Source organism: Timaviella obliquedivisa GSE-PSE-MK23-08B (assembly GCA_019358855.1).
GTDB classification, from domain to species: Bacteria; Cyanobacteriota; Cyanobacteriia; order Elainellales; family Elainellaceae; genus Timaviella; species Timaviella obliquedivisa.
This window is the reverse complement of record JAHHII010000005.1, coordinates 57672-288357: the sequence shown is the minus strand read 5'-3', so window position 1 is coordinate 288357 and position 230686 is coordinate 57672. Positions and strand designations below refer to the sequence as shown.

163 protein-coding genes and 6 pseudogenes (2 of these 169 only partly in view) are annotated in these 230686 nt (G+C 46.1%); 80 read left to right on the top strand and 89 right to left on the bottom strand.

Annotation, left to right across the window (positions count from 1 at the left end; genetic code table 11):
* Nucleotides 1-223, top strand: partial view of a DUF2996 domain-containing protein gene (locus KME11_11760; GenBank protein MBW4515888.1) — the end only. Its footprint begins 299 nt before the window's first position; 223 of the gene's 522 nt are visible here — the last part of the coding sequence; the start codon falls outside the window, past its left edge; the stop codon is at nucleotides 221-223.
* Between the two features lie 64 nt (nucleotides 224-287).
* Here KME11_11760 and KME11_11755 read toward each other — a convergent pair whose 3' ends face one another.
* A complete protein-coding gene (locus KME11_11755; GenBank protein ID MBW4515887.1) occupies nucleotides 288-1457 on the bottom strand; it encodes a lysophospholipase in 1170 nt (389 codons plus the stop codon).
* A gap of 150 nt (nucleotides 1458-1607) precedes the next feature.
* Here KME11_11755 and KME11_11750 point away from each other — a divergent pair, with 150 nt between their 5' ends.
* Both KME11_11750 and KME11_11745 read left to right on the top strand, forming a co-directional pair.
* Entirely contained in the window at nucleotides 1608-3512 is a 1905-nt protein-coding gene (locus KME11_11750; GenBank protein MBW4515886.1) for a hypothetical protein, read from the top strand.
* Between the two features lie 152 nt (nucleotides 3513-3664).
* Nucleotides 3665-4561 carry a hypothetical protein gene (locus tag KME11_11745; protein MBW4515885.1) on the top strand — a complete coding sequence of 299 codons (897 nt, stop codon included), beginning with the start codon at nucleotides 3665-3667 and terminating at the stop codon, nucleotides 4559-4561.
* Between the two features lie 238 nt (nucleotides 4562-4799).
* On the opposite strand, the gene KME11_11740 is transcribed toward KME11_11745, so the two are convergent.
* Nucleotides 4800-5726, bottom strand: a complete 927-nt coding sequence (locus KME11_11740) for an NAD-dependent epimerase/dehydratase family protein (GenBank protein ID MBW4515884.1) — start codon at nucleotides 5724-5726, stop codon at nucleotides 4800-4802.
* 164 nt (nucleotides 5727-5890) lie between these two features.
* On the opposite strand from KME11_11740, the gene carA reads away from it, so the two are divergent.
* The 12 genes from carA to KME11_11680 all read left to right on the top strand — a co-directional run bounded on the left by carA (nucleotide 5891) and on the right by KME11_11680 (nucleotide 19247).
* On the top strand, nucleotides 5891-7030 hold the full coding sequence (gene carA, locus KME11_11735) for a glutamine-hydrolyzing carbamoyl-phosphate synthase small subunit (protein MBW4515883.1): 1140 nt from the start codon (nucleotides 5891-5893) through the stop codon (nucleotides 7028-7030).
* A 93-nt stretch (nucleotides 7031-7123) separates the two neighbouring features.
* A complete protein-coding gene (locus KME11_11730) occupies nucleotides 7124-8017 on the top strand; it encodes a hypothetical protein (protein MBW4515882.1) in 894 nt (297 codons plus the stop codon).
* Between the two features lie 49 nt (nucleotides 8018-8066).
* Complete coding sequence (locus KME11_11725; GenBank protein MBW4515881.1) at nucleotides 8067-8546, top strand: hypothetical protein; 480 nt, start codon at nucleotides 8067-8069, stop codon at nucleotides 8544-8546.
* 514 nt (nucleotides 8547-9060) lie between these two features.
* Nucleotides 9061-9384, top strand: a complete 324-nt coding sequence (locus tag KME11_11720; protein MBW4515880.1) for a metalloregulator ArsR/SmtB family transcription factor — start codon at nucleotides 9061-9063, stop codon at nucleotides 9382-9384.
* Between the two features lie 116 nt (nucleotides 9385-9500).
* A complete protein-coding gene (locus KME11_11715; GenBank protein ID MBW4515879.1) occupies nucleotides 9501-10592 on the top strand; it encodes a PstS family phosphate ABC transporter substrate-binding protein in 1092 nt (363 codons plus the stop codon).
* Between the two features lie 191 nt (nucleotides 10593-10783).
* Nucleotides 10784-11794, top strand: coding sequence for an ArsJ-associated glyceraldehyde-3-phosphate dehydrogenase (locus KME11_11710; protein ID MBW4515878.1), 1011 nt, complete (start codon nucleotides 10784-10786; stop codon nucleotides 11792-11794).
* 55 nt (nucleotides 11795-11849) lie between these two features.
* Nucleotides 11850-13109, top strand: coding sequence for an organoarsenical effux MFS transporter ArsJ (gene arsJ / locus KME11_11705; protein ID MBW4515877.1), 1260 nt, complete (start codon nucleotides 11850-11852; stop codon nucleotides 13107-13109).
* A gap of 50 nt (nucleotides 13110-13159) precedes the next feature.
* A complete protein-coding gene (gene arsB, locus KME11_11700) occupies nucleotides 13160-14224 on the top strand; it encodes an ACR3 family arsenite efflux transporter (protein ID MBW4515876.1) in 1065 nt (354 codons plus the stop codon).
* Nucleotides 14225-14252: 28 nt separating this feature from the next.
* Nucleotides 14253-14708: a dual specificity protein phosphatase family protein gene (locus KME11_11695; protein ID MBW4515875.1), complete on the top strand. Its 456-nt coding sequence runs from the start codon at nucleotides 14253-14255 to the stop codon at nucleotides 14706-14708.
* 42 nt (nucleotides 14709-14750) lie between these two features.
* Nucleotides 14751-15197 carry a dual specificity protein phosphatase family protein gene (locus KME11_11690; protein MBW4515874.1) on the top strand — a complete coding sequence of 149 codons (447 nt, stop codon included), beginning with the start codon at nucleotides 14751-14753 and terminating at the stop codon, nucleotides 15195-15197.
* Between the two features lie 33 nt (nucleotides 15198-15230).
* Nucleotides 15231-15887 carry an arsenical resistance protein ArsH gene (gene arsH / locus KME11_11685; GenBank protein MBW4515873.1) on the top strand — a complete coding sequence of 219 codons (657 nt, stop codon included), beginning with the start codon at nucleotides 15231-15233 and terminating at the stop codon, nucleotides 15885-15887.
* 192 nt (nucleotides 15888-16079) lie between these two features.
* Nucleotides 16080-19247 (top strand): alkaline phosphatase, encoded by a 3168-nt coding sequence (locus KME11_11680; protein ID MBW4515872.1) that lies wholly within the window; start codon nucleotides 16080-16082, stop codon nucleotides 19245-19247.
* Between the two features lie 388 nt (nucleotides 19248-19635).
* Here KME11_11680 and KME11_11675 read toward each other — a convergent pair whose 3' ends face one another.
* Both KME11_11675 and phnD read right to left on the bottom strand, forming a co-directional pair.
* Nucleotides 19636-21546 carry a HAMP domain-containing protein gene (locus KME11_11675; protein MBW4515871.1) on the bottom strand — a complete coding sequence of 637 codons (1911 nt, stop codon included), beginning with the start codon at nucleotides 21544-21546 and terminating at the stop codon, nucleotides 19636-19638.
* Nucleotides 21547-21618: 72 nt separating this feature from the next.
* Nucleotides 21619-22512 (bottom strand): phosphate/phosphite/phosphonate ABC transporter substrate-binding protein, encoded by an 894-nt coding sequence (gene phnD / locus KME11_11670; protein ID MBW4515870.1) that lies wholly within the window; start codon nucleotides 22510-22512, stop codon nucleotides 21619-21621.
* 224 nt (nucleotides 22513-22736) lie between these two features.
* On the opposite strand from phnD, the gene KME11_11665 reads away from it, so the two are divergent.
* Nucleotides 22737-22997 carry a hypothetical protein gene (locus KME11_11665; protein ID MBW4515869.1) on the top strand — a complete coding sequence of 87 codons (261 nt, stop codon included), beginning with the start codon at nucleotides 22737-22739 and terminating at the stop codon, nucleotides 22995-22997.
* A gap of 357 nt (nucleotides 22998-23354) precedes the next feature.
* Here KME11_11665 and KME11_11660 read toward each other — a convergent pair whose 3' ends face one another.
* The 3 genes from KME11_11660 to KME11_11650 all read right to left on the bottom strand — a co-directional run bounded on the left by KME11_11660 (nucleotide 23355) and on the right by KME11_11650 (nucleotide 27427).
* Nucleotides 23355-24689, bottom strand: a complete 1335-nt coding sequence (locus KME11_11660; GenBank protein ID MBW4515868.1) for a DUF2254 domain-containing protein — start codon at nucleotides 24687-24689, stop codon at nucleotides 23355-23357.
* The gene (locus tag KME11_11655; protein MBW4515867.1) at nucleotides 24686-25714 is read right to left on the bottom strand and encodes a mechanosensitive ion channel family protein; all 1029 of its coding nucleotides are present in this window, start codon (nucleotides 25712-25714) and stop codon (nucleotides 24686-24688) included. The genes KME11_11660 and KME11_11655 overlap by 4 nt, the downstream gene beginning before the upstream one ends.
* A 171-nt stretch (nucleotides 25715-25885) precedes the next feature.
* The gene (locus KME11_11650) at nucleotides 25886-27427 is read right to left on the bottom strand and encodes a Na+/H+ antiporter (GenBank protein ID MBW4515866.1); all 1542 of its coding nucleotides are present in this window, start codon (nucleotides 27425-27427) and stop codon (nucleotides 25886-25888) included.
* A 112-nt stretch (nucleotides 27428-27539) separates the two neighbouring features.
* Here KME11_11650 and KME11_11645 point away from each other — a divergent pair, with 112 nt between their 5' ends.
* Nucleotides 27540-28547: a DUF389 domain-containing protein gene (locus tag KME11_11645; GenBank protein MBW4515865.1), complete on the top strand. Its 1008-nt coding sequence runs from the start codon at nucleotides 27540-27542 to the stop codon at nucleotides 28545-28547.
* Nucleotides 28548-28652: 105 nt separating this feature from the next.
* On the opposite strand, the gene KME11_11640 is transcribed toward KME11_11645, so the two are convergent.
* Complete coding sequence (locus KME11_11640; protein MBW4515864.1) at nucleotides 28653-28838, bottom strand: IS1 family transposase; 186 nt, start codon at nucleotides 28836-28838, stop codon at nucleotides 28653-28655.
* Between the two features lie 471 nt (nucleotides 28839-29309).
* A pseudogene (locus tag KME11_11635) lies at nucleotides 29310-29492 on the bottom strand (hypothetical protein).
* 122 nt (nucleotides 29493-29614) lie between these two features.
* Between KME11_11635 and KME11_11630 the strand changes: the two are divergent.
* The 5 genes and pseudogenes from KME11_11630 to KME11_11610 all read left to right on the top strand — a co-directional run bounded on the left by KME11_11630 (nucleotide 29615) and on the right by KME11_11610 (nucleotide 33558).
* Entirely contained in the window at nucleotides 29615-30157 is a 543-nt protein-coding gene (locus KME11_11630) for a hypothetical protein (GenBank protein ID MBW4515863.1), read from the top strand.
* 93 nt (nucleotides 30158-30250) lie between these two features.
* Nucleotides 30251-32005, top strand: coding sequence for a response regulator (locus tag KME11_11625; protein ID MBW4515862.1), 1755 nt, complete (start codon nucleotides 30251-30253; stop codon nucleotides 32003-32005).
* A complete protein-coding gene (locus KME11_11620; protein ID MBW4515861.1) occupies nucleotides 32005-32205 on the top strand; it encodes a hypothetical protein in 201 nt (66 codons plus the stop codon). The genes KME11_11625 and KME11_11620 overlap by 1 nt, the downstream gene beginning before the upstream one ends.
* Nucleotides 32198-33236 (top strand): annotated as a pseudogene (locus KME11_11615) (hybrid sensor histidine kinase/response regulator). The gene KME11_11620 and the pseudogene KME11_11615 overlap by 8 nt, the downstream one beginning before the upstream one ends.
* The gene (locus tag KME11_11610; protein ID MBW4515860.1) at nucleotides 33169-33558 is read left to right on the top strand and encodes a HAMP domain-containing histidine kinase; all 390 of its coding nucleotides are present in this window, start codon (nucleotides 33169-33171) and stop codon (nucleotides 33556-33558) included. The pseudogene KME11_11615 and the gene KME11_11610 overlap by 68 nt, the downstream one beginning before the upstream one ends.
* Before the next feature lie 297 nt (nucleotides 33559-33855).
* Here the strand turns inward: KME11_11610 and KME11_11605 are convergent, their stop codons facing one another.
* From KME11_11605 to KME11_11560, 10 genes are all read right to left on the bottom strand, one after another.
* Nucleotides 33856-34329: a GNAT family N-acetyltransferase gene (locus tag KME11_11605; GenBank protein MBW4515859.1), complete on the bottom strand. Its 474-nt coding sequence runs from the start codon at nucleotides 34327-34329 to the stop codon at nucleotides 33856-33858.
* A gap of 72 nt (nucleotides 34330-34401) precedes the next feature.
* Nucleotides 34402-34803 carry a MarR family winged helix-turn-helix transcriptional regulator gene (locus tag KME11_11600; GenBank protein ID MBW4515858.1) on the bottom strand — a complete coding sequence of 134 codons (402 nt, stop codon included), beginning with the start codon at nucleotides 34801-34803 and terminating at the stop codon, nucleotides 34402-34404.
* 102 nt (nucleotides 34804-34905) lie between these two features.
* Nucleotides 34906-35169, bottom strand: coding sequence for a hypothetical protein (locus tag KME11_11595; GenBank protein MBW4515857.1), 264 nt, complete (start codon nucleotides 35167-35169; stop codon nucleotides 34906-34908).
* Between the two features lie 184 nt (nucleotides 35170-35353).
* Nucleotides 35354-36091, bottom strand: coding sequence for a 5'-methylthioadenosine/S-adenosylhomocysteine nucleosidase (locus KME11_11590; GenBank protein ID MBW4515856.1), 738 nt, complete (start codon nucleotides 36089-36091; stop codon nucleotides 35354-35356).
* A 254-nt stretch (nucleotides 36092-36345) separates the two neighbouring features.
* Nucleotides 36346-36843 carry a GNAT family N-acetyltransferase gene (locus tag KME11_11585; GenBank protein MBW4515855.1) on the bottom strand — a complete coding sequence of 166 codons (498 nt, stop codon included), beginning with the start codon at nucleotides 36841-36843 and terminating at the stop codon, nucleotides 36346-36348.
* A 221-nt stretch (nucleotides 36844-37064) separates the two neighbouring features.
* Nucleotides 37065-37769 (bottom strand): ISL3 family transposase, encoded by a 705-nt coding sequence (locus KME11_11580; protein MBW4515854.1) that lies wholly within the window; start codon nucleotides 37767-37769, stop codon nucleotides 37065-37067.
* A 5-nt stretch (nucleotides 37770-37774) separates the two neighbouring features.
* Nucleotides 37775-38248, bottom strand: coding sequence for a transposase family protein (locus KME11_11575; GenBank protein ID MBW4515853.1), 474 nt, complete (start codon nucleotides 38246-38248; stop codon nucleotides 37775-37777).
* A gap of 10 nt (nucleotides 38249-38258) precedes the next feature.
* Nucleotides 38259-38750, bottom strand: a complete 492-nt coding sequence (locus KME11_11570) for an MFS transporter (protein MBW4515852.1) — start codon at nucleotides 38748-38750, stop codon at nucleotides 38259-38261.
* Between the two features lie 96 nt (nucleotides 38751-38846).
* Nucleotides 38847-39593: an SDR family oxidoreductase gene (locus KME11_11565; GenBank protein MBW4515851.1), complete on the bottom strand. Its 747-nt coding sequence runs from the start codon at nucleotides 39591-39593 to the stop codon at nucleotides 38847-38849.
* Nucleotides 39594-39605: 12 nt separating this feature from the next.
* Nucleotides 39606-39752, bottom strand: coding sequence for a hypothetical protein (locus tag KME11_11560; GenBank protein ID MBW4515850.1), 147 nt, complete (start codon nucleotides 39750-39752; stop codon nucleotides 39606-39608).
* A 368-nt stretch (nucleotides 39753-40120) separates the two neighbouring features.
* Here KME11_11560 and KME11_11555 point away from each other — a divergent pair, with 368 nt between their 5' ends.
* The 4 genes from KME11_11555 to KME11_11540 all read left to right on the top strand — a co-directional run bounded on the left by KME11_11555 (nucleotide 40121) and on the right by KME11_11540 (nucleotide 43226).
* Nucleotides 40121-40258, top strand: coding sequence for a winged helix-turn-helix transcriptional regulator (locus tag KME11_11555; GenBank protein MBW4515849.1), 138 nt, complete (start codon nucleotides 40121-40123; stop codon nucleotides 40256-40258).
* 36 nt (nucleotides 40259-40294) lie between these two features.
* Nucleotides 40295-41566 (top strand): glycosyl transferase family 1, encoded by a 1272-nt coding sequence (locus tag KME11_11550; GenBank protein MBW4515848.1) that lies wholly within the window; start codon nucleotides 40295-40297, stop codon nucleotides 41564-41566.
* A gap of 169 nt (nucleotides 41567-41735) precedes the next feature.
* The gene (locus KME11_11545) at nucleotides 41736-42608 is read left to right on the top strand and encodes an MBL fold metallo-hydrolase (protein ID MBW4515847.1); all 873 of its coding nucleotides are present in this window, start codon (nucleotides 41736-41738) and stop codon (nucleotides 42606-42608) included.
* Between the two features lie 246 nt (nucleotides 42609-42854).
* Complete coding sequence (locus KME11_11540; GenBank protein MBW4515846.1) at nucleotides 42855-43226, top strand: BON domain-containing protein; 372 nt, start codon at nucleotides 42855-42857, stop codon at nucleotides 43224-43226.
* Between the two features lie 299 nt (nucleotides 43227-43525).
* Here KME11_11540 and KME11_11535 read toward each other — a convergent pair whose 3' ends face one another.
* From KME11_11535 to KME11_11520, 4 genes are all read right to left on the bottom strand, one after another.
* Entirely contained in the window at nucleotides 43526-45976 is a 2451-nt protein-coding gene (locus KME11_11535) for a right-handed parallel beta-helix repeat-containing protein (protein ID MBW4515845.1), read from the bottom strand.
* Between the two features lie 172 nt (nucleotides 45977-46148).
* Nucleotides 46149-55382: a hypothetical protein gene (locus KME11_11530; protein MBW4515844.1), complete on the bottom strand. Its 9234-nt coding sequence runs from the start codon at nucleotides 55380-55382 to the stop codon at nucleotides 46149-46151.
* The gene (locus KME11_11525; GenBank protein MBW4515843.1) at nucleotides 55373-57562 is read right to left on the bottom strand and encodes a DUF4347 domain-containing protein; all 2190 of its coding nucleotides are present in this window, start codon (nucleotides 57560-57562) and stop codon (nucleotides 55373-55375) included. The genes KME11_11530 and KME11_11525 overlap by 10 nt, the downstream gene beginning before the upstream one ends.
* A 611-nt stretch (nucleotides 57563-58173) precedes the next feature.
* Nucleotides 58174-58581 (bottom strand): hypothetical protein, encoded by a 408-nt coding sequence (locus KME11_11520; GenBank protein MBW4515842.1) that lies wholly within the window; start codon nucleotides 58579-58581, stop codon nucleotides 58174-58176.
* A gap of 397 nt (nucleotides 58582-58978) precedes the next feature.
* On the opposite strand from KME11_11520, the pseudogene KME11_11515 reads away from it, so the two are divergent.
* From KME11_11515 to KME11_11495, 5 genes and pseudogenes are all read left to right on the top strand, one after another.
* Nucleotides 58979-60694, top strand: a pseudogene (locus KME11_11515) (HAMP domain-containing protein).
* A 9-nt stretch (nucleotides 60695-60703) separates the two neighbouring features.
* A pseudogene (locus KME11_11510) lies at nucleotides 60704-61273 on the top strand (HAMP domain-containing protein).
* Between the two features lie 177 nt (nucleotides 61274-61450).
* A pseudogene (locus KME11_11505) lies at nucleotides 61451-64177 on the top strand (HAMP domain-containing protein).
* 69 nt (nucleotides 64178-64246) lie between these two features.
* Complete coding sequence (locus KME11_11500; GenBank protein MBW4515841.1) at nucleotides 64247-65632, top strand: response regulator; 1386 nt, start codon at nucleotides 64247-64249, stop codon at nucleotides 65630-65632.
* A gap of 91 nt (nucleotides 65633-65723) precedes the next feature.
* Nucleotides 65724-67430, top strand: coding sequence for a response regulator (locus tag KME11_11495; GenBank protein MBW4515840.1), 1707 nt, complete (start codon nucleotides 65724-65726; stop codon nucleotides 67428-67430).
* Nucleotides 67431-67624: 194 nt separating this feature from the next.
* On the opposite strand, the gene KME11_11490 is transcribed toward KME11_11495, so the two are convergent.
* The 7 genes from KME11_11490 to KME11_11460 all read right to left on the bottom strand — a co-directional run bounded on the left by KME11_11490 (nucleotide 67625) and on the right by KME11_11460 (nucleotide 75422).
* On the bottom strand, nucleotides 67625-68350 hold the full coding sequence (locus KME11_11490; protein MBW4515839.1) for a hypothetical protein: 726 nt from the start codon (nucleotides 68348-68350) through the stop codon (nucleotides 67625-67627).
* Nucleotides 68351-68368: 18 nt separating this feature from the next.
* Entirely contained in the window at nucleotides 68369-69676 is a 1308-nt protein-coding gene (locus tag KME11_11485) for a glutathionylspermidine synthase family protein (GenBank protein MBW4515838.1), read from the bottom strand.
* Between the two features lie 72 nt (nucleotides 69677-69748).
* Nucleotides 69749-70399: a DUF1190 domain-containing protein gene (locus KME11_11480; protein ID MBW4515837.1), complete on the bottom strand. Its 651-nt coding sequence runs from the start codon at nucleotides 70397-70399 to the stop codon at nucleotides 69749-69751.
* A 468-nt stretch (nucleotides 70400-70867) separates the two neighbouring features.
* Entirely contained in the window at nucleotides 70868-71719 is an 852-nt protein-coding gene (locus tag KME11_11475) for an ABC transporter permease (GenBank protein MBW4515836.1), read from the bottom strand.
* Nucleotides 71720-71726: 7 nt separating this feature from the next.
* Nucleotides 71727-72623: an ABC transporter permease gene (locus KME11_11470; GenBank protein MBW4515835.1), complete on the bottom strand. Its 897-nt coding sequence runs from the start codon at nucleotides 72621-72623 to the stop codon at nucleotides 71727-71729.
* Nucleotides 72624-72816: 193 nt separating this feature from the next.
* Nucleotides 72817-74118, bottom strand: coding sequence for a substrate-binding domain-containing protein (locus KME11_11465; GenBank protein ID MBW4515834.1), 1302 nt, complete (start codon nucleotides 74116-74118; stop codon nucleotides 72817-72819).
* Between the two features lie 104 nt (nucleotides 74119-74222).
* Nucleotides 74223-75422 carry an ABC transporter ATP-binding protein gene (locus tag KME11_11460; GenBank protein MBW4515833.1) on the bottom strand — a complete coding sequence of 400 codons (1200 nt, stop codon included), beginning with the start codon at nucleotides 75420-75422 and terminating at the stop codon, nucleotides 74223-74225.
* 518 nt (nucleotides 75423-75940) lie between these two features.
* On the opposite strand from KME11_11460, the gene KME11_11455 reads away from it, so the two are divergent.
* Nucleotides 75941-76720, top strand: coding sequence for a GntR family transcriptional regulator (locus KME11_11455; protein ID MBW4515832.1), 780 nt, complete (start codon nucleotides 75941-75943; stop codon nucleotides 76718-76720).
* Nucleotides 76721-76790: 70 nt separating this feature from the next.
* On the opposite strand, the gene KME11_11450 is transcribed toward KME11_11455, so the two are convergent.
* Entirely contained in the window at nucleotides 76791-77234 is a 444-nt protein-coding gene (locus KME11_11450) for a gamma-glutamylcyclotransferase (protein ID MBW4515831.1), read from the bottom strand.
* A 310-nt stretch (nucleotides 77235-77544) separates the two neighbouring features.
* Between KME11_11450 and KME11_11445 the strand changes: the two genes are divergently transcribed.
* Both KME11_11445 and KME11_11440 read left to right on the top strand, forming a co-directional pair.
* Nucleotides 77545-78258, top strand: coding sequence for an aspartate/glutamate racemase family protein (locus tag KME11_11445; GenBank protein ID MBW4515830.1), 714 nt, complete (start codon nucleotides 77545-77547; stop codon nucleotides 78256-78258).
* Nucleotides 78259-79053: 795 nt separating this feature from the next.
* The gene (locus KME11_11440; GenBank protein ID MBW4515829.1) at nucleotides 79054-86700 is read left to right on the top strand and encodes an amino acid adenylation domain-containing protein; all 7647 of its coding nucleotides are present in this window, start codon (nucleotides 79054-79056) and stop codon (nucleotides 86698-86700) included.
* Between the two features lie 451 nt (nucleotides 86701-87151).
* Here the strand turns inward: KME11_11440 and KME11_11435 are convergent, their stop codons facing one another.
* From KME11_11435 to KME11_11415, 5 genes are all read right to left on the bottom strand, one after another.
* Nucleotides 87152-87694, bottom strand: coding sequence for a nuclear transport factor 2 family protein (locus KME11_11435; protein ID MBW4515828.1), 543 nt, complete (start codon nucleotides 87692-87694; stop codon nucleotides 87152-87154).
* A 334-nt stretch (nucleotides 87695-88028) separates the two neighbouring features.
* A complete protein-coding gene (locus KME11_11430) occupies nucleotides 88029-90227 on the bottom strand; it encodes a sensor histidine kinase (GenBank protein MBW4515827.1) in 2199 nt (732 codons plus the stop codon).
* A 417-nt stretch (nucleotides 90228-90644) separates the two neighbouring features.
* Complete coding sequence (locus tag KME11_11425; protein ID MBW4515826.1) at nucleotides 90645-90881, bottom strand: hypothetical protein; 237 nt, start codon at nucleotides 90879-90881, stop codon at nucleotides 90645-90647.
* Between the two features lie 9 nt (nucleotides 90882-90890).
* The gene (locus KME11_11420) at nucleotides 90891-91643 is read right to left on the bottom strand and encodes a DUF2993 domain-containing protein (GenBank protein ID MBW4515825.1); all 753 of its coding nucleotides are present in this window, start codon (nucleotides 91641-91643) and stop codon (nucleotides 90891-90893) included.
* A gap of 298 nt (nucleotides 91644-91941) precedes the next feature.
* Nucleotides 91942-92829, bottom strand: coding sequence for a LysR family transcriptional regulator (locus KME11_11415; protein ID MBW4515824.1), 888 nt, complete (start codon nucleotides 92827-92829; stop codon nucleotides 91942-91944).
* A gap of 245 nt (nucleotides 92830-93074) precedes the next feature.
* On the opposite strand from KME11_11415, the gene KME11_11410 reads away from it, so the two are divergent.
* Nucleotides 93075-93776, top strand: coding sequence for a pirin family protein (locus tag KME11_11410; GenBank protein ID MBW4515823.1), 702 nt, complete (start codon nucleotides 93075-93077; stop codon nucleotides 93774-93776).
* Between the two features lie 262 nt (nucleotides 93777-94038).
* On the opposite strand, the gene KME11_11405 is transcribed toward KME11_11410, so the two are convergent.
* From KME11_11405 to KME11_11385, 5 genes are all read right to left on the bottom strand, one after another.
* Nucleotides 94039-94794, bottom strand: a complete 756-nt coding sequence (locus KME11_11405; GenBank protein ID MBW4515822.1) for an anti-sigma factor — start codon at nucleotides 94792-94794, stop codon at nucleotides 94039-94041.
* Between the two features lie 23 nt (nucleotides 94795-94817).
* On the bottom strand, nucleotides 94818-95405 hold the full coding sequence (locus KME11_11400; protein MBW4515821.1) for a sigma-70 family RNA polymerase sigma factor: 588 nt from the start codon (nucleotides 95403-95405) through the stop codon (nucleotides 94818-94820).
* A gap of 681 nt (nucleotides 95406-96086) precedes the next feature.
* Nucleotides 96087-98285 carry a serine/threonine protein kinase gene (locus tag KME11_11395; protein MBW4515820.1) on the bottom strand — a complete coding sequence of 733 codons (2199 nt, stop codon included), beginning with the start codon at nucleotides 98283-98285 and terminating at the stop codon, nucleotides 96087-96089.
* A gap of 658 nt (nucleotides 98286-98943) precedes the next feature.
* The gene (locus KME11_11390; GenBank protein ID MBW4515819.1) at nucleotides 98944-102333 is read right to left on the bottom strand and encodes an efflux RND transporter permease subunit; all 3390 of its coding nucleotides are present in this window, start codon (nucleotides 102331-102333) and stop codon (nucleotides 98944-98946) included.
* Between the two features lie 162 nt (nucleotides 102334-102495).
* On the bottom strand, nucleotides 102496-103902 hold the full coding sequence (locus KME11_11385) for an efflux RND transporter periplasmic adaptor subunit (GenBank protein MBW4515818.1): 1407 nt from the start codon (nucleotides 103900-103902) through the stop codon (nucleotides 102496-102498).
* A 706-nt stretch (nucleotides 103903-104608) separates the two neighbouring features.
* On the opposite strand from KME11_11385, the gene KME11_11380 reads away from it, so the two are divergent.
* The 3 genes from KME11_11380 to KME11_11370 all read left to right on the top strand — a co-directional run bounded on the left by KME11_11380 (nucleotide 104609) and on the right by KME11_11370 (nucleotide 114759).
* Nucleotides 104609-107899: an amino acid adenylation domain-containing protein gene (locus tag KME11_11380; GenBank protein MBW4515817.1), complete on the top strand. Its 3291-nt coding sequence runs from the start codon at nucleotides 104609-104611 to the stop codon at nucleotides 107897-107899.
* A complete protein-coding gene (locus KME11_11375) occupies nucleotides 107896-113535 on the top strand; it encodes an amino acid adenylation domain-containing protein (GenBank protein MBW4515816.1) in 5640 nt (1879 codons plus the stop codon). Before KME11_11380 ends, KME11_11375 begins: the two co-directional genes overlap by 4 nt.
* A gap of 204 nt (nucleotides 113536-113739) precedes the next feature.
* A complete protein-coding gene (locus tag KME11_11370) occupies nucleotides 113740-114759 on the top strand; it encodes a hypothetical protein (GenBank protein MBW4515815.1) in 1020 nt (339 codons plus the stop codon).
* 243 nt (nucleotides 114760-115002) lie between these two features.
* On the opposite strand, the gene KME11_11365 is transcribed toward KME11_11370, so the two are convergent.
* From KME11_11365 to KME11_11355, 3 genes are all read right to left on the bottom strand, one after another.
* Nucleotides 115003-116352: an HlyD family efflux transporter periplasmic adaptor subunit gene (locus KME11_11365; protein ID MBW4515814.1), complete on the bottom strand. Its 1350-nt coding sequence runs from the start codon at nucleotides 116350-116352 to the stop codon at nucleotides 115003-115005.
* A gap of 16 nt (nucleotides 116353-116368) precedes the next feature.
* The gene (locus KME11_11360; GenBank protein MBW4515813.1) at nucleotides 116369-118558 is read right to left on the bottom strand and encodes a peptidase domain-containing ABC transporter; all 2190 of its coding nucleotides are present in this window, start codon (nucleotides 118556-118558) and stop codon (nucleotides 116369-116371) included.
* 395 nt (nucleotides 118559-118953) lie between these two features.
* A complete protein-coding gene (locus KME11_11355; protein ID MBW4515812.1) occupies nucleotides 118954-119346 on the bottom strand; it encodes a hypothetical protein in 393 nt (130 codons plus the stop codon).
* 289 nt (nucleotides 119347-119635) lie between these two features.
* On the opposite strand from KME11_11355, the gene KME11_11350 reads away from it, so the two are divergent.
* The 5 genes from KME11_11350 (at nucleotide 119636) to KME11_11330 (ending at nucleotide 126545) form a co-directional block, all read left to right on the top strand.
* Nucleotides 119636-119956 (top strand): hypothetical protein, encoded by a 321-nt coding sequence (locus KME11_11350; GenBank protein ID MBW4515811.1) that lies wholly within the window; start codon nucleotides 119636-119638, stop codon nucleotides 119954-119956.
* Nucleotides 119957-120152: 196 nt separating this feature from the next.
* Nucleotides 120153-120395 carry a hypothetical protein gene (locus KME11_11345; protein MBW4515810.1) on the top strand — a complete coding sequence of 81 codons (243 nt, stop codon included), beginning with the start codon at nucleotides 120153-120155 and terminating at the stop codon, nucleotides 120393-120395.
* 370 nt (nucleotides 120396-120765) lie between these two features.
* Nucleotides 120766-122112 carry a hypothetical protein gene (locus tag KME11_11340; GenBank protein MBW4515809.1) on the top strand — a complete coding sequence of 449 codons (1347 nt, stop codon included), beginning with the start codon at nucleotides 120766-120768 and terminating at the stop codon, nucleotides 122110-122112.
* A gap of 50 nt (nucleotides 122113-122162) precedes the next feature.
* A complete protein-coding gene (locus KME11_11335) occupies nucleotides 122163-122624 on the top strand; it encodes an ester cyclase (GenBank protein ID MBW4515808.1) in 462 nt (153 codons plus the stop codon).
* A 147-nt stretch (nucleotides 122625-122771) separates the two neighbouring features.
* The gene (locus KME11_11330; protein MBW4515807.1) at nucleotides 122772-126545 is read left to right on the top strand and encodes a hypothetical protein; all 3774 of its coding nucleotides are present in this window, start codon (nucleotides 122772-122774) and stop codon (nucleotides 126543-126545) included.
* Between the two features lie 28 nt (nucleotides 126546-126573).
* Here KME11_11330 and KME11_11325 read toward each other — a convergent pair whose 3' ends face one another.
* Nucleotides 126574-127800 carry a hypothetical protein gene (locus tag KME11_11325; protein MBW4515806.1) on the bottom strand — a complete coding sequence of 409 codons (1227 nt, stop codon included), beginning with the start codon at nucleotides 127798-127800 and terminating at the stop codon, nucleotides 126574-126576.
* Nucleotides 127801-128153: 353 nt separating this feature from the next.
* Here KME11_11325 and KME11_11320 point away from each other — a divergent pair, with 353 nt between their 5' ends.
* From KME11_11320 to KME11_11305, 4 genes are all read left to right on the top strand, one after another.
* Complete coding sequence (locus tag KME11_11320; protein ID MBW4515805.1) at nucleotides 128154-129827, top strand: calcium-binding protein; 1674 nt, start codon at nucleotides 128154-128156, stop codon at nucleotides 129825-129827.
* Between the two features lie 23 nt (nucleotides 129828-129850).
* Nucleotides 129851-131308, top strand: a complete 1458-nt coding sequence (locus KME11_11315; GenBank protein MBW4515804.1) for an FHA domain-containing protein — start codon at nucleotides 129851-129853, stop codon at nucleotides 131306-131308.
* Between the two features lie 68 nt (nucleotides 131309-131376).
* Nucleotides 131377-132564 carry a WD40 repeat domain-containing protein gene (locus KME11_11310; protein ID MBW4515803.1) on the top strand — a complete coding sequence of 396 codons (1188 nt, stop codon included), beginning with the start codon at nucleotides 131377-131379 and terminating at the stop codon, nucleotides 132562-132564.
* A gap of 49 nt (nucleotides 132565-132613) precedes the next feature.
* The gene (locus KME11_11305; GenBank protein MBW4515802.1) at nucleotides 132614-134731 is read left to right on the top strand and encodes a serine/threonine protein kinase; all 2118 of its coding nucleotides are present in this window, start codon (nucleotides 132614-132616) and stop codon (nucleotides 134729-134731) included.
* An 85-nt stretch (nucleotides 134732-134816) separates the two neighbouring features.
* Here KME11_11305 and KME11_11300 read toward each other — a convergent pair whose 3' ends face one another.
* The 5 genes and pseudogenes from KME11_11300 to KME11_11280 all read right to left on the bottom strand — a co-directional run bounded on the left by KME11_11300 (nucleotide 134817) and on the right by KME11_11280 (nucleotide 143401).
* A complete protein-coding gene (locus KME11_11300; GenBank protein ID MBW4515801.1) occupies nucleotides 134817-135368 on the bottom strand; it encodes a response regulator in 552 nt (183 codons plus the stop codon).
* Nucleotides 135358-138858, bottom strand: a complete 3501-nt coding sequence (locus tag KME11_11295) for a response regulator (protein ID MBW4515800.1) — start codon at nucleotides 138856-138858, stop codon at nucleotides 135358-135360. Before KME11_11295 ends, KME11_11300 begins: the two co-directional genes overlap by 11 nt.
* A gap of 29 nt (nucleotides 138859-138887) precedes the next feature.
* Nucleotides 138888-140309: an ABC transporter substrate-binding protein gene (locus tag KME11_11290; GenBank protein ID MBW4515799.1), complete on the bottom strand. Its 1422-nt coding sequence runs from the start codon at nucleotides 140307-140309 to the stop codon at nucleotides 138888-138890.
* A 500-nt stretch (nucleotides 140310-140809) separates the two neighbouring features.
* A pseudogene (locus tag KME11_11285) lies at nucleotides 140810-142006 on the bottom strand (AAA-like domain-containing protein).
* 39 nt (nucleotides 142007-142045) lie between these two features.
* On the bottom strand, nucleotides 142046-143401 hold the full coding sequence (locus tag KME11_11280) for an AAA-like domain-containing protein (GenBank protein ID MBW4515798.1): 1356 nt from the start codon (nucleotides 143399-143401) through the stop codon (nucleotides 142046-142048).
* Nucleotides 143402-144237: 836 nt separating this feature from the next.
* Between KME11_11280 and KME11_11275 the strand changes: the two genes are divergently transcribed.
* The 5 genes from KME11_11275 to KME11_11255 all read left to right on the top strand — a co-directional run bounded on the left by KME11_11275 (nucleotide 144238) and on the right by KME11_11255 (nucleotide 148770).
* Nucleotides 144238-145446, top strand: a complete 1209-nt coding sequence (locus KME11_11275) for a DUF3574 domain-containing protein (GenBank protein ID MBW4515797.1) — start codon at nucleotides 144238-144240, stop codon at nucleotides 145444-145446.
* Between the two features lie 83 nt (nucleotides 145447-145529).
* Nucleotides 145530-146033: a hypothetical protein gene (locus KME11_11270; protein MBW4515796.1), complete on the top strand. Its 504-nt coding sequence runs from the start codon at nucleotides 145530-145532 to the stop codon at nucleotides 146031-146033.
* Nucleotides 146034-146202: 169 nt separating this feature from the next.
* Entirely contained in the window at nucleotides 146203-146940 is a 738-nt protein-coding gene (locus KME11_11265; protein ID MBW4515795.1) for a DUF924 domain-containing protein, read from the top strand.
* Between the two features lie 95 nt (nucleotides 146941-147035).
* Entirely contained in the window at nucleotides 147036-147911 is an 876-nt protein-coding gene (locus tag KME11_11260; protein ID MBW4515794.1) for a GNAT family N-acetyltransferase, read from the top strand.
* Nucleotides 147912-147942: 31 nt separating this feature from the next.
* The gene (locus KME11_11255) at nucleotides 147943-148770 is read left to right on the top strand and encodes a methyltransferase domain-containing protein (GenBank protein ID MBW4515793.1); all 828 of its coding nucleotides are present in this window, start codon (nucleotides 147943-147945) and stop codon (nucleotides 148768-148770) included.
* Nucleotides 148771-148870: 100 nt separating this feature from the next.
* On the opposite strand, the gene KME11_11250 is transcribed toward KME11_11255, so the two are convergent.
* Entirely contained in the window at nucleotides 148871-149485 is a 615-nt protein-coding gene (locus tag KME11_11250; protein MBW4515792.1) for a TetR/AcrR family transcriptional regulator, read from the bottom strand.
* A gap of 117 nt (nucleotides 149486-149602) precedes the next feature.
* Between KME11_11250 and KME11_11245 the strand changes: the two genes are divergently transcribed.
* The 4 genes from KME11_11245 (at nucleotide 149603) to KME11_11230 (ending at nucleotide 161447) form a co-directional block, all read left to right on the top strand.
* Nucleotides 149603-150202 carry a glutathione S-transferase gene (locus KME11_11245; protein MBW4515791.1) on the top strand — a complete coding sequence of 200 codons (600 nt, stop codon included), beginning with the start codon at nucleotides 149603-149605 and terminating at the stop codon, nucleotides 150200-150202.
* 32 nt (nucleotides 150203-150234) lie between these two features.
* Nucleotides 150235-151197, top strand: coding sequence for a pyridoxamine 5'-phosphate oxidase family protein (locus tag KME11_11240; GenBank protein ID MBW4515790.1), 963 nt, complete (start codon nucleotides 150235-150237; stop codon nucleotides 151195-151197).
* A 375-nt stretch (nucleotides 151198-151572) separates the two neighbouring features.
* Nucleotides 151573-157212, top strand: a complete 5640-nt coding sequence (locus KME11_11235) for a response regulator (protein ID MBW4515789.1) — start codon at nucleotides 151573-151575, stop codon at nucleotides 157210-157212.
* 68 nt (nucleotides 157213-157280) lie between these two features.
* Complete coding sequence (locus tag KME11_11230; GenBank protein ID MBW4515788.1) at nucleotides 157281-161447, top strand: PAS domain S-box protein; 4167 nt, start codon at nucleotides 157281-157283, stop codon at nucleotides 161445-161447.
* Nucleotides 161448-161803: 356 nt separating this feature from the next.
* On the opposite strand, the gene KME11_11225 is transcribed toward KME11_11230, so the two are convergent.
* The gene (locus tag KME11_11225; protein ID MBW4515787.1) at nucleotides 161804-162667 is read right to left on the bottom strand and encodes a dienelactone hydrolase family protein; all 864 of its coding nucleotides are present in this window, start codon (nucleotides 162665-162667) and stop codon (nucleotides 161804-161806) included.
* 441 nt (nucleotides 162668-163108) lie between these two features.
* Here KME11_11225 and KME11_11220 point away from each other — a divergent pair, with 441 nt between their 5' ends.
* From KME11_11220 to KME11_11210, 3 genes are read left to right on the top strand one after another with little or no spacing between them, the layout of a single operon-like run.
* On the top strand, nucleotides 163109-164023 hold the full coding sequence (locus KME11_11220; protein ID MBW4515786.1) for a putative selenate ABC transporter substrate-binding protein: 915 nt from the start codon (nucleotides 163109-163111) through the stop codon (nucleotides 164021-164023).
* A complete protein-coding gene (locus KME11_11215) occupies nucleotides 164024-164791 on the top strand; it encodes a phosphonate ABC transporter ATP-binding protein (GenBank protein ID MBW4515785.1) in 768 nt (255 codons plus the stop codon). It begins immediately after the preceding gene.
* Nucleotides 164788-166491: an ABC transporter permease subunit gene (locus KME11_11210; protein MBW4515784.1), complete on the top strand. Its 1704-nt coding sequence runs from the start codon at nucleotides 164788-164790 to the stop codon at nucleotides 166489-166491. The genes KME11_11215 and KME11_11210 overlap by 4 nt, the downstream gene beginning before the upstream one ends.
* A 114-nt stretch (nucleotides 166492-166605) precedes the next feature.
* Here the strand turns inward: KME11_11210 and KME11_11205 are convergent, their stop codons facing one another.
* The 4 genes from KME11_11205 to KME11_11190 all read right to left on the bottom strand — a co-directional run bounded on the left by KME11_11205 (nucleotide 166606) and on the right by KME11_11190 (nucleotide 170058).
* Entirely contained in the window at nucleotides 166606-166815 is a 210-nt protein-coding gene (locus tag KME11_11205) for an acetyltransferase (protein MBW4515783.1), read from the bottom strand.
* Nucleotides 166816-167126: 311 nt separating this feature from the next.
* Nucleotides 167127-167576: a hypothetical protein gene (locus KME11_11200; GenBank protein ID MBW4515782.1), complete on the bottom strand. Its 450-nt coding sequence runs from the start codon at nucleotides 167574-167576 to the stop codon at nucleotides 167127-167129.
* Nucleotides 167577-168239: 663 nt separating this feature from the next.
* Entirely contained in the window at nucleotides 168240-169190 is a 951-nt protein-coding gene (locus KME11_11195) for a DUF2382 domain-containing protein (protein ID MBW4515781.1), read from the bottom strand.
* A 469-nt stretch (nucleotides 169191-169659) separates the two neighbouring features.
* Nucleotides 169660-170058 (bottom strand): response regulator, encoded by a 399-nt coding sequence (locus KME11_11190; protein MBW4515780.1) that lies wholly within the window; start codon nucleotides 170056-170058, stop codon nucleotides 169660-169662.
* Nucleotides 170059-170367: 309 nt separating this feature from the next.
* Between KME11_11190 and KME11_11185 the strand changes: the two genes are divergently transcribed.
* Nucleotides 170368-170748, top strand: coding sequence for a photosystem I reaction center subunit IV (locus KME11_11185; GenBank protein MBW4515779.1), 381 nt, complete (start codon nucleotides 170368-170370; stop codon nucleotides 170746-170748).
* A gap of 116 nt (nucleotides 170749-170864) precedes the next feature.
* Here the strand turns inward: KME11_11185 and KME11_11180 are convergent, their stop codons facing one another.
* Nucleotides 170865-171224, bottom strand: a complete 360-nt coding sequence (locus KME11_11180) for a nuclear transport factor 2 family protein (protein ID MBW4515778.1) — start codon at nucleotides 171222-171224, stop codon at nucleotides 170865-170867.
* A 185-nt stretch (nucleotides 171225-171409) separates the two neighbouring features.
* On the opposite strand from KME11_11180, the gene KME11_11175 reads away from it, so the two are divergent.
* The 5 genes from KME11_11175 to KME11_11155 all read left to right on the top strand — a co-directional run bounded on the left by KME11_11175 (nucleotide 171410) and on the right by KME11_11155 (nucleotide 174207).
* Complete coding sequence (locus KME11_11175) at nucleotides 171410-171910, top strand: Orange carotenoid protein (protein MBW4515777.1); 501 nt, start codon at nucleotides 171410-171412, stop codon at nucleotides 171908-171910.
* A 233-nt stretch (nucleotides 171911-172143) separates the two neighbouring features.
* Nucleotides 172144-172515 (top strand): hypothetical protein, encoded by a 372-nt coding sequence (locus KME11_11170; GenBank protein MBW4515776.1) that lies wholly within the window; start codon nucleotides 172144-172146, stop codon nucleotides 172513-172515.
* A 204-nt stretch (nucleotides 172516-172719) separates the two neighbouring features.
* On the top strand, nucleotides 172720-173211 hold the full coding sequence (locus KME11_11165; GenBank protein ID MBW4515775.1) for a rhodanese-like domain-containing protein: 492 nt from the start codon (nucleotides 172720-172722) through the stop codon (nucleotides 173209-173211).
* Between the two features lie 112 nt (nucleotides 173212-173323).
* Nucleotides 173324-173578 carry a hypothetical protein gene (locus KME11_11160; protein MBW4515774.1) on the top strand — a complete coding sequence of 85 codons (255 nt, stop codon included), beginning with the start codon at nucleotides 173324-173326 and terminating at the stop codon, nucleotides 173576-173578.
* Nucleotides 173579-173721: 143 nt separating this feature from the next.
* The gene (locus KME11_11155) at nucleotides 173722-174207 is read left to right on the top strand and encodes a hypothetical protein (protein ID MBW4515773.1); all 486 of its coding nucleotides are present in this window, start codon (nucleotides 173722-173724) and stop codon (nucleotides 174205-174207) included.
* A 455-nt stretch (nucleotides 174208-174662) separates the two neighbouring features.
* Here the strand turns inward: KME11_11155 and KME11_11150 are convergent, their stop codons facing one another.
* Nucleotides 174663-175619, bottom strand: coding sequence for an aldo/keto reductase (locus tag KME11_11150; protein ID MBW4515772.1), 957 nt, complete (start codon nucleotides 175617-175619; stop codon nucleotides 174663-174665).
* Between the two features lie 131 nt (nucleotides 175620-175750).
* Nucleotides 175751-176428, bottom strand: coding sequence for a DUF1003 domain-containing protein (locus KME11_11145; protein ID MBW4515771.1), 678 nt, complete (start codon nucleotides 176426-176428; stop codon nucleotides 175751-175753).
* A 326-nt stretch (nucleotides 176429-176754) separates the two neighbouring features.
* Between KME11_11145 and KME11_11140 the strand changes: the two genes are divergently transcribed.
* Nucleotides 176755-177873 (top strand): DUF4268 domain-containing protein, encoded by a 1119-nt coding sequence (locus tag KME11_11140; protein ID MBW4515770.1) that lies wholly within the window; start codon nucleotides 176755-176757, stop codon nucleotides 177871-177873.
* 4 nt (nucleotides 177874-177877) lie between these two features.
* Here the strand turns inward: KME11_11140 and KME11_11135 are convergent, their stop codons facing one another.
* Complete coding sequence (locus tag KME11_11135; GenBank protein ID MBW4515769.1) at nucleotides 177878-179083, bottom strand: glutathione S-transferase family protein; 1206 nt, start codon at nucleotides 179081-179083, stop codon at nucleotides 177878-177880.
* A 267-nt stretch (nucleotides 179084-179350) separates the two neighbouring features.
* Nucleotides 179351-181879, bottom strand: a complete 2529-nt coding sequence (locus KME11_11130) for a glycogen/starch/alpha-glucan phosphorylase (protein MBW4515768.1) — start codon at nucleotides 181877-181879, stop codon at nucleotides 179351-179353.
* Nucleotides 181880-182629: 750 nt separating this feature from the next.
* Between KME11_11130 and ppk1 the strand changes: the two genes are divergently transcribed.
* The gene (gene ppk1 / locus KME11_11125) at nucleotides 182630-184768 is read left to right on the top strand and encodes a polyphosphate kinase 1 (protein MBW4515767.1); all 2139 of its coding nucleotides are present in this window, start codon (nucleotides 182630-182632) and stop codon (nucleotides 184766-184768) included.
* A 264-nt stretch (nucleotides 184769-185032) separates the two neighbouring features.
* Here ppk1 and KME11_11120 read toward each other — a convergent pair whose 3' ends face one another.
* Together KME11_11120 and KME11_11115 are read right to left on the bottom strand one after the other, a co-directional pair.
* Nucleotides 185033-186355: a mechanosensitive ion channel family protein gene (locus KME11_11120; GenBank protein ID MBW4515766.1), complete on the bottom strand. Its 1323-nt coding sequence runs from the start codon at nucleotides 186353-186355 to the stop codon at nucleotides 185033-185035.
* Between the two features lie 415 nt (nucleotides 186356-186770).
* Nucleotides 186771-187106, bottom strand: coding sequence for a bleomycin resistance protein (locus KME11_11115; protein ID MBW4515765.1), 336 nt, complete (start codon nucleotides 187104-187106; stop codon nucleotides 186771-186773).
* A gap of 405 nt (nucleotides 187107-187511) precedes the next feature.
* On the opposite strand from KME11_11115, the gene KME11_11110 reads away from it, so the two are divergent.
* Together KME11_11110 and KME11_11105 are read left to right on the top strand one after the other, a co-directional pair.
* Complete coding sequence (locus KME11_11110; protein ID MBW4515764.1) at nucleotides 187512-189740, top strand: hypothetical protein; 2229 nt, start codon at nucleotides 187512-187514, stop codon at nucleotides 189738-189740.
* Nucleotides 189741-189824: 84 nt separating this feature from the next.
* Nucleotides 189825-190898, top strand: a complete 1074-nt coding sequence (locus KME11_11105; GenBank protein ID MBW4515763.1) for a tryptophan 7-halogenase — start codon at nucleotides 189825-189827, stop codon at nucleotides 190896-190898.
* 16 nt (nucleotides 190899-190914) lie between these two features.
* On the opposite strand, the gene KME11_11100 is transcribed toward KME11_11105, so the two are convergent.
* The 10 genes from KME11_11100 to KME11_11055 all read right to left on the bottom strand — a co-directional run bounded on the left by KME11_11100 (nucleotide 190915) and on the right by KME11_11055 (nucleotide 202135).
* Nucleotides 190915-192879, bottom strand: coding sequence for a DUF262 domain-containing protein (locus tag KME11_11100; protein MBW4515762.1), 1965 nt, complete (start codon nucleotides 192877-192879; stop codon nucleotides 190915-190917).
* Between the two features lie 231 nt (nucleotides 192880-193110).
* Complete coding sequence (locus KME11_11095; GenBank protein MBW4515761.1) at nucleotides 193111-193401, bottom strand: MSMEG_0570 family nitrogen starvation response protein; 291 nt, start codon at nucleotides 193399-193401, stop codon at nucleotides 193111-193113.
* Between the two features lie 27 nt (nucleotides 193402-193428).
* Nucleotides 193429-194586 (bottom strand): MSMEG_0565 family glycosyltransferase, encoded by a 1158-nt coding sequence (locus tag KME11_11090; GenBank protein ID MBW4515760.1) that lies wholly within the window; start codon nucleotides 194584-194586, stop codon nucleotides 193429-193431.
* Nucleotides 194586-195566, bottom strand: coding sequence for a sll0787 family AIR synthase-like protein (locus tag KME11_11085; protein MBW4515759.1), 981 nt, complete (start codon nucleotides 195564-195566; stop codon nucleotides 194586-194588). The genes KME11_11090 and KME11_11085 overlap by 1 nt, the downstream gene beginning before the upstream one ends.
* Nucleotides 195567-195573: 7 nt before the next feature.
* Nucleotides 195574-196125, bottom strand: a complete 552-nt coding sequence (locus KME11_11080; GenBank protein ID MBW4515758.1) for a GNAT family N-acetyltransferase — start codon at nucleotides 196123-196125, stop codon at nucleotides 195574-195576.
* Between the two features lie 16 nt (nucleotides 196126-196141).
* Nucleotides 196142-197224, bottom strand: coding sequence for an MSMEG_0568 family radical SAM protein (locus tag KME11_11075; GenBank protein MBW4515757.1), 1083 nt, complete (start codon nucleotides 197222-197224; stop codon nucleotides 196142-196144).
* Between the two features lie 8 nt (nucleotides 197225-197232).
* Nucleotides 197233-198246: a Nit6803 family nitriliase gene (locus KME11_11070; GenBank protein ID MBW4515756.1), complete on the bottom strand. Its 1014-nt coding sequence runs from the start codon at nucleotides 198244-198246 to the stop codon at nucleotides 197233-197235.
* A gap of 180 nt (nucleotides 198247-198426) precedes the next feature.
* A complete protein-coding gene (locus KME11_11065; GenBank protein MBW4515755.1) occupies nucleotides 198427-198909 on the bottom strand; it encodes an MSMEG_0572 family nitrogen starvation response protein in 483 nt (160 codons plus the stop codon).
* A 193-nt stretch (nucleotides 198910-199102) separates the two neighbouring features.
* Complete coding sequence (locus KME11_11060) at nucleotides 199103-200413, bottom strand: MSMEG_0569 family flavin-dependent oxidoreductase (GenBank protein MBW4515754.1); 1311 nt, start codon at nucleotides 200411-200413, stop codon at nucleotides 199103-199105.
* Nucleotides 200414-200731: 318 nt separating this feature from the next.
* Nucleotides 200732-202135, bottom strand: a complete 1404-nt coding sequence (locus KME11_11055) for a GAF domain-containing protein (protein ID MBW4515753.1) — start codon at nucleotides 202133-202135, stop codon at nucleotides 200732-200734.
* Between the two features lie 213 nt (nucleotides 202136-202348).
* Between KME11_11055 and KME11_11050 the strand changes: the two genes are divergently transcribed.
* From KME11_11050 to KME11_11025, 6 genes are all read left to right on the top strand, one after another.
* A complete protein-coding gene (locus tag KME11_11050; GenBank protein ID MBW4515752.1) occupies nucleotides 202349-203362 on the top strand; it encodes an NAD(P)-dependent alcohol dehydrogenase in 1014 nt (337 codons plus the stop codon).
* A 334-nt stretch (nucleotides 203363-203696) separates the two neighbouring features.
* The gene (locus tag KME11_11045; GenBank protein ID MBW4515751.1) at nucleotides 203697-206183 is read left to right on the top strand and encodes a phosphoketolase family protein; all 2487 of its coding nucleotides are present in this window, start codon (nucleotides 203697-203699) and stop codon (nucleotides 206181-206183) included.
* Nucleotides 206184-206301: 118 nt separating this feature from the next.
* A complete protein-coding gene (locus KME11_11040) occupies nucleotides 206302-206841 on the top strand; it encodes a photosystem I reaction center subunit XI (protein ID MBW4515750.1) in 540 nt (179 codons plus the stop codon).
* A gap of 44 nt (nucleotides 206842-206885) precedes the next feature.
* Nucleotides 206886-207908, top strand: a complete 1023-nt coding sequence (locus tag KME11_11035; protein ID MBW4515749.1) for an SDR family oxidoreductase — start codon at nucleotides 206886-206888, stop codon at nucleotides 207906-207908.
* Between the two features lie 41 nt (nucleotides 207909-207949).
* The gene (locus KME11_11030) at nucleotides 207950-208681 is read left to right on the top strand and encodes an SRPBCC family protein (GenBank protein ID MBW4515748.1); all 732 of its coding nucleotides are present in this window, start codon (nucleotides 207950-207952) and stop codon (nucleotides 208679-208681) included.
* 71 nt (nucleotides 208682-208752) lie between these two features.
* Entirely contained in the window at nucleotides 208753-209922 is a 1170-nt protein-coding gene (locus tag KME11_11025; protein MBW4515747.1) for a glutathione-dependent formaldehyde dehydrogenase, read from the top strand.
* Between the two features lie 96 nt (nucleotides 209923-210018).
* Here the strand turns inward: KME11_11025 and KME11_11020 are convergent, their stop codons facing one another.
* Nucleotides 210019-210540 (bottom strand): DUF2231 domain-containing protein, encoded by a 522-nt coding sequence (locus KME11_11020; protein ID MBW4515746.1) that lies wholly within the window; start codon nucleotides 210538-210540, stop codon nucleotides 210019-210021.
* Between the two features lie 263 nt (nucleotides 210541-210803).
* Between KME11_11020 and KME11_11015 the strand changes: the two genes are divergently transcribed.
* Both KME11_11015 and KME11_11010 read left to right on the top strand, forming a co-directional pair.
* On the top strand, nucleotides 210804-211310 hold the full coding sequence (locus tag KME11_11015) for a hypothetical protein (GenBank protein ID MBW4515745.1): 507 nt from the start codon (nucleotides 210804-210806) through the stop codon (nucleotides 211308-211310).
* A 36-nt stretch (nucleotides 211311-211346) separates the two neighbouring features.
* Nucleotides 211347-212084 carry a DUF3891 family protein gene (locus KME11_11010; protein MBW4515744.1) on the top strand — a complete coding sequence of 246 codons (738 nt, stop codon included), beginning with the start codon at nucleotides 211347-211349 and terminating at the stop codon, nucleotides 212082-212084.
* A gap of 690 nt (nucleotides 212085-212774) precedes the next feature.
* On the opposite strand, the gene gorA is transcribed toward KME11_11010, so the two are convergent.
* Entirely contained in the window at nucleotides 212775-214121 is a 1347-nt protein-coding gene (gene gorA, locus KME11_11005; GenBank protein MBW4515743.1) for a glutathione-disulfide reductase, read from the bottom strand.
* Nucleotides 214111-214413, bottom strand: coding sequence for a hypothetical protein (locus tag KME11_11000; GenBank protein ID MBW4515742.1), 303 nt, complete (start codon nucleotides 214411-214413; stop codon nucleotides 214111-214113). Before KME11_11000 ends, gorA begins: the two co-directional genes overlap by 11 nt.
* A 103-nt stretch (nucleotides 214414-214516) precedes the next feature.
* Between KME11_11000 and KME11_10995 the strand changes: the two genes are divergently transcribed.
* On the top strand, nucleotides 214517-215323 hold the full coding sequence (locus tag KME11_10995) for a prohibitin family protein (GenBank protein ID MBW4515741.1): 807 nt from the start codon (nucleotides 214517-214519) through the stop codon (nucleotides 215321-215323).
* 465 nt (nucleotides 215324-215788) lie between these two features.
* On the opposite strand, the gene KME11_10990 is transcribed toward KME11_10995, so the two are convergent.
* From KME11_10990 to KME11_10955, 8 genes are all read right to left on the bottom strand, one after another.
* A complete protein-coding gene (locus KME11_10990) occupies nucleotides 215789-219451 on the bottom strand; it encodes a hydantoinase B/oxoprolinase family protein (GenBank protein MBW4515740.1) in 3663 nt (1220 codons plus the stop codon).
* Nucleotides 219452-219785: 334 nt separating this feature from the next.
* Nucleotides 219786-220541, bottom strand: coding sequence for a histidine kinase (locus KME11_10985; protein ID MBW4515739.1), 756 nt, complete (start codon nucleotides 220539-220541; stop codon nucleotides 219786-219788).
* A gap of 259 nt (nucleotides 220542-220800) precedes the next feature.
* Nucleotides 220801-222018, bottom strand: coding sequence for a sodium:proton antiporter (locus tag KME11_10980; GenBank protein MBW4515738.1), 1218 nt, complete (start codon nucleotides 222016-222018; stop codon nucleotides 220801-220803).
* Nucleotides 222019-222292: 274 nt separating this feature from the next.
* Entirely contained in the window at nucleotides 222293-222895 is a 603-nt protein-coding gene (locus KME11_10975) for a Crp/Fnr family transcriptional regulator (protein MBW4515737.1), read from the bottom strand.
* 180 nt (nucleotides 222896-223075) lie between these two features.
* Nucleotides 223076-223783: a response regulator transcription factor gene (locus KME11_10970; GenBank protein MBW4515736.1), complete on the bottom strand. Its 708-nt coding sequence runs from the start codon at nucleotides 223781-223783 to the stop codon at nucleotides 223076-223078.
* A 268-nt stretch (nucleotides 223784-224051) separates the two neighbouring features.
* A complete protein-coding gene (locus KME11_10965) occupies nucleotides 224052-224804 on the bottom strand; it encodes a ChaB family protein (protein ID MBW4515735.1) in 753 nt (250 codons plus the stop codon).
* A 257-nt stretch (nucleotides 224805-225061) separates the two neighbouring features.
* On the bottom strand, nucleotides 225062-225601 hold the full coding sequence (locus KME11_10960) for a DNA starvation/stationary phase protection protein (protein MBW4515734.1): 540 nt from the start codon (nucleotides 225599-225601) through the stop codon (nucleotides 225062-225064).
* Nucleotides 225602-225662: 61 nt separating this feature from the next.
* Complete coding sequence (locus KME11_10955; GenBank protein MBW4515733.1) at nucleotides 225663-226184, bottom strand: hypothetical protein; 522 nt, start codon at nucleotides 226182-226184, stop codon at nucleotides 225663-225665.
* Between the two features lie 269 nt (nucleotides 226185-226453).
* Between KME11_10955 and KME11_10950 the strand changes: the two genes are divergently transcribed.
* Nucleotides 226454-227065, top strand: coding sequence for a hypothetical protein (locus KME11_10950; protein MBW4515732.1), 612 nt, complete (start codon nucleotides 226454-226456; stop codon nucleotides 227063-227065).
* Between the two features lie 205 nt (nucleotides 227066-227270).
* Complete coding sequence (locus tag KME11_10945) at nucleotides 227271-227759, top strand: hypothetical protein (protein ID MBW4515731.1); 489 nt, start codon at nucleotides 227271-227273, stop codon at nucleotides 227757-227759.
* 66 nt (nucleotides 227760-227825) lie between these two features.
* Here KME11_10945 and queF read toward each other — a convergent pair whose 3' ends face one another.
* The 5 genes from queF to KME11_10920 form a co-directional block, all read right to left on the bottom strand.
* Nucleotides 227826-228239 carry a preQ(1) synthase gene (gene queF, locus KME11_10940; protein MBW4515730.1) on the bottom strand — a complete coding sequence of 138 codons (414 nt, stop codon included), beginning with the start codon at nucleotides 228237-228239 and terminating at the stop codon, nucleotides 227826-227828.
* A complete protein-coding gene (gene queC / locus KME11_10935; GenBank protein ID MBW4515729.1) occupies nucleotides 228232-228939 on the bottom strand; it encodes a 7-cyano-7-deazaguanine synthase QueC in 708 nt (235 codons plus the stop codon). Before queC ends, queF begins: the two co-directional genes overlap by 8 nt.
* A gap of 9 nt (nucleotides 228940-228948) precedes the next feature.
* Nucleotides 228949-229431 (bottom strand): hypothetical protein, encoded by a 483-nt coding sequence (locus KME11_10930; GenBank protein MBW4515728.1) that lies wholly within the window; start codon nucleotides 229429-229431, stop codon nucleotides 228949-228951.
* Nucleotides 229432-229641: 210 nt separating this feature from the next.
* A complete protein-coding gene (locus KME11_10925; protein ID MBW4515727.1) occupies nucleotides 229642-230442 on the bottom strand; it encodes a 7-carboxy-7-deazaguanine synthase QueE in 801 nt (266 codons plus the stop codon).
* Nucleotides 230443-230482: 40 nt separating this feature from the next.
* Nucleotides 230483-230686 carry the end of a PAS domain S-box protein gene (locus KME11_10920; protein MBW4515726.1) on the bottom strand. Its footprint extends 3783 nt past the window's final position, so the window shows 204 of its 3987 coding nt (coding positions 3784-3987); its start codon lies off the right edge, out of view — the gene reads right to left on this strand; the stop codon is at nucleotides 230483-230485.

The following is a 230686-nucleotide window of genomic DNA, read 5'->3' as shown; positions in this document are numbered from 1 at the left end:
CTGGCAGGTAATCGGCACCTGGTTGGGAGGAAAACGCCAGTTTGTAATTATTTTCTCTAAAGAAGATATTCAAGCACCTAAATTTTATTGTTGTGCGGACAATGGTGCTAAGCCGAGCCTGCTGGAGTCTTTTATGATCGATGAGCGCAAGGTTTCATTGGATTTGCTGTTGCTCTACACAATGCAGCGGTTAAATGGTGAAAAGTGGCTGTTGAGGAATTAGTATCTTGACGTTCCCAACCTATCGTTTGGAAGAGATGGGTTGGGAACGAAGGCGCTCTAAAGATTCAGTTAGCCACGATCGCCAAGGTAAGATCTTGCTGGATCTTTTCCATGTTTTCTAGCCTTGCTTTGCCCGTCGTCAGAAAGCGATAGGTTTCCTGGTAGAGGGTTTGCCAGAAGCGGTTGCTCATGCCTTGGCTGACTTCTGTTGGATCTACCATTGGGTGCGGTACGAGGTCGGAGGCGCGGTAGAGGAAGGATTGATGCCCTTTGGCAGTACCGCCGATCGCTTGAAAAAAGTCTTGGTTGGTTTGAATGTCAGCAGCGTCCTCGTTTTCGGTGAGCACCATGAAGGTGGGGGTGTTGCTAAGTTTTGCGGCGTTTTTGATGACAGATTTGCCGAAGCGGGCAGCAGCAGTCAGTGCGCCAACGGGGAAGCAGAGGTTGGGATCCCAGCCAAGTTCTTTGATGTCAAGAGGGCCCGCCAGGTTAACGTATTGGCGACGGTCTTCGCCATAGATTTCGAGGAGGGGGGCGTAGGCGATCGCTTTTTTGATGCGGTCGGGGCGATCGGCGGCGAGACCAAGAGCAACGGCTCCCCCGACAGAAAGCCCGAGGGTGTAGATATCTCCGGGCATAGCATCTAGCTCTTGAAGGCGATCGCGGGCATCGCTGAGATAGTTCATGTGACTAGAGACGAAGTATTTTTGGAAGGTCGTATCATTGTCGCCTTGGGTAGTAGCGATAATTTCTTCGAGGCGAGGATCGAGTTCTTTAAGTTTTGCCATCAGGGCGAGGCGCTGGGTATAGCCGGGGCGCGTAAAGTTTTCGGAGGTAGAGAGGTTGGCGAGGTAAAGCTGGAGAACTGGGTCTTGGGCAACTTTGGCGCGGAGAGGGTCAGCAATTTCGGGTTTGAGGTCGACCTGACACCAATGTTCGCTGGGGGGTAGGTAAACGTGTCCGGCGATCGAGGGTTGATAGATGTTGTAACCGTTTTGAAAGAGGTATTCGGTCAATCGCCACATTTGATGGGGTTTGGCGCTGAATCCATGGAAAATCATGATGGTGCCAAGGATGGCTTCGCCGGGCGCATGAAGGCGGCAATAGGGGTATGCGCCGACGCGGCGATCGGGGTTAGCGTCGATGCGTTGAATGTAGGTGGCGATCGCTTGTTGGGTTTGTTGAATTTGAGCGGCACTGGGGGTGACGCGGGTAGGCGCTACGGTTGCTGTCATGAGAGTGGGTAATGTGTTGGGGTTAGTCAAACATAATAGGTCGTACTTTTTTGTTCTCTACCCCGTTAGGGTAATCTTTAAACTTCTTGAAGTGTTCTAAAAACCTTTAACTAGAGGTACTCTACCCGGAGTCAAATCAGGGATAACACAATGTTGGTTGATTTATTTAAGCGTAAACAAACCCATTTTGTTTTGTGGCGGGCGACAGGTGGGCAAGATGTTCCTAGTCTTCGCATTGGCGAGGTGGGCGGGGATTTTGAAGAAATTTCGCTGTGGCAGTTGCCTGAGTTTCCTGATCTGTGGGAAGTGGCGGCACTGGAGTGTGGGTTAATTGAGGGACGGGTTTACCACTACTGGTTCAAGGTGCGGAGCAGTTGTCCTTATGAGAATAGGAGAACAGTTTATTGCACGGATCCAGTGGCTTATGCGGTGAATCGGCAGGTGTTAAGTCCAGGGGGCAGTGAGCCTGCTAGTGTGATTTTATATCGCGGCGGGCTATTGGTGGCTTGTGATCCGCAGGGGCAGGTTAAGGAAGAAAGGGAGAATACAGAGACGGATCACTTGCCTGCTAATAATCGGCTGGTGATATATGAGTTGCCAGTTCGGTGGACAAAAGTGGGGCAAGAGGCGATCGGGGTAGGGACTTTTCGGGATGTGCGATCGCTGTTATCGGGTTCTGCTGCTCATTTGGTGCAATTGGGCATTAATGCGTTGGAATTGTTGCCACCTGCGGATAGCGATGATCAGTCGGAGTGGGGATATGGGACAGCTAACTTTTTTGCAGCGGACTTTGATTTAGGTCTTTCACAATCGGAAAATCAGAAAGAACCCACGCTGGCGGCTTCTACAGATTTAATGGATGTAATAGACGATTGTCGGCAGCAGGGGATTCGCTTTTTTTTAGATGTGGTCATGGCGTTTGCGCGGAATAATGCTTTGCGTCATGTCAATTTTGCTGACTTTTTTGTGCAGTGGAAGATTTGGGGCTGGCGTGATCCTGAGCAGGGCGATCGCGATGGGTTTGGGGGGGATTTGTTTAAGTTTAATCATTGGGTGGAGGGTTACCATCCTATAACTGGAAAGCGCGATCGATTTGTACCGGCTTGTGAATACCTGAAACTTTACTTAATTCACTGGATGAACTACTACAGCGTGAATGGATTACGTCTCGATAGTGTGAACAATATTGGGAACTACGATTTTGTTCAAGAGTTTAAGGATTTGGCACGGCAGGTTTGGCTGGAAAAGGGTGGAGCGGCGGATCAGTTTTTGGCAGTGGGAGAAGATCTGAGTATGCCTTTGGCTTTGGTGCATCAGAATCGGTTAGATGGTTTGTGGAATGAGCATTTTAAGCAAATTTTGCGGCGGGTGATTTTAGGTAAATCGGTGGATGGGGAAAGCTTTGAAGAAAGTGTGCGGAAGTTGATTGATTGTCGATTGTTAGGGTTTAGAGATGGAACTCAGGCAATTAATTATCTAACTTCTCATGATGTCGGAGGATATGGAAATGAACGGCTTTATAACTATTTGACCAGTAATGGTATTGCTAATTCTGAGGAGAGAATTAAGCTGGCGTTTGTTTGTTTAATGACGGCTGTGGGCATCCCGATGATTTTTGCCGGGGAGGAGTTTGCGGATCAGCATGATTTGAGCTTGAGCGATTCTAAGCAGGTTGATCCGGTTAATTATGGGCGCATGGATGAAGCGTGGCGGCGGCGGGTATTTGAGTATGTGGCGCGGCTGACTCGGTTTCGGACGGCTGCGGATGCTTTAGCGGTTAATGATGTGGTGTTTATTCATGTAGATTTTGAGGCGGGGAAACGGGTGTTGGTTTGGCGGCGGGGGGATGGGGAAATGATGGTGGTGGTGGTGGCTAATTTCTCGGATTATGGAACGCCGAATGGGCTGGGAGCAGAGTATGTGATTCCTAATTTTCCTGATACGCCGTTTCAAAAACGCTGGAAAGAAATTACGCAGGATCGGGTGGTGGCTGAGGAATGGGTGGGGCGAGAGCCGATTTTTCCTTGGGAAGCAAAAGTGTATGGGTTGATTTGAGCCTTTGTAGCAGATGGAACAAGGCTGAGGAAGACGACATGATAAAGTTCTGTGTCGTTCTGCTCAATTTTGTTAAAAGAAGTGCGTAAAATCTCTTGCTTTTTGATAGAGCAGTGACAATATCGAAAGATGGCTTAAAGGGAGGATTGCTGATGCTAACTTACTCTGCCTTACAACCTGATCCACCGCCGTTTCGTGATCGGGTACAGATTGCATTAGCGATCGCGGACTCTACTATTCTGCAATCGATTCTGACGGAGTGCGTTCCACCGATCGCGCCGTCTCACCGAATTGGGAGTATTCGGTCTAGCATTGGTGTTCCGATTGAAGCGAAAAAGTCAGTAGATGGCATGATTCAATTGGAGGAAATTGAGTGTGTTTTAATTGATTCGCCGCAGGATGCGGAACGGGCGGTGACGGAGTATTCGCAGCGGCATGGAAATCAACGGGGGTATGTTGATTTGACGCGGTGTGAGGCGGAAACACGGGATTTGGGGCTGATTACAAATTTGGCACAGGCGATCGCGCGGTTGTCGCAGGCAGGTTTTTCTTCAGAACAAATTCAGACGATTTTGCATTTGCCGCAGGAAACCTGGCATAAAACTTGGTGGTATATGCCGGATGAAGACGGGAATTTTACGGTGCCGTTTTTGAGGTTGATACGAGCGCAATATTATCTGGATGGTCGGGTGGCAATTCAGTATAAAGATCTTTTTGCTCAAGAGAAGCCGTCTTGCTTTAAAAGCCGGGAGCAGAAGATTGTGGTGGAAATTTTTTCGGAGACAAAGGGGTTTCGGAAAACTTTGGAGAAGATTAATTATGCGCGGCAGCAGATGGGAGTGGAGCGGGCGCTGTTAATTGGCGATCGCTTTTCGGAGTTGGAGGCGCAGGGATTTATGAGTCAGGGGATCAGTCTTTATGCGGCACAGGAAATTGTGTTGCCAGTGGAGGCTAACTGTGAGTGGTGTGCCACGGCGAGATGCCCTATGCAGGGACAGGTAGATTCGCCTGTGGTGACTTGTCAGGCGTTCTGTTTGGAGGTGGTTTGAGGGACTTATCGAGATCTATTTCTTAAGCAAGTTTAATAAAAGTTAGGGAATCCGTATTCTTACTTGATTTCTGTGTTATGAATAGATTGAGGGTTACGGAAAATACTGATAACCCTTGGCACAGTTGGATGTTTCCCCTGGTTGGTTAGGCTAGTTGAGTTTGCCCCCTAGTTGCATGGAGTCAGAATAAAAGCCTCCAGATTTATCTGGTTTCTGACTCCGGGGGCATGATATTTTACTAGTTTTTTAGAATTTCTTCGTCGGTTGAAAAGTCTATCTCGGCTGTGCTTCGATCGGAAGGCAGGTAGTCTTTTTGGTAGGAGTCTTTGAGTCCTGAAATCAGGTCAAAGTGGGGCTGCCAGTCGAGTTCGGTTTTGGCTTTGTGGATGTCGGTGTAGAAGTGTTGGACTCGCATCGGGAAGGCTTTGCGTTTACCGAAGTCATATTGTTTGGGATCGTAGTGAACAAGCTTTAGGTCTTCGGGAGATTTGCCAGCAGCGGCGGCACAAGCACGAGCAATGCCATCGAAAGTGATGTAGCGATCGCCCGAAATATTGTAGGTTTGCCCCACAGCTTTGGGGTTACCCAGGACGGCTGCCATGGCTGCGGCTAGGTCTTGGACGTGACCGAACTGGGTGGTATGCATTCCGTTGCCAGGGATGGGGATGGGGCGATCGCGCGCAATGCGATCGAAGAACCAGGCTTCCAAGTCGTTATAGTTTTGGGGGCCATAGATGTAGACGGGGCGAATGGATGTGAAAGGAATTTTTTGGGCGGCGAGGTAGGTTTCTGTCTCGGCTTTGCCTTTGTGACGGCTTTTAGGATCGGTGCGATCGCCTTCAATGTGGGGCATCTGGTCGGATTTAAGGTAAACTCCGGCAGAACTAACGTAGACGAAGTGTTGGATGCGGTCTTTGAAGATTTCGACTAACGGCTGCGTGTCGCTGAGTTCGCGTCCGTTGTTGTCGAAGATAGTGTCGAAGGTTTCGGCGGAGAGTTTTTCGAGGTGGGCAGGTTGGGTGCGATCGCCCTGGATTTGGGTTACGCCTGCGGGGACAGGCTTGTTGCCGCGGTTGAAGAGAACGACTTCGTGCCCCTGGTCTAGCAAAATTTGGGTGAGATAAACGCCAATGAAGCGGGTTCCACCCATGATTAAGATTCGCATTGCTATTCACTCCTTCAACTAATTTTTAACGGACACAGATTTACTTTGATCCTATGGCTATATGGGGCGCGATCGATCGGTGGAGAAAATTCTGCTGGGCACTATACCATTCGCCTACTGGAGACGTAGTATAGTATCGCCCAGTCCAATCGTTGAGGAATTTTATGCTGTTTTCTGGTGCTCAAGCGGCTTTGTTGGTGCTGGCTGATGGGACGGTTTACCGGGGCTGGTCGTTTGGGGCAATGGGCACCACGATTGGGGAGGTGGTGTTTAATACGGGGATGACGGGTTATCAAGAGGTGATGACTGATCCTAGCTATTGTGGGCAGATTGTGGCGTTTACTTACCCGGAGTTGGGCAATACGGGAGTAAATTTGGAGGATGAGGAGTCGAGCCGTCCCCATGTCAGGGGTTTGATTGCGCGGAATGTGTGCGATCGCCCTAGTAATTGGCGATCGACTCAATCACTGTCAGATTATTTGAAGCAGCACCGAATTCCTGGGATTTTTGGGATTGATACCCGGGCTTTGACGCGACGAATTCGATCGACTGGGGCAATGAATGGGGGAATTTCAACGGAGGTGCTTGATCCGGCTGAACTGCTGATGCGGGTGCAGGAAGCGCCGAGTATGGCGGGGTTGAATTTGGTCAAGGATGTGACGACCGAGAAAATGTATGAATGGGTGGAGCCTAGTGCAGAAGCTTGGGAGTTTGGTGGCGGTGGCGGTGTGCGTGAGCCTTTGACGGTGGTGGCTTTGGATTTTGGGGTGAAGCGCAATATTTTACGACGCTTGGCTAGCTATGGATGTCGAGTGGTGGTGGTGCCTGCTGATACGTCGGCTGAGGAAATTTTGAAGCATCAGCCGGATGGAATTTTCTTGTCGAATGGCCCTGGCGATCCGGCGGCAGTGACGGAGGGAATTGCAACGGCTAAGAATTTGTTGGGGAGCGAAAAGCCGATTTTTGGGATTTGTATGGGGCATCAGATTTTGGGGTTGTCGCTGGGGGCGGAAACGTTCAAGCTGAAGTTTGGACACCGGGGGTTGAATCAGCCAGCGGGGTTGAATCAGCATGTCGAGATTACGAGCCAGAATCATGGATTTGCGATCGAGGCAGGTTCGGTTGAAGGGGCTGAGGTGGAGATAACTCACCTGAATTTAAATGATCAAACTGTGGCAGGGTTAAAGCACAAGTCGTTGCCGTTGTTTTCGGTGCAGTATCATCCGGAGGCGAGTCCGGGTCCGCATGATGCGGATTATTTGTTTGAGAAGTTTGTGGATACGATGCGGGCAGGACAGAAGTAGAGATCTCCCCCCCAACCCCTCTCTTGAAGGAAAGGGGCTTTGAGTAGATTTATACTTCTATGTAGCAGCGCCGTTTATCGTTTTGCTTTGGTTATGCATCAAGATCCAGATCAGCTTTCCTGGATGCGATCGACCCTACAGATACGGGGTTCTGTCATTCCGGCTATTTTGCCTCGAACGCTGTTGTGTGGAACGTTTGCGGGGTTAATTTCGGCGTTACATCATTGGGGAATGCCTGTTAATTTGCCAGTGCTAGCGAGTGTGGTGCCAAATGTGGTGCTAGGTTTGATGCTGGTCTTTAGAACCAATACTGCCTATGAGCGGTTTTGGGAGGGGCGAAAGCTGTGGGGTGGGCTGACGAATGCAACGCGGAATTTGGCGCGGCAGATTTGGGTTATTGTGCCAGAGCGATCGCCTAAAGATCGGCATGAGAAGCGGATGGTGTTGGATCTGTTGGTGGCTTTTGCAGTAACAATGAAGCTGCATTTGCGGCGGGATGCGGTAAACAAGGAACTGCTGCCGTTATTGCCGTTGGCGCAGTATGAGAATTTGAAGAGGATGAATAATCCGCCTTTGGAAGTCGCGTTTTGGATTCAAGATTATTTGCAGCAGCAGTATGAGGGCGATCGCATCAATATTCATCAGTTGGTGAGCTTGCAACTGCTTTTGAATAGCATGGTGGATAGTTTGGGAGGCTGTGAACGCATTCTGAAAACGCCGATTCCTATGGCTTATGCGATTCACTTAAAGCAATTGCTGCTAATTTATTGTTTGACTTTGCCGTTTCAATTTGTGACGGAGTTAGGATGGTGGACATCGGCTGTGGTGATGCTGGTAAGCTTTACTCTGTTTGGCATTGAGGCGATCGGGATGGAAATTGAAAATCCGTTTGGACGGGATTATAATGACCTACCTTTAGATACGATTTGTGAAACGATGAAAAGAAATATTGATGACTTGACCAAGGTAGAACCGATAACCCGTTAAACTAAGATCTTCATCACAAATCACAACAGTGGATCGGCAATTTTCTCTTATGACTTCGGCAAACACAACCACCGCCAATATTTATCCCAACACTCCCGATATTGTGGCTGAGGACTATGTGGTTCTTGGTCTGGCAAGTTGCTTCATTAAAGACGATGGTGAGATTCATCAAGTGCAAGTGGTGGAACCTATCCCTTCGGCGGCGTTAGAAGCTATCGTTAAAGGGATTCCGACTTCTTATGAGGCAGCTTTTGCGACCACGATGGGGGCAGTTTTAGACGGTGAAGAGCCTCTGCTCCCTGAGGGGTTTCCGGCGGACGCTCAGTTTTGTGATGACTTTGCTTATCGGGCAACTTCGGCGGCTCGGACTTATAAGACTCGAACGGTAGCGCAGGAGCATATTCCGTTAGGCACGACAAAGAGTGATTTTAATTTTTCGACTGAGCGGAAACGAGTGTTGAACTCGGAACGTATTATCAAAACTGAGGATAATGTGAAGCAGCACGCTTATACGCACCAGAAGCTCTAGAAAAAATGCAAGAGTACTAGTTTTCTAAAAACCCTTTCTTATGCGAGAGGGTTTTTAATTTCAGTCACTTCTCGAGGAGCCGAGCGATCGCCTACGTGTTGCAGGGGGCGCTCTCTATGTCACATCAAAATGGCATTTATTTTTTTTAACTTAACTAGAGTCAGATGAGTCCTATTGTGATTCTGTAAGTCTAAAATTGAGAGGATGTCTGAGAAGTATCAAAGATTCTTACACTCGCCCTCCAACCCCCCATTCTGGGACTTCCGAGCCACTCCTTCTTCAAAGTCCCCCAAAATAGGGGATTTAGGGGGCAGACTGGATAGCAACCTAGACTTCTCAGACAACCTCTGACGATCGCTCCCTTTTAATTAAGAGTGATTCACAGGCTTAGACCACTATCCAGAAAACTTTGCGGTGCAGAAGTATTATCCTTTTTACAGACTAAATCAATAAGTTTAGAATGACACTTATCCTAAATTTTGCCTAAAATGGACTATCTCATTAATAAAATTTGATGCAAACAGTACCTTCTCTCCCATCAACTTTAGTTTCTTCTAGCTTTCATGCACTCTCAGATCCGCTTCGCGTTCAGGTTCTCGATCTGCTGCGAGAGCAAGAACTCTGTGTCTGCGATCTATGCGAAATTCTTAAAGTGACGCAATCGAAGCTATCGTTTCATCTTAAAGTCTTAAAAGAAGCCAAATTATTGCAAGCCCGACAAGAAGGACGCTGGATTTACTACAGCTTGCATCTACCCCAATTTGTTGTCCTAGAGCAGTATTTAGCAGAGTTTCGCCGCTTCAGCCCGATGCTTCCCAGTCGTACTTGTCGTGATTAGGAATCAAGTTTTTTACATTTATTAATCAAATTTGTATTGCACTGTACTTGGAACAATCAACTTTATTTGAAATAATTGTAGTGTTCCTTATTAGGGCACTTGAAAGTGAAATTTATATGATTGCTAGTGTATCGATTACAACCAGAACACTTTTTAGTTTATGTGTTGTGGCAGTCTTTGGATTAATTGGCTGTAGCGCTCCAAACTCAGCAGATTCCAATCAGACGCAAGTGGCAACAGCTTCACCAGAAATCTCCAATCCTGTCGTCCCGACATCAGGTACTATTCAAATTGATGGATCGAGCACAGTCTTTCCAATTAGTGACGCGATCGCCAAAGAATACAGAGAATCTGAAGGAGAAAGCGCGGTTCCCATTGATGTTAAGTTCTCTGGGACGACTGCCGGCTTTAGAAAGTTTTGCGCTGGAGAAACTGACATCAGCAATGCCTCTCGCCCAATTTTGAAAGAGGAAATGGCAGCTTGTAGCCAAAAGGGTGTGCGCTACATTGAACTGCCTGTAGCGTTTGATGCCTTAACAATCGCCGTTAACTCCCAAAATACTTGGGCACAAGACATCACGGTGGCAGAGTTGCAAAAGGTTTGGGAACCCGCGGCGCAAGGAAAAATTACGAATTGGAAACAAATTCGAGCCTCATATCCCGATCGCCCCTTGAAGCTCTATGGGGCAGGACAGGATTCGGGAACGTTTGATTACTTCAACGAAGTCGTCAATGGAGACGCTGACGCAAGCCGCACCGATTACACCGCCAGCGAAGATGATAGCGAACTTGTTGCAGGCGTAAGCAAAGATCCGAACGCGCTCGGCTATTTTGGGTTTTCTTATTTTGAGGACACGCAGGATCAGCTAAAAGCCTTAGCCGTGGATTATGGCAAAGGTCAAGGCGCGGTGGCTCCGTCGCGGGCAGCGGTTGAAAAGGCAACGTATCGTCCCTTTGCCCGCCCCTTGTTCATTTACATCAACACGGCAGCAGTCCAGCAGAAACCTGAACTTCAGGAATTTGTTCTCTTTTATGTTCGGAATGCGAAACGGGTTTCGGAAGTGGCGCAGTTCATCCCCCTTCCCGACGCAGGCTATCGTCTTAGTGAACTGCACTTTTACCGGGGTAAAGTTGGAACAGTGTTTGAAGGGATTCCCCAACCCGATGTGACTATTGAGGAATTGTTGCGCAAACAGGCAACTTTTTAAGGTATTGGCTATCCCCGATCGCCATGTAACTGAGCGATCGGAGATAGCCAATCAAGCCTAAGTTCAAAATAAATCAATTTTTTTAGATTTAACTTTTTGTATAAGCCTTAAGATCTCTATCTGAAGCAACTACAATAAAGCAATATACTAAATTAAATTGAAATATAAAAATAATTCGCTAGGTGAAGTCTATGGCTGTACGAGTCGGAATTAATGGATTTGGCAGAATTGGACGCTTGGATTTACGGGCAGCTTGGGGTTGGTCAGAAATCGAGTTTGTGCATATCAATGAAGTCAAAGGCGGGGCAGTCACAGCGGCTCATTTGCTTAAATTTGACTCGGTGCATGGACGTTGGGCACCTGAAGTAGAAGCAGGTGACGATCGAATTTTGATTGACGGAAAATCCCTGACCTTCAGCGAACACGCCCAACCCGGCGATGTAGCTTGGGAGGATTACGGAATTGATATTGTATTGGAATGTTCTGGAAAGTTTCGCACGCCCGAAGCGCTCGAACCCTACTTTAAGCGAGGCGTGAAAAAGGTAATTGTGGCGGCTCCCGTCAAGCAAGGAGCACTCAATATTGTAATGGGCGTCAATGATCATCTCTATCAGCCCAGCGAACACCATCTGGTCACAGCCGCATCTTGTACCACAAACTGTCTTGCCCCCGTTGTCAAAGTAATCCATGAAGGGCTGGGCATCAAACATGGTGTGATTACCACAATTCACGACAACACCAATACTCAAACGATCGTCGATGCACCCCATAAAGATCTGCGTCGGGCAAGAGCAACCAGTTTATCGTTGATTCCAACCACCACCGGATCAGCAACGGCGATCGGGCTAATTTATCCCGAACTGAATGGAAAGCTTAACGGGTTAGCTGTCCGAGTCCCCTTGCTCAATGCATCCCTGACAGATTGCGTCTTTGAAGTGGCGCGATCGACCACCGTTGCAGAAGTGAATCAACTGCTAAAAACAGCGGCTGAAGGAGCACTCAACGGTATTTTGGGCTATGAAGAACGCCCCTTAGTCTCGATCGATTACAAAGATGATCCGCGCTCCTCAATTATTGACGCGCTTTCCACCATGGTTGTCAATGAAACACAAGTCAAAATTTTGGCGTGGTACGACAACGAATGGGGCTACTCAAATCGCATGGTAGAACTCGCGAAAAAAGTTGCAATAAGTTTGCTATAGGTCTGAGTTAAGCGTCTTTCCTAAGAATTTAGCCCTCCCTACTTCCTCGTTTCCTATGGCAAATACCGCCTCTCGTGCCAATTTTAAGAACTACATCCTCGTAACCCTAACCTACTGGGGCTTCACAATTACCGATGGTGCCCTGCGGATGTTGGTGTTGCTCTACTTCAACAACATCGGCTACACCCCCATTCAAATTGCCTCACTCTTTTTATTCTACGAAGTCTTTGGAGTGATTACGAACTTCTTAGGCGGCTGGATTGGATCTCAGTTAGGACTCAAGGTCACGCTCTACACGGGGATTGGATTGCAAATCTTTTCCCTAATAATGCTGTCATTTCTCAATCCTGGCTGGGCACAAGGGTTGGCTGTATTTTATGTAATGGTGGCTCAAGCATTTTCAGGCGTTGCTAAAGACTTGACCAAAATGAGTACCAAAAGCGCGATTCGATTAGTCGTGCCGCAAGATGCTCAGTCTGCATTGTTCAAATGGGTTGCCATTTTGACAGGCTCTAAAAATGCATTAAAAGGAGTAGGTTTCTTTTTGGGGAGTGCTCTTCTAGCATTATTTGGCTTCATTAATTCTCTCTGGATTATGGCAGGAGGATTATTCCTATTAATGTTCACTGGCTTGTTTCTGCCGAAAGGAATGGGCAAAATTAAGGCGAAAGTTAAATTTACTCAACTTTTCTCCAAAAGTCGTGAAATCAATATTCTCTCTGCGGCTCGATTCTTTCTATTCGGCTCTAGAGACGTTTGGTTTGTCGTCGGATTACCTGTCTTCCTGCGGAGCGTGTTGGGCTGGTCATTTTTTCAGGTGGGCGGATTTCTCGCCTGTTGGGTCATTGGCTACGGACTGATTCAAACCCTGGCTCCAACATTAATACAGCAATTCGGGTCAGGTCGTCCACCTCAATCCAAAACGGTGCAATTTTGGACTTTTCTGCTCACAGCGGTTCCTGCCGCGATCGCCATCGCCCTTCAATCGGGAGTTCCTGCGGCTGGGGCGATCGTCGGTGGACTGCTTATTTTCGGTGTTGTCTTTGCATTCAACTCTGCTGTTCATTCATATTTAGTTTTAGCATTCACCGATGACGACAAAGTAGCGTTAAATGTTGGCTTTTACTATATGGCAAACTCTGGTGGGCGCTTAGCGGGAACCGTTTTATCTGGATTGGTCTATCAGTTCTATGGTTTGGTGGGCTGCTTGTGGGTATCAACAGCAATGGTGTTGGCAGCAGCGGTCATTACGCGTATGCTACCTGATCCTCAACCCAGTAAAGAGATTGCATGGAAAGTAGGCGATGGAGATTAAAATTTTTGAATTAAGCTCACCCCAAAAACTTCACAAAATCCATCTCACTGATGCAACAATCAACCCTAAAACGGCTTTCCTTTTTCGATCGCTACCTAACTCTATGGATTTTTCTAGCCATGGCAGTGGGCGTTAGCATCGGCTACTTTTTCCCTGCTGTCGATGCAGTCATCAATCAATTTCAGGTTGGCACAACCAATATTCCGATCGCGATCGGATTGATTTTAATGATGTATCCTCCCCTAGCAAAGGTGCGCTATGAAGAATTGGGAGACGTTTTTCGTAACGGCAAAATACTAGGGCTATCGCTCCTGCTCAACTGGGTGATTGGTCCTATTATCATGTTTGTTCTAGCCATCACTTTTCTCAGCAGCTACCCAGAATACATGATGGGATTAATTCTCATTGGGTTAGCGCGTTGCATTGCGATGGTGGTTGTGTGGAGCGATTTGGCGCGAGGCAACACGGAATACACCGCCGGACTTGTTGCCTTCAACAGCATTTTTCAAGTGATTTTCTACAGTCCTTTTGCTTGGTTTTTCCTGAGCGTGCTACCCCCTTTGTTTGGGTTGCAGAGTAGTGTCGTGAATGTCAGCATTGCTGAAATTACCCAAAGTGTTCTTATTTATTTAGGCATCCCTTTCTTGGCAGGATATTTGACGCGCTACTTTTTAGTTAAAGCCAAAGGACGATCGTGGTATCACGAAGAATTTGTCCCCAAAATCGGCCCCATCACGCTAATTGCACTGCTATTTACAATCGTCATCATGTTCAGTTTAAAGGGGAACCTCATCGTGCAAATCCCTTTTGATGTCGTGCGAATTGCCATTCCACTCATCATTTACTTTCTCATCATGTTTTTCGTCAGTTTCTACCTGGCGTGGAAGATTAAAGCAGACTATTCACAAGCGGCAAGTGTGGCATTTACCGCCGCAGGAAATAACTTTGAACTAGCGATCGCGGTTGCCGTAGCGGTGTTTGGCATCAATTCAGGGGCAGCCTTTGCAGCAGTTGTAGGACCATTGGTCGAAGTTCCGATGCTAATTGGGTTAGTCAACGTTTCATTCTGGTTTCAAAGACGATTCTTTCAATTTTCAGAAACCCGCATTCGCTAATTTTCATTCCATTTGAGAGAAAGCGTCAATGATACAAACGACTCAACCGATCGCCGAAAACCTCTGGTGGGTAATTCCAGGAAAACTGGCCGGAGTCCGTAAGCCCACATTTGAAGAACTCAACGAACTCAAAGAATTAGGCATTGGCGCGATCGCCTCTGTCTTTCATGACTCTTCTAATCTGAACTTCTATCAGCAAATCAGAATTCCTTACCTTTGGTTGCCCATCGCGGTAGATTCGGCTCCAAGCCCATCACAAATTCAAGAGTTTCAGAACTTTGTTGAGCATCAAAATCTTTTGAACCTTGCTGTTGCCGTTCATTGCAGCACAGGAAAACATCGGACTGGAACCCTCTTGGCAGCATACCTAATAGGGACGGGTTTGTCCTATGAGAGCACAATGAAAACCATCCTGAATGCTAACTCCAGTATCGAACTACCAGAAACCCAGGCTATTTTTCTGCAAAAGTTAGCGCAAGAATAGTTTGGTGTCAGCAACTTATCCTCCAATCGTCAAGAAGCACCCATGGAAAACCCGATCGCCGAAAACCTCTGGTGGGTGATTCCAGGCAAACTAGCCGGAGTGCGTAAACCTACCCCTGAAGAACTTAACGAACTCAAAGAAGCAGGCATTGGCGCGATCGCTTCCATATTAGATGACCCTTCTAATCTAGCTTTATATGATGAAGCAAACATTCCCCATGTGTGGCTTCCCACCTCCGGAGGCACTGCCCCTAGCCCAGAACAAGTTCAGAAACTACAAGGCTTCATTAACCAGCAAAATCAGCTTGACAACGCCGTCGCCATTCACTGCACCAATGGACGGCGACGAACAGCCACAATGATTGCCGCTTATTTGATCAGTTCTGGATCATCCTACGCCGAAGCAATGCAAATAATTAACAACGCGAATTCTGATATTGACTTGCGAGAATCTCAAACAAATTTCTTACAAACCTTAGCAGAACAATAAGCAATACCCACTCAGAAAACCAGGAGCCAGAACATGAACTTTACTCATAAACCAAGAATCTTGTTCTTGTACGGCTCATTGCGCGATCGATCTTATAGTCGTCTGCTTACCGAAGAAGCCGCGCGAATTATTGAAGACTTGGGTGCAGAAGTGCGAATTTTTGACCCCCGCGAATTACCAATTTATGGCAGCGTCCCCGACACACACTTTAAAGTACAGGAGCTACGGGAATTAAGCCAATGGTCAGAAGGGCAAGTTTGGTCTAGCCCAGAGATGCACGGGCAGATCACGGGCATTATCAAAAACCAACTGGACTGGATTCCCCTCAGCATTGGAGCATTGCGCCCAACCCAGGGTCGAACTCTCGCAGTCATGCAAGTCAGCGGTGGCTCACAGTCTTTTAACGCCGTTAACACCTTAAGACTGTTAGGGCGCTGGATGCGAATGTTTACCATTCCCAATCAATCCTCAGTTGCCAAAGCTTACCAAGAGTTTAACGAAGACGGCACTATGAAAGACTCCCCCTACCGCGATCGCGTGGTCGATGTTATGGAGGAACTTTACAAGTTCACAATGCTGCTGCGAGAACAAGTAGATTACCTCACCGATCGCCACAGTGAACGCAAAGAGAAAGCCGCAAAAGCGATCGTCGAGAATGCTAACGCAGCCTTAGAAGTAAAATCTAACTAAAGGTGGATGACGTGTTTTTAGAGCGATCTTTTAACTCATTGACAGCAATCTCTTAACTTTAGAATGCGATCCTGATTGGTGATCAGCTGCGCGCAACAGTGGTTCTAGATTCGGTAGTAGTTTTAGAAAAGTTGCGAGCAGTTTTTTAAGGTTACTTAGCTCAAACATCATTAAACCGCTTTTGGAGTGTAAATGCCTAGCAATAATCACGTTATTTTCATCCACCCCGATGGCACAAGTCCCTCCCATTACGCGGCTGCCCGTTTTGTAGAATACGGCCCCGACGGACGCTTGAATTGGGACAAGTTGGATAAGTCTGGTGTCTACCTAGGACACATGGAAGACCAGTTGGGCGGAACCTCCAACGCAGGAGCCGTTACCCACGCCACAGGCACCAAAGTCTACGCCGAATCTTTTGGTCTCAACCAAGATAATTCATCTGTGACCTCTCTTGCAGGCACCACAGGTAAAACCATTGTTCAAGAAGCTATTGAAGCCAAAAAAGTAACGGCTCTTGTTCAATCGGGAGCAGCTTATGAGCCGGGTACAGCAGCGTTTGTGTCTCAAGTTGGCGAAACAATTTCGTCAACGGGTCAGCGAGTTCCTCCCCGTCAGCGCTTAGCAGACATCACCAAAGAAGTCATTCTATCGGGTGCCGACTTTATTCTAGGGGGTGGCGAACTTAATATGGTTCCGGTGGGTCAAGCAGGCTTCCATGGTACAGCCGCTGAATATGATGCACTTAGCTCCAATCCCTTAAACCGCCCTTCCGAAAACTTGATTGATTTGGCGAAAAGCCTGGGCTACACCGTTGTCTACACCGAGCAACAGCTTCGGGACTTGTTGGACACGTCTAAAACTCCCACCCCGCCGACGAAAGTACTCGGCGTATTTGCGCCCATCCACACCTTCAACGATCGCCCTGAAGAAGTCCTGGCTCAAAACAATCTGCCCTTGTATAAGTCCACGGCTCCTGAAATTGGCGAAATGCTGGACATCACGCAGCAGCTAATGGAAAAGCATCCTAACTTCATCAATGGTTCGATCACTATTGTTGAAGAAGAAGGTAGCGATAACTTTGGCAACAACAATAACGCTGCTGGAACCATTGAGGGCACCATTCGAGCCGATCGGGCGATCGGGACAGCCCTAGACTTCATTGAGCGTCATCCCAACACTCTGTTACTAACAGCAGCAGATAGCGATGCTGGTGGTTTGCAAGTGGTTGACCCTCGCACGGCAGGTCAGCCCTTAGGCACCGTCAATGCTAACCCCACCACTACCAGCCGCAATGTTCCCCTTGATGGAACCACCGGAGCCAACACTCTACCCTTTATTTCTCAACCCGATGCCAACGGCGATGTATTTCCCTTTGCCGTAGCCTGGGCAGGAACACCAGACTTCAGCGGCTCGATCGTCTCTAAAGCACACGGGCTGAATGCCGACAAACTCACCGCAACAGTAGACAACACGGTGATGTATGAGTTGATGTACGAGACGCTATTCGGCGTTGAATTAGCACCTCGCATTCAAGAAGCACCCAAAGCACCGCAGGCGACCAAAGACACGGGGAACGTCATCTTCATTCATCCTGATGGCACCAGCCCTTCTCATTACATGGCGCTGCGCAACATTGATCAAGGCCCCGACGGTAGACTCAACTGGGACAAAATGTCCAATGCTGGGGTGTATCTCGGTCACATGGAAAACCAATTGACCGGAACTTCCAACGCAGGGGCTGTTACCCACGCGAACGGGGTGAAGGTGTTTAACGAATCCTTTGGCTTGGAAGAAACCCAAGAACTGGTCGTTCCAGCTTCGGGTCGTCAAGGCTTGAGCATTTTGGATGAGGCAATTCTGGCTGGCAAAGCCACAGCTTTAATTCAATCGGGTCAGATGGCAGAACCTGGAACCGCTGCGTTTGCCGCAGAAACCACAAACCGCCTGGGTAACACCGTGCGGGCACGAGACAAGTACGCCGAGATTATTGAACAAACCATTCGCTCAGGTACAAACGTGATCCTGGGTGGAGGTGAGTTATACATGTTGCCCATTGGCACCACCGGATTCCACGTCACTGCTGAGGAGGATGCTTCCGAAACTCGTCCAGAGCGTCGTCCTTCAATCAACCTGATTGATTTGGCAAAATCCCTCGGTTACACTGTGGTCTACACCGAAGACGAGATGAACGCTGTTGTCAATAGCGCCAATCCGCCCGAAAAACTGCTCGGCGTGTTTGCAGCAACTGACACCTTCGACGATCGCACTGAGGAAGCACTAGGGCTAAACACCGCAAATCCTTCTCCGCTGTACGTTGCTACTGCGCCAACCGTTGCTGAAATGCTAGAAGCTTCGCTAAAAATCGTCAACAAAGATCCTGATGGTTTCTTTGTGGTGGTCGAAGAAGAAGGCACCGACAACTTCGGCAATAACAACAATGCGGCGGGCACCATTGAGGCAATGCGGCGAGCCGATGCGGCGATCGGTGTGGCGATCGATTATGTTGATACTCAAGACCCCAATACCCTTGTCATTACCGCTGCCGACAGCGACGCGGGTGGTTTACAGGTGTTCCAGTTTGCGCCTTACACCCGCTCCACAGGAAACTTTGATGCCAGCAACCCGATCCTGGCAGATAGTCAGCCGGAAGTACCTTTCATCAACGTTAACCCCACGACCACCAACACCGTCCGCAATTTTCTGGATGGAGCTGAAGGCAGCACAGCTAGTGCATCTGAACCCTGGGTTCCATTTACGGCGATGGATAGCATTGATGGACCCATGGGTAACTTTGCGATCGCCTGGGTCGGCACTCCTGATTTCCCTGGCAGTATTGTTTCCAAGACCTACGGCATGAACGCCGATCTGTTACCGTCAACCCTCGACAACACAGAGATTTACAGAATCATGTATCAAACCCTGTTTGGGCGTGATTCCTTGCCTAACTATGCCAGGGGTGGTGAAACCTCTGACACCTTAGCAGGCACACCGGAGAATGACGTACTGGTGGGCTACTCTGGCAACGATTTACTCGTAGGTTTAGCGGGAGATGATGCTCTAGTCGGTGGACTGGGTAACGACACGCTAATCGGGGGCGCAGGCTTCAACGTGTTGACAGGGGGCGCTGGCAACGATCAATTTGTGATTGCTGCAGAAAGCCGCGACTGGATTGTAGACTTCAAAGTAGGCGAAGACTTAATTCGGTTAGCGAACTTAACGTTTGGTCAACTGCAAGTCTCTGCTGGAACCGGAGATTTTGCCGATGATACAGTCGTTACTTTGACTGAAACAAACACTGTTCTCGCAACTTTAGCAGGCATTCAACCCAGCGCGATCGGGGCAAGTAGCTTCACCGTGTAGCGATTTACTTTTCTTCCTAACCTCTGTTAATAGGAGCAGAGGTTAGGAAGTTTATAGGATTTGGCAACCAGCACTTGGCAAACAGGACGTAGCAAGCTACCGAGAAGAGAAAGCCGTGGCGTTGCTGAGTGAAAGGACGAATCTCAGCCCCTCTCCTAAAGAAGTATCCTTGACCGACGTGAGATAGATGGGAAAATTCGACTGTATTACATTAACACTGCCACGACCAAGTTCATCCAGGTATGAATGACCAGCACCCGGTTGTTGAAGAGCCGGGTGAGATCAACGTCTCAAGCACGGTTTTTTAGACCAGCGGAGTGAATGACTGCTGCGCAGGATTTAACTCGACTCCTTATTCAGCGATGCCAAGAAATGAAGGAAGTTGAGACTATGCTAGCGGATGTATTGGAAGTAAAACTGTGAACTTTGTTCCCTGTCCAGCTTCTGAGGTTACCTGGATTTCCCCTTGATGCTTCTCGATAATTTGGTAGCAAATAGAAAGACCTAACCCTGTTCCTTTACCAATAGGTTTTGTCGTGAAAAAAGGATCAAAAAGTTTTGCTTGAATTTCGGGTGAAATTCCTGAACCATTATCACAAACCTGAATAGAAACATGATGCTGATCTACTTGCTCTGTGCAAATGGTAATGATCGGATCTGCGACTTGGAAGTTTGATCTTGAAGCTTGGAGGTTATCCGTTCTACTTACTACATTTTCCATCCTGCCTCCTTCTAGCGCATCGATTGCATTCACAATTAAATTCATGAACACCTGATTAAGCTGGGCTGGATAGCACTCTACAAACGGTAGAGCGCCATATTTTTTAATTAGATGCATACCCTGACTCAAACGGCTATTGAGAATCAGCAGGGTACTTTCGATTCCTTCATGAATATCAACAGGTTTCATTTCGGCTTCATCTAGCCGAGAAAAATTGCGGAGTGACAGTACAATTTGTCGAGTTCGTTCGGTTCCCACCTGCATAGAACTAATCAAGTTAGGCAAGTCTTTTCTGATGAAATCTAGATCAACTGTTTCGATGTAGGTTTGAATCGCTGGAGTTGGGCACGGGTATTGCTGCTGGTACAGATGAATTAGCTCTAGTAAAGTTTGAGAGTATTCGTCAGCGTGCTTAAGATTTCCATGAATAAAATTGATAGGATTATTAACTTCATGGGCTATCCCAGCTACCAATTGACCCAGGCTAGACATTTTTTCACTTTGAATCAACTGCAACTGGGTTTGTTTGAGTTCGTATAAGGCTTCAGTTAAATTCTGAGTGCGCTCCTCAACCCGCTGTTCTAGGGTTTGACGAGCCTGCTCTAAGGCATAAGTATTATCGCCAACCCATTGGACTAACTGATTTAATGAAGTTGCTAGAGAACCCACTTCATTCTGAGTACTGATTGGACTTCGCAAGTTGAAGTTGGACTCTTGCACAACGGCTTCAGCCAGTTGGGTCACTGATTTGAGCGGACGGGCGATCGCCTGGGAGGTCATCAGTGCTAACATTGCCGCCATAGCAGTAGATAGCAGCATGCTCACAATGACAATCTGCATCCGCAGTTTTCCCGCTTGTTCAACCTGGATAATCGCTTGTTGATGCTGTGCATCCGCAGTTTTCTGAAGCCGGGTCAAAACCTCTGTCAATCGGTCTAATTCAATATTGACTTTGATAGAGGGTGAAGTGTTCAGTGATGCTAGAAGCTGTTGTTGCGCGGCTGCAATTTCTGTTGCCTTTAGATCTGCGGGCTTAAGCTGCTGCCATGAGGTTTCCGTCAGTTGTTTATAGGTTGCCATACTAGCGGTATAGCCCTTCAGCAAATCTTTTGACACCTGAATGTTGATTGCCAGTTCATTGGTGTGTTGATCAGTAAATGACTCAAATTCACCAAGCAACTCTTTTACCTGACTCATCGTACCTAGAAATTTGTTTTTCTCGTAGTCAAACCAGACTGATTCTCCTAGTACGCCGACAAGTCGCTGTGGATGTACTCTAACGATGTTAATCGCACTCTCTAGCTGACCCAAAAGGTGTTGCTGTTGATCAGTAACTGCTTGCTGCTTCTGTGCCTGTTCTTGATAATAGTTGCCGGTCACTAGCCCAATAGTTGTTCCTAATACCGCAATACTGATTGACAAGGCATAGCCAGAGCCGATTTTACACGCAATGCTCCAGTCTCCGCTCAGCCGTTCTAATAGGTAGTTTGGCTGAATAAACTCAACAGGAATATTAGAAAGGCTAACTGTCTTCTTTTTAACAGTTTTCTTTTTAGAACAGATAGCTCGAAATAGCATAGAAAACTGGGTAGGGGAGCTTGCTACATTTAGCGTGATTGGATTTATGCAAAAGGGCAAAAAGTTTTAGGACTAAGAAACAAAGTTGCCCTGTCCGATCGATTTATAAACATCGCGAATCATGTTGTAGTTGGAGTCGTTGACCTGCACCATCTTGGCACCCTTAAACTTCTCTTCATCTGAAAGAGCGAGCGATTGCACTACTTTGTCCTGATTTTGCAGCAAGCGATCTCGAATCTGATCTACAAACATTGGATCTAGTTGGCTGCTGGCAACAAACGGATCTGCGGGCAGCGTAGGTCCCTTGGCAATGATGGGAAAGTCTTTTTCAGACAGCCCTTGGGACTGAAGAAACTTGTCATACCGCCTGACCGATCCGCCCCAAGCATCGACGGTATTTTTCTGAAGGGCAGGTAACCCTTGTTTTGCCAGTAATTGAATTTTTAGGTCTGCTTTGGGATCTAGCCCAGCATCAATCAGCAGCTTTGTTGGACCCAAATGTCCACTAGTTGACCCAGTTTCCCACATAGCGATCGTTTTTCCTTTCATATCTGCCACCGACTGAACACCACTGTTCAATCGAGTTGCAATTACCGCGTAATATTTCTGCCGCTCGATCGCAACAATCGGTACAGCATTTGTTCTGGCACGCATCACCACATATTCTGATGGACCTGTGAATACCAAATCTACTTGATTAAGTTGAAGCGCAGAAGCGGCGGCAATATAGCTTTCTACAGGGAAAAACTCAATCTTTTTCTCTAAAATCTCCTCTAGAAGAATTCGTAGGGCTCCATAGTCTTTCTGTAAATCTTCGAGTCCTTTCACATCTGACACGGCAAAGCGCAGTTTCTCAAGTTGGTTGGTTACTTTTAGCGAAGAAGATTGATTAGTCGAAGAATTTGTAGCAGATGTGCAACCTGCAACAAATAAGCAACTACTCAACAGAAAATGACGCCGTTTCATATTTTTAATTTTTAATGCTTACATACACAAAGTGCCCAAAGCAACACATTTTTAACAGTAAAGTAATGAACCTACGTGTTTTAGACAAACCTTTGGTGGTCGAACTGTCGAGTAGAGAGGACTTCTTCAATGTTTAGGCTTGCTTTGTGTTCCCCGTTGCTCTCACCTTTCGGAGCGCAATAGTTTCACAAGAGTCAACCTCGGAAGTCTGTAGTTTTCCCGCTTTGCGATCCGCACCAGAAGGTACGACTTACACTAATGCCTCGAAGGAACCCTATACCCGTTCTTCGACTTGGACAGTAGCAATCTATGAAATTTTAGAAAGGCTGGTAGCGGATAGTCATCCGGCAGGATTTGCAGGTAAAACGAGTTTTGCCGAATTCTGCGATGCCTGGGCGAAGGCTTCAGGATGGGTGAAGGCTTCGGGATGGGTGAAGGAAATAGCTGCTGCGATCGCTCCACTACACTTCCCTGGGAATCCTTAAACATGTCGATGCTGGTACGCTTGATGTATGAAGCAGATGTTCGCATGTTTCTAGATGACAGCAAGTTTAGAGACATTGATTAATGCTGAAGAAACAATCAGCATATAGTTACTCACATTTGATCTCAAGATTTCACGATGACGGGCATGATTCCGAAATTCTTGATACAACCCCCCACAAAATTTCCTGCTGAATCTTCTGAGTATCATTGACGCTTTCATTCATAGTCGTTGTATTTTCCAAACTAGCTCCTGATCCATCGATCCAATCATTTTTAGCCTAATTACCGTAGTTCGTCTTTATGTAACAATGGAGTTATTGCAAATTTAGCAATGCTCAACACTATTTCTCTTTGAATTAAAGCTGCTCGATCGCTTTTACTGCTGTTAAGTAGCGTCCTTTAATGTCGTTGCGGTCTAATTCTTCTGAAATGCCCTCCTGGCTACCGCGTTCAATCATTTTGGCATGACGTAAAAGTGTAGTGCGATCGGTAGTTCGGTGCGTGCAGGATGCAATTGTGGCGATCGCTTCTAGTAGCCGCATAGTGACAGCAACACTTGATTGTCCATACTGCCGAATTTGATTAAAGGCAGCATCCGTTACATCTGCAAATGCGATCGGTTCAGCAATAATGCGAAGCTGGTCGTGGTCGTCATGGCGATAGGGAGAAGGAATTTCTTGTTGGGCGAAGTGACAGAGGGCAGCATTTAACTGATCAATGCAACGAATAGCAGTAAACGGATCGTTAATTCCTGGAGAAAGCGCCCGAACGGCAATTTCAACCAGTTGATCGATCGAAAACTCTATATCCTGTTGTGCTGTGCGCTGTGAGCCGAGAATAAAAGCATCGTTGATTTGATCTGTAAGTTGCTTATTTACTTTTTCGTCAGGAAAGACCCGCGTTAATTCATGTCCTTGGATTATAAAGTGACCCGGACGATGCTGGAGCCGAAGTAACACATTGTTTTCAGTTGCAATCTTCATTAATTGCTCATCATCAATGGCTTGAATATAGCCACTGGTTGCGGCTTTAATAGGACGAGCAATTTTGTCGAAGTTGGCTGGAATATTTGCCAGGGTCATGTCCTGCCGTTGCTTTGACACACTGCGTCCAATTTTTTCAGGAAACAGCCGATCGATCGCCTCATCAAGTTCCTGCCCCACTTTTTTGATGACCTGATCAACCTGAATTGATGAGGCGGAATGATGAATAAAGTAAATCAACACACCAATACTGGCGATCGCTAAACCAATGCCGCAGGTCACAGAAAGGTGGGGAACGAACTCATTCTCTTCCACTCCGTTGATCGTTCGTAGCACCATCAAGCTATAAACAAACGTGGAAATGAAGGTTCCTAGCACAACTTGATTGCCCGTATCTTGCATAAAGTTTCGCAGCAAGCGGGGTCCAAACTGGGAAGATGCAAGCTGAAGGGCTACAATTGTAATGGAAAAAGCCGTGGTGGCAACGCTCATCATTGAACTAGCGATCGCTGAGAGAATGGCACGTGAACCGTTAGGACCTAAAGAATATGCCCAGCCCAGTTTTTCAATAACGTTGGTTTCTAGCCTCTGATCGACGGCGATAGTTACAAACGAAAAGGCGATCGATAGAACTACCATCAGGGTTGGCACAAACCAGAAACTGGAATGTAAAGAGTCCCAAAACTTGCCTATTTTTGCGTGTCTCATCGATTGTTTGAAGAGGAATGGTAATTTGTTGAAGATCTACTATCATTTTTCGCGTCATTACGTTGAGATTGGATCTCAGTAAACTGTCTAAGAGCATGGCTAATACTACGGGGCTGTGGAACTTCGCGTTTTCCAGAAGGCCAGCCTTCTCGTTGACGAGCGCGATCGCCATCGGTGTCTTCGGTTTGATCGTGGAACAAAATTTGCTGAGTTGGAAAGGGCAAATCAATTCCGTTTTCCATCAGTTTGTTTTTGATGTTGGTTAAAACGCGATCTTGCATATCTAAAACATCTGCCCGACGAGGCGGCTGCACCCACCAGCGAGCGCGAATTTTAACGGTGCTATCTGCCAGTTCTACTACAAGTGCATCCGGTGCAGGATTTTCTAACACCCCGTCGGTTTCATGAATTGCCCCCAGAATTAACTGTCTGGCAGTATTAATATCATCGCCATAGCCAATCCCAATGTCGTACTCCAAACGGCGATTTTCAAATGCAGTGTTAACCGTAACTGAGTTGGTAAATAGCTCTGAATTAGGAATTACAATACGCCGACCATCGTAGGTTCTAATTGTTGTTGCTCGCGTGTGAATTTGTTCGACGGTGCCCTCAAAATCCTTAAAGACAATTTGATCATCAATTTGAAATGGCTCAGTTAGGAGGATCAAAATACCAGCTAAAAAGTTTTGCAAAATATCTCGAAATGCAAACCCGATCGCCACCCCGCTAATGCCTAGTAACTGCACCAAATCGCTTGCTTTAAGAGACGGAATCACAATTGACAGAGCAATGAATAATCCTACCAGAATTGTTACGCCTTGTGCCAATCGCCCCAGCACTAATCCTAGATTACGAGCTTGGCGATGATTGCGAGTTAGCTTTTTTACCGTTCCTTTAATAACTCTGGCAACGAAGAAAAAGATCGTAAAAACAATCAATGCCAGCACAATATTAGGCAGCAAGACAAAAAAGCCATTTGCCATTGCTTGAACTTTATCCCATACAGTGAATACGTCTGTGTTCATCACACTCCTTTCCAAATCGCAACCGAATTGTACACAAAACGGGCAGGACTCGCTTCTGTCTCAGGTTTAGCGATCGCTTTGCCGCAGGTTTTGGATTTCTGTTTACAGGGCAATAATTTTGTTTCGCGACTTTGACCAATAGTGATGACATTAAACCTCTTTTGGAAAATCTTATTGTAGGAAGGGAGCCAGTTCCTGATTGAGTTGTCCGGCTCGAACCAACTCAGCGTAAGTATCTGCTTCAATTGCCAGCAGTTCTAGCTTGAATTGTTCGGCGGCAAATGTGCGTAAATCCGGGTGTTCGTCTTGCAAGGTATCGATCGCTTCCTCTAGACGTACAATTTCTCCTTTAATTAAAGACGTTTGATAGCGGTAAAACTCTGGCTCAATGGCTGGACGATCTTCAGACTGTCCCAGGTGCTGTAACACTCTTTTTAATGCAGATAAGCGGGCAATCGCTTCTGAAAATTGCTGTTGCAACGGTTGGTTGCCTAACAGATTTAGCCATTCCAGCAGCGGTTTAATTGTTAATCCTTGTACCAGCAAGGTAAATAACACTACCCCAAAAACGGTAGCAATAATTTCTTCACGATCGGGCAGAATGGCAGGTACACTCAATGCCAAGGCGATCGACACCGATCCTCTGAGTCCTCCCCACAGCAGCACGGTTTGTTCTTGGAGTGGAACTGTAGATTCGGTCAGACGATTACTAAAAGCGCTCAAGCCGAAAATAGCGATCGCCCGTGTGATCAGCATAGCTATTAGCGTAATCGCAATGATGCCGAGGTTTTGCCCCAAAGTATTGAAATGAATTTGATCGCCAATTAGCAGGAAGACGATCGAATTGACAAAAAATGCCAGAAATTCCCAGAACTCAGTCACAATAATCCGCGTGCGAGGGTTCATGCCAATGCGAGAACCAAAGTTACCTAAAATTAAGCCCATCGTCACAACGCCAATTACCCCAGAACCACCCAAATCCTCAATAATTAAATAGGTGCCATAGGCGGACACTAGGGTAAATGATTGTTCGACCAAAGGCAAGTCAAATCGTTGCGTCAGGTAAGAGATACCAAATCCAATGAGGCTACCCCCTGCAATGCCGATGCCGACCACGCGCCCAAACTCAATGACAGCAGATTGAATTGATAAATCTGCTGTTCCCAACGGCAAGGTCACCAGAAAACTGAAAGCAACCACTGCCATGCCATCGTTAAACAGACTTTCCCCTTCCATTAAAACGCTGAGCCGATTGCCTACCCCTAGTTCCCGAAATAAAGCAATCACTGACACCGGATCAGTGGCAGACAAACTGGCTCCGATCAGTAGCGCAGTCGTCAGAGAAACTCCTGCCCATTGGTTCAGTCCTAGCGCAATGCCTGCGATCGCCACCAGAACCCCAAACACGGCGTAAAGACAAATGGGCAGGAGTTCCTGCTTGAGTTCTGACCACTTCAAATTCCACGCGGCTTCAAACAAGAGGGGTGGCAAAAAAATAGAGAGAATCATCTCTGGCGATAGATCTACCAGGCGCACATCTATAAATGCCAGCCCTAATCCCACAATCACCAACAAAAGGGTATAAGGAATTTGACGAAACCAGCTAAAAACGCGGGGCAAGGTTGCCACACTCAAGGAAATCGACAGCACCAGCAAGAACTGCTTCAGGTTTGTCTCGATCGTCATTTCACTTAAAGTCGGAGCCATTGCCATTTGTTTAAAAGATAATCTCTACAATTTTCATACTATTGGAGCATGACCGCTACAGCCTTAAGTAAGATGCTAGGCAAAGGTCAGAGTTCTGGGATTTTAAAAGGAGTCAAATGTGCTAACTCATCTTCGCGATCGCTTCAGAACTTTTAGGCATCAAAATCAGAGCTTGATCCAATCACAGCAGCTTGAAGTGGGGCTACTGACGGAATCAACACCCGACTCATCTTACCTGATCTTGATCATCAGTTCTTGCGCGATCGCCACCTTCGGCTTGTTGTCCAACAGCACGGCGGTGATTATTGGTGCGATGATTATTGCTCCTCTCATGCTGCCAATTCGTGGACTTGCGTTTGGGGCGCTGACAGGAAATATCGTGCTGTTTCGGCGGGGCTTAGTCGCCGTTGCTGTGGGGACTGCCCTGGCAGTAGTGCTTGCCTGGATGTTGGGCAAATTGGTCGGCATTTCTAACTTTGACAGTGAAGTTTTGGCGCGATCGGAACCGACGCTGCTGGATTTGGGGATTGCGGTTGCGGCTGGAGGGGTGAGTGGCTATGCGAAGGTACAGCCGAAAATCTCAGAAAGTCTTGCGGGAACGGCGATCGCAGTTGCCCTGATGCCGCCCATTTGCGTTATTGGCTTAGGGCTGTCTCAGGCAAATTGGACCCTCAGCCAGGGAGCTATGTTGCTCTATCTAACCAATCTACTAGGCATCACCCTATCCTGCATGGTCACTTTTTTACTAGCAGGCTATGCTTCCTTTCGCCATGCTCATAAAGCACTTGCCTGGATACTTATTCTTACTGCAATCCTGTTGCTTCCTTTAGGGTTTAGCTTTACCCGATTGGTGAGGCAGGCACGCCTGGAAACCAGTTTACGACAGGCACTATTAAATCGCACCCTTACCTTTCAGCGCTTAGACTTGTTAAGCAGCAGCAGCAACTGGTTAACTAATCCTCCAGAAGTCCGATTGAATGTTCGCGCTAAGGAACCGATTACACCCAGGCAAGTAGCCCTTCTGGAAGCATTTGTGCAGCGTGAAATGGGACAACCATTTACGCTGATATTTATCGCTGGACAAGTTGAAGAAATCCGTCGAGAAGATACGGATGCTGAGAATTAAGGCGATCGTTTAAATTCCGTCAACTACTCCCACATTTTTACCGAATACTTGAAAGTTTTTTTCGCATCTACTTGATAGTAGTGTTCTGGACCTATGGATTAGCAGTTAGATACCTAAGCCAAATTCATACCGATTGATAAACAGTCTAATCACAGCATCATGAAGCCATTTAGACTTGGAAAAACAAATGGTTTTACAGGCTAACTGTTTGATTCTTGTGCGTAAGATGGAATGCTTGCGCTCGATGGTTTGAGTATGACTTTTACCTACCGTGTGCAAGGCAAGATGCAGATGGCGCTGATCTGCGCCCCAGGCATTGGTATAGAACTAGGTAATTCAAAGGGTTCTAGCAAGGTTTTCAATACGATGAAGGGTTAAGCGAGGACTGTGCGGTTTACAAGTTGCAATACCCTTCCGTTGAGAAGGTTGGGAAATGCGAGGGTCATGACTTTGTGAAGCGCGGGCTAACATGTCACGGCAGCGGACGATCGGAAGTCGCTGGTGCAGAGTTCAAAGTTTGTCGGTCGCTGCTGCGGTTTGTCATTAGGCTCTAAGACGAGTAGTGACGTACATCAAGAAGTCAGAAGTCATCGGTTGGCTGGGGTTACAGCAGCTTTGACATAAGAACCTAAAGCTAGGGCGGATTTCAAGATAAGTTGAAACGCCGCCCTCATTGTTGTCTCTGGTTTTCGCCCGCGCTCAAGATTGTCGCAGGTTGCGTAGCCTCGACCGATGATCACCGATGATCGGTTGGAGGTACGCTTAGAAACTCCGAGCAGAGCTTTTCGCTGAGATCATGCGAAGGTCATAGCGATCGAGGTTCATTACCTTATCCCACGCCGCCACAAAGTCATTCACAAATTTCTGCTGCGAGTCCACACAACCATAGACTTCTGCAAGGGCTCGTAGCTGAGAATTTGAGCCGAAGATGAGGTCAACGCGGGTGATCGCTCCTAATTGTTCCATTTGTTGTACAAATCTTCGTAGCAGTTGGGCTAACGGGATATATTTCCCTGCGAAATGGACAGAAGGCAGTCAATGATGTTGCCAGTCAGCTACGACAAGAGATGAGCGATCGCCTCAACCTGCAAGTTCTGAACTACTTGGAAAAACCCTATGTTGCGGGTCAAGTGATCGTGGCTGCGGCTCAAGAGGGTCAGCTTGATCTATCAGATTTCACCAAACTGGAACGAACGTTGTGGCGGTTAGTCAGCCAAGGTACGAGCGAAGATATGCAAATTGGTTTGTCTGATGGCACAAGTATCGCTCTAGAAAATACACTCGATGATGGCATCGTTTCCCGCATCAGTAACAAAGCAAATCTACCTCAGCGCCAATTCTACAAACTTAATGATCAAGGTCAACGGATCGCACTGCTCAAAACTCAGGCAGAGTTTGATCCCCGATCTCGCCCCTGGTATCAAGTCGTCCAAAAAGCCAGAAAACCAGCCTGGACATCTCAGCCCTACTTCAGCAGTTCGTCTAAGACAGCTTCAATAGCTCTATCTCAGCCGATCTACAACAGCACTGGAACATTATGGGGAGTGCAAAAAAGTACCTTTCGGATTACTAAGATTCATCGGTTTCTGAGCGAGTTAAAGGTGGGTTAGAGCGGGCAAACGTTTATTATCGATCGATCGGGCAATCTGATTGCCAGTTCAACGATCCAACAGCCTTATATTCTTGACCTGAAAAATGAGGAGTTGCAACAAATTCCTGCCGTAAAGTCCGAAAGTTTTGCGATTCGTACTACCGCACAAGCCATCCTCGATCAGTTTGGCAACTTCAACGCCATTCAACAGATTCAACAGCTTGATTTCATGCTGGATCATCAGCGGCAGTTTGTTCAAGTTTCAGCTATTCGAGACGAACGCGGTATCGATTGGCTCAGCGTTGTTGTGATGCCCGAATCAGACTTTATGGCACAAATCAATGCCAATACTCGCACCACAATTTTGCTGTGCTTAGGTGCTCTGGCGGTAACGACCGCACTAGGTCTTTTGACTTCGCGCTGGATTACCAAACCAATTTTGCAGCTACAAAAAGCCAGTCAGGCGGTTAGCTCTGGACAGTTAGATCAAACGGTTCAGGTGCGAGGTATTTACGAATTAGAATCGCTGGCAGATTCCTTTAACCAGATGGCAGATCAACTGCAAGGCTCTTTCATTGAGTTGGAAACCCGAGTTGAGGAACGCACCGCAGAACTGAAAGAAGCAAAACTGGTAGCCGATCGCGCGAACCAAGCCAAGAGCGAATTTCTTGCCAACATGAGCCACGAACTCCGCACGCCTCTCAACGGCATTCTGGGCTATGCTCAAATTCTCAACCGCTCCAAAGCATTGCCCATGAAAGAACGCCACGGGGTAGAAATTCTTTACCAGTGCAGTTCTCATTTGCTGACACTCATTAACGATGTGTTGGACTTGTCCAAAATTGAAGCCCGTAAGCTAGACCTTGCGCCTAAGGCAATTCATTTTCCTTCATTCCTTCAAGGGGTTGCCGAAATCTGCCGCATTCGTGCCGACCAAAAAGCGATCAATTTCCTTTACGATCCTGATCCGCAGTTGCCCGAAGGGCTTTTTGTCGATGAAAAACGGCTGCGTCAGGTGTTGCTCAACTTGTTGGGAAATGCGATTAAATTCACTGATACAGGATCTGTCGCGCTCAAAGTAACCGTGATGGAGAGTGCCGAGCCATCCCTTCGCCGGATCAAATTTCAAGTTGAAGATACGGACGTTGGGATTGCATCTGACCAAGTAACCAAAATTTTCCAGGCTTTTGAACAAGTGGGCGATCGCCAGCGCCAAGCCGAAGGTACGGGCTTAGGATTAGCGATCAGCCAAAAAATTGTTCAACTGATGAATGGGCAAATCCAAGTTAAGAGTCAACCTGGAGTCGGCAGTGATTTCTGGTTTGAGGTGGAACTAGCGATCGCCATCGATTGGGCACATCAAAACTCCCTCACCACTGGCAAACAAATTATCGGTTATGAAGGACAACGACGCAGCATTCTAGTAGTAGACGATCGGTGGGAAAACCGAGCCGTTCTTGTCAATTTATTAGAGCCAATTGGCTTCCAACTGACTGAGGCTGAAAATGGACAGGTAGGATTGGAAAAAATCCGCCAGTCTCAACCCGACTTGGTGATTACAGATTTGGCGATGCCAGTCATGAACGGTTTTGAACTGCTCAAACAAGTTCGCGGTGCCCATGATTTGCAACACCAAAAGATCATTGTTTCTTCTGCCTCAGTCGCCCAAGCCGACCAACAGATGAGTTTAGATGTAGGGGGAGATGATTTCTTAGCAAAACCAGTAGAAGTCAGTGAATTATTTAAGCTCCTAGCCACTCACTTGAATTTAGAGTGGACTTATGAAATGACGGCTACAAAAGACTCGCAGTCATCTTCAACAACTGAATTGCAGAACCCAGAAGAAGCTATGCTTCCCACTATATAGTGGAGTTAAAAACGCTACTAGAACTGGCTCGGAAAGGCAATTTAAAGCGGCTACGAGAACACACAGAGCAGATGGTTTACTCTAACCCTCGCTACACTGGTTTTGCCTCACAGATTCTTCAGCTTGCCAAGCAATTTAAAGCTGAAGAGATTGAAGAGTTGCTGAAACAGCACTTGATAGAGGAGAAAGCCGATGTCTAGTGCTGAATTAATTCTGGTAGTAGATGATATTCCTGCGAACTTAGAAGTAGTTTGTGAAACTTTAGGGGATGCGGGGTATGAAGTGGCAACAGCGCTCGATGGCGATCGCGCTCTGAAGCGAGTCCAAGCCCATCCTCCCGATCTGATCTTACTGGATGTACAGATGCCAGGAATTGACGGCTTTGAAACCTGCCAACGTCTGAAGGCAGATCCAACAACCGCCTGTTATTCCGATCATTTTTATAACCGCTCTCTCTGATGCCGATAGTAAGGAGAAAGGATTTGTTCTGGGTGCTGTGGACTACATCACCAAACCCTTTCAAGAGAAGGAGATGCTACGACGGGTAAAAACTCATTTGCAGTTACGGCAGTTAACCAAAAATCTAGAACAACGTGTAGCAGAGCAAACGTCTAACTTAGAAGCAACACTGACACAGCTTCAACAGTCTCAGATCCAGTTAATCCACCGTGAAAAAATGTCTGCTTTGGGCAATTTAGTGGCGGGTGTGGCGCACGAAATTAACAACCCGCTTGTGTTTATTGCTGGTAATCTGCAACCCGCTCAAGACTACATTAAAGATCTCTTTCAACTTATTGATCTTTACCAAAAAGAACTTCCTCATCCAAGTTCTACCCTAAAGGAAGCTTTAGAAGCCATAGACTTGAAATTCTTGCAAGCGGATTTACCTAACCTGATTGATTCGATGCAAGGAGGAGTCGCTCGCATTCGTGCCATCAGCACTAGTTTAAGAACTTTCTCGCGGTCTGATTGCGATCGCCCTATTCTTTGCAATATTCATGACGGCATTGACAGCACGATCATGATTCTCAAGCATCGACTCAAAGCCAATGAATCTCGCCCGGAAATTAAAGTTATTACTGATTATGGTAATTTGCCACAGATAGAATGCTTTGCCGGACAGTTAAATCAAGTGTTCATGAATCTGCTGGCAAATGCGATTGATGCATCAGAAGAAAAGATTCAAAAGCTGTGCGTCACGTTCCGCGACCGATGCCCTACAAGACTTTAATCAAGGACGCAGCTTTGCAGAAAGTCAAGCCAACCCCAATCAAATCATCATTAAAACAGAACTATCTGCAGATCAGCAACAGTCCGTGATCCGAATTCAGGATCATGGGATTGGCATGACCGAGGCAGTGAAGCAAAAAATCTTTGACCATCTGTTTACAACCAAAGGTGTGAGGCAAGGGACAGGGCTAGGATTGGCGATCGTCCATCAAATCATAGTTAAGAAGCACTTCGGAACGATAGAAGTGAACTCGACTTTAGGTCAAGGGAGAGAGTTTATGATTTCAATTCCGGTGCAGGCAACCACTGTAAAAGAAATTTAGGGGTCGAGCCAAGATCCGTATAATTTAGTGCCACCAATTTTGATTGAGAAGTCAGCAGAAGTCATACTAGCCAAACGCTCATCGTCATGGGTGAGACAGGGTGAAGGGCTGAACTTCAGAGAGCAGAGCCGCAAAGCTCGACGTGGCGATGAACGTTCTTCTGCCGAAACAATGTAGTGTACAGCAGACTAACGATCCCATTCACCCGCCGACAGGATATTTGAATTCCCACCGATCGCTCTCTGTCGGTCGGTGTGCAACGAGCTTGTGTTGGTTCAATTGCTCCTTGAGATATGCCTAAACAAGCTTTAGCTCCATCTGAATATTACAGCGTTGGTACGGTGAAGGCTGCCCAACTACTTTCCGAAACCCTAGCTTTTGGTAGAGATTAATTGCAGGCTCTAAGATCGTATTGCTCTCTAAAAAGACTGTTTCTGCTCTTAACTCACGCGCTTTGTTGATGGCTGCTTGCCCTAAGAGCCATCCGATCCCTTTGCCTTTAGCTTTTTCTGTGACTGCCATTTTAGCCAATTCATAGGTATGGTCATCTATCTTGATTAGGGCACAACCCCCAACAATTTCGCCTTTATGCCGTGCCATAAAGATGTGTCCACCTGGCTTCAAAATTTTTTCATTGGGATGACTGAGGGATTGGTGATCAGCTTCTTCTAGCTGAAAGTATTCCTCAATCCACTCGTAGTTCAGGCGCTTGAAATCATTGTGAAACTCTGGTAAGTAATCAATAATTTCAACAGATTTCTGTTCACGCATTTTTTGCACCGCTTGGACACGAGCAAAAAAGCTTTTGTCAGCAAGCAGAAATTCAACCTCTGCGATCGCGTTCTAGAGATCATATTGTGATTCTGATAACAGTTCCTCAACAGCTTGGTTTACATCAACACACTGCTGTTCAAGGTAAGGGATCAATTGCTTCCCAGAATCAGAGAGTTTTACAACGCTCACTCTCGCATCCTGACTATGCTTTTCAGTTGTTGCGAATCCTCGATTGCTCATCTCTCTAACAATCTGGCTGACAGAAGCATGAGAGTGTCCAATAATTTGAGCAATCTCAGTAACTGCTGCGCTCTCCTTCTGCGACAAAACATAGAAAACAGGAAACCACTTTGGATCTAGCGTAACCCTGTAAAGGGTGTAAATTTTTGCGGCATCTTCGGTCAAGCGATCGCTTAATCGTCGCAGACGGCTACCTAGTGCTACTTTACCAACTTGGGGGTAAAAAACCATATTATGTAAGCAGTTGCGTAAGTGCTTACATAATATCATAGGCATTTAACAGGAATTGCAGACTAACGGTTGAACTCATTGGACGAGAATAATCTTTGCAACTCAATAATAACCTACGCTCCGTTCCGGTGCATCTTGCACTGACTGATGGCAACCCATCCCGCATTGTAGATCAAAATGTCGAGGCGACCAAACTTCTCCAGTGTAGTTTCCACTCTTTCTTCGGCAGTTATCTCTACTATCGAGGATGACGTTGATCGGAAACGCAATCCCGCCTACTTCTCGAATCCTGCTTGCGGCATCAGCCGCCACGTTCGGATCGAACCCGGTTCCATCTTTGTTAACGCCTGCGCCATGTATAACCACTCGTGCTCCTCTTCCCATCAGCAGGCGGGCATAGGCTGTTTCAAACCTCGCCTGCTTCCAGTAATAATTGCTACTTGATCTTCAAGTCGAATCACTTAATTTTCTCCTGACTTAAATTCTGCTTTTTAGTAGGTGTATGCACTGTCTAACGGCACAGGTCAGCCGCCGCGAGGATCTCTCGAACTTAATGAAGAAACTCTTTACGGTCGGCTGCACCGCATTGTTGTGCTGCGCCGCTTGGTTGCAACGTTGCTCTCCATCGAACAATGACCTCAGCTAGATTGTGCATGGCTATCACCAAATTCGCTTCAAAATCTGCCGCTGCTTGATGATTTGCCGTATCAGTTACACCACGCAACTCAATATAATACTTCTCATTGAATTTACACGCTCTCGCCCCTCCTGCCCCTTCCCACGCAACAGCAATACAATTGGTTAAGTTCATTACCTCTTGCCCTCTTGCAGCATCAACAATATCCTCGTCACCGCTTGCAACAGCACCAAAATGAACTGAAAACGCTAAATTCGACTGAGGTAAATTTTGGAGAACCTCAATGACTTGAGGATCTCCAGCGAAACGAGGCAGAGGGCGGCTGACAAATTTCAGGTTGTAGTCGTGTTCAACCGTTTCAGTTGCGACCACAACATCGCCAACGTTCAATGAACTAGTCAATGCTCCAGCGGCTCCGGCGCACACTAACAGTTGTATTTGTGGAACCTGGCAAAGCAAGTACTGGGACTGGATACTAAACTGCGTTTTGCCATGTCCGCCATAGGTAACTAATAAGTCAATCTCGCTAAATTCAAAAACGTCTAGCCTACCTAATCGAATCTCTCTTTTTTGTAGTCCAAACTTCTCTAATTCAGCGACCAGAAAAGCTAGTTCTTCTTGAAGTGGAGCGAGAATTGCCGTCTTCATCAAGAAATTTGACCGCGAACTTCCTGAATGATTCTAGCTTGACATTTTGCACATATCAACAATCTCTCAATCACCGCCCTCACTCATAACCTTGAATCTGTGAATGCTGGGGAAATGACAAATCGATTTCGAACTATTGTCATCACCCGAAAGATAAGTAGCCTAACGACCCGCTTCACACGCCGCTAGTGATCTTTTGGACTAGACTAACCATCTTGATACGGTCGGTGTGCAAGCGGATTGTTCTGCCGCCACAATCAACATTTATGCTTTTGAAAATCAAGCCATGCTCCCTGAGTCTTTCGTAGAAGTAGCTCTGAATGCCCCTTCACAATGTAATCCTTTAGTTCTCCAATAACTGAATATCCTAATCGCTCATAGAGACGACGGGCATTTTGATTAAACGATGAAACACAGATAAATACATTCGGACTATCTCTAAATATCCTGCCTTCCGCCCACTCAATCAGCTTTGTTCCGATTCCTCTTCCACGCTGCTCTGCTGCTACACAAACGGTCTGAATGTATCCAATGAACGTCCCCTGCATATTGACAATCACAAATCCAACAACTTGTGCGTCAGATTCAGCAACGTAGATTTCTTTGCTTGTGTCTTGCATCTTATGCAAACTATCTTTATAACTAGTTCCGAATCGAACCCAAGGTTCTTCCTCGACCATCATTCGAGCGCATTGCTCCGGCTCAATAGACCCTCGAATTGGACGAATGATCAACCTTTCTGCCTCAAAACTCATGTCCTTAACCACCCACTTAAAGAAGTCCAGCTTGATGCCAAATACTAAGCAAATTTACTGCTTTTCGTTACTAGCATCTTTAGGATTGCTTAACATTTGAGATACTAACCAATATTCTCACACCACTACCCTATTCGTAACTCAGGCGGCAGAACTATTAATAGACTGAAAGTTTCTGTCTAAAATCCCGGGCTCTTCTGGGTTGATGGTGATAAGTGAGCCTAATCAGAGAAGCAAGCGAGTAGCCGCGCTCGAAAATTATCGAAGTTGGCAAACCCATAAGCTTGACGCTTAATCAATTTAATCCGGTTGTTCATCCCCTCGACTACGCCACTGGTCGTCCGACTCAAAAAGTAATTGCAGATGCCATCGAGATGACTGCGAATGGTCGTCAAGACCTCACAGTAGACAGAGCGAGCTTTCTTGAGCCATTCCAAGAGTTGTTCTTTGCCCGCCTCAACCGTATTGCAAGTTTCAAAAATACTTCTAAATTCTTCCTTTAACTCGTAGGCAAGTTTTAAGCGTCCCGATTGACTCAAGATTACGGCTAATTTAATCTGCTCTTCTGGGCTTAAATCGACCCCGTTCTTGAGTAAAATAAACTTACTGCCTTTAAGCGTCATGTCAACTTGTTTTCGCACTTTATTCAACTCTTCGTTGACTGGCTTCATCACATGAAATCGGTCGAAGACAATCTGAGCATTGGGGAATACTGCTGCAACAACTTTGGGAAACCCTCCCCACATATCGACACTGACTTCCTCTACTTGTTGACGTAGCTCAAGGGGTTGCTGGAGCAGCACTTCAATGATATCTGTCTGTTTATGGCTATCAATCACTTCCAGGAGATTGCTTCGGTCAATATCGCAGACGACCGTGACAAAATCTTTATGCCCTTTCCGTTGACTGACTTCATCAATTCCCACAGGCCTTACCGTTCTCCAGTCTGTTTTTTTTGCTGGGTAAACTTGTGCTTGAAAATTCCCTGAACTTGATCCCAACTGAGGTCTTCTTCCCGACTCACTTGCTCCATACTTGCCGCTTGCACGCGTTGGTAAATATAGTCTTCATAGCGTTGCGTGTAACGCCGTTCCCAATCGATAAATGTCAGATGTTCTGTAAAGTAGCGTTGACAGGGGCGACAGTAAAACTGACGACGAGGCACTTGGAGTTGTACGGGTTGACCAAAAACAGGTAAGTCCCTCACTAAAATAGGGCGATTTTGGTGTAGATCCTCACTCGACTGTTGGCAATCGGGACAGTCGCCTTTTTCCAACAAAAAGCGTAATTTCATGACGACTTGCTGCTCTTGGTGCAGACAGCTTTCGACCGTCGTATCAGGTAGATTGAGAAGGGTGTCGAGATGAAAGTCCATGAACCGATGGCATAGTAAAATGTACCTCACTATACCATCTTCACCAAGACCTCAGAAGAGCCCCCAAAGTCAGGAAGATAACGCCACCAAATCCCATAAAAGCAGCTTGCAGTCCCAAAAATTGGGCACGGGCAGCATCTCTGTAGTAATCTGCAATGAGAGTAGTTGCTGTGGTCATGATTCCTGCCACACTTAAGCCCAGCAGCACTCGCCCTAGCAGCATTAACCCAATCTCATTGAGCAAAAAGCCAGAACTGCCCGCCAAGCCATAAAGAAAAACCGAAGTAGCCAGTAACCCTTTACGCCCAAAGCGATCGATGATTGTTCCAGCGATGGGCGCACCGATCGCAATAAAAAGCGCTGGGGCAGTTAATATGAGCCTCACCCAATAATCAGCATTGGCAACCTCGGAAAAATACTGCCGCATGGCTGGGAGAGCCGGGGCGATCGTTGCGCCTGCCATCACGGTCAGGGCACTGACCAGCAGTAGCGTTATTTTGACGAGAAAAGTATCAGGACTACGGGATTTCATCATATTTTCAGGACAAGGTTTGCACGTAGTTTGGATAGCGGCAGTTGTGATCTTTTAAGCTTGAATCATGCCTGCTAAACTCAGCCGAAGCCCTGATTAATGAGTTGAACTGGGTAACATCACCGCCATTGCTTTTTCAAGGGCTTTGGGATCTTTGAGCAACTGTGCTGCCATTTGTTTAGCTTGTTCACCAGGATAAACATCCTCAACGCCATCGATCGCGGCTTGTAGGGCATCGTTGACTACCTCTTCCGGCGACACTTTCGGGTCAGGATAGGATTTTCCCATGCCACTATCAATGGTCGCAGGCAAGACGGCAATGACTAAGGTTCCCTGTGCTGCCAACTCTGCTCGGACTCCCTGGGTGAGCGATAGCGTTGCTGCTTTAGAGGCGCTGTAGCTGCCGTTGAAGGGAAGATTGACGCGCGCTACCATCGATGCCATGTTGATAATTGCTCCGCCCCCAGTTTGCTTCAGCACAGGCGCAAAGGCACGACACATCATCAAGGTTCCGAAATAGTTCACTTCCATTTCCATGCGAGCTTGAGATAAATCAGACGCTGCAATCAACCCTTGATTGAATCCAACCCCGGCATTGTTGATTAGAAATGTCACGTCTTGACATTGGGCTGCTGCCTGGTTTACCGCTTCTTCATGGGTGATATCTAGGGCAACCGGAATAATCATGTTAGGGTCAGTCGCTACCAGGTCGGCTAGCGAATTGGAATTACGAGCCGCCGCATAAATTTTGGTAGCACCTCGCGATCGCAATGCCTCCACATAATATTGACCCAAGCCTCCATTGGCTCCTGTCACCAGCGCAACTGAATTCGCAATTTCCATCTTTTTCCTCGCTTATAAAATGCCGCCATTCACCTGAATGACCTGTCCATTTATCCATGTCGCCTCATACGACTCCGATGCCAGAAACGCATCGGCAAATAAAGTACGTGTACTTTCGATATCACTAATATCAGGTTGAACTGCGATTGTCCTTTGCACAACTTTGCTGAACGCTTCTGCGCTATTGTTTTTAATCGTTTCAACAACCGCTTCTGCCTGATCTCAATTGCCAGCATAGGTAATCACTACATTCGCACCGTCATGCCCCAACCGTTCTGCAATCCGATCGTCCAATCCCGCGCGATGCACCTGTAACAAGGGCTACTTTTCCTGCCAACGACGACTTTTCCTGCCAATGACGACATTGCTCTGTCTCCTGAACGAACTCAAACTGATTCTTGACCAAACCCCAAGGTATACTTCGACTGACTTTTTGGGAAGTACTTACTTTTTTGTAAGTTCCTATAAGCTCAGAGGAGAATGAGTTAATGCAATCGAATTAAACTGACGGTATATTGTTCGTGCAAATGACGCTTAAGGTGTTGGGCGGCAAGTGGAAGCTTTTGATTTTGTGGCATCTCAAGGATGGTGAAAAACGATATAGCGAGTTAAAACGATCTACGCTGAAATTCTTCACCGCTACAAAGGCTGGATTGTTAAAGTGAAAAAATCCAATTATTTGTGAAAGGCCTTATTTCATCATGGTTCACTTCGGTTTGTTTTGCCCGCCCGGTTCTGGGCACCTTAACCCGATCGCTACCCTGGGGCATCAACTTCAGCATCGGGGGCATCGCGTTACCCTCATTAATATTGTGGATGCTCAGACAGTCGCAGAGACCGCCGGAATTGAGTTTTATCCAATTGGGCAAGCAGAATTTCCGCCTGGCTCATCCGCACAAACTCAGGAGAAACTGGGTCAATTGGATGGGCTGATCGCCGTGAAGTATACGATGGATTTGGTGCAGTCTGGAGCCGCTGTGGTGTTGCAAGAAGCTCCTGCTGTGATTCAACAGCTTCAGATAGAAGCATTGATTGTCGATCAAGTATCCCCCGAAGCAGGTTCGATCGCTGAAGCATTGGGACTACCGTTTATTAGTGTCTGCAATGCATTAATGCTAAACCAAGAACCTGCCATTCCACCGATCTTTACGGATTGGGAGTATGAGCCTGAATGGTGGGCACAAGTGCGAAATCAAGCGGCTCATTTTGGCTTAGCGATCGTTGGATGGTCGTTTCAATCCTTAATTAATCAGTATCGGCATCGGCATCAACTGCCGCCGCTATTGCAACCCAACGACGCTTTTTCAAAGCTGGCGCAAATCAGCCAATCTCCGGCTGCCTTTGAATTTCCCAGGCAACAATTGCCAGACTGCTTTCATTTTACCGGGCCTTGGCACGCCGCCAACACGCGGACTGCAACCACATTTCCCTATGAGCAACTAACAGGACAACCACTTATTTATGCGTCTCTGGGAACGGTACAAAATCGACAATTTGAGACGTTTCGCACGATCGCCCAAGCCTGCGATGGTCTAGGTTGTCAACTGGTGATCTCACTGGGTAAACATCTGGATACGACCGCGCTGCCGACCTTTGCTGGATCACCGATCGTCGTGGGCTATGCTCCCCAGCTAGAACTATTGCAACAAGCCAAACTCGTCATCACTCATGCAGGGATGAACACAGCTTTAGAAACCCTGAGTTGTGGAGTCCCTATGGTTGCCATCCCCATTACCAATGATCAACCTGGAGTGGCTGCCCGGATTGCTTGGACGGGGGCTGGAGAGCAAGTTCCGCTGTCACAATTGAGCGTTCCACTGCTGAAAAGTGCGATTGAAAAAGTGCTGAACCAACCCCGTTATCGAGAGCAAGCACAGCGCCTTCAACAGGCGATCGCTCAATCTGGAGGCGTGACTCGAGCCGCCGATATTATTGAGCAAGCGGTTTCATCTTTTCAAAGTTCACAGCAGTGACTCCCTTCGACTCGTGAGTCACTGCGGCACGATGTCATGCCCCCTCACCCATAAGCTTCCAAAAAACTTCTGGGAATGGTGTTCGTCTTCTATTTTTTTGCAAGGTAAATCCTTAACTACAAAATGAGTATCAAGGTGTAACCTGAAAGTAATCAATATACTTAGTCTTATGGCACACCCCACCCAACGCCGCCCCGAAAACGTGAGTGGTGATTTCTACGTTGATTCCACTTGCATCGACTGTGATACCTGTCGATGGATGGCTCCAGAAACTTTTTATGAAGCAGGCGCTCAATCTGCGGTTTATCACCAGCCGCGTAGTGAAGCAGAGCGTCTGAGAGCGATGCAGGCATTATTGGCTTGTCCAACTGCATCAATTGGAACCGTCGAAAAGCCGCAAGATGTTAAGCAGGTACATCACAGCTTTCCTATTCCCATTACAGAAACTGTGTATCACTGCGGCTATCACGCCGAAAATTCCTATGGGGCTGCCAGCTATTTTATTCAACGAGCAGACGGTAATGTGTTGGTTGATTCACCTCGCTTTGCACCTCCTTTGGTAAAAAGATTGGAAGAGATGGGCGGCATTCGTTATCTCTATCTGACTCACCGAGATGACGTGGCAGATCATCAAAAATTTCACCAGCACTTTGGTTGCGATCGCATTCTCCACAAAGATGAGATCAACCGTTCCACTCAGAGTGTTGAAATTCAACTATCAGGGATAGATCCAATTCAGCTAAAACCCGATCTGTTGATCATTCCCGTTCCAGGTCATACTAAAGGACACACGGTATTACTCTACAACAACACTATTTTGTTCACGGGAGATCACCTCGCCTGGTCTTCTGACCTCAATCACCTGTATGCGTTTCGGAGAGCCTGTTGGTACTCTTGGACAGAACTTATCCAATCGATGAAGCGGCTAGCCGGTTATTCATTTGAGTGGGTATTGCCAGGACATGGTCGTCGCTTCCATGGCGATCGCCAAACCGTTGCAGAGCAAATGCAAAAATGCTTGGTTTGGATGGAAACTCAGTAGCTCAAGTTCGATCTAAGAATTGAAAGAAATATAGACGTTTATCGATACCTAGCCTGTTGCATGGGAACAGAGAGAGCGATCGCCTTTTATGCTAAAAGGTGGAAGGGCGATCGCATTATCTCAGATCATAAAGACCGAGCAAGGTCAAATAGACGGCTAAACTACACCTTTCGGCACATAGTTAGGAGCAGGTTTGCTGGTAACCTTAGCTGTGACCAGTGTTTTAAATTTCTAGAGGAACAGAATATGAGTTGGCTAAGTAGATTGTTTCCCGGCAGTAAAAAACCCGCCGCAGGTGCGCCTCCAGTAGCAGCAACTCCTAGCCCTACTGCTGCCAGCCCCACTGCTGCCAGTCCTACTGCTGATAGTATTCCTCCTGCTAAAGTTGGTTTAAACGGAGAGTTTGATGAAAGCGGTCTGGCTAAGCGCGTAGCACTAGCGTTTGACGAAGCGGATGGCTTAGATGATATCGAAACCCTCTGGGTTGCTCAACTCAGCGACAAGGTTGTGCTCAAAGGCAAAGTGCCAAGCCAGGCGCTTCTCGATAAAGCGGTTTCTGTGGCTAGTGGTGTACATGGCGCAGAGGGTGTGGATACTAGTGAAGTAACTGTAGGTTAACGCTATTTTGGTAAGGGCAGATCCCAAGCGCTGGATCTGCCTTTCTGTCTTCCTTAGCTCATTGTTTAATGATGCGTTGCAAAATAGAAGGGCGCAAGGATTAATACACAGTTCTTGGTCGAAGCGTCTTCACCCCCAAACACGTGCTAGTAACTTGTTTGGCGGCAATGTTCAACATACTGTCCTTATACTGTCCTTGCTCGTGAGTTGTCCTTAGATATTTCTGCCGAAGAGCATTAACTAATTGAGCCACTAAAGTTGCCATCTGTTAATAAAACAGACAAGATAGCGTAAACTTCTCAAAAGCAAGACCTGGCACCAGGCTTATCGGTAAACGTCGCCACATTGGGCAGTAACAACACACGACCAATGTTTAACGTAGAAATGTTGCCCAAGTCTCCTATTTCAAATAGACCAGTTGCTAAGTTGGAACTATTGTTATCCAACCGTATTCCAGAAAGGGTCGTGTTGGTCAGTGCTACCACACAAACCTTAGCCGTGTTACTAGATAGAGCAACTACTACATCATCAGAATCCGCTTGATTGTTAGACACATTATTGTTGACCAAATCAGTCACTGATGTGGAAATATCATTGGCTTGTAAGCTGATGCCTAGACCACCATTTCCAGAAATAATGTTGTTGCTAATTCCTTGCGAACCATTAGAGCCATCAGTAACATACTCTTGAAACGAGGCATTGTTAGATATGCCTTGAATACCAGCACCCCTGTTGTTCCGAATTGTGTTGCTATCGATCGCAAATTCCTGTGCAGAAGATTCATTTGCATTGATATCAATTCCAGCCCCTCGGTTATTCTCAATGATGTTATTTCGGACAAAGACTTCCTGTGCAGAAGTAGAAGTTCCCCCTGCAATTCCACCCTGGACTTGGATACCCGCACCGCCATTATTACTAATAAAACTTTGATCCAGATACACTTCTTGAGAGGCAGTATTAGCAGCTTGAATCACCACACCTTGGGCACCATTATTCTGAATTTCACCATCCTGGAAGGAAAGCTGTTGGTTTCCAGATCCATTGGCTTGAATGCGTAAGCCTTGTTCACGGGAGTTCGTAATAGTCGTGTTACGAATGCTGATATTTTGCTGAGGATCAATGCTACGGATGCGATCGCCCTCCGAGAGTAATTCCAGACCTACTCGCTGATTCTCTAACCGCTGGCGATTCATCGTCACTTCGATTGCAGCATCAATGCTATTGCGAATGAGAATACCTTGTCCCGAACCTGCTCCTCCTCTAGAGGCAGTTACCGTGTTGTCAAACATCACCACACTGCCCGCAACGTTATCAAGAAAAATGCCTCGCTCACTCGAATTGGTAAGAGTGTTACTCCGCAGTTCTATATCGGTCACGTTGTTAGCAGCAATGCCATTTCCCGTTGCATCCAAAAGCTGAAACCCAGCAAGAGTTGTGCGATTGCCCATTGTTACCAAATCAGCGCTACCGCCTTGAATCCGAGGAAAGTTGCGATCGCCAGATAAAGGCAAGCGAACCAAGATTCCATCCTCGTAGTTTGGCACAGGCGAAAAGGGCAACCGCACTCTGGCTCTAGGAAATCCAGGAAACGGTAACCCTGCCAAGAACTGAGCAGGAGCTTGAGAAAAGACTTGGACGCGATCGGGAATGGTAAAAGCTGGAATCGCTGGATTGCTCCCACGATCAACATAGACAATATCGTTACCATCAGAGCGAGTATTATTGAGCGCAGCTTGAACTGTGCCAAATGGTTTTTCAAATGTACCGTCTCCTCCTACAGAACCCAAGGTAACGTGTTGAAAGCGGTAGGGACGTTCTTCTTCAGGATTTTCTAACGGACGGACATCGCGTTCAACTTGCGTATCTACTTCGCGCTGAGTCTCAATGATAATGCCAGGAGTACGGGCAATGGGTTCACCAAGACGAGCCACGACAGTTTCAGCAGGTTGAACGCGATCGCGACCGCGAATTCCTGGAAATGTGAACGCAGCCGAGAACGAGAAATTAGTACCAAACTTCTCGTCATTTTGTAGTGCTACTCCCAAGTTGACGTTACGATTAGGGTCAGCATCAAGGCGCAGTCGCCAACCGAGTGTGCTATTACTGCCTGCTGCATCATAGAAGTAAACCCCACCATAGCCGCGTAAATCACCTGTTTCCCAGTGGGCTAACCGGGCACCGACTTCTACATCAAAACCACCTAGCGCAGCTTCGTAGCCACTAACCACTTGGCGTGTGCGCTCTCTGCCTAGAACAAATTGATGTTGTTGAAAGCCTCTGACATTTCTGAAGCCACTGTCGAAGCTAGTTTCATCAGTTAGTTCACGCGTGTCGCCAATGGGGAGGTAAGCATTTGCCCGGAAGTCCCAAGTTCTGCCTAAGCTCTCGACTCCTAAACCAATTTGGTTAAAGGAGTTTTCGTCAGTTTGTTGATGATCAAACCCAAGGTAACCACCCCAAATTCGATTTTTGCTGTCATTGTAATAGCGATAGCCTAGGAGAATGTTGCCGCCCACATCGCCACCGTTGTCGAGGAGGAATTCACCCTCTAAAAATGTGATGCGTTGCCCAGCAGTTTGGGCGAGAGGAACGAAGCCTTCGAAACGACTAGTGCCATCAATAGCACCCTGAGAACTGTTGTGTCCGACACCTAGTCTTGCAGGAATGCGAGAAACGTCTGGGGTTTGGGCAAGTACAGTATAGGGAGATGCCGTCAGTATTAATAATATTGCGATGCTTGAAACTTTCATTGAAATTATCCTGCGAATGCTACGAATTCTCTCGCTAATACAGGTTACCTATTTCGTTGGTAAAACCTATCAAGTGCCTAGAAGCCCACAATTTCAGCGAGAAAACTGGAGGCAAAACGAATGGAATCAAAGAAGGGGGGCAGAAGGCAGTTATTTGCCTCCCTTCCGATATTTAGAACTTAAAGTGGCGCGCTTTTAGAGTGTTAGCGTTAACATCTTCGAGCATACCGAGGGTATATTCTTTGCCTTTAAAGCTCACATCAATAAGGGTGTCTTTGCCACTTTGTTGAAGTTCGATATTGCTCATGGAGCCTCTACGATTGAAGATTTTTCGGAGGTCAAAGCGGTCTTTGACGATTTCAAAATCTGTGATGACATCGTTGAATTCTTTCACTGAACGATATCTAAAGATGTCCCGTCCTTGTCCTCCAGTGAGTACATCTTTGCCCAGTCCACCAATCAAAAGGTCGTTGCCCCGGTAGCCTCGAATAATATCATCCCCTTCATCACCATGGAGACGATCGTTTCCGTCACCACCGTTGATAATGTCCTTGCCTTCCCCCCCGTAAATTCTATCCTTACCGCGATCGCCGTTCAGTACATCATCACCGTCGTTTCCTAGTATCAGATCATCACCATCGCCGCCGCTGATGCTGTCATTTCCTGTTCCTCCTTGAATGTCATCATTATCTGTTCCACCGTTAATGGTGTCGTTCCCCTCATCACCGCGTAGAACATCGCGATCGCTACCACCATTAATTAAGTCATTCCCACCCCGACCGTAGATAATATCGCGATCGCTGAAGCCGTTGAGAATATCATCACCATCAGTGCCAATGATAGTATCAGAACCGTTAGTGCCTTTAGGAGGACTGACGGATATCTCCATGAAGTCAGGAGTACCGTTGTTATTACTGTCTTTGAACGGTGGACGATTACCGCCACCAAAACCCGCGCCTTTATCGGCTAGATCAAGGATGCCGTCTCCGTCAGAATCACTTCCATCTACCATCTTGTCGCCGTTGCCATCAAGATAGCCAGATCCGCTTTCAGCAAGGTCGCTTAAACCATCGTTATCACTATCGAGATCTTGGAAGTTGGGCTTTTTATCTCCATCCGTATCAATGGGAGTGTAGTTGAGGACACCACTGTCTGGTGTAGTTTCTAAAGAGTTGGATAGACCATTGCTGCCAAAGTTATTAATTGGGTCAATGACACCATCATTATCTTTGTCGAGGATGGCAATTGTAGCGGTGCTTAATCCGCTTTCTTGAAGGTCGGTAATGCCATCATTATCAGCATCAAGATCCAAAGTGTCTAGAATGCCGTCCCCGTCTGTATCTCGGCTAGGATTACCGTTTTGTTCGATGAGGTCGGGGATGCCATCATTGTCATCATCAAGATCTGAAGAGTCAGAAGAGCGATCGCCGTCAGAGTCAAACAGAATCGTTGTCGTCGCGATACTACTATCTTTCTCACCGTCATTCACTATAACGGTAACGGTACGATTACTTGTATTCTTCGCAACAATGGTGTTCTTATAAGTGATGGAAGCGATCGCCGCTTGATAATCTGCAATGGATGCACTACCTGTAAGCTTCAAAATTCCGGTGAGGGGATCGTAGGCAGAGGCGTTGATTCCCCTAGGTAAAGTCCCGGTGAGGACAAGACCTTCAGAAGCACCATTGAAGCGAGTAGTCAGGGTAACGATAGCAGACTCCATATTAGAGTCGTCTACGTCGGTAATCCTGACATCGGTATCACCAATTTTGGCTAACTGTCCAGGGGTGTAAAGCACTTGGTAGTTAGTGCCTGTGATGCCACTGCTATCATTGCTATCTAAGTCAATGATGGGTGCAAGGTTAGAGGCAACGTTGAAGGTAATTGTGTTCGGAATAGCATCAAACTCGGTGGCAGTATCGCCGCTGTTGTCTTTGACTGAGAAAGTGAAGTTAGCGTAATTGTTGCCGTTGGTGCCTGGCGCGATCGTGAAAACGAGCTTGTCCGCTGCAATCTCAGTAGCACTGATGACTTGCCCAGCCGTAACGTTAGTGCCATTGAGTTGGAACGTGCCGTTAGTGGGAATGGTATCGATACGAATACCGCTGAAGGTGTCATCGTCAGCATCGGCAAAACCGAAGTCATTAATAGTCAGAGGATAGCCAATGCCACCAGTTGCTGAGATAGTCTTATCTTGTCCGGTGGGTGCATCTTTGACAGGTGCGACATTGAAGGTGATCTGGTTGGGAGTAGGGTCGAACTCGGAAGCCGGATCACTGCTGCTGTCTTTGACGGAGAAGGTGAAGTTGGTTGATTCATTGGCGTTAGGGGCTGGAGTAAAGATGAGCTTATCTGCGGCGATATCAGTAGAGTTAATGACTTGACCGATCGTAATAGGTGCGCCATTGAGGGTGAATGTGCCATTGGTAGGTAGCGTGTCGATGCGAACGCCGCTAAGCGTATCGCTAGGATCGACATCACTGAAGCCAAAGTCGGCAGTAGTTAACGGGTAGCCTGTATCTTCAACAATTGAGATGGCTTTATCTTGTCCAGTGGGCGGATCGTTGGTAGGTGAAACGTTGAGGGTGATGGTGTTGGGAACTAGATCAAATTCTGTGACAGGATCACCACTGCTATCCCTAACCGAGAAGGTAAAGGTGTTACTTCCAGTGATATTGGCGGCAGGCGTAAAAATGAGGTTGCCCGCCATGATGTCAGCCGCGCTGATAATATCACTAACCGAAACAGGTGTGCCATTGAGGGTGAATGTGCCGCTGGTGGGTAGAGAGTTAATGCGAACGCCAGAGAGACTATCGCCAAGGTCAAGGTCGCTGAACCCAAAGTCGCTAGTGGTGAAAATGTAGGATGCATCTTCGCCAGTAGGAATGGTCTTATCCTGTCCGGCTGGTGGATCATTAACAGGCGTAACGTTGAAGGAGAGAGTGTTGGGGGCAGTGTCAAATTCTGTCGCTATATCTCCACTACTATCTTTTACTGAGAACGTAAAATTATCATTACTTGTTGAGTTCAGAGCAGATGTAAAAGTTAGATTCCCAGCGATGATGTCTGCGGTAGAAATGACTTGCCCAACCGTGATACCAGTTCCGTTGAGTTTAAGTGTTCCGATGGGTAACGAATCAATGCGAACGCCAGAGAGGGTATCGCCCGGATCAATATCGCTAAAGCCAAAGTCGGCAGTAGTAAGCGGATAGCCTACGTCTTCAACAGCAACGATCGCCTTGTCTTGTCCAGTAGGGGAATCGTTGATGGGAGCAACGTTGAAGATAATGGTGTTGGGCAAAGGATCAAATTCTGTGGCAGAGTCGCCACTGCTGTCTCTAACAGAGAAGGTAAAGGCAGCGTTGTCATTGCCGTTGGAATCTGGTGCGGAGGTGAAGGCAAGTTTCCCGGCGGCGATATCAGCGGCGCTGACGATTTGACCGGGAGCGATCGCAATTCCATCAAGGGTAAATGTACCGCTAGCGGGAGGAGTATCGATGCGAACGCTGGAGAGGAAATCACCTGGATCAACATCACTGAAGCCGAAATCGCTAGTGGTGAAAATATAAGGCGTATCTTCAAAAGAGGCGATCGCATTATCTTGACCGCTCGGTGGATCGTTGGCAGAAGTGACATTAAAGGTCAAGGTATTGGGTGCAGTATCAAACTCATTGACAATATTCCCGCTGCTGTCTTTGACGGAAAAGGTAAAGGCATCATTGCCGCTAGTATTGACCGCAGGTGTAAAGACTAGATTTCCAGCGGCAATGTCTCCAGCGGAGATCACTTGGGCGATCATTACAAGGATACCGTTGAGTTCGAGTGTACCGTTGGGCAAGGTGTCGATGCGAACGCCAGAGAGGGTGTCGCCTGAATCAATGTCGCTGAAGCCAAAGTCGTTAGTCGTCAACAAATAGACTGTATCTTCAACGGTGGAGATAGTTCTGTCTTGTCCAGTGGGCGGATCGTTGTCGGGTAAAACGTTGAGGATAATGGTGTTAGGAACTGAATCAAACTCTGTTGCTGAATCTCCACTATTGTCTCTGACTGAGAAATTGAAGGAATTGTTACCAGTGGCGTTGGCAGCAGGGGTAAAAATAAGCTTACCTGCTGTAATATCGGCAGAGCTAATGATTTGTCCGACAACGACCTCGATACCACTAAATTTGAATGTGCCGCTGGCTGGCTGCGTGTCGATCCGAACGTCAGAGAGGATATCGCCCGTATCGATATCGCTGAAGCCAAAGTCATTAGTGGTGAAAACATAGGGCGTGTCTTCGACGCTGGAGATAGTCTTATCTTGCCCGGTAGGCGGATCGTTAGCTGGAGTGACATTGAAAGTGATTTTATTAGGTGCAATATCAAACTGAGTAGCTCCATCACCACTGCTATCTCTAACGGAGAAATTGAAGTTGCTGTAGTTGCTGCCATTTGCATCTGGCGCAGCAGTAAAGATTAGGTTTCCAGCCGTAATATTAGCCGTGGTAATGATTTGTCCAGCCGTGACTAATGTGCCATTGAGTTTCAGCGTGCCGTTACTAGGAAAGGTGTCAATGCGAACGCCAGAGAGATTATCACCTGTATCAATGTCTGCAAAGCCAAAGTCTGCAACGGTAAGCGCATAGTCCGTATCTTCGATCGCCGTAATGGTCTTGTCTTGTCCCGTCGGTGGATCATTTTTTGCGGTGATGTCAAAAGTGATAGTGTTAGAAGCAGTATCGAACTGAGTAGCTAGATCACCACTGCTATCTTTAACAGAGAAAGTGAAATTAGCATAGTTGTCACCGTTGCCGTTCAGAGCAGTGGTAAATATTAATTTATTAGCGGTGATATCAGCCGTTGCGATGATTTGTCCGGCTGTGACTGGAACGCTGTTAAGTTCGAGTGTGCCATTAGTCGGCAATGAGTCAATGCGAACGCCAGAGAGACTATCACCTGTGTCAATATCTGCAAAGCCAAAGTCTGCAACGGTGAGGATATAGTCTATGTCTTCGATCGCCGTAATGGTCTTGTCTTGTCCCGTCGGTGGATCATTCGTTGGAGTAACATTGAAAGTGATAGTGTTGGGAGCTAAATCAAACTCAGTAGCTGGAAGACCACTACTATCTTTGACGGAGAAGTTGAAGTTATCATAGTTTGCGCCATTGGTATTGGAGACAGCAGCGAAAACCAGATTGCTAGCAATAATGTCAGCTATAGCGATATCTTGTCCAGCAATGACTAATGTACCATTGAGTTTGAGAGTACCGTTGGTGGGTAGCGTGTCAATACGAACACTGCTGAAAGTATCGCCATCAACGTCAGCAAAGCCAAAGTCAGCGATAGCTAAAACATAGTTTGTGTCTTCTAGTGTAGTAATGGTTTTGTCTTGCCCAGTGGGTGCATCATCTACTGGAGTAACGTTAAAAGTGAAGGTATTGGGAGTTGCATCAAACTCCGTAGCTATTATGCCACTATTGTCTCTGACTGCAAAAGTAAAGTTGCCGTAAGGTGCGCCGTTTTCATCAAGATCGGGCACAAATTTGAGCTTGCTACTGTTGATATCAGTTAACGAGACCACGACATTTGCAACCGTGATGTCAACGCCATTCAGTTGCAGTTTTCCATTGCTTGGCAAACTGCTAATTTTTACTGCTGATAAAGTATCAGTTGGATCGGCAGGATTACTGAAACCAAAGTCGATCGCTGCAAACGTATAGCTTGTATCTTCAGCAATAGTCTTTACGTTATCAGCACCGTTAGGTGCATCGTTCACAGATGTGACTGAAGTAGTGAGAGGAATAGTGCCACTGCTATACGGCGTAATTCCACCTGTACCTAAGGCAGTTAGGTCAAGAATGTTTCCAGTCGTAGCTGTGCCAGAGCTATCGATTAACTTGACTGTGAGACCACCGGGAGTGCCATTAAAATCTGCATTTGGGAGAAAGCGGAGTCCAGTTCCTGCTGCAATGACTAAAGCAGCGCTAGGAGTAGGATTGGCGATCGCTACCCAGCTTGTTCCGTTAAAGTATTGCCAAGTTCCCTGTGCTGCTGTGGCAGCATTATCAATAATTGCGACTCCAGCTAAAGTGTTCGCAGTTGAGCCACCCGCAACAGTATCGATAGTATCAGAGAATGTAGGAGTAAATAAGCTTGCGACCGTGGCTCCTGGAGGATTAGTCGCATCTTCATCAATGGTAGCCAATGACGCTATACCAGTGGCGATCGGGGCATCATTAACGGCGGTAATAGTGGTGGTGATGCTAACAGGGTTGTTTGACCACTGGTTTGCATTGCCACGATTAGCGGCAGAGACGTTAGATAGACTGCCTGTTGCTGGAAGCCCACCTGTGCCATCGGAGAGATAGACTCTGAGATTACCAGGTGCGCCATTGAAGTTAGCATTAGGAAGAAACCGAAGATCGGCAGTAGCAGGAAGAACGAGGGCAGACGAGGTGCCAACAGATGTAGGAATATCGATCCAACTGCCGCTTGTGTTGTATTGCCATTTGCCCTGGGCTGCTACAGCATTGTTTGAGTAAATAGCGATGCCTGCCAGGGGTGTGGCGGTTGAGCCTCCGCTTACCGTGTCTTTAATATCACTATATTTGCTGTTGAGCAGGGTAAAAGTATTGATTCCAGCAGGGTTGGTTAGGTCTTCTGCAACCGGAACGACGACGACACTAGCAGAACCCGGAACGACAGGTGCATCATTAATAGGAGTAACGGTGATGTCTACGGTTTTAGTAGTTGTTTTTGCACCGCCTGTCCCAGAGTTGCCCAAATCGTCAACAAGAATTATTAAAGTATCCTTGCTGCCCCCCAAAGTATTATAGTCAGCGTTCCCTTGATACTTGAGGGTATTGAGCGCAGTGTTAATTGCGGACTCTGTGCCTTTGATAGTCACAGTGCTAGTATTATCGGCACCGCTAACAATTGTTAGTCCTGCTAGACTGCCCAACGTTAGTTTATTGCCAATGCCTACACTGAGGCTGACTTGCAAGAGCTTGCCAAAGTCATCTGGGTCATCAACTCTAAGGGAATTGGCAGCAAAAGTGAATTGTATATCTTCAGTTGCGATAACGCTGGTGGGAGCCGTCAAGACAGGGGCATCGTTAACACCACTCACGTTAATGAGAACGGTTTTGATATCGGTTAGTTCACCACCTGTGCCACCGATCGCGGTTCCACCGTTGGCTTGATCTCTGGCGGTTACTTTGAGGGCAACAGTGGCATCCACGTTACTATTTGCAGGTGTGTAAGACAGTCCGTTGAGGGCTGCATTCACCTGGGCTTTAGTTCCTGAAATGGTGACAGACGCAGTATTGTCGTTAATAATCGTAGCGCCTGAGCCTGTCGCAACTTGCACACTGCCGTAAGGTGCAGCGCCATTTAATGCCTCGACTGTAACGGTAAAGGTATCTAGCCCGTTACCGTTAGAACCGAGATCTTTCGCATCATCGATAGAAATGAGATTGGCACCGTTGAAAGTGAGGGGGTTACCGTCTTCGATCGCCAACGTTGAGCTAGGAGCCGCGATCGTAGGCGCATCGTTGACGGGAGTCACTGTAATCGGAATATTTTGAGTGACGCTTTGTGCACCGCCTGTGCCCAAGTTTCCCGCATCGTTGAACACAACGCTGAGGTTGTCGCTACCGTTATATTCAGGGTTACCCTTGTATGAAAGGCTGGCGATCGCGGCGTTAATATTAGCAAGACTTCCAGTTAAAGTGATTGTTCCAGTTCCATTCGCACCCCCACTAATTATGGCTGCACCAGGAGTAAGATTTAGCGTTCCTTGGTTGACAGATAAGGTGACAGTATTATTAGTTGTGCTAAAGGAGTCAACGTCTTGAATGGCGATCGCATTTGCGCCTGTGAAATTGAGGGTTGTATCTTCTGAAACACTAACAGATGCGGGTGTGGTTGGAATAGTCGGTGCATCGTTGACATTAGAAGCATTAATATTAATGGTTTTAGTGACCGTTGTAGGTTGAGGAATGAGCGCATCAGGTCCACCATTATTTCGGTCATCAACAGTGACGACTAGAGAGACAATCCGATCTTCGTCAGCGGGAACTTGGACTTGCAATCCCTCTAAAGCCGCCTGGATATCTGCCTTTTTTCCTTCAAAAACAATCTTGCCGCCCGCGACGCCGTTTGTGCCAGTGGAAACAGTTACACCAGTGGTAGAACCTAGCGTTAAAGTGCTGTTTGTGTAAGTAGCACCCGCTGTTTGCAGATCCAGGGTGACACGGATAATGTCTATTTCGCCGACATCAAGGGCAACGAGGTCGGGATCAGTAAAGGTGATGGCGTTGCTATTAGCGGTACTAAATACGAGAGGAGCCGTAGTGGCAAAAGTCTGAGTAGCAGGAACGGTGAGAGTTGGTGAATCGTTGGTAGGCGTGATAGTAATACCGTAACTACCAGGAACAGGAGGGGCAGCGCCATCGCGAACTTCAAAATTGAAGCTGTCGGTATAGAACTCAGTGCCATCGTGCTTATAGGTAACTCGGTTATTGTCTAAATCGTCTTGGGTGAAGACACTGCCGACAGCTAGAGTTTTACCATTCAGTAGAATGGCTCCGCGAGTCGTTTTACTAGTAATAGCGTACTGTCTTTGAATTGTACTGTTATCGGGGTCAGTATAAACGAGGCGAGGCTCACCGATTAGAGCATTCGATCCTTTGATAGTGCCGGTTCCTGCTTCTGAGACAACCAGGTTGACGACTGGCGTTGATGGCTCAGGCGCATCGTTGATTTTAGCAATCTCAATGTTGATAGTTTGGATAGGACTAAAATTGTTGAGAGCACCAGAATCGTCAAGGGCTTGTACCTTGAAGCTATCGGCAACGTTCTCATCCCCTCCATGAACATATTTCAGCTTGTTACTCGTGAGTTGATTGTTAGTGATAATCAGTGTCCCAAAGTTTGAGGCATCGATCTTCACATAGCCTGAACCTTGATCAACGTAGAGATCGCCATTGACAGGAAGTTCCGTTACTTTGAAGGTGAGAGAATTGGTGGTGGCAAAGCCTTGCCCTATTTTTTCACCAGAGCCATCGATATCACTGAGGTTAAAGTTTGCGGTGGTGATAACCTGTTCTGTATCTTCTGCCAGTGAAACCGTTGTGCCGACGGTAAGGATAGGGTTATCATTTTGGGGAATAACATCTAATTTGAACTTCTGGTTTTTCAGTAGGTTAGTGCCATCGCTGACTGAAAAGGTGACATCAATATCAATAAAGTCTTCACTGCCATCATGCTGAAAAGAGACTTTACCATCATTGATATCTTTCTGAGTGAAGGAGCCATACAAACCGGTAGGACTAGCATTGAGTTTAAAGGCCCCGTTGGTAGGAGATTTCTCAATGCGGTAAACGATCTGTTCTGGAGTATTGTCAGGATCAGTGACTAACAGCATGGCAGAAGTAATTCCGACTGAACCATCTTCTTAATTGTAGGAGAACCAACAGAGGGCTGACCGATGCCAAGATTGTTGGCGATCGTAGGTGCGGTATTTGTGACAACTGTAGGAGCGTTGCTTCCAGTTGCATCAACAATTGCATTGGGAGTAGAAATATCGATAGTAAAAGTGTTCTGAGCAATAACTCCGCCACTGTAAACACCCCCTTCTCGAACAGTGGGAAATTCTGTGATATTGCTGTCCCGCACTTCAAACTTGAAGCTATCAGTGAGATTTTGTCCGGCTGTAGTATTACGGTTGAAAACGTACTTTAGTCGTCCTTGGTTAATATCAGCTTGGGTAAAGGTTGCACCTAGTCCAATCTTGCTACCGTTGAGTTGTAGCGAACCTAATGTAGGATCGACAGCTTGACTGACGGTGTAAGTAAGCTGAGGGATACCCGAATCAGGATCGGTGACATTTAAGTCAGCGTTGGTAATGACAACTTCTCGGGTTAATGTTGTATTGAGGGTTACTCCGGTGTTTGTAGTGAGGGTTGGGTCATCGTTGTTGGGTTTAATACCAAGGATAATAGTTGTAGTTTTTGCTCCGGGTGTTCCTGTGCCGCCGCCATCGTCAAGTACTTCGATGTCAAAGGTGACATTAGGGGGATTGCCGAAGTTTTCGTCGTTGCCAAGGTGGCTGTACGTGAGGTTAGAGAGATCAGCAGAAGAAAAGGTTTGCCCAACCGTTACGGCGACACCATTGAAGTTCAAAGTTCCATGAGATAGATTAACAGGTTGGGAAAGAATTTTGATGGTGTAGTTAGTAGCGGTTTGATCTAAGTCGCTAATGGTGAGGGTGACAGGTTTGTTCGATTCACCTTCAAACAGAATGGCTGATCCAGTTACTGTGGGCAGTTGATTGATTGGCGTAATGGTGATGGGAATAGCTGTGGAACTAATGATGCCGCCTGCTCCATCAGCAACCGTGATGCTAAAGCTATCACTGGTGCCCCCTAAAGCAGTCGTTTGTGTCCCGTCATGAATGTATTTTAGATCGGGGATGCGATCGGAGGAGAAAGAAGATCCGACTGCGAGTTTACCTCCGTCTAGCATGAGGAAGCCTTTGCTAGGAAGGGCTGCAACTTTGACGATGATTTGAGCGGCAATATTATCTACGTCGGCAATGCCAAAGTTGGTGGCAACAAAGGTGGCATTACCCCCTTCTATGACAGTGGCAGTTGAGGGAGCGATCGTGGGGGCATCGTTGACAGGAGTAACAGCGATCGCCACTGTTTTAGTCACTGTTGTAAAGCCGTCGTTGCTAGAAATGCTCAACGTAGTGGTATCGGCATAGTTCAAACTAGGAGTATAGTTCATGCCATTAATAGCAGCATTAACTTGAGAAACGGTTCCTGTAAAAGTAATACTAGTGGCGTTACTTTCGGTAACGATGACTCCAGAACCAGTAGCTAGGGCAATTAGTCCTTCGGTAACACTGACCGTGACAGTTTGTGTATCGCCATCGGTATCGCTAATGGTTACACCTGTGATACCAATGACGGTTTCTTCAGATGTGGAACGGGGTGTGGTGACTGCATCGGTGATGACGGGTGGTGCAAGTACACCTGGGTAGGATTGCAGGACATCTGAAGCGATCGGGTTTTGGCTGTCGATCTGCCCAAGTTGATAGTTGAGTTGCCAGTTACTATCTGAGGCAGTGCGCCCAATTAAGGTTGTGGATGCGGCAATGCTGGCTCTGGTGAGGCGGTGAAGAGTTTGGATGAATTCAATTCCAGAATCGCCGAGGGCAACGTTGCAACTGTAGAGGAGAATTTGCGGATTGTAGGCATGGGCAAACCAAGTCGATAGTTCCCAGCTATGGTAGGCAATGGTGTCGTTATTAAGAGGGGTATTGCCGAGGTAGATGCAGCCGGGAACTCCGTGAGCTACGACAGTAAGAGTCGTGATGGCAGGATGCGATCGCAATACTTGACTAATTTGCATGATTCCGTTCTGATCTGAGTTTAGAACGAGAACTTCTACAGAAGGATGAACTCCATTGGCTAACATTGAGGAGTTTTCAACGCTGGCATCAACGACCAGTAGTTGAGTAGAAGCTTGGAGCGATCGCTCTAAGGACTTAACAGGTGCATGTAAACTGTCATTTAAGCAGATTGATGTAGAGTTAGCCATAGGAAGTCTTGATACTCAGATACAGAAATAAGAGAGGTGAAATGTCTAGTCTTTACAGGGAACTTGGGAAGGAAGATATTGGTTTTGTACTAAGCTATTGTTCCCAAGATAGAATTTTGAAGTGACAAACTTATGACGGTCATGGTTATTCGACACCGTCTTGATTCTTGTCAGATTTCGGTGGTCAAGAACTCTCAGCTTTTCTGACTGCGTCTTGAAGAATTTTAAGATCAGGATGACGCATCAAATGCCCAAAGCATAAGTCATGACTTCATTCCAAGTTCAATCTGGTTCCCCTGCCCTTGCAGGGAAGAGGCAAGAAAAACGTTTTAGTCATTGGCAATATTGCAAAGAATTAGCTGCAATGGAATGAGAGGCAGTGCTCTTGCTGAAACTTCAGCAGAGGTTTCACATTTCTATCTCTATCGCCTCATAATTTTCTGCCTTAGAGGATGTCTGAGAAGTCTAGGTTGCTATCCAATCCGCCCCCTAAATCCCCCAAAATGGGGGGTTGGGGGGCGAGTGTAAGAATCTTTGATACTTCTCAGACATCCTCTTAATAGCTATTGAATTTTTGTCAGAAAAAGTATTAAATGAGCTTTATAGAAAAATTATTTTTGCTGCGATCGCAAGTCTGCTATTAATACATTAATTCGCTCGGCAACATCAGCTTTTGCAGCAGGATCAGCATCATGCAAAAACACATCTAACACAAACCAACGGCACAAGAGAGGATCAACAAAGATTAGCCTGAGAATGAGTTGATTTAAAATCTCCGTTACCAGCGCGTCAGGTAAGCGACGAATTTCATCTCGAACGAACAAGGCACTTTCTAAGTCCCGATCTTCACCTACTTTTGTTACGGCTTGAACGACCGAATCCATCAGTTGGGGTAAATTGTTTCCCAACTGAGCCACTTCATTATTTGCTTCATTGTCTAGCGATTGATCGGACAAGGGACTAGCGTGGTAAAAAGTATAGTAATAGCCAGGGTAGTACACGTAACAGGTATTTGGCATTCGGAGAATCGAGCGCTTATACCAGCTACCCACTAGCAAACTCACAAACTCCTTCAGGCAAGCTTGAGCGTAATAGCTGACTTACTTAAACTGCGCCAACAGTGCTATTTTAACATCTCTCCCTAGACTGAATCATAGAAGATCTATCTTCTATCTAAAGTATGAAGACGCGTCAGTCTTTTGTAGGAAATAATCCCTAAGGGAAAGTATGTTCTTCCTTGAGAAGGTTTTTGCCTTAGAAACTTACTTTTCTTCAGCGTTATCCTTTAACCACCCTCGTTAACAGCCGTCGCAGAATATGACAACCGCTCAAACTTTTGCTGAAACCGATAGTCTAGACCTGAAGCAATTGCTTAAAGTTTTGACTGAAGTGAAGAAAGGAAACTTCTCGGTGCGAATGCCTTTTGATCAGACAGGCATCGCAGGTAAGGTTGCTGACACGCTCAACGACATTATTGACAAGAACGAGCAGATAACGACAGAGCTAGAGCGGATCAGTACGGTGGTGGGGAAAGAGGGCAAAACGAATGAACGAGCTTCGCTGGGCGGAGCAAAGGGTTCTTGGAAGGCTTGTGAAGGGTCGATCAACACGCTAATTGTAGATTTAGTGCAGCCCATGGCAGCAATCACACGCGTGATTCGATCAGTGGCAAATGGCGATCTATCCCAGGCGATCGCGACAGAAATTGAAGGGCGATCGCTGCAAGGGGAATTTCTGCAAACGGCGCAAATTGTCAACACCATGGTGGATCAGCTTCAATCCTTCGCCTCAGAAGTCACACGGGTGGCGCGGGAAGTGGGCACAGAAGGCAAGTTGGGCGTACAGGCAGAAGTGAAAGGCGTTGCCGGAACCTGGAAAGATTTGACCGATAACGTAAACTCAATGGCGGGGAACTTGACAGCGCAAGTGCGGAATATTGCCGAAGTGACAACCGCTGTGGCAAATGGTGATCTATCGAAGAAAATCACGGTAGACGTAAAGGGCGAAATTCTCGACCTGAAAAGCACCATCAATATCATGGTGGATCAGTTGAATTCTTTCGCCTCGGAAGTCACACGGGTGGCGCGGGAAGTGGGCACGGAAGGCAAGTTGGGCGTACAGGCGCAAGTCCCTGGTGTGGCTGGCACCTGGAAGGATTTGACTGATTCTGTGAACTCAATGGCGGGGAATCTGACGGCACAGGTTCGGAACATTGCCGAAGTGACAACCGCTGTAGCAACGGGCGACCTGTCTAAAAAGATTACCGTCGATGTTAAAGGTGAAATTCTGGATCTGAAAAGCACGATCAACACGATGGTGGATCAGTTGAATTCCTTTGCCTCGGAAGTGACGCGGGTGGCGCGGGAAGTAGGCGCAGAAGGCAAACTGGGCGGACAGGCAGAGGTAAAAGGTGTGGCTGGCACCTGGAAGGATTTGACCGATTCTGTGAACTTTATGGCGGGGAATTTGACCGGGCAAGTGCGAAATATTGCGGAAGTGGCAACGGCGATCGCCAATGGTGACCTCTCTCGCAAAATTACAGTCGATGTCAAAGGCGAAATTTTGGAACTGAAAAACACCGTCAATACAATGGTGGATCAGTTGAACTCCTTTGCCTCAGAAGTGACGCGGGTGGCGCGGGAAGTGGGCACGGAAGGCAAGTTGGGTGTACAGGCAGAAGTCCCTGGCGTTGCCGGAACCTGGAAAGACCTGACCGACAACGTGAACCTGATGGCGGGGAATTTGACTGGGCAAGTGCGAAATATTGCGGAAGTGGCAACGGCGATCGCCAATGGTGACCTTTCTCGCAAAATTACGGTCGATGTCAGAGGCGAAATTTTTGAACTAAAAAACACCGTTAATACGATGGTGGATCAGCTCAACTCCTTTGCTTCTGAGGTGACACGGGTGGCGCGAGAAGTGGGGGGTGACGGGAAGCTGGGGGGTCAGGCAGAAGTGCGCGGCGTGGCTGGCACCTGGAAAGATTTGACCGACTCTGTGAACTTTATGGCGGGTAGCTTGACGGCGCAGGTGCGGAATATTGCCGAAGTCACGACGGCAGTGGCAAACGGCGACCTGTCCAAAAAGATCACAGTGGACGTAAAAGGCGAAATCCTTGACCTGAAAAGCACCATCAACATCATGGTGGATCAGTTGAACTCCTTTGCCTCGGAAGTAACGCGGGTGGCGCGCGAGGTCGGCACCGAAGGCAAACTGGGCGTACAAGCCGAAGTACGCGGCGTGGCAGGCACTTGGAAAGATTTGACTGACTCTGTAAACTCCATGGCAGGTAACTTGACGGCACAGGTACGGAACATTGCCGAAGTCACGACGGCGGTGGCAAACGGCGACCTCTCTAAAAAGATTACCGTGGATGTGAAGGGTGAAATTCTAGAGTTGAAAAACACCATCAACACCATGGTGGATCAACTCAGTTCCTTTGCCTCAGAAGTAACGCGGGTGGCGCGCGAAGTCGGAACCGAAGGAAAACTGGGCGTACAAGCGCAAGTTCCGGGCGTGGCTGGCACCTGGAAAGACCTGACCGACAACGTTAACTCAATGGCAGGAAATTTAACTGGACAAGTGCGAAATATTGCCGAAGTGGCAACCGCGATCGCCAACGGTGACCTCTCCAAAAAAATTACAGTGCAAGTCAAAGGTGAAATTTTTGAACTGAAAAACACCATTAACATCATGGTCGATCAACTTAGTTCCTTTGCCTCAGAAGTAACGCGGGTAGCGCGTGAGGTAGGAGCCGAAGGCAAGCTGGGTGTGCAAGCTGACGTACGGGGTGTTGCCGGAACCTGGAAGGATTTAACCGATTCTGTAAACTTCATGGCTGGGAGTTTGACGGCACAGGTGCGGAACATTGCGGCAGTAACAACGGCGGTAGCGAACGGCGACCTCTCCAAGAAGATCACGGTCGATGTTAAGGGCGAAATTTTGGAACTGAAGAACACCGTCAATACCATGGTGGATCAGTTGAATTCCTTTGCCTCAGAAGTGACGCGGGTGGCACGAGAAGTAGGGGCTGAAGGCAAGCTGGGCGTACAAGCCGAAGTGAGCGGCGTGGCTGGCACCTGGAAAGATTTGACCGACTCTGTGAACTTTATGGCGGGTAGCTTGACGGCGCAGGTGCGGAATATTGCCGAAGTCACGACGGCAGTGGCAAACGGCGACCTGTCCAAAAAGATCACAGTGGACGTAAAAGGCGAAATCCTTGACCTGAAAAGCACCATCAACATCATGGTGGATCAGTTGAACTCCTTTGCCTCGGAAGTAACGCGGGTGGCGCGCGAGGTCGGCACCGAAGGCAAACTGGGCGTACAAGCCGAAGTACGCGGCGTGGCAGGCACTTGGAAAGATTTGACTGACTCTGTAAACTCCATGGCGGGTAACTTGACGGCACAGGTACGAAACATTGCCGAAGTCTCCACAGCGATCGCCAACGGCGACTTGTCTAAAAAAATTACCGTGGACGTGCGCGGCGAAATTTTTGAACTGAAAAACACGGTCAACACCATGGTGGATCAACTCAGTTCCTTTGCCTCAGAAGTGACGCGGGTGGCGCGGGAAGTGGGAACTGAGGGTAAGTTGGGGGGACAGGCGCAGGTGATGGGCGTGGCTGGCATCTGGAAAGATCTGACCGATAACGTGAACTCAATGGCGGGCAACCTGACGGCGCAAGTCCGAGGCATCGCTAAAGTCGTGACAGCAGTCGCAAACGGCAACTTGAAGCAAAAGTTGATGCTGGATGCCAAAGGGGAGATTGAAACACTGGCAGACACCATTAACGAGATGATCGACACGCTGGCAACCTTTGCCGACCAGGTCACGACCGTGGCACGAGAAGTGGGCATTGAAGGGAAATTAGGAGGTCAGGCGAAAGTGCCTGGCGCATCGGGAACCTGGCGCGACCTGACCGATAACGTCAACGAACTGGCAGCGAACCTCACGACTCAGGTACGAGCGATCGCTGAGGTAGCAACCGCTGTGACCAAGGGCGATCTGACACGGGTGATTGCCGTTGAAGCGCAGGGCGAGGTCGCCATTCTGAAAGATAACGTCAACCAGATGATTGCCAACCTGCGCGAAACCACTCAGAAAAATATTGAGCAAGACTGGCTCAAAACCAACCTGGCAAAATTCACCCGGATGTTGCAGGGGCAACGCGATCTAGAAACTGTCTCCAAGCTCATCCTGTCCGAACTGGCTCCGTTGGTTTCTGCGCAGCATGGTGTTTTCTACCTGCTAGAAACCAGCGAGATCCAAGCATCGTTCCTAAAATTGCTGAGTACCTACGCCTACCGAGAGCGCAAGAGTCTGGCAAATCGCTTCTATCTTGGTGAAGGACTGGTCGGGCAATGTGCGCTAGAGAAGGAGCGTATTCTCATTACCGAAGTTCCTCAAGACTACATCAAAATTAATTCTGGATTGGGTGAAGCCTCGCCCATGAACGTTGTCGTATTGCCCGTTCTGTTTGAGGGACAAGTGACAGCCGTGATCGAACTAGCTTCCTTCAACCGCTTCAATGAAATTCACCTCACTTTTTTCGACCAACTGACCGAGAGTATTGCGATCGTTCTCAACACGATCGCCGCCAGTATGCGAACCGAGGAACTGCTAAAACAGTCTCAATCTTTGGCAGAAGAAATGCAAGGTCAACAAAGTGAACTCACCGACACAAACCGACGCTTGGAACAACAGGCTCAATCTTTAAAAGCGTCAGAAGATTTGCTCAAGAGTCAGCAGGAGCAACTGCAACAGACTAACGAAGAACTGCAAGAAAAAGCAGAACTATTGGAGCTACAAAACACAGAAGTAGAGCGAAAAAATAGCGAAATTGAACAGGCAAGACTGTCTTTGGAAGACAAAGCTGAACAATTGGCACTCACCTCCAAATATAAGTCTGAGTTTCTGGCAAATATGTCCCATGAACTGCGGACACCCCTTAATAGTTTGCTAATTCTGGCACGACTATTGTCTGATAACACTGAGACTAACCTGACTCAAAAGCAGGTGGAATATTCCCAGACCATTTACTCTGCTGGAAATGACTTGCTAGGGTTAATTAATGATATTCTCGACCTGGCAAAAATCGAATCGGGCACCATTTCTGTCGATGCTGAGCAAATCTTGTTTGCTGATCTGCACGTCCATCTAGAGCGCACGTTCCGTCAAGTTGCGATCGATCGCAAACTCGATTTCTACCTACGTTTCAGCGAACAACTCCCTCAAACCATTTATACCGATATTAAACGGCTGCAACAGGTATTGAAGAACTTACTGGCGAACGCCTTTAAATTCACTGAGCGAGGTCGGGTGCAATTAGACATTGACATAGCAACAACAGGCTGGAGTCCTGAAAAAGCTAGCCTCAATGAGGCAGATTGCGTCATCGCTTTTGCTGTCACTGATACTGGAATTGGTATTGCAGCGGACAAGCAGCAAGTAATTTTTGAAGCCTTTCAACAAGAAGATGGAACGACCAGTCGTCGCTATGGAGGAACAGGCTTGGGTTTGTCGATTAGCCGCGAAATTGCCCAACTGCTGGGCGGTGAGATTCGTTTGGTGAGCGAATTGGGTAAAGGTAGCAGGTTTACGCTCTACTTGCCGCTGACTTATTCTATTGGACAGGGGAGAGAGAGAGGGAACAGTCTGAGCGCTCAGTCGAACGCAAGACGAATGGAGGGAGATCGCCGATCGCTCATGCCAAACAGTTCTACGCCCCAAGCGGGTATCCCATCGATCGCCCTGAGCCCGACAGAGGTTGTCGCCCCAACCGTCCTCCCAAAAATCCAACAAGTCATTCCAGTGACCACCACTCAGGTCGGTACGTTTTCAGCCGATCTGATGCTGGAAGACGATCGCGTCTCTATTCAAGCCAACGATCGAACCCTACTCATTATTGAAGACGACCTCAATTTTGCTCGTATCCTGCTCGATCTGGCACGGCAACATAATTTCAAAGGTTTAGTTGCCACCCGAGGAGATGTGGGGCTACAAATGGCACAAGAATTTCAACCCTCTGCCATCATGCTAGATATCCGGTTGCCTATTCTAGATGGTTGGACAGTGTTGAACTATCTCAAGCAAGATCCTACGACTCGTCATATTCCTGTTCACATCATGACTGTAGAAGATGGGCAAAATCGCAGCTTGCGACAAGGTGCGATCGCCTATTTGCAGAAACCCGTTAGCAGTGAATCTCTCCTCAACGCTCTGGCAAGCATGAAAGAGTTTGTGGAACGGTTGGTGAAAAACCTGTTGGTGGTCGAAGACGACGAACTGCAACGCCAAAGTATCGTTGATTTGATTGGGAATGGCGATATCAGCATTACGGCGGTTGCAACTGCCGCCGAAACCCTAAGCGCTATCCGTTCCCAGCAGTTTGACTGTGTCGTGCTCGATCTGCTGCTGCCCGATGCCAAGGACTTTGAACTACTCGAACAAATCAAACGTGAACCCAACTTAGGTCGCCTGCCAGTCATTGTCTATACAGGCAAAGAGTTAACGGCTCAAGAAGAAGCAGAACTGCGCCGACTGTCTGATACGCTGATCTTGAAAGATGCGCGATCGCCTGAACGCCTGCTCGACGAAACGAGCCTGTTCCTCCATCGAATTCAGGCAAACCTGCCCGATCGCCAACGGTTGATCCTAGAACAACTGCGGCGTAACGACCCGATTTTGGCAGACAAAAAAGTGCTAATTGTAGATGATGACGTTCGCAACATTTTCGCCCTCACCAGCCTGTTAGAGCGCCAGCAAATGCACATTCTCTACGCCGAAAACGGCAGAGATGGCATCAACCTATTACAAGCAAATCCTGATATTGATATTGTATTGATGGATATTATGATGCCCGGCATGGATGGCTACGAAACCATGCAAACGATCCGGCAGATGAGTCAATTTGCTCGCTTACCCATGATTGCTCTCACGGCAAAAGCGATGAAAGGCGATCGGGAAAAGTGTCTAAAGGCAGGCGCAAGCGATTACATCACCAAACCTGTTGAAATGGAACAACTGCTGTCACTGCTACGAGTTTGGCTCTTACAATCTGGTGACTAGGGGCTGAAGCCCTGGGGGACAGTTAAGCCTTCAGCCTCACTTCTCTCTGTTCGACTGACGTTCACATTCTCCACACTTTATTCTCCTTACCATGTCCTCTGAACTCAAAGCCAACATCCTTCTAGTTGACGATCGTGTAGAAAACTTGATCGCCCTGGAAGCCATTTTGTCTAGGTTGGGGCAGAACCTGGTGACAGCCCGATCAGGAGAAGAAGCACTGCGATGTCTGTTGAATCAAGATTTTGCTGTGATTCTGCTAGATGTGCAGATGCCAGGGATGGATGGATTTGAAACCGCTTCCTTAATTCGGCAGCGAGAGCGATCGCAGCAAACACCCATTATCTTTGTCACCGCTTTTAGCACCAACGATCAGTGGCAGATGAAGGGCTATGCCTTAGGAGCAGTGGATTATTTGCTTAAACCCGTCAATCCCGAAATTCTCATTTCCAAAGTCGCGGTATTTGTCGAGTTGTTCAAAAAATCCGAGGAAATCCAGCGACAATCGGCAGAATTAGCGGTGCAGAAGATTGAGATTATCCAGGAGCAGCTAGCTCGTCAACAGGCAGAGTCTGCCAACCAGATGAAAGACGAATTCATGGCGATCGTCTCCCACGAACTGCGAACCCCGCTGAACGCGATCTTAGGCTGGTCAAAACTATTGGTAACAGACAAACTGGATGCGCTCGCAGCTCGTCGTGCTCTCGAAACTATCCATCGCAATGCCCAATCTCAGGCACAACTCGTTGAGGACATTTTAGATGTTGCCCGCCTGACCAGCGGCAAAGTGCAAATTCGTCAGCACCCGATCAATATAGTCAATTTAATTTCAGAAGAACTGGAGTCCATCCGTCCTGCCGCAGACGAAAAAGGCATTCAACTGACCACTGAGCTTACATGCGATCGCTGCATTGTCAACGGCGACATTCAGCGTTTACAGCAAGTTCTTAGAAATTTACTCTCGAATGCCATCAAGTTCACGCCAGAGGGTGGACAGGTCGATGTGAAGTTAAATCAAGTAATGGGCAGGGAGTCAGGGGGAAGCGGGAGACAAACGCCACAACCTACGACGCGGCACCCGTTACCCCTGACTGCATTTGCTCAAATCATTGTAACCGATACCGGAATAGGCATTGACCCAGATTTTTTGCCCCAGATTTTTGAATACTTTCGCCAAGCAGATTCATCCTCCACCCGTTCTCACGATGGGTTAGGACTAGGGCTGGCGATCGTTCGTCAACTCGTTGAGCTTCACGGCGGTAGAATTGACGCTGCTAGTAAGGGCAAGAATAAAGGCACGACCTTCACGATCCTTTTGCCGTTACACACTACAACCTCTCAACCCGACACCTCGTCTCAGAGGTCAACCCCGGAGTTGTTACCCGGCAGCCTGGTACTAGAAGATATTTCCGTTTTGATAGTCGATGACAATTCTGACAATCGGAGCTATTTGGCGACGGTGCTGGAGATCGCTGGGGCTAAGGTAACTGCGGTGGCGAGCGGACAAGAGGGGATGGATTGCTTGCAACACGCTCAGCCCGATGTATTGTTAAGCGACATTGCTATGCCTGACGAAAATGGTTATGAACTCTTGCATCGAGTGCGGACGTTTGAACAAGAACAAGGGGTGAGAACTATTCCGGCGATCGCGCTGACTGCCTATACTAAGCCAGAAGATCGACATCAAGCCCTCTCAGTCGGCTTTCAACAATTCCTCTCCAAACCCATTGATCCAACTCAGTTGATTGAAGCCGTAGCAGAAGCAGTCAGAACAAAAGTCGGAAAACTGCCAGCCCTCTAAACACCCAGAAAAGATTCGACAGAAAAGACTCGACAGTATGATCGATGAACAGGATTGATGAATAACGGGAGGCGATCGCTCTGACACAGAAAGATATCAAAATCAAAGTCTGAAGAATTGGGTTATCTGCCACATCTTAACCCTAATCAATTACCTAATTTTAGCCATCAAAACATAAGAAGCTAACTATCGTATCAGAACAGGGAAAGAACTTTCTGAATTACCTGTGCATTAAAATTTTCAGGGAATCGATGTCGCTCCTGAACATGATCGAGAAAAAAAGTTTTTGGATAATAGGAAAGACTAGACTCTAGTAGATCGATCTTTTGTAGTAATGGTTCAATCTGACAGATTTTATCAGCATGACGAGACTTGATGAGAGTGACCGCATTGCTAAGATGTCGTCCTTCATCTTGCATTACCAGATGTCCTACCCGTGCAAATTCTCTACCATAGGGTTGATAAAATTCCGTGATATCTTTTCGGTAAGAACAGACAGATCCCATCTCGTCAAACATTAAACCCACTAAGATCGTAAATTCATTCTCAACCAGGAATGAAATCGGTTCAATCTCATGTACCCGATCGTAGTTACAATTGTCGATCGCGGCGATCGATAAATCTGACACAAGGTGGTATATCTTTCGTAACGCGTAGTAGTGCCGGAGTTCATCTCTGAGCCAGAACTCAACCATTATCATGAATTCTGTCGAGAATTCAGAACTGCGGCTTAAAAGGTGTTCATAGAGGGACAAACTATCCCCCTCGGAGAAGACATCCCTGCTCAGGAGATCGATAAACCCTGCCTGTGTCGCAGCTTCAACAGTTGGAATCTTGAACTCATCAGGAATAAATTCGTCTACAGTCCAATCGCTGCTCAAAATTGGAACTCCCTTAGCGTCATGAACTTGTAGTTTCATTGCTCATACCCCGTAGACTTATGTAATTAGCAAACTATCGCTCACGATATGAGGAATGATTAAGCAGTGCCGTCCGGTGATGGGGTTTGTATCTCCACGTAAGACTAGACCTGCTGGCGTATCACCCACAATCCACGAGCCGACAACGAAGTGATAGCCAAAGTACTCAGGCAAGGGTTGATATTGCTGAATAATGAACCCCTCGCGCTCATAACCTCTGGCATCGCGGGAGTGAACTGCCCCGGCTATCCCGTCTCCTGTTTCAATGGAAACGCCAACACCTTCCAAACCAGTCAGGGGTTTCTTGACATGCATTTGTACCAGCAACTCGGTTGAGGCGATCGAAATTGTGTCTCTAAAAAAAGTAGGCAGCAAGAATTGACCATAGACGGGGTGGTTGTGAAATAATTCCCACATCCAGACCATGGCTCCTTTATTGCTCAAAATTTGTTTCCACAAGGGTTCCAAAATTTTGACATCACCCGAAAGTAACCGTGCCGCCAGAGCTTTATCAGCGTTGAAAGATTGGGCTGCAAGCTGTAGATCCAGCCAATCGACAATTTTCCATAACCGAAAAATGCGATTGTTAAACTGATCGACAAAAAATCCGTCCTCATCAACTCCTAGTTGTTGCCGCAGTCCGACAAGTTGGGTAAAAAAGCGATCGCCCCCCAACTCTTGGTTAATAATTTCAACCAACTGCCCTGCCATTTCCGTATCTTCTGGAAAGTTTTCATCGATCAACAAGCTGAGTCCAAAGTTCTTTAAGTCGTATTGGCGACTCAGAATCCGAAACTGACCTGCAACCTCGTCCCAGAAGCTGTTGCATTGATCCGCATCTTCAGGGAGCGATCGTATTTTTCCAGTCGATCGTCTCATATCCTCGAACCAAAGCCACTGATAGACTGTCTCTGCACCCAATAGCGGGGTTTCGCCATTGATCTCCAAGAGGCTGATTCGTCCCTGCTCTGTGACTGCCAGATCAAAGCGGGTGTAAAGGGACAGATCTTCTTCTGGGTCAACGCGATCCCAGGAGACTTGAATCACCTCCCAAAAAGCTGGTGGAATAGCAAGTTTTTTCAACCGATCCTCTAATCCATTGGCAGAAAAAAACCAGTCTAAAAACTCTCGACACATGTCCCACAGGGCTGTGGTCGCGTCCCAGAGCTTAGTCTCCTCTTCACGCGAGAACATAACGCCAAAGGGACGAGGCAGCGCCTCCACCCAGTAGCATTGTTTGATGTCTGTTAACGGCTGGCATTGGTAGGCATTGTTCAATATGTGTTGTTGCCAGTTGTGTCGTTGCGGAACTAAAAATGGATACATACCTATGACCCCAGTCAAGTGGGCTGAAAGTCGACAATTTGCCTAGAGAATTACCCTAAAAAACCGTAGGAATCATTTACCTCCGGCACCCCTAGGGGCTGTGGAGCGAACAGAATTCCCAAAGTTGCCTCTTCCTTTGATGGTGCCTTGAGCCGCGTGACCTTTGGGGCGGGTCGGGATGGTGGTACTGCGAGAAAAATATCGAGACTCTAACGGTACGCCTGTCTGCGGAGATGCAATCTGGATTCTAGCCGGAGTCACAATCCCGGCAGTGGAGCGGTAAACGGGTTGCACCGGATAGACCGTGTAGCGAGTAGTACCCACATAAATACTGTTTAAATTAGAGCCATTACCAACGTCATCTACGAAATAGAAGCCGCCGAAATCGGGTCGCCATCCAAGTGCCCCGATGCTGAGGTCAAACACTTGTGAGCAAATGCCTGCTGTATCCTCTTGGCATTCTGCCTGCGAGCGATAGACCGGAGCAACCCGTTCATATTCCTGGAATGCATATTGGAATTGAGCCTGGCATTGTTCCTGAGACATAGCATTCTGACGGGCGATCGCGTCTATGATGCATTGTTGCTCAGAAGCATAGTAGCGCACATTCTGATACGGATTAAGGAGGTCGTAGGCAAGATAGCCTAAACCGCCAACAACGAGTACACCCGATGCAATCAGGAGGTAACGGATTGTTGTACTGCGATTGTTATCTTGAGTCATAGCAAATCTGCGATGTTAACGTCTCTCCTCCTTAAAATCAGCAGTCTAGGTCAGCAAACACGGTTAGCAGAACATCTTGCCTGCAAACCTTCTTAGCGCCATTTGCCGATGCTGAACTATGCCTGCACTACCATCGTCTACTAGGTTTTCTAACCTCTAAAATCTTAAGCTCTTCAGAGAAATTTGCTCAAGATTATCGACCAAGGTATAGGAGACATTGCTACAATCTGGGCGGTGTTTCAGTAAAGCAGCAGTGACATTCTAGAGGAGAAGAGGTTGCCACAAATTTATACCATGTTGAGATAATCGGTTTCACGCTTAGTAGAGAAACCCTGATCGTTCTCAAAGAAATTAGCTCAACCCAATCTTAAGAGTCGATCGCTACTGCCTAATTCCTAAAAAGGAACAACTGATGGCGATCGACAAACTCAGTTTCTCAAAATCTGTCACAGAATAGATGACTTGGGGTTACCCCTTAATATTGGGCAATGCCGACTTATGCGCTGGTTTCGTTTGGCGGTTGGTCAAGTAGTTAACTGTAAGTAGAGTTAGACCGATTAATGCAAACGAAAAAATAGTGGTTAGAGTTCCTAACGCGTATAAGGCAGGAGACGTGACATTAGTTGTCATTCCAAAGATTTCTAGAGGAAGAGTATTAGTATCACCGGATGCTAGAGAAGTGCGCGTGAACTCATCGTATGACAGCGTAAAACTTAGCAATGCCACACCTAAAACACTAGAAGCAATCAGAGGAAAAACAATCTGCCAAAATGTGGTGACATCGTTAGCGCCCAAGTCACGGGAGGCTTCCTCGTAAGCTGGGTTAAATCGTCCAAAAATTCCTAGCATAATCAAGAAAGCAAACGGAATTGTCCAGGTCAGATGCGCTCCCAAAGCTGAGGTGTACCAAGCATTTTGTAGACCTGCCAAGTTGAATACCACTGCAATTCCTAAGGAAATTAAAATGCTAGGAACGATCAGGCTGGAAATGGTGAGGTAAAAAATCAGACTGGCTCCTCTAAATCGGCTACGAAATGCCATGCCTGACATGACGCTAAAGATGCCGGTCAGTGCCATGACTATCAACCCTAACCAAAGCGATCGCCAGAAAGAATCGACAAAGTTGCCAACCCGTTGTTCCTCAAATACAGACTGCATCCATGTAAAGCCAAACCCTTTCATTGGAAAAGTCAAATTGCCTTCAGGACCCTGCAAGGACAGGATAAAAATAGCAGACATGGGGCCGTAGAGAAATAAGACAAACAGTCCAAAGAACGCTGCCAATAAATAATAAGATAATGGGCGTTTTTTCTTTTCCATAACTCTCCTACAGTTCTTTACGAATATCAACCACGCGCAAAATAGCAGAAACCAGAATCAGCGTAATGATCAGCAGGATGACTGCGTTCGCCGCAGCCAGGGGATATTGCAAACTACCAATCTGGTTTTTAATCAAATTTCCGACTGAGGCAACCTGTCCACCGCCCATCAGTCGTACGGTGGCGAACTCTCCCATGACTAGAGTGATGATAAAAATGGTGCCGATCGCAATTCCTGAAGCTGATAATGGCAGGATAATTTCCTTCTGAATTTGAAAGGGCGAAGCCCCTGCATCTTCTGCTGCCGAAACCAGCGATCGATCAATTCGCATCATGCTGTTAAAAATGGGTGCCACCATGAATAGAGCATAAAGATGCACCATTGCCAAAATCACCGAAAAGTCAGAGAAAAGAAACTTTTCAATGGGTTGATCGATCAGGTTTAATCCCATCAAGGCTTGGTTCAGCAACCCTTCCCGACCCAAGAATGGAATCCAGGAAATCATCCGAATAATATTAGATGTCAAAAATGGAACCGTGCAAACCAGAAAGAGAATCGTCTGCCACTTTGAATTTTTAATGTGAAACGAAAGAAAATAAGCAACGGGATAACTAATCAGCAAACAAAGGAGCCAAACAATTGCCGTAAACTTAAACGTGTTGAGATAAGTTGCAACTGTCACCTTCGATGTAAAAACCGTGATGTAATTTGCTAGCGTAAAGCCAGGAACCATGGAATAGCCGTTAAAGTTCCAGAAGCTCACAATGATGATGGCTGCGATTGGTAAAACCAAAAACAGTAGTAGAACGATTGTCTGGGGTGATACCAGCAGGTAAGGCTGAAGTCCTTTCCAGCTAAACGGCTTAGTTCGACTAGAACGGGCTGGCTGGAGGGGCGTTGGGATGTTGGGAGTGGCTGTCATGGTATTTAGCTTGGCTGTGGAGATTAAATTAAAAGGCGAACTTTGTGATCAGATTAATGAAGATCTTCAGTCCAATCACTCAATTCGCCTTCAAAGGTTAGACGTTCATAACATCGTTATAAATTGAAATCTCAACCGTTAAGACCTTCTTTAAGATCTAAGAGATCTAAGAGGTCTAAGCTGCCACAAATTCGTTCCACTTCTGAACCAGATAGGTTTGCTCTTGCATCACCGAGTTCCAGCAAACAATGTTGGCGAAGCGTTCCTTAAACGAGCCACCATCGCGCACGGCACCCTTCGATTCAATCTTCTTGCCAAACGGATCAATAATATCTGTCGCTGCTGCTTTGCCTTCATACCAGAAATCCCACTCTTCTGGCTTCATGAAATTACGAGCAGTTTCTGGTGCAGCGCTGTAATAACCTTGACGAGCCAAGAATCCACCCATCCACCCATCCAACATCCAGTTGAGGTACTCGTAGGCAGCATCTAGACCAACACCTTCTAGATTTCTAGAAACTCCAATGCCTCCTCCCCAACCGCGATATCCTTCCTTAAGGGGCGCATAAATGCAGTTAATTCCTCGAGCTTTGACGGCAGTGACCGCAGGCGACCACATGGATTGCAGCGCTACTTCCCCAGATGACATTAAGTTAACGGACTCATCAAAGTTTTTCCAAAATGCTCGGAACTGCCCATCTTTCTTGAGCTTAATCAGCATATCGGTCACTTTATCGAGTTCTGCCTTAGTCATGTTGCCCTTGTCGCCAAAGGTCATCATGCCTGCTGCCTCTAGGATCATTGCAGCATCCATAATCCCGATCGATGGGATATCTAACAGTGCAGTTTTGCCTTTGAATTGTGGATCAAGCATTTCTGCCCAAGATTCAATTTTCTTGCCCGTTAAATCAGGTCGATAGCCCAACGTGTCGGCATTATATTGAAACGGAATTAACGTTGCCCAGTCTGTCGGAGTGGCTGAAAACTCTTTGGAATCTTTGTCTTTAACGTACATTACTCTGAAGGGAGCCGTACCTTGAGAATCATTAACCTTTGCACCGTCGTCAAACTTACCTGTAGTGAAATAGGGAACGATTTTGTCCCAGTTTTTGATTTTTCTGATATCGATCGGTTGCAGGTTTCCTGATGGATACACCAGGGGCAAACTGAAATATTCTCCATCAAAAATGTCGTACTGCTTAGGCTGAGTAATGGCAATCTGGTTATTCTCTTCAGTGCCCAGTGCCCGCAGTTGAATCTTGAAGCCCAAATCTTTCTCAGCTTGGGCTTTAATCTCTTTACTTTGAGCGGCTCCGGTGCCGATAAACCGCAGCGTAACATCTTTGTAAGAATTGGTGATTACTCCTGGCGCACCTCCACTTGAGGCTTCCTTCTTGGAGCTACAGCTCACCGCCGCAACCATTGCTCCAGCAGCAAGTCCGGTTCTGATCACTTGACGACGACTAATCTTTGACATGGGTATTTAAGCTCACAAAATACAATAGGGATAGCACAAAGGTCTACGAAGCGAATTTGCGTAGCGATTCATTCGAGGTTGGAAGAAATCTATAGATTGGGTGGCTAGTAAGGAAGAAAAACGCAATCATCTTTTGACCAACTGAGGACAACTAGCTGTCCTTCGCGGAAGGAATTACGATTCCAATCATCTGTACGAGCTTTATAGAGCAGTTCTTGTCCGGTTGCTTCTGCCATTAGCGAAACTCGCGTTACGTATCCAGTCATTTCTATGGCGGTGATTCGGGCGACAACCTGGTTCCCTGCAAGGGTTGATTCGGCGGCAACGTCTGGGTTGTAAGCCTCAACATGGAGTAAGTCAGGACGAACCGAACATCCTGCCTCTGTCCCAACTGGGCTGGAGTAGCCTCGGCAGTAAAGATTACCAAAACCCTCTATTTCTAACTGCACAACATCCAATTCAGCATCACTGATCACGTTTTTCACTTTACCCGTGAAAATATTATTGTCGCCCATGAACTTGGCAACAAACTGAGAACCTGGACGATTGTATAATTCGTCTGGAGTGGCAACTTGGTCAAGGCGACCGTGGGTCATGACAACTACCATGTCAGAGAGGGAGAAGGCTTCTTCTACATGGTGTGTGACTTGAATAAACGTTAAGCCAAATTGCTTTTGAATTTTGCGGAGTTCAGTTCGCATTCGTACCCGCAGGTTTTCATCCAATGCACTGAGAGGTTCGTCTAGCATGAGCACTTGGGGACGAGTGACGAGTGCGCGTGCTAAAGCAATTCGCTGTTGCTGTCCGCCGCTAAGCTGGGTTGGTTTGCGATCGCTTGTGTGGCTCAGACCAATCATTTCCAAGATCTCTCCCACACGGGCACGACGTTCTATTTCTGGTACATTTTGCATTTTCAAACCAAACTCAATGTTTTCCCAAATCGTTTTGTGGGGAAATAGAGCATAGCTTTGAAACATCATCGAAGTGCTGCGTTTGGCGGCTGGCAAATCATTGACACGCTTATCACCAATTAGAACATCGCCGCTTGTAATATCTTCGTGTCCTGCAATCATTCTGAGCACAGTCGTTTTACCGCAACCGCTTGGGCCCAAAAGACAACAATATTTGCCAGCCGGAATGTCAAGCGTAATGTTTTCAACCGCTATCACGGAACCATACTTTTTAGTGACCGATCGCAGCGCCACCCCAGCAGCGGCTTGTGCCAAAGCTTGCTGAATATTGGCAGGAGAGGATGGGACAGGTCTGTTTACTTCAACCGTTTTTCTTCCGGTATCAATGGTCATGATTGCTCCTTCATAAGAAGAATAAATATTTGAACCTGATTAACTGAGTGAAAATCTTTGAATGAATGCTGCAAAATAGCTGAAGAAACGCCTCTCGGTCTACCAAAGAATTTTCTGCGCGCTTATCAACGCCCTCCTGGATAACTTCTCGTCAAATTGAATAGTCCAGTAATAGATCTAAAAGAACTCTGAAACTGGCATGTTTGATACAATCTAAGAGAACCAAATTGTAGACGATAATTGTATACAACTTTTGTACACGCCTTCTCAGTTCAAAAAAGTGTTTCTGGATACAAATTTCACGATTTCAATCAGGAGCTTAGAGAACATTCAGGCTCAAAGAACAATCAGAGCCGCATCAGGTTCAATCAGGTCTTTGTAAAAGCTTTTTTAGCGATTAACTTTTTCAGCGATGAAGCGGTCTACCCAAAATAGAAACTATGAATCGAGAGGCTTAAGAACAGGACGAGCACAATTTGTCATTTTTGGCGGCTAATATAGCTATGAGAGACGAGAGTATGTCATTATCTTTCTCTCATTCATCTCGCGATCGCCCTAACTCCCTGCTGAAAGTCAATTTATTTATGCCCGCTGCACCATCGCCCACTCCATCCAACAAGCCCACTGAGGATGTCATCTACACAGAGCTTTACAACTCCATCCTAGAGCGCAGGCTGCCGCCAAAAACGAAGCTGGGTGAAAGCCTCTTGGCTGAGTATTATGGGGTCAGCCGGACAATCATTCGGCAGGTGCTGCAACGGTTAGCGCACGATCGCCTGGTAAAGCTAGAACCTAACCGAGGTGCGTTTGTCTCTAGCCTTTCGCTGGAAGAGTCAAAGCAACTTTACGAGGCATGGCGGCTCACCGAAGCGGCGATCGTTCGGGAAGTTACCCAAACTATTACCCGTAAACAAATAGCAGCCCTGAAAAAACTAGTTGCAGAAGAACGGCAAGCCTGCGAAGCGCAAGATATTCCTCGATTGACGCTGCTATCGGCTCATTTCCACATACAACTTGCCGATTTGTGTCGGAATAGATTTCTGGGCAAGTTCTTAAGAGAGTTAGTCCCTCAAGCTTCACTGGCATTTTTTTACGAAGTCAGGAGTATGCCTATTTGTACCAAAGACGAGCATAGCGAAATTTTAGAATGCATTGCATCTGGCAATGAGGAAGCGGCTGTTGCAGCAGCAATGCGTCATTTAGATGGAATTGAGAAAGCCTTAAATTCTCGTGCCTCGCTAAAAAAACCAACCAGTTTGACTGATTTACTAAATACTCGGATTCCCTCAAGCTCTTAAAAAAAGCAGACATCTACTACTTATTCTTTGCTAAAAGATGCCTGCCACCACCGTTTGTAGTCTCTGCTACCTAACGAGTACCAGTGTCGACTAGGCTGGCTTTATACGTCACCCACGCACCAAAGTTAGAAATATTAGGCCAGTTGTATTGCTCAACCAACTCACGGGGATACAAAAAGGCTGTCAACACTTCGCCATCTTCCAAGGCAACATCGCTAGGATACATATCGGGCGGTTCGTTGGAAGCGAGTTCATTAAACTCTTCTAGGGTTAATTCGTAGACTTCACCAGGAATGGAAATGCCGCCCTCAGCCACTTCATAAATGGCTGGATGCCAACCGTCATGGGCAGCATGAAGGCGATAAATCGGACGAGTTCGCGCAACTCGAATAAATTGAGCATTTCCAAGGTTACTGTGATCCGGCTGTCCTCGGAGGGCAGAACCGCAAATAAAGATACGCTTGGTAACGGTTAGCCCACTGGAAAGTTCATCTTGCACTATACTCTGGGTCATAATTTGACTTCCTCTTGAATTGTATACAAAGTTTGTATACTATAACTTGATACCTAAACAGATACAAAAATTCAAGCCCTCTCTATCTAAGAGGATGTCTGAGAAGTCTAGGTTGCTATCCAATCCGCCCCCTAAATCCCCCATTTTGGGGGACTTTGAAGAAGGAGTGGCTCGGAAGTTCCCCAAAATGGGGGATTTAGGGGGCGAGTGTAAGAATCTTTGATACTTCTCAGACATCCTCTAAGACATGCCCAGTGCGCGTGGGCTTGTGCATCAGCAAAAAGTGCGTTATGAGATGCCCTAAGTCATTATGAAAATTAAAGTTATTAATCCAAATACAACGATCAGCATGACTGAAAAGATCGATGCTGTTGCCAGGTCAGTTGCCAGCCCTGGAGTTGAAATTATTACCTGCAATCCGGAGTCAGGCCCTGCCGTAATTGAGGGGCATTATGATGAAGCCCTAGGGACTGTTGGAATGTTGGATGAAATTCGGAAAGGGGAGATAGAAGGAATAGATGGATATGTTATTGCTTGCTTCGGTGATCCAGGGCTGCTGGCAGCAAGGGAACTAGCACAAGGCCCTGTGCTAGGAATTGCCGAAGCGGCGATGCATGCTGCCAGTTTCATTTCAACCGGGTTTTCCATTGTCACAACCTTAGGACGAACCCGGGTGATTGCTCAACGCTTGGTTAATCACTATGGGATGACGCAGTTTTGTCACAAGGTTCGGGCGATCGACTTGCCTGTGCTGAGTCTAGAAAGTTCGTGTGCGAGAACTGCTATTTTACAAGAGTGTCGTCTGGCGCTAGAAGAAGATCATTGTGGCGCAATTATCTTGGGCTGTGGGGGCATGGCGGATTTGTCGGCTCAACTGAGTCAGGAATTAGGAATTCCAGTCATTGAGGGGGTTAGTGTGGCGGTTAAATTTGTGGAAGCTCTGGTGAGTTTAGGGTTAAACACTAGCAAGGTGGGCGACTTGGCATATCCAACGTCCAAATCTTATTTAGGCAAAGTTTTTTAAGGCAAAGTTTTTTAACGATAATTGGGCGATCGAATGATTAATAAACCCAAAACTTGAGACTTGTTTAAATTAGCTCACCCTAAACTTAGAGACACCATCCGTCATCAGTTACGCTAAGGACTTCGATTTTTATCAATCGAATGAACTCGTAATCATATGCTTTGATCGCAGTTTTGATGCGGGCAACGTTTAAGAAATAATGCGTCATAAAATATTTAAATCTCTTAAGTAGCATCCCCTTGAACTATTGATTAACACCCGAATTACCGATATTTAACAACGGCAAGCAATTTTAAACGTGTCAGTAACGTATCGGCAAAGCGATCGCCCCACACTGCCTATTACCAGGGCGATACCGTCAGGATTTCTCTCTCGGTGCGTTGCCGACTAAACTACTCAAAACCGTTTTTATCTAGAAGAATAAAAACGGAGAAATCTCTTTATTTGCCTTGCACAATATCTTAACTTCCACTTAATCCCTATTAACCTTTACTCCAATTTGCCGAAACAGCAGTAATATTTTTGGGTGTTCCCGAATGACAATATGATCCCGAAGAGATTCAAATAAACCTTCCAGCCGCTCAACGATCGCCTCAGGGCATCTTTGACTAACGCCTATTTCTGACGTTGGTTAGTAGCGTAATGAAGGTAGAACGTCTTGAGTCTAGGAATTTTCGCCTGCAAAGATTTTTAGAAGACAGACAGAGTGAAATTCATCTCTTCGCCGACCAACATCAGCATTTTGTCAAGCAATCATTGAGACGCAGTTAAAACTTTTCACGAGGAAGATTTTGCATGGGAACCTGTGATCTGGGTCAAGAACCTCTAGCGGTTCATCAGTACTTTGAAGCTCAAGTCGCTCATACGGCTGATGCGATCGCCCTAGAGTTTGCCGATCAGCAACTGACGTATCAAACCCTAAATGAGCGATCGAATCAGTTGGCTCACTATCTGCAAGCCTTAAAGCTGCAACCTAATAGCCGAATTGGACTGTGTCTTGAGCGATCGCCAGAGATGATTGTGGCTCTACTGGCAATTCTTAAAATAGGTGCGGCTTACGTTCCTCTAGATGCGTCTTATCCATCTGAGCGCCTGGCTTACATGCTAGAGAACGCTCAGGTTTCTGTTTTACTGACGCAAAGCCAGCTAGTTAAGACCTTACCGACTCAGGACAGGCAGGTCATTTGTGTTGATGCAGATAGAGAGGCGATCGCCGCCCACAGTAGCCAAAATTTGGACGTTGAAGTCACGCCCAATCAACTGGCTTACGTGATCTATACATCGGGTTCAACGGGTCAACCCAAAGGTGTAATGATGCCCCACCGAGCATTAGTAAACCTAATTGCCTGGCAGCGGCAAGACTCGACGGTACACACAGGGCGATCGCTGCAATTTTCGCCCATTAGCTTTGATGTTTCGTTTCAAGAAATTTTCTCGACCCTTGCCGCTGGCGGAACGCTGGTACTGATTCCAGACGAAACCAGACGCGACCCCCAAAGCTTACTCAAGTTCTTAGATGACGCTGCGATTGAACGATTATTTTTGCCCTTTATCGCCTTACAGCAGTTGGCTGAAGTTGCCAAAGTTAAGAGTATTGTCCCTAAACATTTATGCGAAGTCATTACAGCGGGTGAGGCGCTGCGAATCACCGATGCGATCGCCCATTGGTTTACCGCGCTCACTCACTGCACCTTATCGAATCAGTATGGCCCTTCCGAAAGTCATGTGGTGACAGCTTATACCCTCACAGGACATCCCAAAACCTGGAGTCTGCTGCCCGCCATTGGTAAGCCCATTCCTAACACACAAATCTATCTATTAGACGAACAGCTTCAGCCAGTGCCTTCTGGCGCCCCAGGAGAAGTGTATATTGGCGGCGTTTGTCTGGCGCAAGGGTATCTCAACCGCCCTGATCTCACGAGCGATCGCTTCATTACCAATCCTCATACCGCCAATCCTCATACCACTGATCAAGAAACGCGACTTTATAAAACTGGAGACTTAGCCCGTTACCTACCCGACGGCAATCTTGAGTATTTGGGTCGAATTGACCAGCAGGTTAAGATTCGGGGATTTCGCATTGAGCCAGGTGAAATTGAATCAGTGCTAGAGCAGCATCCCGACATTCGCGAAGCTGTAGTTGCTGCCAGGGAAGACGTGCCAGGAGATAAGCGGCTGGTCGCTTATATTGTTACTGCTGATAATGATAGTGCTGATAATGATGGTGCGGCTGATAATAGTGCGGCTGATAATAGTGCCGATAATGTCCGCAATCTGGCTCAAACTCTTACCGCAAAAGAACTGCGTCAGTTTCTCAAATCTCGGCTACCCGAGTACATGGTGCCTAGTCGCTTTGTCTACGTCGATCGCTTTCCCCTCACTCCTAGCGGCAAAGTCGATCGCCTCTCGCTTTTGAAAGATCATCCCGTCGTACCTGTTCCTAGTCAGAGGCTGGGTGCAGAAATTGCATCGCCCCAAACCGATACTGAAGTGCTGCTCACCCAAATTTGGGGCGATGTCTTAGGTCTGGAAGCGATCGGCATTGATGACAATTTTCTAGAGTTAGGAGGTCACTCGCTACTGGCGGTTCAAGTTCTCTCTCGAATTCACGATGCTCTTCAGGTTGAGCTACCACTACGGCATTTATTTGAAGCGCCTACCATTCGTAGCCTGGCTCAGGTTGTGGAGGCAGCCCATCAGGACACAACCCCATCACCCCGCGTTTTGCTGAAACCCCTCGATCGCAACGGTCACTTACCCCTGGCTTCGGTGCAAGAGCCGCTGTGGTTTTTAGATCAATTGGTGCCCCATCATCCGTTCTATAGCGTTCCAGAGGCGTTTCGGCTGACGGGTCAGATCAATGTAGCAGCATTGGAGCAAAGTTTACAGGAAATTGTCAAACGCCATGAAGTACTGCGATCGACGTTTGAAATTGCAGAAGGGAAGCCCGTTCAAGTCGTCCATTTAGCTCCCAATCTGCGTTTGCTTAGAGTTGTCGATTTAAGAGATTCAGATCCTGATCAAAGAGAATCAGAGGCTTGGCAGTGGATCAACAAGGAAGCTAAAATTCCCTTTAACTTAGCAAAAGATCTTCTTCTTCGAGCGACGCTGTATCGCTTGGAAGACAGCGAATCGATTCTTTTCTTAAATCAGCACCACATTATTTGCGATGGTTGGTCGATTAGCATTCTTCTGCAAGAACTCTCTTTGCTATACGCCACGTTTGCCGCAGGGCACGATTCTCCCCTACCAGCACTCAGCGTTCAGTATGCCGATTTTGCAGTTTGGCAGCGGCAGTGGCTCCGCGACGAGGTGCGATCGCAACAGCTTAATTACTGGAAACAGCAGCTGGGCGGCGATCTACCGATCCTACAGCTACCCAGCGATCGCCTGCGTCCTCACGTTCTGACCTATCAAGGAGCACGTCACTTTCTGTCGCTGCCCAGTGCCTTAACTCAGAAGCTAAAAGACTTGAGCCGACAGGAAGGGGCTACCCTATTTATGACTCTGTTAGCAGCATTTCAAGCCCTGCTCGCGCGCTATAGTGGGCAAACCGATATTAGGGTCGGTTCACTGGTGGCAAACCGCCATCGCTCTGAACTGGAAACAATGCTGGGCTTCTTTGCCAACACTTTGGTTTTGCGAACCGATGTATCAGGGGCACCTAATTTTCGAGAACTGCTGCATCGGGTGCAGGCAGTAACACTAGCAGCCTATTCCAATCAGGACGTACCTTTTGAAGAAGTGGTGCAGGCTCTCCAGCCCGATCGCACCCTCACCCAAAATCCGCTCTTTCAAGTTCTATTTAATTTACAAAATACGCCGACTTCTGGCTGGACAGCGCCTCTCGCCCTCACCCGCCTCGATCTTGATAACCAGACAGCGAAGTTTGACTTGTTTTTAGAACTTGCCGAAACCCCTGAGGGACTTAAGGGCTACTTTGAGTACAGCACCGATTTGTTTGACGCGACGACGATCGCCCGCATGGCTGAGCATTTCCACAACTTGCTAGCCGGGGTAATTGCCAATGCCGATCAGCGACTGGCGCGTATTGGCATTCTTTCCGCTGCCGAGCGACAGCAGATTGAAGCGTGGAATGACACTGCCACAGAGATTCCGCTACTGGGAGTGCATCAGCTATTTGAGGCACAGGCAGAACGAACTCCCCACGCGATCGCCGTGCAGTACGCAGAACAACAGTTGACTTACCAGGCGCTAAATCAGCAAGCCAATCAACTGGCGCATCATCTACAAGCAATCGGAGTGAAACCCGACACCCTGGTGGGACTCTGCCTGACGCGATCGCTCGATCTTGTCGTGGGGCTGCTGGGCATTCTCAAAGCAGGTAGGGCTTATGTGCCTCTTGATCCGGCTTACCCTCAAGCCCGTATCGCTTTTATGCTAGAAGACTCTCAGGTTGCAGTGTTGGTAACAGAGCGATCGCTGCTAAAAACATTGCCCCCAACTGCCGCACAGATAGTTTGTCTAGATGACAACTGCGATAGAGCAACTAATGAAAGTTCTAACGATCGCAGTTCTGACAATTGCAGTTTTGACAATCCCATTAGCCAAATCACTGCCGAGCATCTGGCTTACACCATTTATACTTCTGGTTCTACAGGCAAACCTAAAGGAGTGCAAATCTCCCATCGTGCCCTGACAAACTTGCTGCATTCCATGGGTCAGGAGCCAGGATTAACGGCACAGGATATTTTGCTATCGGTCACGACGATTTGCTTCGATATTGCTGCTCTAGAAATTTATTTGCCGCTAGTTGTCGGAGCTTGCGTCGTTATAGCAAGCCGTGAGGCGACGATGGACGCTAGACAGCTTGCTGATTTAATTGAACAGTCTGGCACCACTGTCATGCAAGCCACTCCGGCAACCTGGCGGTTGTTATTGGCAGCAGGATGGCAGGGAAATTCACGGCTTAAGATTCTGTGTGGCGGTGAGGCACTTCCTCGCGAACTGGCAGATCAGCTTTTGGTCAGAAGTCAGTCTCTCTGGAACATGTATGGGCCGACCGAAACTACGATCTGGTCTGCGGTTCACCAGGTACAGCCTGGAGACAAGCCTGTGCCTTTGGGTAGGGCGATCGCCAACACCCAACTCTATCTGTTAAATCCTCATCACCCAGAAACAGGCGCGATCGAACCTGTGCCAATTGGTGTGCCAGGTGAGATTTGTATCGGAGGGCTGGGTTTAGCGAGGGGATATCTCAATCGTGATGAGCTAACGCAAGAGCGGTTCATTCCCAATCCATTGCGATCATTCTTGCCTCCCTCAAGCCTAAGGAATCTTGAATCCGTTTACAAAACTGGAGATCTTGCCCGTTATCTGCCAGATGGCAGCATCGAGTACATGGGTCGGGTTGATCATCAGGTTAAAATTCGCGGTTTCCGAATTGAATTAGGAGATATTGAATCCACCATTTGTCAACATTCAGCCGTTCGGGAAACTGTGGTGCTTGCCCGTGAAGATACCCCTGGCGACTCACGTTTAGTGGCTTACGTCGTGATGCGATCGCCCGACACTCAGTCTCTACCTTACCAACAGCAGACCCAACAGTGGCAAAAAATTTGGGATGCTGCCTATAGCCAGTCTTTTTCAGGTCAGGATGCTACCTTCAATATTTCTGGCTGGAACAACAGCTACACGCGCTCTTTGACTGCCGCCGAGGAGATGCAAGAGTGGGTTGACCACACCGTAACGAGAATTCTATCTCTGCATCCACAGCGGGTTTTAGAGATCGGCTGTGGGACAGGACTCCTGCTATTCCGCATTGCGCCTCACTGTGAGCATTACTTGGGAATTGACCCCTCAGAAACAGCAATAAAACATATTAGAGAGCATCTAATACTCAATGAACAATGGTTTCATGTGCAGTTGGATAACCGAGCCGCAGATACTCTTGATCACTTGAAAATTAACGCTTTTGATACGGTTATTATTAACTCTGTTGTTCAGTATTTTCCCTCCATTGAGTATCTAGTGAAAGTTCTGGAGCAAACCCTAAAGCAGTTAAATCCAGGAGGTTCTATCTTTATTGGCGATGTTCGCAGCTTGCCGCTACTACAAGCGTTTCATACCTCTATACAACTTTATCAAGCGGCTGATGACTTAGCGATCGCCGACCTCCAAGAGCGCATTCGAGAGCGGGTTGCTCACGAAAGTGAACTGCTTATCGATCCAACCTTTTTTACAGATCTAAAACAGCGTCTTCCGGCAATCGATCGAGTCGAAATTCAGCTTAAGCGAGGTCACTGTCACAACGAACTTACCCGGTTTCGGTACGATGTTATTCTGCACATTGGCACGCAGTCTACTTCAACGCCCTCGCCCAATATCTTATCTCATGAACATATCTTACCTGATTGGCAATGGCAGCCAGACTTCACCGTTTCTGCCATTCATCAACTGCTAGAAACGAAGCAACCCAGTTGTTTTAGGCTATCTCATATTCCTAACTCGCGGCTCTCAACAGAGATAGCAGCCCTACAACAATTAAAAGACAATTCTCAGTTAGACACCGTAGGAATGCTTCGTCAAGCTTTGCAAAATTTGCCCATTGCAGCAGGGATTGACCCAGAGGACTGGTGGCAGCTAGAGCAGAATTCGCCCTACCGCGTCTCTATCACTTGGGCAGCCAATCAGAACGATGGCAGCTATGATGTAGAATTTCAGAATACAGAATTTCAGAGGTCTTGTAGCGATCGCGCCCTTGAAGTGCAGCCGCCTTCCGCCGAGAGCCTACAGCCCAATTTGCAGTCATGGCAGCACTATGCAAACACGCCTTTTCAGGGAACCCATCACTTTATTCCAGAGTTACAGACACTGGTACGAGCAGCATTGCCCGACTACATGATGCCCTCAGCCTTTGTAGTATTAGATGCCCTGCCACTTACCCCCAACGGCAAAGTCGATCGCCAAGCATTGCCTGCCCCTAGCCGAGAGCGCTCCGTTTCGCATACCTTCATTGCCCCTCGGACTCCTATTGAAAAGCAGTTAAACGAGATTTGGGCTGAGATTCTGGGAATTGCTCAAGTAGGCATTGAAGATAACTTTTTTGAATTGGGTGGGCACTCTCTGCTAATTGCTCAAATGGTTGCTCAGGTACAGTCCGCTTTTAATGTAGAGCTTTCGCTATTCAATGTTTTTAACACTCCTACCATTCAAAGTTTGGCAACGGTAATTGGCGATCGCCAATCGGGTCACGCTGCAAACCAAGCTCATGCAGCCCTTGACCTGAGGGCAGAGGCAGTCTTAGATCCCACTATTTTCCCTAAGGGAACGTTAGAGAAACCTGCTCACCCACCTGCCAATGTCTTGTTAACAGGTGCAACCGGATTTTTGGGAGCGTTCCTGCTGCATGAATTGTTAGAGCAAACTCAAGCAACCGTCCACTGTTTGGTGAGAGCCGCTACCATTGAAGCAGGAGCGCAGAGGCTCCAGCGTAATCTAGCTAGCTACTCCCTCTGGCAGCCGGATCAAGCTTCCAGAATTATTCCGGTTTTGGGAGATCTATCGCTGCCGCTGTTAGGATTATCGGCTGAGCAGTTTCGTGCTTTAGCCGCTACCCTCGACAGCATTTATCACAGCGGCGGCTTTGTGAACTTTATCTACCCCTACTCAGCCCTGAAAGCAGTTAATGTCCTAAGCAGTGAAGAAATATTGAGATTGGCGGCTCAAGTGAAGGTGAAGCCTGTCCATTTTGTTTCAACTCTCGGCGTGTTCTCTCCGATCGCCTATCAAAATGGGCAAATTATTCGACAGGAGCAACCAGAACCTTCAGAAGGATTATATGGCTATACTCAAAGCAAATGGGTTGCCGAGAAACTATTGGCGATCGCCCAAACCCGCGGCATTCCGAGTACTGTTTACCGTCCTGCTTGGATTGAAGGACACAGCCAAACAGGAATTTGTAATTCCAGCGACTTCTTCCGCAGCTTAATTAAAGGATGTATTCAGATGGGAATTGCTCCAAATTGGCGGATGCCCGTAGATCTCACACCCATTGACTATATCAGTCAGGCGATCGTTCATCTTTCCTTGCAAAACACTGCTTCAGAGAAAGCGTTCAACTTCTCCAATCCCCATACTATTTCATGGCATCAATTGGTAAATTGGATGAATAAATTTGGCTATTCTATTCAAGAAATTCCCTATGAACAGTGGATTGCAGAAATCAAAGAGCACATTCAGCATCAACCAGAAAATGCCCTGCATCCGTTCTCAACATTCTTGTTTGAGAAAGTAACCGGGCAGCAAATGACCATACCCGAAATCTATTTTCAAACCCACTCAATTCAGTTTGACTGTCAACCTCTTGTCGATGAACTGGCAAGCTTATCAGCCCCTTATCCAGCCATAGACGATATTCTTCTCACAACGTACTTCCAGCAGTTTATCCACAGCGGATTTTTAGCTCCACCACTTGCGTAATACCTTGGCGTATCTCATAAAAAGTACAGTCTAGAGCAGTAACAGTTTCTCTTTGTTTGACTGGTTAAGTCGGCAATACAGCAGATAGACCTCTCCCCCAACCCCTTTCCTTCAGGAAAGGGGCTTTGATTTAGATTCATACTTTCATTCAGTAACACCATTTTGAGATTGTCGGTTTTACCATTGAAAAGTTCTCAGGTTGGGGAGTTGCGTGAAAATAAAACACCAGTGAAATGCATTGACTTTTCAGCCCCCTAAATCCCCCATTCTGGGGGACTTCCGAACCTTTCAAAGTTCCCCAGAATGGGGGATTTAGGGGGCAGTTCGGGGCGTTATTTAATTGCAACTCCCTTGATTGAAGTCAACCCAATTGCCATTGCTAGGACTCCAATGCCCTTGTACTTCAATATGCTGTTTTAAGCGATCGCCCCTAAGCCTGTACCAACGTCGATTATGGAACTATGGGTGTTGAAACATGCTCATGGGCAATTAACCACTGGTCGCCCACTCGCTCCCAAATCAAAGTATTTCGCCCACTCCCGCTAATGGATGAGCCATTTTTGAGCGTTCCTAAACTATCGAAAGTTGAAACTACCCAAACAACATTGCCATTGCGATAAACCAAGAAGCGATCGCCCAGTGTCACTGTAAGTTTAGAATAATTGCTCATGATTGTTGTCAATTCGCGTTTGTAATCCTCCCAGCCTTGAAACCCTTTAGCAGGGGGACTTATATCAAAGCCAAACACTCGACCATTCTGCTGATAAAACTTCTCTACCCGTGCAATAGTCCAAGGTTTATCAGTTGGAGTACTCCAGGCAGCGTAGTAATCCACTAACAACTGACGGAACTCTTCTGTTTCTTGAGCAGAAACGGTTAGATTAAGCTGAGGTTGAGCCTCAGCACGACTCAATGGATCGAGATTGGAGAAAGCGATCGCACCTGTAAACAGGATAACTAGCACAAGTGCCAACCGTAACAATTTTCGCAACATACGAATTTTTCCTTGTTTTGTACTTTGAGTTCAGAATAGAATTGAGAAGTTAGTCGAGAGTAGTAATAGCAGCCTGTGCCATATCTTCCAAAAGTAGGATACCTGTTTTGAACCTATAAGTCCGTGGTTATCTAAAAGTTGACCAGAGCAAGCAGCGAAGCGTAGTAACGCTAATGCACTCGACTCATTAAGAATTGCTCGATTGATGAAGAGATAATCGGCAACAAGTAGTGGACAATGTTAGCCCCTAGTTAGCCCACAGTTAGCCTATAGCTAGCCCACAGAATTATTTGTTAGGAAATAACTCAAATATTTGCTGACAACCAGCCTCTTATTAAACTGCTGACCTAGCCCGTTGTTGGAGAGGAATCCAAATAATGAACTCACTTCCTTTACCGGGCGTTGAGAAGCACTCTAATTTGCCACCATGTCTTTCTGTAATAATTTGGTAGCTAATGGACATTCCCATTCCGGTGCCTTTTCCGATCGATTTAGTTGTAAAAAAGGGATCAAATATTCGTGACTGAACCTCTTTAGGAATCCCAACTCCGTTATCAACGATCGCCATTTCTACCCATGCAGTCTCTACAATCGACGTGCGAATTGTAATTCGATTAGGATGCTCTTTAATCTTCTGATAGGTGCAATTAGCATTGCTCTCTTCGATCGCATCAATAGCGTTCACCAAAATATTCATAAATACTTGGTTAAGCTGTCCAGGATAACATTCTACAAGGGGTAGGGCAGCGTAATCCTTAACGATTTCAATTTCTGGTCGTTCGGATCTAGCTTTGAGGCGATGTTGCAAAATCATTAGGGTGCTGTCAATCCCTTCATGAATATCAGCTGCCTTAAATTCAGCTTCATCCATACGGGAGAAGCTTCGCAACGACAGCACAATTTGGCGAATGCGATCGGTTCCTAGCTTCATAGAAGCCAACATTTTCGGTAGGTCTTTCTGCAAAAACTCTAGGTCGATATCCTCAGCCGCCACTTGAATTTCAGGAGCAGGATTAAGATCATACTGCTGCTGTAACTGCACAAATCCTAATAAACTCTCAATGTACTCCTGGACATAGATTAGGTTACCGTGAATAAAGTTGACCGGATTATTAATCTCGTGGGCAACTCCTGCAACAAGCTGTCCCAAACTCGACATTTTTTCGCTCTGAATCACTTGAGATTGAGTCCGCTGTAATTCCTCCAGTGTGTTTTTAAGTTCGGCTGTGCGTTCTTCTACTCGGTCTTCCAATTCTTCGTTACTTTTCTCTAATGCAGCAAACGAGCCGCGCATTTGACCTGCCATGTGGTTAAAGGAGTGGGACAGCGTGTTGAATTCTTGAATATCGCTCGTCTCTACCATCTGATCTAAGTTGCCAGACGCTATTGACTCGCTTGCCCTATTTAGGCGAAGAATTGGACGCGCAATCCAACGAGATGTAAACACACCAATAAGCGAGGAAACCACTAATGCACTGAAACAAAGTGCGATTGTGGTATGCGTATTGGCATTAATCTGTGCCATGAATGTGGTTTCTGGCACACTTACGACTACAAGCCAGTCTAAGCCATACTGATCTCGCCAAGGTACAACATTAACGAAATTTCTTTCATCCTGCACTTTAAGCTGAAAGTCGGTATCTTGAGCAATGGATTGAAGCCCCTTAGACGCTTGAAGATGTTTGGCGATCGTCTGAATCGTGGGATTAGAACTGTTGGTTGCCCTCAATCGCTGAACTTTCTCGCTACTGATTGTAAAGGGCTTCTCTATGCTAGAGTTAGCGATCAGGGTACCATCCCGCTCTACAACAAAGATCTCTCCAGCCTGACTAATATTCAAATTCCGTAAGAAATTACTAAGTTTTAGCAGGTGGATATCGACTGCAATCATTCCTAACAATTGGTTTTGCGAATTATAGATAGGACGACTGGCAGAGGCAGCAATGTAAGGCCCCGTTGGAAGATTTGAAGTCTGAATCTTTGCCCAAATCGGTTTACCCGCAGCAATAGGCTCGGTATACCAGGGTTCACTAAAATTGTCCCAATCCCAGGTGGCATTAATTTGAGTGCGATTACCTTGTGTATCTGTAGCGTAGTTGGTATTGGTTTTAGAGGGTTCAGTTGTCCAATCATCAATAGTAATAGTCTTACCGTCGTAACGGGCTGCTGCAATTCCTCCCCCTGTCGATAAGCCAATGCCAATATAGGTTAAGTCATACGCCTGAATCTGATCCCAGAAATACTTGCCAACTAGTTCCCGATCGCGTACCTCTAGAATTCCACGACGGATAGCATCTGCATTAATTTGGTTGAGGGCTTGAGGAATTGTAAGATAAGATTTCAGGTGTTCATTAACAACGTCACTTGTGCGATCCATCAACTGCTCTGCCAAGTCATTAACCGCTCTCTGTCCATTCTTAAAGGACAAATAACCGACTAAACCAACAGCTGCAAAAATTTGGAGAACGAAGGGAACAACGAGAACAAACTGTAAGGGAAATGCCCTACGTTTGCAGGGGCGATGAGTTTTCATTGCAGAAAAGAAAAAATCTACTAATTACTGAATGTAGGATGCCCATAATGGGTAGATATTAACTTCCTAAGCACTACTGAATTCGCAATGTTATACATATTACAACTACTTTTAAGTGAGTCGGTAGAACGACTTAAGTCAAACAAAGATAGACCATTCTGAACAGCTGTTGAATCTAGACAGCATCTTACATTTATTTGAGTTTAGCCACTTAGAAGCATCTTCAAACTCTAGCATTTGCTTTAGAGGATGTCTGAGAAGTATCAAAGATTCTTACACTCGCCCCCCAACCCCCCATTCTGAGGGACTTCCGAACCAGTCCTCCTTCAAAGTCCCTCAGAATGGGGGATTTAGGGGGCGGATCGGATAGCAATCTAGACTTCTCAGACAACCTCTTATAGCTATGGTTGAGCCTGATTATCTTGCAGCACCCGGACGTTGGGTTGCGATCGTCCTCACAACCTGCTCAGACAGCCTCAAAACTGTCAGTTCAATCGCACTAGATAAATTACTAACTAAATTCCCAAGACTAATCTCGGCTCGTCCAACGCCCCACAAGTCAGTGTAAACAACTACCCGTAACGAAGAATAATTTGTGTTACTGCCTCTACCACACCACTTGAAACCTGTCATTTCCAGTGGAAATTTAAGCATTGCCGAAGCTTAAGCAGAAGGAACCTGTTCAATTTGAGTCATAGCGTCAATGACCAATCTACCTTCTTGAGCGTCTAATTGGCGCACCTGGAAAGACATACCTGGAATATCTAGATTTCGCAGATCTAATGAAGCTGTAAGTTGCTTAAAGATAGCAAGCACTAGTTCTAGAGTTAAACCTTTTCCTTCAGCCGCTAAAATTTCCAAAGAGATCTGCTGCCCATTTTCTTGAATTTGAGGAATGGCAGTTGCTGAAAGTTTTTTTACTTCACCTTGCTCTTTTAACAAAAAGTCAGCACTGATCACAAACTTGTTCTCACCAGGCAGCATTATAGTCGCTTTCTGAATATCAACGGTTACAGGATGCCCTTCCATACTCATTGTCAAGCCCTGCAACTTTTCTTGAATAAAATCTGAGCTAAAAGCACGATTAATATCTGCCTCAGTTAAAACAATTCTAGCTTCGGCATCTGTTGAGTGATTAAGTTCAATGTTGCCAAAGATTGCGCTGAGCGGATTAATCGCAACCTCATCTGTGCTAACTTCTAGCGTCTCAAGTCGCAAATCTTGCTTGATGACTAGCCCCTTAGCCGAGATGTTAATAGAATCCAATTTCCCTTGAACAAGTTTTCCAGGATCAGTCCGAATATCTACTTCAATATCTCCTACTTCGTCCAACTGACTCGCAAGACCTACTTCTACCACTTTACTGAGTGCCTTCTCTCCTAAATCAGAGCCTGAATCAGAATTACCCAATACCATATTTCACCTCTTAGAGTTCTGACCACTTAATAAAGAAATTAAGCAGCAACTTAACCTGCTCTTTCAGTGTCGTCAGAGATGGATTAAAGTTTAATCCATCCAGAGAGATAGAAAAGTTTTTAAGCAAGCCTTACGGCATTAATGCAGGTAGGAAACCAAAATTAATTGCTCAATTATTAGAGCAGATTATAGCAGCGCTATCACGTGCAAACGCTGAAGGTGATGGTTGGTTTGACAGAAGATAGAGATTTCTAGTAGGCATGAACGCGCCTCAAACCAATTAGAAGGAGCCTCTTAATTACTGTGCAAAGCGTTCTTTTAGAAAACCAACCAGTAGCCGAATTTTAGTCGATAAATGGCGATTCACTGGATACAGAATATCAACAGAAAGTTCAGCGGGACGATAACTGGGTAGCACAATTTGCAACGCCCCCTTCTGGAGGGAATGTTCCACAATAAACCGAGGTAAAAGAGTAATTCCCAATCCCCGGATCGCAGCTTCTCTCAGCACTTCACCATTATTCGAGCACAACATGCCTTGAACAATCACAGTATGGTCGCCCTCTGCTCCTGTCAACGTCCACCGATTCTCGATCGCCATTTGTCCGTAATGTAAGCAGGAATGGTTACGCAGTTCTGTGGGATGGGTTAAGGTTGCATGGGTTTCTAAATAGGTTGGAGAAGCACACAACACCCGTTGAGCAGGAGCTAAAGGCTGCACCAATAAAGTGGCATTTGGTTGCGGTTCGGCAATGCGAATCGTCACGTCAAAGCCTTCTTCTATAGGGTCTACGAAGCGATCGTTGAGTGTGAGTTGCACCTGGAGGTCAGGATATTGCACTAAGAATTCAGCTAAAGCCGGAGCAAGGTACATTGTGCCAAAAGTCATAGGAGCATTAACCCGTAATTTACCTTTAGGTTCGACCTGAAGCTGCATGACCGATCGCTCTGCTTCTTCCAAGCTAGACAAAATTTCCACACAATGATTGTAAAAAGCTAACCCGGTTTCAGTAGGATTGACCACCCGCGTACTGCGATATAACAGTTGCACACCCAGTTCGTTCTCCAGTGCAATCACAAGCTTATTCACTGCCGATCGCGACTGTCCCATATGACGGGCGGCGGCAGCAAAACCGCCGGAAACAACCACTTGAGTAAAGGCACGCATCTGTTCAAACTTATCCATGACAGCGATCGCTCATTCGATATTGGATGTTGCTGACTTGAACAATATCTTGCACATTTATCTTGCACATTTTAGGTAAATTACACGTTTCTAAAACCCTGGGTATGGGATGGCATGTGTCTAGCATTGTATCTAATCGAGAGACAGTATGCACATAAAAAAGAATATTGTCTTTCATTTAGATTCAATGCATAATCAGAGTGTTCCTAAAACAAGTCACTTACTGAAAAAAGGAGGAACCTAAAATGATTACAATTCGACCTGCTCAAGCTCGGGGCACAGCTAACTTTGGTTGGCTTGATAGCCACCATACCTTTTCTTTTGGTCAATATCACGACTCTAACCACATGGGTTTTGCTGATTTGCGCGTCATTAACGAAGACAAAGTGATTGCAGGGCAAGGGTTTCCAACCCATGGACATCAAGATATGGAAATCATTTCTTATGTTCTTGAAGGCGCATTAGAGCACAAAGATAGCATTGGCACTGGGTCGGTGATTCGTCCTGGAGATATACAGCGGATGTCTGCGGGCACTGGAATTCGACATAGCGAATATAACGCCTCTAAAACTGAACCTGTGCATTTCCTACAAATCTGGATTTTGCCTGAGGATAAAGGGATTGAGCCAGGGTATGAGCAAAAAAACTTTGCGATCGCTGAAAAACAAGGCAAGTTGAGGCTTGTGGGTTCTCGTGATGGGCGTGATGGATCGATAACCATTCACCAAAATGTCGATTTCTATGCTGCCACTTTGTCAGAAGGTGAAACTGTGGATTATGCATTTGCTCCCGGACGAGTGGCTTGGTTGCAGGTGGCACGCGGAACTCTGCAACTCAATGACCAAGTTCTGACGGCTGGCGATGGAGCGGCGATCGCTCAAGAATCAATGATTACCTTGCACTCAGCCCAAGATGCCGAAGTGCTGCTGTTTGACATGGCTGCTTAACCCAACCCGAGAGGATTTACCCAATTTAATCCTCTCGGATATATAAGCTCGATCAGTTTTTTGGCTCTAAGAGGATGTTTGAGAAGTATCAAGGATTCTTACACTCGCCCCCCAACCCCCCATTCTGGGGGACTTCCGCACCAGTCCTTCTTCAAAGTCCCCCAGAATGGGGGATTTAGGGGGCGGATCGGATAACAATCTAGACTTCTCAGACATCCTTTAAAGGAGCGATCGCCCTGCACTAGGCATAAAGCAGGAACTTCTATAACTTTGCTATAAGGACAGGATCTCCTACATGGTTCTGTGGCATTGCTGCATCTTCAACGGTAACAGCAACGTTCACGACTAAATCTTTCGATCGGTAAACTTCTGGTACAGTAATAGTCTGAGAAGTGTTCCCCCGATCATCTACTTGGAAAACTTTTGTAAGAATAGCTGCCTTGCTATCTTTTGTAAAAGGAGCTTCTGGTTTGAGCACCGTCCACAGCACGTAAGTTTTTCCAGATGGTAAAAGCGGCAAACTCTGAACAGTCAAACTAGCCTTTAAAGTATTTGGATTCACAATGATGGTAGCGGCAGCAGCCTTCGATTGTGTGCCTTGCAGCACGTAAGTTAGCCTCTTTAGCTCAGGCTGAGAAGGTTGGGGAACTGGCTGAGTGGCTTGCAGAGTGCTCCAAAGACGGTAATTATTAATGCCTAATATTACAATTGCGGCCGCTGCCGCTACACCGATCGCTTTATTCCAATCAAACGATCGAGTCGAAAAGCTAAGAGCAGGCTGAGCTACAGGTTGAGCCTTACCTTGAAGAACAAGTGTGCGCAGATGATCTGGGGGTTGCACTTCTGTTGGGTTGTAAGAAAACTCTAATGTTTGCTGCATCTCTGCCAAGTCAGTCGCGATCGCCGGATCTTTTGCCAACAGTTGCTCAAATTCTGCCGCCTCTTCTGCATCGAGGTTGCCCAAAATATATCCTGCAATGAGAAGCTGTATGTGTTCTGAAGACATTGACCGAATCATGGCGAAAATAGCTCTAATCTAATTCAAGTGTAGTTTTTCAGGGTTTGCCGCAGTTTAAGCAGCCCCCGACGCGATCGCGACTTCACCGTTCCTAGAGGTAGACTCAGGCGATCGGCGATCGCAGATTGACTCAGCCCCTCGTAATAAGCCAATCGCAGAATTTGTTGTTCTTGTTCAGTTAGCTGAGCTAGTGCAGCCTGAACTTCTTGAGATTGTTCAGCATAGAATATTTGCTCAAAAGGAGAACTCGTTGTCATTTCGTGGCTTTTGTTGACGCGCCACCGTTCTAAAAATGTGGCTGCGGTATTGCGGGAACGAAGGCGATCGCGAGAGCGGGAGCGGGTCAAAATAGCAAGAAAAGTTCTAAGCGAACCGCGACTTGGTTCATAGGCAGTTGATTTAGACAGGTTCATAAAAATATCTTGGGTTAAGTCTTCTGCTTCTTGAGAGTGGCTCAAGACTTTGAGCGCTAAACTATAAACCAATCCAGCGTGGCGATCGTAAAGAATGCCAAGGGCAGCAGCATGACCTGCCTTTAAAGCAAGGTATACCTCTGCATCTGTCTGGTTCAGTAAAGATTCCCGGCTGTAACCAGATTGTTCAGGATGCATGATGCATGTTCGGAAAATGTGCTTGACCAAAACTACATGACCCTAAATAAACTGTGAACAGTAACCTTGAGTATTAGAACTCTAAACCTTTCAGTATTAGCCTAATGTCTGCGTTCTTACTGTGTATTTGAGGATCACTATAGGAACTTTTGTTGAAAGAAATTATTTCAACTTCTAGAGATCTTAGATCAAAGTGTGAACAGAATTCACCTTTTCTCAACGCAGAAGTCAGCAAAGCAGTTCGCAGATATTTACATCATTGACTTTAGCAAGCTAATTAAAAGGATAAAAGCAGAATACTCTTGCCAATTAGCCACGACTCAAGCGCCAACATAACTTTAGTACGTTCACCACTGCTGATTGGATGCGTCTAGAGTCTCGATCGCTATTTTCTACAGGTTAAGAGAATGCCCCGATCGCGGCGTTGTTGAATTGTAAGATGAAAGTCTGATTTCCATGCCCTCCTAGGGAAGAGGCTAAAGGATGTCTGAGAAGCATCAAAGATTCTTACACTCGCCCCCCAACCCCCCATTCTGGGGCAGGACTTCCGAACTAATGATCCTTCAAAGTCCCCCAGGATGGGGGATTTAGGGGGCGGATCGGATAGCAATCTAGACTTCTCAGACATCCTCTAAGGGTTAAAGCAAGTTGCTAATCTAAATTTCAAGTTGCTAATCTAAATTATTGACCCACCTTCCAGATCTTAACAGTCTGATCTTTACCAGCACTGACAAGCGTCTGACCATCAGCACCGAAGGCAAGCGAGAGCACCCAATCAGCATTTCCAGAGAGAGTACGTAGCAGTTGCCCAGTTTTCAAGTCCCAGAGTTTGATAGTTCGATCCGTGCTGCCGCTTGCAATGATTTGAGCAGTTGGGCTAATTGCAACAGACACCACCCGATCTAAGTGACCTGAGAGGGTATGCAGCCGTTGCCCGGTTTGCAAATCCCAAACTTTAACCGTTTTATCCCAGCTACCACTCACTAAAGTTTGTCCATCTGAACTAATTGCGATCGCTCTGACGGCTTCAGAATGACTGTCAGACAAAGTACGCAGCAGTTCTCTAGTCTGTAGATTCCAAATTTTAATATCCCTATCGTAGGCACCACTCACCAGGGTTTTTCCATCTGGGCTAATGCCAACCGACCAAACTGAATCGCCAGGCTCTGGCAGGGCAAGCAGTTCACCCGTTTGTAAATTCCAAGTTTTAATATCCCCATCGTAGGCACCGCTCACCAGGGTTTTTCCATCTGGGCTAATGCTAATCGACCAGATTGCGCCCCTGTGCCCTGAGAGAGTGCGCAACAGTTGCCCAGTTTGTAAATTCCAAATTTTAATGGTGGTGTCACTACTGCCACTTGCCAAAAGCGAGCCATCTCGGCTGATGGCGATCGATCTAACGGCATCAGCATGTCCAGATAAGGTACGCAGGAGCGTCCCAGTTTTTGGATTCCAGATTTTAATGGTTCTATCGAAGCTACCGCTGGCAAGCAAGTCTTCTGAAGGACTCATGGCGATCGTCCAAACTGCACCCGAATGCCCCACTAAGGAGCGAACGATAGACGACCCCGAGTTTTGAACTGGCGCTGGCTGCTTGATAGGTTGAGCAGGTTGCAGTTCTTGTCTAGTCAGTTGCGAAACCGACTCAGTAGCAGACTGAAACGAGTAGAGTCCTAACAATAAGGCAGCTACACCAGCAGCAGCCAGCACAGCCTTATATGAAAACAAATCAGATTCATCAAGCAACTCAGCCGAATCGGGCAAAGTTTTACCAGCAGAATTCTTAGAAGACGATGTAATTGTTCGTAGGGCTGTGTACAGAGTTGAACCAGCAGTTTTGAAACCCGTAGATAAGTTGTTACAGGTGGACATTGCAGTTTTAAAGTAGGTACTTACCGTCAACGCTTTCTCTACGGGCTGCCAACTTGCAGAAGAGTGACCAACTCTGGCTGCTTCAGGAACAAACTGCTGTAAAGCCAGGCTCAGATCCTTAACCGATGAAAATCGCTGGTGAGGTGCTTTGTGTAGACACCGCCTCACAACTGCTTCAAGCTCAGGAGATAGGTGTTTGCATCCTCTCTGCTGACGTAGCGGCACAAGTCTTTGAGAGACGTGCGCAACAGCCCAAGTTCCACCGCTGATATGGTGGACAGTGGCTCCAAAGCCGAAAGGGTCTGTTCCACTCAACATCTCGTAAAGAATGAGCCCTAAGCTATAGATATCTGCCCGCTCATCTAAATCTTTGCCGACTTCAAACTGTTCAGGAGCAGCATAACGGTATGTGCCCAGAAACATAGATGTGGCATTGAGTCTGAATTGATCGCTCTGAATCTTAGCAATACCAAAGTCCAGAATCTTGACCAGTTCTCCTAGCGCCATCGGCACTAGAAAGATATTCTCTGGCTTAAGGTCACGATGAACAACCGTCACACGCTCACTTGAAGTTGCACCCGGACGGCACAGGTTAAACCCGTGGTGTGCAAGATGTAAGCCCGTGCAAACTTGCAGGATGATCCGAACGGCGCGATCGACAGACAATTTTTTCTCTTGCTTGAGCAGTTGGCACAGGTTCTGCCCCTGTAAGTACTCCATTACATAAAATGGGTAGCCCTCGGCAGTAACACCGTAATCGCTAACTTGAACAATGTGATCGCTCTTAAGAGCAGCACACAGTGCGACCTCTTGCTCAAAGCGCTCTTTAAACTCTCCCTGTATCAGCTTTTCGTGGAGTAGCTTCAAGGCAACTGGCTGTTGCAATAGCGTGTCGGTTGCCAGAAAAACATCTGCCATACCGCCGCTTCCTAGCCGCCTGTCAAGACGATAACGATCGCGCTCACCTAGCGATCGCCCTAGCCAATAGTCTGGTGATTGAGACGACATCTTCCAAACTCCATTACATCATCCTAAACAAATTGGGAACAGTAGCCTTAGATCCAAAAAATCAAACTTTAGGCTTTCTAGTATCAATCCAATGCCAGTAATATTACTGTGTCTTTATAAAATCGTTATAGAAATTGTTGCTGAAGGGCTGGCGGGGAAGCTGCTTTAGAGAGCTTAAATCAAAGCGTAAGCAGTACTCGTGTTTATGGGTGCAGAACGTCAGCAGAATAGTTCGCAAACCTTATTCCATTGTCTGGAGCGGGTTAGCTTAAGGAACAAGAGCATGACTCTTCCTCCTAATCACCTAAGACTTGAACGAACTCGAACAAAATTAGTACGCTCGTGAGCGCTAATTGGATGTGCTTTTTATGGCTTAAACCCCTTTTTAGCAGGTTAGGAGTAGGGCAGCTTCATTATTGATAAAGAAAATGGGCGTTGCTAAATAAAAGTATGCGTCGATTCAAAGCCCCTCTCCTGAAGGAGAGGGGTTGGGGAGAGGTCTATGTTGCTACGTTGCCGACTACCTAACTCCTAACTCGTTTCCTGCTCTCGCAGGAAACCAGATTTTCATACTTTCATTCAGTAACGCCAACTTCTTGATGCCGACAAGCAAAATGGTGCAGCGTAGCATTGGGAATGGGTAGAAACCACGATCGGGTTACGACTTCCGCCCCGACATTACCAGCGATCGCGTCCGATTAACTAGCTGCCCAATTCCGATATCCCGCTTGAAAATGCTGTGGAGCAGAATGTAGAAGCAAGGAATGATAAACAACGTTAGTAAAGTTGCCAGAGTTAAACCGGAGAACACCACAATCCCTAAGGGCTGTAAAAATTCTGAACCTTCGCCAATGCCTAGCGCCAGAGGAAACAGCCCTAAGACAGTGGTAATAGTCGTCATCAAAATAGGGCGCAAGCGTTGAGGAGCAGCTTTCATAATCGCAGCAGCACGATCGAGTCTCTCTTCCTCTCGAATTTGGTTTGCCGTCTCCACCATGATGATGGCATTGTTAACGACGATCCCAACTAGCAGCACTGCACCAACAACAACAGTAATACCGATCGCGGTTTGTGTCACGAACAACCCAAAGATACCCCCCGCTAACGCTAACGGAACGGTCAAGATAATGACCAAGGGATCAACCAGAGAGTTATACTGCACTGCCATGACAACAAAGACTAAGAAAGCTGCCAAGCTACCTAACCCAACCAAAGCACCTTGAAGCTCTTTGTTTGTTTGCCCAGCATAGCTGGGCAAAACCGTCACGCCATCCGGCAAATCTAGCGTGGCGACAATTTGCTGCACTTCCTCCAGCGCAGCGCCCAAACTAGCCCCTTTGTTGAGGTTGCCTGCAATCAGAAAAACAGAACGCTGGTTAATCCGCTGAATCTCGCCAGGAGCTTGCCCGTCTTCAATTTTTGCAACGTCACTTAACCGCACCAGCGCACCATTATCGACAAATAGCGGGAGTTGCGCCAACTGTGAGGGTTGTTTGAGCAACGCTTGATTGAGCTGTACTCGCACATCCACCAGACGCTCATTGCGCTGTAATTGAGTAGGCACAGAGCCTTCGATCGCCGTTTGAATGGTGCTACCGATCGCCTGAGTTGTTAAGCCAAGAGCATTGGCGCGCTCCCAGTCAGGACGAATTTGCACTTCAGGTTGGCGATCGTCTGCATCCGGACGAAACGCAGAGAGGGTCACCTGTTCATCTAGCGCTGCTAGTACTTGCCGACCTGCCTGCCGTAACCCTTCCGTGTCTTCTCCCTGAAGCACCACGTCTACTTCAGCGCCCCGTAAAGGTGAGTTGTTCAAAGTTAACCCACGCACTGAACCTGCCGAAACCCGTACCCGAATACCTGCAAGGTTAAGCTGGTTCATTTCTTGCGTTACTCTTTCCCTAAAGTCCACAACATCGCTACCTGCTTTCAGCGTCACACTGCCTGAACTGCGCGATGGGTTCGCCGACACCGAACTGCCAAACAGCGAACCGCCTGCTGTAGTGAAAACATAATCTGTCTCCGGCTGTCTTAAAAGCACATCGTCAACCGCTGCCATCACGCGCCGATTGGTTTCCAGCGAGGTACCAGGCGGAAACTGGACATTAACATTCGCCTGCCCGGTACTGATGCGCGGTAAAATTTCTTGCGGAATCTGACCTGCCATCATGACACCGCTGCCGCCTAAAATAACGAACGTCGTCACAACGACGATCGCCGGACGACGGATCAACTTTGCCAGCGTATTGCCATACGATCGGGTGGCACCGTCCAACCGTTGGTTAAACGCCCGTAGAAACCACAGCCGATGGAGACCGCTCGACCACTCAATCGCAAAGAGTCGAGCCGCCAACATTGGCACAACGGTCAGAGCGACAACGAGTGAAGCGACAACCGCAAAGCAAATTGTCAAAATGAGTTCGTTAAACAGCAACGAGATGAAGCCGCCTACAAGAATAAAGGGTACTACCGCGACTAGGTTAGTAGCGGTCGAAGCCACAAGTGACGATTCAACCTCACGACTACTTTCCTCAACGGTTGCGATTAGGGTACGAGCGTAAGTGTTGTGTCCTTTACCGTTGTGACTCCCGTTACCGTTGTGATTACCGTTGCTGTTGTGATTGCCGTTATTGTTGTTACCATCAAGGCTGTGATTCTCCGCAAGAGTGGCTTGGCGATCGAGCTTGAGCATTTCTACTCTTCTGCTGACGTTTTCGAGAATTACAATTGAGGTGTCAACGGCTTGTCCGACAGTGATTGCCAAGCCACCCAAGCTAAAAATGTTGAGCGAGAAGCCAGAGAACTTCATGGCGATCGCCGCCGCCAATATACACAGCGGAATCGTCAGCGCAATAATGAACGTCTGCCGAAGTGATCCTAAAAAGATGAAGACGGCGATCGCTGCCAGCACAGAACCAGATAGACCCGATGTGATCACATTTGCCAGTGAATTGCGGATAAACTTCGACTCATCCAATGTAGGTGTAATGATCATGTCGGCTGGAATCAGCCCCGATTGACGCAACTCTTCTAAGCGTTGCTTGACCCCATCCACTACCGATACTGTATTGGCATCGGGCTGCTTCTGCACGCTAAGTTTGACTGCTTTCTGCCGATTCAGGTTGACCAGTACTCGCTCGTCTTCAGTGCCATCAATTACATCAGCAAAATCACGCAGATACACCTGTTGAGGTGAAGAATTTTGAGTACTGAGGGTTGAGTTTTGAGTTGAATTAGTCTGCTCACTAAGGGTTGATTGCGAAGCGCTACTTCCGCTTCCTCCTACTGCAAAGGATAAATTTTGAATCTCGTCTGCATCCTGGAAGCGTCCCACTGCCCGCGTTAAGGGTTCTGAATAATCGCCCCGAATGCGTCCACCAGAGACATCTTGATTGCGCTGCTCCAACTCATCCAGCACATCAGTTAGCCCAATGCCTAGAGCTTGCAGACGATTTAGGTCAATGTTGACGCGAACTTCCTCCTGTACGCCGCCCGAAACATCCGCTGACGCAACGCCCGCCACGATGTTGAGTTCACGAGATAATTCTTCATCAGCAAACACGCGTAAGTCAACATCGCGCAACGAAGGCGACGTGAGCGCCATTTCATAAACGGGTAGCTGCGACGGGTCTGCTTTAAACAGGCGGGGTTCTTCGATCGTGTCGGGGAGTCGGCCACGGTTACGGTTAAATGCTGCCGTCGCATCATTGAGCGCCTGCTCTACGTTGCTGCCAGGATTGAAGTATAGATCTAAGCTGACTTGTCCTTCTCGCGTTTGCGAATAAACTTGAACTACTCCATCGGTCGTAGAGAGGGCTTCTTCCAAAGGTCGGGTAATTTCATCGATCGCGACTTCTGGCGAAATCCCTGGGGCATCTAGGCGCACCCCAATGCGAGGATAGGTCACAGAAGGTAACAGATCGACAGGCAGTTGACTCATGAAAAAGACCCCGACAATCATGACGGTTAGAGTCAGCATCAATGTCCCGATGTGCTGTCGGATCGAAAGCGTACTCAGGCTGAAACCAGACGAGGAAGGGTTTTGCATGATGGCTAAATGCAGTAAGGATAAAGGGCAGAGAATAAGGATGTGCTAGGCGTTACAGTGGGCTAGGCGTTCTGGTGTGCTAGGCGTTACAGTGTGCTAGGCGTTACAGTGGGCTAGGCGTGATTGCTAGGCATTGGAAGACAAAGCGCAAATAAGATTTTATTAATTTGACAAAATACTCAAACGCACCGAGTCACCGTCTTTGAGTGGCTTACTGGTGCGCGATACGAATCGTTCTCCTGAATTTAGACCCGAGAGAATTTGGACTTTACCATCAAGTTGTTCACCGAGCGCTACTGATCGAGCGGTCACTTTTGCCTGTTCACCCTCACCTGTCACAACAAACAGCGTCCCTTCTGTGTTTTTAGGTTGTGCTTCAGCCCTTGCTTGATTATTGGCTGAATTGCTAGATTGTGCTCCTGTACTTGCCCCTGACTGTCTGGCATTTGTCCGATCGTCCTGCAAAGCTGCAAGCGGTACAACTACCCGATCGAGACTAGTTTGCGTGAAGCTGACTCGGGCAAGTAATCCGCTACCAACTTTACCCGTTGGGTTAGGAATCGTCACTTCAACCGGAACCAGGCGGGAGGTTGGATTGGCAGCCGGTGAAACTCGCGTTATTCTGCCTGCAAACTGCTGATTGGGAAAAGCATCCAGCCGCACTTTAGCAGTTCTGCCCACCTCAACATTTGCCAAATCAAGTTCCGAAACTTGTACCGTCACCTTGGCTTGACTGAAGTCTCCGATCCTCACTACCTCATCGCCCACTTGAAGTAAATTGCCCTGCTCAGTCGATCGCGTGAGGACTGCGCCGCCAATGGGAGCCGTCAATACTGCATACGATCGCTGCTCTTGCCGCTGAGCAATAACTGCTTGCTGAGCCGCAATTCGACCGTTTGCAGCCACGATCGCTTGCTCCTGGCTACGAACTTTTTCTTGCGACGACTGCAAAATTTGTGCAGCCGTTTTTGCTTCTGTGCGGGCTTGCTCTGCTTGCTGCTGAGCGATGGCACCGTCTCTCGCTAGCTTGGTAAAACGGGCTGCATCGGATTCGGCTTGCTGAAGTTGAAGACGAGCCTGTTCCACCTGCGTTTCCGCATCACTGACTTGTGCTTGAAGTTGGCTAATTTCTGAACGCCGCGATGCTAATTCTGCCTCTGCTTCAGTTGTCGCCGCATCTAAGAGAGAATCATCAATTTGAGCCAACGTTTGCCCCCGCTGCACGCGATCGCCCACGTCCACATTTAGCTGTCGTAGCTGACCTTCTGCTTGGGCACGAAGCGCAACTTCTTGTAGAGGCTGAGTGCTACCTGTATACTCTCGGGCTGATTCTAGAGGTGCTGTAGCCGCGATCGCCACATCAACAGCCGCTGTCTCTTGACCCTGAGCCGAGCCAGGGGGACGAGTTTGGGCATCAGCCGCCCCTTTAGGCAAAAAGCCACAGCCTGAAAGCGTGACCACAGAGGTAGTTAGCATTCCCCAGCGCAATAGCCAAGCTAGACTCGATGGCTCGGTCGCCCGCAAGGACTTAAACCGCAAAGAGGCGAGTAATGGAACATGAGAAACCATAAGAGTCTGGTGCAGTATGCAAAGTGGATAACGGCAAGAAGAGAGAGGTTACAAATTCATATCCCATAACTGTAACTAACTGTAACAATTATTTCGCGATCGGAAAATCTACAGAGCAAACTATCTGCCAAAAATCTTTTACAACAAATGTTAACCGATCGCTACATAGGGTACTGAGAGCTAGTCTCTGTCCATAACTGAAAGCTCCAGGAAAGTCTCTGCCTCACAGTAGTCAATGCAGCCTACTGGGTGACTCAATCGCCCTTATACTTCGTATAGAACATTATTAAAACCTAGTTAACAAGGTTAATAAACAGAAATGGCGATCGCTTATACATAACTTTAGACAGATTTTGTGTAAACAGAAGACCTCCCAATCGGAAGAAACTTTAGAACTGTTATCGGAAAAAATATGTCTATAGACAGATCGATTTCTCTAATCAGTTAGATTCTCTATGGACTTAGAAATAGTTGCCTTAGGAGCTTATGCAACAGCCAAGCTGGATCTCTACTTTGCTTGCTTTGGATCTCTACTTTGCTTGCTTTGGATCTCTACTTTGCTTGCTAATGCTAGAGGGTTTAACCATAGTCTAGTAAAACGTAGTAAAAAGCCTTTCTTATCCCTCCTCAAAATCTATCTTAGAGCATAATCCTTAAGTCACTTTTCCTCTTATAACAAGGTGAGGTCGAAAAAATATAGGTGACAATGATTTTAGGCAAGACAGAGCCAAAGCAAGACCAGGAAGATATCTTTATCTTTCCAACTTCATTTGCGCAACAGCGATTGTGGTTTATTGAACAATTGTCTAAAGACTCTCTGTATGTTATTCCGCTTATATTTCGACTTACAGGTCTGCTAAAGCGATCGCAGCTTAATCAAAGTATTCAGGCGATCGTTCATCGTCATGAAGTCCTCCGAACAACCTTTAATGTTATGGAAGGACAGTTAGTTCAAGTAGTTGCTCATCAATCACTCTTGCCAGTGGGATGGACTGACTTACGAACATTAGCCGTTAGTTCTCGTGAAGATACTGCGCTTAGACAAATTTGGCAGGAGATTCAGCGACCTTTTCACCTAGACAAAGAACTGCTGTTTCGAGTCCACTTATGGCAACTCCATGACACTGAACACCTCTTACTAATGACCCTACATCATATTGTCTTTGATGAATGGTCAAGCGGTGTCTTAATCCGAGAATTGAGTGAACTCTATGCAGCAGCAGTTGAAAACAGAGCGGCTGTGTTACCAGAATTACCAGTTCAATACGCCGACTTTGCTTACTGGCAGCGAGAATGGTTGCAGGGAGAAGTACTAAACTCTCAAATACGTTATTGGAAACAGCAGTTAAAGGACGTTCCTGTTTTAGAGTTGCCTGGTGCTATATCTCGTTCACTAGCGTATTCTTCAGAACAAGGACATCGCGGTGCTAGCCAATTGTTAGAGATGCCGCAGCAACTACTAGATGCCCTGGAAGCATTAAGCCAGCAAGCTGGCGTGACGCTGTTTATGACCCTGCTAGCGGCATTTCAGACGTTACTGCATCGTTACACTGGACAGACAGACATGGCGATCGGCTCTCCTATTGCTAACCGTCATCGCAGTGAGCTAGAGGGGCTAATTGGGTTTTTGGTCAATAGCCTGGTATTGCGGACTAACTTAGCAGGCGATCCCACCTTTCGCGAGTTGTTAGACCGGGTTCGGGATGTCACTTTGGCGGCGTATGCTCACCAAGACCTGCCCTTTGAAAAGCTGGTAGAAGAATTACAACCGATTCGTAGCTTGGGTCAAAATCCGCTATTTCAGGTTGTTTTCGCATTGCAAAATACACCGATGGAGCAACTGATATTACCCGGATTAGTTCTAAATCCAGTAGAGTTGCAGACCAAGACTGCGCGTTTTGCTCTAGAAATCTATCTGTGGAAATGCACAGATAACTTTAGGAATCTGTGGGGAAAAGGCTGGCAGCAATCGGACGGACTACGCGGCGTGATGGTTTATAACACTGAGGTTTTTGACCCCGCAACGATCGCTTCTGTGGGGCATCATTTTCAGGTATTGCTAGAAGAAATTGTGGTAAATCCCAATAGTCATCTTTCTGCCCTACCCTTGTTAACGTCTAGAGAACAACAGGCATTGTTACAGCAGTGGCAGGGTAGTTCGGTTGTTGATTCTGCAACCAGTTGTATTCATCAACAATTTGAAGCACAGGTTAAGCAAACCCCCACGGCGATCGCGGTTAAGTTTGGCGATCAACAATTTACCTATCAGTCACTAAATCAGGGCAGTAACCAACTGGCACGGTATTTGCAACGGCTAGGAGCTTACTCTAATAAGCCTATCGGAATTTACCTAGAGCGAAGTGTGGAAGCGATCGCGGCAATGTTAGCGGTTGTTAAAGCAGGTGGTGCTTATGTTTTTCTTGATTTTAGCTATCCTCCGGAACGACTCCAGTTTATAGTGAAAGATGCTGAAATTACAGTGATTTTAACGCAAGTAGATTGGATAAATTCACTTCAAACTGATCAAGCAAGGCTCATCTGTTTAGAACAAGAATGGGATGCGATCGCTCAAGAATCGGACGAGAATCTACCTCCTGCTTGTACGCCTGAGCAATTAGCATATATTATGTATACCTCTGGCTCAACTGGAACGCCTAAAGGAGTTATGGTGCCGCATCGAGCCGTAACTCGACTGGTGTGTGAAACCAACTATGTCCAGATAGAACCTGGTGATCGGGTGGCACAGGTCGCGACCCTTGCTTTTGATGCAGCAACCTTTGAAATTTGGGGTGCGTTACTTAATGGCGCACAATTGATTGGAGTCGAGCGAGAAACTACGCTTTCGCCTCCTGATTTTGTTGCAGAATTACAGCAGCAGCAAATTAGTATATTATTTCTCACAACGGCGTTATTTAATCAAACGGTAAGTCAAGTTCCCAGTGCCTTTCAATCCCTTAAATATCTCTTGTTTGGGGGCGAGATTGTGAGTGTTGATCGGGTGCGATCGGTGCTTCACCAAGGTAAACCGCAACATCTCATTCATGTGTATGGGCCAACTGAAAATACAACGTTTTCTACCTGGTATGAAGTAGAACAGGTTCCACAGAACGCTACAACCATTCCGATCGGTCAAGCAATTACCAATACCCAAGTTTATCTGCTAGATGAAAATCTGCATCCGGTTCCCGCAGGGGTCAAAGGCGAAATTTATTTAGGTGGTGCTGGACTCGCTCAGGGATATTTAAATCGTCCTCAATTAACAGCAGAACGGTTTGTTCATACCCAATTTTCATTACTCTATAGGACAGGCGATCGCGCGCTTTACCGTTCTGATGACAATCTTGAGTTTTTAGGACGAACAGACCATCAAATTAAAATTCGAGGATTTCGGGTAGAACTGGGTGAGGTCGAGAGGGTTCTCACTCAACATCCCAGGGTACAAACAGCAGTGGTAATTGTAAGAGAGTTAGATGACGATCGCCAGTTGCTTGCCTACGTTGTACCCAAAGCTTCAGAAATACTAACAGAGCGTGATCTACAATCATTTCTCAAAGCAAAACTACCTGTCTACATGATGCCGACTGCATTTGTTGTAATGGATACTCTTCCTCTTACTGCCAATGGCAAAATAGATCAGAAAGCGTTGCCACATCCTCACCTCATTGTGCCTCATGTGCCCCAGGAAAAAGGTTTAGCAACTCCAACAACTTCGCTAGAATCCTCCCTAACTGAACTCTGGACTCAACTCCTGGGACGCAAACAAGTAGGCGTTCACGATAGTTTTTTTGATATGGGTGGACACTCTCTGTTGGCAACTCAACTGGTTTCCCGTATCCGCGATCGCTTTCAGGTAGAATTGCCGCTGCGCAGTTTATTTGAAACTCCCACGATCGCAGAACTAGCATTAAAGATTGAGGCTTTAAAGTGGAAAATTCAGCCAGATAGAAATCTTCAAGAAAAATTGGGTTCGCAACGACGGGAAGAAATAGAGCTATGACAAACTGGACGATCGCTGAATTAATTTCTCACCTTAAAAGCCTGGATGTACAGGTATTTATTGAGAGCGATTTCAATCCCTTTGACGAGATGCGCTTGCGCTGTACTGCCCCAGAAGGAACTCTAACCCCTGCTTTGCGACAAGAATTAGCCGAGCGCAAAGCCGAAATCATCTTCTATCTAAACCAACAGCGATCGCAATCGATTCAGCCTTCTATAACGAATCAGCCTGCTACTCAGGGAATGCTGTTTCCCCTGTCTTTCGCTCAGCAGCGATTATGGTTTTTATATCAACTCACACCCAACAATCCGTTTTATAATGTGCCTGCCGCCATTCGCTTAACAGGAACGCTAAATAGAACTGCGTTAGAGCGATCGTTTTATGAAATTGTGAATCGTCATGCTGCCCTTAGGACAACGTTTACAATACTTGATGGACAGCCTGTTCAGGTAGTTTCACCCGACACTAAATTTGAGTTATCGGTTGTCAATTTACAAACGGTTACTGCAAGCGATCGAGAACGCATCAGTCAACAACTCGCAACGACTGAAGCCCAGCATCCGTTCAATTTAACTACCGATTCTCTCTTACGAGTAACGCTGCTACAGTTTACTCCCATTGAGGCAGTTCTGTTGCTGACCCTGCATCATATTGTTGCTGATGGTTGGTCATTAGGAGTTTTAATTCGAGAGCTATCTTTTTTCTACACAGCATTTGTTGAAGGACGCATCCCTATATTACCACCCTTGCCCATTCAATATAGCGATTTTACCTGCTGGCAGCGCAATGAAATGCAGGGAGATATTTTAGAAAAACAACTGATTTATTGGCGCAGCAAGTTACAAGATTTACAAGTACTACATCTACCCAGCGATCGCCCTCATCCATTAGTTCAGACCTATCGAGGTGCAACCTATCCATTACAGTTTTCTCCTACGCTAACTCAGGCGTTAGAAGCGTTTAGTCAGCAGTCAGGAGTCTCCTTGTTTATGACTCTATTGGCAGCCTTTCAAACATTGCTATATCGCTACACAGGACAGGAAGATATTGCGATCGGTTCCCCAATTGCTAATCGTCATCGCAGCGAATTAGAAGGGCTAATTGGATTTTTTGTGAATAGCCTAGTGATGCGATCGAATCTATCGGGCAATCCTAACTTTCGTACGTTTTTGGAACAGGTGCGGGAAACGACCTTAGAAGCTTATGAACATCAAGACTTACCGTTTGAGAAATTAGTAGAAGAACTCGATCCCGATCGCGATCTCAGTCGCAATCCTTTATTTCAAGTTGCTTTTGCACTGCAAAATGCTCCGATGCAGCCGCTAGAATTACCAGGGTTGATGTTGGAACCCGCACCTTTGAGATCAGGCAGCATTCGATTTGATCTAGAGGTTCACCTGTGGGAATCGGCTCATGGACTGCGGAGCTTATGGCAATCTCCGGAAGGTTTAAGCGGCTTCATTTCCTATAGCACAGACTTGTTCGATCGCGACAGAATTAGCCGTTTAGCCGGACATTTTCAAACCTTACTAGAAGGTATTGTTTCTGATCCCGATGCGTCATTGTCAGACTTGCCTCTACTCACCGCTACAGAGCATCAACAGGTTTTTGTTGAATGGAATCAGACTGATTCGGAACAAACCAATGACCATTGTTTTCATCACATTTTTGAAGCACAGGTGGAACATGACCCAAAAGCGATCGCCCTCATATCGGAACATAGATCGCTTACCTACGGAGAACTGAATCAACACGCTAACGATCTAGCACAAATCCCGATCCAGATGGGAGTTCAGGCAGATACCCTCGTGGGGCTATGTGTCGATCGGTCTGCGGATATGGTAATTGGAATCTTAGGAATCCTTAAAGCTGGAGGAGCTTATGTGCCGATCGACCCTAGTTATCCCAGCGATCGGCTTCACTTTATGCTGACTGATACCCAGGTTTCAATTCTGCTGACGCAATCTTGGTTAGTCAAATCTTTACCTGAATCGCAAGCGACAACAGTTTGTTTAGATCAGCCCTTACCGCTAAACTTAGGACTTGATAAGGGAGTTTCTTCAACCCCCGAGCATCTAGCTTATGTGATCTACACTTCTGGTTCGACAGGCATACCCAAAGGAGTTCTTGCACAGCACAAGGGTTTGTGTAACGTGGTTGAAGCACAGCGGCAAGTCTTTCATTTGTCTCGCAGCAGTCGGATCCTTCAATTCAGTTCTCTAAGTTTTGATGCCTCTATTTTTGAAATTGCCTTAGCATTAGGTTCTGGTGGCACGTTATATCTTCCTCCTAAGCCTGCCCAGATGCCAGGAATAGCATTGGTGCAATTTTTAGAAGACAACGCCATTACCCATGCTTTGCTGACTCCAGCAGTCCTGGCTGTCTTACCGTCTGCGGAACTCCCTGCCCTGCAAGTACTGATTACGGGTGGAGAAGCTTGCTCTAGTCAAGTGGTCGATCGCTGGGCAGTAAATCGTCACTTTTTCAATGCCTACGGTCCGACAGAGACAACCATCTGGGCAACCATTGCGAAACTTTATCCAGGCGATCATCCTCTCAAAATTGGTCGTCCTATTCTTAACACCCAGATCTATATTCTAGATACCCATTTGAATCCCGTTCCGATAGGCATTCCAGGGGAGTTATACATCGGTGGTGCAGGACTTGCTCGCGGCTATCTCAATCGTCCAGGATTGACGGCAGAACGGTTTATTACAACTAAGCGATTAGCGCTCTACAAGACTAGCGATCGCGCCCTCTTTCAAGCGGATGGAACGATCGAGTTTTTGGGACGAGTTGATAACCAAATTAAACTTCGAGGTTTCCGGGTTGAATTAGGCGAAATTGAAGCGACATTACAACACCATCCTGCCATTCAAGATGCGGTAGTAGTTGCCTCTGGGGAATCTAGTGAAACCCGTCTGAGCGCTTACTTCAGCCTCGACCGCCAACATTTTCAACAAACCCAGTTACGATCGCTTCAAACTCAACACATTCAACACTGGCAAACCCTCTATAATCAAACCTATCAATCTTTTATCCCCAATCCTCAATTCAATATCACGGGCTGGAACAGCAGCTATACGGGCAACCCGATTCCCCTAGAACAAATGCAAGAGTGGGTCAGCGATCGCGTTCAGCAAATTCTTGCGCTTCAACCTAAACGGGTGCTAGAAATTGGCTGCGGTTCTGGGTTACTACTCTTTCAAATTGCGTCTCATTGCGATGAGTATTGGGGCACAGATTTTTCTGAGGCTGCTTTGGAGTCTATTCAGCAGCAATTAGAGTCACTTAATCTTTCTCAAGTTAAATTATTTCACCGGATGGCAACTGATTTTGAGGGCATTGTTCCTGAGGACATGGAAACAGCAGCGTTTGATGTAGTCATTTTGAACTCAGTCGTGCAGTATTTTCCAAGCCAGGATTACTTGATGCAGGTGATAGAAGGAGCAATAAAGACAGTGGCTCCGGGTGGCGTTTTGTTTCTTGGCGATGTGCGAAGTCTACCTTTATTAAGGGCTTTTCATACCTGGGTGCAATTCTGTCAAGCAGATGCCAGTGTGGAACGAAATCAACTGCGGCAACAGGTAGAACGATCGCTGTTTGAAGAATCGGAACTGGCGATCGATCCAGCTTTCTTCCATGCCCTGCGCCATAAATTTCCCCAAATTCGACAGGTGCAGATCCGGCTTTCACGCGGGCATAGTCAAAATGAAATGACACAGTTTCGCTACAATGTTTTACTGCACATAGAAGATCAATTAACAAGCATTAATCAACCTGGATCAAGCTCATCCGACTTAATTCAAAAACATAGCTGGAAACTTAATCCAATTACTGTCGAAACCGTTAAAAAGAATCTGCTTGCAACTGAACCCGAAATATTGATAATTACTAGCGTCACCAATAGTCGGGTCAATAACGCTGTTAAAGCTGCAACTTGGTTATTGAATGGCAATGCTCCAAAAACCGTTGGACGAATGCGAGATAGATTAGAGAATGACGTTGAAATGGCGATCGCTCCTCAAGAGTGGTGGGATTTAGAAACAGTGTTACCCTACGCTGTAGAAATTACTTGGTCAACTCAAACCAATGCAGGCAACGCTTATACAGGCGACGCTTATACAGGCGACTATGATGTGTTGTTGATCCGGCATGGCGTTGATGCATCTGCTGCTTTGTCAGTTCAGCAACTCTGTCTAGATGGGAATCATTACACGAACGAGCCATTGCTTTCTCAATTTGCTCGTCAACTCGTTCCCGCACTGGGTCAACACTTAGGGAAAACCTTACCCAGCTACATGATACCTTCCGATTTTTTACCGTTAGAAAATCTTCCCTTAACTGTCAGTGGCAAAGTCGATCGCCGCATACTTTCGTCATTTAAGCAGAGTTTAGCTCACTCACCCAGTCTAGCGATCGCACCTTCAACCCTAACAGAATTAACACTTACTGATATCTGGAAAGAACTCTTACAGATCAAGCAAGTGAACATGAATGATAACTTTTTTGAGATGGGTGGACATTCCTTACTGGCGACACAGATGACCTCTCGTGTACGAGATGCTTTTGGACTAGAACTTCCTCTGAAGAATGTGTTTGAAGCTCCCACGATCGCCCAACTATCGCCCCTCATTGATACCCTACGCAACACGCCCTTAACCTTGCAAGCTCCCCCACTTGTTTCACTTGATCGATCGGTTTACCGCCACAAACGATCGACATTATCCACCAGTAATCCTCAAGTTATTCAAGATCTGTCTGCTCCAAAATCACTAGCCAACGCTCAGATTGTTGCCTCCAATGAATTGGGCACAGGCTCTAGGTCGCCCCTGGTACCCTTAACTTTGGGCGGAAATAAGCAGCCTTTTTTCTGTGTGCATCCCATGTTTGGCGTTGTGTTTCCCTATTTAGAACTAGCGCAACATTTGGGCAACGATCGCAGTTTCTACGGACTCCAACCCTTAGGGCTAGATGGCAAATCCAAACCCCTAAACCGAATTGAAGCGATCGCCGCCTACTATATTCAAGCTATTCAAATTCTCCAGTCCCAGGGGCCCTACTTTCTGGGAGGTTGGTCGTTTGGTGGACTGGTCGCCTTCGAGATGGCGCAACAGCTTATCCACGCAGGACAAGAAATTGCCCTGCTAGCAATTCTCGATACTCCGGCTCCTACTCACCTCCAACCTTCGCTCTATCAAACTCTGAAGTATCTCTTGGGAACTGCCCTCTGGTCTACACTGCCGTTTTTGCTAGATTATGGGGCGATCGCAACGAATCGATTTCACGCCTGGAAGCCCTGGCTCTCTCGCTGGCAGTGGTCGGCGATTGTGCGCCAACTCCCCGAAGAATCACAATTACAGCTACTAGATGAATCCGCGATCGCACCCTTGCTGCAAATTGTGTATGCCAATAGCCAAGCAGCCTATCGATACATACCACAGAAGTACTCTGAGCGTATTACCTTGTTCAAAGCGATGGAAGGCTCTGACTTCACGGGGCAAAACTCAACTTTAGGTTGGAATACATTAGCAACTAATATCCAGTTACATCACGTACCAGGAAACCATCTCTCTTTATTAAAACAACCTCATGTTCAAACTTTGGCACAGCAGATTCGACCATACCTCTTGTAAGATACTCTTGTTCTAACCTTAGAGAGTTTTCTACATTAACTATCTAAAGGACGATGAGTTTCCCGTATGGCTCTCGCTATATTTGCATAACATATTTCACCTGATGGACTCACCTCAATCGAAACTTTGTACTCAAAAAGTATTCAAGATTCTGCTCAATTCTCAAAGTCCTCTAGCTCAAGCCCAAAGGCAGGAAATACCAGCATGAATATCTTTAGTGCAGCCCGATCGATCGCCAGAAATGTTACTCAGTATGCTGTTCGGTGGATTAGTGGAACGGCAAGTGGAACAGGACAAGTACTGGGACATTTAGCAAATATACCCGGATTAAACAATCCATTTGTGCGAAGAGTCGCTAGTGTGTTGAGGTTAGATTGGCTGCTTGGCATCACGAATCGAGTTGATGTTGAAAAAGTTAAAACGAATGTTCAAACACTACGGCAGCAGCATCCTAATGAATCACCTAGCCAAATCGTACATCGATTAATGGTGAAAAAAGCCGTTGATGCTGGAAAAATTGGATTCATGAGTAGTTTGATTCCGGGGCTAGCTGTGGCACTTTTAGCGATCGACCTAGCTGCCACGACTGCTCTCCAAACAGAACTCGTCTACGAAATTGCGGCAACTTATGGCTTAGATTTAGATGATCCAGCGCGTAAAGGCGAGGTATTAGCCATTTTTGGATTGTCGTTAGGCGGCAGTAATGCAGTCAAGGCAGGACTGGGCTTTTTAAGAAATGTGCCCCTTGCCGGAACCTTGATTGGGGCTAGCACAAATGCAACAATACTTTATGCTGTAGGGTATGCAGCCAGCCGCTTTTATGAAGCTAAGCTCGATAGTGCTGGTGCCGAACCTACGACTGAAGCACTACACCAAATTCAGGAGGAAAGTGAGCAGTATTTAAACACTGCGATCGCTCAAGAAATGGTAATGGATCAAATTCTGGCGCACATGATTTTGGCGAGCTATCCTAACAAAACTTGGGAAAACATTTTACCTGAACTAAAGACAATCCAGTTTGAACCCAACTCTCTCAAAAATATTCAAGCAAATCTGCGATCGCCTCAGCCCTTAGATACCCTATTGCAGCAGCTAGATTGTGATTTTGCCGTACCGTTATTTGCTCAATGCCAACAGCTTGCTCAAAGCAATCGGCTGATTTCTATAGAAGAGAATAAGATCCTAGAGGCGATCGCGAGCAAGTGCAAAACAGAGTTGCTTTAAGTACCTTTCCAGGCTCAATACTTGCCTATTATCTTGCCAATTAGGACGGGTATCAGGCTAGAACCAGGGTTTATAAGGTAAGAGCGCATTTCTAAAAAAAGAAATGAATACGATCTTTGACCAGATAATTCATATGCTCAGAATTTCCCATAGAAGAATAATTTACCTTAGATTTCCTTAGAAAATCTAGCGTTGATGAATAGAGAGATCACTTAATGTGAAACAGGAAAATTTAAATAAGTTCTACAAATCTGAAATTAATCGCACTTTCCTCAATATCGATCGCAACACAGTATCTTCTCTAGAAACGATATCGATTTTACCCTCCATACCTACTTGAATCTGGCAACGGCGATCGCCCTGGCTTAACATCAAATATTCCGGTTCTAGGGTAACTTCATAATAGGGTGAAGACACAGCGCCCTCTGAAGCTTTGGGCGGCGCGATCGCATCAGGGGAAACTGATTTAACAACGCCCGATAACGTACCATAGTCGGGATAAGGGCAGGCAGAAATACGAAGTTGAGCAGTTTGACCGATAATGATTTTACTAATGTCTTGGGCGGCTACCAGGGCTTTAATGACTAATCGTGCATTACTAGGAACAATTTGGGCGATTTCCTCGCCGGGTTGCATTGTCTGCCCAGCGTTGCGCAAGGTTAATTTAGCGATCGTGCCATTAGTAGTGGCAGTAATGGTGGCTTTGCTGAGATCATGATGGACTTGGTTCAGTTCTTGCCGATCTAGCTCTAGCTGATTTTCAATTTGAATTTTTTGCTGAGTTAGCGCTTGTTGTTCTTTGGTTAAAGCTGCTAGGGTTGCCTCACCCATGGCGTGCTCTTGAGCAACTTTCTCGGTCGCCGCTATCACCTCGGCTGAAGTCGGATTGAGCATTGCCTCAGCCTGTCGCAGCTTGGATTCTGCTGCCACGACTTCTTGCGCCTGCTGCTGCGCCGCTAGCTCTGCTTCTTCTAACCGATCGCGATCGAGTGCTCCTACCGCAGCAAGAGGACGATAGCGCTGTAATTTTACTTGAACTGCGGTGGATGCAGCAGAAGTGGCTTGCAGAGAGGCTTTTGCTTGTGTCACTTCAGCGCTAGAAATGATCTGCTGGTCTTGATACTCTCGTAGCCGTTGGCTATGTTCAGCTTGAGAAGAGGCGATAGCGTGCTCACGGCGATCGGTTTCTGCGGTCATTTGGCTGTCTATCGCACGGACTTGCGCCTGTATCTGCAAAAGTTGGAGTCTTGCCTGCCCAATACTATTTTGAAGCTGCGCTTTTTTCGTTTGCAGCTGCGAGTTGTCAATTCTGGCAATGACTTCACCTTGCTGCACGGTCTGGTTTTCGCGAACTTGCACTTGCACTACAGTTCCTGCGGTTGCGGCTTGCACAAGACTTAGTTCACCCGTCGGACGAATGATAGCGGGTGCTTTGACGGTAACTCGGTATTGTGCAACAGAAGCGATCGCCACTGCAACTCCGATCGTGCCTAGAATAAATAGTCCACCAAACTTTACCCAAGCAGCCAGCGGTGGCAAAAAATCTTGGGTTTGTAACAAAGGTAAATCCCCTGATTCAGAGTTATTAAGCATGAAATCTCCATTAAAGTTAAGAATGAGCAGTCTTGAGGGCAAAGCCATTCACTGACGCTGTAACAGGGTTGAAAAACTTGAGGTGAACGCCAGGTTGTTGAGATAATTCTGTTGGAGTTCCTTGAATGCTTATCTGTCCGCGATCGAGCATGACAATCCAATCGGCTCGTTGAATTACGTTAGGACGATGGCTAATTAGAATCGTTGTTTTACCTTGGCGATGCGACAAAATTCGGTCTAACACTTCTGTTTCGCTAGCTGGATCGAGTGCGCCAGTGGATTCATCCATGATTAGCACAGGTGGATTAGGGAGAATGGCTCTGGCGATCGCCAATCGTTGCCGCTGCCCGCCAGAAAGGTTTGCACCAAATTCTCCGAGTACAGTTTGATATTTATCAGGTAACTGGCTGATAAACTCGTCTGCTCCCACAATTTCACAGGCTTTAACAATTTGCTCAAACGTAACGTGTGGATCGCTAAAGCGGAAATTATCAATGATCGATCGGCTCCAGAAATGCGGTTCTTGAGGTACCAATACCACCTGTTGCCGCAGACAATCTAACGATAAATCTTGCTGATTGTAAATGCCATAGCGAATGTTTCCTGAATCAAGGGAATATAATCCTGACAACAGTTTAACTAACGTGCTTTTACCACAGCCAGACTTGCCGATTAACGCCGTTGTTTGTCCACCCGGAATTTTGAGCGAGAACTGATTCAGTAGCTCGACTCGTCCAGAATGATGAAAGCTTAGATCAGAACAAAGAATATTTGCATCTACTGGGATTTCTGCCCAAGGCTTTTTAGCATCCTGCTCATCTTCGGGTGTGGCATCAATGACTTCATTAAGACGCTGGATCACGATCTGAGCCGTGATGAATTCATTGGCTAAGCCAACTGCCGAGGCTAAAAATCCGAAGAAGTTGCCGCTCAAGCCGTTATAAGCCAGAAGCTGACCAATACTCAAGGTATGATTAATAACCAAGTAACTACCAAACCACAGCAGCAATATACTCGCAAATGTTGAGAGAATGTCGGTAATCGTGCCGCTATATAGCTCCAGTTTCATCATGCCCCAGCCAAGGTTGGCGAGACGACCAAAATTGGTTTGATATTCCTGCCAAGCCTGCGGTGTCGCGTGGCTCGTTTTGAGGATCTGCATCCCTCGAAAAGTTTCTACCAAAAAACCCTGGTTCTCGGTTCCTAGCATAATCAGACTACGGGTTTTCTGGCGCAGCATTGGCAGAAATAGCAAATTAACCAATGTTACGAACACAAAGACGACCAGTGAAGCTAACGTTAAAATTCCGCTGTAGAACAGCATGAATCCTAGAGAAACGACTGCGATAAAGAATTGGCTGGGTAACCCTAAGGCAATTTGTGAGACTAAGGCATGAATTTCATCGACATCAGAAATTCGGCTAACCACTTCACCGCTGCGTCGTCCTTCAAAATAAGTCAGGGGCAAGTGGAGGAGCTTACGTCCATATTCTAAAATCAAGCCAAACTGCAAGCGTTGACTAAAATAACCAATTAGATGCGACTGAATTAACCCGATCGCACTCCTCACTAATGTCATCACAATCACACCGATCGCCACTACGCCTAATAATTGCGTATCTCCTCGCACTAACACATCATCGGTCAGAAGCTGCATCATTAACGGTGAAGCCAGCGACAGCAGCCCGATCGCCACATTCAGAACGATCGCTTGAACTAAAATCCAGCGATAGGGCAACACTCGCTGCAAAAATCGACCAAAGCCACCCACCTGATCTTCTGGCTGTTGCTCAAAGCGGCTTTCGTCTGGCAGTAGCAGCAGCATAATTCCATTATTCCATCCAATGAGTAGCTCCTGCCGAGTCAGATGCCGGATGCCAATGCTAGGATCGGACACAATATATTTGTTGCCGCGTTTTCCGTATAGCACAACCCAGTGACATCCCTTCCAGTGAATCACAGCAGGCAAGGGAATTTCATGGAGTCGATCGATCATTTGCGGTGTTGCTTTGACATGGCGAACGTTAAACCCTAGAAGTTCTGCACCCCGACTCAAACCTAGCAGCGTTGTACCGTGCGACACGGTTCCTACTGCTTCGCGAATCCGAGCGATGGCAAAGGTTCGTCCGTAGTACTTGGCAACGGTTGCAATGCAGGCAGCACCGCAGTCTTCTTCGCTATGTTGCAAGATAGTTGGATAACGCATAAGGGTAAATAAAAGGATTAATCAGGGGCTAGTAAAGATGACTTTTGAACGCCAGTCGTCTTTCTCTTTACCTTCAGATAGGAAAGTTTGTTGTGATCGATCACGGATCGATCACAACAGAATAGTTATTAATCTGTCAAAAAATTGACATGACTGAATTGGAAGTATGAGCGCTGCTGAATGAAAGTATGAACCTAAATTAAAGCCCCTTTCCTTTAGGAGAGGGGTTGGGGAGAGGTCTGTTTAGCTGCGTAGCCAATTTGACCTAACCCCTAACTCCCTCCCTTGTAGGGAAGGGGAACTAGATTTTCGTACTTCCATTCAGCAACGCTAAAGAATTTAACTGCGTGGTACCCCACAATTAAAAATCAGCAGAACAGAAAATCAACAGAGCACTAGAACGGTGCTGTGAATGTTACTTCATAGCGAGAACCGTTCCCTGAGATAGTGCGCTTCTGCGAATTGCCGTTGATACCAGAGACAACGAAGCTACCTAGAGAAGCATTGTTATTGCTCTTGTCGCGCAGACGAACTGTAACCTTAGCACCTGAACCGCCAGCTTGACTAAAGTTAGCAACACTACCTTTACGCATAGTCTTCGTTGCACCAAAGCTGGTATCGGTACCATTGAACGTGGCAAATACTCGGTCAGAACCACCACCTGCTTCTAAGCAGCGCAGTTGCAGAAGCTGAACGCGCAGACCGCCTTCAACGATCGCCGCTTGTTCAGGCAATACTTCTGTAAAAAGTTGTTCATCGATCGCATTGAGTTGATTAGAATGTGTCATGATTTTTCTCCAATTAAGTGATAGGATAAGAGGGTTAATGTGTACAGCCTTGGGATATCTTTGTGACTGATCTGGTATTGCAGTTCGATCGCTGGATATCTTGCTGATGACCTCACCTGATCACAATGTATTTGACTCATGCAGTTCTGACAGTAGGAAAAAGTCAGAAAAAGACGGAGAAGAATAGACATACCCAAAAGAATATTTACGAGAAGCAATAATTTAACGTGCTATTCGCTATTGTTTATCTAGATGTAATCAAGAACTCCGCAGTGATCTAGGCAATGCAGTGCTAGGCGCGATCGCGGTCTACTCAGCCTCTTCGAATTTTCAAACCGTTCTAGGACAATCTTGGCATCTTCAATCTAGCGGCGATTGGATTACTGGCACGTTGACAAATCCCAATAATATATCTGTTCCGTCTGCGCCTAATTATTTCTTTGCAGATAGTTATATCTTTCCAGGTGTACGATCGCTCTTTTCTTCTGATATGAATGCTGGTACAACTCTGCAAGGAACCCTAATCTTCAATAAGCTTCGAGTTCGACTTCAAGGTTCATCAGGCAGTTCTCGTATCTTTGTTATTGATGTTGCAGCGCGACGGATTTAAGTTTGACAGTTATGCGCTCAACGGAGCTATAAACGAGGTAAAATATGGTGCTGCGCAACTAGCGTCAGTAAGATAGCAAAAGCTAGAATGACTTCTTAAACATCTGTATTCTGTATCCCCTAACCCCGTGAACCCATCTCTTCCAGAAGATCTTCAGCAATCGATTCAGCAAAGCTTGCAAGATATTGCCTTACAAATGGGAAAATCGCTGGATCAGAGCGTAGCAGAACGATTATATCAAGATGCTCATGATCTACTTAATCACATTTTGTATGAACCACTTACCTTAGCGCGGGTAGCAGGAACATTGCTAGTGTACGAGGTACAAGACACAGAAGCGAAAGAAATGGAGTGGTTCAAATCTCAAGTGCAGCAATGCTCGGATGATGAAGCGGTTGAAGAGTTAATTGAATCAATGCATCGCACTGATGTCCTGTAGGCTAGGGGCGCAAAAAAATCGTTAACGATCTACAGAGTTGGGTTCGATTACTCACACATTTTAGTTTGACTGCAATATAGCAGATTGCTGATGATAATAGTTCTGGCATTGCTGAATGAAAGGATGAATCTGCTTAGAACCCCTTTTGTAAGATGGCAGAGGAGTCGGAGTTTTATACTGTTATTGACCAACGCTGCCATTAAAAATTAAAAGTTCTCAGCGATCGTACAGTCAGAAAAAGTCGTGAAAAGTCTGCCACGAATCTCCGACTTTTCACGACTTTTTCTGACTAGGAAAAAACAGAAAGCCGTGTAAGTTAGTGCTTATTGCAAGAGCAATCTAAATCTTTAGAACTTACGGAGAAAATCAAATGGCTACTGTAAAAAACAAAGGCACAAAAGCTGCGGATATCTGGAATGGTACGCCGGGCAACGACACCTTTTCAGCAGGTGCTGGTGATGATGTCTGCATTGCAGGTGCGGGTAACGATAAAATTGATTGTGGTGCGGGCAATGATGAAGCAGATGGCGGCAAAGGTAATGACATCATTGATGGTGGCAGCGGCGGCGATACGATTGTAGGCGGTGCTGGTGCCGATAAACTTTCGGGCGGCATAGGGGATGATGATATCTCTGGGGGTGCTGGCAATGACAAAATTTATGGGGGTGCTGGCGACGACACTTTAAATGGAGGTTCGGGTAGAGATAAAATTTACGGTGAAGCAGGCGATGATAACGTTAGTGGTGGATCTGGAAATGATTATCTTGATGGTGGAGATGGAAACGACTTTGTGATTGGAGGAACAGGCAACGATCGCATGATTGGAGGCTTAGGAGACGACACACTCGTTTGGAATGAGGGTGAAGGCAATGATGTCATGAGTGGGAATGAAGGTCGGGATACAATTGAGATAAATGGTTCGCCTGCTCGAGGAGATAACTTTGTTTTGGGTAAGAACTCTACTGGGAAAACTTTTTTTGAGCGAGTTGGATTAGATGGACAAGCTATTGGTCAATTTAACCTTGTTGTAGATACGGCTGAAGTGTTTGATGTCAGCGGTGAGGGTGGCAACGATACATTTGTAGTGAATGATTTAATGGGGACAGGAGTAGAGGTTATTCAGTTTGATGGAGGTGCAGGCAACGACGTTCTAGATGCTAGAGCCAGCAATACCCGAGTTGTGGTTAATGGTGGCGAAGGTAATGATATTCTGACGGGCGGCACAGGCAAAATTGTGGTGTCACCCACAAGTACATTAGGCGATACCTTAACCGGTGGAGCAGGTCAAGATAAATTCCAATTCTTAGTTGATCCATTCTCAGGCGGTAATCCAGGGCAAAACCTCAATCAACCGGATGTGGTTACTGACTTTGAGTTCAGCACTGATCAACTCGTGTTTAGCAAACAGCAGTTTGGAATTAACCAGTTTAATTTCCAAAAAGGGCAGGTTGGCAACTTACAGGATGGTAACTTGTTAATTCTGGAAGGTCAGTTTGCGGCTGCGGGTGCGGCTGCGCAAGCGATCGCCGCCAATAATAATATCAAGGCGGACAAGGGTATATTTGTCTACTTCAACAGCACTTTAGGTATTAGTCGAGCCGTTTTTTCGCAAGACTTAAGCGATGGGGGTGCCTTCAGCGTTCAGGCGAACCTGACGAACCTTAATGCGGCAGCGCAACAGGCAAACTTTACAGCGGCAGATTTTGCTCTAGCTTAATAAGCCGTAATCAACTCAATTCAGACAAAAATTATCAAAAGGAGACTCTGATGCCTATGGAAGCCAATAAGGCGATCGTGCGTCGTTTTTACGAAGAAGTGTTCAATCGACGTAATGTTGAATTGATTGACGAACTCGTAAAAACTGAGTTCATTAACCATGATCCGACACCTGTCGCGGCTAGAGATCGGGAATCAATGAAACAGTTCATCAAGACGCTAACGATCGCATTTCCTGACCATCATCACCAAATTCAAGATCTGATTGCAGAAGGCGATAAAGTGGTAATGTGTTGTACTCTCACAGGCACCCATCAAGGAATTTTTCCAGGGTTTCTAGAAATATCGCCAACTGGCAAATCAATTTGTCAGCCGCAGATTCATATTTTACGAGTGCAAGATCATCAAATCTCAGAACATTTTGTCGTTCGAGATGATATGACTATCATGCAACAGCTTGGCATTATTTCTGAGCCAGAGCCGCTGCATCTTATGTCTGCCCATAAAGTCTGATTCAAAGCTCCTTCCTAGGAAGGAGCTTTGAGGTATCTAGATATGCACCATTGAGTAGTCAGCCAGGTCTGTGCAACTTTTCCAAAATCTTCAATCTTGAGTAGCTATGCAGATATACTAGATTGATCTCCTAATCAACCTAGAACCATGCCCCTAGAAGAAGCACTAACACTACTGGAGACTTTATTACAGCAACAATATTTTAACGATCTTCAGGAACAGATTTTTCGTCATTGTTGGAATGGCGAAACCTATGCTGCGATGTCGGAAAGCATGGGGTATGACGAAGGCTATATCAAAGATCTAGGGGCAAAAATGTGGCAATTACTCTCTGAAGCCTTGGGGCAAAAAGTGAGTAAAAGTAATATTCACACTGTCGTAGAACGATATCGGCGCGCTGCTTCGCAGATACCGCAAGGGTCGCACCCCATCTCTCTAGCAGAGCCACCGCTGCCATCGCCTACATCCTCTTCTCCCGCTCCTACACCACACCAGACTCTAATCGACTGGGGAGAAGCGATCGATGTCTCTAGCTTCTATGGACGCACTGATGAACTGGAACTGCTACAACGCTGGATTTTACAGGATCAGTGTCGTTCGATATCTCTGCTAGGAATTGGTGGCATTGGTAAGACCTCGTTGTCGGTTCGCCTTACTGAAGAAATTGGGGCGGCAGCAACCCCGGTTAAGATGATAATATGGCGGACACTGCGAAATGCGCCGAGGATTGAGAGCCTGCTTGCTGATTTAATTCGCGTGTTGTCGGGCGATCGCGTCCAGGAAAATGACTTACCGCCAGATGTAGCAGGTCGAATTGCGCGCTTAATGGAATATCTACGAACGCAGCGGTGTTTGGTAGTACTTGACAACGTAGAAACAATTCTCCAGGGTGGCAAATATTCAGGAGATTACCAGAGTGAATATGAGGACTATCGTGAATTGTTTAGACGGATTGCTCAAACTCCTCATCAAAGCTGCCTCGTTTTAACGAGCCGCGAGAACCCAAAAGAATTAACGGTTTTGGAAGGAGAAAATTTACCTGTGCGATCGCTCCGGTTAAGCGGCTTGACTGGAAACGATAGCAAAGCGATTCTGCAAACTAAAGGGCACTTTGTAGGCACATCGGTCGATTGGCAAGCCTTGAGTGATCACTATGGAGGTAATCCTCTAGCCCTTAAAATTGTTGCTACCACTATTCAAGAATTATTTGAGGGCAACATCACCGAGTTTCTGGCACAAGGGACGATCATTTTTGATGATATTCGGACTTTATTGCAACAACAGTTTGATCGCCTTTCTAAATTAGAGCAGGACATTATGTATTGGCTGGCGATCGCCCGTGAACCCCTTGCCTTTACTGACTTACAAGCTGATCTGGTAACAGCAATTCCTAAAGCTAAGCTGATGGATGCAATGAGTTCGTTGAGACGGCGATCGTTAACTGAGAGGAACATTGATACCTATACCCAGCAACCTGTCGTCATGGAATATGTGACGGATCGGTTGATTGAACAGGTTGAGCAGGAGTTAAGAACATCGGAACTACACGGATTATTTCAGTCCCATGCTCTTTTAAAGGCAACGACCAAGGATTACATCCGCAGTCAACAGATACGTATGATTGTAGAACCTCTGCTAGAAAGACTAAAGACAGAATGGCGAGGGGCTGCAACACAACAGAAATTAACGGAGCGATTAACAGCGATCCAGATTGAGATAGAGAATACTCCTGGCTATGCTGGAGGAAACTTACTTAATCTCTTTCGACAACTGGGAATAGATTTGACGGGCTATGATTTTTCTAGGCTGTCTCTTTGGCAAGCTTATCTTCAAGATACCAAGCTTAAACATGTCAATGTTACAGCAGCAGATTTATCGCGATCGGTGTTTGCTCAAACCTTAGGTAATATTTTAGCAGTGGCATTTAGCCCAAGTGGAGAATGGTTTGCAACTAGCGATGGAGATGGTGAAATTCATCTTTGGCGAACTCAGGATGGAACACAAGTTTTCGTAGGGCGTGAACATACTGCCTGGGTCAAGTCTATCGCTTTTAGTCCTAATAGCCAAACGTTTATCAGCAGTGGCGAAGACCGGGTGATTCGCGCTTGGGACGTGAGCAGTGGTCAATGTTATCAGGACTTTCGGGGGCATAGCAACTGGGTTTGGGCGGTGGCGTTTAGTCCCTTAGGTAACGTGGTGGGCAGTGTCAGCGAAGACCGCACTGTTCGGTTATGGGATGCAGAAACAGGGGATTGCTTGCAGGTGTTAACGGGTCACCAAGGAGGAGTCTGCGCGATCGCTTTTCATCCCCATTTACCTCTGTTGGCAACAGGAGGAGAAGATCAAACAGTACGGTTTTGGGATTTGGAGAACGGTGATTGCTCTGCGATTTTGGAAGGACATCAACAGCGAATTCGTACCCTGGCATTTAGCCCCGATGGTGCCCTGCTAGCGAGTAGTGGTGATGATGGCAAGGTACGGATTTGGGACGGCGGTACGGGAGCTTTGATCCAAAGTTTTGAGGGCGATCGCCGCCTTTGGTCGGTGGCATTTCACCCTATGGAATCCTCATCTGAAACGTCCTCCAGCTACTGCTTAGCCACGGCAGGCGATGATCAGTTAATCCGCCTTTGGCATCCATTAACGGGAGAATGTCTTAGTACATACCCAGGACACACGAGCAAAGTCTGGTCAGTGGCATTTAGCCCCGATGGACGCATGTTAGCGAGCGGCAGCGATGATCAGACCATTAAGCTTTGGGACATTGAAACTGGACGCTGTATTAAAACTTTTCAAGGCTATAAAAATCTGGTTTGGTCAGTGGCATTCAGCCCAGCAGGTAATCAAATTGCCAGTGCTAGCGAAGATGGCATTGTGCGCCTATGGCAGGTGCCACAGGCAATTTCATCTCAAGCGATCTTATCTCAAGCGATCGCCTCTACTCAGACCCGTTCTCAGTCCATTGCTTGCCAAGAAATGATTGGGCATGAAGGGCGAGCTTGGTCAGTGGCATTTAGTCCGGTTGGGCAGTTAATGGCAAGCGGTGGCGATGATCAAACCATTCGCCTTTGGAACGTTAATACGGGGCGCTGTTTAAAGGTATTACAAGAGCGATCGGGACAAGTACGTCGGGTCTTGTTTAGTCCTCAAGGAAATCTCTTAGCCACTAACAGCAATGATAATACGGTCAAACTTTGGGATGTCACATCCCTCTACCCTCAGCCGCTGGGTGAGAAATTGAGTGAGCAGCGATCGTCATCCTCCGTCTCTCGACTACGAACGCTGCAAGGACACCATCAGCGGGTGTACGGAATCGCCTTCAGTCCCGACGGACAGCAGCTGATCACGGGCAGCGAAGATCAGACAGTTCGCCTTTGGGAAACTTCAACGGGCGAATGCCTGCGGGTGTTATCAGGGCACGATCGCTTTGTTCTCACTGTTGCATACTTAACTGGTAAAAAATTGGGTAAAGAGTCATCACAAAATTTAATCGCAAGCGGCAGCGATGACCAAACCATTCGTCTCTGGAATGCGTTCACAGGTGAATGCTTACAGGTGTTAACAGGACATACCGGTTGGGTTCAAACTCTTGCCTTTAGCCCTGATGGAGTTTGGCTTGCCAGTGGCAGCACTGATATGACCATTAAACTTTGGGATTTGCCGACCGGAACCTGTTTGCAAACCTTGCAAGGGCACGGAAAAGGGGTGGAGTCCATCAGCTTTAGCCCTGATGGACAAACGCTAGTCAGCGGTAGCGCCGATGAAACGATTAAACTTTGGGACTTACCCACCGGAAATTGTTTGCAAACCTGGCGTGCCGATCGCCCCTATGAGGGCTTAAATATTACAGGTGTTACCGGACTCACAGAGGCACAAAAAGCGGCACTAAAGTCTCTCGGTGCCTTTGAGGAAGATGACTGAGGAGTTCTCATAATATAAGTCGAGTTAATCATTCAGGCGATCGATCCTGCCCCACAATGACGCAAAATGCAGCCATCATTAACGTGATCCAGGCGATCGCTATACCATTGACAGGCGACAAAAAACTTGGTGATAACCAACCAATGAATAGACTTGTGGCAGCAGCACCGCCACCAAAAAATAGACCTATCCCCAACCCTGTCAAATGGGGAGGAATTAATCCTAATGTCCACGGTAAGGTGCTATTGATTAAAAGGCTGAGGGCAATCCCTAGCCCGATCGCCAGCAGCATCGCCATGCCTGCGCTCTGAATTAATCCCATAAAGCCAAATCCAATGGCAGCAGCGATGATGCCCAAGAGCAAGGTCACTGAATTTCCCTTATGCACAGCAAACCGTCCAGCCGGAAAAGCGGCGATCGCCATTGTGATGAACAGAATCCCTACAAAGATTGGCGGTGTTACACCCGGAACTTGAGCTTTCAAAACTTTGGGCAGCAATTCAACCGCCAACCTTAGGCTGAGAGCCGTCGTTAATCCTAACCCAAAGATTGCCCCTAAATTAATGGGTGAAGCCTGAAGTGACGAACTAGCTTGATTAGCTTGATTGCCATTAAAGGGATCACTGTTCTCAAAGGTGACTGGAAATTGTTCTTGTTTCTGTAACCACAAAACGCTAAGCAAGAGCAAAATTGCACCCAAAGCAAATGCAGGCATTGCGCCTATACTTTTTACCCAGTCATTAGCAAAGGGTGTAGCACTGCCTGCTAGTCCTGCTGCAAAGGTTAATACACTTGCCGCTTGGGGTAATCGTAGGGCAGGCGCGTAGCGACGTAATAACGCTAAAGCCGGACTGCGAAAAAGAGTTGTCGCGATCGCCCAACTGACTAACGCAGCTAGCATTAGCCAATTCATTCCACCCAGAGGAACTTGTGCCAAGAGGGGAATTGCGACAAATAGCAGAACCGATAGAACAGCGCCAAAAAGAATGAGTGAGAACCGTGTGCCCTTTAAGCGATGAAGTCGATCGGAAAATAAACCTGCTAGGGGTTCAAGGGCGATCGCAATCAGGGCTTCTATTAATAAAAGCGTGGGGGCGATCGTGGGAACGAATCCTGCTTGTGTTAAAAGCCCCGGCAAATGCACTCGATAAATCATCCAACTCACGGTAAAAAGACCAGAGACAGAAGCCAAGGCGCATAGAGAGAACCAAAGCGTGGGACGCTGCGCGTAAGTTTCAATTGAAGTGGTTGTCATAGTTAAAAAGGGAACAAGAGGTTTTCGATTTGATCATGCTTTTCACAGTAGTATCCAGCTTATCGTCAGTCTATTCAAGAGTTCGCCTGTAAAATTGACAGAACTCATGACTTTATCTGACATTTGCCAAGTTTGTCTGAAAACACCTGACTTTATCTGACTTTTACAGCCAGACATCTCCAATCAGTTGACGTAAATTGACCCTAGCGGAAACATCTCGGTTTAAGAAATTTAGAGAATTGTTTCAATCCGCATTCAGGGTTTATCAGACATCTGTAGTTATTACAAAGTTATTGCAGGTTAACTAAATTACTCATTCAGTTCAACCTGAATAAAAGAGGAGCGCAGCATTCATGTTTTCAAAAATTTCCGAACGGACGATGCATCTCACTCGCTGGGGATTTACCCTAGGGTGGATACTATTGATTGTCTCTCTGTTTTACGATCCCATCTCGGCTCAATGGACTGCACCAGGGCAGCTATTTGCAACCAATGCCCCCAATAACTGTGCATTATTTCAAGGACAATGTCTGCCCTTATCCCCTTACCCCATGGGTGCAAGAATTTTTTGGGGAATGGTTTTACCGCTGGTCATCGTTACCCTATTAGTGTTTGGTCATGAGGCATGGCGACGGATTTGCCCACTGTCTTTTCTATCTCAAATTCCGCGATCGCTAGGAGTACAGCGGCAGTCTATTATTGATGAAGATTCCTGGTTAGCTCGCAATGCGTTAACCGTTCAATTTTCCTTACTATTCTTAGGCTTAAATCTACGTCTTTTGCTAGCAAACTCCGATCGCCTTCTGTTAGGTATTTTTCTGTCCCTAACCATTCTTGCTGCCATTACCATTGGTTTTCTCTTTGCTGGTAAAACCTGGTGTAATTATTTTTGCCCGATGGCTCCGGTACAGATGGTTTACAGTGAACCTAGCGGATTATTTGGCAGCAAAGCCCATACCGCCCCACCCAAAACCATTACCCAATCAATGTGTCGCACGGTTGGGAAAGAGGGACAGGAGAAAAGTGCTTGCGTTGCTTGTAAAGTAGGCTGTATTGATATTGATGCAGAAGGCGCCCATTGGGAAAATATCCGTCAGCCCGATCGCAAGCTGCTTTATTATGCCTATGTTGGCTTAGTAATTGGGTTCTATACGTACTTCGGCTTATATTCTGGTAATTGGAGTTTTCTAAAGGCTGGGATGTGGAATGAAACGAGTCAGCTTTCAACGCTCTTGGCTCCCGGATTCTTTATTGCAGGACAGGCGATCGCCATTCCCAAACTCATTGCAGTTCCCCTCACGCTGACTCTTTTTTCCGGTGCCACCTATGCGATCGGGCTATGGGCAGAGAAAACTTATAAGCGGTACAACAAGCGGTTACGTCGTCCCCTAAGTGCAGATCTGGTGCAGAGCCAGGCGTTTGCGATCGCTACATTTCTTGCGTTCAACCTCTTGTTCTTCATGGGCATTCAACCCACGTTAGGTTACTTTCCGATAGTCGTTCAAAACTTAATCAGTTGGGCAGCGATTGTTTTGAGCAGTTTGTGGTTAGTTAAAACCTGGAAGCGAAGCGCACAGCGCTACACCCGCGAACGGGATGCGAACTTACTGCGCCGACAGTTAGGCAAATTGGAAATAGATTTATCACAGTTTTTAGAAGGGCGATCGCTTGAAGATCTCAAGCCAGACGAACTCTATACCCTGGCAAAAGTCTTACCCAGTTTTACCCAAGAGTATCGTCAGCAAGTCTATCTGGGCGCATTGCGAGAATCCATAGAAAAACGCAGTGTCTTACCCGCCAACAGCCTTCATCTATTTCAAGCACTCCGTCAAAATCTAGGCATTACAGACGAAGCCCATACCCATCTTCTCGAAAAACTTCAGATTGAAGAGCCCCAGATCTTTCCAGCCAAACCGCCCGATCAAGCTAACTCACCCACGGTCATGTGGAGCTTTAGCAAGGCAGATAGCGACCCAGATGGATCTGCCAATACAACCATAGTTCGCCCTCGACAAAAGAACGACTAATCCCTCAACCTATTTATTCCCTCATGCTCAAAATTAAAGTTTTCAATTACCAAACTGGCGGGTTTCAAGAAATTAGCCTTGCCCCCGAGAACAAACCTACACAAGAATGCTTAATTGGACGTACCGCCGACTGTGATGTAATTTTAGAAAGTCCTGATGTGAGCCGGAGTCATGCAAAAATTCAGGGACAAAAAGGTGCCTATGCCTTCACAGATTTGGGCAGCGCCAACGGTTCCTCGCTGAATAGTCAGGACGTTAAAGCCAATCAAAGTTACTCACTTAAGGTCAGCGACCTGCTGCGGATTGCAGATTTTGTATTGTTCATTGAAGCTATTGAAGTCTTAACATCTAGCAGTGAAACTTCGGTGTTAATAAAGCAGACGGGAGGAAATGAATGGGTTCAAGGCGATCTGACTGTTCGGTGTGTTCGCATTACCGATGAAACCGCAGATGTCAAAACTTTTACCTTTATGGCAGATTTACCCGTTCGGTTTAGCCATAAACCCGGTCAGTTTGTCACTTTAGATCTCGATATCAATGGAGAATCTGTTCTGCGTTCCTATTCCATTTCATCATCTCCCTCCCGTTCCCAGACATTAGAAATTACCGTCAAGCGAGTTCTTCCCTCGCCTGATATGCCGCAGGCACCCGCTGGACTAGTCTCTAACTGGTTGCATGATCATCTCAAAGTGGGTGATGCCATTAAGCTGAGCGAGCCGTTAGGCAAGTTTACCTGTGCTCCTACGCCGCCAGCTAAACTACTGCTGATTTCGGCGGGAAGTGGAATTACACCGATGATGTCTATGTCTCGCTGGATTGCAGATTTGGTGATTCCGACTGACATTATTTTTTACCACTGTGCCCGATCGCCCCAAGACATCATTTTCCGCCAAGAATTAGAAATGATGTCAGCCCGCTTACCCAATTTTAACCTGGTCATTTCCACCACGCGATCGCCCCTAGGTCAACCTTGGTACGGCTTAACGGGAAGGCTAACAGCCTCAGTTTTGCAGAGCATTGCCCCAGACTTTCAGGAGCGCACCGTTTATGTGTGTGGTCCCAATGGTTTCATGCAAGCCACAAAAGATCTGATGGCGGGGTTAAATTTTCCGATGCAGAACTATTACGAAGAAAGTTTTGGCGCACCCAAAAAACCTGTCGTAGTCAAAGCAGCAATCCCTGAAGCAATTCCTGTTGCCTCAAACGGACATTCCTCTCAGCCGCTCGTCGTTTTTGCAAAATCGAACAAAGAAATTTTGGGTGATGGCTCAGAATCTATCTTAGAACTCGCAGAGCAGGAAGGGGTGAAAATTCGGAGTAACTGTCGGCAAGGCGTGTGTGGAGCTTGCAAAAAACGCAAGTTAGAAGGCGAAGTGAAATATGACAGCGAACCGGATGCCCTTGAACCCGAAGATCAGGCAGCAGGGTACGTGTTGACCTGTGTGGCTTGTCCAGTCGGACGAGTGGTTATTGAAGCTTAAATCCAAAACGCCAATTTACCTGTACTAAAGATCAAAGCAATCACCTGACCTTTCCCAAGGAGCAAATCATGGCAAACCATGACGAAGAGCAAACCCGCGCCTCAGAGAATGAAACGATCGCAGTCACAAAAGCAACAAATCGCCAACTGGCAGTCTTTGGCTACGCAGCCCTGGGTCTGGCAGCAGCAGCAACATCATTTGTGATGCTCCCTAAAGTTTTAAGCGGACAAAATTTACAATTACCAATGGGCACAGCAGCAAATTCTCAGCCCTGCGAACTCAACATTGCAGTTCAAAATCCTGACCCGAATCAACCCTTCAATGCCAAAATTGCTCTACCTCGCTGCTCCGCAGGGGCAGGCTGGGAACAGGCAAAGCTCAATACTTTGTTTGGACGTTTAGGCGCAACTTGGTGGGTTGCTCCTGCTTCAGATGGTCACTTATTAGCCACAGTCAGCGGTAATGCCGTGATTGTCTGGGATTTGCGAACTCAAGAAATTGTGCATACGTTGAAAGGTCATAAAGATGTGATCCATGCGATCGCCCTAAGCCCCGATAGCCAAGTTTTAGCAACGGGCAGCGCTGATAAATCTATTAAGCTTTGGAATTTACAAAGCGGGGAATTACTGCAAACTCTAGAGGGACATAAAGGCGTGCTGTGGTCAGTCGCTTTTTCTCCAGACGGGCAATTATTAGCTAGTGGCGGCGGCGATAATACGCTGAGACTTTGGGACTTAAAAACGGGCACACTCACCCAATCTTTGGCAGGGCACAGAGATCGGATTTTCCCCGTAGCGTTTAGTCCTGATGGAAAAACTGTTGCCAGTGGCGGTAAGGATAAAGTGATTAAACTCTGGGATGTGCAGACTGGCAAAGAGCTAAAAACATTCATTGGACATACTAACGCGGTCAGGGCGCTCGCGTTTGATCCGACGGGGACGCGCATTGCCAGCGGGGGCTGGGATAGTACTGTCCGGCTGTGGGATGTGGCAACGGGGCAAGAGTTGCACTCTTTTACAGGACATAAAGATCGACTAGTTTCTGTGGCGATTAGCCCAGATGGTAAGATTTTAGCCAGTGGAGCGATCGACAATACGGTACGGCTGTGGAATTTAGAACAGCAAGTTCCGTTAGCAACCTTATCTGGCTATCCGGATTGGGTTTTATCTGTTGCATTTAGCCAAGATGGCAACACGCTGATTACTGGAGGACGAGACGGCACGATCGCCATTTGGTCTAAGGCGGTCAAGAAATAAGGGACGGCATCGCTGCTAATAAAACAAAATAGGTGACAAGGTAATCGCTATGAGTCAGCATTCTTTCTCGAATCCCTCGTCCATGTGGCTCGGTCGCTTTGTCGGTGACGGTAACCGTTATCGTTTAGATGAACTGCTGGGCGGCGGCGGTATGGGCAATGTTTTTCTGGCAATGGATACTCGCCTGGGTAAGCCCGTCGCCCTCAAGCTGTTAAAAGAATCGTTGGCGATCGCGAACGACACCGATTTTCGAGAACGTTTTGAAAAGGAATGCTCCATTTGTGCCGCTCTCAAAAGCCCCCACATTGTTCAAGTGACTGACTACGGCGTAACTTCCGAAGGATACCCGTTCTACGTCATGGAATATTTGCAAGGGCAAACCTTGGGAGATGTAATGGTATCTGAACAACGTCTGCCGATCGCGCGTACCTGTAATATCATGAGTCAGGTCTGTGATGGGTTGCGTCTTGCCCATACTGGAGTAACGTTTTGGGATACTAAGACCGGAATGAGTGAACAAATCAAAATTGTTCACCGAGATTTAAAGCCCGCCAACATCTTTTTAGTGCCTACAGCGCTGGGCGAACTCGCGAAAGTGATTGACTTTGGAATCGCTAAAATTCATTTTTTGCAAAACGAATATGCTAGCACCACAGGCATGTTTTTAGGAACCTGTCACTACGCGCCGCCCGAACAATTTAACGTGACAAGTGAAGTTGACGAACGAGCAGATATTTATAGCCTTGGCATGATGCTATACGAAATGCTGTCTGGGGTTGATCCCTTTGGGTTTGACTTCAAAAATAATCGAGTCAGTAACGATAACTGGCTGACTGCCCATGCCAGTAAAATCCCTCTACCCTTGCGATCGCAGCCTGGTAGCGAAGACTTGCCCTTCAGCCTGGAAGCGATTGTCATGCGCTGCTTAGAGAAAAGACCGAGCGATCGTTTTGCTTCAGTTGCTGAACTCAGTAATGCCCTGCAAGCCGTAAGTGCTGGTATGCCCGTCTGGTTACCGCCTGCTTCTGCGGAGTCAGAAACGATTGTGAGACCTAACGTTAAAACCAAGGGTACAGTGCCAAAAACCACCTTGCGCCCATGGATATACCTTGGGGGTGCAGTCTTGCTGGGGGCGATCGCACTATACAGCGTTCCTCGGTTCTTTCCGTCTGTCGTTCCCTCAGCCATTACTTCTGCTAACAAAAATCCATTCACGCTCAGTACTCATCAAATTTCTCTCCTCAAAACTCTTGCTGAAAATCCCCAAAAAGCTCAGGCAGTTAGCGCTGCTATTCTGAGTCCCGACCAGCGTACCTTAATTAGCGCTGGCGAAGATCGTGACCCGTTTAATCCTCAACTTTTCCCAATCAAAATTTGGGATTTTGCCACCGCAGAAGTGCCTAATACCCTTAACGATGGACATACCGCCCCCATCCTTGCCCTCAGCCTCAGCGCCGATGGTAGCCTGCTTGCCAGCGGCAGTGAAGATAATACAATTAAAATTTGGGATGCGATCGCCGGAAAACTGCTGCATACGCTGAAAGGACATACCGCCCCTGTTACCTCTGTGGCAATCAGTCGAGATGGCAAAACGGTCATCAGTGGCAGTGAAGATAATACAATTAAAATTTGGGATGTGCCGACTACAGCGCTGCGCCACACTTTAACCGAGCATACCGATAAGGTTTACGCTGTAGCACTGAGTCTTGATGGCAAGACGATCGCCAGCGGCAGTCAAGACTTCACCGTTAAACTCTGGCACACCGAAACTGGCGAACTCATTCGCACCCTCAGCCAACCTGCTGGACATCGTAATGCAGTCAGTGCGGTTGCCATTAGTCCCAACGGCAAACAGGTCGCCAGCGGCAGTTGGGAAAAAAACATCAAGCTTTGGGATCTACAAACCGGAAAAATTCTCCGCACTTTTGCAGAGCATCAAGATAAAGTCACGACAGTAACGTTTGTCAATGACCAAACCATTGCCAGCGGCAGCTTTGACAAAAGTATCCGAGTTTGGGACACTCAGTCTGAAGCGTTTCAAGAAATTCAGGAGGCACATACAGCAACCGTCTTGTCCCTAACAGCCCGTCCGGCAGATCAGCGTTTAGTGAGTGCCAGTCAAGATAAAACAATTAAAATTTGGCAGTGGACTAAACGAGGAGAGTGAATTCCGTAGTGAATCTTATGCCAAATTTCTATTCCAGTTAAAGACTTCTCTGATGAACGATGAACGCAGAAGCAATTTTTCTATACTATGGAGCCTTCCTATCTGATTCATCTTGTATTCGCATTTCTTCAACTCCATCCGTCATTTGTACTAAACAAAGTCCCCAAATTTTAAACAAGCTTTGATAGTTTGCCTCACTCTTTGCCTGTCTCACTTCAAGTTGCTTAAGCTGCTGCTGCAACTTACGAATGGTTAAAATATTTTCAACTCGTGCAAACACCTCTTCTTCGCTAAAAGGTTTGGTAATGTAATCTACTCCGCCTACCGCAAAGGCTTTCATCTTATCCAGCACCTCATCTAAAGCACTGATAAAAATCACCGGAATATCTCGTGTTTCTACATCTGCCTTTAAGCGTTGGCAGACTTCGTAACCATTCATGTCTGGCATTTTAATATCCAAAAGCATCAAATCTGGTGGGTTCGCTTGGGCTGTTTTCAGTGCCATTTGACCATTCACCACTCGACGCACCTCATATCCCTGCTCGGTCAACATTGCCGATAGAAGACGAAGGTTATTGGGCGTATCATCTACAAGCAAAATATTACCCCGATGGGGTTGGGCTGGGCTACGGTTCATTGGAAAAGTTCGTGGGTAAGAAGGGTTGGGTTAAATCCATCAGTTTGTCACAGCGAAAGTTATGCACCAGATCCATTAGGGCATCGGCGATCGCTTGATTAGAAGATGGAATTTGTTGAATCAGCTTAAAGATCATCTGTTCATCGGTTCGGAGTGCCGCTTGATACATCTGAGCCATCCATTCTATCGGCATCATACTCAACAGGTCTGAAGTCAGATCCTTCGGAGCAATAGAATTTTGTAGCAAGTTCATTAGAGGTTCAGCGTAGAGATATTGAGTCCCTAAATGCTGGGTGATTTTTTCAAAAATAAGGGATTCTTTATAGGGTTTGCAGACTAAATCATCGCAGCCTGCTGCCAAGATACTCACTTGTTGTTCTTCAAAGGCGCTGGCAGTCAGAGCAATAATTTTTGTCGTGTGAGTATGATCTTGGGCGCGAATGCGTCTGGCTGCCTCGTAGCCATCCATGACAGGCATTCGCATGTCCATCCAAATGAGGTGGGGCTGCCAAGCTTGCCACTGGGCGATCGCTTCTTCGCCATTCGCTGCTGTAGTCGTTTCAAAGCCTACCATGTCTAATAACCGCACCATTAATTCCCGATTTTCTTGTCGGTCATCTACTATCAAAAGCCGGTAATTAGGTTGATGGGGCGCAATTCGTAAAACTCGTTTATCTGGCAAGATCGGTGATATTTCTAACGGACTTGCAGACACAGCAGGAATATCAAACCAGAAGGTTGTGCCCTCATTGACTTGACTCATAACCCCCATATCTCCCCCCATTAAACGCACAAACTGACGACTAATTGCCAACCCCAACCCCGTGCCCTGACCCATTTGAGAGCTAGTGAACGGCTGCGAAAAGGGTTGAAATAATTGTCCTAGATCTTCAGCGGCAATGCCACAACCCGTATCATGAACTTCAAAGCGAAGTTTAGGAAGGCTGGGCGTAAGGTGTGGCGAGGTCGTGGTCACCTGCACCTGAATATGTCCAATTTGGGTAAATTTTACTGCGTTTTCTAATAAGTTAATGAGTACCTGACGAAGTTTTCCCTCGTCTGCTAAAACATGGTGTGGCAAATTGTTAGCTAATCTAAACTCCAATGATAGACTCTTAGCTTTAACTCGAACTTGAAACATTTCCTTGAGCGTATGGAGCAGGAAACGCAGATCAAACGTCGTTGGGTTTAAGGCAATCCGACCTGCCTCAATTTTAGACATTTCTAAAACGTCATTAATTAAGTTTAATAAGTGTTCTCCACTTTGGTTGATGGTTGCTAAAAACTCTTTCTGACTAGTGGTCAGAAGGACATCTCTTTCCATCAGTTGAGAGAATCCCAAGATCGTGTTGAGTGGCGTTCGTAGCTCGTGACTCATGTTCGCCAAAAAAGCGCTCTTAGCACGATTTGCCGCTTCAGCAGCATCTTTGGCTAAGAGCAGCGAGGCTTCTACCTGCTTACGCTCTAACTCAGCCCCAGTACGGGCTGCGAAAATTTTCAAGATCAGTTCTCGACTCGGATCTTCCTCCATTGGTTTTACGTCTAAAACGGCTAGATGTCCCAAGATTTTTCCTGATGAGTGGGTTAGAGGAACACCCAGATAGCTGACAGCCGCGATCGCCATCTTATCCAGTAGTTGAGGAAATAAAGTGAGTAGATTGGTAGGACAAGAATATAGCTCTCCATTCAGCACTGCCTCACAAGGTGTGTCTTGAATCGAGTACTCAAAGTTTTCTCCTTGGGCAACTCCTTGCCAAAATGCGAGGGTGTGAACCCTGTGGCGATCGCTAGTCTCAGAATCCTCAACAAACTCAGTGACAAACGCATAGCGTACCCGCAATATTTCAGCCAAATAAGATACGCAAGTATTAAAGAAAACATCTCCTGTTTTTGCCGCTGTTCCTTCTAAAAACAAACGCAATGCTTGTTCCTGCTGTTTGCGATCGGTCACATCTTCAGAGATACCCAAAATATGACTAGGTTTTCCTTGTGCATCAAACAAAGGTAGCTTCCAGCCTCTCACCATAATCCGATGTCCAGGTTCTCGCTCAATCCAGTGTTCCGGTAGTTCTACTAAACCGCTGTGCTGCAAAGTAGCAATATCTTCTTGCAGATGGTAAGCAGCCTGTTCAGAAGAAATTAGCTCCTGATCATTACGCCCGATCGCCGTTTCTGGCGAAAATCCTAAAATGTGTTCAGAGTTTCGACTCACCAGGACATACCGAAAATTTTGTCTTGCATCTTTAACATATAGTGCCAGCGGTAAACTATTGATAATGCTATCCAAAAATTGTCGAGATTGTCTGAGTTCTTCAGTTCGTTCTTCAACCTTTATCTCTAGCTGTGTATAAAGCATTCGCAGCTGTTCAATCATTTGATTGAATGCTCTTGCCAAAATACCGATTTCATTCTCAGTGAGCACTGGAGCCGTGGAGGCTAAATTCCCTGCTGCGACCTGCGTTGCGGTTTGAGTGATTGCTAAAATGGGGTGGGCAATCCGCTGGGTGCCATAGTAAACAACGATCGCCAACAGACCCACCAACCCTAATCCTGTGGTAAAAATGGTTTGAGCAAGCTGTCGCGCAGGCGCAAAGGCTTCCTGAGTCGTCATTTCGACTAACAGAGCTAGATCATGATTCTCTAACCAGCGATACACCCCCAGCACCTCTTCCCCGCGATAGTTCCAATAAACCCCGCTACCCGCAAGTCCCTGCGATGCTAGGGCAATCCCTTGGCTATAAACATCGCGATCGGCAGGCTGGTGAGAGGGAGTTTTAGAAATGAAAATGTTATAGCTTTTTAAGTTGCCGCCTTGGTTAGGTAGAGTGTTACCCACTAAATAAGTTTCGCCTGTTTTTCCTAATCCTGGACGTTTACGCAAAATTTCATCAATGCGGCTGAGATTAAGATGAAGGGCTAGTATACCTATTTGCTGACCTGTTGCACCTTCAATGGGAGTAGCAAATGTCATGCGGGGTTCGCCAGTTGTAGGGGCGGGGTAGAAGTTGGGGGAAAACTGAAACTCCTGAGTTTTAGGCAGATAGCTATATTGAACTAGCGGTTCGTAGGAGCCTTCATTAGATTTCTTGGTAGAAAGTACTACCTTGCTGCCTTTCGTTAAAATCAGAATTTCGTCAAGGCTAGAATGCTGGCTATCGATCGCCGTTAACAGTCCTGAAAGTCGCTGGTAGGCTTCTGTTTGTGCGGTTGACTCATTTTGTCGATCACTCTGGATTAGCAGAGGTGCAAAGGCTTGAACTTCTGGCGTTTTTATCAAGGTTCTGACTTCTTCGCCTTGGTCTGCCACCCAGCGATTGAGTTCATCTTCTTTGAGGTTAGCGGTTAAATAAAGTTGTTTGATAATTGAGGTTTTAAGGGCTGCCCGAGATTGGAGAAATGCAACGCAGCAAATGGCGCTTACTGTTACGAAAGACAGAATTAAAAAGTATCCGACTATTTGAACAATAAGGCTGCGTTTCCAGAATTGCATAGTTTTGAAAGGGTTGATGAGAGACAGATTTATGAGATGTTTTGCCATTCATCAAATATTTTTTGGATGCGGGCGATCGCTTCATCCACAGCAGCCTCAGGAGATCTACCGTTTACGATGATCTGTTGAAGAGCTTGCCCCCAGACGCTCTCTTCCTGAACCTGAGAATAGGCTGGATTAAGAATATGGTAAAAGAGACGGGTTTGACCTTGAAGTTGCTTAACGGCTTTGGAAATATGGGGGTCGGCAGAGCTTTGCCAGAAGGAATCTTTAAGCGAACTAGGCATGGTTGGGAATGAGCGTCCTCGTGAGTTAATTAGATAGGCGTTGAGGCGATCGGGTTCAACAAAATAGGTTAAAAACGCTTTTGCAGCCTTGATGTTTTTGGCATTCTTAAAGATTAGCGCTTGCTTGACCGAAATCAAGGTTCGCATTTGTTCTCCGTCAGGTTTTTTAGGAAATTCACGGGTGGCAATTCTTTTAAAGTAGAGATCGGTATCATCCCGTTGAGATACAGGAATTGATAGACTAGGATTTGCGGTCATCAACATGTTGTGATTTAAGAAGTTAACGTTGTTATCCGAATCAACCCAATTTAACGACTCTGGCGGTATGTATTTATCTTGATAAAGCTGAGTTAACCATTTCATCGCTGTGATAATTCCTTGACGCACTTGGGGTTCGTTCAGCCGTAACTGTCCTTGTGCATTTAATACTTCAATGTTGTATGCCTCTAGAATTTGCTCAAATAAAACAAATAAATCACTGGATGCAGGGGAGAGCGTTAATCCCAGTCCGTAAATTTTAGATTCTCCAAGTTGACGGAGCCGAGTTTGAGCTTGTTGCCAAAATTGCCAAAACTCGTCCCAATCGTTAGGGACACTATCATCACTCAAACCCAACTGGGCAAGATGATCGCGCCAATAGTGAATATGCAAAGCCTGAATCTCAATGGGCACTCCATAAAAGCTTTTCTTTTGCTCAGCTTTGTTGTACAGGTAGGCAGAATCTAGCGCCAACTGACTGTACTGATTTTTGACCGTTGCAACTACATCAGATACATCAGCAAGTTTATCCTCTAATGCCCACCGAGGCTCCAGAGTATAGTCGGCACGATGGGCGAACACAATATCAGGCGGATCGCCATTTTCGAGCGCAATAACAGCTTGGTTTAAGACATCATCGGGGCTGAGCAATGAGAGTTTGACGGGGATCGAGCTTTGGCGCTCCCAGGCAGCGATCGCCTGTTGTAATGCCTGATCTTCTTCTGGAAACAGTCCTCGTCGCCAATAAATGCGCAGTCCCGCTGGGGTAGGGGCTGTCGCTTCAATAGACGGAGAGCGCGAAAGGTTACAGCAAGTGAGGGCTGTCAACAGGAATAGCATTAGCCCTAAGGCGATCGGGAATTGACGAAGGGCTCGAAATAAGCGACGAGAGAGACGGGTTTTCATGACTTTTTTATCATTTTTATTTATAGGGCAGGCAGTTAGAAGTAGGGAGAAGTTAAATCCAAAATCTTGTCGCAGCGAAAATTCTTGATCCAATCAGTTAGCGCGATCGCCATGGGCTGCTGACTAGACGGAACTTGCTCAATCAGTTTTAAAATTTGGAATTCATCGGTACGAAGAGCCGCTTGATGCAGTTGATTAATCCACTCAGGTGGCATCTGCATCAGCGCATCCATGGGAGAGGTCAGGAGAGGAAGTTCTGGAGGCAGAGAGGCTGGAGCAGGGGACTCTGGTAGGAGAAGACGGTTAATTAGGAGGAGGAGTTGTTCGCCACTCTGGTTAATGATAGCGAGAGATTCTTGTTGAGTAGGGGTTAGAGCAGGATCGCGCAGCATCCGTTGGGTAAAGCCCAAGATGGCATTGAGAGGAGTGCGGAGTTCGTGACTCAGAGTAAAGCTTGAATGGAGAGAAGAACCGGTGGATGAAACAGATTCAGGAACCAGAAGGTATTGTTTGATGTAGTCTGGATGAAACACTTCTTGATAAATCCGATTAGCAACTTGAAGTTGTCCTTGGTTAGGAATAATTAACCCAGATAGGAATAGCTCGCGCTGAACACTAGAGTCGTGGGTTGGAATTTTCTCGCCTTGCACTATTCTGAGACAAAGTTCTAATAATTCTTGCCGATGGCTATTTTTAAGTAAGCGATCGCGAATTGTTCGTAAATGCTCAGGTTCATCTTGCGCCTCCCAATTTTCAAGGATGTGCGATCGCACCAGTTTCTCGATCGCAACTGTAGATAAGTCATAAAAAAACTGAATTAAATGAGGGTTGGCGATCGGCAATTGTTGATCGAGGCGACAGTCGATCGACTCCTGAGTTCCTTGTCCTTGCTGCGATCTCGCCTGCTCTAACCCCTGTCGCTCTGCTACTAAACGACAAAGCTTTTGGGTCAAAAAAGGCTGCCCCCCTGTCCAATCTAAAATTTCTTGTAACACCGTTTGGGGATGGCTAACTTTACCTTCTAACCCATCAATCAACGGTTGCACTTCCGCCAGTTGAAATCCCTGCAAGGCAATAATTCGCCCTACATTAAAAGGAGTTAGGAATGGATTTTGTATTAAAGTTGAAGGAGTCGCTACTCCTAATAAGACCCAATTTAAACGCTGATAATTAGGGTTTTCTACCCGCTGGTTATAGCAGTACCGAATCAGCGCAAAAAAGTCTTCGACTGAAAAATCAAGACTCAGCACACTATCAATTTCGTCAATGAAAATAAAAATCTGTTCACCTGGCACCTGCACCAAAAGCACAGTTTCAATGAACTGACTGAAGCGTTGAATTAACGAAAGATACTGCCGTTCACGCCACCAAGCAACCGCGTTAAATGAATCTAACCCAAACCCTCGCACCAAATCTACTACCAGCCCTAAATACCATTGCTCAGGCGTAATATTTTTACTACCAATTCGGGTCATATCTATTGAAACACACGGTCTAGCTAATTTTTGCAAACGACGTTTTACCCGCAGCCGCAAGCTCGATTTACCCATTTGTCGCGAACTGAAAACCGAACACAATTCTCCCCGGAGTAGCGCCTGGTACAGGTCTGTATCTGCCTGCCGTTCGACATAGGTTGGCGAATCGCTCTTGAGGGTTCCGCCAACTTGATATTCATAGAACGGGGGTAGTTCAGACATTTCTCTTCCCTGATTCGATCTTTACTTTTGATTCAATCATTAAATAAGCTGGTTCTGAAAATATAGGCGATACAACTCGCGACTAAGGATTGCCTGGTTGCCTTGAAACTTAATCAAACCCAGGCTTTCTAGTTTATAGAGCGTCATTGCTTCTAACTGTCCGGGTGTTGCAGAGAGAATTTGCTGAAGGGCGATCGCCAATTCAGGATGCTCATGCAAATGATTTAAATGATGCCGTAAATGTTCACCATAAATTCCTGCCGTAGTTGGGGCTTCCTGCAACAGTTGTTCCAGGCTCATCTGCTGCCGTAGCGCATACAGCGCCAAGCGGACCAAATAGGGATGCCCGCCAATCATTTCTAAGAGCGATCGCAAATCTTGTACGCCTGCTGCCGTCTTTGCCCAATTTAGCCCATGCCGCAACGCTAAATCCTGCACCTGCTCCAACGTAAATTCGGGCAGCCGAATAGGGAGTCCGACATTGAAAGGCGACTGATTAATATTGAGCGGAATATATGCCTCGGTCGAATGCACCACCACCAGCCGCAATTTCTGCCAAATCGCAAACTCTGATGCATCCTCATACCAGGAGCGTAACAAGGGTAAAAAATCCAGCGCTAAGTCAGGATACTCAAACAATCGATTTACTTCATCAAAAGCCAGAACTAGAGCAGTATCGATCGCCTCTAGCAAGTACCGCTGAAAGTAGAGGGTGCAACTCATCTTACTGCCCATTTCCAAATTCCAGTAGTCATCTAAAATAGGAGCCAAATCAAGCTGCTGGGCAATATTGGCACAGATCCAGCGCAAAAACTTATCTAAAGAGCCTAATACACTACTATCCGCTCTTTGCAAATTTAGCGTTGCAGTCTGTAATCCGCTTTGCTTTGCGTGTGCCAGAATCCGGTGCATAAAGGAAGATTTACCCATTTGTCGGGGGGCTTTGATGCGAACCAGACTACCCGGTTTATGGATTTCGCGAAGGGTCTGTGCTTCAATCGGCGAACGCTCTACATAAAAAGGTGAGTTTAATGCCACTACCCCACTAGGGAACTCTAGCCGAAAGGGTGAAGCCTCTGGAAGGTCGTCTAAGAAAGCGATCGCTAGTCTATCTCCACGCGCGATCGTCTGCTGTGATTCCTGCTCTCGTTGGTAACGTCTTAAAGCAACGTGCACATTTTTTTTAGTTACTTTCTCTCCCAAAACTTTAGACAGCATTGACCAAAGCTGCGATCCCACATCTCGAATATAACCCGGATCATAGGCAAGTTCTTCAGAAATCTCTTCGTAGCTCAATCCCACCCACGCCCGACAAAATACCGTCTGCTGAAGGTCACTAAGGCACTTCGGCTGAAGAAGGATTTCTAGAACAATTAGGGCTTCATCCGGAGTCATTGAGTTTAAGACATCGGTAGGGTTTCCTTCTGCCTCTAATTTTACTGCTATAGGGCGGGCTGTAAAAAACATAAGTGCCTTACTGCTAAAACTGTTCTTCAGAACATAACCCCCAAAGCGAAGTTTGTCTGTCAGAATCTGTTGGAAAAAGTCAGAAGATTAATCAATGGTATTGCCGACTTTTCCCAATAGACATCATGCCTGAATCTGTTTATCTTAGCGGTGTGTGAGGATTGAGAATGTGAAGATGTTTGAAAATATGAGGATGTTTGAAAAGTGCAGTTGAGGATGGTTGAAAAGTATAAAGAGTCTCCGCTTCGTTAGCGTTCTGCCCATAATTAATATTTAGCTGATTAATATCTGGGCAGACAAATCATTAACGACACCGTCTCAGAAATTTTTTAGCCATCCTCTTCTCAAACATCCTCTTCCTAAACCTGATCTAAGTAATATCAGTTGACTTTGTTGAGCAGGAGTACGAATCTGCTCAAAGCCCCTTTGCTTTAGAGGTTGTCTGAGAAGTCTAGGTTTGCTATCTAATCCGCCCCCTAAATCCCCCATTTGGGGGACTTTGAAGAAGAAGTGGCTTGGAAGTCCCCCAAAATCGGGGGTTGGGGGGCGAGTGTAAGAATCTTTGATACTTCTCAGATATCCTCTTAGAAAAAAAAGAGGGGTTGGACAGAAATCTATCTTATTTGCATTGCCGACTCAACCTAGCCCCTAGCCTTTTCTTAACAGGGCAAGGAGAACCGGATTTTCATACCCCAACTCAGCGATGTCAGTCAGCCTTCCTATCTTAACTAGATTGCTTAATTCCACCTTTCAAGGAAAAAATTATGACAAGTGTACTTCAGACCACTGCCCTGAGTAGTTTAATGCAGTTTTATCCCACGCTACCTGTCGCTGAATCGGATCCGATGCTGATTCAACAAGATTTATACTTTGGACGCAATATCGGAACGACAGGGAGGGTTACAAAACAACAATTTCAGCAATTTCTTAGGGATGTCGTTGCACCTCGGTTCTCGACTGGGGTGATAGTATATGACGCAAAAGGACAATTTTTGGACAGTGATGGAGACTTAATTCGAGAACCTAGTCAGGTAATCTCATTAGTTTACGAAGATACAATTAGCAATCAACAAGCGATCAACGACATTATTGCCGCATACAAAGAGCAGTTCCAGCAAGAATCAGTTTTGCAGGTAGAGAATGAAGATATTGCTGTTGGTTTAGGTCGGGGTGAGGATTTGATCGAGAATGACTCTACACCTGAATTGATTCAGGTTGATTTATACTTTGGGCGGAATATTGGCACAACAGGACGGGTCAGCGATCGCCAATTCCGTCAATTTCTTGAGGATGTGGTAACACCCCGATTTCCTGATGGCTTAACGGTTTATGATGCCACAGAGTCGTCTCCAACTCACTCAAATCGTTTGATACGAGAACCTATTCAGGTCGTTTCATTAATTCTCGAAGACACCGAACAGAACGAGCAGTCACTCTACGAAATTATTGATGTTTATGAAGATCAGTTTCAGCAAGACTCGGTTTTACAAGTCGTCAATGAAGCGGTTAGTGTAGGGTTTGGGCAGGGGGAAGATTTAATCGATAATGATTCAACGCCTGAACTGATTCAGGTTGATCTCTATTATGGACGCAATATTGGCACAACAGGACAGGTCAGCGATCGCCAGTTTCGCCAGTTCCTTCGCAACGAAGTCACGCCTCGTTTCCCGGATGGCTTAACAGTTTACAATGCAGATGGACAGTTTTTGAACAGTTCAGATCAACTGATTCGGGAACCCAGCAATGTGGTTTCTCTCATTCTTGAAGACACGCAAGCAAATGAGCGATCGATCAACCAAATCATCGACGCTTACAAACAGGAATTCCAGCAAGAATCAGTTCTAGTCGTCGTAGATGAAACCTTGAGCATTGCGTTTGATGTCAATAATACTATTGCTCTTACCAGGGGGATCTCATCAGCTTTTGATTTCAGCACAATGTTTGAGCAAAACATGATTTTCCCTAGCATTTGACACGACTTTTTCCAACAGACGAACCAGATTTTATCCATTAACTTAAAGATATTCAGAACGATACTTTTGGAGGAATTTTCCACATGATCCACCACATTACACTAGCTGTTAACAATCCCCTTCATGCTGCTGAGGTCGTTGCGGAATTATGGCAGGGACGGGCGTTTCCATTCCCTAATCATTCGGGTAGTTACGTCGCACTTGCCCTGGATTCCTGCGGCACTGCCCTTGAGTTTTTGCCTAAGGGTACGGTACTCAAACCAGGTTTAGACGATGAGCCTGTTTTATTCTCTGAACCTATTCTTGACGCTGAGGTTTACACTGCTACGCACGTCAACATTGCAGTGCCAATCAGTGAGACAGAAATCTATGCGATCGCCAATCGAGAGGGCTGGCGTGCTGTTCGCTGCCAACGAGGAGACTTTTTTGAACTGATTGAATTCTGGCTCGAAAATGAAGTTCTGTTAGAGTTGTTACCGCCTAGCCTAATGGAGCCTTATCTGATGACAATGAATCCAGAAAACCTCAAGGCAATTCTAAATGCTGCTCCCTCCCCTCATCATGAACTTCAAACCGCTGAGGTTTAACAGGATGTCTGGGAAGTATCAAAGATTCTTACACTCGCCCCCTAAATCCCCCATTTTGGGGGACTTCCGAGCACTCCTTCTTCAAAGTCCCCCAAAATGGGGGATTTAGGGGGCGGATTGGATAGCAACCTAGACTTCTCAGACAACCTCTGAGGTAGGAGAACGTATTATGACAACTACTAATTCAAGCCCTGATTCAAACCCGATAAAATTTCGACCTATTGAGAAAGTAGGCGATCGATCTGAAGACTATCGATCTGAAGGCGATCGATCTGAAGATGTGCTTCAGTTCTGGTTCCCGACTCAACCTAGCGGTAATCAAGCAGCAATGGTTCGGCGGTGGGACTGGTGGTTTCGCGGAGGTGCAGATGCGGCTATCAACGAGCATTTTTTACTCCTTTATGAACAAGCTGCGCGGGGTGATTTTGGCATTTGGTCTAGTGAACCCCGATCGCGGCTGGCGCTAATTATCGTCCTCGACCAGTTTTCCCGATCGATTTATAAGGGAACAGCACAAGCCTTCGCACAGGACTCAAAAGCTTGTGCACTGGCGATCGAGGGGATTAAGATAGGTCACTATACAGATCTCAAAACTCCTTGGGAGAAGACCTTCTTCTTGCTGCCTCTAGGACATTCTGAAGATCTTACCAACCTAGAACTAGCGGTTAAGCTAGCAGATGATCTGGCGCAAGAGACACCTCAAGAGTATCGGGCTCTGCTAGAATTTTCTGCGACACAAGCCCGTGGGCATCAGGACGTAGTTGCTCGTTTTGGTCGCCATCCTCAGCGCAACGAGGCGCTAGGAAGGCAGTCAACCGCCGATGAACTGGAGTACTTTGCCAGTGGACAACTCGTCCACAAGCGATCGATGCCACTCCATCTATCGCAATTTCTCTTTAGTTCTTGAAGTCGCTCTTAGTCCAGAAGTGTTAATTCAGATTTTCAACCTGACTGAAAGCAGAGATTGCCATGTCTGAAGTAGAACCTATGTGGTGAAATAAAATGATCCAAAGTTTACAACGATCTTTCGTCGCAGATCAGAGTCTGAGCGATCGCCTCTTCGACTTGCTAGATATCGTCTTTCCAGAAATTGAACTACAAAAATTTGCCAGTATAGGACGAGAGCTAGGCGCATCCTGGGAGGCGGCATCAGTTCCCTTTATGAAATTTGCAGAAGGGAAGGCGATCGCCCATGTCGGAGTTCTGGAACTGCCGCTATGGATAATGGGACAATCGGTGCGCGCAGGAGGTATCCACGCAGTCGCAACCCATCCCCAGTTTCGTCGCCAGGGACATTATCGGGACTGCATGGAAGCTGCGCTAGAGTATTGTGATACTCGGTACAAAACGGTAGTTCTAACCACTTCTCAACCAGAGCTATATTACCCCTTTAACTTCCGAATAGCATTAGAATCTATGTTCACAGTGGCGTGTAAAGAATCATCTCGAAAAGATAGCTTCCGTGTACTGAACCTAGAACATGAGAATGACCGTGCTCTACTGCACCGCTTACTCGATACGCGCATTCCAGTTTCCAATGTGGTGGGAGTTTTCTCTGAGAAAGCCGTGTTTTTTGTTAACGAAGCTAGCCGATCGCTGTATTATGCTGAAGATCTGGATGCATTAGTCGTGATGGAGCAAGAAAGCGATCGCTTACGCATATTTGACATCGTTGCTGATCACTCAATTTCGCTGGTAGAGATTCTCAAGTACATTCCTCACCTCGTTAAAGAAATCACCTTTTACTTTAGTCCCGATCGCTTGGAAGTTGAAGCTCAAGCGATACCTCACGTATTAGAAGATGCGTATTTAATGGTTCGAGGTTCGTTTACCGCAGAAGGACAACCCTTTATGCTTCCTCGTTCTGCACGATGTTAATATTATGGTTAATTCAACACAGGAGATTGATATGAATACAGATCAACAGCTTGTCTCCAAACGATTCCCACGCTCTTCGCAATACCACCCAGAATGGGTAATGTCTAGCGTCAGCGGTGGAGCAAATTCCCTTTGGTTGACCGAGTGGCTCACAACAGCGCTGGATTTGCAACCCGGTATGCGAGTGTTAGACCTCGGCTGTGGACGGGCTGCTTCCTCGATCTTTCTGCACCGCGAATTTGGTGTGCAGGTTTGGGCAACCGACTTATGGCTCAGCGCCTCGGAGAATATCCAGCGAATTCGAGATGCCGGGGTCGAGGACAATGTTTTTCCTCTTCGCGCTGATGCCCGATCGCTGCCATTTGCAGAAGGCTTCTTTGATGCGATTGTTTGCATCGACTCATTTCCTTACTTTGGAACAGATGATCTGTATCTCAACTACCTGGCTCATTTTGTTAAACCAGGCGGAACAGTGGCGATCGTCGGCGCTGGATTGATGCAGGAAATTGCCGACCAAGTTCCTGACCATCTTCAAGAAATCTGGAGCCAAGATTTTTGGTGTCTCCACTCGGCAGTCTGGTGGCAACGACATTGGAACCGGACGCACATTTTAGACGTAACCTTAGCCGACAATATGGCAGAGGGCTGGCAAGTATGGCTTGATTGGCAAAAGATCGTATCTCCTGATAATGACGCAGAAATTAGGACGCTTGAAGCCGATCGGGGCAACTACCTGGGCTATGTTCGCCTTGTGGGTTGCCGCCAAGGCGAGACTAAATTAGAAGACTATTGCTGGCCTGACACAATGCGCTCTGCTCCCTTGCAGTATACAAAGAAGCCCCTATTACGAAGCTATTAGTGATGGCTCTTTAGGTATCTTCGCTACATTGGCTGTCTCGCAACTCCAGGTACATCCTTCTAAGTTCTTCAGCAGGCTAAGTTCTTCAGCAGGATTAACATCAGCAGATAAACCTGATCCGAGCACACATAACCTTTCTCGTTTTCTTCGCCCTAGTTTTATGCTTGGGCAAACCATGACACAAAGTTTGGGGCAACTGTCGCATCACTCGCTGAAAAGAGGTCGGATCGTTTAACCCCTGAGATAGGATTAAGGCACCTTGAATAGCAATAACACCATCCTCTCCCCGTTCACGGGCGATCGCATCATTCATGCCTGCTTCAACCAAAATTGAAGCGATCGCATTAATCCATAATTGCAGGAGAGTTTGCACTCGCTCTTGAAAGACCTCCTTTGCTGAACCCAGCATTAGAGCCGCCAGTACACAAGGTTTTTGCCCCTGATTGTATACCTTACTGAGGCGATCGCACATGTGCTGCAACCGCGTCAGCGCATTACCTTCACTTTGCACAACTTCTAAAACAATCTGCTCTAATCCTTTCTCCAGCGACATCAACACCGTTTCTACCATCTCATCTTTGCCACCCGGAAAGTGATGGTAAAGACTGGCTTTGCCCAAACCCGTTGCCTGGGAAATTTTAGATACTGTAACGCCATCGTAGCCAAACTGCCGAAATAAGTCGAGCAGAGTGGGGGCGTAGGTTTGCTTAGACATCGCTTTTGAAACTCATAAAAAAACTTGATTGAGCTATTGACAATTATACCGAACGTTCAGTACAGTCTCATCATACCGAACGCTCGGTACATACCGGATACCTTAAAGAGAAACTCTATGATCAAACTCTATGGTCACGCAATGTCTGGTAACAGCTACAAGGTCAGACTGCTGCTAGAACTGTTAACCCTCGAATACGAATGGATCAAAGTGGACTTGATGAAAGGTGAACAAAATTCGCCAGAATATCTTGCCCTCAACTCGTTTGGGCAAGTGCCTTTGTTAGTTGATGGCGACCTCAAATTAGCAGATGCTCAAGCCATTTTGGTATACTTGGCGCGGCAATATGGCGGCGACTCGTGGCTCCCTTTAGATGCTTTACTGTTAGCACAAGTGGTTCGCTGGTTATCTATTGCAGCCGGAGAAGTGCGTCAAGGCCCTGAACAAGCTCGGCTTTATTATTTGTTTGGCATATCTAACATCAACATTGAACGGGCGCATCAGAAAGCAGAACACATCCTGACACAACTGAACCAACGCTTAAGCGATCGCCTCTGGTTAGAGTTGGAGCATCCCACGATCGCTGATATTGCTGTTTTTCCTTACGTGGCTCTGGCACAAGATGGCAAGATTGATTTGGCTCTATATCCCCATGTGTTGACCTGGATCGATCGCGTTAAACAACTCCCTGGTTACATTTCTATGGCAGGACTGTAGGCATCACGTTCCTTAAAGGGAAGAAAAATAAAATGGTAAATTCAGGCTGGTCAGGTAGCGCATCTCCTTTTCACCCCGGCGAACTGACCATTCAAGCCCGACTCGGCATCCAGCAGCGAATGGATCAGCAAGGACGACGAGCCATTCGAGACTATCTTCCTGAACAGTTTCGGCAGTTCTTTGCTCAACTTCCCTATGTGATTGTGGGCACTGTGGATGCAGTCGGCAGCCCTTGGGCTTCTATTTTAGTCGGAGAGCCAGGCTTTCTCTCTTCGCCTAGCGATCGCACTTTGCAAGTGATTGCTAAACCTCTGTTTGGAGATCCCTTAGTCACAACCCTTGCTAACGGAATTGATATCGGTTTACTCGGTATAGAACTACAGACGCGTCGTCGTAATCGCCTTAATGGAACAGTTATAGAAACTCATCCAGACGGGTTTGAGATACAAGTGAGACAAAGCTTTGGTAACTGTCCTCAATACATTCAGGCACGCAGGTTTGAATTAGATCCAGATGAAGTATCTCTTTGTCCATCGGTTTATCAGATCACAACATTAGGAACAGTGGAACAAGCCATAATTACGGCAGCTGACACGTTCTTCATTGCAACGTCATATCAAGACGAATCAGTAGGTGCTGCAAGCGGCGTAGATGTCTCTCATCGGGGGGGCAAACCTGGCTTCGTGCGCATTGATCATCATCAGACCTTGACCATTCCCGACTTCTCTGGCAATGGTCACTTCAACACTTTTGGCAATCTGGAGTTAAATCCTCGTGCAGGACTGCTGTTTGTAAACTTTGGGCAAGGTAGTCTGCTCTATCTAACAGGCACCGCTGAAGTCATTTGGAAAGGGACTGAAATCACTGCTTATAAAGGGGCAGAGCGCTTGTTTCGCTTCCAGTTGCATCAAGGATATCGAGTGGAAGGCAGCATTCCTTTACGAGGGTCAGATCCAGAGTTTTCGCCCTTCTTAGATCACACAGGTTCTTGGTAAAGAGCACCAGAGCGATCGCAACGCTGCGCAGTTTTGTAACATTGACCTTTTCTAAAAATGTTCCAAGATGGAATAGACCTAGTTAGATTCATAATACTTATATTTTCCTTCCAATAATCACTATTTAGATAGGTTGACATTTAGTCAATCCCCCTTAGGAGAGATTGATTTCTCTTTCATTTTGCTGAAAACTAATATGACACTTGCCATATTAAGCACGCTTATGAAACTGGTTAAACGGGAAATTTCCAAACCGACAAATGGGCTCGTACAACCTGCTGTTAGCACGCTGATTCACGAAATTCGGCAGTTGACGCAGCTAACACAAGTACAGCTTGCAGCAGCATTGGGAGTTTCTTATGAAACAATTAATCGATGGGAGAATGGACATATTCAGCCTTCACCTCTGGCAATGAAGCAGATTCAATCATTTGTCAATCAATTAAGTTTGTCTCCATCAATGGCTGTACAGAATCAAAGCAAGCAGCTTCTGACTCAGTATTTTGTAGAGGCAGGGCAGGAAGAATGACCGAGGATCAGCAGGCTAGGCAGGAGACAAAGATAGAAAACAGCTTATTTGCAGGCGGGGGTGAGATGGGTGCGCTCATGCGATCGCACGATTGGACTCGAACACCTTTAGGAGCCGTAGAGCAATGGTCGCAAAGCCTTAAAACAGCAGTTCGTATTATGTTAACTTCTCGGCAGCCCATGTTTGTCTGGTGGGGGAAGGAACTTATTAATCTCTATAACGATGCTTATCGAGAAATTGTGGGCGGAAAACATCCGGCGGCATTAGGTCAACCGGCTGCTGCGGTGTGGCGCGAGATTTGGGATCAGGTGGGCCCGCGAGCAGAATCTGCAATGTTTAAGAATGAGGGAACTTATGATGAAGCATTGCTACTGATCATGGAACGCAATGGCTATCCAGAGGAAACGTATTACACCTTCTCCTATAGTCCGGTGCCTGATGATCAAGGGAACACGGGCGGTATTATTTGTGCTAACACTAACGACACGCAGCGTATTATGGGCGATCGCCAGCTTATGCTGTTGCGAGAACTCGCTGCCCAAACCGCTGATGCCCGCACTTTTGAAGAAGTTTGTGCGCTGAGTGCAAGTTGTTTAGAAACCAATCCCTATGATTTGCCGTTTGCGATGATTTATCTAGCTGATCTCGATCGATCATGCTTTTCCTTAGCAGGAACGTGTGGAATCGATCGCCATCATGCAGCAGCAGTCGAATCTGTTCCATTCGATTCTGATGCAGTTTGGTCTTTTGGAGAGATCATCAGAACGCATCAGGCTTACCTAGTTTCTGATTTAGAAGCCTTGTTTGGTCAATTACCGACGGGGGCCTGGCAGCGATCGCCTCATCAAGCTTTGATCGCACCTTTGGGCGCAAAGCCTGTCTTTGAAGGAGATCCGTTCTCGAGTCAACTAGCTCAATCTGGAATCTTGGTGGTAGGGTTGAACCCATTGCGGTTGTTCGATGACAACTATAGAAGATTGATTGATTTAGTTGCGGCTCAGATTTCAGCCAGTCTTGCCAATGCCAATGCCTATGAAGAAGAACGTAAACGAGCAGAGACATTAGCAGAACTCAATCACGCTAAAACTACTTTTTTTAGCAATGTCTCACATGAGTTTCGTACGCCATTAACTCTCATGCTTAGCCCTCTTGAAGACACCCTGGCTAACGCGACCGACGAATTATCTCATCCCTTGCGAGAGACGCTAGAGGTAGTGCATCGTAACGGATTGCGCCTACTAAAGTTGGTCAATACTTTACTCGATTTCTCCCGCATTGAAGTAGGACGGAATCAAGCGTTGTATGAACCCATAGACTTATCTGCTTTTACAGCAGAACTTGCAAGTGTGTTTCGGGCAGTGATCGAGCGGGCTGGTTTACACTTAATCGTTGAATGTGAGCCTATTCCTGAATGGGTTTATGTCGATCGTGATTTATGGGAAAAAATTGTTCTTAACTTAATCTCAAATGCATTCAAGTTTACGTTTGAAGGGGAAATCACAGTTCGCTTACAAACCAGCGATCAGCAGGTTGTGCTGACGATACAAGACACAGGCGTAGGAATTCCATCTCATGAGCTACCTCACTTATTTAAACGATTTCACCGAGTAGTGAGCACTCGTTCTCGGACGTATGAAGGTTCAGGAATTGGGTTATCGCTCGTACAAGAGCTAGTCAAGCTGCATGGCGGTACAGTTAGCGTTACTAGCGTGGTAGAACAAGGCACAACATTTACGATCGCCATCCCGTTAGGTTCTGCTCACCTGCCTCCAGAACGTATTCAAAGCGATCGGACGTTGCAATCAACAGCTTTAGGGGTAGCTCCATTTGTTCAAGAAGCCTCTCGTTGGATTGCGGAAGAAGATGTGGACACCCGTAAATATCTAAACCTGGATGCCTCTGAAACTCCTGCTCCGGCATTGCAGCCACAGGGTCGCATTCTTCTCGCAGATGACAACGCCGACATGCGCGAGTATGTCAAGCGACTCTTGAGCCAATCTTATGAGGTTGAAGCGGTTGCTGATGGGACTGCCGCCCTCTGTTTGATCAGAGCATCACTCAACGGCAAAACCAAAAAACCTTTGCCCGATTTAGTTCTCACTGATGTCATGATGCCAAAACTTAATGGTTTTGAGCTTCTGCAAGAATTAAGATCTGATCCTCAAACCCAAGATCTGCCTGTCGTCTTGTTGTCCGCGCGAGCAGCCGAAGAATCACGGGTTGAAGCACTAGAAGCTGGAGCCGATGATTATGTGATTAAGCCTTTCTCAGCGCGTGAATTGATAGCACGGGTGCAGTCAACCTTAAAATTAGCTCAATTGCGGCAGACCACTGCTCAACAAGAGCGACGCAGTGAAGAGCGTTACCGAGCATTTGTTGAACAGAGTTCAGAAGCGATTTGGTGCTTTGAAATTGAAGAGCCGCTACCAATCAGTAGTCCTGAAGACGAGCAAATTCAGCAATTTTATCAGTACGGCTATCTATCAGAATGTAATCAAACAATGGCACAAATGTATGGCGTTGCTTCACCTGAAGAACTCATTGGAGCGAGGCTAGGAGATTTTTTGGTGCAGTCAAATCTTAAGAACATCGAATATCTACGAGCCTTTATCGGCTCGGACTATCGCCTTGTAGATGCAGAATCTTATGGAGTTGATCAGCAAGGCAATTCAAAAATCTTTTTAAACAATTTGGTAGGAGTTGTTGAAGATGAAAAGCTGCTGCGAGCTTGGGGAACTCAGCGCGATATTACCGATCGCAAGCAGGCTGAAGAGCGGTTGCAGCTTTACGCGGATGTGGTTCGGAATACCCAGGTAGGGATGGTGGTGTGGCAACTCGAAGACTCTAACGATCCAGGTTCTTTTCGCTTACTCATTGCCAATCCAATGGCATCGGCAGCAACGGGTATTAATTTTGAGCCCCTCATTGGCATGAGTATGGCTGAAACTTTCCCAATGCTGATACAAACATCGCTAGTACAGCAATATATGACGGTCGTTCGCACCGGAGAAGCCCTAGACTTAGGCGAGGTTCCTTACCAAGAAGACGGCATTACCGCAGGCATTTACAGCTTGAAAGCGTTTCCACTTCCCAATCAATGTTTAGGGTTATCGTTTGAAAATATCACCGATCGCAGACGAACTGAAGCCCAGCTTCGTGAGACTCAGCACTTTAACCAACAAGTTGCAGAAACAATGCCTGGCATTTTGTTTGTGCATGACTTGCTAGAACAGCGAAATGTGTATTTTAACCGCCAGATTACTGACCTGTTGGGCTACACCACTGAGCAAATTCAAGCAATGGGAATAAACATCGTTCCAACGATTATTCACCCTAACGATTTAGGACATGTCGCAGATCACTTCGAGGCATTTCGTTCGGCACCTGAAGGGGCAGTTTTAGGGCTTGAGTATCAGGCTCGCCATGCTAACGGCGAATGGCGTTGGATGTATTCTCGAAGCGTTGTGTTTAGTCGAACCGCAGAAAACCTACCGCGCCAAATTTTAGGCGTGTCGATCGACATTAGCGATCGCAAGCACAGTGAAGAATCTCTACAGAATGCTCAGAGCCAACTGGAATCTGCTTTAGAAGCAGGCGCGATATACACTTGGCGCTGGAAAATTTTAGAAAATCAGCTTTTCGTCAATGCTGGATTTGCTCACTTGTTTGGAATCGCTCCTGAACAGGCAATCAACGGATTACCCGTTGAGGCGTTTGTTAATTCGATTCACCCAGACGATCGCGATCGCGTTGTCGCATCAACTGATCGATCGATCGAAACAGGCGAGAACTTTACATCTGAATATCGCGTTTGTACCGCCAGTGGTGAAGAACGATGGGTGACCGCACGGGGTCGGGTTGAGTATGACGCTGATGGCACAGCGATCGCTTTTCCGGGCGCACTAGCAGATATTACTGAGCAAAAACAAATTGAAGAAATCCTTCGGCAACGCGAAGCCGAACTGCGTTTAGTGACTAATAGTGTGCCTGCCCTAATTTCTTTTGTCGATCGAGAGCAACGCTATCGATTTAACAATCGAGGTTACGAAGAATGGTTTGGGCACCCGGCTAGCGAGGTTTATGGCAAGTGTTTATGGGAGGTATTGGGGAAAACGGGTTACGATATCATTCGTCCCTATGTAGAACAGGTGTTGAAGGGAGAGCAGGTTACCTTTGAGACTTACGTCGCTACTGTCGATGAAAAAACTCGTGATGTGAGTGTGACCTATGTGCCTCGATTGGACGATTGCGGTACCGTTCAAGGATTTGTGGCACTTATTAATGATATTAGCGATCGTAAACGCGCTGAATTTGAACGCGAACAGCTACTTGCGCGGGAACAAGAAGCACGAGAGCAAGCTGAGTCTGCAAACCGGATTAAAGATGAATTTTTAGCCGTATTGTCTCATGAATTACGAACGCCGTTGAATCCGATTTTGGGATGGTCTAAGCTGTTGCGACGCGGCAATTTAGACGCTACTAAAACAGCCCATGCCTTAGAGACGATCGAGCGCAACGCTAAACTACAAACTCAGTTGATAGAAGACTTGCTTGATGTCTCTCGCATTTTGCAAGGAAAGCTTAGCCTTAAGATGTCTCCTGTTGATTTAACGGCAACCCTGAATGCTGCCCTCGAAACTGTGCAATTGTCGGCGGAAGCGAAGTCAATTCAACTTGAAACTCACTTTAATGCAACTGAACAAGTTTTAGGGGACTCAGCACGGCTTCAGCAAGTCGTTTGGAATCTCCTTTCAAATGCTATTAAATTTACGTCAACGGGGGGGAGCGTTAGCATACGGTCAGAACGCATTGAATCGCAGGTGCAAATTCAAGTGAGCGACACAGGTAGAGGCATTCCCGATACCTTTTTGCCCTACGTCTTTGAGTACTTTCGGCAGGCAGACGGCAGTACAACGCGTACTTTCGGTGGACTAGGGTTAGGGTTGGCGATCGTGCGTCATTTAGTCGAACTGCATGGGGGAACCGTGCGCGCCGATAGTCCTGGCGAAAATCAGGGTGCAACGTTCACCGTAACCTTACCGCTCATTCAAACGAAGCATGAGCACCTTGATGCGTCAAACAGTCCTTCCTGCGAGTTCGATTCGTTAACGTCGCTAACAGGAATTCGGATTCTGCTAGTTGATGATGAAATCGATTCGCTAGAACTAATTACCTTTATCTTAGAGCAAGCTGGCGCTACAGTAATCTCAATGCCATCGGCGATCGCAGCTTTAGGCGCTTTTGCCCAAGCCCAGCCTAACGTGTTAGTGAGTGATATTGGAATGCCCGAAATGGATGGCTATATGTTAATTAAACAGATTCGCAGGCTACCACAGAACGAGAAAATTCCGGCGATCGCGCTAACAGCATATGCCGGAGAAATTGATCATCGACAGGCACTTGCTGCTGGGTTTCAACGACATTTGTCTAAACCCGTCGATCCAACCCAATTGGTTGATACGATCAGGCTATTAGCAGCCTACTAATTCCCTAAACTCAATCGGGCAATTGTCACTTTACTCTATTTTTCTCAAGTTCCTAAGCACAACCTTCTATGCCTGAAGATCTGCCGCAACCGCCTGTCACCTCCGTTCCTCTGCCTGCCAACGAGACAGAGCGACTGAAAGCCCTGCGGCGCTACAACATCCTTGATACGCCGCCCGAAGCCGCCTTCGATCGCCTGACAGCCTTAGCAGCTCGCCTGTTCGATGTCCCGATCGTCCTGATTTCGCTGGTCGATGAAACCAGAGGTTGGTTTAAGTCTTGCTATGGCTTTGACGTGTCTGAGGTAGAGCGAGATACAACCATTTGTAGCTTCGCCTTACTCTACGACGATGTTTTAGTCATTCCTGACACCCGGCAGGATAATCGGCTGGTATGTAATCCCTTTGTGCAAAGTGAGCCAGGGCTGCGTTTCTATGCAGGTGCGCCACTCATTACAGAAGATGGCTTTACTTTAGGCACGCTCTGCCTACTCGACACCAAGCCGCGCGATGCTTTGACTCCTGAGCAAACTGCCACCCTGACTGATTTAGCCGCCATGGTGATCGATGAGCTAGAGCTACGGCTAGCCGCACGCAAGGTTGCCCGCATTGATGCAGCTTTACTGGAAGTAACCCAAGGGATTGCTGCCGCGACTGGAGAAGCGTTTTTCTATGCGTTAGTGCAGCACTTTGCCAAAGTTTTAGAAGTTGACTATGCCTACATTGGTCTGGTAGCCGACTCAGAAGCAGAAATGCTGAACACGATCGCAGTCTGCGCCAAAGGTGAAACTATTGATAACTTTGCCTACTCGCTACACGGTACGCCCTGCCAGCAAGTCCTTCGTCAGAAAAAACTCTGCTGCTATCCTCGTGACGTGCAAGCTACATTTCCCTATGCCCCTCTCTTAGAGCCTTTGCAGGTCGAAAGCTACATCGCCATTCCAATTTTTGACTCTCATGGTACCGCGATCGGGTTGCTCGGCATGATGCACGGCAAACCTTTAGAAAACATCCAGATTGCAGAATCATTGCTCACGATCTTTTCCCTGCGAATTGCCACTGAACTAGAGCGACAGCAAACTGAGAAGGCAAGACAGCAAGCGCAAGACGAGTTACAAAGTCTGGTAGAACAGCGCACGATCGAGTTATCTAAAACGAATGAATTACTTCGTGTTGAAGTGGTTGAACGACAGCAAGCTAAAGCAACCCTCGAAACGGAGCAAGAGTTGCTTAAAGCATTGCTCGATAACGTGCAGGCAGGTATTGTCGCCTGTGATGCCGATGGTATTCTAACCTTGTTCAATCGCTCTGCCCGAGAATTTCATGGACTCCCCGAACAACCCTTGCCCCCAGAGCAATGGGCAGATTACTATGACCTGTACCTGCCCGGCGGCAAAACGCGGATGTTCAAAGAAAATATCCCTCTGTTCCGAGCATTACAGGGACAGGTAGTGGATAAGACTGAGATGATGATTGTACCAAAACAAGGAACGCCACGAACGCTATTAGCCAGTGGACAAGCGATCGTCGATGCTCAAGGTAATAAACAAGGTGCAGTTGTCGTTATGCACGATATTACCAAACGCAAACAAAACGAAGCCGAACTGCTCATTTCAGATGTTGCATTGCAGCAAATGCCCGACGCAATTTTGTTAACTGATTTGGAAGGTAAGATTCAACGTTGGCTAGGCAACGCCGAGCAAATCTTTGGCTACACGGCAGCCGAAGCGATCGGTCAGCCCGTTAGCTTTTTGCATCATCCTGATATTTCACCGATCATGACGGCTGAAATGATTCAGTCTATTGAAGACAGTGGAGAGTTTTGCGGTGAAGTGCCTTGTCAACGAAAAGATGGCTCGGAAGTACCTATTGAAACGACTGCAAAACTGGTTCATGATAAAGACGGAAATCCGATCTTTTTCATTGGTATTAACAAAGATATTACTGAGCGTAAACAGGCAGAAGCTGAACGTGCCCAGCTAATTCGTGAGCAAACCGCTCGGTTAGAAGCCGAAGCCGACCAGCAGCGATCGGCGTTTTTGGTGAAAGTCACAACTGTGCTAGCTTCGTCGTTGAACTATGAACAAACTTTGGCGAGCGTTGCTAATTTAGTTGTGCCATTTTTTGCAGATTGGTGCGCCATTGATTTATTAGAATCCAACGGCGAGATTCATCGGGTAGGGGTGGCGCACCGAGATCCGGAGAAAGTGAAGTTAGGCTGGGAACTTCATCAACGTTATCCTAAGCAGATTGATGATGCAGAGGGAATTGCAAAGGTTTTACGAACTGGGCAAGCCGAATTTGCGGCTGAAATTTCAGATGCAGCGATCGCCCTTATCACTCAAGATGCCGACCACCTGAAAATTATCCGTGAGCTAGGCTTAAAGTCTTGCATCATTTCACCGCTAATTGCCCGAGGACAAATTCTAGGGGCAATTTCGTTTGTTACCGCAGAGTCAAATCGTCACTACACCAGGGCAGACCTCATTCTGGCAGAACGCATCGCCCATCGTGCCGCGATCGCCCTCGACAATGCCCGACTTTATCAGGGGGCACAGCACGCTCAACAGGCTGCCGAGCAGTCAGCCGCGCGGCTCTCTCGGCTTCAACTAGTGACTGCTGCCTTATCCGACTCGCTTACGCCTACTCAAGTAGCAGATGTGATTGTCGATCAGGGCATTGCTGCATTGGGAGCAAACTTTGCACTGGTAGCGCTACTTAATGAGGCTAACTCCGAATTAGAAATTGTCCGAACGCTAGGGTATGAGGCAGAACAGATCAATGGCTGGCATCGGTTTTCCCTTGATGCCCCAGTGCCTCTAGCAGAGGCAGTACGGACTGGGCAGCCCATTTGGGCAGAGTCTTCAGCAGAACGAATCATCCGTTATCCTCATCTTAGGGAAAGCTACGAGCAGCATGATATCGGTGCTTGGATCTCGATTCCCTTAAAAGTAGAAGGTCGGGCATTAGGTGGGATTTCCTTTGGGTTTAGCGAACCTCAACTGCTGGAGGCAGAAGATCAAGCTTTTATTTTGTCGCTGGCGCAGCAGTGTGCCCAGGCGATCGCGCGTACAAATCTCTACGAAGCAGAACAAACGGCGCGCAATCAGGCTGAAGCCGCTAACCGAATTAAAGATGAATTTTTAGCCGTACTTTCCCACGAGCTACGAACGCCACTTAACCCAATTTTGGGATGGGCAAAGCTATTGCGAAGAGGCAAGTTAGATGAATCTAAGACTGCTCAAGCTTTAGCAACGATTGAACGCAATGCTAAGCTTCAATCAGAACTGATTGAAGATTTATTAGATGTCTCCCGAATTTTGCAAGGAAAGCTCAGTCTCAATGCTTATCCGGTTGATCTGGTAGACACGATTCAAGCCGCAATGGAAACGGTGCGATTATCGGCTGAAGCAAAAATGATCCAGGTGGAGGTGGTTCTTGACCCGCATGTGAGACTGGTATCAGGAGACTCAAATCGATTGCAGCAAGTCATTTGGAATCTTCTTTCTAATGCAGTTAAGTTCAGCTTACAGGGAGGAAAAGTAACGCTTCGCCTGGAACAGTTTGATGAACAAGCTCAAATCACAATTAGCGATACAGGAAGAGGAATTCATCCCAACTTCCTGCCCCATGTCTTTGACTACTTTCGCCAAGCAGATGGCGCTACAACCCGAAAATTCGGTGGACTCGGTTTGGGTCTGGCGATCGTGCGTCATCTAGTGGAACTGCACGGCGGAACTGTTAAAGCAGAGAGTTTAGGTGAGGGACTAGGTGCAACCTTTACAGTACGGCTACCGCTCATGCCAACTCAACCTGTAAACCTAAATCATGAACGTTCATCTGAACGATCTTGTGACCTGAGTAACATCAATATTTTAGTAGTCGATGATGAAGCTGATACCCGAGACTTTGTTGCTTTTTTACTGGGACAAGCCGGAGCGAAGGTAACAGCTGTCGCTTCTGCTGCGGATGCCCTGCTCGCTCTAGCTGAGTCTAGCCCCGACCTGTTACTGAGCGATATTGGAATGCCTGAAATGGACGGTTATATGTTGATGCAACTGATTAGAAAGCTACCTCCCGATCAGAACGGACAAATTCCAGCGATCGCGTTGACAGCCTTTGCAGGAGAAATTAATCACCAACAAGCTGTTTCAGCGGGCTTTCAACGACACATTTCAAAACCAGTTGAATCGGATCATCTCATTGAAGTCATTGCGACCTTGCTTTCTTCTAATTAGATGCAGTAGCTCATGTAGAGCCTAGGTGCAAGTCTTATTTGCCTAATGGTAAATGGCTAGGGAGTTGCGATTAAATAACGCCCCGAACCGCCCCCTAAATCCCCCATTCTGGGGGACTTCCGAACCTGTTAAAGTCCCCCAGAATGGGGGATTTAGGGGGCTGATAAGTCAATGCATCCCATTGGGGTTTTATTTTCACGCAACTCCCCTAATGGTGAATAGCTAATAGTAAAGTTAGAGATTTTATCCAGTAGGTTAGGTTAAGTCAGCGATACAGTGAGGTAGACCTCTCCCCAACCCCTCTCCTGAAGGAAAGGGGCTTTGAGTAGATTATGCTTCCAGGGGTCGCTAACGAATTAGGCTTTTAAGTAGTAGTCAAAAAATGTCATCGATCTCTCCCAAGCTAGCTTGGCTGCTTCTGCATCATAGCGAGCCTCGTTGGTATCGTTATGAAAGGAATGGTTGACACCGCTATACATGGAGATTGTGTAGTCTTTTCCTGCCGTTCTTAGGGCTGTTTCATAGCCAGAAATCTCCTGGTTAATTCGTTCATCTAGTCCAGCATAGTGGAGCAGTAACGGCGATTGTATATTAGGAACTGCCTCGGCTGGAGGGACAGAACCGTAAAACGCGATCGCGGCTCCCAGATTAGGAGCGCTGACTGCCAGTTGGTTTGTCATTGCGCCTCCCCAGCAAAAACCGACACAGCCAACCTTGCTCGTAGTATCAGGTCGATTTTGCAGGAACGCTAGAGTTGATTTTAAGTTGCTTAAAGTTTGCTGGCTATCTAAAGCGCTAATCATTGTCCGAGCCTGATCTTCATTGTCAGGCGTACCTCCTACTGGAGAAAGGAAATCTGGAGCTAAAGCCACGTAGCCTGCCAAAGCGGCTCGTCGAGCAACATCTTGAATATGAGCGTTCAGCCCTCGGTTTTCGTGGATGACAATCACCGCAGGAAGTTCACCCGGCATGTCTTTAGGTTTAGCCAAGTAGCCTTTCATGTTTCCACCCGCACCTGGGTAGGACAGAAATTCGGTGGTGAGTTGAGGATCTTTTTCGTCAACCATAGCCGACTTAGCATAATTATTTTCCAACAGCGGCAGCAATGCTGTTGCAGCAGCCGTACTTCCGGCTAAGGCGACAAGCCGTTTGAAAAAAATACGTCGAGGCAAAGCAGTATGGGTGTATTCATCAAACAGATCGATAATTTTTTGCTTCATGACGATGGAGTTGTGCAGCTTTTTAATGAGGGCAAAAGAGGCAGGGCGATCGCCGGTCTCTCTTCACTTTTTGTAACATATTTGTCCTTTGAGAATTCAGTGACCTGTAACAGAAAAATGGCGCAACAATTCTGAATCCCAACCCCAACGCAAGTGATAGGTTGTTTAAACTGAATGCTCAAATGAATGCTCAGAAAAACCCTTGCTACCCCAACTCAGCCATTCTGAGCGTAATGATTAACCCGATCGCTGCTAGAGTTAAGAACTGCAAGCCACGGTTGAGCGATCGAAGTGTTAATCAGTCTAGGCAATTTCTTTTTTCAGAACGCTGTGCAAACGGAGAAAATCGTTAAAAGAAGAAGAACAGCTTGAGACAAGCGCTAAGATTTTTTGAAATCCAGTGGCACCGTTTTAACAAGAGTGATTGATAGAGAAAGATTAATGAAACAGTTTTTATTAGCAGGTTGTCTACTATTGCTGTCTGCCTGCACCCAAGCTCCCACACCTGCCTCTGCCCCAGCATCTGCCCAACCCGGAAGTACCCAACCCTTCACTACGGGAGCCATCCCTGACCAAGATCCAGAGAAACTCCAGCGGCTCTACAGCAAGTTGTCTCAATATCTGCAAGCAGAACTGAAGGTGCCTGTGGTCTACAAGCCTGTTACTGACTACACCGCAGCAGTGACCGCTTTTAAGGTGGATGATTTGGACATGGTGTGGTTTGGCGGACTGACAGGCGTGCAGGCTCGTTTACAGGTTCCCGGTGCCAGCGCGATCGCCCAGCGTGACATTGATGCCAACTTTCATACAGTTTTGATTGCAACGAAAAAGAGTGGCATCCAGCCTATCAAAGACGCTAAAGATTTGACCCTGCTTAAAGGACGCACGATGACGTTTGGCAGTGAGTCTTCTACATCAGGGCGGCTGATGCCTCAATATTTTTTGCAGCAGGCTGGCGTAAAGCTAGAAGACTTTAAAGGACAGGTCGGGTTTTCTCAGAACCATGATGCAACGCTGCAATTGGTGACGGCGGGCACTTACGAGGTGGGTGCTATGAATGAGCAAGTCTGGCAGAAACGACTTAAGGCGGGGGAAGTGGATGAGAGTAAGGTGCAGGTTATTTGGCGATCGCCTGCCTACTATGATTATCATTGGGTGATTAACCCAGCCGTACAGCAACGCTATGGGTCAGACTTTCCTCAAAAAGTCCAGGCAGCTTTACTTAAACTCGACCCAAAAGTTCCAGAACACAAGGAAATTCTAGAACTGTTTGGAGCCGAGAAATTTATTGCGACTCAAAACGATAATTACGCCCAGATCGAGGCTGTAGGACGACAGATTGGCAAGATTAAGTAGATGAATGCGGCACCCCTATTTGAATTGAAGCAAGTGTCGCACCAGTTCGGCAATTTGCAAGCGTTAAAAGGCGTTGATTTACAGATCTTTTCTGGCGATCGGGTGGCGCTAGTGGGGTCAAGCGGAGCCGGGAAGAGTACGCTGATTCGTCTGCTAAATGGCACCTTGCGCCCTACAGAAGGAGAGGTTTGGGCATTGGGGCGTAACCTTAACCAACTTAAACCGACCCGGCTCCGTCAGGTGCAACAGCAAATCGGTACAGTTTATCAGCAGTTTCATCTAGTAGATAATCTGCGCGTTATTCATAATGTTAATGCCGGACACTTGGGGCGTTGGTCGCTCTTCAAAGCCTTGGTATCGTTACTGGTGCCGCTAGAGGTGGAAACTGCCACGCAAGCCCTAGCCCAGGTCGGCATTTCAGAAAAGCTTTATGCGAGAACACGCGATCTCTCAGGTGGACAACAGCAGCGGGTGGCAATCGCACGAGTGTTAGTGCAGAATCCTTTAGCAATTTTGGCAGACGAACCGATCGCCAGTCTCGATCCAACTCTGAGCCGTGAGGTCATGGATTTGTTGCGTCTGCTTTGTCAACAGGCAGGGCGTAGCCTGGTCGTCAGCTTGCACGATGTGGATTTTGCCCAAAGTCACTGCGATCGCATCATTGGGTTGCAGCAGGGCGCGATCGTGTTTGATTGTCTTAGCCAGGAGGTTTCTAGCACCATGCTAAAAGACCTCTATGGAGGACAAAAACAGGGAGGACGAAAATGAGCAGTCGTAGGGCGGCTTTCTCTCCAACTCAGGCTTGGGGACTAGCTAGCCTGGGGGCGATCGCTTTTTCTCTACTGATCGCCGGAGTGTTTCAGCAAGATTTGGTGAACTCCGACGGCTTGCCCCTATTGTTGCGGTTTTTTAGCGCCAGCCTGCACCCTGATCTCAGCCCAGATATTCTGCAACTGACTTGGCAATCTAGCCTTATTACCTTGTCTTACGCCGTCTGTGGCACAGTTCTCAGCTTAGTCTTTGGGTTGATAGCAGGAGTACTGGCTTCTGAGGTTTGGTGGCACTCTGTTTTGGGCAATCGTCAAAGGAACAGCAGCACTGCACGCTTCCCTGCTCAACTGCCTAAATTTTGGTTAGGTATCCGGACTTTACTGGCGTTTCCTCGCGCCATTCATGAATTAATTTGGGGTTTGTTTTTTGTTAATCTCTGGGGGCTAGACCCCCTGACCGCAATTTTGGCGATCGTAATTCCCTTTAGCGCGATCGTTGCCAAAGTATTCTCAGAAATTCTAGATGACACACCTCGCCAATCTCTTCAAGCGCTGTTGAATAGCGGTGTTCTGCCCCTCAATGCTTTCTGCTACAGCCTATTCCCCCAAGCTTTCCTAAATTTGCTATCCTATGCCTTTTATCGCTTCGAGTGTTCAATTCGCTCTGCAGCAGTATTAGGCATTATTGGGGCGGGCGGACTCGGTTACCAAATTCTTCTTAGCCTTCAGTCCTTACGCTACGAGCAACTCTGGACTTTTTTCTATGCTTTGTTTGTACTCAACGGGCTAGTAGATTTCAGTAGCGCCTGGTTGCGCCGTCAATTAGGATGTGCCAGTCGGATGAATCTAAACTTGAAGCGTGTAGGCTCTGTAGGAGCGGGACAACCGCACAGACAAGGCGTAGGAATTATTTTATCAATTGGGCTATCTCTGCTGGTTCCTTACTGTTTCTGGTATGTTCATCCAGACTTTAGTCACCTCTGGACAGCTACCACAGGTCAACGGTTAGGAGAACTTTATCGAGCCAGCCAGCCGCCCGATTGGAGTATCGTGCCCCAACTGCTAAGTCTATCTTTAGAAACCGTCGCTATGTCAGTTTTAGCGATCGCTCTGGGGGCGATAGGTGGACTATTGCTGGCTTTTCCTGCGGCTCACAACCTTTTTTTACCAGGAGGTCTGCTAAACTCCAATCAAGCAAATAGAAGGAATTACCTGCCTTTGTTAGGATTGCTCTTGTCTCGGGCAGTGCTGCTGTTAACCCGGGCTATTCCTGCGCCTATCTGGGCATTGGTTGTGGTATTCGTGCTATTTCCAGGCATTTTGCCAGGGGCGATCGCTCTAGGGCTGCACAATCTCGGCATTCTTGGACGGCTGATGGCAGAGGTTATTGAAAACCTGAATCAGCGTCCGCTAGAGGCACTGAAAGCCCAGGGTACTCCTGCATCTTTGGTATTTTTCTACGGCGTTTTGCCCCTTAGTACGCCTCAGTTTCTTGCCTATGCCTTGTACCGCTGGGAAGTTTGTCTGCGAGAAACCGTGATTGTCGGACTAGTCGGAGCAGGGGGCTTAGGTCGGCTGCTTATGGAACAATTGAGTAGCTTCGACTATCAGGGAATGGTACTTACCCTTAGCTGTTTCCTGCTACTAACCTTCGTTGTAGATTGGGTGAGTGCAAATGCCCGGCGATCGATCCGATAAAGCTGGCAAATCAAACCCTGCAAAGTACTGATAATATTAATAACACTATAAATTAGGCTCTTCAGTGCAACTGAAGAGCCCAATTTAGACTCTAGCTAATTACCATGATCTTAGTTAAGAATTACGATAGTCTGCATCTACCCAGCATCGAGGCAAACTCTCACCTGAGGGGAAAATCAAATCGGCTTTCAGAGATGCCTCTGGATCTTGCTCTTCTTGTCCAGATTGCACCTGACCCGAAATTTCGCTTTGATTAGGATCAATCAAGGCAACTAAATCTAGCACTTCTACCAAAGCGTCTTTCTTCTTGTCGTGCAAAAGCATTAAATCTTCTCCTATTTTTTGGAAATATTTACTGTTGAACAAAATACTTGTCATTGAACCTCAAACCTCAATCCTACTTTCAACCTCTTAACCCCTTAGAAGCGATCGCGTCTAGCGCAGTACCTATGACAGGATTGCTAATAAACTTTACTAGCATAGGTTGCTCAGCTAATACTTCATGAAACACATCAAAGTGATGATGATAAGCAAACCCAGCTAGCTTACTTACACTGTTGGTAGATATGGGCTTGTATTGCAGGTAGATAAACTCAATTGTTCCTCTAAATCACGATCGCTTCAACTAGGCAACATTAGCTAGGTTGACTAAACTCAATCTGTCTAGATTGCGCATCATACCGCGTAGTCAAAACCAGTTTTTTATCAGGAGCGTACATTAAAACTGTTAGATCCTGTCCAGGAAAGTTTTTCCGAAAACCTTGAGTTAGCGACTTAGAAAGATCCTTCACTTCTGTAGGACGAACTTCAGACGAGACTACAACCCCTAGTTTATTATTATCTCGTACATAAGCATCCTTGATCAGACCTTTACTCGTCTCTACAACCCAATTGCCAAAATCCTGTCCTGTTGCCGAGTTGCCTCGTGCCAACCGTCCATAGTCAGCACTATGCGCCACCTTATTAGGATAAGCTGCGTCAGTGTCACGCGTAGCAACAGTTGCACTGCAAGCAGTGGTAACTGCTAACATCAAAACTAAGGCTAGAGCAGTGATAATTTTTTGGCTGCGTTGAAAAAAACTCATTTTTACCTCCTAGAAAGAACTGGTAAATAGTAACGTTTGGGTTCTATAAGTTGGAATATGTAGAGCCTATAGCAAACGAGAAAACTACAGACTGATTTGCATAAATTCTTGTATAAGAACTCATACTTTTGCTATACAACTATTGCAGAGGATCATCTCCCCATCATCTGTCTAAGGTTGGATTCAAACGAGTAAATTTTGTACCTATTTCGTTAGTTAACAACAAAACTTTGCTTATTATTCCTAATCTTCTTGTATCCCAAATACATTTATCCTAAATATAAAAGAGGAGTAAAATAATCAACCCTTCATAGTTCTCTACTTGGAATGGCGAAGAAAAATAGAGTAGGAGACCCGAAGAATATCATAGTAATTTTCATTCCCTTTAAATCAATAAAATGAGAGGCAAAGCCACATAGCCCTGCCTCATTTATTCAAATTCTAAACTTTCCTTTGTGCTAACACCTTAAGCAAGGAGCTAAGTCACTGACCTAATTTGTTAAATCTTAGAGGTTGTCTGAGAAGTCTAGGTTGCTATCCAATCCGCCCCCTAAATCCCCCATTTTGGGGGATTTTGAAGAAGGAGTGGCTCGGAACTCCCTGCCCCAAAATGGGGAGTTGGGGCGCGAGTGTAAGAATCTTTGATACTTCTCAGACATCGTCTTAGACTCGCTTACCAGATTGCTGACCCGGCTGACCTACCTGAGGATTTCCCTCAGTATCTACATTTAGCTCCTCTCGACGAATCTTCTCCTCAAGAGTCACTGTTTCCTGATCTACTACCTTTTGTACATGAACTTCCTCACGTACAAAGGCTTCTTTCCGAACATCTGCTGTTTCTTCGTAAACTTCCATCCGAGCAACTTCTCCCTCTTGGAAAGCCGCTTCGCCAGGTGTTACAGCCGTACCTGAAGCAACTGCATTTCTTTGGATGACAATCCGCTCTTTTTCAATGGGCACAGAAACGCTGGCTGTTTCGGTTTGTACATTTTTCCCAATTGTGACCTCTCCCGTCTTTTGACGAGTCTTATTCGCCACAAGCCGCTCTTGATAAAGCTTCAATCCGTCCTGATCTTCCCCGTGCAACTGATACAAATCTGGCTCATGCTGATAGTCATATGTGTCGCGATCGTAGCCTTGATAGCCAGCGCTAGTATCAACTGTAGGGACTGGATTAGTAGTTGAAGGCGCACTCTGAGAACCTGCATAGCCAACCCCTAAAGCAGCAGGGCTGTCTAAACTTACTCCATTATCTAGAGGAGCAGCAGGACGGTAGACTTTACGAACTTGTTCTTCATGATCGTAGTCTGCGGTCATATCATCATTAAACTCAGGCAGCATTTCGACTTGTGCCTTCGTCAAGTTATCTGCATTAACACGGTTACCGCGTAGATCGACACGTGCCCGACCGATGGGAAGCAATACTTTCTTACCAAAGATCCAAGCACCCGTATTGATAATTAAGTACCGAAACTGTCCACTTTCATCAACCAAAATATCTTCAACCGATCCAACCTTCTCAGGACCTGAGTAAACATCAAGCCCTTTAATATCGCCATTCTCAAAATGATTTTTGTAATCCGGATCAAAATCTCTAATTCTGTGAAGAGCCATTTCTTTTCTCCCTGCTTATTGCGTTAAGGTTTATAGCAACTCATAAAGCATAAAGTATGGATAGGACGGAGTTAATCTCTCCGAAGGCTGATCTAGTTTTGTTAGCGAAAATTACTTGAATAAACGTCTATTTTGCAGTCAGGGAAAGGTTTTCACAAAAGATTGATGCAGTTTAACTAGTCCTAAAGACGTTCGTAAATTCATTAATTTTCTATTTAGAGTAGATAAATAAGGATTATTGCGATCGCTCACAAACTATATATTTAAGTAATTACAATCCTATAGTTACTAATGACTACGCTCAAAAGAGCAATTCAGTAAATTTCGAGAATTAAAAATTTTCAAGAGAAGACCTTTTGTTTAGGTCATTTCTTTCTACTAGGATATTTAAGTTGGACTAAAAACAGTGAGAGAATTACCATAAAGGATTCTCGTTTTTCCATCTTTACCTCCTCGTAGTAGAAGTAAATTAAGTAGGCTGAGCAAAGGACTGAACTTTTTCTAGAAGCTGTTCCAAATCCACAGGTTTATGAATTACCCCATTGACATGAGTTTTCTCAGCATTAGGGATTGCTGAAATGTCCATTCCTGTGACAAACAAGATAGGTAGGTTTGGAAGGTGGAGATTCTGCCGGATATTTTCAACAACTTCATACCCGTTCATGTCTGGCATCATCACATCAAGCAACACCAGGGTTGGTAAATTTAGCTCAATCTTAGCGATCGCTTCAACTCCACTCTCGGCTGTATCGACCTCATAGCCCTCTGCCTCTAGAAAGGATTGTATCAAGAAGCAGTTATCGTAAATATCATCTACAACAAGAATTGACGAACGGTTATTTTCCAAGTCTAAAAGCCACGATTCCATAATTTGGACTAGGTTAAGTAATACATTGTTTTATATTACTTACAAGGTTACGGAATTACTGCTCACTTGTCCTCATGCTGTGGGTACACTTTGTGTTTGTCCTACCTATGCTGAAGACTCTGCCTGAAAGTTGTAGGAAACTCTGTAAACTATTGAAAAGGACTTACGCCTAGAGGGAACAGCACACTATAGAATCTACCTTAAGGTAGAAGTGCTTAGGGGCAGGCTATCTTTAGTGTGATTTGAAACGTTTTTATCAACGGTTGAATTGCAAGCCCTTTCATACTATTCATCAGAAGGTTACTCACTATGGTTCAACGCGGCTCTAAGGTTCGGATTCTTCGTAAAGAATCCTACTGGTTTCAAGAAGTTGGAACAGTTGCCACTATTGATCAGGGCGGAGTTATCAAATACCCCGCTATTGTCCGATTTGAGAAGGTCAATTATGCAGGTGTAAACTCAAACAACTTTGCCTTGAGCGAATTGGTCGAAGTAGCACCCCCAACTGCTAAATCGCAAAAAGCTACGCCTGCTGCTTCAGGAGGCAAGCAAACTATTCTAGAGCCTGGGATTCGTCAAACAGGACAAGGTGTATCAAATAAAGATACTCGACCCGGTGCCTCTAGCGATTCACCAGGTGGAAACCCTGAAGTTGCCGGTGATCCAAACCAAGGTACGGAAGCTCGGTAGCGTTTTACCAAGGTCAATTACCGCATTTTTATGAAGGGGGTGGAGGGTTCTCTACTCCTTTTTCTATATCACTTTTTATATGTCACTTTTTCTATATCAATGGAACTTACAGAAAACTAATTCTCTAATGTGCTTAGGTTCATGAGTTCCCCTAGCGAGGCTAGTAACTTGACTTTCACAGATTGAATTTCAGAGTTTGTGTTTTCAAGAATATACCAGGATGCATTGACGTAAAATAGGGAAGTTTTAACTTTGCCCGCAATGGTATACTCAGTACCCCTTTCTGAAGGCTGAGTCATGTAATGCTCTGGAAAAAGCTTAATGCCTTTTGCTTCCTCTTCTAAGTAAAGGGCGATCGCTTCTCGCCCTACCACTTCTGAGTGAAACGGCGGGGTCAAGACACCATCTAGAGCAAACAGGCTAGCAGCAAGCTGAAAATCTTCGGCGTTAAGAGCTTCAAAGTATTGCTCAATCATTATTTTTTCTATCTATAGCATTAAATTGTACAGGGTCTGGATCTGCAAATTAGCGAGAAAATTTAGCAACTTGCCTCTATTAATCGAGAGAAACTGATTCCATCTTTAGCAAGATTACTTCTTTTTCCATCTTAGGTAAATTAGCGAAGGCAATTGAAAAAAATATATTTTCAGGAGAAAACAATATGACTACTGGTGTTTCAAATGAGCAAAGATCGATCGTAGAAGCCTTTCAGGGACTAGAAGTCGATCAGCAGTTGGCTCTATTTTGGTTTGTTTACACTGAGATGGGCGAGTCCATTACACCCGCAGCACCTGCAGCAAGTACAGTCTCTGAGCCGATCGCCCAAGGCTTATTTGACCAGGTTAAGGAATTGTCCCATGAAGAGCAACTGCAAGTTCAGCGCGACTTAATTGCTCATAAAGACACTTTAATTAGTCGAGAATACGGAGCGCTTAGTGATACGACAAAGCTGCTTTTTTGGTATCTTTTAGCAGTTGGTATGGAGCAGCAGACCATTATTCCTATGCCTCCTGACTATCAACTTTCCAGTCAAGCACAAACTATTTTTGATCAAATCAAGCAAGCAGAGTTTGAGCAGCAAATCACGATCTTCAGAGACATCGTTTCACCAATGGGCGTAGATACTACTACTTCGGCATCTGGGTCACAACCAGGAATCTAAGCAGTGAAACCAATTATCCACTAAGGTGACTAATTTCTTGCAATCTCAACAATTTACACTCTATACAAATCTGTGCATACAACAGTTTTAACAAATGTTGGGTTAAGCGGAAACTAGTTGTCTTCGCTCTTAGGGATGATTTTATCATCATGACTTTGCAGTAAAAAGATGGTGCAGAAATGATTTACACTGTTAACCAAAGAAAATACTTTTAATGTGTAGGAGACTCAAAGATGAATGATAGTCGTTTTGGCAAAATGGTTTTGCGCTTAACCCAAGTGCTTGCAATTATTTTTACTTGTACGCTTTTGGTGTTTTCTAATGGGCTGCCTGTAAGTGCAGCACCTGGTAATTCAACTCAAATGAAGAGCAATCCAACTAAGGGTTCTGAGCGTCTAGATGATGTTCAGAAGAAGTCGGAGGAAGCTTTGAGGAATCCTCCTTTGGATATGGAAAGTGTGCAAGATGAGTCTAATAAAGGTCTGAACGAAGTTCAAGGATCTGCGGACATTCAAGATATGAGTCGTCCTAGCAACTCTCAAAATGCAACTTCCATTGAAGAGAAAGCAGAGCAAATCTTAGAGAAAGTAACTGGTAATAAATAGTTTTAATCTAAAAAATTGACTGTTTATAAATGCCTCTTATATAAGGAGGCATTTTTTAATTTAAAAGAAGGTGTACTTATAAACACAAGAGACGTCAAACTCACTTTTACTATTTCGGACTCCTCCTTACGGGAGAAGTCTGCGATTCTTACTTTTGCTAGTGTTCTACTATGTTCTAAAGCTTATTAGCGAGGTTAATTTATTATGGCGGATACTGAAGATACCATTCAACAGATTAAAGATAAACTTCCTAATGTTACTCCCACTCCTCCAGGACTTCACTCAACAGCAACGCCTCATGAACTGAAGTCTCGCTTAGAGTGGGGAGAACCAGGCTTAACGATTTTGGATACTCGCGATTCTTCAGCTTTTCAAGAGTGCCGTATTATGGGCGCAATGAATGCTTCGACGGGTGATGTGGCGACCGGTGCTCAAGCTAGCTTATCACCTAAGCGTGATATTTATGTTTATGGGGAAACCGACGCAGACACTGCTGCTGCTGCTGCTGCTCTTCGGGAAGCAGGTTTTCAGAACGTGGCACAGTTGCAGGGAGGGATAGCACTGTGGCAAGAGATTGGAGGCGCAGTTGAAGGGAGAGCAACTGAGCGAGATAAGCCTGGTGCTGATGCTTATAATGTGGTAGCTCGGCTTAATCAGTTTGGCGAAGACCGCGCGAAAGAAAAAGCCATAGAGTAAGATTGACGATCGCTAAATCTAGTTATTTCTTCTTCTGGTGCAGGAATTATGACTTATTCTTGCATCATTTTTTCTCGTTAAACTTATTCTTAGTGAAGTTGAAGGCAATATCATGTCATCTAATATTCCACTTCAGGGCATGGACTTAATTAGTTGCGCTCAAGCCAGTGCAAAGCAGGGAGTTGAAGAGGCTGCCGAGCAATGTGGCTATGGTCAAAATACTAGGTTGTTCATAGAGACATTAGAACAGGCTTGTGAAGAGATAGGAGTTACAATTCATGACTTAACCGATCTTGCGAAGAGTCAAGATTTAGAATCAGAAGTGAAGGGAGTTATTGTTGCCCCTGATTCTTTGTCTGATCTCTAACTCGTTACTTTAGATTTGCGCTTAGATTTCTTAATAACGTTCTATCTATTGGTATATTAATGTGACAATACCTCAGACAGAAGTACTCTAGGCAATAGTTAAATATTCTAAAGATGCACAGTGTCTAACCAAAGGATAAACACATGACATCTAAAACAGGAAAAGCCGACGCTAAAAAGCCTAACGAGTCTACAGCTAAGAAAGGTAAGGATGACAGTGCTCAGGAAGACAAGAAGAGTCAGTCAGCCTCTTCTGAAGCTTCATCTGAAGAGATGGATACTGGAGAAGAGTTAGACAATTTATTAACCATGCTGGAAGATGAAGATCTGACTGATATGGATCTTGAACAAGCGGTCGAGATGATTGATGAATGGAATAGTATTCTTGGTAAGTCTAAGGATGCAGAGCTAAAAGAGATTGGCACAAATCTGAAGCAACTGAAAAAGTTATTGGGTAGCAGCAAAATCAAAGAGGCTGACTTAGCAGAAGTAATGACTGAGCTAGGAGGACAAGTTGATCAGTATGCTAACAATGCAGAGCGAGGCTATAAAACTAAGTTGCATCGGCTAGGTAAGGCACTTTCTGGTGAAGGCAAGGAACTAGCGAGTGAGCAGTCAACCGAAGAATAGATTCTATTGCAATCTACCATAAATCTCTCTAAAAAAAAGACAAGCTGTAATGGCTTGTCTTTTCTCTTTGCAATTACACACTATTTTACAGACTAAAATCCTTCATTCTAATTTTCTGTGCTCAGAGTAACAACTTCAAACACTTTACTACAAAAGAACTCCGGTATTGCTCAGTAACACCTATTCATAACCCCTACTCATGTGAGTTTGCTCTTCATTCCTTAGAGGATGTCTGAGAAGTATCAAAGATTCTTTATACTCGCCCCCCAACTCCCCATTTTTGGGGACTTCCGAGCCACTCCTTCTTCAAAGTCCCCCAAAATGGGGGATTTAGGGGACGGATTGGATAGCAACCTAGACTTCTCAGACAACCTCTTAGCTTAAAAGGTGAGGTGTCAAGACCTGTAAGAAAACTTTAGGCGCTGCTATGACTGCAATAATTCAATATCAGACTTTCATGGATTTTCTTGTAGAAAACTACTAATCTGCTCTAGTGCTGGTTTGTTAAGGCGAAATTCACTTGCTCCAATGATGCCCTCAACTTGCTTGCCATTGCGTCCTCCTACGATCGCTGCTGTTACGGCTGAATGATTCAAAGTCCAAGCAATTGCCACTTCACCAGGCGATCGCTGATGCTCTCGACCAATTTTCTGTAATACTTCGACTAGTTTCAAGTTACGAGACAATCGCGGTTCCTGAAATTCCGTGCTTTGTTTCCGCCAATCATCATCAGGCAAGTTAGCAATTCGTTCAGGGTTCATTGCGCCTGTGAGTAAACCTGACTGCATAGGAGAATAGACAATGACTCCAATATTATGTTGCTGACAAAAAGGCAAAACCTCGGCTTCCACCTTGCGATTAATTAGGGAGTAAGGCGGTTGTAGGGAGGTAATGGGGGAGATCGCCTGCGCGCGCTGCAACTGTTCAACATTGAAATTTGAAACTCCAATGTAACGAATTTTTCCCTCATCTTTTAGCTGGGCAAGCGTCGTCCATCCTTCTTCAATTTCAGGCTCTGGGTTAGGCCAATGAATTTGGTATAAATCAATGGTTTCAACATTAAGCCGTTTCAGGCTCGCTTCGACTTCATGGCGAATTGAATCTTTTTTGAGACTGCGACTGATCTCGCCTTTTTCGTTCCAAATCATTGAGCATTTGGTAAAAACATAGGGGCGATCGCTTCGACCCTTGAGCGCTTTAGCCACTACTTCTTCAGAATGTCCTAAACCATAGATGGCTGCTGTGTCGATCCAGTTGACCCCTAGATCGAGCGATCGTTGAATGGCTTCAACGGAGTCGTCATCGTCTTGGGCACCCCACCCAAAAGCCCAACCACTGCCACCAATCGCCCAAGCGCCGAAGCCAATAGGAGTAATATGTAGCTCTGAATTGCCAAGCGGTTTAGTTTGCATGTTGATTCACTCTAAAATATTTTGACTCAACCATTACTTTATGCTGCAATTATTTTACTGACTTCCATCAAGGGAGCGATCGCGCTTATTGAAGAAGCGAGTTATCAATCTAACAACTCAATAGATTGCTCTTAGTCTAGCTCTTCATCATGTATCGCTGTAGGGTCATGAGTTAAAGATTCGGAAGAATTGAGCAGTACCTCTTGTCCCTCTTTCGTTAAAGCTGTAGCGTTAAGCGTTTCCTTCAATGCGTTCAAAACAACTTGCGGATTCGTTGTTTTTTGCATTTCAAAAGCTTCTGAGTCGTAGCGGTTACGCACGTTGGGTAGATCAGTACGTAACTCTTCAACTAATGCAATAAGCTTGGCGATTTTCTGTTCTGTTAACAAGTTAAGTTGTAGGACAAGGTGCGATCGCTCCTCTGCCACTTTTTCTTGACGAGCTTGGTAAATCAGTACGCCTGTTGCAATGAGCAATGAAGCAGCATCTAAACCTTGCTCGTAAATATTAAATCTAGGCACCTGCCATTGCACCAGCCTTTCATTAAGTAACTGACTACTAAACCACCAACCTATAAAGAAAATGAGTTGAAAATAGAGAAACCAAGGTTGACCAAAACTAGCTGCCGTTTTTTCTATAATCTGCTGATGTAAAGGAAGACTAGATTCATGACGAGTTTCAAGTTCAATGATAGCTTCAATATTTTTTAAAACTGCATCAGGAACGAGTTCTGAGCCACTGGCTACAGATAAATCAATAGAGCCAGAAAAGTCATCTTCTGTAGATACAGGTACGTTAATACGAATCATGTTTATCAGTTTTTTCTGCTGTGCAGAATAGAGAACAGATTTTAGCGAGCCAAAAAGGTTTATTGGATATTATACGCTTGCTTTGTTAGCTTGATCTAGCGTCAGACAATCTCTCCAATAAGGCTGTCTGACGTTGTCTGGATAATGTTAATTAGTAGACAAACCAAATTAAATGAGTGAGAACTATTTTAGCTATGATATAAAGCACCTAGGATGCTTGATCCACATACTACGAGTCATGCTTTTACTTTTCTCCCTCTTACTCTTCTTTAACATTACCCCTCGCATCATAGGATAGAAGTGAAATCATTAATGCTGTTGAACCAATGACATCAAAGCCTTCTCAAAAGATCCCTTTAGGGCGACTAGAAAAAGTTGACTTGCGTACCTGTTGGAACGAAGAGGATGCTGAGTTCACACTGTGGTTGGCGCAGGCAGAGAATATACAGCTGCTAGGAGACGCTATTGATAGAGAACTAGAGGTTGTGCCTCACAGCCCAGTTGACTTGCTTACGACTGATATTCTTTGTCAAGACTCAGCCAGCGATCGCTGGGTGCTGATTAAGAGTCAGCTAGAGATAACGGATGTAATGACACATTTAGGCAAACTCTTAGCAGACATGGCAAGTTTAGAGGCAGCGACAGTCATTTGGATCGCTGGCACATTTACCCCAGAGCATCAAGCTAGTCTCCATTGGCTTAACCAGATCACGCTCCCAGGGTTCCATTTTTTGGGGCTAGAGATTGAACTGTGGCGAATTGGCGAATTGGTCGCCCCTAAGTTTAGTTTGGTTACACAGCCGACTCAGTCGAGACTGTCACCAGAAGGCTCTGAGCAAGTAGAGGGGGCGTTGGAAGCTTTATTAGAAGAAATACCAGAAAAATTAGTTGAGAAGTTAACTGAAGAACAAGAACAGAATCTGGAGTTTTGGAGCAGTTTGTGTCAACAGCTAGAACGACGAGGCAGTATTGTCAAGCCTAGTGATCCTTCAACTGAGAGTGATATGAGCTTTGCTATTGGGCGGGCAGGCTTTCGGTTACACGCCTGCATTGACAAAGAAGCTCATTGCCTCAGCGTTGGGCTTTTGCTCTCTGGAGAAGATGCTAAGCCCCATCTCTGCTTATTAGAGGAAGAACAAGAAGCGATCGAGACTGAGATTGGTGTTCCACTAGAATGGAATGATCCGAGGAATGACAAAACTAGTGTTGATAAAAACCGCTACGTCTATTGCGTTTTAGCAGAAGTTAATTTTGACGATCGCGATCGGTGGAGCGACTATTACCAGTGGATCTGCCTTTATCTTGAACAGTTCCATGAAGTATTTGCCGATCGCGTTAAACATCTTAACGCCAATAACTATCATCCTCTGCCAGACTACAGTTTTAATCCTCTCAAGCCGTCTGCTATCCTACCCAGTTCATCTTCGCGCCAACCGAATGCTTGATGCTCTACACTTTAGCAAAGTTGGCAGGGTCTTGATCTCGTCGATGGTTAATTGGAATTGGAGAACCTTGACCGTCACCAGCCAGTGCAGCAGTGGATTCTAAGGCTTGCCTTAATCGCCTAGCAGCATAGATTGACATATCACGAGGCACACTAATGCGATCGCGCAGATATCGCAAGGCGCGATCGGCTCCCAGTGGCGGTAGACAAGCTTCACCCGTCATCATTGCAGTCAGGGCACAACGCAATGCCTGATCAATCAAGCTGTCTTCGGCAGGATTGACGCGAATGATATTAGCACGATGCTTAATAACTCGTTGAAGCGCTTCAGCACGCGAGGTTTCAGGTTCAGGATAAGTCACATCGGGTAGCCCTGCCCAAGGGCCCTGATCTACCCGTGCTTTATTGAGCAGCATCTGAGGTTGACCATTTTCCCAACATCCTCCCATCTGAGGAGGCAAATCATGGGCATGAGTATGAAAATCGCTTTGGGTACCGCGATAGGTAGAGCGGCTTTCCATGGCTGCAAACCAGGCATTTAAACGGGGGTTTTCTTCTCGCAGGGAATAGCCCTTGTAGTAGTAGAGGCTGGCATTCATTCGTTCAACATAGGGCGTAAAAATAACATCGGCAGTGCCAAATTCTGCCAGAAAGTAGGAACCTGGAGTGCGACTCAAAGCATCTTCTACCCTAGCAACTACTCCCGTGAACGAGTCATGATTTCGCTGCTCTTCTCGCTCTGAATGGGCAGGACGGCACAGCCAAGCACACCAGGCTCTAAAAAGCAGGCGCTCCAACTGTCGAAGCGGGCGAACTGTTGGATCTTCCATCCCTGCACCTAAGGAGCCGAAAGCTCGTTCCAACGCAATTAAGATATCGTCGCTTTCAGTAATCATGCGACTCTCTATCTCAACAGCAGGCAGCATTCCTGAGGGCACCTTGCGTTTATACCAGCTTTCTTTTTCTCCATAGCAGAACATAGTCACTTTTTCGATGCGGTAAGGAATCTGTTTTTCTTCCAGCCACAGCCAGATTTTTTGGCAGTAGGGGCACCAAGCATGATAGTCACGGTATAAGGTCACTCGCACATCGGCTTCGTTTTGACCAAAGAGACGCAGCCAGGATTGAGCATTAGTAAGACCGTTAATAGGATCGGGCTGAAAGTCGGTGAGGGTTTCTAGTTCGGACCAACTGAGAGGAGGAAGAGACATGGGATAGGGATGCTGAAGGCTCTGCAAAGTTGTTTAGTCTGTATAGCCTTATCGTCAACTGTTTAAGCAACTGCGTCAACCGATCGCCACCTCTTTTTAAGTTTTACTTTTCTACTCCCATGCCAGCCCTTTTTATGAGTCTGCCCAAACGATGAACAATGCCCTTATCCATAACAGGAAACAACAGTTCAAATGCCACAATTACAGATGACAATGAGTTGAAGCGATCGTCGATCGCTCCAACTCATTGAGCAGGCACCTCTAAAGCTATAACTCCTGACCTGGATTTAACTCGTTTGCCTGACTGTACTCAGGCACTTCCACTTTTACTGCCGAAGCTTTCCAGATGTTCTGAAGATAGTCCTGGATTGAGCGATCGCTGGAGAAATAGCCCATTCTTGCCACGTTCAAAATTGACATCCGAGTCCACTGATCCACATCCCGGTAAGCTTGACTAACCCGATCTTGACACTCGACGTAGGATTTATAGTCTGTTAGCAACAGATACTCATCTCGGGATAATAGCGAATCCACTAAGGGTTTGAATAAGTTGGTATCGCCATGAGAAAAGAAACCAGAAGAGAGGCGATCGATGACCAATTTCAGTTCGGCATCGCTGTTGTAATTATCCCAAGGATTATAGCCAGCTGCTTTCTGAGCAGCGACTTCGCTGGCAGTGAGTCCAAACAAAAAGAAATTCTCTGCTCCGACTGCTTCCCGAATTTCAACGTTGGCTCCATCGAGTGTGCCAATGGTCAGAGCACCGTTCATTGAGAACTTCATGTTACCTGTTCCAGAGGCTTCTTTACCGGCAGTAGAAATTTGCTCAGAGAGATCGGCAGCAGGGTAAACGCGCTGAGCAAACTTAACGTTGTAGTCTTTCAAAAACAAGACTTTGATTCGACCCCGCACGTCTGGATCGTGATTAACGACATCAGCGATCGAATTAATCAATTTAATGATTAGCTTTGCCGTGAAATAGCCAGGAGCCGACTTACCTCCGAACAGAAAGGTGCGCGGCGTAATCTCTAGATCAGGATTTGCCTTGATCCGATTGTAGAGCGTTATAATGAACAGCGCATTAAGGTGCTGTCGCTTGTACTCATGAATGCGCTTGACCTGGATATCGAACAGCGAGTTGGGATCAATTTCAATGCTATAGTTTGTCCGAATATAATCTGTCAGATCTTGTTTTACGGCTTGCTTAACTTGACGAAACTCGTTGCGGAAGTTGCCATCGTGGATGAAGTTCTCCAATTTCCGCAGTTCTTCCAGGTTTTTAATCCAGCCATCACCAATTTTATGAGTGATCAGGTTCGTCAGCCTAGGGTTACTAAGCACCATGAACCGACGCGGTGTTACCCCGTTAGTGACATTAGTAAATTTCTCTGGATACATCTCGTAGAAGTCGCGCAGAGTGGTTTGTTTTAGCAAATCACTATGTAGTGCAGCAACGCCATTAATGGTATGACTACCCACACAGGCAAGGTATGCCATGCGAACATATCGTTCACCATTTTCATCAATAATAGACATCCGCCGCAAGCGATCGCCCTCGTCAGGAAACTTAATTCGCACTTCATCTAGAAAACGGCGATTGATTTCGTAAATTAGCTCTAAATGACGGGGCAACAGGCTGCCAAACATTCCCAAAGGCCATCGCTCTAAGGCTTCTGGCAGTAGCGTATGGTTGGTATAGGCAAGCGTTTTGGTCGTAATATTCCAAGCTTTTTCCCAATCAAACCCCTGTTCGTCAAGGAGGAGTCGCATTAGCTCAGCCACAGCAACGGTAGGATGGGTGTCGTTTAACTGAATGGCATAGTGTTCATGAAACCGTTCTAGAGCAAGATTCTGCATCTTCATGATGCGAATCATGTCTTGCAAAGCACAGGAGACAAAGAAGAATTGTTGCTCTAATCGCAGTTGTTTCCCTTGAGCAGAGTCATCATTGGGGTAAAGGACTTTTGTGATGTTTTCACATTCGCTCTTTTCGCGAACTGCACCAAAATAATCTCCTTTGTTAAATGCTTCAAAGTCAAAAGACTCTGGAGCTTCTGCTTTCCACAACCGTAAAGTGTTGACAGTATTGGTCTGAAAACCCAAGATTGGTGTGTCGTAGGGGACTCCTTTTACCATCTTGTAAGGAATCCAGCGGCTTCGATAGCGCCCTTGCTCATCAATATAAGCTTCAGTCCGACCTCCCATCTTAACTTCCAGTTCAGCTTCGGGGCGGACGACCTCCCAGGGATTGCCATAGCGCAACCATTTATCGGTAATTTCGACCTGCCAGCCATCTTTGATATCTTGATCAAAAATACCGTATTCATAGCGAATGCCATAACCGATCGCCGGAATCTCTAAAGTCGCCAGAGAGTCAATGTAGCAAGCCGCTAGTCGCCCTAGTCCACCATTCCCTAATCCAGGTTCTTCTTCTTGCTCTAAGAGATCAGATAGGTTAAGTCCTAGCTCTTCGACCGCCTGCTTGATGATGTTGTAAAGCCCTAGATTGATTAGGTTGTTGCCTAGATGGGGGCCTAGCAGGAATTCAGCCGACAGGTAAGCTACCGTCCGAGGAGCTTTCTCTAGATAGGTCTGAGTTGTGTTCAACCAACGATTGAGCAAGCGATCGCGGACTGTGTACGCTAGCGCCATGTAGTAATCGTTTTGGGTTGAGATTTTTCGGAACTTTGCTTGAACGTAAAATAGATTATCTAGAAGCGCGCGCTTCAAAGTTTCAACATCAATACCAGTACGATCGTCTTCAATTTGAATGTTGTTAGGAACAATGCTGACCATATTATCTCTTTCTCCTGTTACTGCTTGCTGACATAGGATCTAAAGAACAACGCCGAAAGAAAGAAGCTTCTTTTATGCTTTTACGTATGTTTTCGTTCGGATACATCAATCCCTAAGTGGTAATTTTTCAGGCTTAATTTCCCAAGCTGTGAGAGGACTAATTAGGCGACCTTGACTAGATTAATTGCTATCGTGAGGCACTGATTAATAAGCCGCTGGGGCAACGAAGAATAGGGCTAATGCCCAATACCAATAAGACTTTTTTCGCCCAGCTTAATAAATTTGACGCGATCGCAGACTCTAGCAGTAAAAGCCCTAAGCCTAGGAAGCTTAAAATATTTTTTAGACCTGATCCCCTGCCTGAAGACAGATGATGAGCTTAAATAAAGATGTCTTCTAAATATATATCTTAAGTTGCAAGTTTTAGCTAGGATAGTTTCTCAAAAACTGCCCAGGTCTGTGCCGATTAAGATTGGTTTAAGAACAAATAATCTAAAGGTAAAATAATACTCGAAAGCTAAATTAATGAGCTTTAATCAAATTAATAATGACAGGCAAGGAGGTACAGTTATTAAGATTCAATAGTTCTATCTGAATTAAACTAATTCTCTTTCACCTATAGCAGGGCTATTCTGATCAAAACGCCGAGTTGTGTATAAAGGATAGCAATGCTGAAATACGCATAAGATGTAGCTTTGTAAAATACGTCCTAGAACTTTCTAATACTTTTCTTCTATGTCATCAAAGAATATGTCAAAAACTAAAGAAGCCATTTCTACAATCAATTTAGATGACCCACAGTACTATTTCAATCGAGAACTAAGCTGGTTAGAATTCAATCGACGGGTGTTGCAAGAAGCGATCGCCCCACGCACTCCCTTACTAGAACGTATAAAATTCGCCGCCATCTTTGGTTCTAACCTGGACGAGTTTTTTATGGTGCGGGTGGCGAGCCTGCAACGGCAAGTGGAAGCACAGATCGAAACCTTAACGCCTGATGGACGAACCCCTCAGCAGCAACTTGATGAGATTAGTCAGCGCCTCCATCCGATGGTGACTCAGTTGCAAGAGTTGTTTGAAACTGAGTTGCGTCCACAGTTAGAGGCTGAGGGCGTTCATGTACTGAAATACACTGAACTAGAGCAGGCTCAGCGTCGTTATTTAAGACAACATTTTGAGAAGCGAGTGTTTCCGATTCTGACACCCCTAGCGGTCGATCCAGCACATCCGTTTCCAGTCATGTCGAACCTCAGTTTAAATCTGGCGATCGTGCTCAAAGACCCAGAAACAGGGACAACAGGTTTTGCTCGGGTTAAGGTGCCGGATACTTTGCCCCGCTTCGTGCCCTTGCCTCCTGAGTTCCATCCTCAAAGCGATCGCCCAGTGGTTTGGGCAGGCGTTTCTTTAGAGCAGATTATTGCAGATAACCTGGATGCGTTATTCCCCGGTATGACGATTCAAGAACAACATTTATTTCGCATCACCCGCGATGCTGACCTAGCTGTTCAGGAAGATGAAGCGGATGACTTGGCGGAGGCGATCGCCCAAGGGCTAGGGAAACGTCGCTTTGGCGGATCGCTGGTGCGGTTTCAATTTGCCCCCACAATGTCAGAGTTTGTTAAGCAAGCCTTAATCAAGGGGATGAGCGTCGATCCTAACGATCTTTACGTGACTCAAGGCTGGTTAGGAATGCGAGATTTAATGTCCTTTATGGCGTTACCATTGCCGCACCTAAAAGACTTTCCCTGGACACCTGTTATTCCTAAACGCTTGCGTCATTTAACCCAAGTCTCAGCGCTGGGTGAAACCTCGGTCAATGATATTTTTAGCGTCATTCGTCAGGGCGATCTGCTGCTGCATCACCCCTACGAGTCATTTGCGGCATCGGTGGAGCAGTTCATTATGCAGGCGGCGGCTGATCCAGACGTGCAGGCAATTAAAATGACCCTTTACCGTACTTCTAGTGACTCGCCTCTTATCAAAGCCTTAATTGCCGCTGCTCAGAATGGTAAACAGGTTGTTGCTCTAGTGGAAATTAAAGCTCGATTTGACGAAGCCAGTAATATTAATTGGGCGAAGGCTTTGGAAGAAGCAGGCGTGCATGTTGTGTACGGTGTCATGGGCTTAAAGACGCACACGAAAGTGCTTTTGGTCATTCGGCAAGAAGGCGACGGTATTCGTCATTACGTTCATATTGGCACAGGTAACTACAATGCAAAGACTGCCAAAATTTACACCGATCTAGGGTTATTAAGCTGTCAGGAAGAATTAGGATCTGACCTCATTGATTTATTCAATTACTTGACAGGCTTTTCTAAACAGAAATCGTTTCGTAAGTTACTGGTAGCTCCAGTCACGCTTCGCGATCGCATGGTCGCTCTCATTCGCCGTGAAATCGAACATTGTAAAGATGGCAAACCCGGTCGGATTATTGCCAAAATGAATGCTTTGATTGATACTAACATCGTCAAAACGCTCTATGAAGCTTCTCAGGCTGGCGTACAAATTGACTTAATTGTGCGGGGTATGTGCTGCCTATTACCTGGAATTCCAGGGGTCAGTGAAAATATTCGAGTCATCAGCATTGTCGGGCGGTATCTGGAACACTCCCGCATCTTCCATTTTCATAACAATGGTCAGGAAGAGGTTTTCATCGGCAGTGCTGACTGGATGCAGCGCAACCTCGATCGCCGGGTTGAAGCAGTTACTCCGGTTGAAGACCCAGCTTGCAGCAAGGAATTGAAAGAAATCCTGACTATCCTGTTGTCAGACAACTATCAGGCATGGGATCTCCAGGCTGATGGCTCCTACATCCAACGTCAGCCCACCTCAGACAATCCAGAACGCTGCGCTCAAAATATTTTGATGGAGCGAAGCTTGAAGTCATGATAGAGCGATCGCCCCAGACGTTAAGCCGAGAGTAAATGATAGAGACTTGATCGTTTACTCTTCGCAGTTCATAGTGTAGCGTTGCGGAATCAAGGAAGGAATTGACATCTGTAAGGCTTGAAAGTTTACTCAAAATAAAGTGAAATTATCTTGTTATGTAGTAACGCCAAAGTGGACGACAGAATGATTTAATACTGGTTGTACTTGAGGCTCCTTCTTGAGGACAATTATGTCTCTCATCATCTCTGAACTCAAGTTCTGAACTCAAGTATTGTCAGCATCCTGAGGGGTGATTTCTTCAATTCCGAGGGCTGAGCGCCATTCCTGTGAATAACGCGGTACCAAAATCCGTATATCTGGATCGGGTAGTCCAATACCAGCCTGTTTCAGCAGCATCACGACCTCTCGTCGCACATTGGATGTAGTAGCTATAAAGTCCGATCGCCGCGAGTCTGTCCAGAATCGAACTTCAACCCTAATATCATCTTGACCTAAGTCTTGAACACGGACAGAGACAGCGGGTTCTTCCAGCACACCATCAGTGGCTTCAGCAGCTTTTTGGATGACAGCGATTGCCGTTTGTAGATCACTGTCGTAGCCTAGGAAAAGAGTGACACTGCCCCGACGAACGGAAGCTGCCGTGTTGTTAATGATGCGAGAGGTAAACACCTCTGCATTGGGTACCAACACTACGCGACCATCATAGGTACGAAGTTGAGTTGCTCGCAGTTCAATACGCTCGACATTACCTTCTGTTTCCCCCACGATAATCTGATCGCCTAATTCAAACGGACGTAAGATCAGAATCAAGATACCGCTAATGAAATTGGAAAGAATATCTTTGAGGGCAAAACCTAATGCGAGACTGGTCAAACCCAAACCTGTGGCAACAGCTTGCGGATCAAAGCCAAAAGCATCTAGCGCAACGATAACCCCTAAGATCCAGACTGCATAGTAAGCTACTTGTTTAATTAGATTCTCGACAGTAAGGTCTGACACGATGCGCCGAAAGAGAATTCGCATCAATCCGCGCACAATAGTAGCGATCGCCCAGAACAATCCTATCACTAACAGCGCCGCTAAAGCACGCGGAATTATGACAATAGCAGACTCAATCAATCGTCCAAAGGCAGTTTCGATCGAGGCTTGAACCTCTGAGGCAAATCGTCCCCCATGTGAAAGTCGGCGTTCACTAGCGCGTTCTAAGTTCGCATCAATCGCTTGTGACCACTGAGTCGCTAATGCGTCTACGGTCATTAGATTATCTTGAGCATCTGTCTCTGTCACCGTAACCAAAGGAATCCCTGCGATCGTAATCACGCGATCAGTTTGCCTAACATTCGTTGGTTTAATTTGAGGGGCTGTGATTGCCTCTGGGCTCTCTAATAAGCGGTTCATCCGCCGCTCAATTTGTCGTGCTCGCGCGGTAGCATCCAGTTCCTTAACTGCACCCACGCGAAATACTGCTCGTCCGTCAAGACGCACCGTTACCTGTTCAGCCTGTGCAACGACCGTTGGCAGGCAGAATAGTAGAGTCAGCAAGGTGACGCTCAATCTCAGAAAAAATCGCTTGAGTAGGACGTTCACTATACTCCTGGCTACACTAGTCGAGGCTCTTCTTTGTTTTGGCAGGTTAATGCTCAGAAGAACACGGGTAAGTTGGAGTAGTCAGATCCTGAGCAACTCGTTTTTTCCCATATTCACCACTTTGAGGCGTCACACTCACTCCACAATATCTTAATCTGCTCAGCCATTGTACATTATGGGTTTCACTCACCGCGTCTCACAGTCTTGGTCGAATCGCGCGCATTTGCAATTCTACTTATAAGTAGGTGGGCTGGATTAAACAATAAGACGCGATCGCGCCACTATCTAGCCTGATTACATTGCAAGACGCTCTGCTATTCTAAGGCAACGAAAATGATGGCACACTCGATCTGATTGTTACTCTACTACTTGAAATTTTGGAATGTCCCTATCCCAGCCTGATGCATCCCTTCATTCAGCGATGCCCATAATCTTCACGGTACTTTATTAGCTCTAAAACTGTACCATCTGGATCTTGAATATAGATTCGGTATTTTGTTTCCGGAGCATCTTCAACAAAATACTCAATCCCGTGTCTTTCTAATACCGCTATCATTTTTTCACCATCTTCAATAACAAAACCGACATGGTCAATATTGCCAGTTTCAAGGGGAATGGGGTTGGCTGTGTCGCGGCGCTCATAAAGTGACATATAAAACTGGCGATTACCAAAATGCATCCAGTCAAAATCATCTGATTTTTCTTCAGCCCGGATATACCAGTCAGGAAAAAGCGTTTGGTAAAATCTCATTGTTGTTTCTAAATTTTGACAGACCTTATTGATATGCTCAGAGGTTGTCTGAGAAGTCTAGGTTGCTATCCAATCCGCCCCCTAAATCCCCCATTTTGGGGGACTTTGAAGAAGGCGTGGCTCGGAAGTCCCGCAAAATGGGGGGTTGGGGGGCGAGTGTAAGAATCTTTGATACTTCTCAGACATCCTCTCAATACGATAAAAGTTCATGAAAATTCTCCCATTATTTCATTTAAGGTCATCTTCATTATGAGGATGATTTGAGTCTGGAAGCTGAGGATGATTTGAGTCTGAAAGCAATGTTGCTTTCATAAAGTACCCTTATGGGTATTAATCCTTGATAGAGAATTCTGGCATATTGGTGATACCTAGAATAACCAATATCTAAAACTCCAAATCTGACCTATGGCTTTAATCAATGATATTAAAAAAGTGTGCGATCGCCTTGCTCCTCTGGGGTGGCGTGATTTATTACTCGCCCATGGATTAGATATTACTGCAACAGACTTAAAGCAAGAATTAACTAAGAATCTTCCCAACATTAACCGCCGATTGCCAGGGTTTGAAGACTTTGCAGCGGAAGGACTGCGCGGTATTGTAGCAGGTGATCCGGCTCGTAGCCTGCTCTTTCATGCGCTAGTCTCGCCTAATGTGATTCAAGGCGTTAACGGAACTCGCTTGAACACGTTTCCAACTTTAGCAGAACAAGAAATTATTGAAAATTATGTTTATGGCGTTCAACCTCCCTCTTTAGGAGATTTAAAGGTACGCGCCCAACAAGCCCCATTAGCGATCGTTGTTTTTGCCTGCGAATACCGCCCTGCCGCAGAAACCGTGCATCGTAGACACGCAGATCTCTGTTTCTCCCGTGCGGGTGTGGCGCGCGTAGGAACGGCTGAGCCCCTGTACGATAGCCAAAGTCGCGGATTTATTCCGACTCGTGAGGCTAGGGGTGAACTCAATGCCTTTCATGTTTTACCTGCCCGCTATGCCGCTTATATTGCTATTCAACAACAGGGCGATCGCGATCGATTTGGTCCGATGCGGTTTCAACCAGCAGACAGCAGTCAACGATTCTGGGTACCGCTTCACAAACTGTTTAATGGCACAGAATGCATCCGTGATCTTAACCTTCAGATCACGCTCAAAAGCAAGCATGTGAATCAAAAATTTAGACGAATTCATCTCACCTTGCCGAACAGTGGGTGGAATGAGCCTGATATCAGTAATTCACCCTTTATATTCAGTGATGGAATAGCAGAGTTTTCTACAAATCCTGACTTCGGCACAGGGCTACTCATGCCCGTAGTTCATGAAAAAATGGTAGAAGCTGCAACCTATCAAGGCAAACCGCTAACGTTTAAGGTGTCCCCTGGGAGTGAAACCTTATCCTCTAGTTTAAATATTCCAGCAGCCAGACAAGGGGCTAGACATGCCCCAGAATATGTCCATGCACGTCATCGAATTTTAGAAGATGGTCGAGAGGAAAATCTCAACGATCGCACTGATGTCGAAGCTGCCGTACAGGCAGGTGGATATGAAGCTCGGCATTATTTAGATTTTACAGGCGACGGTTGGGTTGAAGTCGAGTGTCCCGCATTGGCAGTCGCCATTCCTAGACGTGTTCCAGCTTATTCACTTGTAACAGCACCTGATTTCTTTGGCAATTGTGATCAACGTGAATTGCTAGAGTGGACAGAGCAGTCAGTTCCTACAGCACTTAGAGCAAACCTTTGGCGCATTAAACCTGAAACTTTAGCCGATACACGTATGGCTCCAAATCTGCAATTGCAGGGAGTTGACTTTCGCCCAGAAGATAAAACGGTTTCCACCATTATTTCGCCACTACGCAATCGTTTGGGGCAGCAAATGGCTTTAACAGGAGGAGCAACCCAGCGCCATGCCTATTTACCGGATGCTGCTGCTGGCGTTTTTGCCCCCGGATGGGATATTAGTTTTGACGTTAATGCTCAAAATGTACAGCACTTAGCATCTTATGGACTGGGTAGCCCCTTTCCAGAAGATGCTAAGCTCTGCGCTGCTTTGAGCACGTTTTGGCCTGCCGCAGCGCCCGATGCTGCTCGCACTTTTCAGCCAAATCCAGCTTGGCCCACGGTTAGTCCATTAACCGATGACGAAATTGGACAAACCGGAAATCTGCCCTGGGACGGCATTCCAGGCCCTCGTCGAGTAGTGCGGAATAACAGAGAGGTCGTGGAATACGCCGATTTTGATCATGTCGATTATGTTGAAAGTGCCTTGAAGCAGCAATTCTCGCTTGCCCTGACTCACCAGGTCGATGTGCTGGAGTATGAAAGCCGAGTGCTATCAATGGCACGGGTTTACCAAGCCCTAGCTATTACACCTGACGCTAGAGGGCAGTGGAGTGTCGTGTCATTTCGTCGGATTCGTTCTGATGATCCTGAATTACAGCAGGCGCAAACGGCTACAGGGACACTACTCGAGGGTAAGCTTTATCGATTTGAGATTTACCGACACGGTTCAGGCTCTATCGACCCTACTAATCCCCGTAAACATTTGGTGCCCATTCGAGAATTAGTAACGTTATTTGTCGCTCCTCTGACCATTTTATTGAAGCGAGGAATCGGAGGCTGGCAACGGAGAAATGGATAGAATAATCTTGAAGAAATGAATTAAAATTTTCTATCTAAACTCCAAAATCTAGAATCACTAATGAACAGAGCAGTGAATGCAGAGATGAATTGTGATGTTGTCATAATTGGCAGTGGTCCAGCAGGTGCTGCCGCCGCGATCGCTGCCGCTCAGTTAGGATTAGAGGTGATTTTGCTGGAAGCACAAGCGTTTCCGCGATCGCGACCGGGTGAGACGCTTCATCCTGGTGTTGAGCCGCTGCTCCAGCAGATGGGTGTGCTCAATGCCGTTTTATCAGCTGGTTTTCTACGCCATACTGGAAATTGGGTGCAGTGGGAAGGCGATCGCCAGTTTGCAGCATTTGGTGCAGATGAATCTGGAGCATGGCAAGGCTTCCAAGCAGTGAGAGCCGACCTTGATGCCCTGTTGCTGGCACAAGCTCAGACACTAGGCGTGACAGTGCTTCATCCGTGTCGGGCTTTGGGCTTGCTCAGCAATGACAAGGGTAGAGTTGTGGGAGTAAACACTACGCAGGGCAAATTGCGATCGGCTGCGGTCGTAGATGCGGCAGGCGGAAACCATTGGGGGGCTCGGCAGATGGGGTTAAGCATTCAACATTATGCACCGCATCTCACTGCTTACTATGGGTATGTCACCGGAGATTGTTCAGTCCGAGATGGAGCGCCTGCGATCGCTGCTGATGAACAAGGATGGACTTGGACGGCTAAAGTTCGTCATCAGCTTTATCAGTGGACAAGATTGTCGTTTGTCGAGCCACCACCACGCCATTGGTTACCACCAGAGTTTACCGGACTTACTGTTTATCAACCCATGCGAGGAGCCGATGTCACTTGGCGAAAAGTTTCACAACCCGCAGGAGAAGGCTATTTTCTAGTAGGAGATGCAGCAACAGTGCTGGATCCAACCTCTTCCCATGGCGTGCTGCGGGCGCTCATGTCTGGCAGAATGGCAGGCAATTTAATTGCTCAGTGTTTAAAGAACAAGTGCCCTGAACAACAGGCAATTCAACACTACTGTGAATGGATTAATCAATGGTTTCAACATGATGTAGATAAACTTAGGCAACTCTATAGAATGCTGCCCAACTCACCCGAATGGCTAGAGCGCTATTCACATCCATCTGTGCAAATAGGTCAGGCGATCGCTCGTCCGGTTTAGTCTAAACTCGATTCCTTCAAAGCGCCAACGCTATTTCCTGCAACCCCAAAATTTCTCGTTGTACATACTGCTTAAAGCTCTCAATATTGGTAAAGAACCGATACCCTGCCTGATTCGCAAGATTCTCTAGCTCAGGCTTTTCGTCAAGTAGTAGGGCGACAGGTTGACTGTAGCCTTCCTGAATTCCATTCGACCAGGCAAGGTCAAGGACTGCGATCGCTTTTCCTGTTTCCAAATTAGCCAGTTCAAAAGCTAATTCACCTGCGGGAAGTCCTTGATTGATCACCCAGGCGTTGCATTCCTGAAGGGCTTGATCTTCAAATTCGCTGGCAATGTTGCTGGGGATAGGGATGACTTTGCGGTTCAGGACAGAGGGAATGGCAGCAGATTCAGGGACAGTGCCGGAGTAGAGACTATCAAGAAAAGTGTTGGCAGCTTGGGCGAGGAGTTCGCGGCGGGCGGTAAGGAAATCAGGATAGTTTTCGTATTTCCAGAGTTCGGGATTCATGGGAATCCAGTGAGAGGCGATCGTACCAGGATGTTTGTTTTCGTAGTGAGCAAAGTAGTTACAGGGATCGGTATTGGAAACGTTTAGATTAGTGCTTTTAGTCAGGAAGGTAAAGTTAGCGATCGCGTTCACTTCTGCTTTATCGTAGCCGTGAGCGTAGAGTTTCGACTTGGGAAAAATATGGTGAACCTCCAGGCTGCTAAGGTTGCCGAACAGATGTTTAGAAAGTTGAATATTATCTTCCCAATCACACGCACCGTAGACGCGAGTGAGCATATAGAGCATGGGGTAAAAGCGACTGCCAATTCCCCAGTTATTAAAATCATCGGGCTGGATTCGTAGATCCCCTCGGTTTTGGCGGAGGAGAGCAATGAGTTTTTCAAGGCTACCGTCAGAGGAACTGAGGACGGCTAGATCCTGCTTGAGAACCGACTCGGTGGATCCGGCATAGCGTCCCCAGAGAAAGACATGGATAAACCAGTAGAGGAGTTGATCGCGTTCTTTGTGACTTGGAAAGTGTCCGCCGTTTTGGTCGAGATAGCGTGCCATGAGGGGGAAAGCATAGTGACTTCCTAAAACGCGATCGTGGTCAAGTCCGAGGCGAGAAGAAATGAGATTTAGCAAGGTATCGATAGATTTTTCAGCTTCGTGTACTCCTTTTTGAAAGCGATCGATTTTGACATCTTTGAAGGCAGAGAAGAGAGCTTCATTCGTGATAATGGCATTGATGCAGCGTAAAAACAGTTCCATGCGAAAGTTAAAGCCAGCTTTTTCCCATTTGGTTAGACGAGCCTTAAGTTGATTGCGGGCTTCTGTCCATTCAGCGCAAATTTTGGCGAGGGCGAGGTCACCTTTAGAGAGTTTGGTGCCGCCGCTGTTGACTTTGTTGAAAATATCGACCACGACATCAACGGTTTTGTTAGCTCCTGTGACTTCTTCAATGTGGAGGTTAATGTCTTTGATGCCAACGACTGTATTCAAACGTTCGAGATAGAGGCTGGCTTTGGATTGGTATTCAGGATCGGTAAAGAAGGGCTGCATGAATCCACCAATACCTTGCTGCATTAGAGCAGTGACGTTAATCCAGAGAGGGTTGCCCTGCATTTTTAGGGGGGCATAGAACTCGAAGGTTTCTTCCTCAAGATTGAAGTAAACTCCAGTAAAAGCTTGGGCGTTACCGTCGAAAAACTTAGGAGCGTGACCGCGAATTATGCCGTAGAGGGAAGTGATGCGCTGTTGTCCATCGAGAAGAAGTTTAATAACTCCCGCTGCAAGTTGTCCAGAGCCACGAGCGTGGTCGGCAGCTTGATCGGTTTGGGTAACCCAGACGAGGAGACTACCGATAGGGTGACGACGGTAGAGGGAGTCCATGAAATTTCGCACTTGGTCGCGGTTCCAAACATAGCCGCGTTGGAATTCAGGAAGGGCGATGCTGCCCATGTCAATTTGATCAAGAATTGTGCTGATGTTCATGGAATAGGTTCCTGTGCTCCTGGTCACCCAAAGTATGAAGTGACGAGTTAATTATGGCAATAGTTTACCCATCTAGTTCAACAAAGCTGGCAAGCTAATTTAATGGTGTTGATAATTACTTACAGCTAGTTAAAAGCAGGGTGAGCCTTTATACAAAATACAAGGAACCCTTTATTTCTTATAAAAGGTAGATTTACAGAGTTCGTATAAAATTAACTTAGGATTGCCATATTAATTCTCAATAAATTGAAGAAATTGCACCTTGGGGTCAGGAAGATTTTGATAGGCTGCTGCCGTTACTTCAATCTGGCGGATCTGCCCTAGTGCTCTACCACAGGGCATTCCATATTTTGCCAATACCCGATCGCTGGCAATGTTCAAAGCAGTCCGCGATCGCATTACAAAATCTTCTAAGTTGTACTCGCTGTTAGGCGTAAAATAGTCTTTGACAATAAGCGAGGGCGAATAGCAGGTTTCTGGCTGACCGTCGGGCCATTTAATTTGAAAGTGAATTTCGGGCATGGCGTTGATTAGATTTGTGAGAGGTTACTAAAGATGAATATCACAATAAAATTTTAGATGCATTTGGGCAGCCGTGAGCCAAGTGTAATGGGACAAAACAGACTGACTTTGTTGAATTAGAGATTGTGCAATAGTGGGTTGAACGACATCTAGCATAGCTTGAGCGATCGCTTCTGTCGCATTGGGATCGACCAAAAGTGCCTGTGCGTTGGTAAGAAACTCGGTAAACGGCGGAATGTTGGACGTGACAACAGGCAGGTGAGTGGCGATCGCTTCCAGTACCACCATTCCCCAGCCTTCTTTAACTGAAGGGAAAATGAACGCATCGGCACAGCGATACAAAGCAGGTAGCTCGGCATCAGAAATAGTGCCCGGTAGAACCAGAGCTTTTTCAGGCATCCCTGTTTGCTGAACTGTATTAAAAAACTGTTCTCGATAGGAAGAATAATCAAAAAAAGTATCGCCGCCTGCAATGATGAGTTGAGCATCAGGATGGATTTTTAGAACCTGAGAGAACGCCGTTAATAAAGTGATGGAGTTTTTGCGGGGTTCAATGCCTCCTACCGTCAGGTAGATGGGGCTGCCACTGAGTTGAAACCGTTGCTGAAGCTGAGATTCTAACCCGTTAGTCAATGGAGAAAATCTGACGGTATCTACGCCATTAATAACGCGCTTGGCATGAACTTGATACTGCTGCCAAACCTGTTCTTGCCAGTATTGACTGACGCAAAGGCACAAGTCAGGTAAACGAATTGAGCGATCCTGACATTGCTGAAGATAGGGATGATTGTAATTATCAATATGGTGAATCGTGCGGATGAAGTGAGGAATAGGATGACGCATTTTCTGGGGAGAGTCACGCAGAATGGCTAATGCATTTGCACTAATACAGTCTTGGGCATGATAGCAGTCGTAGGCTTCATTACATTGCTCAAAATAATCAACAAATTCTTGTACTCGTTGTTTTACAAGTGCTTCAACATCTAGCGCAGCAGGCTGGGAGGGAATGAAGCGAGTTTCACAGATTACAGGACGACAAAAGCTTTCGCCTTTAGACAACGCAAAAATACAGACTGTATGACCTAGAGACTGAAGCGCTTCAGCGAGATAGAGAGTTTGCATGACGCTACCCCTAGGCTTGGTAGCATAAGTTAATAGTGCAATTCGTAGGGACGATTGGGTCATCATTTTGGGAATGGCTTTTGGTTGCCAAAACCTGTCAGAGGATGTTGCTGTAAATCCCAGAATACTTCTGTTTGGGAAAGACTTTCTAACAGAAGTTTAGGTTCTGATTGAATGGTACCGATCGCCTCACAAACCAAGTTGCGTTGATGAAAGTGAGATTGAACGATCGAAAAATGATTAGGGCGAACACTCAGTAAAAAACCATAGCTAGGAAACCGAGTTAACCAATCTTCTAACGACAATGTGGACGGTGAAGGAATGCGATCGAGATTAAGGACAGCACCACAGTTTGACGTTTCTAAAAGCATTAGCAGCGTTCCTAAAATACCGCCCATGCTAATGTCTTTACCTGCATTGCATAGTCCCACCTCAGCTAACATTGGCAAGAGTTCTAGATCACCGCGAAGACGAGCAGGCTCAGTTTCTAGGGTTGCATTCCAAAAGGGATAGCGCGGATGGGCTTGACCCCGAAAATCAGTTGCAATCAGTAGTGAATCGCCAGGTTGAGCATTGAAGCTAGTAATGAGAGCTTTAGCACGTCCCAGGATGGCAACCGAAAGAGCATTATAAGGACTATGGCAATTCGTATGCCCTCCTACAATGGGGACGCTATAGGTTCTAGCGGCTGCCAACATCCCTTGCCAGATGGGTTGAGTTGCTGCCGGCGACTGGCTCCAGAGCGTATCGACGAGGGCGATCGGGCGACCACCCATTGCGTAAATGTCGCTGATATTGACCATGACAGCGCACCACCCTGCGAACCAAGGTTCAGTTTCGACTAAGCTTGGCAGCAGTCCTTCAGAGGCTAGCAACAAATAGCCATTACCGTCAGGAATAGCAGCACAATCATCGCCAATAGCAATGGTTGGGTTGGATGCAGCCAGGGACAGTTCAGGCTGAAGATGAGCAGAGGCTGTTTGAATATCTTGCTTGTAACCAATGCCTAAAGCTTTCCGAAGCTGAGTGGTAATCGTTAGCAAGTTCACGTTAAGAGGCTTCTATAAGAGAGGGATGCCGAAGGGAAGGTTGTACATTTGGGAACTGTAAGAGGGGTCGATCGCTGGAGCCAGGGGGATAAAAGCTAAGATCTGCTTCCATCAAAGCATGATTTAATCCACACAAATGCAATTCTTCGAGAGATGTCCAATGCAATCGCTGAAAAAATCGCACGTTTTGAGACTGGACGGTTGCTAAAAAGCGATCGCACCCCCACCCGTGGGCTGTTGTTACCGCTTGATGAATTAATCCTTTACCTACTTTGCCAGCACGACGATGATCGACGTGAACGCCCAGTCGCCCGCCGTACCAAATTCTGTGCTGAAGTTCGTAAATGCGAACAACCCCTACAACTTGAGCCTGCAACTTTGCAACAATAGGATAGGCGATCGCATCGCGATCATCGACTTCATTGGCAATTGAATTACTTGTAGAATCACCTGAAAATAAACCTTGTTCTTCCACAAAAATTTGATGACGTAAAGCAAAATAAGCTTGAACATCAGTTGGAGTCGTTGCTAAGTTAAAACTGTAGCTTTGCATATTTTTTCTCACAGCCTCACTCAAAGGTCGAGAGTGCAGAACAAGCACCACACTTTGCACAACCCGCACTCATATCTTTGGAAGACATTCCTGCTTGCTTCAAAAGCTTGCCAACCTGTTGATAGAGGGTGACCATCCATTCACTATTGGGGGCAGGATGTTGCGATAGGGGAGTGCCCGTGATTGGCACAAATGGCACAATAAATGGATAAACCCCAATTTGAATCAATCGTTCACTCATTTCGACCAGAGCAGCCTGACGATCGCCTAGACCAGCCAGCAGGTAAGTGCTGACCTGTCCTCGCCCAAACACCTTAACGGCTGCCTCAAATGCTTCTAAGTAGTATGCGATCGGCACAGTCGCTTTTCCAGGCATGATTCGTTCTCTAACTTCTGGCTCCACTGCCTCTAGATGCATTCCCAAACTTTCTATTCCAGCGTTCTTCATCCGTTCAAACCAAGTAAACTGGTCAGGAGGCTCGCACTGCGCCTGAATGGGTAAATTAACCTGTGCCTTAACTGCTGCGGCACATTCAGTTAAGTATGCCGCACCACGATCGCTAACGTTGGGCGTACCTGTAGTCATTACAAGGTGTTTGACACTATCTAGCCGAACAGCAGCAACAGCAACCTCTGCCACCTGGTTGGGAGTTTTGCGGGCAATGGTGCGATCGCTTGCCAAAGATTGACCGATAGCGCAGAACTGACAAGATGTTGTAGTGTCACTATAGCGGATGCAGGTTTGCAAAACAGTAGTCGCCAAAACGTCTTGGCTATGAAGGAGGGCAATCTTCCAGTAAGGGATGCCATCCACAGTATTGAGGCTATAGAACTTTGGTGGATGGGGAAAATGAATAGGTGCAAGGGGTTCTTCTTCATACTTCAGCAGTGCCTCCCCCGTTGGCAGAATTTCGGCAGTGTAAGGAGACTGTGCCGCAGTGTCGGTGAAAATCGGCACCATGATCGTTGTGCCATCAATCGTAACTGCCTTATGATCTGAAGGCCCTGCGCCACCTTTACGTCCGGCTGCACCAACCTCTTTTTCAAGTAGCTTTAACCCCTGAGATTGCAGTTCAGTAATAAGCTGTTGTTTGTTCATAGCTTCTTTCATAAAGTAAGAGGCGAAGCATGACTATCATCGTTCGCATTTGCATTAGAGTCAGAATTCTCTAATGGATTTTCTGGTGCTTCATCTCGACGCATAACTAGCCCAGGCGCGTTATTCAACGTCAGATGTAAAAGATCTGGACGAGCATAGTGCCCTACAGAGTCCATCATGCGCTTCCTTTTAGTGATCAGAGAGAAATCTAGATCCGCGATCGCCATTCCTTCCCCTTCGGTAATAGGCTCACAAAGCAGCGTTCCTTCTGGGCTAATAATGACGGTATAGCATCCGCCCTTCAACGCTTTCTGAAGCTTATCATCGGGCGTAATTTGCTGTACCTGTTCTGGTGAAAGCCAACCTGTAGAATTAATTACAAAACATCCTGATTCCAGCGCGTGATGACGAACCGTCACCTCAATTTGCTCTGTAAAAATCTCTCCTACGAGCGAACCTGGAAACTGAGCGCAGTGGATTTGCTCATGCTGAGCCATGAGCGCATACCGGGCTAATGGATTGTAATGCTCCCAACAGGCAAGTGCGCCAACTTTGCCCACAGCGGTATCCAGCGCTTTCAGCCCTGCTCCATCTCCTTGCCCCCAGACCATACGCTCATGATAAGTCGGTGTAATTTTGCGCCGTTTCAGTAATAATTCACCATCGGCATCGAAGATAATCTGAGTATTGTAGAGCGAGCCATGATCTCGTTCATTAACACCCAAAACCACTACCATATTGTGTGCCTGAGCGGCACGACTAATGGCATTGGTGACAACTCCAGGAACCGTCACGGCTTCTTCGTAAAGACGCATATGCTCTTTGCCCATCAGAACGGGCGGTTGCACGAAGGAGAAATAGGGATAGTAAGGGATGAAAGTTTCTGGGAAAACAATAATCTGCACCCCTTGTTCAGCGGCTTTGGCGATCGCCTGTAATACTTTCTCCGTAGTGCCTTCGCGGCTAAACAGTACAGGACTGAGCTGCACTGCGGCGGCTCTAACTTTGGCGATATCGCCCATGAGTCACCTCTTCAATGTATGTACCTTGATGTATGTACCTTGATATCAGGACGCTGCTATCAAAGAATCTAAGGATTGTGGGTTGAATTAAGTAAATTTAGTCGCCTTAGCCAGATGGTCAGTGTCAGGCAAGAAGCCTGACCTACAGATACAGAATTAGAAGTCCTTGAACTCCTGTTCTTAAAGAGTCCAGGTATCTAGAATGAAAGCGCCATCTTTACGATGCATCAGCACCAAATCCAATACATCTAAGGGACTGATGGGGCGAATACCAGGAAGCAAAGAAGGTTCACCATGTCCATATAAAGCTTGCAACGCAAATCGACAAGCGTAAACTTTACCGCCTTCTGAAATGAACTTAGTAATTTGGTTTGCAAAGTTTTGATGACCTGGAAATGCTTCATCTCCTAACTTAGGAAAACCACGCTGAACGCCCAATGTTACGCCAGGCCCGTAAAGCAACATAGAGGTTTCAAAGCCTTTACGGAGTAAGCGCAAGGATTGCAACATATTGACTAAACCAATCGAGCCTTCAAAAGCAACAGTATGAAATGTAACAAGGGCTTTTTCTCCAGGTTCTGCTTTAACATCAGGGAAAACTTTTTCTTCGTAGTCTACAAAAAAGTCACCTGTTTGATGAGCAGGAGTTGTAACTTCTGGCATGATTTTTTCCTCTGATATTTCTGATATTGCTGTTAAACAATTATAAGTTGTGCTGTCACGTTAAGGGGGGCTAGAGGTAGAAAGTGTATATTTGATTACGAAAGCTGCAAGTCTAGCTATAAGGTCAGGCTTGGCGCTTATGACTTTCAAAAGAGGATAAAGTTGGGCAAAGCACCTATCTAAATCGACAGGCTTAAATAGACAGATCTGTTGTGACCAAACCTGTATTTAATAACCAAGGACAAATTTCCTCAACCGTGGGTGAATAAAGTGCAAACGCTGAAGTTCGCAGACTTGACCAAATTTCCTCGGCTAAATAGTTCGCGTCGCGGGCAATGCCTGAAAACCTGGCTGAGCCCCAAGTGTAGAGCCAAGGCAACCCGAGAAAATATAATCCTTTTATGCCTGTTACGCCCCGCTCATGCCCTGGATAGCCTTTACCATCAAACACTGGGACTTCAACCCAGCTAAAGTCAGATTGGAACCCAGTACTCCAAATGACGGTACTAATAGACTGATAATCTAGAGGCTGTGATGTCTGGGGGGGTTGCCAAACGGGTTGATAAGCTGGCTCTGTCGGCGCTTGAATTTGGTTCCTTTCAATGAATCCATCCACAGTTTTTTTTATGCCTTCTGAAACAGCGTCAGCATAATCTAAATTTTGCTTGAGGTCGTCCCAGAACTCTAGCTTGCCGCCCTGAATATCTTTCAGCCTACCGTGTAGCTGCATTCCCTCTAGGGCAAACTTTCGCAAGTCGATTTCGCGTCCGCCGTCCCGTCCGGTCACATAATGGTTAGCGTTTGTTCTAACCTTTTCTTTTTGGGGATGCTCACTGATGGGCAGATCGTAGTATCGCATTTGATCGAGCCATTCAACCACATCCTTACCTCGGTAGACACGGGGCGATCGCGGGGCACCCCCCACGCACAAATGCACCTGCCTGCCTGCCAGGTGTAAGTCCTCGGCGATTTGGCAACCCGACTGCCCTGTCCCTACGACTAGCACTCTACCAGCAGGTAAAGACTGGGGATTTTTGTAAGCGGAGGAATGGATTTGCAGAATAGATTCAGGCAGGCGATCGGCAACTTTAGGAATTTTGGGTTTGTGATAGCTGCCTGAAGCAATAACGACTTGGTCGGCGGTGTATTCTCCAATTGAGGTAATGAGTCCAAAGCTGGTCTGTTTTTTGCGAACGCTGATCACCTCAACTCCTTCTAGGACAGGCGGATCAAATGATGCAGCATAAGCTTCTATGTATCTCAGAATTTCATCTTTCGGCATAAATCCTTGTGGATCACTGCCTGAATACTCATATCCTGGTAGCTTGCATTGCCAGTTGGGTGTAACCAAACAAAAAGAATCCCAGCGCTTTGTCTGCCACGAGTGAGCAATCTTTTCTTTCTCAAAGACTAGGTGTTCAATACCTCGTTCTTTTAGGCAATAGCTGATTGATAAACCTGCTTGTCCACCGCCAACAACGATGACAGGATAATGTGTTTTCATGAGTCAGAACTCCTGCAACTTTAATAAGCAGAGTAAAAGCTCCATAAGCTTAACTTAGTAGTAGGTGTTACGAAAAACTTAGGTTTAGCGATTGTCATAGGCAGCGTGATACTAACACAAGATTCAAAAATACTTCTTCGATCTTCCTACCAAAACTAATAGGATGTCTGAGAAGTATAGATTGTTTCCGATCCGCCCCCTAAATCCCCCATTCTGGGGGACTTTGAAGGAGCATTGGTTCGGAAGTCCCCCAGAATGGGAGGTTGGGGGGCAAGTGTAAGAATCTTTGATACTTCTCAGACATCCTCTAATAGGTTTTTAAAGCCAGCCATCTTTCATTGCTTGATAAAGTGCCTGGTAACGGGTACGCGCTTTCAATTTAGTCATCGCATTGTTTAAATGGAACTTTACTGTACTCTCGCTGATAACCAGTTGCTGTGCAACATCGCGATCGCGATATCCTTGTCCTAAAAGCTTGAGTATCTCTAGTTCGCGCCCTGATAGTTTAGGTTCAGAGGATATTAGCAAGCCCTGGGGAGAACCCTGGATAACCGCTTCTATTGTTTCGCGTAACTCTGATGCCTGAACAGATAAAGTAACGCAAGCATGAATTCCTTTAGGAATAGTTTGTCCTTCTATCTGTACCCAAATTATCTTCTGATTTGACAAAATTTTAGTAACATCATCAGTTAATATTGGACTCTCCCCGTTCCATGTGCTAGTCACTTGCAGTCCTGCAACATGGGCAAGTTGAATAAAGGTTGTTTGTAAGAGCGGCTGACGACAAGCAATGTATAAAGATGCTCCTACCGGATCATTAGAGTAGGGCAATGTTAGCAAGACCTGGATGTTTTTTTGGTTCAGCCCCATTTGAGTTTGCAAGCTTCCTCCAAAACAAGCGGCTGTTGTTAGCAGATTACTAAAAGCCGTTTGCAACCAGTTAGGGATCTGTGCTTGCGGCAGATTAGGCATAGACACAACAGCAGTTAGGGTAACAATGTCAGGGGCGTAGGTGAGCCGACAATAGTTGCACTCGACTTGGCTTAGTACTTCAGCTAAGCGCAGCAAAATACACTGTAATGAGACGGCTAAAGGCTTTTCTGTTCCTACCAGGGTAAGAGGAGACATGCTTAGCACTTGAGCGAGTTGGTCAGAGAGAGGCAGGCGTTCGGGTGGAGTGGGGATGGTCTTTTGGTCTAGGGTGGCATTGAGAGAAATGGTGACGAGAGTGCAAAGAAAACGCAGAACTTCTAAAAATTCGGGAGTCAGGGGTGAGTAGCTGAAGGTAGCCAATACTCCAATCGCGGCATGCTCGGAGGAGGAGGCGCTGCTAATGCCCAGGGGATAGCCCGCAAACCCTCGAATTTGGTTAGCGATCGCCCATTCTCGATCCTTCACCCAAGTTTCTTCAGACAGATTGTTACTTAGAAATGCAATTCGATTTTTTGCAATTTTTCCAACTTTGAATGCACCCATTGGCACTCTAGCGAACGAGCCATCTATTCGCGTATAGAGTCCTGACGAAGCCACCAATCGTAGTGCAGATTGGTCAGGTTCTACCAACCAAATCCGAGAGAAGGCACAGTCAAACTTTTCAACTAAACCATCTGTGACCTGTTGAGCGATCGCCTCTGGAACTAAGCAGCCTGATATCCTTCCAGCAATATCATTTACCTGCTGGAGATCGAGGAGTAGTCTCGTTGAATCAAGTAGTTCTGAAATTAGCTTTGACAAATGAACATGCAAAGAACTTTATCTTAAATTAGACCTCAAAATATTGACACTTTTTGTATTCCAGATTACCTCTTTCACACAGATCTCTAACAATGGATAGATTTGTATTTAGAAAGAAGCGCATAATATGAAGCGGAATAAATCTGAATAGGGTAATAAGGTATCTCACTTAAATAAATTTAGATTCTGAAAAAGGTTTTTATGCAAGCACAACGTCTTTCTGAAGCTCATGTTAATGAACGCACTTATAGGAAAGCTGCTGTCATTCGTTGCTATGGCAAACCTGATGTTTTTCAGGTTGAAGAAATAGACTTACCGCAGATTAGACCTGACCAGATGTTGGTTAGAGTGCATGCTACCAGCATTAATCCCATTGAGTGGAAAATGCGAAAAGGAATGCTGAAACTCTTGACAGGCAATAAGTTCCCGATGGTTTTAGGATTTGATTTATCAGGCGAGGTTGTTGAAGTCGGCAGTCAAGTCACAAAATTTAAGCCAGGGGATCTAGTCTATGCTTGCCTAGATCAGGCTAAGGGTGGAGCATACGCTGAGTACGTAGCAGTCTCCGAAAAGGTAGTTGCTCTTAAACCTACCAATCTCACCCACGAACAAGCTGCTGCGGTGCCTTTAGCGGCTATGACTGCTTTACAGGGAATACGGGATCAAGGTCAATTTAAAGTAGGACAACGTGTGTTGATCAATGGCGCATCTGGAGGAGTAGGAGTCTTTGCTATTCAAGTTGCAAAGGTTTTGGGCGCAGGAGAAGTTGTAGGAGTTTGCAGCAGTGCAAACTTAGAGCGGGTAATGAGCTTAGGAGCCGATCGAGTTATCGATTATGCTCAGCAGGACTTCACTCAACAACAGTTTACGCCTGAGCAAGATAAGTATGATCTAGTGTTTGATGTGGTGGGCAACCGTTCTTTGTCAGACTGTCAATCCGTTCTACAACCTTGGGGTCGGTACGTTACAACTCAGCCTTATCCAAACAATTATTTTCAGAGTTTTCTCACCTCTTTGTTACCCGGACAAAGGTACAAAGTTATTTTGCTCAAAACTAATGGTGTAGACTTAGCCTATCTAACAGAGCAAATTGAGGCAGGCAAGATTCAGTCAGTGATCGATCGCACTTACTCATTATCTCAAATGGCTGAGGCTCATGCATACAGCGAAACCGAACGAGCAGTAGGCAAAATTGTCATTGCGATCGGAGATTAGGTTTTCTACGTTAATAGCACATTCGGAACAACAAGTTTCGGAGACTAAGCTTCTTATGTCAATAGTAAATTGAAAGCTACCCGCTAAGGGTATTACAAAAAGGCGCTGCTGAATTGCGATATGAAAATTGCGATATGAAAATCATGTTCCCCTGCCCTCGCAGGGAAGGGGCTAGGGGTTAGGTTTCGACAACGCAGCGCGACAGACCTCTCCCTAAATCCCTCTCCTAAAGGAAAGGGACTTTGAAGGATTCATATTTTGATTCAGCAATGCCTACAAAAAATAGTTCTGCTGCGTTCTAATCCACAATCTGCCCCTCACCCAGGAAAGAGTTATGATCGTTGCATCTTTGCCCCAATCCTCTAGCGTGAATGCTGAAGAACTCCGTAAGTTACATGCCTATTGGTGTGCCGCAAACTATCTTTCAGTCGGTCAAATTTATCTCTTGGCAAATCCACTGCTCCAGGAACCTCTTACCCTAGAACACATCAAACCTAGGCTTCTCGGACACTGGGGAACAACGCCAGGACTAAACTTCATCTACGCACATCTTAACCGCGTTATTAAAGCCCATGACTTGAGCATGATTTACGTTGCTGGCCCAGGACACGGCGGTCCTGGGATGGTTGCTAACACTTATCTAGAGGGAACTTACAGCGAGCTATATCCAAATATCTCTGAAGATGCAGAGGGGCTGAGGCAATTATTCAAGCAATTTTCCTTTCCAGGCGGCATCCCTAGCCATGCGGCTCCTGAAACACCCGGTTCAATTCATGAGGGAGGAGAGCTAGGCTATGCCCTGGTTCATGCCTACGGTGCGGCGTTTGATAATCCTGAACTAATCGTAGCTTGCGTGGTGGGTGATGGAGAGGCTGAGACAGGGCCTTTAGCCACCAGTTGGCATTCTAATAAGTTTCTTAACCCAGCACGGGATGGCGCTGTGCTGCCTATTCTCCATTTGAACGGTTATAAAATTGCTAACCCAACTGTGCTAGCTCGATTACCACAAAGTGAGTTGGAGAGTTTATTTGTGGGCTATGGCTATAAGCCCTATTTTGTAGAAGGTTCTGAGCCAGAAGCTATGCATTCATTAATGGCAGAGACACTGGATACTATCACCACGGAAATTAAAGCGATTCAGCAAGAAGCCCGATCGCACGGATATCAGCAGCGGCAGCAGTGGCCTATGATTATTCTACGATCGCCTAAGGGTTGGACAGGTCCTCAAGAAGTAGACGGTAAGCAAATGGAGGGTTCTTGGCGATCGCATCAGGTTCCTTTAGCAGAGATGGCGAGTCATCCTGAGCATGTAAAATTGCTAGAAGATTGGATGAAGAGTTACCACCCCGAAACCCTATTTGATCAAAACGGTAAGCTAATCCCGGAACTCGCAGAACTTGCACCCAAAGGCGATCGGCGGATGGGGGCTAATCCTCATGCCAACGGCGGTTTACTGCTTAAAGATTTGAAGTTGCCTGACTTTCGAGAATATGGTGTTGAAGTCACGTTGCCTGGAACAGCGATCGCAGAATCCACTCGCGTTCTAGGGCAATTTCTGCGAGATGTCATGAAGCAGAACATGGATAGCCGTAACTTTCGAGTCATGAGTCCGGATGAGAATAACTCGAATCGTCTTAATGCAGTTTTAGAGGTGACTAATCGCGTTTCGACAGCTGAAATTTTATCCGATGACGATCACATCGATCCAGAGGGTCGTGTCATGGAAGTGTTAAGTGAACACATGTGTCAGGGCTGGTTAGAAGGCTATTTACTGACAGGTCGCCATGGTTTTTTCTCTTGCTATGAAGCTTTCATCCACATTGTAGACTCAATGTTTAACCAGCACGCTAAATGGCTTGAGAGTTGTATTGACATCCCTTGGCGCAGATCGATCGCTTCTCTTAACTACTTGCTTACTTCCCATGTTTGGCGACAAGATCACAACGGATTTAGCCATCAAGATCCTGGTTTTTTGGATGTTGTTACTAACAAAAAAGCAAAAGTGGTTCGTGTTTATTTACCGCCCGATGCGAATACACTTCTCTCTGTAGCAGATCACTGCCTTCGGAGTCGTCAGTATGTAAATGTGATTGTGGCAGGTAAGCAGCCAGAACTACAGTGGTTGAATATGGATGCAGCGATTAAGCACTGCACAACAGGTCTTGGTATTTGGGAATGGGCAAGTAATGACAATGGCGATGAACCTGACGTGGTCATGGCTTGTGCGGGTGATGTGCCTACTCTGGAAACTTTGGCTGCGGTCGATTTTTTACGCTGCCATCTCCCGGATATCAAAATTCGTGTAGTTAATGTAGTTGATTTAATGACACTTCAGCCCCAGAGCGAACATCCGCATGGTTTATCTGACGTTGATTTTGACTCTATTTTTACAACTGATAAACCTATTATTTTCGCGTTCCATGGCTATCCTTGGTTAATCCATCGACTCACTTACCGACGCACGAATCACAGTAATCTGCATGTCCGAGGATACAAAGAAGAAGGGACAACTACAACGCCTTTTGATATGGTAGTAATTAATGATTTAGATCGGTTTCATCTTGCTAATGATGCGATCGATCGCCTTCCCAAATTTAGAAGTTCAGGTGCTTATGTTAAACAACTCATTCGCGACAAGTGGGTTGAGCATCGGCAGTATATTATAACTGTCGGAAAAGATCTGCCTGAAGTTGAAGATTGGAAATGGGGATACTATCATTATTCTGCTCAAGAACCTCCATCATCTCTTCAAGCTAACTCTGAGGCTCATTCTTCTCCTTCGGTAGAAGGTGCAGAAGGCTCAGCCCGTTCAGATAATTAATCCTCCCAAACTACAGAGATAGATAGTAGAGGTCTATATCTTAAGTCAGATGCCTCGCCATAAGAATATTTTTAGAATACTCGCGTGTTCTATATTATGCGCGAAGTAGAGGTAGATTATGACTCAAGTTGTTGACAGAATTGAGCAATCTGGTAATCGTCCTAGTGATCCCAGAAATAGAGAAGTTGTGCATCCTGTTGCAGATGTTCAATACGGTGATTTGCTAACGCCGATCAACTCTTCTCCGCTCGTAAAAGCAATCATGAGTAATCTATCTGCTTACCGCAGTGGTCTCTCGCCATTACGCAGAGGTATTGAAGTAGGCGTTACTCATGGGTATTGGCTGGTTTGTCCTTTTGCAAAATTCAATCCTTTGCGTTATACCTCTGTGGGTACATTCGGTTCATTACTATCAACATTTGGACTTATTATTATCTCTACAGTGCTGATTGTGCTTTATGCAGCCAGTCATCCTCCTGCACCTTTAACTGCAACTGCCACTCCAAATCCTCCGGATGCCTTTAAATCTCAGAAAGGCTGGAACGATTATGCGGGTGGTTTCTTTATCGGGGGAGTGTTGGGTGCGATCGCAGCCTTTCTAATTTTGGTAAATTTTGATGTACTCAGAAACTTCCTGACTTTGATCGGTGCGAAGTAGCTGAACCCGGACTTGTCAAAATTAGCTATTTAACAGGGAATCTAATGCAACTTAAGCCGATCGCTGACCAGATCGTTGTTATTGTGGGTGCCTCTAGTGGAATTGGGCGAGAAACCGCTTTACGTTTTGCTAGAAGAGGGGCAAAGGTGGTTGTCTCTGCGCGCAGTGAGTCAGGGCTTTTGTCTTTAGCTCAGGAGATTCAGCAGTTTGGAGGAGATGCTATCTCAGTTGTTGCTGATGTTTCTATTTTCGATCAAGTGCAAGCGATCGCAGACAGAGCGATCGCAGCTTACGGACGAATTGATACTTGGATTAATGCTGCTGCCACTGCCGTTTTTTCAACTTTCGAGCATCTTACTCCAGAAGAGTTTAAGCGTATTATCGACGTTAATTTAATGGGACAAGTTTATGGTGCAATGGTAGCTTTGCCACACCTGAAGCGTGAAGGGCAAGGAGCACTCATCCATATTTCTTCAATGGAGGGTAGACGTGGTCTACCTTTTCAAAGCGCCTACTCTTCTTCAAAGCATGGTCTAGAAGGCTTCTTGGAAGCTTTAAGGGTTGAGTTACAACATGACGGAATTCCGATTAGTGTCACTAGCATTAAGCCCTCTGTCATCAACACGCCTTTTTACAATAAAGGCAAAACTAAACTTGGGGTTAAACCGACAGGAATTCCGCCCTATTATGAACCCAGCTTAGTTGCAGATGCCATTCTTCATGTTGCTGAGCATCCAACTCGCGATTTTATTGTAGGTGATGTTGGAAGAGTCTTGGATGTACTGCAACGAGTTTCTCCGGGGCTAGTAGATGTTTTATTAGTTGCAGTTGGATTTCCGTTGCAAAAAACAAATGAACAAAAGACGGAAGATGACTCTAATAACCTCTATGAGCCAGTCCCACAGTATGACACGGTAGAAGGAGATTTCGGGCATTTAATTGTCCCTAGTGTCACTGACTGGATCGATCGTCATATCCCTTCTTGGGGAACAGCCGTAGGAGTCTTAGGCATCGTTGGTCTAGCTTTGTTGGCTTTAGGAACCTTCAAGAATGAGCAGCAAATTTAGATTCATTTCAGATCAGACTCATTAAATTATTGGAGCGGTTTATGGAAGAGATCACAAGTTCACAGAACCCTACCAGTGAGCCTAACAGCAACCTTGGTGAAAATGAGCGTTTAACCTCTCTTCTTGGGGGAGGAGCACTTGTTTTAATGGGTTTAAGGCAGGGTTCCTTACGAGGCGCTTTGACGGCGCTAGCAGGGGGCGGTTTGTTGTATCATGGTGCAACTTCCAAGAAGAGTATTACTGATACTGTGAGTGAAGCTGTGGGAGTAGGTCAATCTGTAAAAGTTGAGAAGTCAGTATCGATTTTGAACAAGTCCCCAGAAGAGTTATATCAGTTTTGGCATAACTTTGAAAACTTGCCTTCTTTCATGAAGCATTTGCAGTCAGTGACAGTGCTTGATGAACAGCGATCGCATTGGGTAGCGAACGCTCCTGGGAATGCGACTGTTGAGTGGGATGCAGAGACTGTAATTGATGATGCAGAGAATCATCTGATTGCTTGGAGTTCGCTTCCTGGCGCCACGATTGATAACTCTGGCTTCGTTCGTTTCCAGGCTGCTGCTCCGGGGCGTGGCACTGAAGTGAAAGTAGTCCTAGAGTATACTCCGCCAGGTGGCATTGTGGGTGTAACAATTGCTAAGTTGTTTGGGGAAGAACCTGAACAGCAGCTAGGCGATGATCTTCGACGCTTTAAGCAAATCATGGAAGCAGGAGAAATTGCGACTACTGAGGGTCAGCCTTCAGGAAGGGGTAGAGAGGGAAGTACCGCCTGATTTGAGCTTTTGCTTAATTTTGAAGCTTTACTAACTGTGATTTTATTTACTAATAATGAGGACAACATTTCATGAAGGCATTATGCTGGCATGGCGCTAATGATGTGAGAGTTGACACAGTTCCTGATCCCAAAATTTTGAATCCTCGCGATGCCATTATTAAGGTCACTTCTACGGCGATCTGCGGCTCTGATCTACACATTTATGATGGCTTTATCCCCACAATGAAATCGGGTGATATTTTGGGTCATGAGTTTATGGGGGAAGTAGTGGAGCTAGGTGCAAATGTTAAAAACTTGCAGATTGGCGATCGCGTTATTATCCCATTCACAATTTCGTGCGGAGGTTGTTTTTTCTGCAATAGCGATTTATGGTCATTGTGTGACAACAGTAATCCTAACGCTTGGATGGTAGAGAAAATTATGGGTCACTCTCCTGCCGGGCTATTTGGCTACTCTCACCTATTCGGGGGGTATGCAGGCGGACAGGCTGAGTATGTACGTGTTCCCTTTGCTGACGTAGGTCCTTTAAAAGTCCCCGATGGGCTGACTGATGAGCAGGTTCTCTTCTTAACAGATATTTTTCCAACTGGCTATATGGCAGCAGAAAACTGTCAAATTAAGCAGGGCGACATTGTTGCTATTTGGGGATGTGGTCCAGTTGGGCAGTTTGCCATTAAGAGCGCTTTTATGTTGGGTGCAGAGCGAGTCATTGCAATCGATCGCGTTCCTGAACGGCTCACTATGGCACAGGAATGGGGCGGAGCAGAGGTCATCAACTATGAAGAATTTGATGCAGGGGAAGCGCTTAAGGAAATGACTGGAGGACGGGGCCCTGATGCAGTAATTGATGCAGTAGGTATGGAAGCCCATGGGACAGGGGTTGATGCTTTATATGACAAGGTAATGCAAGCTGTCAAGATGGAGAGCGATCGCCCAACTGCACTTCGGCAAATGATTTTGGCTTGTCGCAAAGGTGGAAACGTGTCGTTAGCAGGCGTTTATGGTGGGTTTATTGATAAGTTTCCCATGGGGGCAGCATTCAATAAAGGCTTGAATTTCAAGATGGGACAAACCAACGTTCACCGATACCTCAATCCTCTATTAGAACACATTCAAAAAGGAGATATTGATCCGTCTTTCGTAGTTACTCATCAGATGAAACTGGATGACGCGCCCCATGGATATGAAATCTTTAAACATAAAAAAGAGAACTGCATTAAAGTAGTTCTCAAGCCATAGGGAACAGGTTTCATTAACTATAAAGAAATCCATAAAGAGACCTAGTTAGAAGCTAGGTCTCTTTATTTATTGTTTCGCAAATTTGAACGCTTCTTTCTACGCTTCTCGACGGCTATTGACACCAATCACCGCTATTTTGTGGCGATAAATTAATTCCGCGCCATACCAGCCACTTATTCCTAAAAGGGATGCCACAATGAGTGAAAGAATCAAACCCAGCGGCAAAATTGCGTTAACTGGATTGTCCCAGCGAATAGCCCAATTAACCAGGGTCAAAACTAGAGCAATGACATTACATACCATATGTACCCAGCCTGCCCGACGCTTACGAACTCGATCAATTCGTAAAAAATCTAACATGCCAGATAGCGCTGCAACAAGACCACTAATAAAACCTGCTCCAATTAGCCAGAGCGATGCCCTTGCCCAAAATGGATCAGAGGTTAGCCAATAGCCCAGGTCAGTACCCAAAACTCCAGTTAAAAAAGCAATTGGAAAGGTGACGATTAAAGGATGAAGAGGATGCGATGCGATCGCCACTGTGCTTGGAATACCACTATCTTGGTACTCACCCTCGTTGATTTCAATAAGAGGCGGTATGTTAGAAGTCTGTGTCATGGCTCCGTCCTAGTTTCGGTATGTCTATTCGTTCTTTTGGTCTGAAAAGCCCGGATTTCTTCCTAATTTTCTATAAAATCCTATTAATCGAGCATCTATCTTAGGGCGTGATCTTAATAAATCACCAAAAGAGGAAATCGTGGAAACTCTTTTCAACAGATCATTTGAGAGTACTTTTTGAATCTACGTCTTAAGATAGCTGTCTTTAGAGAGAAGAAATGATTTATTATGAGTAGATATTTCATGCAACCTGAACAGCTAAAATGCGAGAAAAAGTTAACTCTCAGCAAGAACCCGAACCTATTAAGAGCCATGCACAATCGCTAGGTTATACCTTTAATCGGTTCATGGTTATTCTTGCTCGGCTTATTATCATGGGCTTAATTGCGAACTTAACAATTAAAGCGTTTTTAGTGAGTCCAGAGGTAGGCTTCAAAAGCATTGCAGCAATCATACTTCCGCTCTTATTAACAGGCTATATTTCTTTTTCTAATAAGGCTCACCACTTAACAAGACCTTCCAGTGAAGTACTGAATGTTTTCCTCTATTTATTTTCAGCCGGCTGGTTACTGGGGCTGATGGTTTTAATTAGATATGTTATCTATTACTCGAATCGCAGCTTGCCGATTGGAGAATTTGCGCTTTCTATAACGCTTAGCATTTTTGTGTTCATTTCTGAACGTATTGCTTTTAAGTCTTTAGTGGCTTGCGCTTACGGGCTAGTCTCTGGATTTCTTTTCTTCATTTTATTTTTCGGTGTACCCGCGTAGGCTTATCATCTCATGTAAAAATTTGCCACAGGATTTATGATCGTTAACTTAATTGAAAATGGTTGGGAAGTAATTTATCATCGGGCACACGCTCTTCTAGCTGCACAAATTGGTGGGCATTGGCGTAGGAGAGACTTCCCCGAAAGAATATATGAAACCTTAGCAGCAATTTCTCACCATGATGATTTAGAACGTGAGTGGGAAGGTCATCAGCTTACTCCTGCTGGTGCTCCTCTAGACTTTATGCTTGATCCAGAGAACTCAATTGAGAAATTAGAGGAACACATTCAACAAGCCCGTTATCGAGGTCGTTGGGTCACACTATTAACCTCTAAACATATCTGTTTTATCTGTCAATCTAAACAAGATGAGTCTACTGAATGGAAGCGCTTCTTTAAAGGACAAGCACAGCTACAGGAAGAGTACTGTCAGGGATTAGGGATAGAGCACGACGAAGTGGAGCGGGCTTACCAGTTTATGAGATGGTGCGATCGCCTCTCCTTAATTCTGACGCAAAAACAGGTTCCTCAGGTCAGCCGTGCCTTAGAAATTACGAGTGGCATTGATGGGCAGCGCTATGATTTGCGACAGCTTAGCGACGAATCGATTACCGTAGAGCCTTGGCCCTTTGAAGATGATAAATTCATTGTCAACGTTGAAGCTTGTCTATTATCAAAGCTTAAGTACGAGAGTACAGAGGAATTGGCATCCGATCTTAAAGAAGCTCCTGTAACTCTTCTAGAATGGACATTTGCCAAAGAAATTAATCTTTAGAAATTTCTCCTGTAATAATTGTTCCTTAATTACCAAGCAAGGGGTTTAGATAGAATAGGCAGAGCAAGCGCTGCGAACTAAAAGATCCCGAAGACACCATCTGAGAATGCTAGTCATAAAGTTTATCAGTTAGTAGAAACCTTGGAATTATTAGATTGTGCAACTGGCTTAAAAGTGGTGAGATCGATTGAGCATTTTCTCAATCATTCGGTTATGACAGAGGCTGCCTAAATAAGAATTCTGGCGGTGCTGAATGAAAGTATGAATTTGCTCAAAGCCCCTTTCCTTCAGGAGAGGGGTTGGGGAGAGGTCTGTCTCGCTGCATTGGCTCAACCTAACCCCTAGCCCCTTCCCTAAAAGGGCAGGGGAACCGGATTTTCATGCCTTCTCATTCAACAACGCCAGAATTCTAATGGTTAACCTCAAGCATCAACTGAATCCTTTAAACTTATGATGGAGTTACCTAAACCTACTCTTATTTTTGGCGAGATGTTTCTGGTGTCAGTTATTTCTCAGGATATAGTGTGTTGCCCGATCGCGTAGAGGCATCTCCTTGGAGTAACCAGCATTTTCTGCAAAAGTCGATCGTTCTTGGCGAGATTTTAAGCATGATCAAAGCATTGCTTGGGCGATTGGAAGCGAGTTCTCAAGGGACATTTACTAATGAGCCAACTGCTCCCAATAGAATGCTTAATTTAGAGAGAAGAATTCTTCGGCAGTGGAAGGATGAATGCCAATATTTTTATCGAACTCAGCTTTAGTCATTCCCTGCTGCACAGTTATTGCTAAACTTTGTACAATCTCTGCTGCATTCTCCCCAACCATGTGAATTCCAAGCAAGCGATCGGATTCTCTTTGCACCACTAGTTTCATTAAGGTCTTTTCAGAGCAATGGCTTAGGCTATAAAACAAAGGCTGAAACTCACTGCGATAGCACTTAACCTGGTCTTCACTATACTTTGCTTGGGCTTGAGCTTCACTGAGTCCTACTGCTGCTGCCTCCGGTCGAGAACACACTGCCGAGAGCGCCAAATCATAATCGACAGTGCAGGGTTGATTGCCAAATTCACTATCGGCAAAAGCTCGTCCTGCTGAACGCGCCAGGGTCGTTAGCTGGACTCGGCTAGTGCAGTCACCAATCGCAAAGATGTGGGCTTGACTGGTGCGGCTATGATCATCGACCTCGATCGCCTTATCGTTAATTTCGATCGCTGCCTTCTCTAACTGTAAGCCTTCTAAATTAGGAGTACGACCTGTTGCACATAGCACCACATCAGCCGTTAACGGCTCAAAGCGATCGCCTTCTATCATTAAACGCAAGCCTTCCGAAATCTGTTCAATTGACTGAACATTTGTATTGCACAGAACGGAAATGCCGCGTTGAATCAAACCATTCTGAACGGCAAGTCGCACGTCATCATCAAAGCCACTTAAGATAGCGTTATCATGATCTATCAAAGTCACCTGGGTACCTAACGCCTGTAAGATGCTGGCAAATTCCACGCCAATGTAGCCACCTCCAATAATTGCAATCTGGCTTGGTAACTGCTTCAGATCGAACATATCATTGGACGTTAGAGCATGTTCAATGCCCGAAATCTTTGGCTTGATCGGTTTACCGCCTACAGCAATTAAAATCTTATTTGCAGTGATGGAGCGATCGCCTACCTGTAGTGTATGAGCATCCGCGAAGGTCGCTCGCTGTGGGATAAAGTCAATGCCAGCATCTTCTAAAGTTCGCTGATGTACCTGACGCAATCGCTGAATTTCTTGATCTCTAAGCCCAACGAAGCGTTGCCAATCAAACTGGACTCTTGCTTGACTCCACCCATAGTCAACTTCAGTCTTGGTCAAATGAGCAAAATCTGCTGCATAAACCATAAGCTTTTTAGCAATGCAGCCTCGATTAACACAGCACCCGCCTAATTCAGACAAATCAGCAATTCCCACCCTAGCGCCATACTGGGCAGCCCGCTTAGATGCTGCCAATCCTCCGGGCCCTGCTCCAATTACAAATAGGTCATAATCATAGCTCATGCAACACTACTCCAAGATTGACCATGCCTAAACTATACTTTGCTAGGTCATGACCTTTACCTCTACCCAAAGAGATATAAGGCAGCTTGAATAGTGCTTTTAAGGCATCGCGATTTCGCAGCAAGCTCTCAATGCCCATGACAGGGAGTAAGGGAGTTGCAATTAAATAACGCCCCGAACCGCCCCCTAAATCCCCCAGAATGGGGGACTTTGACAGGTTCGGAAGTCGCCCCAGAATGGGGGATTTAGGGGGCTGATAAGTCAATGCATCCCATTGGGGTTTTATTTTCACGCAACTCCTTAATAGCTTTACTGGTTGTAATTTCAACTTCTAAACAGCTTATTTTTGAAGCACTCCTGCTAAAGTCAAGAAGACCAGAAGCCAGGACAGAATAATGAAAGGTCAACCTAGTTGGCAAACGACTACGCTAGTTATTTTGCTGACAATTGCTGCATTTATTGGACTTAACTCCTTTGTTATCATCAACCCAGGAGAAGCAGGCGTATTGAGTACTCTTGGAAAAGCAAGAGATGGCGTACTGCTTGAAGGGGTTCACTTTAAGCCGCCCCTAATTTCAAACGTAGATATTTACGATCTGACTGTCCAAAAATTTGAGGTTCCTGCTCAAAGCTCAACGAAAGATTTGCAGCAGCTAACCGCCAGTTTTGCGATTAACTTTAGGCTTGATCCAGTTCAGGTCGTGGCTATTCGACGAACTCAAGGAACGTTACAAAACATTGTGTCTAAAATCATTGCACCCCAGACTCAAGAATCATTCAAAATTGCAGCCGCCCGACGCACCGTTGAAGAAGCGATTACTAAGCGTGACGAGTTGAAAAAAGACTTTGATATAGCCTTAGGAGAACGATTAGAAAAATACGGTATTATCGTGCTGGATACCAGTGTCGTCGACTTAAATTTCTCCCTTGAGTTTTCAAAGGCAGTCGAAGAAAAGCAAATTGCTGAACAACGCGCACAACGGGCTGTGTACATTGCGCGGGAAGCTGAACAGGAAGCTGAAGCAACGATTAATCGAGCGAAAGGACAAGCTGAAGCACAGCGCCTGCTGCGGGAAACCTTAACAGCTGAGTTATTGCAAAAGCAAGCGATCGAAAAGTGGGATGGAAAGTTTCCACAGGTACTAGGTGGCAACGGAGCCGTACCATTTCTAAATTTAGATACAAACCTAAGCCACAATTAGAAACCTGCGAGTAACAATACTCTGTTAGAGGATGTCTGAGAAGTATCAAAGATTCTTACACTCGCCCCCCAACCCCCCATTCTGGGGCAGGGCTGATCTATTAATTAGAGGAAAACCTCATAACCCCCATTCTTGGGTTTGAGCTTATATGGGTGTCTACCGATACTCAACAGAAGGATAAGGAGCATAGGTATTTTCCTTCTTTCAATAGATCAGCCCTGCCATTCTGGGGGACTTCCGCACCAGTCCCCCTTCAAAGTCCCCCAGAATGGGGGATTTAGGGGGCGGATTGGATAGCACCTAGACTTCTCAGACATCCTCTAAGAACTGGTTCGCTCGTCTACGGTAAATCAATTTCACGGGGCGATCGCTTTTGTTATTCAGTGCAACTCACATTCAAGTAAAAATAAATGGCTTAGAGCAGTTTTTGCTGTAGCCAAAGGGCTTCTGCAATTGCTTATTAAACTACTGCTCATCGCGCCCAAAACCACCCCCTCCTGGTGTTTCAATTACGAAAATATCACCTGCATTCATAGACACTTCTGCTTTACTGCCCAGAACTTCGATCGTGGCATTGCAGCGCTCAACGCGATTTTGCCCGATCACCCCTGATTCGCCCCCCTTTAATCCAAACGGAGGAATTACTCGATGTCCTGACAAAATTGCTGCTGTCATGGCTTCCCGAAATTGAATGCGCCGAATTACGCCGTTTCCGCCTCTGTGCCGTCCGGCACCACCGCTGTCGCTACGGATAGAGAACGATTCTACCAGCACTGGAAACCGCCACTCCAGCACCTCTGGATCAGTCAAACGCGAATTTGTCATATGGGTTTGGATTGCATCAGTACCATCGAAATCTTGCCCAGCACCAGAGCCGCCACAAATAGTCTCATAATACTGATGCTGCGCATTGCCAAAGGTGAAATTGTTCATAGTTCCCTGAGACGCTGCCAGGATGCCCAGCGCACCATATAAGGAATCGACGATCGCCTGAGAGGTTTCAACGTTACCAGCTACTACCGCAGCCGGATGGCGCGGATTAAGCATACATCCATCTGGAACAATAATGTTTAACGGTTTTAGGCAGCCTTCATTTAACGGGATATCATCATCTACCAAGGTGCGAAAGACATATAATACGGCAGCTTTACATACGGCAAGAGGAGCATTAAAGTTACTGGCTTGCTGAGGAGAAGTACCCGTGAAATCAATCGTTGCAGAGCGATCGCAATGATCAATACGAACACTAACTTGAATCTGACTGCTCTCATCAGTAGGATAGATAAAATCACCCGATTGCAACTGATCAATGACTCGCTGTACCGCAGCTTCTGCATTATCTTGCACATGCTTCATATAGGCGTTTACCTGGTTTAGTCCATACTGACTCACAATACGACATAGCTCTGTTACCCCTCTTTCATTGGCTGCAATCTGCGCTTGTAAATCCGCAATGTTCTGTCCTGGATTGCGTGCAGGGTAAATTCCTTTGGTTAACTCGCTTAATAATTGAGCTTCGAGGAATTGTCCTTGATCTACAAGCTGTTGATTATCAAGCAACACCCCTTCCTGCTCAACGGTAATGCTGTGCGGTGGCATAGAGCCAGGGGTAATTCCACCGATATCAGCGTGATGACCACGAGATGCAACGTAAAACAGAGGCATTCTCGCTTCTAAAAACACGGGAGTAATGACAGTAATATCTGGTAAATGGGTGCCGCCATTGTAAGGATTATTAGAAAGATAGACATCTCCTGGTTTGAGAACGCGACCTTTTGCCCGAATTAATGCACGAATACTCTCACTCATAGAACCCAGATGAACCGGAATATGAGGGGCATTAGCAACAAGCTCTCCGTGTGAGTTGAAGATGGCACAAGAGAAGTCTAACCGTTCTTTAATATTGACCGAGTAGCTAGTGTTTTGAAGGGTAACGCCCATTTCTTCAGCGATCGCTCGAAACAAATTGTTAAAAATCTCTAACCGTACAGGATCAGGTTTTTCGTCCCTCAAGTCTTCAATTTCTGTCTGAGAGTGCCGTACTAGAAACGATTCCTCTCGACTCAGTATTAAATGGTTTTGCCTGGTTAGTTCCGCATACCATCCCGGCTCAATCACGTTCGTCCCCGTTGCTTCCACAATCAACGCCGCTCCCCTAATGCGATCGCCCGGTTGCAAATCTTGACGCTGATAAACAGGAGTTTCGTGCCAATTGCCTTTGGTATAAATTTCGACCCTGGCAACAGGTTTTAGCGCTGTGGTTCTGGTTGGTGGGGCTACAGGTTCTATCAAATCTAGAGTTTTGCCAATGGCTTCGACCGAAACCGCTTCCACAATCAATTCCTTGTTGAACATTGTGAAGCTATATCGCTGGTGATAACTTTGCTCAAAATGCGATCGCATTCCTTTAAGATCAGCAAAATCTACTACCAGAGCCGAATCTGTGCCCTCGTATCGCAAATGGACTTTTTTCAAGATTTGAATGTGGCTATCCTCTATCCCTTGAGATACAATTTCATCTCGCGCAATGGTGGCTAACTCTACTAAAGTCTGCTGTAAAGTGGATATAGCCTCAACTGTTAATCGTACCTCTACAGCTTGTTCTTTCAGCGATCGCACATCCGCCAAGCCCATTCCATAAGCCGACAATACGCCTGCCAAAGAATGAATAAAAATCTGGGTCATCCCTAATGCTTCAGCAATTAAACAAGCGTGCTGACCTCCAGCACCCCCAAAACAGCACAACGTATATGCCATCACATCGTAGCCCCGTTGAACTGAGATCTTTTTAATTGCATTCGCCATTTTGTCAATGGCGATCGTCAAAAAACCTGCTGCAATTTGCTCAGGAGCCTGCAATCTACCCGTAGCCTGTTCAATTTCGTCCGCTAATGCGGCAAATTGTTGGCGCACCCCTATCGCATCAAGGGGTAGGTTTCCTTCTGCCCCGAATACTGTAGGAAAGTAATCAGCTTGAACCTTACCCACCATGACATTGCAATCTGTCACGGTTAAAGGACCACCCCGACGATAGCAGGCAGGCCCCGGGTTAGCTCCAGCAGAGTTAGCTCCCACCTGATAGCGAAACCCATCAAATGTCAGAATCGAGCCGCCGCCCGCTGCAACAGTATGGATCGCCATCATGGGCGCACGTAGCCGGACTCCTGCAACTTCTGTCTCGAAGGTGCGTTCATATTCACCATTAAAGTGTGAGACATCAGTAGACGTACCACCCATATCGAAGCTAATGATTTTGTTAAATCCTGCCATTATTGAGGTTTTGACTGCCCCAACAATTCCTCCCGCAGGCCCAGAGAGGATACTATCCTTGCCTTGAAATTGATAAGCGTTCGTGAGTCCACCATTCGACTGCATAAACATTAGTGGAGTCTCTTGCCCCAAATCCATGGCAACTTGCCGGACATATCGTCGCAAGATGGGAGATAGGTACGCATCGATCACCGTGGTATCTCCTCGGCTAACCAACTTCATGAGAGGACTTACTTGATGAGAAACCGAGATTTGAGTAAATCCCATCTCACGAGCGATCGCCGCCATCTGCTGTTCATGGGCTGGATAGTGATAGCTGTGTAGAAAAACAATGGCACAAGAACGAATCCCATCCGTGTAGGCAGCTTGCAGCGATCGCTTCAGCGCCTCATTGATCTGGATCGGCTCTAATACCTCGCCCTGTGCACTATAGCGTTCTTCTACTTCAATGACGCGCTCGTACAACATTTCCGGTAAAATAATCTGACGTGCAAAAATCTGAGGACGATTCTGATACCCAATTCGTAACGCATCTCGGAATCCTTTTGTGACCAGTAACAAAGTGCGATCGCCTTTACGCTCCAGCAGTGCATTAGTAGCAACTGTTGTTCCCATCTTCACTACTTCAACGCGATCGGGCGGAATAGGATCATTGACAGAAAGTCCTAAGATTTCTCGAATGCCCTGTACGGCTGGATCACGGTAACGCTCTGGATTTTCAGATAGCAGTTTACTTACCAAAATTTCACCGTCGGAACTACGCGCTACTATATCTGTGAATGTGCCGCCGCGATCGATCCAAAACTGCCAGCGCTTCTGTGCTAGGCAAGGTAAATGATTTATGTCGTTAAGACTCATCATCTTTAGCTCTAATTAAGAGTGAACAGAACATTAACTGATCAAAGTTACAAAAGCCTCATGCCTCCCCACGTCACGAATGTAAGAAGATAAGCCGCCAAAATAGGCATCATACTACTGTACATAGACTGTACATCGTATAATGCCTATCTCAAAATATTTAGCAAAGTAAGCGGTTAAGCCCTTAAGTTAAGCAAAATAAAAGTTCTAACCAAACTTCTTAGACGGATACTCAGCTACACTCCTACAAAGATGAACTACCCTCTCATTAAGTTAAGGACTAGAAAATCAGCTTATGCCAGACCCTTAAATAGCTCCATCAGAAAAATGTAAGTTATTTATCAGTCAGAGTGTGCCATAGCTCCTTAAGCAAGCGCTTCACTTCTTTCTCTTTTCGAGCCACAGCCGTCCCTGCCTGCCCTAGTTTTGTCTCAAACTCAGCTTGTTTCTGCTGCACTAAACCCGACTCAAGGTCATCGGCTTGAGTTTTTGCAGTATCGTGCCAAACTTTAGCATTGTCTAAGTGATGCTTTACTTCATCGTAGCGATCGCCATATCGTAGTGCCAGATTTGCCTTAACAATTGCTAACTGAGTTTGCAACTGACCATAGCGTTTCTTTAATAGAGAGGCTTCTTCAGTATTTTTGAGTCGATCTACCATGGTGGATAATAGCTCCTTAATTTCTGAAGAATCGTTTGCACTAGCCGACTCAAGTTCGCTAACAGCAACGTTCATTGTTTCATCCAAATCTCGTTCTTCTTGTTCCATACGAGTTTGTAACTGTTGAATTTCCCGTTCAGTCCGACTTATTGCATCTTGTTTAGAACGACTAAGACCCTCAAGCAACCCTTCTACTGAGGCAACAGCTTCATCTTTAGTATGCTTGCCCCGTTCACCCAAGCTTTCTACTAGTGCAGCGATCGCATCTCGTACAATCAGCCGAATCTCACCAGATCCTCCCTGTATTTCGTCTACAGCTTGGGAGACTGCGCTTTTAATAATGTCCTGTAAGCGCTCTACTCGGACTTGCCCCTCAACTTTCGCTTGTTCTAAGTCAGCTTTGACACGCTCTTTTATAGAATTAGACATATCATTTCTCATGATTAAGGCGTTAAAGATATATCCTAAGCATTTACATACTTCAACTCCATCCATCCAGAGAGATAACTTTACAGCAATCTCTTGGTGCCAAACTAAATTATTAAACTTAGTGGCTTACCCTTTGAGAATAGCGATTAGAACAGTTTAGTTGAGTGGTAACACAGTCAAAAATCTCATCAAATTCCTCTCTCTAAGAAAAGGGATTTTACAGGAATTTATCCTTTCATTCCGCCGTGCTCACACCAACCTAAGTAGCATCATTTGTTTGACGTTCGTACCAGTTCATTAAAGATGTAGCAGTAATACCATGCAGTACCACTGAAATGACGATCGTCATGAAAGTAATCCAAGCAATTTGCTCCCCTAGTTCATCTTTTAAACCTTCTCCTAAAGCATAGGATAGGTAGTAAATAGAACCGACCCCTCGGATACCAAACCAACCCCAAAGTAGACGCACCGGAGTAGGCTGACCGATTGTACTGACCCACACTCCTAATGGACGAATTACAAAAAGCAAGAGCCCAGCCATAGTTAAAGCAGGAACCAAAAAGCGTTGTATGGGTTCTATGAGCAGCAACGCTCCTAGAAGGAGAATAGTCCCAACCTCAAAGAGCTTTTCAATTCTTTCCATAAACTCTAACTGAGAGAGGCGCTTTTCCGGGTCACGATAGCTCCGCTGAGTAATAATACCTGCTACAAAAACTGCCAAAAATCCATAACCATTTATAATCTCAGCAATTGAGTAGGTTATAAAAACAATTCCAATTGCTACAAAATCTTCCATGAGAGCGTCAGCTGGGCGAATGCGTTGAAGCCGTTTATCAATCCAGACAATGCCTTTCGGAACCACCACTCCTATTATCAAACCAGCAGCGATCGCCCAAAATAGATCAATCAACACCCATTCTGAAATCCAATTTTGCCAATTGCTGTCATTAATCCACCGTAATCCAAAATAAACAAAAGGAAATGCCAACGCATCATTCAATCCGCCCTCCGACGTTAAACCAAACCGCAGTTCGTCGCGATCGGTAGGGTCAGAAAGTTGAACTTCTGAAGCGAGTACTGGGTCAGTAGGAGCAAGAATTGCGCCTAATAAAATAGAAGCTCCCCAGTTCAATCCTAAGAGCCAATGCCCTACAGCCGCAGCCGCAAAAATTGAAATGGGCATCACCCCTCCAATTAACTGAAGCGTTGACTTCCAAGTCCTTAACTTGAAACGCCGATTCATCTTTAATCCACAGCTGAATAGAGAGATCAGCACCACAAACTCAGTTAACCGTTGTAAAAATTCTGCACCTGGACGTAACTGAATTAAATTAAACCCATAAGGTCCTAAAGCAATACCTACGCACAAATAAATCAAGGCATAAGAAAAGGGTAAGCGTCCAATCCAGCCGGAGCCTAGAGTTACAAATAGTAGCAGAAGCCCGATGACTAACAGGTCAAGAATGTAAACGTCCATAATAGATATTGAGTAATAATCTAGTTAAAGTTTGGCTTTTACCGACTTAATATATAACCTCTCTCCCAAAGGAAAGAGGCTTAAAGAAAAGTATACTGATATCACTCGATAACCTTAGAAGATGTCTGAGAAGTCTAAATTGTTATCCGATCCGCCCCCTAAATCCCCCATTCTGGGCGACTTTGAAGGAGGACTGGTGCGGAAGTCCCCCAGAATGGGGGGTTGGGAGGCGAGTGTAAAAATCCTTGAGACTTCTCAGACATCCTCCTAGAAATCACGACGCTAAATCAGCAGAATATCCAAGTAGCATGTATCGCTCTTCCGACCAATTCAGCATTCGTTCGGATTGGAATTTTTGGAGCAAGCGAGTCACTGTAACTCGAGTTGAACCAATAACTTCCGCAATTTCTTGATGAGTCAAACGGACCTTGATAATTTGCCCATCATTTGTATCCTGTCCAAACTTGTTAGCAAACCAAAATAAGAATTTCAGCAACCGCTGCTCAACAGAATTGCTGTGCATCATTCTTAAGAGCTCCTCCATTTGCTGAATATGAGAAATCATCGCGTCTAGAGGGTAGGGCAACCCATTAGACAAAATGCGAACAGTTACATCTGTCAAGCAGTCAATTTGGTAAGGAGCAATCTGAGACAAAGGTAATCCAATAATGTCCTCAGAACCCCAGAAGCCTAGGGGAACTATTGCTGCATCTGTTCCCCATGTGGCAGTCCGCACAACACCACTTTCAATTTGCCACAAGGTGTTTTGATTAAGAGGAATACTTTCTCGACGCTGGAAATGCTGTAACGTCTTAGGCAAAGATTTTTCAAAGGGAGCGCTATCTTTAACTGAGTATTCACTTAAGGTCATTGTCATAAAGATACAGTCTTTGTGAAATTAATCGATTTTCATTAAATTCAAAAGAGTCGCTAACCTGGCTTTTTAGCAATACTGTTAGGTCTTATTTAGTTAACCAGAGCCAAAGTTCTAAGTCCATCTACCCCCAGATATAACCATAGTTCAGGAGCAGATGTATTATATCTCTCAAGTCTTGGGTTATTTAACTAATCCGGCTCGAAGCGCCCGGACGGCTGCCTGTGTTCTATCATCAACACACATTTTATTAAGGATGTTGCGAACATGAGTTTTGACAGTTCCTACAGTTAAGTAAAGTCTCTTCCCGATCGCTTCATTGCTGCATCCTTCAACAATTAACCTCAATACGTCTAACTCTCGCACTGTTAAGGGAGAATTTTGTAAAAGATGCCCAAACTCAGGATCAATTGCCTCGATCGCTACACTCGGAACAGCTTCGGTTTCAGTAGAACGAGTTTGCTTAAGAATAACAGAAGCGATCGACGGATCAATCCAGTTATCACCCGCCGCCGTCACATGAATAGCACTAACTAGTTGTTCAGTGCTGGTATCCTTCATACAGTAAGAATCTGCACCTGCTGCGAACGCTGCTAAGACAGCCTCTTCGCTATCATGCATAGTCAGAATTAAAATCTTAGTTTCTGTTGTTTGAGTGGCTCGGAAACGTCGCGTCAGTTCAATTCCATCCATATCAGGCAGCCCGATATCCACAATAGCAACAGTAGGGCGAGAGATTTGCAGTAGCTGCAAACCCTTCGTTCCATTTTCAGCCTCACCCAGAATTTGAATATCAGGCTGCCGTTGTAAAGCTGCCTTCATGCCTATACGAGTCAGGTCATGATCTTCTACTAGCACAATCGTAATAAAATCTGTCGTGATATTGTCCATCACACACATCTCCGGAACATCATAAGGACAGTCATTTCTCTCATTCTGAGGCTCCGTTTAAGGCACGATGTTGTCAATAAGCTGAATTTTATCAACAAGACTACTCCTTGCGGCAGCGTACATATCATGGGGTAGAAATGAGATCAATTGTATCCTCCTTAAGGCAGATATACTTGGAAAGAAGTAATTAGAACAACTAAAAAGGGGACAGCAGGCTACTTCTGTCCCCTTTTTATTCTTTTCAATGGCTGTGGTTTTGAAAAGAGCACTAGGCAGTGACCTTCATTTTTGACCAAACACCATTTTCGTCCTCATCATAATGATCATGAATAGTTTGCCATGCCGTCTGCTCGGCTTGAGTCACATCATTCGATTTGTCAAAAGAGGCATTGTAAGACTCAATAAACGCAGCTTGAGCCTCTGGCGACAAGTGCGCCCGTACCTCAGGAGACAAATCTTCAGCACCTCCGCAACGTCCCTCACAGGCTCGGGGCAATGCTGAGTCTGCTAGATGCATTTCCTCACCACCAGCACTCTCAATGAGGAGTTGAAATTCGCCTGCTCTATCAGCAGGAACTTCTGCCATTAATACAAACTCTCCAGCTTGCAGACGCGTCTGATAAACCGTAGCTTTACTTTCAGGCATTCCTAGCGTGGTTAGCACTGATGCCAAACCGCCGCCCGCACTCCCAATAACTGCGCCACTTGCCGCTCCCAGCAACAGCGCCCCAATAGGCCCAGCCGCTACAATAGGCCCTACAAACGGGATAAAAAGCACACCAACGCCGCTCAATAAACTGAAGAAAGAGCCAAACAATGAGCCAAAAACCGCACCTGTGCGCAGACCTCCTAAAATCACATCTCGCTTGGAGATAAATCCTGAAATGCGAGTCTGAGACTCAAAGTTTCTGCCCATCACAGAAATATGTTCTCTGGAGACGCCACGTTCTAGTAGGCGGCGTACAACTCCATCAATCTGTTCCTCTTTCTGAAAAACAGCAGTGACAGTGCGTTCTGCCATATATGTTTCAACCACTACTCATACTCCTAGATTTTTTCTTTGTAATTGATCTCGAAACTAAACTCGAAGCTAGATCTGGACGGTGCACTAAGCTAGCAAGCTGTGAATCGATAGTGTTAAACCACAACTGTCAAACCCGAGGGAAATGACTTAATTACCTTGCTTCTCATTGGCAAGAAGCAAGGTAATTCTAACTATTGATGCCTCTAGAGATTGGTACCTATCCACGCCTTTCTAGAAGATAAAGAGCAAGAGAGCTAGACTCCAACTGCCTCTTTTTGGGACATCGTGGGGCGATCGCCACTGGGCTCAACTGCCTCACCTTCTAAGAAGGATCTAAGCATCCAAGCAATCTCTTCGTGCTGCTCCATTAGCCCAGTTAAGAAATCAGCAGTCCCTTCATCTGAATAATCCTCACTAGCTTTTGTAATGTGCTCACGCATATTACGAACCACTGATTCATGGTCTTCCAACAAGTTCTTAACCATGTTAGTAGCAGTGGGAACATCTCCTGAATGCTCCTTGATAGATGCAAGTTTCAAAAAGCCTTCCATAGTTCCAATAGGATAGCCGCCCAGGGTCCGGACGCGCTCGGCCATGGCATCAATGTTTGCGGTTAAGACTTCATAGTGTGTTTCCCAGAGCTTATGGAGAGTAATGAACTGAGGACCAACAACATCCCAGTGATATTTCTTAGTTTTTACCAAAAGCAAGTAAGCATCTGATACATCGCGATTAAGCAGATCAATAACTCCTTTACGTTGCTCTTCTGTCAAGCCAATGTTAATGCGTTGCATTGTTAAATCCTCTAAAAGTTACAGTGTACGAAAAACTGGTCTAGAACAATATCAGGACTGGTTAATTGACCTTGTCTTTAATGTTGCTCATAACATCTTCAATGGCGTTCTCAATTCCATGCCCTGAATCTGTAGCTTTGCCTTGAATCTTAGCAATGTTTTCTTCAGTGCGCCCGTCAACCTCAGTTTTCGTAGCTTCAATTCTCTTCGCTGAATTATCAAAGCTTCGTTTCGGTTGGTTAGTTACTGATTTGGCTTCTTCCGCTAGATTAGCAGAGTCAGAATCACCTAGGACAGACCTAGCCTTTCCGCTTAAGTCATCTTTGACTTTATCTTTCAGGCTTTCAAAAACATCAGGGCGATTAGCGATCGCGCTATCAAATTCATTTACTCTGCTTGCTTGCAACGGCTGTGCTAAAGATGCAGGGCTGTTGTCTAAGAAGATACCTAGCCATAGTACTAGCATGATTAGAAAACAACAAGAAACTGAAAGTAAACTGCGATTAGTTTGACTTAGAGGCTTCACAAACCTAGGTCGCATAAAAGAATTCCTATAGCTAAGCTGTGCAATTCTCTTATACAATGAATTGAGCAATGCTTAGATCTGCCTACGGGAGCAATAGTCACATATTGAATTCAGGCAACAATCATCCTAAAGGGATAGCCTGAGGAGCAATTTCTATGTTGTAGTTTGCTCTAATCAAGTGAACTAATCAGTTATTGTCAGTTATTGAAGCTTGTACCCCTCGTTGGATAGATTGTTCCATAAAGCAATCTACAACTTTTGTCGGAAGATAATGCTCAACTTTTAGATCTATTCTCTATGAGTAAAGTTAGATTAGAGGTTTTACAATGCGTCAGATTTTCTCCCAAGCGATCGGTAGTATCGCATTAAATATCAAAAATTTGTTTTCCACTCTCTTTTCTAAGAAAGCTGGAGTGGCGATCGCGGCTCTAGTTTTATTATTTGTGGGTACAGGGTGTAATCCTCCTGCGCCCAACGTAGTGGGTAATAGTGGTGATTACACTGAAAGAAAAGGACAACAGACGGAGTTATATGATGGTGTTCAGCCAGCTACTGGCAAAATGAATCAGCACAATGATGATTTTAGGTACGACGAGGGTGCGACCAAGGGTAAAGCAGACCGGATGATTCGGCAGGCAGATCGCAATCTCGACAAAACCAAAACTCCTAAAGATGCGTTAAACGAGTTTAAGAATGCAAATCCAGGTGGCAACATTCGTAAAAATACCGAAGCGGCAAAGAACACTTTAGATAAAGTGACCAGTGATGTTTCAGAAGGTACCAAAAGAGGAACTGAGAACTTAAAAGCTAATGCTAAGAAGGCTCAGGAGAACATCAAAGGATTTGGTAATGATGCAGCAGAGCAAGCTCAACAAGCTGGAGAAAACGCTCTGAAAACAACTCAGCGCGCGGTTGATAGTGCCACTGACCGGACTTAGCTTGTCAGCGGATTTTAGAAACTTGTAGAGTTACTTAGAGCAGCGCATTCTTTTCTTTCAAAAGGATGTGCTGCCTAAACCTTTTTTAATAGCACTACTCATTATTTGTATAAATCTACTCCTTTAGCTAGAAGACTTATCTATACAAAGTATTAATTATAGTAAACAGTAGCCGTGTGTAGTTAACGAATAGATCAATCTTGTAATGAAGAATTTTGTAAATCCTCATCAAAATACTATTGCGCAGTCTCTGGATTATCAGACCGCACAGCTTGCTTTAAGTACACTTCAAAAGGCTGGCTTTCCTTCAAAGCAATTTTCTGTTATCCCTGAGTCTCTTGATCCAAATTCTTCTATTAACGAAACTGAAGCAGCGAAGAATGCTGGCGTCGGCGCTTTAACAGGAACTGTATTGGGTGGATTAGTTGGGGGGCTTATTGCTCTTGCAGGCTCTTTCTCCAGTGGTTCAGATTTAGCTCCTCTTCATTTAACAGGTTTAGTATTAGCAGGCAATGGTGTAGGCGCTTTAGCAATCAGTATTTTAGGAGTATTTATAGGTATTAACGTTCAAAAAGATCAGACAGATCCTACTACTGCGATGCAGTACGTACTTGTTGCAGATGTCACACCAGATGAGTTAAAACAAGCTCAAATACTACTTCAAGAAAGTGGTATTTCAGTTACTCCTAATTAATTTGTTTAAGAAGTAGTGACACTAGCGAATTTAACTCCTTTTGCTTAATTGCTAGACTTAGGATGATTACAAGATGTTTGCCTGATAACTTGCAAAATCGTAGCGATCGCCTCTTTGAACCGTAATTACAGTCTTCACGCCACCACGACGCATAAAATCGCCAATTACTCGCAGCGACCGGGGCTGTACATCTTTAAAGAATTTATCGGCGATCGCATTTATAACACCCTCATGAGAGATTTTTTCATTGCGGAACGAGTTGATATATAGTTTTATCGCCTTTAATTCAACGGTAAATCTATGGGGGATATAATCAATCACAATTGTTCCAGAGTCAGGATAGCCAGACCGAGGACAAAGTGACGCAAACTCAGGATGTTCTAAGTGAATGAGATAAGGAATTAGGGATGGACTTTCCCATATTTCCAAAGGTTCGATCGCTGCATTAGCGATTGCGCTTGAGCCATAAGATTCAATCATTTTGAGCCTCTCTAAATTTCCAAATTGGGTCATCAACTTTAGCTTCCACAAATCCTTTGTCTCGAAGCAGGCAGGCAGCACAGTGTCCGCATCCTCCCTTAATACCTTGATAGCAGGTATGAGTAAGCTCAAACATTCTCTTGAATTCCTCAATGCCTAAAAAGCTTTGAGCCAGCTTGACGCTTTCTGCTTTCGTCAAAAACATAAGAGGCGTGAGAATTTTGAATTTACCTTTTCCCCCAAAATTGCCTAAACTTAAGGCATCTTCTAAAGAATCAATAAATACCCTACGGCAATCAGGATAACCTGAGTAATCGCATTCACAAACTCCGGTATAAATTGTGTTAATTCCTAACGCGATCGCTCGATTAGATGCAAGAGTTAAGAATAGAGCATTTCGAGAAGGAATAAACGTATTAGCAACACCCTCTGGAACGTCTTCCGATCTTTCAAAGACATCCACAGAATTGCTCGAAACTAAAGGCGAAGTGCTCTTTAAGACATTGCCTAATTTAATTACTTCATGGGATGTAACGCTCAATGCTTTCCCTACTGCAAGAGCGCTTTCAACCTCAATTTCATGCCGCTGTCCGTAGTGAATCGTCAGGGCATGAACTTCCTCATAATCAGCTTTAGCCTGGAGGGCAACGGTTGTAGAATCTTGTCCACCGCTTAGAAGAATAATGCATTGAGTGGGGATATTCACGGCTTAGTCCTGTAACAATAATGTGGTTACGCGATCGCGAGTCTCGGAAACTGAAACTTTAATTAGCCGGATTAAGGGATCAGCAATCACGATTCTAATGTCGGCAAAAAAAGAGCATAAAGCCTCAGTTGTTCCCGCTTCACATCCCGGCAGGTGGTTAACTGTTGGCGGGATTTTAGAAATTAAAGCCTCAAGTTTTTGCTGCATTTCGATCATATCTAAACCGTAGAGATCTCCTGAATTTTGTCGGGATTGAAAAGTTAGCCGAACCTCAAAAATATGCGAATGAAAGTCTTGCCACAGAGGAGGGTTGCTGTGAAACCTTTCAAAAGATGAGGCAATTTCGTACTCAAAGTTTAGCGATCGCATTTGACTGAGTAAATCACTATCTTGGGCATTAACGTTGCGATAGATCGCTTGCTGGACTGGTGCTAATGCTGTCGCGGTTCGTTCTAATCTTTGAGAGCGGCAATGATTCGAGTTCATGATCGTTTTTACAGGCTCCGATAACTGATTGATTTGATTGACCTGATTAGTTTTAGAGGTTGTCTGAGAAGTCTAGGTTGCTATCCAATCCGCCTCCTAAATCCCCCATTTTGGGGGACTTTGAAGAAGGAGTGGCTCGGAAGTCCCCCAGAATGGGGGGTTGGGGGGCGAGTGTAAGACTCTTTGATACTTCTCAGACATCCTCTTAGACTAGGGCAGATTTAGAAACTTATGGGTTTGCAAACTCAATTTATAGATTCGCCCATTATGCGATCGCTGTCTCTCTAAATCTTGCAGCAGTGAAACTGCGATCGCGCTGGTCACCGAAAGATTGTTCCACTCTGGCTGTAGATAGACCGGGGCTTGGCTAGCGGCTAAAGAGTTTTGATAAAACTCAAGTTCGGTGCCATCTTCAATGACTAGCTTAATTTCATCGGCTCGCTTCCAGTAGAACTCAAGGGATTTGTACTGAGGCGATCGGGCAACTTTATCTTTAGGCGAAAAGGTAATCCAGCAGTCTGCTAAATCTGGCGTAGAAATAGGGGCAATTCCTGCGGTTTCGATGTGAACAGTGAACCCAGCGGTTTGAAGCTCGTGGATTAAGAGGGCACAGTTTTTTTGCAGCAGCGGCTCTCCACCCGAAATCACAATCCGCTGAGGGGCATAGCTAGAAACTTGCTTAATAATGTCGGCGATCGCCATCCATTGATAGGGATTTTGCCGAGTTGTATCAGCAGATGCCGCCCAGCCCTGATCGCAGAAAGCGCAACCGACCGGACAACCATATAAGCGAACGAACGATACCGGAGATCCTGTGAATGCGCCTTCACCTTGTATCGTTTCAAAAATTTCCTCGACTAGCAAGGTTGTTGTTGCCGTCATTATCGTATCTGCATGGGATGTATCTGAGTTTGTATCTGGGTTTGGGGCGATCGCCGCAAATCTCAGTATATAACAATACTTTTGGATAGTTTTGGTAGAGCCACCCGTAGACAGATGCCGTCTATCCACTTCTACCCATGATCTATCTGTGGAAGTTTCGATCGCTGACTCAACCCTGGCTGGCTCTCCTGGGAAGGGCGGCGATCGTCTTAATTAGTTCATCCGGTTCGATTGGCTTGGACAAATGATATTGGAACCCCGCCTGTAAGGCTTGCTGTTGGTCAAAATCTCCGGCATAGGCTGTGAGGGCGATCGCCACGACCTGTCCGCCTTGTTCGGGTGGGCGAGTTCTAACCTGCCGAATTAGCATGTA

Bases quoted from the DNA above. Each gene is read 5' to 3' on its own strand.
- KME11_11195 (MBW4515781.1), bottom strand. From the start codon at position 169,190: ATGGCTCTTCACAGAATTAGAGATTTTGATCCGGATTACAAAAATCAT.
- KME11_11485 (MBW4515838.1), bottom strand. From the start codon at position 69,676: ATGTATCCATTTTTAGTTCCGCAACGACACAACTGGCAACAACACATA.
- KME11_11550 (MBW4515848.1), top strand. From the start codon at position 40,295: ATGGTTCACTTCGGTTTGTTTTGCCCGCCCGGTTCTGGGCACCTTAAC.
- KME11_11215 (MBW4515785.1), top strand. From the start codon at position 164,024: ATGAATGCGGCACCCCTATTTGAATTGAAGCAAGTGTCGCACCAGTTC.
- KME11_10945 (MBW4515731.1), top strand. From the start codon at position 227,271: ATGAAGAATTTTGTAAATCCTCATCAAAATACTATTGCGCAGTCTCTG.
- KME11_11180 (MBW4515778.1), bottom strand. From the start codon at position 171,224: ATGATTGAGCAATACTTTGAAGCTCTTAACGCCGAAGATTTTCAGCTT.
- KME11_11540 (MBW4515846.1), top strand. From the start codon at position 42,855: ATGAGTTGGCTAAGTAGATTGTTTCCCGGCAGTAAAAAACCCGCCGCA.
- KME11_11040 (MBW4515750.1), top strand. From the start codon at position 206,302: ATGACTCAAGTTGTTGACAGAATTGAGCAATCTGGTAATCGTCCTAGT.
- KME11_11265 (MBW4515795.1), top strand. From the start codon at position 146,203: ATGACAACTACTAATTCAAGCCCTGATTCAAACCCGATAAAATTTCGA.
- KME11_11475 (MBW4515836.1), bottom strand. From the start codon at position 71,719: ATGGAAAAGAAAAAACGCCCATTATCTTATTATTTATTGGCAGCGTTC.
- KME11_11410 (MBW4515823.1), top strand. From the start codon at position 93,075: ATGATTACAATTCGACCTGCTCAAGCTCGGGGCACAGCTAACTTTGGT.
- KME11_11280 (MBW4515798.1), bottom strand. From the start codon at position 143,401: ATGACTCCGGATGAAGCCCTAATTGTTCTAGAAATCCTTCTTCAGCCG.
- KME11_11405 (MBW4515822.1), bottom strand. From the start codon at position 94,794: ATGATTCGGTCAATGTCTTCAGAACACATACAGCTTCTCATTGCAGGA.
- KME11_11440 (MBW4515829.1), top strand. From the start codon at position 79,054: ATGGGAACCTGTGATCTGGGTCAAGAACCTCTAGCGGTTCATCAGTAC.
- KME11_11395 (MBW4515820.1), bottom strand. From the start codon at position 98,285: ATGTCGTCTCAATCACCAGACTATTGGCTAGGGCGATCGCTAGGTGAG.
- KME11_11145 (MBW4515771.1), bottom strand. From the start codon at position 176,428: ATGATTCGTATTAACGTACCTGTATCTACAGAAGATGACTTTTCTGGC.
- KME11_10975 (MBW4515737.1), bottom strand. From the start codon at position 222,895: ATGACAATGACCTTAAGTGAATACTCAGTTAAAGATAGCGCTCCCTTT.
- KME11_11480 (MBW4515837.1), bottom strand. From the start codon at position 70,399: ATGACTCAAGATAACAATCGCAGTACAACAATCCGTTACCTCCTGATT.
- KME11_11730 (MBW4515882.1), top strand. From the start codon at position 7,124: ATGCATCAAGATCCAGATCAGCTTTCCTGGATGCGATCGACCCTACAG.
- KME11_11035 (MBW4515749.1), top strand. From the start codon at position 206,886: ATGCAACTTAAGCCGATCGCTGACCAGATCGTTGTTATTGTGGGTGCC.
- KME11_11725 (MBW4515881.1), top strand. From the start codon at position 8,067: ATGACTTCGGCAAACACAACCACCGCCAATATTTATCCCAACACTCCC.
- KME11_11185 (MBW4515779.1), top strand. From the start codon at position 170,368: ATGGTTCAACGCGGCTCTAAGGTTCGGATTCTTCGTAAAGAATCCTAC.
- KME11_11235 (MBW4515789.1), top strand. From the start codon at position 151,573: ATGGGAGAATGGACATATTCAGCCTTCACCTCTGGCAATGAAGCAGAT.
- KME11_11065 (MBW4515755.1), bottom strand. From the start codon at position 198,909: ATGCCAGAAGTTACAACTCCTGCTCATCAAACAGGTGACTTTTTTGTA.
- KME11_11565 (MBW4515851.1), bottom strand. From the start codon at position 39,593: ATGGAAATTGCGAATTCAGTTGCGCTGGTGACAGGAGCCAATGGAGGC.
- KME11_11165 (MBW4515775.1), top strand. From the start codon at position 172,720: ATGGCGGATACTGAAGATACCATTCAACAGATTAAAGATAAACTTCCT.
- KME11_11745 (MBW4515885.1), top strand. From the start codon at position 3,665: ATGCTAACTTACTCTGCCTTACAACCTGATCCACCGCCGTTTCGTGAT.
- KME11_11630 (MBW4515863.1), top strand. From the start codon at position 29,615: ATGAGCGATCGCCTCAACCTGCAAGTTCTGAACTACTTGGAAAAACCC.
- KME11_11105 (MBW4515763.1), top strand. From the start codon at position 189,825: ATGAATTGTGATGTTGTCATAATTGGCAGTGGTCCAGCAGGTGCTGCC.
- KME11_11220 (MBW4515786.1), top strand. From the start codon at position 163,109: ATGAAACAGTTTTTATTAGCAGGTTGTCTACTATTGCTGTCTGCCTGC.
- KME11_11320 (MBW4515805.1), top strand. From the start codon at position 128,154: ATGTTTTCAAAAATTTCCGAACGGACGATGCATCTCACTCGCTGGGGA.
- KME11_11340 (MBW4515809.1), top strand. From the start codon at position 120,766: ATGGCTACTGTAAAAAACAAAGGCACAAAAGCTGCGGATATCTGGAAT.
- KME11_11200 (MBW4515782.1), bottom strand. From the start codon at position 167,576: ATGAGTTTTTTTCAACGCAGCCAAAAAATTATCACTGCTCTAGCCTTA.
- gorA (MBW4515743.1), bottom strand. From the start codon at position 214,121: ATGAGCTATGATTATGACCTATTTGTAATTGGAGCAGGGCCCGGAGGA.
- KME11_11335 (MBW4515808.1), top strand. From the start codon at position 122,163: ATGCCTATGGAAGCCAATAAGGCGATCGTGCGTCGTTTTTACGAAGAA.
- KME11_11490 (MBW4515839.1), bottom strand. From the start codon at position 68,350: ATGAAACTACAAGTTCATGACGCTAAGGGAGTTCCAATTTTGAGCAGC.
- KME11_11315 (MBW4515804.1), top strand. From the start codon at position 129,851: ATGCTCAAAATTAAAGTTTTCAATTACCAAACTGGCGGGTTTCAAGAA.
- KME11_11135 (MBW4515769.1), bottom strand. From the start codon at position 179,083: ATGTCTCTTCCTCCTCTCAGTTGGTCCGAACTAGAAACCCTCACCGAC.
- KME11_11380 (MBW4515817.1), top strand. From the start codon at position 104,609: ATGATTTTAGGCAAGACAGAGCCAAAGCAAGACCAGGAAGATATCTTT.
- KME11_11385 (MBW4515818.1), bottom strand. From the start codon at position 103,902: ATGGTTTCTCATGTTCCATTACTCGCCTCTTTGCGGTTTAAGTCCTTG.
- KME11_11010 (MBW4515744.1), top strand. From the start codon at position 211,347: ATGATCGTTAACTTAATTGAAAATGGTTGGGAAGTAATTTATCATCGG.
- KME11_11090 (MBW4515760.1), bottom strand. From the start codon at position 194,586: ATGACCCAATCGTCCCTACGAATTGCACTATTAACTTATGCTACCAAG.
- KME11_10985 (MBW4515739.1), bottom strand. From the start codon at position 220,541: ATGTCTAATTCTATAAAAGAGCGTGTCAAAGCTGACTTAGAACAAGCG.
- KME11_11465 (MBW4515834.1), bottom strand. From the start codon at position 74,118: ATGTCAAAGATTAGTCGTCGTCAAGTGATCAGAACCGGACTTGCTGCT.
- KME11_11415 (MBW4515824.1), bottom strand. From the start codon at position 92,829: ATGGATAAGTTTGAACAGATGCGTGCCTTTACTCAAGTGGTTGTTTCC.
- KME11_11530 (MBW4515844.1), bottom strand. From the start codon at position 55,382: ATGCTGTTAGTCACTGATCCTGACAATACTCCAGAACAGATCGTTTAC.
- KME11_11695 (MBW4515875.1), top strand. From the start codon at position 14,253: ATGATACAAACGACTCAACCGATCGCCGAAAACCTCTGGTGGGTAATT.
- KME11_11140 (MBW4515770.1), top strand. From the start codon at position 176,755: ATGACATCAAAGCCTTCTCAAAAGATCCCTTTAGGGCGACTAGAAAAA.
- KME11_11660 (MBW4515868.1), bottom strand. From the start codon at position 24,689: ATGAGACACGCAAAAATAGGCAAGTTTTGGGACTCTTTACATTCCAGT.
- KME11_11170 (MBW4515776.1), top strand. From the start codon at position 172,144: ATGAATGATAGTCGTTTTGGCAAAATGGTTTTGCGCTTAACCCAAGTG.
- KME11_11080 (MBW4515758.1), bottom strand. From the start codon at position 196,125: ATGCAAAGCTACAGTTTTAACTTAGCAACGACTCCAACTGATGTTCAA.
- KME11_11600 (MBW4515858.1), bottom strand. From the start codon at position 34,803: ATGGTTTTTTACCCCCAAGTTGGTAAAGTAGCACTAGGTAGCCGTCTG.
- KME11_11365 (MBW4515814.1), bottom strand. From the start codon at position 116,352: ATGCTTAATAACTCTGAATCAGGGGATTTACCTTTGTTACAAACCCAA.
- KME11_11370 (MBW4515815.1), top strand. From the start codon at position 113,740: ATGAATATCTTTAGTGCAGCCCGATCGATCGCCAGAAATGTTACTCAG.
- KME11_11570 (MBW4515852.1), bottom strand. From the start codon at position 38,750: ATGAAATCCCGTAGTCCTGATACTTTTCTCGTCAAAATAACGCTACTG.
- KME11_11355 (MBW4515812.1), bottom strand. From the start codon at position 119,346: ATGACACATTCTAATCAACTCAATGCGATCGATGAACAACTTTTTACA.
- KME11_11295 (MBW4515800.1), bottom strand. From the start codon at position 138,858: ATGCAATTCTGGAAACGCAGCCTTATTGTTCAAATAGTCGGATACTTT.
- KME11_11345 (MBW4515810.1), top strand. From the start codon at position 120,153: ATGGGAAAATCGCTGGATCAGAGCGTAGCAGAACGATTATATCAAGAT.
- KME11_11150 (MBW4515772.1), bottom strand. From the start codon at position 175,619: ATGCAAACTAAACCGCTTGGCAATTCAGAGCTACATATTACTCCTATT.
- KME11_11585 (MBW4515855.1), bottom strand. From the start codon at position 36,843: ATGAGTTTTGAGGCAGAAAGGTTGATCATTCGTCCAATTCGAGGGTCT.
- KME11_11325 (MBW4515806.1), bottom strand. From the start codon at position 127,800: ATGACAACCACTTCAATTGAAACTTACGCGCAGCGTCCCACGCTTTGG.
- KME11_11020 (MBW4515746.1), bottom strand. From the start codon at position 210,540: ATGACACAGACTTCTAACATACCGCCTCTTATTGAAATCAACGAGGGT.
- KME11_11175 (MBW4515777.1), top strand. From the start codon at position 171,410: ATGACTACTGGTGTTTCAAATGAGCAAAGATCGATCGTAGAAGCCTTT.
- KME11_11300 (MBW4515801.1), bottom strand. From the start codon at position 135,368: ATGAACCGTAGCCCAGCCCAACCCCATCGGGGTAATATTTTGCTTGTA.
- KME11_11610 (MBW4515860.1), top strand. From the start codon at position 33,169: ATGCATCAGAAGAAAAGATTCAAAAGCTGTGCGTCACGTTCCGCGACC.
- carA (MBW4515883.1), top strand. From the start codon at position 5,891: ATGCTGTTTTCTGGTGCTCAAGCGGCTTTGTTGGTGCTGGCTGATGGG.
- KME11_11755 (MBW4515887.1), bottom strand. From the start codon at position 1,457: ATGACAGCAACCGTAGCGCCTACCCGCGTCACCCCCAGTGCCGCTCAA.
- KME11_11015 (MBW4515745.1), top strand. From the start codon at position 210,804: ATGCGAGAAAAAGTTAACTCTCAGCAAGAACCCGAACCTATTAAGAGC.
- queF (MBW4515730.1), bottom strand. From the start codon at position 228,239: ATGATTGAATCTTATGGCTCAAGCGCAATCGCTAATGCAGCGATCGAA.
- KME11_10930 (MBW4515728.1), bottom strand. From the start codon at position 229,431: ATGAACTCGAATCATTGCCGCTCTCAAAGATTAGAACGAACCGCGACA.
- KME11_11435 (MBW4515828.1), bottom strand. From the start codon at position 87,694: ATGTTGCGAAAATTGTTACGGTTGGCACTTGTGCTAGTTATCCTGTTT.
- KME11_11680 (MBW4515872.1), top strand. From the start codon at position 16,080: ATGCCTAGCAATAATCACGTTATTTTCATCCACCCCGATGGCACAAGT.
- KME11_11715 (MBW4515879.1), top strand. From the start codon at position 9,501: ATGATTGCTAGTGTATCGATTACAACCAGAACACTTTTTAGTTTATGT.
- KME11_11310 (MBW4515803.1), top strand. From the start codon at position 131,377: ATGGCAAACCATGACGAAGAGCAAACCCGCGCCTCAGAGAATGAAACG.
- KME11_11750 (MBW4515886.1), top strand. From the start codon at position 1,608: ATGTTGGTTGATTTATTTAAGCGTAAACAAACCCATTTTGTTTTGTGG.
- KME11_11390 (MBW4515819.1), bottom strand. From the start codon at position 102,333: ATGCAAAACCCTTCCTCGTCTGGTTTCAGCCTGAGTACGCTTTCGATC.
- KME11_11400 (MBW4515821.1), bottom strand. From the start codon at position 95,405: ATGCATCCTGAACAATCTGGTTACAGCCGGGAATCTTTACTGAACCAG.
- KME11_11045 (MBW4515751.1), top strand. From the start codon at position 203,697: ATGATCGTTGCATCTTTGCCCCAATCCTCTAGCGTGAATGCTGAAGAA.
- KME11_11110 (MBW4515764.1), top strand. From the start codon at position 187,512: ATGGCTTTAATCAATGATATTAAAAAAGTGTGCGATCGCCTTGCTCCT.
- KME11_11190 (MBW4515780.1), bottom strand. From the start codon at position 170,058: ATGGAATCGTGGCTTTTAGACTTGGAAAATAACCGTTCGTCAATTCTT.
- KME11_11155 (MBW4515773.1), top strand. From the start codon at position 173,722: ATGACATCTAAAACAGGAAAAGCCGACGCTAAAAAGCCTAACGAGTCT.
- KME11_11070 (MBW4515756.1), bottom strand. From the start codon at position 198,246: ATGGGCGATATCGCCAAAGTTAGAGCCGCCGCAGTGCAGCTCAGTCCT.
- ppk1 (MBW4515767.1), top strand. From the start codon at position 182,630: ATGTCAAAAACTAAAGAAGCCATTTCTACAATCAATTTAGATGACCCA.
- KME11_11050 (MBW4515752.1), top strand. From the start codon at position 202,349: ATGCAAGCACAACGTCTTTCTGAAGCTCATGTTAATGAACGCACTTAT.
- KME11_11425 (MBW4515826.1), bottom strand. From the start codon at position 90,881: ATGCTTAAATTTCCACTGGAAATGACAGGTTTCAAGTGGTGTGGTAGA.
- KME11_11535 (MBW4515845.1), bottom strand. From the start codon at position 45,976: ATGAAAGTTTCAAGCATCGCAATATTATTAATACTGACGGCATCTCCC.
- KME11_11720 (MBW4515880.1), top strand. From the start codon at position 9,061: ATGCAAACAGTACCTTCTCTCCCATCAACTTTAGTTTCTTCTAGCTTT.
- KME11_10980 (MBW4515738.1), bottom strand. From the start codon at position 222,018: ATGGACGTTTACATTCTTGACCTGTTAGTCATCGGGCTTCTGCTACTA.
- KME11_11525 (MBW4515843.1), bottom strand. From the start codon at position 57,562: ATGGCTAACTCTACATCAATCTGCTTAAATGACAGTTTACATGCACCT.
- KME11_11495 (MBW4515840.1), top strand. From the start codon at position 65,724: ATGTCCTCTGAACTCAAAGCCAACATCCTTCTAGTTGACGATCGTGTA.
- KME11_11270 (MBW4515796.1), top strand. From the start codon at position 145,530: ATGATCCACCACATTACACTAGCTGTTAACAATCCCCTTCATGCTGCT.
- KME11_11710 (MBW4515878.1), top strand. From the start codon at position 10,784: ATGGCTGTACGAGTCGGAATTAATGGATTTGGCAGAATTGGACGCTTG.
- KME11_11075 (MBW4515757.1), bottom strand. From the start codon at position 197,224: ATGAACAAACAACAGCTTATTACTGAACTGCAATCTCAGGGGTTAAAG.
- KME11_11130 (MBW4515768.1), bottom strand. From the start codon at position 181,879: ATGGTCAGCATTGTTCCTAACAACATTCAAATTGAAGACGATCGTACT.
- KME11_10995 (MBW4515741.1), top strand. From the start codon at position 214,517: ATGAAAGGTCAACCTAGTTGGCAAACGACTACGCTAGTTATTTTGCTG.
- KME11_11690 (MBW4515874.1), top strand. From the start codon at position 14,751: ATGGAAAACCCGATCGCCGAAAACCTCTGGTGGGTGATTCCAGGCAAA.
- KME11_11290 (MBW4515799.1), bottom strand. From the start codon at position 140,309: ATGAAAACCCGTCTCTCTCGTCGCTTATTTCGAGCCCTTCGTCAATTC.
- KME11_11455 (MBW4515832.1), top strand. From the start codon at position 75,941: ATGTCATTATCTTTCTCTCATTCATCTCGCGATCGCCCTAACTCCCTG.
- KME11_11445 (MBW4515830.1), top strand. From the start codon at position 77,545: ATGAAAATTAAAGTTATTAATCCAAATACAACGATCAGCATGACTGAA.
- KME11_11095 (MBW4515761.1), bottom strand. From the start codon at position 193,401: ATGCCCGAAATTCACTTTCAAATTAAATGGCCCGACGGTCAGCCAGAA.
- KME11_11605 (MBW4515859.1), bottom strand. From the start codon at position 34,329: ATGCGTGAACAGAAATCTGTTGAAATTATTGATTACTTACCAGAGTTT.
- KME11_11450 (MBW4515831.1), bottom strand. From the start codon at position 77,234: ATGACCCAGAGTATAGTGCAAGATGAACTTTCCAGTGGGCTAACCGTT.
- KME11_11545 (MBW4515847.1), top strand. From the start codon at position 41,736: ATGGCACACCCCACCCAACGCCGCCCCGAAAACGTGAGTGGTGATTTC.
- KME11_11460 (MBW4515833.1), bottom strand. From the start codon at position 75,422: ATGACCATTGATACCGGAAGAAAAACGGTTGAAGTAAACAGACCTGTC.
- KME11_11740 (MBW4515884.1), bottom strand. From the start codon at position 5,726: ATGCGAATCTTAATCATGGGTGGAACCCGCTTCATTGGCGTTTATCTC.
- KME11_10960 (MBW4515734.1), bottom strand. From the start codon at position 225,601: ATGCAACGCATTAACATTGGCTTGACAGAAGAGCAACGTAAAGGAGTT.
- KME11_11675 (MBW4515871.1), bottom strand. From the start codon at position 21,546: ATGCTATTTCGAGCTATCTGTTCTAAAAAGAAAACTGTTAAAAAGAAG.
- KME11_11555 (MBW4515849.1), top strand. From the start codon at position 40,121: ATGACGCTTAAGGTGTTGGGCGGCAAGTGGAAGCTTTTGATTTTGTGG.
- KME11_11375 (MBW4515816.1), top strand. From the start codon at position 107,896: ATGACAAACTGGACGATCGCTGAATTAATTTCTCACCTTAAAAGCCTG.
- KME11_11250 (MBW4515792.1), bottom strand. From the start codon at position 149,485: ATGTCTAAGCAAACCTACGCCCCCACTCTGCTCGACTTATTTCGGCAG.
- KME11_11360 (MBW4515813.1), bottom strand. From the start codon at position 118,558: ATGCGTTATCCAACTATCTTGCAACATAGCGAAGAAGACTGCGGTGCT.
- KME11_11225 (MBW4515787.1), bottom strand. From the start codon at position 162,667: ATGAAGCAAAAAATTATCGATCTGTTTGATGAATACACCCATACTGCT.
- KME11_11210 (MBW4515784.1), top strand. From the start codon at position 164,788: ATGAGCAGTCGTAGGGCGGCTTTCTCTCCAACTCAGGCTTGGGGACTA.
- KME11_11500 (MBW4515841.1), top strand. From the start codon at position 64,247: ATGGAGGGAGATCGCCGATCGCTCATGCCAAACAGTTCTACGCCCCAA.
- KME11_11305 (MBW4515802.1), top strand. From the start codon at position 132,614: ATGAGTCAGCATTCTTTCTCGAATCCCTCGTCCATGTGGCTCGGTCGC.
- KME11_11255 (MBW4515793.1), top strand. From the start codon at position 147,943: ATGAATACAGATCAACAGCTTGTCTCCAAACGATTCCCACGCTCTTCG.
- KME11_11655 (MBW4515867.1), bottom strand. From the start codon at position 25,714: ATGAACACAGACGTATTCACTGTATGGGATAAAGTTCAAGCAATGGCA.
- KME11_11205 (MBW4515783.1), bottom strand. From the start codon at position 166,815: ATGCTTTTGCACGACAAGAAGAAAGACGCTTTGGTAGAAGTGCTAGAT.
- KME11_10965 (MBW4515735.1), bottom strand. From the start codon at position 224,804: ATGGCAGAACGCACTGTCACTGCTGTTTTTCAGAAAGAGGAACAGATT.
- KME11_10970 (MBW4515736.1), bottom strand. From the start codon at position 223,783: ATGGACAATATCACGACAGATTTTATTACGATTGTGCTAGTAGAAGAT.
- arsH (MBW4515873.1), top strand. From the start codon at position 15,231: ATGAACTTTACTCATAAACCAAGAATCTTGTTCTTGTACGGCTCATTG.
- KME11_11060 (MBW4515754.1), bottom strand. From the start codon at position 200,413: ATGAAAACACATTATCCTGTCATCGTTGTTGGCGGTGGACAAGCAGGT.
- KME11_11025 (MBW4515747.1), top strand. From the start codon at position 208,753: ATGAAGGCATTATGCTGGCATGGCGCTAATGATGTGAGAGTTGACACA.
- KME11_11520 (MBW4515842.1), bottom strand. From the start codon at position 58,581: ATGCCAAATACCTGTTACGTGTACTACCCTGGCTATTACTATACTTTT.
- KME11_11240 (MBW4515790.1), top strand. From the start codon at position 150,235: ATGGTAAATTCAGGCTGGTCAGGTAGCGCATCTCCTTTTCACCCCGGC.
- arsB (MBW4515876.1), top strand. From the start codon at position 13,160: ATGCAACAATCAACCCTAAAACGGCTTTCCTTTTTCGATCGCTACCTA.
- KME11_11275 (MBW4515797.1), top strand. From the start codon at position 144,238: ATGACAAGTGTACTTCAGACCACTGCCCTGAGTAGTTTAATGCAGTTT.
- KME11_11260 (MBW4515794.1), top strand. From the start codon at position 147,036: ATGATCCAAAGTTTACAACGATCTTTCGTCGCAGATCAGAGTCTGAGC.
- phnD (MBW4515870.1), bottom strand. From the start codon at position 22,512: ATGAAACGGCGTCATTTTCTGTTGAGTAGTTGCTTATTTGTTGCAGGT.
- KME11_11430 (MBW4515827.1), bottom strand. From the start codon at position 90,227: ATGAAAACTCATCGCCCCTGCAAACGTAGGGCATTTCCCTTACAGTTT.
- KME11_11245 (MBW4515791.1), top strand. From the start codon at position 149,603: ATGATCAAACTCTATGGTCACGCAATGTCTGGTAACAGCTACAAGGTC.
- KME11_11160 (MBW4515774.1), top strand. From the start codon at position 173,324: ATGTCATCTAATATTCCACTTCAGGGCATGGACTTAATTAGTTGCGCT.
- arsJ (MBW4515877.1), top strand. From the start codon at position 11,850: ATGGCAAATACCGCCTCTCGTGCCAATTTTAAGAACTACATCCTCGTA.
- KME11_11420 (MBW4515825.1), bottom strand. From the start codon at position 91,643: ATGGTATTGGGTAATTCTGATTCAGGCTCTGATTTAGGAGAGAAGGCA.
- KME11_10950 (MBW4515732.1), top strand. From the start codon at position 226,454: ATGCGTCAGATTTTCTCCCAAGCGATCGGTAGTATCGCATTAAATATC.
- KME11_11650 (MBW4515866.1), bottom strand. From the start codon at position 27,427: ATGGCAATGGCTCCGACTTTAAGTGAAATGACGATCGAGACAAACCTG.
- KME11_11030 (MBW4515748.1), top strand. From the start codon at position 207,950: ATGGAAGAGATCACAAGTTCACAGAACCCTACCAGTGAGCCTAACAGC.
- KME11_10990 (MBW4515740.1), bottom strand. From the start codon at position 219,451: ATGAGTCTTAACGACATAAATCATTTACCTTGCCTAGCACAGAAGCGC.
- KME11_11100 (MBW4515762.1), bottom strand. From the start codon at position 192,879: ATGAACATCAGCACAATTCTTGATCAAATTGACATGGGCAGCATCGCC.
- KME11_11115 (MBW4515765.1), bottom strand. From the start codon at position 187,106: ATGAGATTTTACCAAACGCTTTTTCCTGACTGGTATATCCGGGCTGAA.
- KME11_11230 (MBW4515788.1), top strand. From the start codon at position 157,281: ATGCCTGAAGATCTGCCGCAACCGCCTGTCACCTCCGTTCCTCTGCCT.
- KME11_11330 (MBW4515807.1), top strand. From the start codon at position 122,772: ATGCCCCTAGAAGAAGCACTAACACTACTGGAGACTTTATTACAGCAA.